Raw genomic sequence first — 227,666 nt, forward strand, 5'->3', positions numbered from 1 at the left:
GGCGGCGCGCCGCTGTTCCCCCCGCACGGCGAGCTCGACCCCGACCTGGTCGCGACCGGGCTGGCCGGGCTGCTGGCCGACCTCCCGGGCGTCGCCGCGTGGCGCGAGCGCCGCCGCCCGGCGCGCGGTCGGGTGCAGCGGGGCCGGATCGACCTGCCGCTGCTCGGGCGGACGCCCTATTTCTGCTCCGGCTGCCCGCACAACTCCTCGACCAAGCCCGGGGACGCCTCGCTCGTCGGTGCGGGCATCGGCTGCCACGCGATGGTGCTGCTGATGGACCCCCGCCAGGTCGGCGACGTCACCGGCCTCACGCAGATGGGCGGCGAGGGGACGCAGTGGATCGGCATGGCGCCGTTCGTCGAGGCCCGGCACTTCGTGCAGAACATCGGCGACGGCACGTTCCACCACTCGGGCTCGCTCGCCGTGCGCGCCGCGGTGGCCGCAGGCGTCGACATCACGTTCAAGCTGCTGCACAACGCGACCGTCGCCATGACCGGCGGGCAGGACGCCGTCGGCGCGCTGACCGTGCCCGCGCTGACCCGCCTGCTCGCGGCGGAGGGCGTGGCCCGCACGATCGTCACCGCCGAGGACCCGGGCCGCCACCGCCGCGCGGAGCTCGCCCCGGACGTCGAGGTGTGGCCGCGCGAGCGGCTCGCCGAGGCCCAGCGGGTGCTCGCGGACGTGCCCGGCGTGACCGTGCTGATCCACGACCAGGAGTGCGCCGCGGAGAAGCGGCGCAAGCGCAAGCGCGGCACGCTGCCGACGCCGGTGCAGCGGGTCATGATCGACGAGCGGGTGTGCGAGGGCTGCGGCGACTGCGGCCGGGCGTCGAACTGCCTGTCGGTGCAGCCGGTGGACACGGAGTTCGGACGCAAGACGCAGATCCACCAGTCGTCGTGCAACCTCGACTTCTCCTGCCTGGCGGGCGACTGCCCGTCCTTCCTCACCGTCGTGCCCGGCGGGGCCCGGGCGCGCGTCGCCGTCCCCGCGCTGGACGACGCCGTCCTGCCGCCGCCCCCGCCGGGGACCGGCACCGCGGACTTCGCGCTGCGGATGGTCGGCGTCGGCGGCACCGGCGTCGTCACGGTGGCGCAGGTGCTGGCCACCGCGGCGCTGCTCGCGGGCCGCCGGGTGCGCGGGCTCGACCAGACCGGCCTGGCGCAGAAGGGCGGGGCCGTCGTCTCCGACCTGAAGATCACGGCCGGGCCGCGCGAGGCGGCCGGGCGGCTCGCCGCCCGCGAGGCGGACCTGTACCTGTGCGCGGACCTGCTCGCCGGCGCCGACGCCGGGAACCTCGCGGTGGCCGACCCCGCCCGCACGGTCGCGGTCGTCTCCACCGGCCGCGTGCCGACCGGGGCCATGGTCGTCGACCCGGACACCGCCTTCCCCGACGTCGACGACGTGACCGGCCGGATCACCGCCGGCGCCCGCGCCACTGTGCTGCTCGACGCCCGGGACCTGGCCGAGCGGCTGTTCGGCGGCGACCAGTACGCGAACCTGCTGCTCGTCGGGGCCGCGTTCCAGGCCGGGGCGCTGCCGCTGCCGGCCGACGCGGTGGAGCGGGCGATCGCGCTCAACGGGGTCGCCGTCGAGGCCAACGTGCAGGCCTTCCGCCGCGGCCGCCAGGCCGTCGCCGATCCGGACGCGCTCGCCGTCGCCCTGGCCCCGCCGCCGGCCCCGCCCGCCCCCGTCGCACCGGCCGCGGCGCCCGGCCCGGCCGCGCGGGTGCGCGCCGACCCGGGGTCGGAGCTGGCCCGCCTGGTCGGCGTCCGTGTCCCCGAGCTGGTCGCCTACCAGGACGCCCGGTACGCCGCGCGCTACGCCGACGACGTCGAGCGCGTCCGGGCGGCCGAGGACGCCGCCGTGCCCGGGTCGACGGCGCTGGCCGAGGCCGTGGCCCGGAACCTGCACGCGCTGATGGCCTACAAGGACGAGTACGAGGTGGCGCGGCTGTCGCTGGACCCCGCGCTGGCCGCCGAGGTCGAGGCCCGCTTCGGTGTCGGCGCCCGGGCCACCCGCCGGCTGCACCCGCCCGCGCTCCGGGCGCTCGGCCTGCGGCGCAAGATCGGGCTCGGACCGGCGGAGACGCCGGTGTTCCGGGTGCTGCGGGCGATGCGCCGGCTGCGGGGCACCCCGCTCGACCTCTTCGGGCTCGCGCACGTGCGCCGGGTCGAGCGCGGCCTCGTGGTCGAGTACCGGGCCGTGCTCGAGAGGCTGCTCGACGGCCTCACCCCGGCGACGCACGCGCACGCCGTCGAGGTCGCGGGGCTGCCCGACCTCGTCCGCGGCTACGAACACGTGAAGCTGGAGTCGGTGGCGCGCTACCGGGAGCGGCTCGCGCGGGCACTGGCGCCGTGAGCGGTGCCGCCCTGCCGTGGCCGGGCTACGGGACCTGCGCGGGCACCGGGACGATCCGCCGGCAGCGCCAGAACCCGGCGGCCCCCGCCACGACCAGCGCGGCGCAGGCCAGCCAGGCCGGGCCGTAGCCGCCCGTTCGATCGACCAGGAGCCCGAACAGCGGCGGACCGGCCAGGGCGCCGAGGTAGTAGCCGGCCATCGTCACGCCGGCCGCCCGGCCGACGGCGCCGGGGGCCGCGGCGATCACGGCCGCGTGCATGAGGCTGATCGCCGCGAGCTGCGCGACGGTGGCGACGAGCAGGCCGGCGACCATGAGCGGCGGCCCCGCCGGGATCCCGGCGACGAGCAGCAGCTGGCCGCCCGCGACGAGCAGGCACAGCACGACGATCGCGGGCAGCCGGCCCCCGGCGGCCGCCCGGTCCGAGCGGCGGGCGAGCACCACCATCCCGACGATCGCGGCGAGGGACCCCGTGGAGGTGAGCGCGCCGGCTGCCGCGAGCGGCACCCCGCCGGCCTCGTGCAGGAAGGGCACCATCCACGAGAACAGCGCCTGCGAGCCCGCGATCAGCGCGAACGCCGCGAGCGGGAACCACCCGAACCGCCGGGGGAGCGGGGCCGGGCCCGCCCGGCCCACCACCGCGGGTGCGAGTCCGGGGAGCACGGCGAGGGCGAGCGCGGCGACGAGCAGCAGCAGCGGCGCGTACCCGCCGAGCACCGCCCGCCAGCCGACGAGCTCCGCCGACCCGGCCGCGACCACCGCGGAGACCGCGACGAGCAGCGGCACCCCCGCCGTGCGGACGGCGAGCGCGACGCCGTGCCGGTGCGGCGGCAGCGCGGCGGCGATGGCGATGCTCGTGCCGGCGTTGGTGAGCGCGTAGCCCGCGCCCGCGACGACCGCGGCGCCGAGCAGCACGGCGTAGTGCGGCAGCAGCGCCGCCGTGACCAGCGCCAGCGCGACGACGAGCTGGTCGGCGACGACCGCGCGCCGCGGGCCGACGCGCTCGGCGATCCGGCCCCCGACGATCGAGCCGAGCCCGGTCGCGCCGAAGAACGCGCCGACGAGCAGCCCGACCTGCCACCGGTCCAGGTCGAGGTCGGCCTGCAGCGGCACGGCGAGGAACCCGAGGACGAACCCGGGGGAGGCGCCGAACCCGACCGCGAGGGCGCTGACCCCGACGACGGTGGCGGGGCGGGGGACCCGGGCGGGACCGGCTGGGGTGCTCACGGGGGTCGCGGTCCGGCTACGACGCCGTCCACGCCCCGTCCACGGGCAGGACCGTGCCGGTGACGTAGGACGCGGCGTCGGAGACGAGGAACCCCACCGCCGCGGCGATCTCCACGGGCTCGCCGGGCCGACGGGCCGGCACCCGGTTCATCAGCCACGCGGTCTGCTCGGGGTCGCCGAGCCGGTCGGCGGTCATCGGCGTGCGGATGACGCCGGGGGCGATCGCGTTCACCCGGATCCCGTGGGGGGCCAGCTCGACCGCGGCCGCCCGCACCAGGCCCGCGACCCCGGCCTTGGCCGCGACGTAGTGCGGCTGCCCGGCGACGGCCTGGGTGTTGGTCACCGAGCTCATCGTCACGACCGACCCCGGGGTGCCGGCGGCGATCCAGCGCCGCGCGCACGCCTGGACGCCCAGGAACGTGCCGACGACGTGCACGCGCAGCATCCGCTCGAACTCGTCGGCGTCGAGGTCGACGAGCGCGCCGCGGCTGCGGTGACCGCCGCAGTTGACCAGGGCGTGGACGGGGCCGGTGGCGTCGAGCACCGCCGCCCACGCGGCGGGGTCCGCGACGTCGAGCGCGTGGTCCCCTGGCCCGGGCCGCAGGTCCGCGACCTCGACGGCCCAGCCCTGCTCGGCGAGCAGGGTCGCGCACGCGGCCCCGATCCCCGACGCGCCCCCGGTGACGAGGACGGTGCGGGTCATCGGGGCCCGCCCGCCGTGGGGTGCCCGTCGAACAGCGTGCCGGTCACGGTGCCTCCTCGCATCGTCGTCGAGCCCCCGCAGCGTAACCGCCGCAGATCCCGGTGGGCTCCTTGACAGGGCTGACGAACGAGCAACAATCTAGGTATATCCTAACTATGAATGCGGGGTCGATGGTGACCGATGTCGTCGTGGTCGGTGCGGGGATCGGGGGGATGTCCGCCGCGATCGCCGCCGCCGCGCGGGGGCTGGACGTCGTGCTGCTCGAGAAGGGCGCGCGGGTCGGTGGCGCGGCGGCCTACTCGGGCGGTCAGGTGTGGGTGGGGGGCAACCACGTCGCCGAGCGGGAGGGCCTGTCGGACTCCGTCGCCGACACCCTGGCCTACGTCGCCGCGGCGGCCTCGCGGGACGAGGCGTCCCTCGACCACCACCTCGCGGCCCAGTGGATCGAGGGGGCCCGCACCGCGGCGCGCTGGTTCGAGGACGCCGGGGTGATCTCCTGGCAGGTCATCCCCGACTACCCGGACTACTACTTCCCCGACCTGCCCGGGTCGCGACCGGCGGGCCGCTACCTGACCGGGGCGCCGTTCGACGGCGGGGCGCTCGGGCCGGAGCGGGACCGGCTGCTGGTCAGCCCGCACTTCCCGGTCGGGATCACCTACGCCGAGATGTTCGCCTGGGGCGGGCTGTCCAGCAAGACGGAGTGGGACTGGGACCTGGTCGCCCGCCGTCGGGACGCGGACGTCCTCACGTTCGGCACCGGGATCGCCGCGGCGTTCTTCCGCGGCGTGCTCGACCACGGCGTCGACGTCCGGACCGGGCACGAGGTCGTCGGGCTGGTCGTGGCCGACGGCGCGGTGACCGGGGTCCGTGTCCGGGGGCCCGAGGGCGAGGAGGTCGTCACCGGCCGGGTCGTCCTCGCCACCGGCGCGCACGACTGGTCCGAGGAGCTCACGGCGAAGTTCACCGGAATCCCGCCGGAGGACGGCGGCAGCGTCGCCCCGGGCACGCTGTCCGGCGACGCCATCGCGCTCGTCGAGCAGGTGGGCGGGTCGCCGGACTCGCTGCCCGCGTGGGCGGCCCCGGTGCTGCCGGGGTACCGGCTGGACGTCCCGGCGTTCGAGGGGGACACGGGCTTCCGCGCCTGCTACGAGCACTGCCTCCCGCACACCTTCCTCGTCAACTCCCTCGGTGAGCGGTTCTGCGACGACTCCTTCCACAGCCGCATCGTCGCCGCCGCCCTGTCCGACGGCGACAGCGGCGGCAACCTCCCCTTCTTCATGATCTGGGACTCCCGGCACCACCGCCGGTACGGCCTCGGTGCGACGCCGCCCGGCGGCGAGTACCCGGCCGGACTGGTCGAGCGCGGCGCGACGCTCGCCGACCTGGCACGGGAGCTGGGTCTGCCGCCGGAGACGCTGGAGGCGACCGCCGCACGGTTCAACCGGCACGCGCCCGAGGGCGTGGACCCCGATTTCGGGCGGGGTACCAACCTGTCCGTGCGCAAGTTCCGCGGGGACGGGCGGCACGCGCCGAACCCCAACGTCGGCCCGGTCTCCGATCCGCCGTTCTTCGGGATGCGGATGCGTCTGCTCAACACCGGGATCGCCGCCGCGGGCGTGCGCACCGGCGACCACGGCCGGGTCCTCGACGGTGCCGGCGCGCCCGTTCCCGGGCTCTACGCGGCCGGGGAGTGCTCGGCACGCGCGGCGGCGGGGGTCGGTTACAACAGCGGCTACTCGCTCAGCAGGGCGATGGCGTACGGGTTCCTCGCCGCCCAGGCCATCGCGGACACCCCGGCCGATCGCGCCCCGCAGGGGGTTGACACCGTGACGGGCGACACGAAAGTCTAGGGTCATCGTTATCAGCATCAGCGTGCTGATGCTGTTCTCGTACACCGCACCGGATCCCACCACAACCACGAAAGTTGGTGCACCACCATGGCCGTGCTCGATCTCAAAAAGGGCTGGGACAGCTACGACGAGGCCGCGCGCAAGACGGACAACCCGCGGCACAAGGCGATCCTGGAGACGATGAAGGAGCACCTCAAGTGGGAGGTGCTCGGCTACCCGGACAAGGTGCTCGAGACGGTGGCCGAGGGCGGGGTCTACAAGTTCTGGGGCCTCGGGGCCTACATGGAGCTGCCGGACTTCGACGCCATCCGCGGCTTCTACCAGGGCATGGTCGACGACGGCACGAACGTGCTGCAGCTCGACATCGACCACCTCGCGGTGGCCGACTGGGGCATCGCGGCGCACGGGACGTGGCACCAGGCCTTCCCCGGCGACAAGGTGCCGGTGGTGCCGGTCGACGACCCGAGCGCCTCCTACCTGGTCAGCAGCCGGCTCGCCTGGTTCTTCCCGTTCTCCGACGGGCCGGAGCCCAAGCTGATCAGCGAGCTCGTCTACTTCGACCCGGCCCCGACCGCGGTCCGCAAGCTCGACCCGTCGGAGAAGCTCTACGACGAGCTCTCCGAGTCGGTCTTCAGCTGAGACGCGGAGGACGCACATGAAGCTCGGACTCGCCCTCCCGACCATGCAGAACGGCTGGGTCATCTCGCACACCTCGCCGAAGTTCTCCCCGGACTGGTCGCTGATCAAGCACGCGGCGCTCACCGCGGAGGCGTACGACTTCGACTTCCTGCTCTCCACCGTGCAGCTGGTGGGGTTCGCGGGGCCGACCAAGCACTTCCACGAGACGGCCGACTCCTTCGCGATCATGGCCGGGCTGGCCGCGGTCACCGAGCGGCTGATGCTGTACGGGTCCATCGCGACCCTCACCACCCCGCCGCCGCTGGCGGCCAAGCAGGCGCAGACGATCTCCGACATCTCCGGTGGCCGGTTCGGGCTCAACATCGTGTCCGGGCTGGAGAAGGGGATGTACTCCCAGATGGGCATCTGGCCCGGGGACCACCACTTCAGCACGCGCTACGACCACGCGACGGAGTACGCGACGATCGTGCGCGAGCTATGGGAGACCGGGCGGTCGGACTTCACGGGCCAGTACTTCCAGATGGACGGCTGTCACCTGGGCCCCACCCCGAAGCACCCGATCGAGATCGTCTGCGCGGGCCAGTCGGACCGCGGCACGCAGTTCTGCGCCGAGTTCGGGGACTACCAGCTCGCCATCGGCAAGCTGGACCCGGACGAGATGCGGCAGTGGAACGACCGGCTGCAGAAGGCCACCGCCGCCGCGGGTCGGCGGTGCGGCATGCACGCGCTCTACACGATCGTCCTGCGCGACACCGACGCCGAGGCGGAGGAGGCGATCGAGGACTGGCGCAGCAACCAGGACTACGAGACCGTCGCGGGGTTGGCGGGCCGCGAGTACGGCGACGGTGACGACGCGGCCACCAAGAACATCTACTACAACTCCGACACCTTCATGCTCAGCTTCCCGACGATCGCCGGGAGCGCCGAGACGGTGGCGGAGAAGCTGCGCGCGCTCGGGGCCGTCGAGGGGGTGTCCGGGATCCTGATGACCTTCCAGGACTACCGGACCGACGTCGAGCGCTTCGGCAAGGAGGTCGTCCCGCTCCTGCGATCCTGACGTCCACCGGTCCACCCCTCGGGCGAGGGGTGGACCGGCTCCCACCACCTGGAGTTGTGCCGTGCGCTTCCCGCACCTGGCGGCCGGGCTGTCCCACGGACGGCTGCGGCTCAAGAACAGGATCGTCTTCCCGGGGCACCAGACGCTCATGTCGTCCGGTGGCGTGGTCGGCGACCAGATGTACCGCTACTACCTCGAGCGCGCCAAGGGCGGCACCGGTGCCGTCGTCGTCGAGGGGGCGGCGATCCACCCGACCGCGCCGAAGTTCCCGAACTACCTGCTCGCCTACGACGAGACCATCGTCCCATCGCTGGACCGGCTGGCCGACGGCCTGCACGAGCACGGCTGCGCCGTGTGGGTCCAGCTCGCGCACAGCGGGTCGCGCATGCCCTCGCTCGACTCGTTCCGTCCCCTGTGGGCGCCGTCCGACGTCCGCAGCGCGATCTCCCCGGAGGTCCCGCACGCGATGACCGAGGCCGAGATCCAGGAGCTGCTCGCGGGCTACGAGCAGGCCGCCCGGATGGTGGGTCTCTCCCGTGCGGACGGGGTGGAGTTCCACTCCGCCCACGAGTACCTGCCCGTCCAGTTCCTCTCGCCGGTCAACAACCGTCGCACGGACCGCTGGGGCGGCTCGCTGGAGAACCGGATGCGCTTCCTCCTGGAGGGCCTGCGGCGCACCCGGGCGGGCCTGGGCGAGGACCGGGTCCTGGGCGTGCGGCTCAACGGCACCGACCTGCGCGAGGACGGGCTCGGCTCCGACGACTACGTGGAGATCGCGCGGCGGATCGAGGAGACCGGGCTGGTCGACTACCTCAGCGTCAGCGCCGGCACCTCGGCCCACAACCACATGATCGTCCCGCCGATGGACGTCGAGCACGGCGTGTTCGTGCCCTTCGCCGCGGCGATCCGCAAGGCCGTCGACATCCCGGTGATCGCGGTCGGGCGGATCAAGGACCCGGCCCACGCCGAGCGGATCCTGGCCGGCGGCGAGGCCGACGCCGTCGCCGTCACCCGGGCCCAGATCGCCGACCCGGAGTGGGTCCACAAGATCCAGGAGGCGCCCGGGACGGTGCGCCCCTGCATCGGCTGCAACCAGGGCTGCTTCGGCAACCTCTACCTGGCGCGGCACCTGACGTGCTCGGTGAACCCGGCGGTCGGCCGGGAGGCCGAGCTCGGTCTCGGCACGCTCCCGGCCGCGGAGGGCCGCATGCGGGTCGCCGTGGTGGGTGGCGGCCCGGCCGGGATGGAGGCCGCCATCACCGCGGCGGAGCGCGGTCACGAGGTGGTCCTGGTCGAGGCGACCGGGTCGCTCGGCGGCGAGGTCCCGCTGGCCTCGTCGACCGGGGCGCGGCGTGAGCTGGCCGAGATCGTGGAGTTCCAGGCAGGCGAGCTCGAGCGGCTGGGTGTCGAGGTGCGGCTCGGGGTGCGCGCCACCGCGGAGTCCCTCGACGGGTACGACGCCGTGGTCGTCGCGACCGGCTCGACGGCCCGGGAACCCTCCGTACCGGTCGAGGGGACCCGCGTCCTGACCCCGCACGAGGCCCTGGCCGCCCGCGACGAGGACTGGACCGGCCGGCGGGTCGTCGTCGTCGACGAGGTCGGGCACTTCCCGGCCTACCTGCCGGCGGAGGTGCTCGCCGACGCCGGCGCCGAGGTCGTCGTCGCGACGGGGAAGCTGTCGGCGGGGTCGGGCCTGGACTCGGCGACGCTGATGACCATGCACACCCGGCTGGCCCGCAAGGGTGTCGAGTTCCTGGTGCACGCCGCGGCCACCGGTGTGGGCCCGCAGGTCGTGCACTTCCGGGACACGCTGTCGGGCGTCGAGTTCGACCGTCCGGCCGATGTCGTCGTCACCGCCTCCGGCAACCGCGTGCGGGACGACCTCACACCGGTCCTGCGCAACACGACGGTCCTGGCGGCGGGCGACGCCGTCGCTCCCCGCACCATCACCGAAGCCGTGCGCGAGGGCCGCCTCGTCGGTCGCGCGCTCTGAGGAGGAGAACCGTGACCGTGACCGACCCCGCCGACGGCGCAGCCGTCGTCCGCGCCTACCTCGACGCCGTCTCGGTCCTCGACGTCGCGGCGATCGTGGCGACCTTCCACCCGGAGATCGTCCTGCACATCCCGTACGCACCCGACGGCATCCCGCGGATCGTCGAGGGCAGGACGGCGGCCGCGGAGTGGTTCGCGGGTCTTCCCGACCTGGTGGCCCCGATGAGGTTCGCCGACCACGAGATCCAGGCGCTGCAGCAGCCCGGTGAGTTCGTCGCCGAGTACACCAGCGACTCGACGGTCCTGCCCACCGGACTGCCCTACCGCAACCGCTACATCAGCCGGTTCACCGTCCGCGACGGACTGGTGGTCCGGCTGGCGGAGTACTTCGACCCCGTCGAGCTCATCCGGGCGCTGGGCGGCAGCGTCGCGATGCCGGGCTGACCCCGACGCCCCGGCCGGAGGGCCGGGGCGCCGCCGTTCAGTCCACCTCGGCGCACAGCGTCGTGGCGATGCCGAGCTTGAGCACCTCCGATGCGCCCTCGTAGAGGCGCATCGGCCGGGCCTGGCGGTAGTAGCGCTCGATCGGGCTGTTCGCGACCAGGCCCCAGCGGCCCATCACCTGCACGCAGCGGTCCACGACCCGGCTCGCGGCCTCGGTGGCCGCGACCTTGGCCATCGAGGAGCGGTTCAGCGCCCCGCGCGCGTCCTCGCGGGCGGCGGAGGCGGCCTGGTAGGTCAGCAGCCGGGCCATCTCGACGTCGTTCCAGGAGTCGGCGAGCAGCTGGGCGACGGGGCCGTGCTTGAGCAGCGGGCGGCCGAACTGCTCGCGGGTGCGGGCGTGGCGGGCGGCTTCCTCCAGAGCGCCGGTGGCCAGCCCGACCGCGGCGCCGGCGACGGACACCCGGAACACCGCGAGGGTGCTCAGCACGAGCGACATCGCCTTGCCGGGCACACCCAGGCGCGCCTCCGGCGGCAGCACGACGCCGTCGAAGCCCACGTCGCCGAGCACGTGCGGCGCGATCAGCTCCGGGCTGGGCCGGGTGCTGACGCCCGGAGCGTCGGACGGGACGAGCACCAGCGAGAGCGCGGGGCCGCCGTCGAGCTCCTCCTTGACGAGGGTGACGAAGAAGTCGGCCGCCCCGGCGTTGGAGATGAACGACTTCTCCCCGTGGACGACCAGCTCGCCGTTCTTCTCGGTGACGGTGGTCGACACGTTCTTGAGATCGGAGCCCGCGTTCTCCTCGGTGAGCGCCAGCCCGGCCAGGGTCTCCAGGGACGCGACCCGCGGCAGCCAGTGGCGGCGCTGCTCCTCGGTGCCGCCGACGGTGATGGCGTAGCTGCCGATGCCCTGCAGGGCGAACATGGAGTCCAGGTGCGAGGAACCCTTCATGAGGACCTCGCGGACCAGGCAGACGGCCAGGGGGTCGACCTGCGCGCCGCGGCCGCCGAACTCGGAGGGCACCATCAGGGCGGCCAGGCCACTGGCCCGCAGGGCCTCCCGCATCCCCGGGTGGATCTCGCTCATCGCGTCGGCCTCGGCCGCGATGTCCGCGACGGAGGCGGTGAGAGCCGCGGCCTCGTCCTGGAGCGCGCGCTCGGCAGTGCCCAGGCCGAACCACTTCTCGGTGAAGTCCATGAGTACTATGATACTGAATTGCGCTCCGCGAGTCGAGGCCGCGGGGCGCCCGTGGCGGGGTCGCCGGGATGACAGGCATCCCTGAGTACGATGATGACGATATCGGCACCGCCAGGGGAGTGAGCATGACCGCCGCACGCAGGGACGTCGCGCCGCGTACCGGTCCGTCGGGGATGCCTCCCAAGCGGGCGACGGTGATCGCGCAGCGCATCGTCAAGGAGATCAAGGACCGCAACCTGCAGGCGGGCGCCCACCTGCCGCCCGAGCGGGACATGCTCGAGACCTACAACGTCGGGCGCAACACGCTGCGCGAGGCGCTGCGGGTGCTCGAGCTGCAGGGCGTGCTGACCATCCGCCCGGGACCGGGCGGCGGGCCGGTGGTGACCTCGCCGGACTCGCGGCACCTCGCCAGCACCCTCGCGCTGCTGATGCAGTTCGCCGACACCCCGTTCCGGGCGGTGATCGAGACCCGCCAGCTGCTGGAGCCGATCACCGCGCGGCTCTGCGCGGAGCGGGGGGACGCGGGGCTGCTGGCCGACCTGCGCGGGTCGGTGAACGCGATGGGGGCGAGCCTCGACGACCGCGAGGCGTTCCTCGACGAGAACCGGCGGTTCCACGACCTCGTCGCCTGGGGATCGGACAACGCCCTGTTCGGCTACTGCATCAACTCGCTGCACTGGATCACCGACGGCACCGTGCTGGGCGTCGACTACCCGCGCCGGTTCCGCAAGCTCGTGTGGCAGGCGCACGACGAGGTGTGCACGGGCATCGAGTCCGGCGAGGGCGCCCGCGCCGAGGCGGCCATGCGCAAGCACATGGACGACACGCTCGTCTACTTCGAGCGGCACTACCAGCGGCAGATGGACGAGGTCCTGAGCTGGGAGATGTACGCGACCTGAGCCCGTGCGGCGCCAGGAGAGCGGAGGCCGTCCCGGAACGCCGGGGCGGCCTCCCCGCCTTTTCGGACCGTCGCGTCTGGTGATCACGGCCACTTCCGTCTAGGATCGCATCAGCTGTTAATGATATCCCTAGATTAGGTCGCCGCGACGTGCGGCCGAGCCGCTGTCGACGACGTCAGGACCATCCGATGAGCAAGACGCTGCTGGAGCGGGAGCAGGACCACCCGCAGGAGATCGTGGTGGAGCGCGACGGCCGTCGGGTCGTCACGATGGACTCCGCCCGCTACGTCGACGCCCGCAACACCGATCGCGACGTCGTCGTGCCCGCGTCCTACATCGGGGTGCTGCCCGCGCGGATGGTCGCGATCCACCGGCCGCGCGGCGTCATCGGCCACGACGCCTGCGTCGGCAAGGACGGCGCCGGCATCGCGGGCCTGTGGTACCTGGAGGCGCTCGGCATCCCCGCCGCGACCGCCGACGGCATGACCGCCGACATGGGGAACGGCGAGGACCTCTACCGCTCCGGCGTCGTGAAGCACGTCAACTACGTGGCCGAGACCTGTGGGGTGAAGGCCGGCATGACCGTCGCCGAGGCGGCGGACGTGCTGCTGGACAACGAGCCCACCGACACCACGGTCGGCAACAAGGTGCGCCGCGAGGTCGTGGAGACCCACGGGAGCGGGCGTCGCGTCGTCGTCACCGACTCGATCGTCTGGGCCTACCCCGAGGACGAGGACACGTCGGTGCTGGTCACCGCCGGGCACACCGGCCGCAGCGGCGCGAAGTTCCTGCTCGAGGCGCGGCCGTGGGGCTTCATCTGCCACGACGGCGGGATGAGCAAGAACCGGTCGGGCATCGCCGGTCTGGTCACCGCCGACGAGGCGGGGCTCGCGGGCGCCTGCATCGACGGCACCACCGCGCCGATCGGCGACGCCTTCCTCGGCTACGAGATGGGCCTGATCAGCGCGCACAACGAGGCCGCGGCGCGGCGCGGCGTCGCGGTGGGGATGACCGTCAAGGAGGCCGCGCACCTGCTCCTGGTGGGTGGCGGATGACCGCCGTCGACGCAGCGGGTGCGCCCGCCCTGACCGCGCCGTTCTGGGCGGCGGCGGCCCGGCACGAGCTGGTCCGCCCCGTCTGCCGCGGGTGCGGGCGCAACTTCTTCACCCCGCAGGTCGCCTGCCCGGCGTGCCTGTCGGAGGACTGGGCCTACGAGCCGAGCACGGGACGCGGCCGCGTCTACAGCGCCACGGTCGTGCACAGGCCGCCCGGCCCGGGGTTCGCGGTGCCGTTCGGTCTCGGCATCGTCGACCTCGACGAGGGCTGGAGCATGCTCGCGACGCTGGTCGGCGAGCCCCTGCCCGCGATCGGCGCCGCCGTGGAGATCACCTGGGAGGAGCGCGGCGGCCGCACGCTGCCCGCGTTCCGGGAGGTCCGGTCGTGAGGCTCTCGGACGTCGCGGTCGTGGGTGTCGGGCTGACGCCGCAGGTGAAGCGCTCGGACCGGAACTCGCTGCAGGTGGCCCTGGACGCGGCGAAGCTCGCGCTGGCCGACGCCGGGCTGCGGCACACCGACGTCGACGGCATCGCCGCCCGCTGGCCCGGCCCCGGCGGCACCGAGCTCGCCCCCGGCTCCGCCGACTGGTCCACCCTGCTCGGCGTGCCGGTCGGGTGGATCGGCGACTCCTACCCGCAGGGCGTCCCCGCGCTGGTCGACGCCGCGGGGGCGATCCTCACCGGGCAGGCCACCACGGTCCTGATCACCGGCGGGCAGGCCGGGGTGCTCGGCGGCGGCACCGTCGCCTCCTACACCCGGCCGGGCAACGAGTTCGTGGAGCCGTTCGGTGCGTTCACGGCCACCCACTTCGCGCTGGTCGCCCAGCGGCACCTGGCCCGCTTCCCGCACGCGCGCCGCGGCGCCGCGGAGATCGCGGCGACGATCCGCACCACCGGCTCGGCCAACCCCGAGGCCGTGATGCACGGCCGCGGCCCGTACACCGCCGACGACGTGCTCACCGCGCCTCCCGTGGTCGACCCGTTCACGCTGCTGGACCTGTGCCTGGCCTCGGAGGGGGGAGCGGCGATCGTGGTGACCACGCTGGAGCGGGCGCGCGACCTGCCGCACCCCCCGGTCGTGCTCCTGGGCGCGGGCATGGAGTGGGCCCGCCAGCAGTACGTCGACCCGGCCCGCTACGACGAGGTCTGGTCGCTGGGCTCCGACGCCGGCGCCAAGGCGTTCGGCCAGGCCGGGCTCGGCCCGTCGGACGTCGACGTCGCCCAGCTCTACGACGTCAACTCCCTCGAGGTCGCCCGCCAGTTCGAGGCGCTGGGCTTCTGCGCCACCGGAGAGGGCACCGACTTCGCGCTCGCCACGGGGATCGGGCCCGACGGGAAGCTGCCCACCTGCACCGACGGCGGGCTGCTGAGCTTCAGCCACATCGGCTGGGGCGCCCCCACGCTGAAGATCGTCGAGGCCGTCCGCCAGCTGCGCGGCACCGCAGGCCCCCGGCAGGTCGCCGGGGCCGAGGTCGCCCTCGCCGCCGGAGCCGGCTCCGGCGCCCAGTACTACAACGCGGCGCTCCTCGGACGCGCCCGCTGACCAGCACCACCACCACCGGAGGGAGATCGGCAGTGACGACGATCGACACGACGACCACCGACACGACGACCACGTCCGGGGCGCCGCGCGGCGCCTCGGACCGGTTCGACCTGAAGCGCAACGGGGTCATCGACTCCGACGTGCACCCCAACTTCGTCAACGGCATCCGCGACCTGATGCCGTACATGACCGAGACGTGGCGGACCCGCCTGGGGATCAGCGGCGCCGACTGGGCGAAGGGGATGGCGGCGGCGCAGTTCACGCTGCCGCTGGACTACCTCTACATCAACCCGGCGGGTGCCTACCGCGAGGACGCGGCCCGACCGGGCATGCCACCGGCGACCGACCCCGAGTTCGTCGCGCAGCAGCTGCTGGACCCGCACCGGATCTACCGCTCCGTGCTGCTGTCGGGCCAGTGCCTGGGCATCGGGGCCATGCCCGACGGCATGGTCGCGGCCACGATCGCCTCGGCCTACAACGAGTGGATGTGCGAGCGCTGGCTGCAGGTCGACGAGCGCTTCCGTGGCGCGATCGTCGTCGCCCCGCAGGACCCGGAGGCCGCCGTCGCCGAGATCGACCGGATGGCGGGCCGCGACGGCGTCGTCGCGGTGTTCATGCCGCTGGGCCAGATCCTCATGGGGGAGAAGCACTACTGGCCGATCTACGAGGCCTGCGCGCGCCACGAGCTGCCGATCGTGACCCACCCCAGCGGCACCGAGAACGTGTTCGCGAAGGCGCCGCAGATGGCCGGCACGCCGACGTTCTACCTGGAGTGGCACACCGCGCTCGGGCAGATCCACCAGTCCAACACGCTGAGCATGATCTGCCACGGGGTGTTCGAGAAGTTCCCGAACCTCACCCACGTGATCGCCGAGGGCGGCTTCATGTGGGCGCTGGAGGTGATGTGGAAGCTCGACCGCGACTGGAAGGGCCTGCGCAACGAGGTGCCGTGGCTGACCAAGCCGCCGTCGGAGTACCTGCTCGGCAACATCCGCTTCACCACGCAGCCCTTCATCGAGCCGCACGACCCGCGCCACCTCGCGCCGCTGATGGAGATGCTGCACGCCGACCGCGTGCTGATGTACAGCTCGGACTACCCGCACTGGGACTTCGACAACCCGGACCGGGCGCTGCAGGGCCTCTCGCCCGAGCTGCGCCGCGCCATCCAGGTCGACACGCCCCGCGCCGTCTACGGAGACCGTCTTGACTGACACCGCCACCGCGCGCGCCACCATGCCCAAGGGGACCCCGCACGTCGTCGCCACCGTCGGCGAGCTGCCCCCGGGCAGCCGCAAGATCGTGGAGATCGACGGCCGGTCCATCGGCGTGCTCAACGTCGACGGCCGCCTGCACGCGCTGATGAACAACTGCCCGCACCACGGCGCCCCGCTCTGCGAGGGCGTCGTCAAGGGGACGATGGAGGACTCGGCGCCGCACGAGTACTCCTACGGCCGGCACGACGAGTACCTGGTGTGCCCGTGGCACGGGTACGAGTTCCGGCTCGACACCGGGCGTCCGCTGCTGGACATGGGGCGCCTGCGGGTCCGTGTCTACGACGTCCGCGCCGAGGGTGACCACATCGTCCTCTACGTCTGACCCGCCCGGCCCCGCACGCACCTGCTGCACGGAAGCAGTACCCGAGAGGACGACATGGACATCGGTGTCGCCGTACTGGCGCACGCCCGGAACACGCCGCGGGCGATCGCGGCGTTCGACGGCGACCGCTCGCTGACCTACGCCGAGCTCGACGAGCGCACCAACCGGCTCGCGAACACGCTGCAGGGCCGGTTCGGGGTGCGCCCGGGCGACCGGGTCGCGGTGCTGCTGCGCAACCGGCTCGAGGTCGCCGAGGCGATCGCCGGCTGCGCGAAGGCGGGGGCGGTCTACTGCGGGCTCAACTTCCGGATGAGCCCCGAGGAGTACCGGTCGATCTTCGGCAACGCCGGCGCCCGCGTACTGGTCACCGAGGCGCCCTTCCGTGAGCTGGCCGCCGAGCTGGCCGTGGAGTTCGACCTCGCCGTCCTCGACGTCGACGACCCGTCCGACGCCGGCTACGGGTCACTGCTCGCCGCCTCGTCCGCGCCGCCGCCCACGGTGCACGCCCGCCGCCCCGAGGACGAGTTCTGCATCGTCTACACCAGCGGCACGACCGGGGCGCCCAAGGGCATCCTGTTCGACGCCCGGGCCGTCGCGACGCACGCCATGGTCGCGGGGCTGGAGTACGGGATGTCGGCGTCCTCGCGCTGGCTCACCGCTATCCCGCACAACTCCAGCGTGCAGATCACCCTGGCGCCGACCTTCTTCCTCGGGGGCGCGGTGGGGTTCCTCGACGCACGCGGCTTCGATCCCGGCCAGTTCGCCGCCGAGGCGACCAGGCGCGGCGCGACGCACAGCTACCTCGTGCCGACGATGCTCTACCGCCTGCTGGAGGCCGGGATCCCTGCGGCCGAGCTGGCCACGCTCACCTCGATCGGCTACGGCGCCGCGCCGATCGCGCACGACCGCGTCACGGAGCTCGTGCAGCGCTACGGGCCGGTGTTCAGCCAGCTCTACGGGATGGCCGAGGTCGCCTCGATCGCGACCATGCTGCGCCAGGACGACCACCGGCTGATCGCGGCGGGGCGCACGGGGCTCACCGCGTCCGCCGGGCGCCCCTCGTTCCTCACCGACGTCCGGGTGGTCGACGACGAGGGCCGTGACTGCGCCCCCGGCGAGCGCGGCGAGGTCCTGTTCCACACCCCGTACACGATGCTGGGGTACCACAAGAACCCCGAGAAGACCGCGGAGACGCTGGTCGACGGGTGGGTGCACTCGGGCGACATCGGGCAGTTCGACGACGAGGGCTACCTCTACATCGTCGACCGCAAGAAGGACCTCATCATCCGGGGCGGCTACAACATCACGCCCTCGGAGATCGAGAACGTGCTCTACTCGCACCCCGCGGTGCTGGAGGCCGCGGTGGTCGGGCTGCCCGACCGGGAGTGGGGCGAGTCGGTGCTGGCCGCCGTCGCGCTGCGAGGTGGGGCGTCGGTCGACGAGGCCGGGCTGCAGGAGCACTGCCGCGCGGCCGGGTTGCCGACGATCAAGGTCCCGGAGCGGGTGATCACGCTCGACTCGCTGCCCAAGAACGCCGTCGGCAAGATCGCGAAGCGGGTCGTCGTCGAGATCGCCACCGCGTCGGCGGCCCCGTGACCGGGCCGGCCGCCCCGAACGCGGCCCGCGCCGCGGCGGAGCAGGAGCTCCCGGTCGTGGTGGTGGCCCGCGAGTCCGTGGCCGAGGACGTCGTCGCGCTGACGCTGCGGCGCCCCGACGGTGCCGACCTGCCCGCCTGGACCCCGGGAGCGCACGTCGACCTGGTGCTCGACGAGCACCTCGAACGCCAGTACTCCCTGTGCGGCGACCCGGAGCAGCGCGACACGTGGCGGGTCGCGGTGCTGCGCGAGCCCGACGGCCGCGGCGGGTCGGCGCGGGTGCACGACGGGCTCGCGGTGGGGGACACGCTCGTCGTGCGCGGGCCGCGCAACCACTTCGGGCTCGGCCCGGCCCCGCGCTACGTCTTCGTCGCCGGGGGCATCGGGATCACCCCGATCCTGCCGATGATCGCCGCCGCGCAGGCGCTGGGCGCCGAGTGGACCCTGCTCTACGGGGGCCGCCGCAGCGCGTCGATGGCCTTCCGTGAGCAGCTCGCCGAGCACGGTGACCGGGTGCGGCTGTGGCCGCAGGACAGCCTGGGGCTGCTCCCGCTCGACGACGTGCTGGGCACCCCGCAGGACGGGACGCTCATCTACTGCTGCGGCCCGGAGCCGCTGCTGCGGGCGGTCGAGGAGCGGTGTGCGGGATGGCCGCACGGCGCGCTGCACGTCGAGCGGTTCGCGCCCAAGGAGGTCGGCGAGCCGGTCCGGGCGGCGGGGTTCCGGGTCGTGTGCAGCCGGGCGGGGATCGAGGTCGTGGTGCCGCCCGAGCGCTCGATCCTCGAGGTGCTGGAGGACGCGGGAGCCCCCGTCCCGTCGTCGTGCCGGGAGGGCACCTGCGGCACGTGCGAGGCCGACGTGCTCGCCGGGCGCCCCGACCACCGCGACTCATTGCTGACCGACGACGAGCAGGACAGCGGCGAGATCATGCTGATCTGCGTCTCCCGCTCGCTCGACGACGAGCTCGTGCTCGACATCTGAGCCGGTACTCACCCATCCGAGAGGAACGACATGGACTTCGACCTGGAGGGCCGGGTCGCGATCGTGACCGGCGCCAGCCGGGGCCTCGGCCGCGCCGCCGCCGAGGCGCTCGTCGCCGAGGGCGTCCGGGTGCTCGCCGTGGCCCGTTCTACGGGCGAACTGGAGAAGCTGCAGGCGACCGCCCCGGACCGGATCGCGATCGCGACCGTCGACATGCGCTCCGCCGAGGAGGTGGCGGCGCTGGCCGACCTCGCCGTGGAGCGGTTCGGGCGGCTCGACGTCGTGGTCAACAACGCCGGCATCGCCCCGGCCGGGCGGTTCGTCGACCAGCCCCAGGAGCAGTGGGACGAGGTGTTCGACGTCAACGTCCGGGCGCCCGCGGTGCTCTCGCGCGCCGCGGGGGGGCACTTCCTGGCCCAGCGCTCGGGCAAGATCATCAACATCGCGAGCACGTCGGGGATCAACGGCAAGCCGGTGCTGGTGTCCTACTCCGCGTCCAAGGGCGCGGTCCTGCAGTTCACCAAGGCGCTCGCGGCGGAGTGGGGCCGGTTCGGCGTCCAGGTCACCGCGATCGCGCCCGGCGCGTTCGAGACCGACGCCCAGTCCGCGGTCCTCGACGACACGGAGACCCTGACCCGACGGCTGCGCAAGATCCCGGCGGGCCGGATGGGCCGGACCGAGGAGTTCGGGCCGCTGGTCTGCTACCTGGCGAGCCCGCTGTCGGACTTCATGACCGGCTCGGTGGTCGTCTTCGACGGCGGAGAGGTGAACAAGCTGTGATCATCGACGGGCACACCCACGTCTACCCGGACCGGGTGGCGCAGAAGGCCATCGCGGGCTCCCCGGCGGATCTGAAGAGGTTCGGCGACGGCACGGTCGGCAGCCTCACCGAGGTGATGGCCGCGTCCGGGGTGGACCGCTCGGTCTGCCTGGGCGTGGCGAACACCCCGGACCGGGTGGACAACGCCAACCGGTTCGCCGGCTCCCTGGACCCCTCGCGGTTCGTCGGCTTCGGGTCGGTGCACCCGGGCCTGTCGCCGGAGGAGAACGTGGCGAGCCTGCGCGCCCACGGGCTCAGGGGCGCCAAGGTGCACCCGATGTTCCAGGACCTGCGCCTGGACGACCCGCGGCTGCTCGCCACCCTCGACGCGATGTCCGGGGAGTTCGCGGTGATCATCCACGTCGGTGCGGCGGGCACCGACCCCGGCGAGCGGTGCAGCCCCGCGATGCTCGCCGAGATCGTGCGGCAGTTCCCCCGGCTCGACGTCGTGGCGTGCCACTTCGGCGGGTACAAGCGCTTCGAGGAGGCGGTCGAGACCGTCGTCGGGCTGCCGGTGCACCTCGACACGTCGTGGCCGCCCTCGCTGGCCATGCTCGCCCCGGAGCGGGTCCGGGCCGCGATCGAGAAGCACGGGGCGGAACGGATCGTGTTCGCCTCGGACTGGCCGATGGCCGACCCCGCCGCCGAGATCGAGGTGATCCGGGCGCTGGGCCTGTCCGACGACGACACCGACGCCGTCCTCGGCGGCAACCTCGCCCGGCTGCTGGACATCACCTGACCCGGGGCCCGGTCAGGGGGTGCGCCGCTCCACCCACACCCACTCGATCTCGGGCCGTCCGTCGATCACGGCGGCGTGCACCCGGCGCTCGGCCAGCAGCCACCCGCCCCTGGTACGGACCACGACGTCGACGTAGCGCAGGTGTGCCCGCCACTGCCGCCCGTCCCACTCCTCGTGCATGGCCGTGACGTAGGTGAGGGCGTCGACGGCCCCGATGGGACCGGCGTCGGCGCCGGCGTCGCGCGGGCGCAGCCGGCTCTGGCCGAGCTGGTGGTGGGTGCGGCGGAACTGCGCCTGGCCGGCGGCGATGCGGTCGCGCACGGCGTCGCGGCCGGCCACGCGCCCGCCGCGACCGGGGCCGTAGTCGGTGACGCAGTCCGCGGTGAAGAGCAGGGCGACGGCGTCGATGTCGTAGGCGTCGACGAGCTCGCAGTAGTCGGCCAGGAGGTCGGCGACCGCGAGCCGGTCCTCGACGGGGAGTGCGTGCGTCACGGGTGGACCTCCGGGGCGTGGTGGGTGCGGAGTGCGGGCAGGACCTGCTCGCCGAAGGCCCGCACGCGACGCAGCTGGGCGTCGAGGTCGGGGTCGGGGAACAGGAACCGCAGGACGAGGTGGACGTCCGCCCAGGCGGCGAGGTCGTCGAGCAGCGTGAGCAGGGTGGCGGTGACCTGGTCGGGGTCGCCCGAGGCCTGGATGTGGCGGTCGATGCCGCCGGCGGTCAGGCCGTCCCCTCCTGTGGAACCGGCGCCCTCGGGGTCCGGGACGAGTCCGGCGTAGACCTCGCGCCCCGCCTGCATGCGCTCGTAGACGCGCTGCTGCCCGGCGAACGCCCGGCGTGCGGCGGTGCCGCCGCCGTCGTCGGTGTCCAGGACGCAGGTGACGTTCACGGCGCGGGTGAAGCCGGGGTCGGCCGGGTCGCGCACCTGCGCGAGCTGCTCGGACGCGGCGGTGACGATGTGGCGCTCGCCCTTGCCGACGAGGTGGCCGTCGGCGAGCAGGCCGGCGCGGCGCACGGCCCTGGGGGCGTAGCCGCCGATCCAGATCGGGAGATGGCCGGTGGGGGTGGGGGTGATGCGGACGCCGGCGAGGCCGAGGCCGGGGGAGTCGAACGGCTCGCCGGTCCAGGCGTCGCGCAGGGCCGCGAGGAGCGCGTCGAGGCGGGCGCCGCGGGTGGCGGGGTCGACACCGAAGGCGCGGTACTCGTGCTCGGCGTAGCCGATGCCCAGGCCGAGCAGGAGCCGCCCGCCGCTCAGACGGTCGACGACGGCGGCGTCCTCGGCGAGGCGCACGGGGTGGTGCAGCGGGGCGAGCAGCACGCCGGTGCCGAGCGCGATCCGTGAGGTCACCGACGACAGCGCGGCGGCCAGCACGAGTGGGGAGGGGAGGTAACCGTCGGGCAGGCCGTGGTGCTCGGTGACCCAGAAGGAGTCGAACCCGGCCTCCTCCGCGGCGACGGCGAGCGGGGCGGCGTCGGCGTAGTCGGCGCCCCCGGCCTTCTGCCCCGTGTAGAGGCCGACGCCGAAGCGGCGGACGCGCGGGGTCCTCGGTGGGGCGGTCATGCGAACACCCCCGCGGTCCGGGCGCGCCACTCGCCGAGGTCGAGGTAGTCGCGGAACTCGGTGATCAGCCCGGTGCCCGGGTCGACCTCGACCACCGCGTTGCAGGCGACGGCGTGCTCGACGCCGTCGACGCGGAACCGGTCGACGCGCTCGAGCCAGGCCCGCCCCGGGGCGTAGGCGGAGGTCACGACCTCCCAGTGCACGGCCTCGGACCGCACCAGGACCGGGCGCAGGAGGTCGGCGACGCCCTGCGGGCCGACCACCGGTTGGTGCGGCACGTTGCGGTAGCGGGCGCCGGGGGCGAAGCAGGCCCCGGCCGCGTCGGCGTCGCGGTCGTGCACGGCGGCGAGGAAGCGCTCGACCGCCCGCTCGGCGGAGGCGGTGGGCTCGTCGGGCATCTCGGCTCCCGTCCTGGAGGCTGCTGCGCCTTGTGACGTTATACGTCTAACGACTAATCTCCACACACGCTGCTGCGGGGGGAGTGACGGTGTCGGACGGGTACGACCTGGTGATCGTCGGGCTCGGTGGGGCCGGCGCGGCCACCGCGATCGCGGCGCACGACGCCGGGGCGCGGGTCGTGGTGCTGGAGAAGCAGCCGGAGCACGCCCACACGCCGAGCACCCGGATGTCGGGCGGCCTGGTCATGCTGGCCGACGACGCGCCCGCGGCCGCCCGCTACCTCGACGCGTGCTCCGGGGGCATGATCCCGCCGCCGGTCAACGCCGCGTGGTCCGAGCGGGCCGTCGACCTCGCCGCGTGGCTGGCCGACACCGCGGGCGTCGCGCTCTCGCCGATCGGCACGGCCGAGCACCCCGGGCTGCCGGGCGCGTCGACGATCTCGGTGGGGCAGCCGGGCGCGGCGGCGCGGCGGCTCGACCCGGGGGCCGGCTCGGGCGACACGCTGTTCGCCGCGCTCCTCGCGGCCGTGCACCGCCGCGGCGTGGAGGTCCGCTGGTCGTCACCGGCCACCCGGCTCCTCGTGGAGGACGGTCGGGTGGCCGGGGTGCGCACCGCGGCCGGCGACGTCACCGGCCGCCACGGCGTCGTGCTGTGCTCGGGGGGCTACGAGTTCGACGAGCGGGCCAAGCAGGACCACCTGCGCGCCTACCCGGTGCACTTCTACGGCAACCCGGGCAACACCGGCGACGGGCTGCGGATGGCCCAGGCCGTCGGCGCCGACCTCTGGCACATGAACCAGATGGTGGGGCGGGCGATCGGGCACTTCCCGCTCGACGGCGGGTGGCTGGACTTCATCATCGACATCGACCCGCCCGGCTACCTGATCACCGACCGGCACGGCCGGCGCTACGCCGACGAGACGATGCAGGCGAAGCTGCTCCACGGCTACTACTACGAGATGCTGCACTACGACTACGAGAGCGGCAGCTACCCCCGCATCCCCAGCTACTGGGTGTTCGACGAGCGCCGCCTGGCGAAGGGCCCGCTGACCCTGACCCACATCGGCGCGTGCCGGGTCGGCCTCTACGACTGGAGCCCCGACAACGCGGCCGAGATCGAGCGGGGCTGGATCGGCACCGGCGCCACCCCGGCCGAGGCGGGCGCCGCGGTCGGCATGCCCGAGCCGGCGTCGCTGGACCGCGCGGTCGCCGACTACGACGCCGCGTGCGCCGCGGGGAGCGACCCGCTCGGCCGCGCCCCGGAGACCCTCGTGCCGCTCGCTCCGCCGTACTACTGCGTGCCGCTGTACCCCGGGGGCTCGAACACCTCCGGCGGTCCGCGCCGCGACGCCGGCGCGCGCGTCCTGGACCCCTACGGCGAGGTGATCCCGGGCCTGTTGGCGGCAGGCGAACTCGGCCAGCCCATCGGCATGCTCTACCCGGCCGACGGCGCCAACCTGTCCGAGGCGTTCTGCTTCGGGCGGATCGCGGCGGAGACCGCACTCGGGAGCCCCTGAGTGCGGGTGCGGGGCGCCCGTCAGGCTCCCGGGTCGGGCAGCACGTCGCGCCAGGAGTGCTGCGGCTCGTAGCCGAGCATCCGGCGGGCCTTGTCGATGCAGTAGAACGTCTCGTCGCGCCCCATCGGGCGGCGCACCTCCACCCCGCCGTAGAACCGGTCGATGATCTCGCTCGTGGTGGCGGCGACCGACATGTCGGCGCCTCCGACGTTGAAGACCTCGTAACCGAGCCCGTCGGTCTCCAGGCAGCGCAGCGTCAGCTGCCCCAGGTCGCGGGTGTCGATGTAGGCGAAGAGGTTGCGCCTGCGCAGGCCCGCGTCGGAGAGGAAGGCCGGGAAGAGCTCGGCGTACTCGTGGGGCTCGATGACGTTGTTGATGCGCAGGCCGTAGACGTCGGCGCCGGTACGGGCGTGGAACGACCGGGCGGTCACCTCGCCCGCGACCTTCGACATCGCGTAGGAGTCCTCGGGGACGACCGGGTGCTCCTCGTCGACGGGGACGTAGAGGGGCTTGCGCTCGCCGCGCCCGAAGCAGACGCCGTAGGTCGTCTCCGAGGAGGCGAACACGATCTTGCGGATGCCGAGGGCGGTGGCGGCCTCCAGCACGTTGTAGTGCGCGAGGACGTTCGTCGCGTAGGTGGCCCGGTCGGAGGTGAGCAGCGGGCGGGGGACCGCGGCGAAGTGGACGACCGCGTCGTAGGCCGACCCGCCGTACGGCTCGGGGCGGGGGTCGTCGAGGTCGTCCTGGGTCGGGACGCCGGCCAGCGCCGAGTAGACGTCGCCGGCGTCGGTGAGGTCCACCCGCAGGTCGGTGACGTCGCCGTGGCCGAGCGGGGTGAGGTCGGCGTTGGTGACCTGGTGGCCGCGGGAGGCGAGGTAGGGCGCGACGTGGTGCCCGGCCTTGCCGCTGCCGCCGGTGAAGAAGATCCTCATGGGGCCGAGTCAAGCACCCGCGGCGGGGCGGGGCACGTCCGGCCGGCGGGGGTCGGTCGCGGGCACACTCGCCTCCTCATCGCGTCAGGCTCCCGGTACACGGCCGGGCGGACGGCGGCCCCCTCCTCCGTCCCACGAGGCGTCGTGCTTCTTGTGTCCTGCTGCCGGCCCCGGGTGCCGGCGGGTCGGCGGCGATGGCAACCTGGTGGAGGTCTCCGGCGGCAGGCTGCGGAGGTCTCATCTGCGCGAGTACGCGACCCGGCCGCACCGGGTCTTCCCGATCACGGCGAGCACCTTCCCGGCGCCACCGGGCTGAGCGGCGTGGTGCAGGGCGTCCTGGAACTGCTGCAGCGGATCGGTGGCCGGGACGGGCGCGCGCAGTGAGCCGTCGGCGACCAGCGGGGCCGGCCGGGCGTACGCGGCGACGATCTCCAGGGTGGCCCCGGAGGCGAGCTCGGTGACCACGTCGCCCGCGATGGGATCGAGCAGCAGCGAGATCCGCTCGCCGCCGAGCACCCGCTCCAGCTGCGCACGCAGGTCCGGCCCGCTGACGACGACGGCGTCGGCGCCCGACTCGAGCAGCTCCGCCGCGACCTCGGGCCGGCGCCTTGCGCTGAGGGTGCGGTGGCCGGCCGCCGCGGCCAGCGCGATGACGTAGCGGGCCACGGCCGAGTTGCCGCCGCTCTGCGCGACCCAGGCGCCCGGGGAGAGGTCGACGAAGTTCCGGAGCAGGAGGTCGGCCGTGATCGGGTGGATGCCCAGCATCGCCGGCTGGAGGACGTCGGCCGCCGAATCGACCCCGATGGCGCCGCCGTCGTCGACCAAGAGCTGGTCCTGCCAGGTGCCGTGGACCACGGTGGGAACGGTCACCCGCTCGCCGATGCGTTCGGGATCGACACCGTGACCCACGCCGTCGACACGACCGACGCCCTCGGTGCCGGGAACGGCGGGCAGGGCCGGGCGGTGCCCGCCGTTCCCGGATGAGGGGCAGGTCCGACCCGTTTCGTCAGCTCCGGTACTCCCGCTGGCGCCATCACCTGCCTCGCTCCGCCACGGCTCAGCCCGAGTTCAGGAGCTCCGCCAGGCCGGTGGCGAAGGTGGTGAGGGCGTGGTCGCCGTCCTCGAGCATGCCGGTGAGCAGCACGAAGCTGTGTGGCATGCCGGCGTACTCGTGGGTGTCGACTGCGACCCCCGCAGCGGCGAGGGCCGCAGCGTAGCGACGTGCGTCGTCCGCGACCGGGTCGATCTGAGCGCTGATGATGATTGCGGGCGGGGCGTCCGCGAGGTTCTCCTCGAACAACGGAGAGGCTCGCGCTGATCGCCGGTCGTCGGTGTCAGGGATGTACTGGTCGTAGGACCAGGCGAGTGCTTCGCGGGTGAGGATGGGGCCGGCGTGGTAGCGATCCACCGATCCGCTGCTCATGGTGGCGTCGAGCGCGGGACACACTAGTCCCTGGGCCTTGAGTGGTGGGCCCCCGCTCCGGGTGGCCAATGCCGTCGCGGCTGCCAGCATGCCTCCTGACGAGTCACCGGCGACCGCGAGCGCGGTGACATCGATCGAGAGCTCACCGGCGTGCTCGCTGACCCAACGAAGGGCATCGAGTGCGTCGTCGTGCGCGGCTGGGAACCGGTTCTCCGGTGCCAGGCGGTAGGCGACAGCCACCACACCCAGCCCGCCCCGCACGCACAGAGCCCGACAGAGCCGGTCGTGGCTGTCGAGACTGCCCCGCACGAACCCACCCCCGTGCAGGTAGAGCACTGCCGGGCCCACGGTCTGGCCGGGGGGACGATAGCGCCGGGCGTCGACCGACCCGCGGCGGACCGGGATGGTCAGGTCCGTCACCGCACATCCGTCATCGGGTGGGCCGGCCAGAGCGGCGAGCCGCTCGCCAGCCTCCCGGTACGCGGTGATCGGAACTTCCCAGGGGGCCGCCGGGGGTCTCGTGGCCAGTGTCGCGACCAGGTGTCGAACCTGGGGATGCAGCGGACTCATGAGTGCGGACCCCTACCGGCGCAGGGCCTCTGTCCGGCCGGGGGCGGTCACGGCTCGACCCGGAAGACTCTGAACTCCACCGTGGGACCGGGCCGGACGCGTCCCTGCCCGACGAACACGCTCTGGTTCACCCAGGCGTACCTCGGATCTCCGCACTCCAGGCGCGGCGTCGTCACGAAGTAGTTGTCTCCGTAGTCGGTGCCGGTGGTACCTCCGCTGATCGCGGTCAGGGCGGCCTCGTTCAGCTCGAACAGTCCGAGGTAGCTCAGGTAGATGACCGCGCCGTCGTCGGTGCAGAACTGCCCGCGCACATCGAGCCGGGCGAAGCCGTCGTTCCCCACCAGCATCCAGTCGCCACCGCCATCACCCGCTGTTCCGCTGAGCCTCTCGCCCTCGACCTTGCCGCCGGTCACGGAGAGGACCTGCCGGAGACCGTAGGGGCCCGGCCCGACGACCTGGGGCGGGCTGAGCTGGGCGCTGTAGGTGAGTTCCGGTACGAGCTTCATCGAACGACCTCCTGAGTTCCGTCGGCCTGGATTCCCGCCGCAGCCATGACCTGGCCGATCCCCTTGGCGATCTCGTCGCGACCGAAGGCGCGTACGACCTCCTCGGGGTCGAAGTACTCACGGAACAGGACGATCTTGCCGTTCCGGATGCGCATGTGGGTGCAGTAGTTGTTCGCATAGGTGTTGCCGTTCAGGGAGAGGTGCGCCTCTCCGCGCAGCTCCAGGATGAACAGCTCCGGATCGCTCGTCTCGTGCATGACCGACGACACGATGCGCAGATCCGGCGCGGCGGTGAAGAACCAGTCGACGAAGTGTCCGATCAGATGCCGACCCGGGACGGACCGGGGAAGGGGATCGCTCGCGAACGGCATCTCCCACACCCCGTCGTCTGCGAAGGTGTTCTTCCAGGATTCGAGTTCCGCTCCACGTGGTGGACCATCGTCGAGCGCAGCCCAGAACTGCTCCACCACCTTGCGATTGGCGCTGTGCGTGCTCATGTCGTCGCCTCCGTTTGTTGTGTCCGGGACGCTTCCCGCGTCCGGTGCGGTGATAGTGCACGAGGCGTCGGTCATAGTCAACAGCCTGTCGATTCGAGCGTGGGGTGCGCGGTGCAGGTTCGGGCATCGTGCCGGGCTGAGCCCCGGAGCGGTCGCTCCACAGACGCTGAGCAGCGTCTTCAAGGAGTAGACAGTGCGTCGATAAAAACAAACTTGCCGTTGACGACAGACGGCATGCTGTCTAGTCTCATCGCCGCAGGACGCAGTGCTCCGCTTGTCACTGCGGCACCGAGACGAGGAGGAATGTTCATGACATCCACATCGGACGTCGCGCAGATCCAGCCGGCCGACACCCGCAACGGCGAGAGTTACGTTTCACGCCGCGACCAGATCGGTTTCACGATGACCGGCGACTTCATGACCGGTGTCGATTTCTGGATCCACGCGACCGGCGAGACCACCAACGGCCAGCTGATCGTGATCGAGACCGACTGGAAGCGCGGCACCGAGCCCGTGTGGCACACCCACCACCGTGAGGAGGAGGGCTTCTTCGTCATGGATGGCGAGATCAGGATCCACACCGAGGAAGGCTCGTACAGCGCTGGAAAGGGCCAGTTCGTCTGGGGGCGCAAGAATGAGCGCCACACCTACGAGGTGGTGGGCGAGCAGGCCCGCATCCTGGTGGTGTTCGTGCCCGGGCCGGACGTCGACCGCTTCGAGCCCGACGGCGGCATCGACAAGTACTTCTACTCCGCACGCGACCGAGAGCTGCAGACCCCGGAACAGCTCCGGGCCGAGGCCGAGAACCTCCTGGTCAACTACGGGGTGGAGATCTTCCCGGAGCTCGCCCATCCCCGCGATGCCAAGGCCTGAACGAGCCCGCGACGAGGGACGGAGGAGCAGCGGTGAGCATCGATCTGGCACTCGACACGGTGCCGCACTGGATCGCCGGAGCCGTGGTGGCGCCGGCGGACGGTCTGCGTCACGAGATCCGTGACCCGGCGACCGGACGCATGGTGGGCGCCGTCGAGTTGGGCGGCGCGGACGTCGTGGGCAGGGCCGTGCTCAGCGCTCGATCCGCGGCGGGGGCCTGGGCTGCCACTCCGGCCCCCGCACGGACGGCGGTACTGCACCGGTTCCGGGCGCTCCTGCTCGAGCACCGCGACGAGCTCGCGTCGCTGATCACCCGCGAGCAGGGCAAGACGCTCGCGGACGCCCAGGGTGAGCTGGCCCGGTCGGTCGAAGCCGTCGACGTCGCCCTCTCCGTCATCCAGCAGCTGAAGGGCGAGTACGCCGACCAGGTGGCCAACGGTGTCGACACGTACTCGTTCCGGCAGCCGCTGGGCGTGTGCGTCGGCATCACCCCGTTCAACTTCCCGGCGATGGTGCCGGTGTCGATGTTCAGCGCCGCGCTCGCCTGTGGCAATGCGTTCGTCCTCAAGCCCAGCGAGCAGGCCCCCACCGTGGCCGTGCGGCTGGCCCGCTTGCTGCAGGATGCCGGCCTGCCCGACGGGGTGTTCAACGTCGTCCACGGCGGCAAGGACGCGGTTGACGCGTTGCTGGACCATCCGGACGTCGCGGCGGTCTCGTTCGTCGGCTCGACCGCGGTTGCACGGGAGGTGTACCGGCGAGGTGCCGCGGCCGGCAAGAAGGTCCAAGCTCTCGGCGGCGCCAAGAACCACATGGTCGTGTTGCCCGACGCCGACCTCGACGCCGCAGCGGACGCCCTGGTCTCGGCCGCCTACGGCGCGGCCGGACAACGTTGCATGGCGATCACCGTCGCGGTCGCCGTCGGTGAGGCGGCGGACACGCTCACCGCCAGGACCGCCCAGCGGATCGCGTCCCTGAAGGTCGGGCCCGGTACGGGGCCCGACTCCGACATGGGTCCGCTGATCTCCGGCGCAGCCCTCGACCGAGTCCGTGGGGCGCTCCAGCGTGCGGCCGAGCAAGGAGGGCAACTGGTCGTGGACGGTCGCGATCTCCCTGCCCCGGGCCCTGGTTACTTCATCGGCCCCAGCTTGGTCGACCACGTGGACGTCGCCAGTGAGCTGTACAGGGAAGAGGTGTTCGGGCCGGTGCTCAGCGTCGTGCGCGCCGACGACCTGGATCACGCCCTCGACATCGTCAACGCCAACTCCTACGGCAACGGCTCATCGATCTTCACCACCAGCGGGCCCGCCGCGCGGCGGTTCACCCGCGGTGTGCGTACCGGCAGCGTCGGCGTCAACGTGCCCATCCCACTGCCGACCGCCTGGTTCGGATTCGGAGGGTGGGGTGACTCGCGGTTCGGGGACGACGGCCTGAACTACGACGCCTACCGGTTCTTCACGCGAGCGAAGGTGGTCACGCAGCGGTGGACCGAGCCGGCGGCCGGTCTCGTCCCGCACTTCGTGGCCTCGGGCACGTCGTAGCGGACCGGAACAGGACGTCCACCATGCAGTCCAGCACAGATGTCGGCAACGCGAGTGCCGGCCGGCCGGCCGACGCCGACAGGCCCACGGGCAGCCCGGAACTCGACCACGTCGGCGTGCTCGTACGTGACCTTCCGGCGGCTGCGGCGGCCTGGGCCGACAGGTTCGACGTCGGCGTCGTCCGGCGGTTCGAGGCGCCGGACCTCGACCTCAGCGCGGTGTTCCTCGGCATCTCCGGGGCCGCGATCGAGCTGTACACGCTCCATGACGAGGCCGCTCTCGACCGCGTCCTCGGTGCACGCCCCGCGGCGCTCGACCACGTGGCTCTCCGACTGCGGGGACCCGGTGGTCCAGAGCTGTCGGGTTGTCTGATCCGAGGCCCCGGTCGTCCCGAACCCATCGCGGCGCCCATCCACCTCGGCGGAGCAACGCACGTGTGGACCGAACCACCCGGGATCGACGTGCTCCTGCAACTGATCACGCCCTCGGCAGAGGCATCCCGCAATCAACCACTCAAGGAGGAGTAGACGATGGGACGCATGGACGGAAAGGTCGCACTGGTCACCGGGGCGGCACGAGGTCAAGGTCGAGAAATCGCCGTGCGCCTTGCGGAAGAAGGCGCTGACATCGTGGCGATCGACTGCCCGGAGAAGGGTCCGATTCCTTACCCGCTGGGTTCTCCTGAGGACCTCCAGCAGACCGTCGAGGAAGTCGAGGCACTGGATCGGCAGATCCTTGCGCACGAGGGAGATGTCCGCCGGCAGAAGTCCTTGGACGATCTGGTGGCCGAGGGGATGAAGCGCTTCGGTCGGATCGATGTCGCGGTGGCGAACGCCGGCGTGTGGACGGTTCATCCCTTCGCCGAGATCCCCGAGGAAGACTTCCGGGACGTCCTGGATGTCAATGTCCTCGGTGTCTGGCGAACGCTGAAGGCGGTCACGCCACACATGCAGGAAGCCGGCGGAGGCTCGGTGGTCGTCACCGCTTCCGGCAACGGAGTCGAGGGTGCCCCCGGCTACGTCCATTACGTCGCATCGAAGCATGCGGTGCTCGGGCTGGCGAAGAGCGCCGCCCTGGCCTTCGGCCAGTACAACATCCGCGTCAATTCCCTGCTGCCCGGACCCACCGACACCAAGGCGTTGGACTGGCAAGGCGGGTACGACCTCTGCGCGGGTCGCGGACCCGGTCAGGGAACGAAGGAAGACCTCCAGGGTGCGAAGTACTGGACCGTGCTGGAGAACGTGGGGCTCTTGCCGCCGCGCGCGATGGCCGAGGCGGTGTTGTGGCTCGCCTCGGACGAATCCCGATGGACTTCCGGGCTGGAACTCCATGTCGATGGCGGACATTCGATAATGCCGGGCCTGAACCTCGCGAAGATGGTCGCTGATCAAGGATAGCGATCCGAAGCCGCTACGCCGCACGTCGACGATCTGCGTGTTCAGGTGAATCGATGATCCGAGGAGGAGCAGTGAAGAAATCCGTCAACCGGCTCTACCGGCTGCGCAGTCGGCCCCGCGGCCAGATCCGCGACCGGGATCTCGAGTGGCTCGAAGAACCGGTCGGGGGCCTCGACGAAGGGCAGGCGCTCATTCGCACTCACTACCTGTCCCTGGATCCCACCAGTCGCGTCTGGATGAGCTCCACCCGAGGCTACATGCCTCCGGTCGAACTGAACGCCGTGATGCGCGGCGTCGGAGTCGGGCAGGTCGTCGAATCACGACGCGACGATCTGCCGACGGGCTCGTTCGTGCAGGGGTTCACCGGATGGCAGGACTACTGCGTGGCCGATGACACGACGCTCGAGGCGCCGTTCACGGTGCTTCCCGATCCGCTGCCCGCACCTCTGCACACGTTCCTCGGCGTGCTCGGGCACACCGGGATCACGGCTTACCTCGGCGTCGAGATCGGTGACCCCGAGCCGGGGGAGACGTTCGTCGTCTCCGCCGCGGCAGGCGCTGTCGGGTCCATCGCCGGTCAGCTGGCCAAGCAGCGCGGTGCCCGGGTGGTGGGTATAGCGGGCGGCGCGGAGAAGTGCCGGTACGTGGTCGACACGCTCGGATTCGACGCCTGCGTCGATCGACACGCCGATGACTGGCGTGAACAGCTCGACAAGGCCACTCCCCTCGGGATCGACGTCGACTTCGAGAACGTCGGCGGCAAGATCATGGACCACATCCTGGGCCGGCTGAACGTGGGCGCGCGTATTCCCCTGTGTGGGATGATCGCCGACTACAACAATGATGACGAGAAAGAGGGGTTGCTCAACCTCGACCAGCTGCTCATGCAGCGGGTGCAGCTCACAGGCTTCATCGTTTCCGATCATGTCGATCGATTCGGTGAGGTCATCGGCAGGATCGCCGGTGCGCTCGAAGAAGGCACGCTGCGATACGAGGAGACGGTGATAGCGGGTCTTGAGAATGCCCGCGAGGCGCTCAACACGGTCTTTTCCGGCGAGAGCCGAGGGAAGCTCGTCATCAAGGTCGGCGCCTCGGAGTAACTGCAGTGGTTGCGCGGTCTCACGCGTATCGGGCCCGGCTGAGGACGCACGGAGGTAGCGAATAGGGAAGTGGGCTACCCTGCAATGGTGGCTACTCCCTCCTCATCCGGTCCGGTCAGGGCGGACGTTCGCGTCGGGAGGCGGCGGCCCACGAAGGGTGATCGGCGCGAGCAGGCGATCCTCGAGGGTGCGTACGAGCTGCTGCGTGACACGCCGCTCCGCACCGTGTCCATCGACGACCTGGCCAAACGGGCCGGTCTGTCTCGGTCGTCGTTCTACTTCTACTTCCAGTCCAAGTGGCAGGTCCTGTTCGCGATGCTCGGGCCCGTCGCAGAAGATGTGTTCACCGCCTCACGGCTCATCTTCGAGCGTCCCGTGGAAATGACCCCGCAGGAGGCGATGGAGCGATCCGCGGCGGAGGTCGTGGCCGTATGGGACCGGCACGGTCACATTCTGAGGGAGGTCGGGGACGCGGTAGGGGCCGAGCCCGAGCTGCGGGCGCAGTGGGACTCGATCCTGGGTCAGTTCATCGAGGCCGCTGCCGCCGCCATCGAGCGCGACCGCGCGACCGGGGTGGCCGTCAGCGGCCCACCCGCACGAGCGCTGGCAGCAGCGCTGATGTGGATGGGCGAACGGAACCTGGGGCTGATGAGCCTGCGCAGCGAGAACGCGATCCACCCCGAGGACATCGCCGAGACGATGGCCACGGTGTGGCTGCGCTCCGTCTTCGGCGTCGGGACCCGAGCCCAGTCGAAGACTGGAACTGCTGTGTGATGTGGCGATCCTGATCAGCTCCAGCGACGAGGCTCATCGCAGCGTTCGGGGCGCACTTGGGGCGCACGAGCACGAAGAACGGCGGTTGACGCTGGTAACCGTCGAGAGACGTTCCACCAGGTCAACCGCCGTTTTCGGCCTGACGCAGAGGTCAGGAAAACGCCCGAATCAGACGTCGTAGTACAGCGCGAACTCGTACGGGTGCGGGCGCAGGCGCAGCGGCGTGATCTCGGTGTCCCGCTTGTAGTTGATCCACGTCTCGATCAGGTCGGGGGTGAAGACGCCACCCTCGAGCAGGTAGTCGTGGTCGACCTCGAGCCGGTCGAGCACCGCGTCGAGGCTCGTGGGGACCTGGGCGATGTCCTTGGCCTCCTCGGGCGGGAGCTCGTAGAGGTCCTTGTCGACGGGCGCGGCCGGCTCGATCTTGTTCTTGATGCCGTCCATGCCGGCCATCATCATCGCCGAGAACGCCAGGTAGGGGTTGCCCGACGAGTCGGGGCAGCGGAACTCCAGGCGCTTGGCCTTGGGGTTGTTGCCCGTCAGCGGGATGCGGATGCAGGCGGAGCGGTTGCGCGCGGAGTAGACGAGGTTGACCGGGGCCTCGAAGCCGGGCACCAGGCGGTGGAACGAGTTCACCGTCGGGTTGGTGAAGGCCAGCAGGCTCGGCGCGTGGTGCAGCAGGCCGCCGATGTAGTAGCGGGCCATGTCGGACAGGCCGCCGTAGCCGGACTCGTCGTGGAACAGCGGCTGGCCGTCCTTCCACAGCGACTGGTGGGCGTGCATGCCCGAGCCGTTGTCACCGAAGATCGGCTTCGGCATGAAGGTGACGGTCTTGCCCGCGTGCCAGGCCGTGTTCTTGATGATGTACTTGAACAGCATCACGTCGTCGGCCGAGTGCAGCAGCGTGTTGAACTTGTAGTTGATCTCCGCCTGGCCCGCGGTGCCCACCTCGTGGTGGCCGCGCTCGAGCACGAAGCCCGCGTTGATCAGGTTGGTGGCCATGTCGTCGCGCAGGTCGGCGTAGTGGTCGACCGGCGGGACGGGGAAGTAGCCGCCCTTGAAGGGGACCTTGTAGCCCAGGTTGCCGCCGACCTCGTCGCGGCCGGTGTTCCACCAGCCCTCGACCGAGTCGATGTGGTGGTACTGCTGGTGCGGGTCGGATCCGAACTTGACGGAGTCGAAGATGTAGAACTCCGCCTCGGCGCCGAAGAAGCAGGTGTCGGCGACGCCCGACGCGGCGAGGTACTCCTCGGCCTTGCGCGCCACGTTCCGCGGGTCGCGGCTGTAGGGCTCGCCCGTGATCGGGTCGTGCACGAAGAAGTTCATGTTGAGCGTCTTGTGCTTGCGGAACGGGTCGAGGCGGGCCGTCGCCGGGTCCGGGAACAGCGCCATGTCGGACTCGTTGATGGCCTGGAAACCGCGGACGGAGGATCCGTCGAAGGCGATCCCGCCGTCGATGAAGTCCTGGTCGAAGGCGGTGGCGGGCACGGTGAGGTGCTGCATCACGCCGGGAAGGTCGCAGAAGCGGATGTCGACGTACTCGACCTTCTCGTCACTGATGAACTTCAGGACCTCTTCGGAGTTGCTGAACACCCTCGTTGACTCCTTCGAACGGTTCTCGGGTTGCGGCGGACGCTAGGGCGACGGTGTTGCCCGGCGGTCACTCGGCGGTTTCACAGAGGTTAACGGGAACGACGGTCGGCAGGGTCACATCGGGACCGCCTACCCTGGTGACATGCCCCGATGGATCGACACGTGGATGCCCGGCTCCGGGCCGGAGGCCCCCGGCGGCGGCTACCCGGGGGAGCGGCTGGGGCTGCCGGCGCAGGGCGTCAGCGCGGTCGCGGGCTTCGGCCGCAGGCTCGCCGCGCTCACCGTCGACTGGCTGCTGGGCTACGGCATCGCCGCGCTGTTCCTCGGCGCCGACGTCGGCACGTCGCCGTTCGCGGTGCTCGGGGTGTGGTTCCTGCTGACGGCCGTGCCGGTCGCGGTGTTCGGCTCCAGCGCCGGCATGACGGCGCTGGGGATCCGGGTCGCGTCGGTGGGGTCCGAGCCCGTCGTCGGGGTGCCGCGGGCGGTGCTGCGGACGGCGCTGATCGCCCTGCTCGTGCCCCCGCTGGTCCGTGACTCCGACGGCCGGGGATGGCACGACCGGGCGGCGCGCACCGTCGTGGTCCGCACGCGCCCTTGACCCTCCCCGTGCAGGAGGTCCGAGGGTCGTTCCCATGACGCCCACGACCCTCGCCCCGAACCTGTCCACGGTCCCCGCCCGCGCGCTGCTCGCCGTCGACGGGTGGGGAGCGCCGGAGGACGCGCCGTTCGCGGCGGCCGTCCGCGCGCTGTTCGCCGTGCGGGCCGCCCTCGGCGCGCGCGACGACGTGGCGCTGGAAGGCACCTACGCCCAGGACGGTGACGCTCTGCGCTTCGACCTCGGCGCCCCTCACGGCTGGCACTGGAGCCTCGCCGTGCCCGCACCCGACGGCCGCACCGCCGACGCCGTGACCACCGCGGCCGCCCGGTTCGGGGCCCCCGTCGTGCTGCGCGCGCAGCCGGAGCAGCGGGTGGCGCAGCTCGTGCACCGCGGCCCCTACGACGACGAGCAGCCCTCGCTCGACGCGCTCTACGCGTTCGTCGCGGAGCAGGGTCTGCGCCCGGCCGGGCCGCACACCGAGGTCTACCTGACCGACCCGGGCACGACGGCCCCCGCCGAGCTGCGCACGGTCCTGCGGGTGCCGGTGTGGACGGGCTGATGCCGATCGGCGCGTTCGCGCGCCTCGCCCGGCTGACGGTCAAGGCCGTGCGGCACTACGACGCCGAGGCGCTGCTCGTGCCCGTGCACGTCGACCCGGGGTCGGGCTACCGCTACTACCGCGCCGACCAGGTCCGCACGGCCACGACGATCGCGCTGCTGCGCGGCCTGGACGTGCCGCTGGCCGTGGTTCGGGAGGTGCTCGACGCGCCCGACGGCGACGCGGTGGCGACCGTCCTGTCCCGCGAGCGCGCCCGGCTGCGCCACGAGCTGGCCCGGCGCGAGGAGGTCCTGCGCAGCCTCGACGGGCTGCTGCGGCGCCCCGAGCGCGTGCGCTACGACGTCACCGTCGCCGACCGGGCGCCGCAGGGGATCGCCGGCGTCACCGGGCCGGTGCGGGCGGCCGCGCTCGACGACGACACCGGCGCGCTGTGCCGCCGCGCGCTCGCCGCGACGACCGCGCGGGGGCCGCTGGTGGCGGTGTTCCCGCTCGACCTCGTCGACGAGTTCCCGGTGACCGCGGGCCTCCCGTCGGAGGCGCCCGACGTGGTGCTGCCGGGCGGGCCGTGGGCGACGACGTTGCACGTCGGGCCGTACCCGGAGCTGCCCCTGGCCTACTCCGCGCTGCTGGAGCACGTGCGCGAGCGGGGGCACGAGGCCGTCGGGCCGGTGAGCGAGACGTACCTGACCGACCCGTCGACGGCCGCTCCCGAGGAGCTCGTCACGCGGATCGCGGTGTTCCTGAGGGAGTGATCAGCGGCGCTTGACGGTGCGCTGCACGCTGCGCATCTTCGCGCCGGCGGGCATCGGGCCCTTGGGCAGCGCGGCGGCGCGGGAACCGAGCGCGGCGAGGCGGGCCTCGATCGTCTCCATCTCCTTGACGGTGATGTTGCGCGGCAGCTTCATGAGGTGGCGCTGCAGGCCCTTGAGCGGAACCTGCCCCTCCTCGTTGCCGACGACGACGTCGTAGATCGGGGTCTGGCCGGCGACGCGCGCGGTGCGCTTCTTCTCCTGCGCCAGCAGTCCCTTGACGCGGTGTGGGGCGCCCTCGGCGACGAGGATGACGCCCGGGCGGCCGATGACGCGGTGCACGGCGTCGAGGTGGGTGGTGCCGGCGATGCCCTGGGTGACGCGCCACTGGCCGCGCAGGTTGTCGAGCGCCCAGCCCGCGGCGCCCGGCTGCCCGTCGGCCTTGGTGTAGACGTTGCGCTGCACGCGGCGCCCGAAGATGCTCACGGCCGCGAGCAGGCCCAGCGCGATGCCGATGGGCAGCAGGATCAGCCAGATGCCGAAGATCGCCCCGATGCCGACGGCCAGCGCGACGGCGAGCAGGAAGGCGCCGAGCATCCACGGGATGAGCGCCTTGTCCTCCTTGCGCTGCATCTGGAACGCCTGCCAGATCTGCTGGCGACGCGCCTTCGAGGCGGCCCGCTTCTCCAGCCGAGCTGCCTTCTTCGCTGCCTTGTCGGGCTTCCCACCGGCCATGTCGTCCAGGATACGGGTCGGCCACACTGGCGTGATGGGCGCGCTGGAGACGATCATCCGCTACTACGACGGCTGCTCCACCGGCGACGTCGACGCCATGCTCGGCACGCTCGACCCCGACGTCGTCCACTGGTTCCTCGCGCCCAACACCGGGTCGGCGCCGGTGCGCGGCGGGGAGCACCTCGCGCGGTACTGGCGCAAGGTCGCGGGGATGATCGGGGCGCGGTGGGTGGTCGACCACGCGCTGCTCGGGTCGACGCCGGACGGGCGGGACGAGGCCGTCATCGAGTGGACGATGTTCTGGCACCCGACGCCCGGGGCCGACCGGGTGGCCACCCGCGGCGCGGAGTGGTTCGTGTTCGCCGCCGGCGGGCGCATCGCCGAGATCCGCTCCTACTACCAGCAGCGGCTGGAGACGACGGAGCTCGACGGCTTCCCCTACGCCGGGCGCGGGTACTCCACGGCGGGCGCGGAGCGGAGCCGGCTGCACCCCTGACGGCCCGTCCGGGGGCTCGCACACAGGTTCCGGGGCTCGCACATGGGGCCGGACCTGTGTGCCGGCCCCGCGCCCTGTGTGCGAGCGGCGGGGAATGTGGTCCGGGGGAGCCCGGTTGCCCCGGGGAGAGCATCCGGCGAGGGGAGACGCATGCGGACGGCACACCTGGCGGTGGAGGTGTCGGGCTTCGGCCGGCACCCGGAGGCGTGGCGGGTGGCGGGGGTGCCGCGGGAGGCGCTGCTCACCCCGGCGCACCACATCGGGACCGCGCAGCTCGCCGCGCAGGCCGGGGCCGACTTCCTCGCCCTGCCCGACTCCTTCGGTCCCGACTCGCTCCTCGACGCCGTCGCGATCGCCGCGCGCGTGGCGCCCGTCGTCCCCGGCATCGGGCTGGTTCCGACGGCCACCACGACGCACACCGAGCCGTTCCACCTCTCCAAGGCCATCGCCACGCTCGACCTCGTCTCCTCGGGGCGCGCCGGCTGGGAGCCCGCCGTGTCGCGCACGCCGGAGGAGGCCGCGCAGTTCGGCCGCAAGCCCGCCGCGCCCGTCGCCGACCTGTGGCGCGAGGCCGCCGAGGCGATCGAGGTCGTCGTCGCGCTGTGGGACTCCTGGGAGGACGACGCCGTGATCCGCGACGTCCCCACCGGCCGCTACGTCGACCGCGACAAGCTGCACTACGTCGACCACGTCGGCGAGTTCTTCTCCGTCAAGGGCCCGTCGATCACGCCGCGCAGCCCGCAGGCGCACCCGCTGGTCGTGGTGCGCGAGGAGCCCGACTCGCTCGCCGTCGCCGCGCGGTGGGCCGACGTCGTGCGGATCGCCGCGCCCGACCTCGGAGCCGCGCACGCCACCCGCGAGCGCATCCGGACCGCCGTCGCCGACGCCGGGCGCGATCCCGACGACGTCGCCGTGCTGCTCGACGTCGAGGTCCTGCTCGACGCCGACGAGACCGCCGCCCGCCGCGCCTACGACGACCTGGGCGAGCACCCCGCGCAGACGCTGCGCGTGGTCGGCGGGCCCGACGAGTTCGTCGCCGTGCTGGCCGAGCGCGCCGTCGACGGCGTCACGGCCGTCCCGCTGGCACTGCCCGGCGGTCTGCGGGTGCTGGCCGACGAGGTGGCGCCCCGGCTGCTCGCCGCGGGTCTGCGCGTCCCGGCCGACCCGACCGCCACGCTGCGCGGCCGCTTCGGCCTGTCCCGTCCCGCCAACCGCTTCTCGGGGGTCTGACATGGCGAAGAAGCAGATCCACCTCGCCGCCCACTTCCCGGGCGTCAACAACACGACGGTGTGGAGCGACCCTCAGGCGGGCAGCCAGACCGACTTCGCATCCTTCGTCGCGTTCGCGCAGAACGCCGAGCGCGGCCTGTTCGACTTCCTGTTCCTCGCCGAGGGCCTGCGCCTGCGCGAGCACCAGGGCAAGGTCCACGACCTCGACGTCGTCGGGCGCCCCGACACGTTCACGGTGCTGGGCGCGATCGCCGCCGTCACCACGCACCTCGGGCTCGGCGGCACGATCAACACGACGTTCAACGAGCCGTGGGAGCTGGCCAAGCAGTTCGCCTCGCTCGACCACCTCTCCGGCGGGCGCGCCGCCTGGAACCTCGTGACGAGCTCGGACGCGTTCACCGGCGAGAACTTCCGCCGCGGTGGCTTCCTGAAGCCCGAGCAGCGCTACGACCGCGCGCAGCAGATGCTCGACGCCGCCCGCGAGCTGTGGCTCTCCGACGGCGCGCCGATCGACCACCACAGCGACCAGTTCGACATGGTCAGCCGCTTCCCGATCCCGCCGACGCCGCAGGGGCACCCGGTGCTGATCCAGTCCGGCGACTCCGACGCCGGCCGCGAGTTCGGTGCCAGGACCGCCGACGCGATCTTCTCCCGGCACGGGTCGCTGGAGTCGGGCCAGGCCTTCTTCGCCGACCTCAAGGGCCGGATGGGCAGGTACGGCCGCCGCCCGGAGGACGTCACGATCCTGCCGGCCACGACGTTCGCGCTCGGGGACACCGAGGCCGAGGCGCAGGAGAACGGCCACCGGATCCGCGAGGCGCAGGTCAGCCCGCAAACGGCGATCGCGTTCCTGGAGCAGGTGTGGGGGCGCGACCTCTCGGCGTACGACCCCGACGGCCCGCTGCCCGATGTCGACCCCGACCCGGCCGCGGAGATCACCCGCGGCCGCGTGCGGCACGAGAAGGATCCGGTCGCCGTCGCGAACCGGTGGCGGGAGCTGGCCGAGGCCAAGGGTGGGCTGTCGATCCGCGAGCTGATCATCGAGACCACGGCCCGGCAGTCGTTCGTGGGCACGCCCAAGCAGGTGGCGCAGCAGATGGACGCCTACGTCCAGGCCGACGCCTCCGACGGCTTCATCCTCGTCCCGCACCTGACGCCCGGCGGGCTCGACGAGTTCGTCGAGAAGGTGGTGCCGGAGCTGCAGGACCTGGGCAGCTACCGCACCGAGTACACCGGGCCGACCCTGCGCGACCACCTGGGCCTGCAGAACCCCTCGTGAGTGGCAACCGTGGCCCTGGCCATGGTTGCCACTCACGGGGTCAGAGCCAGCCCCGGTCCCGCGCCACCCGCGCCGCCTCGATCCGGTTGCGCACCCCGAGCTTGGTGATGGCGGTGGACAGGTAGTTGCGGACGGTGCCCTCGGCCAGGAACAGCGTGGCGGCGATCTCGCTGTTCGGCAGGCCGTCGGCGGCCAGGCGCAGGACGTCGCGCTCCCGGTCGGTCATCGGGTCGGCCGTGTCCCACGCCGCCACGGCCAGCGCCGGGTCGATCACGCGCTCACCGGCGTGCACGCGCCGGATCGTGTCGACGAGCCGGTCGACCGGGGCGTCCTTGAGGACGTAGCCGGTGACGCCGGCGTCCATCGCGCGGCGCAGGTAGCCCGAGCGCGCGAACGTCGTGACGATCACCAGTCGCGTCCGCCCGCCCTGCAGAGCCGCCGCGACCTCCAGCCCGGTGGCCCCGGGCATCTCCACGTCGGTGACCAGCACGTCCGGGTCGTGCTCGCGCACCGCGGCCAGCGCCGCCGGCCCGTCGACGGCGGTGGCGACGACCTCCAGGTCGTCCTCCAGCGACAGCAGCCGGGCGAACGCCCCGAGCACCATCGCCTGGTCCTCGGCCAGCACGAGCCGGATCACGCGGCCACCCGCTCCGGCAGCGCGACGACGAGCGCGGTGCCCCCCTGGGCGACGCGGCGCACGGTGCCGCCGAGCGCGGTGATCCGCTCGCGCATCCCGGACAGGCCGTTGCCGTCGGCGCCGCCCCCGCCCGACCCGTCGTCGGCGACCTCCAGGCGCACCTCGCCGCCGGCCCGCGCCAGCGTCACGATGCAGCGGCCGGCGCCGGCGTGGCGGACCACGTTCGTCACGGCCTCCCGCAGCGCCAGGGCCAGCGCCGACTCCGCCGACGGAGTCAGCACGAGGTCGTCGTCGCGCACCGCCTCCAGCTCGACGCCCGCGGCGGCCAGCGCGTCACGGGCGACGACGAGCTCGTCGTCGAGCGAGACCTGCCGCCAGCCCGACACCGTGGCCCGCACCTCGGTGAGCGCGTCGCGGGCCATCGTCTCCACCACGGCCATCTCCGCCGCGGCGTCGCCCGCCGGGAGCCGCTGCGCGAGCTGGGAGCGCACGACGATGCCGGTGAGGGTCTGGCCGAGCAGGTCGTGCAGGTCGCGGGAGATGCGCTCGCGCTCCGAGAGCGTCGCGAGGTGCTCGATCCGGGCGTTCTCGACGCGCATGCCGGCGGCCTCGCGGTCGCGGTCGGCCTCGTCCATCGTGGCCAGCCCGACGATCCAGATCGACACCAGCGGCGGCGCGATGCTGAGGAACACGTACGGCGGCGGGGCCGTCGACACCAGCGCCGACGCCCCGGTGAGCGCCGTCAGCCCGCCCAGCCACAGGGTGGCCGAGCGGCGGGCGAGCAGCGCACCCGCGCTGCCTGCGGCGTAGACGAAGAACACCGTGCCGCCGGCGTTGACCGGCACGACGAGCACCCCGAGCAGGGCGATCAGCGCGGGGGACCAGTGCCCGGGCAGTGGGTGGGCGGTCGTGCGGACGAGGAGCGCCACGAACAGCACGATCGAGCCGATCGCGACGGTCCACGCCGCCACGCCCGCGGCCGGGTCGAACGCCGGCTGCAGGAACAGGTACCCGAGGAAGACCAGGTACCACAGCGACGACCAGTCGCGCTTCACACGCGCAGGTTACGGTAGGCGAGCCCGGCGACCACGGCCCCGACGACGGTCGCGGCGAGCATCGCGAGCACGTGCCCGGCCGCGGGCGCCCCGGTGAGCTGGGCCTGCGCGAGCTGCGCGAGGTGGTAGGTCGGCAGGAACGGTGCGACCGCCTGCAGGAACCCCGGCAGCAGCTCCAGCGGCACCCACAGCCCCGACGCCAGCACCATCGGGAACAGCACCGCGTTGAGGATCGCCGCCGCCGCGTTCGACGACGCCACGAAGCCCACCGCGAGCCCGAACAGCGCGAACGGCAGCGACCCGACGACGAGCACGACGACGAGCCGCGCCCACGTCGCGAGGTCCAGCACCGGCCCGGCCACCAGCAGCGATGCCGCCCCCATCGCCAGGACCACGCCCAGCGCGTAGGGCAGCGCGGCGAGCACGCGGGCGGCGAGCGTGACGCCCAGCGGCGTCGCGGACACCATCTTGACGCGCAGCCAGCCGCGCGTGCGGTCCTCCGCCACCCCGATCCCGGGGTTGAGCAGCATCACCGAGACGACGCCGAACGCGCCGTACCCGGCGATCGACGTGGCCGCGAAGGGCAGTCCGTCCGAGGTCTGCTGCCCGCCGAACACCGAGGTGAACAGCGCGTAGAACCCGACGGGCATGAGCACGGAGAACACGAGCGCCGTCGGCTCGCGCAGGATCGCGCGCAGCCCCTCGCCGATCTCGGAGCGCAGGACGGGGAGCACGGCGAGGGCGGAGGCGCTCACGCCGGCACCTCTTCGCCGGTCAGGGCCACCAGCGCCTGCTCCAGCCCGGCGCCCTCGACGCGCAGCTCGGACAGGCCGCGGTCGCGGGCCAGCCACTCCCGCAGCAGGTCCTCCGGTTCGGTGGTGCCGACCTGCACGCGGTCGCCGTCGCGGCGCAGCGTTCCGACGCCGGGCAGCGCGCGCAGCGCGACGTCGTCGAGCGCGGTGCGGGCGCTGACCGTCCGGTCCGGCAGGCGCGACGCCAGCTCGGCGGGCGTGCCGGTGGCGACGACCCGCCCGCGGTGCAGCACCACCACCCGGTCGGCGAACGCCGCGGCCTCCTCGACGACGTGCGTGGTCAACAGCATCGCCACCCCGGCGTCGCGGCGCCCGGCGAGCACCCGCCAGAACGCGCGGCGGGCGGTGACGTCGAGGCCGACGGTCGGCTCGTCGAGCAGCAGCAGCGCCGGGTCGCCGACGAGCGCCATCGCGAGCCCGACCCGCTGGCGCTGCCCGCCCGACAGCTTCGGCGCGCGGCGCGGGGCCAGGTCGGCGACGCCGATCTCGGCGAGCACCGGACCGGCCGCCGACGCCGGACGCCCGGCCCGGACGGCGGCGCCGCGCACGAGCTCGCCCACGGTCTCGGTGGCCGGGAAGCCCGTGCTCTGCTGCACGACGCCGAGGTGGCGGCGCACGGCCGCGCGGCGCGGGTCGCCGCCGCACACCGCGACGTGCCCGGCCTGGCGGGCCAGCAGCCCGGTCGCGAGCCCGATGAGCGTCGTCTTCCCCGCCCCGTTCGGGCCGAGGAGCGCGAGGCACTCCCCGGCGCGGACGCGCAGGTCGACGCCGTCCAGCGCGACGTGCGCGCCGTACCGGTGGTGCGCTCCGGCGATCTCCAGTGCGTCGGTCATGCCCGTACTGTCCCGCGCCCGGTCCCGGGCGCGGCAGTGCCCGTGGTCAGGCGCGGGACCTGACGGATGTCACGGGGTCGGTGCCGCGGGATCAGAGGTGGACGTCGGCCCGCGACCGCGCCAGCGCGCGCAGCTCGTCGAGCTGGCGCTCGCGGTCGTGGTCGGCGGGGGTGGTCAGGGTGGGTGCCGGGCGGGCCGTGGAGAGCCACACGGCCAGGCCGACCAGGACGAGGACGAGGAGTGCGGTGGTCATGGCAGTAAGTGTGTGCTCGACCAGATCGCGCCAACAGTGGCAGAGATGACGACTGCCGGTAAGATCCTGCCATGCTCCGGTCCGTTGCGGCGCTCGTGCTGCCCGCCACCTCCCCGTTCGAGTTCGCCACCCTGTGCGAGGTGTTCGGCGTCGACCGCACGACCGAGGGCGTCCCCCCGATCGACCTGCGGGTCTGCGGCCCGGTGGCGGGGGAGCCGCTGCGCACCACCGTCGGCGCCTCGCTCGTGCCCGACCACGGCCTGGAGGGCCTGCGCGATGCCGACCTGGTGGCCGTCGCCGCCACCCGCGACCGCGAGTTCGCCCCGGAGGTCCTCGACGCCCTGCGCGCCGCCGCGGCCGACGGCGCCACCCTGCTGTCGGTGTGCTCGGGCAGCTTCGTGCTCGGCGCGGCCGGCCTGCTCGACGGCCGCCGCTGCACCACGCACTGGATGAACGTCGACGAGCTCCGGGAGCGCCACCCGCTCGCGATCGTCGACCCGGACGTCCTCTACGTCGACGACGGCGACATCATCACCAGCGCCGGCACGGCGGCGGGCATCGACGCCTGCCTGCACCTGGTGCGCCGCGAGCTGGGCAGCGCCGCGGTCAACACGATCGCACGGCGCATGGTCGTCCCGCCCCAGCGCGACGGCGGGCAGCGCCAGTACGTCGAGCAGCCGATCCCGGTGTGCTCGGCCGACGGGCTCGCGCCGGTGCTCGACTGGGCCGTCGAGCACCTCGACGAGGAGCACACGGTGTCGGGCCTGGCCCGCCGCGCCCGGATGTCGGACCGCAGCTTCGCCCGCCGCTTCGTCGCCGAGACCGGCACCACTCCGCACCGCTGGCTCACCCTGCAGCGGGTCCTGCTCGCGCAGCGCCTGCTCGAGGACACCGCGCTGGGCGTCGACGACGTGGCGGCGCGCAGCGGGTTCGGCACCGGGGCGCTGCTGCGCCACCACTTCCGCAAGGTCGTCGGGGTGTCGCCGGTCGACTACCGCCGCACGTTCCGCGGCGTCCCCGCCTGAAGCCGGCCGCCTACGTCGCGAGCAGCAGGCTCACCCGCCGGCCGCCGCCCACCTGCGCGACGAGCCGGTCGACCGGCAGCGGCTGCTCGCGACTCACGGTCGCCACCGCCACCGCGGGCAGCGCGACGAAGGGGTACTGCTGGTCGAGCGCGCCGACCCGGGCGCAGACGCGGTCGCACAGCGCGAGCACGTCGCTCTCCGTCCACGACGGCAGCACCACCAGGAAGTCCTCCGCGCCGAGGCGCACCACCCGGTCCGACGGCGTGATCAGCTCCTGCACGCAGCCGTTGACCGCCTGCAGGGCCGCGACCTCGGCGCGCAGCCCGTACTTCGCGCGCAGCGCCGAGACGCCCGGCACCCGCACCAGCACCAGCCCGACGGGCAGCCCCGCGCCCAGCCCCGCGGTCCACCGGGCCAGGAACTTCTCGGTGTGCAGGCCGGTCCGCGCGTCGCGCTCGGCGACGTCGTCGAGGTGGGCCACGGCGCTGTCGAGCCGGGCCTGCAGCTCGCCGCGCTCCCGGCCGGCGGCGTCGACGCGCTCGGCAAGGAACCGCAGCGGCACGTTCCAGCGGTCCTGCTGGCGCGGCTCGGGCACGGCGAGCACCGCCTCCAGCACCTCGTCGATCGCCTCGGTGGTCTCGGCGGGCAGCCGCAGCTGCGCGCGCAGCCGCAGCGCCTCGCGGTAGGCGTCGGCGCGGACGAAGGACCAGTGGCCGCGGAAGCGCCGGCCCTCCTCCAGGGTGCGGGCGTGCGGGTCGACGCTCTCCTGGTCGACGGCCACCAGCGTCGCCCCGCCGCTGGGGCTGAGCACCGTGACGCTCCACTCGCGCGCCAGCTCGTCGCCCTCGTCGAGCAGGACCTGCCGCACGCCGGCGGGCAGCTGCGGGGGCACGTCCCCGACCAGCCCGACGAGCGTGACCGAGCTGCGGGCGGCGATGTCGGTGTAGACCGACACCTCGCGCTCGAAGTAGGACAGCCGCTGGAACAGCGCGATGACGAGCAGCGGTGCCCCGGGCTCGGCGGCCAGGGCGAAGCGCTCGATCGCGTGCGAGAGCTCCACGAGCACGCGCTTGCCGAAGGTCGTGCCGTCCCGGGGCGCCATGTCGGCGGACAGTAGCGGCACCGTCACGGCTCCTCGTTCGGCCGAACGTGCGCCCGCGGGGACTAGGGTCGGGGCATGGAGCCAGTGCTGGCCGACACGGACGACGCCGGGGTGCGCACGCTCACCTTCCACCGTCCCGAGCGGCGCAACGGGTGGGGCGAGGACCTGGAGGAGGCCTACTACGGCCACCTCACCGCGGCCGCGGCGGATCCGCAGGTACGGGCCGTGGTCGTCACCGGCGCGGGCACGACGTTCTGCCCGGGTGCCGACATGGGCCGCCTCGACGGGCTCTCCGCCCCGGGGGCGAGGCTGCCGCACAGGTCGGTGTCCGTGCCGCGCGAGTTCCCCAAGCCGCTGATCGCGGCGATCAACGGGGCGTGCGCGGGCGTCGGGCTGGTGCAGGCCCTCTTCTGCCACGTCCGCTTCGCCGCCGACACGGCGAGGTTCGCCACCTCGTTCGCCCGCCGCGGGCTCATCGCCGAGTACGGCGTCGCGTGGACGCTCACGCGGCTGGTCGGCACGGAGAACGCGCACGACCTGCTGCTGTCGGGCCGCACGTTCGAGGCGGCGGAGGCCCTGCGGCTCGGCCTCGTCAGCCGGGTCGTGCCGCGCGAGGAGGTGCTCGGCGCCGCGCAGGCCTACGCCCGCGACCTCGCGCTGCACACCGCCCCGCGCGCCGTCGCGGTCATCGCGGCCCAGCTGCGCGACGCCGCCGACACCACCTACGACGAGGCACTCGCCCGCGCCTACACCGAGGTCGACCGCTTCATCGGCGGCCCCGACCTGCGCGAGGGGATAGCGTCGTTCCGGGAGAAGCGGGCACCGCGCTTCCTGCCGCTGGAGGACTCGTGAACTTCCGCGTCGCCGTCATCGGGGCCGGGCCGTCGGGGCTCTACGCCGCGGCCGCGCTGCTGTCGTCGGGGGAGCCGGTGAGCGTCGAGGTGCTCGACCGGCTGCCCGCGCCCTACGGCCTCGTCCGCTACGGCGTGGCGCCCGACCACGTGAAGATGAAATCGGTCATCCGGGTGCTGCAGAAGCCGTTCGACCCGGCCGACGTCGAGTTCCTGGGCGGGGTCCGGATCGGCGGCGACGGCATCCCGCTCGACGAGCTCCGCACCCACTTCCACGCGGTCGTGCACGCCACCGGGTCCTCGGTCGACCGCGCGCTCGGCGTGCCGGGGGAGGAGCTCGCGGGCTCGCTCGGGTCGGGCGCGTTCGTCTCCTGGTACTGCGGCCACCCGGACTTCACCGAGCTCTCGCCGCCCCTGGACCACCCGGGCGTCGCCGTCGTCGGGGCGGGCAACGTCGCGCTCGACGTGGCCCGCGTGCTGGCCAAGACCGCCGACGAGATGGCCGCCACCGACGTCCCGGGCCCGGTGCTCGACGCGCTGCGCTCCAGTGCCGTCCGCGACGTCCACGTGCTGATCCGCCGCGGGCCGCAGCACGTCCGGTTCACCCCGGCGGAGCTGCGCCAGATCGGCGACCTCGCATACGCGCAGGTCGTCGTGCACGACGACGGGCTGCTGGCCGCTGGCGTCGAGGAGCCCGCCACGATCGGGCAGGGGGACCGGCGGCAGCGGCAGAACCTCGCGATGCTCGGCGAGTGGGCCGACCGCCCCGACGACGGCTCCCCGCGCCGCATCCACCTGCGCTTCCTGCGCTCCCCGGTGCGCCTGCTGGGGGAGGGGCGCGTCTCCGGGATCGTCGTGGAGCGCACCGCGGTCGACGCCTCCGGGCGCCTGGTCGGCACCGGGGAGGAGGAGGTCCTCGACGTCGGGCTCGTCGTCCGCGCCATCGGATACGCGGGCGAGCCGATCCCCGGCCTGCCCTTCGACGAGGCCACCGGCACCGTGCCCAACGAGGGCGGGCGCGTCGTGCGTGACGGCGTCCCGGTCCCCGGGGCGTACGTGACGGGATGGATCAAGCGTGGGCCCACGGGCGTCATCGGGACGAACAAGGGCGACGCGCAGGAGACGGTGGCGGCCGTCCTGGAGGACCTGCCGTCGCTGCCCGCCCCCGCGCACCCGGAGCCCGACGCCCTGCGCGAGGCGCTGGCCGCCCACGGCATCCGTCCGGTCGACTGGACGGCCTGGCTGCGCCTCGACGCCGAGGAGGTCCGCCGCGGCGGGCTGCGCGGCGCGGAGCGGGTGAAGGTCGCGGAGCTCGCGGAGATGCTCGACGCGGCCCACGGGGCCGACGCGCGGTAGGTGCGCGCCGGCCCGGTCCGATTACTTGCTGTTGCTCTGGTGGACGGCGCCGTGGCCGCCCTTGCCGTTGTCGTGGCCGCCGCCGTGACCGTTCCCGTTGTCGTGACCGCCGCCGTGGTGACCGTCGCCGCCGCCGTGACCGCCGCCGTGACCGTTACCGCCGCCGGGCAGCGGGGGCTCGGGGACCACGACGATCGGCCCCTTCTCCTCGAAGTCGTAGGTGGTGCCGGGGGTGGTGAGCAGGTCGACGGCGCTGGTCAGGCCGGGGTTGCCCGAACCCTGGTTGACGCCGAACGCCGTGACGACGCCGTCGGGCAGCGCGTCGGCGATCTCGGCCAGCGTCAGCACCCCGCCGTTGGAGCACTGGTTCTGCCCGTCGCCGAACACACCGGGGATCACGCGGGTGGAGCACCAGCCCTGCGAGCCCGCCGCGTAGCGGTTCCACTGGCCGGCCGTCAGGCTCGCGCCGGCGTCGGTGTTGTACACCGGCTCGTAGGTCAGCGTGGAGAAGCCGCCGTCGGCGTCGCCGTTGAAGTCGATGACGAGCTGCAGCGACGGGAACTGGACCTCGTTGGCCGTCGACTCCGACGAGCGGAAGGCGGAGTAGGCCGCGACGTCGACCCAGTCGGCCAGCGGGCTGGTGGCCGCGCGGAAGAGCGTGGCCTTGGCGGCCGAGGACGGGGTGTCCAGCCGCAGCGAGCCGGTGCCGCCACCGGCCGGGGCGCCGAAGTCCTCGTTCACCTCGACGTCGCCGTCGGGACGGGTGTCGGTCTCGGCGAACGGGGCGAAGTCCTCGTTGACCTCGGTGTTCCCGGACGGCTGGAGCAGGTCGAGCCCGGGGATCGCCGGCAGCGGCGCCGCGTTGGCCACGCCCAGCCCGGTGACGGTGACGACGCCTGCGGTGGCGGCCCCGGTCAGGGCGAGCGCGAGCCGGCGACCCCGGCCCGTGCGGCGGATCGGATGCGAGTGCGTCCCCATGGTGCGGTGGTTCCTCCGTCGTCGGCGCGCCCGTCGCGCCGTACCGAGGTGAACGAGGTCCTCGCGGGCCGGGTGCGGAGCGTGCCGACGCGGGGCGCTTTCCGGACAGGCCCACCCGTCCGGTGTCCCTCCCGCGGCGGCTCCGGCGGGGTTAGCCTCGGGGCGTGCGCTCTCTGCTGCTCTCCCGCCGCGACCTCGACTTCCTGCTCCACGAGTGGCTCGACGTCGGTGCCCTGACGGCGCGCGAGCGGTTCGCCGAGCACTCCCGCGAGACGTTCGACGCCGTGCTGGACCTGTCCGAGCAGGTCGCCACCGAGCAGTTCGCCCCGCACAACCGCACCGCCGACCTGCACGAGCCCGAGTTCGACGGCGAGCGCGTGCACATGATCCCCGAGGTGGGGAAGGCCCTGGAGGCGTTCGCAGCCACCGGGATCACGGCGGCCGGGATGGACGAGTCGGTCGGCGGGATGCAGCTCCCGCAGACCGTCGCGCAGGCCTGCTTCCTGTGGTTCCAGGCGGCCAACGTCGGCACGTCGGCGTACCCGTTCCTCACGATCGCCAACGCCAACCTGCTGCTCGCGCACGGCACGCCGGAGCAGGTCGAGACGTGGGTCGGCCCGATGGTGGAGGGCCGGTACTTCGGCACGATGTGCCTGTCGGAGCCGCAGGCCGGCTCGTCGCTGGCCGACATCACGACCCGCGCCGAGCCCCGCGACGACGGCACCTACCGGCTGTCGGGCAACAAGATGTGGATCTCCGGCGGCGACCACGACCTGTCCGAGAACATCGTGCACCTGGTCCTGGCCAAGGTCCCGGGCGGTCCGGCGGGCGTCAAGGGGATCTCGCTGTTCATCGTGCCCAAGTTCCTCCCCGGGGAGGACGGCGCCGACGGTCAGCGCAACGACGTCTCGCTCGCCGGCGTCAACCACAAGATGGGCTTCCGCGGCACCGTCAACACGCTGCTCAACTTCGGCGAGGGCCGGCACACCCCCGGCGGCGAGGCCGGCGCGGTCGGCTACCTGGTGGGGGAGGAGGGCCGCGGGCTGGCCCTGATGTTCCACATGATGAACGAGGCGCGCGTCGGCGTCGGGGGCAACGCGGCCGCGCTGGGCTACACCGGCTACCTGCACGCGCTCGACTACGCCCGCACCCGCACGCAGGGCCGCCCGCCGACGGCCAAGAGCGGGCCGCCCGTGCCGATCATCGAGCACCCGGACGTCGCGCGGATGCTGCTCGCGCAGAAGTCCTACGCCGAGGGTGCGGTCGCGCTGATCCTGTACTGCGCGCGCCTGCTCGACGACGAGCGCACCGGCGCCACCGAGGACGACCGGGCCCGCGCGCACCTGCTGCTCGACACGCTCACCCCGATCGCCAAGAGCTGGCCCTCACAGTGGTGCCTCGCGGCCAACGACCTCGCGATCCAGGTGCACGGCGGCTACGGCTACACCCGCGAGTACGCCGTGGAGCAGTTCTGGCGCGACAACCGCCTCAACATGATCCACGAGGGCACGCACGGCATCCAGGGCCTCGACCTGCTCGGCCGCAAGGTCGTCCTGCACGACGGCGCGGGTCTGCGGCTGCTGCTGGAGACGGTCACCCGCACCGTCGACGCGGCCCGCGCCGCCGGCCTCGACGACCACGCCGACGCCCTCGCCGCCGCCGTCGCGCGCACCGGTGAGGTCACCGCCGCGCTGTGGGCCGCGGGCGACCCGGCCGTCAGCCTGGCCAACTCCTCGATCTACCTGGAGGCGGTCGGGCACGTCGTCGTCGCCTGGATGTGGCTGGAGCAGCTCGTGGCCGCCGCCGGGCGGGAGGGCGACTTCTACGACGGCAAGCGCGCCGCGGCCGGCTACTTCTTCCGCCACGAGCTGCCGCGCACCGGCCCGCAGTTCGCGCTGCTGGAGAGCCTCGACCGCACCACGCTCGACGTGCGGCCGGAGTGGTTCTGACCAGGATGTCTCACCGGTGAGACGCTCGGTGGTGCGGTGTCGGCGTGGACGACTCCTGCGGTGGCGCCACGTCCCCGCCGTCGACCCCGCGCTGTTCCGGGACCACCGCAGCGCTGACGCCCGCCTGCCGGACGAGTCAGCAGGGCTCGACGGAGATGACCGCGGGCAGCGTGCCCATGAGCTCGGCGAACGCGACCTCCTCGCTGCGGGTGAGCGAGACGGTGCAGGTGACGGAGCTGTACGGGACGCCGTCGCGGACGTCGGCGTTGAAGTCGCGGACCGGGTAGCCGCCGGCGCGCAGCGCGTCGCCGACACGCAGGACGCCCTCGATTCCGCCGGTCGTGACGATCTCGTGGCGGCGCGGGGTGCGGGGGGTCCAGGTGGTGCGGGGGGAGTCGTCGAGAACGGTCACGGGAAGCTCCAGGGTCCGGAGGAACGGGGACCCGAGCCAGGCCTCGGTGAGGGGGAGGAGCGGCGCGCCGGCGGCCTGGCTCAGCCGACGCGCGGCGGTACGGCCGCGTCGAGGGCGAGAGGTGCGATGCGCATGGGGAGGACGATAGCGCGTCCGTGTGGTGGCGGCCACCCGCCCTCACCCTACGGTGGGGATCATGATCGCCCGGGCGGCCGCCGCCGTCGTCGTGACGGTCGCGCTGCTCGGCCACGCCGTCGTGCTGGCGGTCCGGCCGGCGCACACGCTGCTCATCGACCTGCAGGTCTACCGCGCGGGCGGGCGGCACCTCGTCGACGGCCTCCCGCTCCACGGCGGCGGGTGCTGCTCGACCTGCCGTTCGTCCACCCGCCGTTCGCGGCACTGGTGTTCGCGCCGCTGGCGTGGCTGCCGTTCCCGGTGCTCGCCCCGGCGTGGACGCTGCTGGGCGTCGGGCTGCTCGCCGTCGTCCGTGCACCGGTGCGGGGCCGCTGCTCGTCGCCCTGGTGGCGCTGGCGACGTGGCTGGAGGCCGCGGCCACGCGCTCGGTGCGTTCGTCGCGGGCGCGGGCGCGGTCGGGTTCGTCGCGGCGCCCGCCGAAGGCCCGGACACGTGGAAGGCCCCGCCGGGATCCGGCGGGGCCTTCCGTGCGTGCGGGTGGAGGCGGGGTCAGTCGTCGGTGTCCAGCGGACGTCCCTCGGAGCTGCCCGCGAGTTCGCGACGCTGACCGGTGCGGGCGGCGCGCTGGTCGTCGCCGTCGTGACCGCCGTGGCGGGCCTCCTCGGCCGCGGCCTCCTCGGCCTTGGCCTTCTCCAGCGCGAGGGTCTCCTCGCGCGGGTCGGGCGTGAGCAGCGAGCCGGGGACCGGCGCACCGCCCAGGCCGAGCTGGTTCATCCGCTTGGGCACCGGGGCGCCCTGGTACGCGAGCGGGATCGGGTGCCCGTGGGCGTCGATACCGGCGAGGGGCTGGTGCACCTCGATGAACTCACCGTGCGGCAGGCGCTTGATGATGCCCGTCTCGATGCCGTGCTCGAGGACCGCGCGGTCGCCCTTCTGCAGGCCGATGCAGATGCGGTAGGTCACCCAGTAGGCGACCGGCGGCAGCACCAGCAGGCCGATGCGTCCCATCCACGTCGTGGCGTTGAGCGACACGTCGAAGAAGAACGCGAACCAGTCGTTGGCCGAGCTGATCAGCAGGACCATGTAGAACATGATCGCCATCGCGCCGAGCGCGGTGCGGACCGGCACGTCGCGGGGGCGCTGCAGCAGGTTGTGCAGGGCCGTGTCCTTGGTGAAGCGCGCCTCGAGCCAGGGGTACGCGCCGGCGATCACGAAGATCAGCGGCAGGAACGCGGCCGTCGGCCAGAACACCGCCGGGATCGTGTAGTCGCCCAGGTAGATCTCCCACGCGGGCCAGAGCCGGGCCATGCCGTCGGACCAGCCCATGTAGAAGTCGGGCTGGGAGCCCGCCGAGATCTGCGACGGGTTGTACGGCCCGAGGTTCCAGATCGGGTTGATCTGGAGCAGGCCGCCCATCAGGCCGTTGACACCGACGAACACCGCGAAGAACGCGCCGCCCTTGGCCGCGAAGGCCGGGAGGATGCGGACGCCGACCACGTTGTGCTCGGTGCGGCCGGGGCCGGGGAACTGGGTGTGCTTCTGGTACCAGACCAGGCCGACGTGCAGGCCGATCAGCGCCAGGAGGATGCCCGGGAACAGCAGCACGTGGATGATGTAGAGGCGCGGGATGATCTCGGTGCCGGGGAACTCGCCGCCGAAGAGCGCCCACTGGATCCAGGTGCCGGCCACGGGGACCGAGAGCGTGATGCCCGACGCGATGCGGAGGCCGGTGCCCGAGAGCAGGTCGTCGGGGAGCGAGTAGCCGGTGAAGCCCTCGAACGTGCCGACGAGGGTCAGCACGATGCCGATGACCCAGTTGGCCTCACGCGGCTTGCGGAACGCACCGGTGAAGTAGGTGCGGAACATGTGCGCGACCATCGCGGCCATGAACAGCAGCGCCGCCCAGTGGTGCACCTGGCGGACGAACAGGCCGCCGCGCACCTCGAACGAGATGTCGAGCGTCGACTCGTACGCGCGGGTCATGTGGACCCCGCGCAGGTTGTCGAAGACCCCGTCGTAGGTGACCTCGGCCATCGAGGGGTCGTAGAACAGCGCCAGGTACGTGCCCGAGAGCAGCAGCACGATGAAGCTGTAGAGGGCGACTTCGCCGAGCATGAACGACCAGTGCGTCGGGAAGACCTTGTTGAACTGCTTCCGCATGCCCGCGGCGGGGTGGTAGCGCTGGTCGGCCCCGTCCAGGGCACCGGCGACGAGCGCGTTGCCACCGCCCCCGGACGTCGTCGGCGTGGTGATCGAACTCATGATCTCCGCTCCCAGAAGGCGGGCCCGACTGCCTCGCGGAAGTCGGCGGTGGCGACGAGGTAACCCTCGTCATTCACTGTAATCGGAAGTTGGGGAAGTGACCTGGTGGCCGGACCGAAGACCGGCTTGGCGTACTCCGTGGCCAGGAACTGGCTCTGGTGGCACGGGCACAGGATCCGCTGGCTCTGCGTCTCGTACAGCGACGTCGGGCAGCCCAGGTGCGTGCAGAGCTTGGAGTAGGCGTAGAAGTCGCCGTAGTGGAAGTCCTCCTGGCCGCTGCGCTGGGTCACCTCGGTGCCCGGGCGCAGGCGGATCAGCATGACCGGGTTGTCGGAGCGGCGCAGCGCGTGCAGCAGCGCCTCCTCGTCACCCCGCTCGGACTCGCGGAACGGGAACACCGTCTCCATCGAGCCGGGCTCCTGGTCCTCCGGGCGGACCAGCGAGATCTCGTCCGGGATGCCGGTGTCGCGGCGCAGGTAGACCGTCTCGCCGTCGACGGGGCGCCAGCCGGTGGTCCACAGGGCCGCGAGGTCGCCGCCCTCCCACGGGTCGCGAACCAGCGGCGCGATGGCCGCGATGCCCAGCCCGAGGCCGAACACACCGGCCGCGCCGCCCGCCGCGCGGGTGATCAGCTTGCGGCGCGCGATGCCGGTGTCCTGGCCCGCCTTCTGCAGCTGCGCGATGACGGTGCGGCGGTCGACCTCGTCGGAGATGCCGTCGTGGCGCTGCTGCACCGACACCTCGTCGGGGAAGAACTTCTTGACGTAGGAGATGACGCCGATGCCCAGCGCGAGCACGGCCAGGCCGAACGTGCCGCCGATGACGGGCGTGTACAGCGCGTAGACGCCGTAGCCCGGGTCCGACGGCGGGACGTACTCGTAGGGCCAGAAGAGGAAGGCGACGAGGAACGCCAGCCCGGACAGCGCCGAGATGACGAACCAGAGCGCGACGGCGCGCTCGGCCCGCTTCTCCGCGCGGGTGCCCGGGATCGGGAACTTCCGCGCGTTGTGGACGATCTCGACGTCGTCGAGGTTGGCCGCGAGAGTGGCGAGCTGGTCCGGCGTCATCTCGTCGAGCTCGGCCGGGGTGGGACGGCGCGCGGGACCGGAGGAGTGGTCCCGTTCGGAGAGGGTCATGACTTGGCTCCCAGCCACAGAGCGAATCCGATCAGCCCGGCGAGGCCGACGATGAAGGCGATGAGGCCCTCGGAGACCGGGCCGATACCGCCGAGACCGGCACCGCCGGGGTTGGCGACGTCACCGGACACGGACTTGATGTAGGCGATGATGTCGGCCTTCTCCTCCGGCGTGAGCTGCCGGTCGGAGAACTTCGGCATGTTCTGCGGGCCCGAGAGCATCGCGGTGTAGATGACGGTCTCGGTCGCCGGGTCCAGCGTCGGCGCGTACTTGCCCGAGGACAGCGCGCCGCCGCGGCCGGTGAAGTTGTGGCAGGACGCGCAGTTGAGGCGGAACAGCTCGCCACCGCGGGCCGGGTTCTCGCCGCGCAGCTCCTCGCCGGTGGCCTGCGGACGGGCCGGGCCGCCGCCGTTGGCCTGGATGAAGGCGCCGAGCGCGTCGAGGTTGGCCTGGCCCTCCTCGGTGTCCGGGTCGAAGGCCGGGCGCGGGGGCTTGCGCTGCGCCTGGGCCTCCTGGCGGGCCAGCGGCATGCGGCCGGTGGACACCTGGAAGTAGGCCGCGGCGTCGCCGACGCCGATGAGGCTCGGGCCACGGTCGTTGACGCCCTGCAGGTTGGCGCCGTGGCAGGTGATGCACGCGTTCTCGTTGTAGAGCTGCTCACCCTTCGCGACCAGGGCCGCGTCGGCCTCCTGGGCCACGGCGACCTGCGCCTGCGGGGTGGCGACGGTGTACAGCGCTCCGGCGGACAGCAGGCCGATGCCCAGCGCCATCGCGCCCGCGAGGCGGCGCCGGAACCGGCTGCGCGCCCCGCGCGTGTTCGGTGTGGTGGTCATCGATGCGCCCTCGGGTAGTTCCGGCATGCCTGTTTCTGACATCTCAGCGGATGAAGTAGATGACGGCGAAGAGGCCGACCCAGACCACGTCGACGAAGTGCCAGTAGTACGACACGACGATGGCCGCGGTGGCCTGCTGCGGCGTGAACTTGCTCAGCCTCGTGCGGATGAGCAGGTACACGAACGCGACCAGCCCGCCGATGACGTGCAGGGCGTGGAAGCCCGTCGCCATGTAGAAGACCGTGCCGTACGCGCTCGAGGCCAGGGTGGTGCCGTGCTCGGTGACGAGCACGCTGTACTCGTACGCCTGACCGAGCACGAAGAACGTGCCCATGCCCAGCGTGAGCAGGTACCAGCGGCGCAGGCCGAAGACGTCACCCCGCTCCGCCGCGAACACCCCGAACTGGCACGTGAACGAGGACGCCACGAGGACGATCGTCACGGCCAACGCGTAGGGCACGTTGAGCTCGGTGGGGGCCGGGGGCCATTCGCCCTCGTTCTGGGCGCGCGCGGTGAAGTAGATCGCGAAGAGTCCGGCGAAGAACATCAGCTCGCTGGACAGCCAGACGATCGTGCCGACGCTGACCAGGTTGGGCCGGTTCAGCGAGTGGATCCGCGCGCTGATGTTGGGAGCCGCTGTCGTCACGAAGGCATTATGACCCCAGACCAACTTCTACAGCCTGTCGGGGACCCAACGGGTTCCTCATCGCAACGTCACGTCGCGGTCTAGAGTTCCGCGCGTGAACAGCCCCGTCGCCCCGGAACCCCTGACCGTGCTGGTGCTCAGCCACCGGCCCGAGGTCCGCGAGGCCATCGTCAACGCCATCGGTCGGCGGCCGGCGCCCGATCTCGGACGCGTCACGTTCCTGGAGGCGAGCGGCATCGCCGAGGTGCTGGCCGCCGCCGACGCCGGATCCGTCGACCTCGCCGTGCTCGACGGCGAGGCCCAGCCGACCGGCGGCATGGGCGTCTCGCGCCAGCTGAAGAACGAGATCACGAACTGCCCGCCGATCATCGTCACGGTGCGGCGGCGCGACGACCGGTGGCTCGCCACCTGGTCCCAGGCCGACGCGGTGCTCGTGCACCCGCTCGACCCGATCACCGCCGCCGAGACCGTCGCCGACGTGCTGCGCCGCTCGATCGCCGGTGAGCTGCCCGTCGCGCACCGTGGCTGAGCAGGGCGCCGGGTCGCGCACCTGGCCCGCGCTGCTGGGCAGCCTGATCCGTGGCGAGGACCTCGACTCCGGCGACACCGCCTGGGTGATGGACCGCGTCCTGTCCGCGGAGGCCACGCCCGCCCAGCTCGCCGGGTTCCTCGTCGCGCTGCGGGCCAAGGGCGAGACGGCCGTCGAGGTCGCCGGGCTGGCCGAGACGATGCTCCGCCACGCCAACCGGTTCTCCGTGCCCGGGCGCGCCGTCGACGTCGTGGGCACCGGGGGCGACCAGGCCCAGACCGTCAACATCTCCTCGATGTCGGCCGTCGTCGTCGCGGCCACCGGGGCACCGGTCGTCAAGCACGGCGGGCGTGCGGCGTCCTCGGCCAGCGGCACCGCCGACGTGCTGGAGGCGCTCGGCGTCGCCATCGACCTGCCCGCGGCCGGGGTGGCGGCCTGCGTCGCCGAGGTCGGGATCGGGTTCTGCTTCGCGCCGGTGTTCCACCCCGCGATGCGCCACGCCGCCGGCACCCGGCGCGAGCTGGGCGTGCCCACCGCGATGAACGTGCTCGGGCCGCTCACCAACCCCGCGCAGCCCGCGGCGGCGCTGATCGGCTGCGCGTTCCCCGCCCTGCTGCCCGTGATCGCCGACGTCCTCGCCGGGCGCGGCACGTCCGCGCTCGTGGTGCGCGGTGACGACGGCCTCGACGAGATCACCACCGCCGGCACGACCACGGTGCACGTGGTGTCGGCGTCGCAGGTGCGGGTGGAGACCCTCGACCCCACCGCCCTCGACGTGCCCCCGGCCACCCGCGAGGACCTGCGCGGTGGCGACGCCGGCGTCAACGCGGGGGTGTTCCGGGCCCTGCTGGCCGGGGAGCACGGTCCGGTGCGCGACGCGGTGCTGCTCAACTCCGCGGCGGCGCTGGTGGCCTTCGACGGCCCCGGCCCCTCCCTGGTCGACGACCTGCGCCGCGCGCTGCCGCGGGCGGCGGAGGCGATCGACTCGGGGGCGGCGGAGGGCCTGCTGGCCCGCTGGGCCGAGGTGTCGACGAGCCTGCGCTGACGCCCGGCCCCGCCCGCCGCACCGGCGCCCACCCCCCACCCCAGCGACAGTGGAGTGGCTTTACTGCCACTGGGCGCCAGTAGAGCCACTCCACTGCCACGAGATCGGGGGCGGGGGCGGGGCGTCAGGTGGGGCGGGGGCGGTCGTTCCAGTAGCCCTGCGCGCTCACCCGGCCCGCAGCCACGCCGACCTCCACCAGCAGCGCCCGGACCCGGGCGACGCGGGTGCTCTCCGCCGCGACCCACGCGTAGAAGCCCGGGCCGTGCGCTGCCGCCGCCGCCCCGTGCTCCTGCACCCAGACCCCGGCCGCCGCGAGCAGTCCGCCGCGGGGGAGCCGGGTCACGGTGACGCCGGGCGGAGCGGCCACGGCGTCGGCGGGGTCGTCCACCTCGACGAGCGCCGTGCCGCCGACGCCGGGAGCGAGCGCGGCGAGGATGCGGCGCAGGGCGGGCAGCGCGGCCTCGTCGGCGACGAGCAGCACCGCGTCGGCGTCGCCGGGCTGCCACTGGACGCCGTGGCCCGGCCGGCCCCGGCGCACGTCCGGCCCGGACACCAGCAGGCGCTCGCCGACCCGCGCCGCGGCCGCCCACCGGCTCGCCGGGCCCGGGCTGGCGTGCACGAACACGTCGACGTCGACCTCGTGGTCCGTCGTCCGCACCGCGCTAGGCGTGTAGCTGCGCAGGACGGGGCGGCCGGCGTCGGGCAGCTCGCGCCACGTCGCGCGCCACTCCCGCTCGGGCACCGGCTCGGCGCGCGGGGCGAAGGCCTTCGGGTAGCCGCTCTGCGGCACGAGGAGCTTGATCCGCTGGTCCGGGCCGTGCGCGACGAAGTGCGCCAGCTGGGGGCCGTGCAGCGTGAGCCGCACGAACCCCGGCGAGACCCGGCCGACCGCGGCCACCCGGGTCTCGAACAGGGCGTTGGGCGACGCGTCGAACGCTCCCGTCACGCGGCCGCCCCGGAGAGGATCCGCTCGAGGTCGTCGAGCACCGTGAGGCCGCCGAGCGGGCCGACGCCGGTGATCCAGAAAGACTGGTCGACGACGTGCAGGTCCGGGAAGGACTCGGCGCGCACCGCCGAGACGGCGGGCGGGATGACCGACTCGTCGCCCGCGGTGGTGCCGGTGACCAGCACGAGGTCGGCCCGGGCGTCCAGGACGAACTCCGGGGAGAGGTCGACCGAGATCGAGTCCTCCCAGTCCCGCGGCGGGGTCGTGAAGCCGGCGCACTCGAGCGTGCTGCCGGCGAACGAGGTGGGCCCGTAGAGGGTGAGCTGGCCGTCGCGCGGGCGGATGAGCTGCGCGGTGCGGCCGGCGGTGCCGTACGCGGTGGCGACCTCGTCACAGCGCTGCTCGTAGCGGTCGAGCAGGCCCTGCGCCTCGGCGTCGGCGCCCAGCGCCTGCCCGACGAACCGGACGTTGTCCTGCCACGGGTCGGCCTGGCTGGCCATGAACACGGTCGGGGCGATCGCGGACAGCCCGTCGTAGAGCGCGCTGTGCCGCGACTCCGTGCCCAGGATCAGGTCGGGGGCCAGCGCGGCGACCGCCTCCAGCGACGGCTCGGCGACCGTGCCGACCGGCGTGACCGACCGCGCCTGGTCGCCGAGGTAGGCCGGGACCGAGGCCGTCGGGTTGAGCACGGCCGCCCCGACGGGGACGCGGCCCAGCGCGACGGTCGTGTCGAGCTGCACGGGCTCCAGCACGACGATCCGCTGCGGATCGGCCGGCACCTGCGTCTCGCCGTGGGCGTGCGCGACGGTGCGCGGCGCGGCGGCCTGATCCGGGGTACCGGTGCTCCCGCCGCAGGCCGACAGCACGAGCGCCGCGGCGACCGCGGCGACGGCCGCGAGCGGGCGACGGGTATGGGGGGTGGGCATGGCGGGAGCCGTCCTCTCGTCGTGATCAGAGGTGAGGCTAGCCTGACCACAAGGTGGGACGGCCCCTGCGTGGGACGGCCCCTGCGTGGGACGGACCCTGCGTGGGACGGACCCTGCGTGGGACGGCCCCTGCGTGGGACGGACCCTGCGTGGGACGGCCCCTGCGTGGGACGGACCCTGCGTGGGACGGACCCTGCGTGGGACGGACCCTGCGTGGGACGGACCCTGCGTGGGACGGACCCTGCGTGGGACGGCCCCTGCGTGGGACGGCTCGGCTCAGCCCAGGCCGGCGGAGAAGGTGTCCTCGGTGTCGGCGCGGGAGTAGGAGCGGAACGCGATGTGGGTGTCGGTGCGCGTGACGCCGTCGATCTTGCTCAGCCGCCCGGCGATGACGTCGGCGAGCTCGTCGTGCTGCGCCACCTTGACGATCGCGATCAGGTCGACGTCACCCGCGCAGGAGTAGACCTCGCTGATGCCCTCGAGGTCGGCGATGGCCTGCGCCGTCTCCGGGATGCGGTCGGCGGCGGTGTGCACCATGACGATCGCGGTGATCACGGCGGGCTCCCTGTACGTCGGCGGGCCGGGGCGGGCGCGGCCCGGCGTGCCGACCGTAGCCCGTGGCGCGGTGTCAGTCGCCCGGCACCTCCAGCGGACGGGCGCGCTCGGCCCACGCCGTCCAGGAAGGGGCACCGCGGGCCGGTTCGGCCCACTCGGGCGCGCTGTGGACCAGGCGGGTGCCGCCGGTGGCCAGCCAGCGGTGCAGCAGCCGGACCTCCTCGTGCGGCGCCCCCCGCAGCGGCCCCGGGCCAGTGAGGATCGTCTGCGCGCCCAGGCGCAGCGCGTCGATCACCGGCATCGGGGCCACGCCGCGCGGCGCCACCCCGGCCGCGGCCAGCCGCCCGTGGCGCAGCACTGCCACCTCCCAGCCGCCGCGCCCGTCGGGCCGGGCGCCGACCAGCTCGTCGACCTGCGCCAGCGCCGCGAGCCGCTGCGTGCGCGCGAGCGCGAGGATCAGCGCGGCCAGCCGGTCGCGCCGCACCGCCGCGTCCTCGAAGCGCTCGCGCTCGGCCAGCGCGTCGACGGCGTCGGCGAGGCGGCGCAGCGGGGTGTCGTCGCGGCCGTCGACGAGGTCGGCCAGCGCGTCGACGGCCGGGGTGTACTCCGCCGCGGTCTGCAGCCCGGCGCAGGGCGCGGCGCAGCGGCCCATGTCGTGCAGCGCGCACGGCGTGCCGGTGGGGCGCAGGGGGATGCGCGGCGTGCAGGAGCGCAGCGGCACGGCGTCGAGCAGCGTCTCCGCCGCCGTGCCCGCCGCCCGCCGGGACGGGAACGGCCCCAGCGCGCCCTCCCGCGGCGTCGTGACGACCGACAGCCGCGGGAACGGCTCGACGGTGGCGGCCACCCACCAGCCGCGCTGCGGGTTGCGCGAGCGCCGGTTGTAGCGGGGCCGGTGCGCGGCGATCAGTCGCAGCTCGCGCACCGACGCCTCCAGGGAGTGCGCGCAGACGACGGTGTCGACGCGCTCGGCCAGCGCGACCATGTCGCGCACGCGCCGCCGGCGCTCCCCGGCGGTGAAGTAGCTGCGGACGCGGCGGGCCAGGTCGCCGCTCGTGCCGACGTAGAGCACCTCGTCGCGCGGGCCCCGGAACAGGTACACCCCCGGCGCCGACGGGACGCCCCGCGCCAGCGTGCGCTTGCGCCGCTGCCCGGTGGTGGGCCGGTGCGGCGCGGAGTCCTTGGCGAGCGCGAGCAGCTCCTCCAGGCTCTGCACGCCGAGGTTGCCGATGCGCTCCAGCAGGTGGTGCAGCACCTCGACCGTGGCCGCGGCGTCGGCCGGGGCGCGGTGGTCGGGCGTGGTGGCGGTGCCGAACAGCGCGGCCAGCGCCCCCAGCCGGACGCTCGGGGCCTCCTCGCGGGGCAGCACCGCCCGGGCCAGGCGCGCGGTGCACAGCACCGGCGGGCGGGGCCAGGCGTGTCCGTGGCGCTCGCACGCGGCGCGCAGGAAGCCGGTGTCGAACGGGGCGTTGTGCGCCACCAGCACGGACCCGCGCAGGAACTCCAGCAGAGCGGGCAGCACGGCCGGCACCGGGGGAGCGGCGCGCACCATAGCCGTGGTGATCCCGGTGAGCGCGACGATCCCCGGCGGGATGCCGACGCCCGGGTCGACGAGCGTCGACAGCTCGCCGATCCGCTCCCCGCCGCGCACCTTCACCGCGCCGATCTCGGTGATGGAGTCCTTCTTCGCGGAGCCGCCGGTGGTCTCCAGGTCGAGCACGACGAACGTGACCTCGCGCAGGGGCGTGCCCAGCTCGTCGAACGACAGCTGCACCTCGAGGGGCGGTTTCTGCACCTCGGGTGGCGGGCGGGTCTCGCGCGAGGCCGGGGGAGCGGTCACGGGCCGCACGCTAGCGAGGCCCCCCGACAGAACCGGTCGAACATCGGTTCGCACCGCCGGAGCCGTCGGGCGAACGGCACTGTCGCCCAGGCCCGTCGGGCGGGAGTGCCGTTCGCCCGACGTGGGCCGGGCCACGATGCGGTGCCCGCCCGAGCGCGGCGCCGGTGTGCGGGCCGGAACGCGGATAACCTGGACCGATGTCCGCGACACCGGCCCCCGAGGGGGGTGACCCCGTCGACTGGTCGCGCCTGCCCGACGCGGTGCGCGCCCGGCTCGCGGACGTCGCGGCCACGGCGGTCGGCGGGATGCCGGCCACCGAGGTGCCGGTCCCGCTGCGCCGCCTCGCCCGGTTCACCCCGGCCAAGCGCGCGAAGCTCGGCGGCCCGGCGCTGCTGGCGGAGCTGCGCGCCTCCACCGTGTTCCGCACGGCCGTCGTCGCCTGGTGGGACGAGCACCGGTCCGGCGAGCTGGTGCCCGCCGCCGACGACCCGCTGACGGCCGCGGCCGCCGCGGTGCTGGCCGGCGACGAGGCGGCGGCGCAGGCGGTGGCCGCCGCGGCCCACCGCGGTGACGTCGTGGAGCTGCGCGCCGAGCGCGACGCCGCGCTGTCGCGGGTCGACAAGCTGTCGGTCGAGCTCGAGCGCCTGCGCGGGGAGCTCGGTGAGGCCCGCGAGCAGGCCCGCTCGGCGGGCGACCAGCGCGACGCGGAGTACCAGCAGCTGCGCCGACGCGTGTCCGAGCAGGGCGCGAAGCTGCGCACGCTGCTGGACGGGCGCGCGGAGGCCGACCGGGTCGTCGAGGAGCTGCGGGCGTCGTCGGCGGCCGAGCTGGCGCATGCTCGGGCCGAGGTGGAGCGCGAGCGCGGCCGGGCCGAGCAGGAGCGGCGGCGGGCCGACCGGGCGGCCGCGGAGGTCGCGGCGGCCCGGCAGGCGGCCCGCGAGGCCCGGCAGGCCGACGAGGTGCGCCTGGGCCTGCTCGTCGACACCCTCGCCGGCGCGGTCACCGGGCTGCGCCGCGAGCTGGCGCTGGGCGGCGGCGGGCCGCGGCCGGGCGACCTCGTCACCGGCGCGGGCGCGGCGGCCGGCGGCGGCGCCGTCGACGGGCTCGCCGCGCTGGACGCCCTGCTCGCGGTGCCGACCGTGCACCTGGTCGTCGACGGCTACAACGTCAGCAAGACCGGTTACCCCGAGCTCACCCTGGCCGACCAGCGCACGCGCCTGGTCGGGCAGCTCGCGGCGCTGGCCGCGCGCACCGGGGTGGAGGTCACCGTCGTGTTCGACGGGGCGGGCGTCGTCGCGGCGCCGATCCGCGGCTCGCGCGGGGTGCGCGTGCTGTTCAGCGACCCCGGCGTGATCGCCGACGACGTCATCCGCTCGCTGGTCGCCGCCGAGCCGCACGGGCGGCCGGTGCTGGTGGCCACCTCCGACGCCGAGGTCGTGCGGTCGGTGCAGCGGCGCGGGGCCTACACCGTGCCCTCCACGGCCATCCTCACGCGGCTCGTGCGCGGCTGACCGCCGGAAACTGTCAGGGGTCGCTCCTAGCGTCCCTCCCCGACGGCACCGAGCCGACCGGAGGGAGCGACATGATCGTCGACTGTGAGAGCTGCGAGGTCCGCGGGAACGCCTGCGGCGACTGCGTGATCGGCGTGCTGCTCGGGGTGCCGACGGTCCCGGCCCGGCGGCCCGAGGGCCGGTCCGGCGACGTCGCGGCGGCGCAGGACGGACCGTCCGGCGCGTCCACGGTGCAGCTCGACGCACCGGAGCAGCGCGCACTCGCCGTGCTCGCAGATCAAGGCCTGGTGCCGAGGTTGCGGCTGGTGGCCGCCCCGCGTCGCCCGGCGTCCGGTGCTCGCGACGATGGGGGAGCGGCCCGTGACACGGGGTGACATCACGGCGTTACCGAACCGTCTCCGCAGGTGGACGCCTCCGTTCGGGGGCGTGCCGGGCGCGACGCGCCGGTCGCGCCCCGTGGTGGACGCCCCCTGGTCGCCTCCGTAATCTCCCCGAGGCCGTGCGGTCCGTCAGCCATTCGAACGCGAAGGGCGACGTACGGTCACCATCGTTACTCCGTTCGGCGAGCGTCGTTGCTCCGGTAGAGCAGAACGTCGGTCACGATGGTGGGAACGAAGGAGACGCGTCCGCGTGCTGTCACCCGGCAGGACCCGCCCCGGCGCACCGGCCCTCGTGGCGGTGCTCCTGGCCGGCGCTCTGGCCCTGGTGCTGGGGGTCGCGCCCGCCTCGGCGCAGCCCGCCCCGCCCGACAACGCCACCGACGCCGCCGCCGCGCTCGAGCAGGTGCAGCGCGAGGCCGAGGTGCTCACCGAGGAGTGGCACGCCGCCACCGATGCGCTCACCGCCCGGCAGGAGGAGCTCGCGCGGATGACCGCGGCCGTCGAGCCGGCCCGCCAGGCCGCCGACGCCGCCCGCGCCGCCGAGGAGGAGTACCGCCGGCAGGTCGACGCGCTGGCGCTGACGACCTTCGAGAGCGGCAACCTCGACCAGTTCAACGCGCTGCTGGCCAGCGGCTCGCCCGAGGACTTCCTCGACCAGATGTCGGTGCTGGAGATGCTGGCGTCCGACCAGCGGATCGCGCTGGCGGAGCTGATCGCCGTCGTCGAGGACACCGAGGCGGCGCAGGCCGAGGCCGACGCCGCCACCGCCCGCGCGCAGTCGGCCGCCGACGCGGCCGCGGAAGCCGAGCAGGAGGTCGCCGCCCGCAAGCGCGACGCCGAGGTGCGCATCGAGGAGGCCGAGGCCCTGCTGGAGCGGCTCAGCCCGCAGCAGCGCTCCGACCGCCTCGGCCCGGGCGTCGACGGCCCCAGCGGCCCGATCAGCGGCAGCGGCGCGGGCGTCGTCGCCCTGCGCGCCGCCATCACGCAGCTGGGCAAGCCCTACCAGTGGGGCGCCGAGGGCCCGGGCAGCTTCGACTGCTCCGGCCTCACCTCGTGGGCGTTCTCCGAGGCGGGCGTCACGTTGCCGCGGTCGTCGTCGGCGCAGGCCGGGGTGGGCCGCTCGGTCGGCTGGGACGACATGCAGCCCGGCGACCTGGTCTTCTACTACAGCCCCGTCAGCCACGTCGGCATCTACGCCGGCGACGGCAAGATGATCAACGCCCCGCAGACCGGCGACGTCGTCAAGTACGCCACCGTGTCCAGCAGCGCGTTCAGCGGCGCCCGCCGCATCTAGACCTCGTCCGCTCCCCGGGCTCGGGCGGCGGCCGAGGTCACCGGCCGCCGCCCGGGCTCACCGCCCGTCCTAGGGTCGCGCGTGTGCCCACCCTCCTGGTGACGAACGACTTCCCGCCGCGCACCGGGGGCATCCAGACCTACCTGCACGAGCTGGCCCGGCGGCTGCCTCCGGGGGAGCTGGTCGTGTACGCCCCGGCCTGGCCGGGCGCCGCGGAGTTCGACGCCGCCTACGGCCACCCGGTGCACCGCCATCCGACGTCGCTGATGCTCCCCGGCCCGGCCGTCGCGCGCCGGGCCGTCGACCTGGTCCGGCGGCACGGGGCGCGCACGGTCTGGTTCGGCGCCGCTGCCCCGCTGGCCCTGCTCGGGCCGTGGCTGCGCCGCCGGGCCGGCGTGGCCCGGGTCGTGGCGAGCACGCACGGGCACGAGGTGGGGTGGTCGATGCTGCCCGGCGCGCGGCAGGCGCTGCGGCGGATCGGCGAGGACGCCGACGCGGTCACGACCATCTCCCGCCACACCCGCGGGCGGATCGCCGCGGCGTTCGGGCCGCGGGCCGTGCTGGAGCACCTGCCATCGGGCATCGACACCGCCCGGTTCCGCCCCGACCCGGCCGCCCGCGCCGCCCTGCGCGCCCGCTACGTCCTCGGGGAGGCCCCGGTGGCGGTCTGCGTGTCGCGGCTGGTGGCGCGCAAGGGCCAGGACGTCCTGGTGGCCGCCTGGCCCGTGGTCCGCGCACGGGTCCCGGACGCGCGGCTGCTGCTGGTCGGCGACGGTCCCGACGCCGGGCGCCTGCGCCGCCTCGCCGCCGGGACGCCAGGCGTCGTCCTGACCGGGGCGGTGCCCGAGAACGAGCTCGCCGCGCACCAGGCCGTCGGCGATGTCTTCGCCCTGCCCTGCCGCACCCGCGGCGGCGGGCTCGACATCGAAGGTCTGGGCATCGTCGCGCTGGAGGCGGCGGCGTGCGGGCTGCCGGTGGTCGTCGGCCGGTCGGGGGGCGCGCCGGAGACCGTGCACGACGGCGTCACCGGGCACGTCGTCGACGGCCGGGACGTGCGCGCGGTGGCCGCGGCGGTCGGGGGCCTGCTCGCCGACCCGGCCCGGGCGGCGGCCATGGGCGCGGCGGGACGGGAGCGGATGGTGGCCGACTGGACCTGGGACGCCCGCGTGGCCCGGCTCCGGGGGCTGCTGACCGGCCCCTGAGCGCGCTTCCCGAGATGCGGGAAGGCCACCTTCATGACGAACAGCGCCATGAAGGTGGCCTTGCTGCAAGAACGGGGCGGGGGCGAGGGCGGCGGGGCGGGGCCCCCATATCAGCTGTAGATCGCCGCGATGTCGTCCGCGAACGTCTTCGCCACCACCTGCCGCTTGACCTTCATCGTCGGGGTCATCTCCCCGCCCGCCTCGGTGAAGTCGACCGGCAGGATCCGGAACCTGCGGATCTGCTCGGCCCGCGACACCGCCTTGTTGGCCTCGTCGACCGCAGCGTCGACCTCGGCCAGCAGGTCGGCGTCGTCGACGAGGTCGGCAGCGCTGTCGCCGGCCGGCTTGCCGTGGCGCTCGCGCCAGCCGGGCAGGGCCTCGCTGTCGATCGTGACCAGCGCGCCGATGAACGGTTGCGCGTCGCCGACGACCATGCACTGGCTGATCAGCGGGTGGGCGCGCAGGCGGTCCTCGAGCACGGCGGGGGCGACGTTCTTGCCGCCCGCCGTCACGATGATCTCCTTCTTGCGGCCGGTGATCGTGAGGAAGCCGGCGTCGTCGAGCTCGCCGATGTCGCCGCTGCGGAACCAGCCGTCCTCGATGGCCTCGGACGTGGCGGTCTCGTTCTTCCAGTAGCCGCGGAAGACGATCGGACCCTTGAGCAGGATCTCGCCGTCCTCGGCGATCCGCACCGCGTGCCCGGGCACCGGACGCCCGACGCTGCCGACCCGCTGGGCCGCGAGCGTGTTGAGGGTGATGCCGGCCGAGGTCTCGGTGAGGCCGTAGCCCTCGAGGACCGGCAGGCCGACGCCGCGGAAGAAGTGGCCCAGGCGCGCGCCCAGCGGGGCGGAACCGGAGACGGCGGCCACGACCGCGCCGCCGACGGCCATCCGCAGCTTGCCGTACACGAGCCGGTCGAACAGGGCGTGCTTGGCGCGCAGCGCGATGCCGGGGCCGCCGGTGTCCAGCGCCTTCGACCAGGCGATCGCGGTGTCGGCGGCGGCGTCGAAGATCTTGCCCTTGCCGTCGTTGTGGGCCCGCTGGCGAGCGCCGTTGTAGACCTTCTCGAACACGCGCGGCACCGCGAGCAGGAACGTCGGCCGGAACGCGGCCAGGTCGGGCAGCAGCTGCGCGACGTCCGGGGTGTGCCCGACGATCGTGCGGGTGCACATCGCGCCGAGCTGGATGGCCTTGCCGAACACGTGCGCGAGCGGCAGGAACAGCAGCACCGACCCGCCCGCCGTGAACAGCTCGGGGAAGACCTGCGTGACGGCGCGGACCTCGGTGAGCAGGTTGCGGTGCGTCAGCTCGCAGCCCTTGGGCCGCCCGGTGGTGCCCGAGGTGTAGATCAGGGTGGCCAGGTCGTCGCCGCCGACGGCGGCGCGCCGGGCCTGCACCTGGTCCGAGGTGAGGTCGACGCCCGCGGACGTCAGCGACTCGACGGCGCCCGCGTCGATCTGCCACACCGTCACCGACGGCGCGGCGACGCCGGCGACCAGGTCCTTGTGCTTGGGCGACTCCACGACGATGCCGACGGCGCCGGAGTCCTCGAGGATCCAGCTGACCTGCTCGGCCGACGACGTCTCGTAGATCGGCACGGTGACGCCGCCGACGGCGAGGATCGCGTAGTCGAGCAGCGTCCACTCGTAGCGGGTGCGCGACAGGAGCGCGACCCGGTCGCCCGCGGCGACCCCGGACGCGATCAGCCCCCGCGCGACGGCGGTGACCTGCTCGGCGAACTCGGCGGCGGTGACGTCGGTCCACGCGTCGCCGGTGCCCCGGCGGCGGTAGACGACGTCGGCGCCGTGGGCGGACGCGTTGTCGTAGACCGCGTCGACGAGGTTCTCCTCGTCACCCACGGTGATGGTGGCGGGAACGCTGTACTCGCGCACTGGACCAGTCCTCCTCGGCTGCGGCTGGGCGCAACCTACCGTGCCGTAACCCGTGTGGGGGAGGGTCGGAGCCTGTCCGGTTCGCCCGGTCCGGCAGTCTGGCGCCGTGCCCTCGGTCGACGTGGTGGACGAGACGTTCCTGGCGGTGCCCCCGGAGGTGGTCGCGGCGGAGTTCGCGGTGCCCGCCCGGTGGGTCCGGTGGTGGCCCGACCTGCGGCTCGCCGTCGACACCGACCGCGGCGTGCAGGGCTTCCGCTGGACGGTGACGGGCGCGCTCGTCGGCAGCATGGAGGTCTGGCTGGAGCCGGTGCTCGACGGCACGGTGCTGCACTACTTCCTGCGTGCCGACCCGCCCGGTCCGGACGGCCGCCCGGCCCCGGCCCCACCCCGCCGCGGGGCCGCGGAGGCCCGGCGCCGCCAGCGCGCGGCCAAGGCCGTGGCCTTCGCCTGCAAGGACCGGCTGGAGGCGGGCAGGGCACCCGGGGAGCCCCCGACCTAGGATCGGATCATGCGCGTGCACGTGGTCTCCGACGTCCACGGCAACGCCGAGGCGCTCGCCCGAGCGGGCGACGGTGCCGACGCCCTGTTCGTGCTGGGCGACCTGGTCGACTTCGTCGACTACCAGAACCCGCACCGGGGCATCCTCGGTCGCGTGCTCGGCCCCGAGGTGAGCAGCCGCTTCGGCGAGATCCGCACCAACGGCGCCCCCGGCGAGCTGATGGAGTTCGCGCGCCGGGCCTGGGAGCGGGTGCCCGACCCGCCCGCCGTCGTCGCCGACGCCGTGCGCGAGCAGTACGCCGAGCTGTTCGGCGCGATGACGGCCCCGACCTGGGCGATCCCCGGCAACGTCGACCAGCCCGACCTGTGGCCCGAGTTCGCCCGCGACGGCGTCGTCGACGCCGACGGGCGGGTCGTCGAGGTGGGCGGGCTGCGCATCGGGTTCGTCGGCGGCGCGCCCCTGCCGCCCGGCGTCGAGCCGCGCCGGGGCGGGCCGTGGAAGCCGAACATGCTGCGGTTCGCCGAGTTCGAGGCCCGCGCGGCCGCGCTCGGCACCGTCGACGTCCTGTGCAGCCACGTGCCGCCCGCCGTCCCCGACCTGGCCTACGACGTGGTCTCGCGCCGCGCGGAGTCGTCCTCGCCCGGGCTGCTCGACGTCGTCGTGCGCGACCGCCCCCGCGTCTCGCTGTACGGCCACGTGCACCAGCCCCTGGCGGCGCGGGCGCGGGTCGGGCGCACCGAGTGCGTCAACGTGGGGCACTTCCGGCGGACCGGCACGCCCTATGTCCTGCGCTGGTGACGCCCGGGTCCCGCGCTGGTGACGCCCCCCTCCCGCGCTGGTGACGCGCAGCGGGAAACCGGCCGGTAACCTGCCCGCATGGCCAACGCGACCACATCGTCGATCGACATCGCCGCTCCCGTGGAGCGGGTGATGGCGGTCATCGCCGACTTCGAGGCGTACCCCGAGTGGGCGGAGCAGGTCAAGAGCGTCGAGGTCCTGGAGCCCGGCTCCGGCGGCCGCCCGGCCCGCGTGAGGTTCACGATGGACGCCGGCCCGATCAAGGACTCCTACACCCTCGACTACGACTGGGCGCCCGACGACCGCTCCGTGAGCTGGACGCTGGTCAAGGGACAGATGCAGAAGGCGCAGGACGGCTCGTATGCGCTGACCGAGTCGACGGGCTCCACCACGGTCACGTACTCGCTCGCCGTCGACCTCAACATCCCGATGATCGGCATGCTCCGCCGCAAGGCCGAGAAAGTGATCATCGACACCGCGCTCAAGGGTCTGAAGCGGCGGGTCGAGAGCGCGGGCTGAGGGCCGGATACCCTCCGCCCCGTGCGCGTCGTCCTGTTCACCGGCAAGGGTGGCGTCGGCAAGACCACCCTCGCCGCGGCCACGGCGACGCACCTCGCGCGCACCGGACGCCCCGCGCTCGTCGTCTCCACCGACCCCGCGCACTCGCTCGGTGACGCCCTGGAGACCGACCTCGGTGGCGACCCCGTCGAGCTCGAACCGGGGCTGCACGCTGCGCACATCGACACCCACGCCCTGCTCGACCGCTCGTGGGGGCAGCTGCAGGGCCACCTGCGCACGATCCTCGCCGGGGCGGGCGTCGACGAGCTCGTCGCCGACGAGCTGACGGTGCTGCCCGGCGTCGAGGACCTCCTCGCGCTCGGCGAGGTGCGCCGCTACGCCGAGGGCGGGCCGTGGGAGGTCGTCGTCGTCGACTGCGGCCCGACCGCGGAGACGCTCCGGCTGCTCGGGCTCCCGGAGGCACTGTCGGGCTACGTCGAGCGGCTGTTCCCCGCGCACCGCCGGGCCGTCCGCGGGATGCTCGCGGGCATGGCGGCGGGGGGCAGGGAGTCGACGACGGCGTGGGAGTCGACGATCGACGCCCTCGACGCGCTCGCCGACGACCTCGGCGGGCTGCGCGAGCTGCTCGGCGACCACACCCGCACCTCGATCCGGCTGGTGCTCACCCCGGAACGGGTCGTCGCCGCGGAGACGCGCCGCACGCTCACCGCGCTCGCGCTGCACGGCCTGCGCGTCGACGACTGCGTCGTCAACCGGATCGTGCCCGGCCCGCCGGCGTCGCTGCGCGGCCCGGCCGCGCGGTGGCTGCGCGAGCGGTACACCGAGCAGCAGGCCGTGCTGGTCGACCTGGCCGGGCTCGGGGTGCCGCTGCGCACCGCCGACCACACCGCGGCCGAGCCCACCGGCACCGACGCGCTGCGCGAGATCGCCCGCGGCCTCTACGGCGACGACGACCCCGCCGCCCCGGGCGCGCAGGCGCCGCCGCTGCTGCAGGTGCGGCGCACCGCGGGCACCGGCACGTCGAAGGACTCGGAGTTCGAGCTGGTCCTGGCCCTGCCCGGAGCCGCCGACGGTGCGCTCGACCTCGCCCGCGTCGGCGACGACCTCGCCGTGAGCGCGGGCGGCACGCGGCGGATGGTCGCGCTGCCGTCGGTGCTGCGCCGCTGCGAGGTGGTCGGCGCCCGGCTCGTCGGCGACGACCTGTGCGTGGTGTTCCGCCCCGACCCGGCGCTGTGGGTCCGGTGACGGCCCCCGGGTGCGGCCCGCACGCGGGCCTGGGCGCCGAGCTGCGCGCGGTCGCCGTCCTCGTGCTGGACCGGCTGGGTCCGGCGCTCGACGGGCTGGGCCGCGAGGGGACGGGCCGCGACGGGTCGGGCCGCGACGGGTCGGGCCGGGAGGGGTCGGGCCGCGACGCCGGTGCGTCGGGGGAGGCGCTCCCGGAGGGCTCCTCGCCCTGCTCCGTGTGCCCGGTCTGCGCCGTCGTCGCGCTGCTGCGCGGGGAGCGCCCGGAGCTGGCGGTCCGCCTCGCCGATCACGCCGCCGGCCTGCTGGACGTCCTGCGGACCGCGCTGCACGAGGGTGCGGGGGCGCCCGCACCGACCGGGCCCCCGACCGCACCTCCGACCGCGCCGCCGTCCTCCGCGGCCGAGCCGCCCGCCCGCCGTGTGCAGCGCATCCCCGTGGTCCGCGAGCCCGCCCGCGCCGGCGGCGGACGGTGCTGAAGCGCACGGCGCTGACGGTCGGGGTCGACGTCGGCGGCACCAGCGTGCGAGCCGGGGTCGTCGACGCCGAGGGCGCCGTCCTGGACACCGCCCGCGCCCCCACCCCGCGCGGCGAGGCGGCGCTGGAGGCCACGGTCGCGCGGGTCATCGGCGAGCTCGCCGGGCGGCACCGGGTGTCCGCGGCCGGCCTCGCGCTGGCCGGCTTCATCACCCCCGACCTGCGCGGGGTCCGCTTCGCCCCGCACCTGTCCTGGCGCGACGCCCCGGTCGCCGACCGGATCGCCGCGCGCACCGGGCTGCCGGTCGTCGTCGAGCACGACGCCAACGCCGCCGCGCTCGCCGAGCGCCACTTCGGCGCCGCCGCCGGGGCGTCGACGGTGGTGTTCGTGGCGCTGGGCACCGGGATCGGCGCGGCCCTGCTCGTCGACGGCGTGCTGTTCCGCGGCGCGCACGGCGTGGCGCCCGAGCTGGGACACCTGAGGGTCGTGCCCGGCGGGCGCCCCTGCGCGTGCGGCAAGTCGGGCTGCTGGGAGCGCTACTGCAGCGGCACCGCGCTGGCCACGACGGCCGTCGAGATGATCGCCCGCGACCCCGGGCTCTCGCCCGCGCTGCGCCGGCTCGTCGTCGACGACCCCGGGCGCGTCACCGGGCGCCGGGTGGCCGCGGCGGCGAAGGAGGGCGACCCGCTGGCCTGCGCGGCCGTCGCCGACCTCGCACGGTGGCTGGGGGAGGGGCTCGCGCTCGTCGCCGACGTGTTCGACCCGGAGCTCGTCGTCATCGGGGGCGGGGTGTCGGCGTCGGCGCCGCTGTTCCTCGACGACGCCCGCGAGCACTACGCCTCGCGGCTCACCGGGGCCGGGCGCAGGCCGCTGGCCCGGATCCGCACCGCGCAGCTCGGCGAGGACGCCGCCGTGGTGGGCGCGGCGCGGCTGGCGCGCGAGGCCGGCTGAACGCCGGGCTCCGGTTCCGGGCAGAGGGGCTTCAGGGCAGAGGGTTCCAGGGCACAGGGCTTCAGGGCAGGGGCTCCAGCAGCGTGCGCGACCCGGTCAGCGCCAGCGTCACCGCGTCGGCCCCGGGCGGCGGCTCGTACCCCGGCCCCGGCGTCGTCACCGTCTCGGTGACCGGCACGGGGTGGCGGCACCGCGCGCAGGCGCCAATGGAGTCGACGGCGCCGCCGCACCCGGCGTGGACGGAGAGACGGCGCGGCCCGGCGGGGGAGTAGTGCTCGTCACCCCACACGGCCATCGCACGCAGCACCGGCCAGAGCTCGACGCCCTTGGGCGTGAGCGCGTACTCCGTGCGCCGCCCCGGCCCCGGTACGCGCTCCAGCACGCCCTCCTCGACCAGGCGGTCGAGGCGCTCGGTGAGCACGGCGCGCGGGATGCCGAGGTGGCGGGCGAAGTCGCTGAAGCGCCGCACGCCGAAGAACGCGTCGCGGACGACGAGCAGCGACCAGCGCTCGCCGACGACCTCCAGCGTCCGCGCGATCGAGCACCGCTGGCCCTGGTAGTCGCGTGGCAGCACCATGTGCCCATCATCGCACATCGGTTCGGTGATTGAACCGATCGTGCTACGGTCCGGGCCACCACGAACCCGGGGGAGACGCGCATGGACCGCACGGTCAGCACCACGACCGGCACTCCGCCCGGGCCTCCCGCCGGCCTGCACCCCGGCGGCACGCTCGCCATCACCGCGGGCGGCACCCTGCTCTCGATGACGGCGTTCACCGCGCCGTTCTCGATCATCCCGACGGTCGCGCGCGACCTCGGGGCCGGACCGGTCGCCACGTCGTGGGTGCTCAGCTCCATGAGCCTCGGGCTCGCGGTCGCGCTCCTCACCTCCGGCGCGATCGGCGACGAGGTCGGGCGGCGGCGGGTGTTCGTCGCCGGGGCCGCGCTGCTCGCCGTCGGCTCGGCCGCCTGCGCGCTGGCCCCCGACGCCTGGACGTTCGTCGTCGGCCGGGTCCTGGAGGGCATCGGCTCGGCCGCGGTGATCGCCTGCGGCCTCGCCCTGATCAGCCACACGTTCCCCGGTCCCGAGCGGGCCCGCGCCACCGGCATCTGGGGCGCGAGCATGGGCGCGGGCCCCGCGCTCGGCCCGCCGCTCGGTGCGGTGCTGGCCGCCGTGGCCGACTGGCGCCTCGCGTTCGTCGTCGTCGCGGTGCTGTCGGTGCTGCTGGCCGTCGCCGGGCAGCGCCTGCTCACCGAGTCGCGCTCCGGGCGCGGCCGCCGGGCCGACGTCACCGGTGCGCTGCTGCTGGCCGTCGGCACCGGTGCCCTGCTCGCCGGGCTCACCGAGGGCCGCCGCGGCTGGACCAGCCCGCTCGCACTCGGCCTCGTCGTGGGTGCGGTGGTCGTCCTCGCGGTGTTCGTCGTGCACCAGCGGCGGGTGCGCGAGCCGATGCTGGAGCTGGGCATGTTCCGCAGGCCCGCACTGGTCTCGGCCACCTTCGCCGCGTTCGTCACCGGCGCCGCGATCATCGCGCTCATGTCGTTCGTGGCCGTCGTGCTGGAGAGCGGCCTGGGCTACACCTCCGTTCAGGCCTCGGTCATCGGCATCGCGTGGTCGGGGTTCAGCGTCGCGTTCGCGCTGCTCGCCCGCCGCATCCCGCTGCGGGTCTCCGGTGCCGTCCGCCTCGCCGCCGGCCTGCTGACGATCGCGCTCGGCCTGCTCCCGCTCGCCCTGCTGACCACCGGCGCACCCCTGGCCCAGCTCCTCGTGGGGCTCGTGGTCGCGGGCGTCGGCAGCGGGATCGTCAACGCCACGCTGGCCCGTGAGGCCGTCGCCGGCGTCCCGGCCACCAGCGCGGGCGCGGGCAGCGGCATCAACAACTCCAGCCGCTACATCGGCGCGGCCTTCGGCGTCACGGTCGTCACCGCGCTGGCCGTGCACCCCGACGGCACCGCCGCGGGTCTCGTGGCCGGGTGGAACACCGCCGTGCTGGTCGGGATCGCGCTGAGCGTGCTGGGCGCGGTCGTCGTGCTGCTGCTGCAGCGGGCCGAGACCCGCTACCTGGCCGCCGTCGCCGCGTAGGAGCGCCTAGAGGATCGCGCCGTCGTCGTCGCGGCCCGGCCCGGGGGGCGAGGGCCACAGGCGCAGCACCAGCCAGCCGAGGCCGGCCGCGAGGGTGAGCAGCCCGAGCGGCAGGCCGTAGGCGTCGGGCACCCCGACCCAGCCGGGCGCGGTGACCAGGACGACCCCGAGCACCAGCAGCACCAGGCCGACGGCGGCGGGCGGCCCGATGCGGGGGATCGGCGGGGGCTCCGGCGGCACGAAGTGCTCGTCCTCGGGGGCCGTGCGCGGCCCCGGACGGACGACGATCGGCGGCGGCTCGGGAGCGGACGGCACGTCCGTGGGCGGCGGGTCCGACGCCTCGAAGGGGTCGCGCACGGCGGCCGTCGGCTCCTCGTCGGGCCACTCGGGGACCGCGCCCTCGCGCCGCCAGCCCGCGACGATGGCGTCGAAGTCGTCGACCCCGCCGTCGGGGTGCGGACGCTCGTCCGGTTCGCCGCCCACGTGATCTCCTCGCCACCGCGCGGACCGCCGTGCGACGGCCCACCTCCATCCTGACACGCGCGCACCGGTGCGGGAACCGATGTGGGCCACCGCCCGTTGTCGCCGCGCCCCGCCCGTCCGTAGGCTGACGGCCGTCGCGGTGAAGGGGGCACGCCCAGGTGCTGTACTGGTGGTCCAAGTTCGTGTTCCTCGGTCCGCTCCTGCGGCTGTTCTGCCGCCCCACCATCGAGGGGCTCGAGCACATCCCGTCCCGCGGCGGGGCCATCCTGGCGAGCAACCACCTCGCGGTCGTCGACTCGTTCGTCCTGCCGCTGGTGGTGCCGCGGCGGATCACGTTCCCGGCGAAGTCGGAGTACTTCACCAAGCCCGGGCTGGTCGGGCGCCTGCAGAAGGCGTTCTTCACCGGCGTCGGCCAGATCCCGATCGACCGCTCCGGCGGGTCGGCCGCCCGCGACGCGATGGACACCGCGGTGCGGGTGCTGCGCGAGGGCCGGCTGCTGGGCATCTACCCGGAGGGCACGCGCTCGCCCGACGGGCGCCTCTACAAGGGCAAGACCGGCGTCGCGCGCATGACGCTGGAGGCGGGCGTGCCCGTCGTCCCGGTGGCCATGATCGGCACCGACAAGGTCAACCCGATCGGGTCGCGCATGTGGCGCCCGCGCAAGGTGCACATCCGGGTGGGCGAGCCGCTCGACTTCAGCCGCTACGCCGGCATGGAGGGCGACCGGTTCATCGAGCGCTCGATGACCGACGAGATCATGTACTCGCTCATGGAGCTGTCCGGGCAGACCTACGTCGACATGTACGCGGCCTCGGTGAAGGAGCGCGCGGCGAAGGCGCTGGCCGAGAAGGCGGAACCGGCCGCGGAGGCGCCCCGCCCCGCCCCGCCGACGCTGCCCGACACCCGCGCCTCCTGACGGGGGGACCGGCCGCTTCAGGCCTGCCCGGAGGCGTCGTCGAGCTCCTCGTGGCGGCCCTTGCCCAGGAGCTTGGCCTGGTACATCGCCCGGTCGGCGTCGTGCAGGGCCTGCTCGAGCTCGGTGCCGGCCTCGGCGAACGCGATGCCGATGCTCACCGTGACCACGTGCGAGGTCCCGTCGACGACGAACGGCTCGGCCAGCGCGGCCACGACCCGCCGCGCCACCGAGCGGGCCTGCCGGCGCACCTCGACGTGGGCGTGGACCGGGTCGACGGCCCGCAGCGCCGGGTCGAGCACGGCCACGAACTCGTCGCCGCCGACGCGCGCGACGGTGTCCTGCGGCCGCAGGACGGTCGTGAGCCGGGCGGCGGTGGCCTGCAGCACGGCGTCGCCGACGGCGTGGCCCGCGGTGTCGTTGACGACCTTGAACCCGTCGAGGTCGCAGAACAGCACCGGCACCTCGCTGCCGGTGCGCGAGGCCCGGTGCAGCGCGGTCTCCAGCCGGTCGGAGAGCAGCCGGCGGTTGGGCAGGCCGGTCAGCGGGTCGTGCAGGGCCGCCGACGCGAGGCGCTCCTCGAGCTCGACGTTCTCGGTGATGTCGCGGGCCACGCCGAGCAGCGCGGTGACCTCGCCGGCGTCGTCGCGGTCGAACGGCGTGACGCGCCGGGACACCCAGCGGTAGCGGCCCCGCCCGTCGCGGATGCGCAGGCGCAGCTTGAGCACGGCGCCGTCGGCGAGGGCGCGCGCCGACTCGTCGGCGGCCACGAGCCGGGCGACGTCCTCGGGGTGCACCCGCTCCTGGCACGGCTCGCCGCCGAGCGCGACGAGGTCGGTGGGGGAGTCCTCCGGGGACCCGGTGCTCGAGGGCGAGAGCCACAGCGTCTCGCGGTTGCGCGGGTCGAACAGGAACAGCGTGTCCGGGCTGACGGCGAGGACGGCCTCCCGGAACGCCAGGCTCTCCCGCAGCCGGGCCTGCACGGCGCGCTCGGCGGTGACGTCAGTGAACGCGACGACGGCGCCGAGCAGTGAACCGTCGTGGTCGTGGATCGGGCGGGCCATCGCGACGACGTCGGAGGCCGGTCCGGACGCGGGCTCGATCCGCATCGACTCGTCGGTGAGCACCTCCCCGGCCAGCGCCCGCTGCATCGGCGTGCGCCCGGGGGGCAGGGCCACCCCGTCCTGGGTGACGCGGATGCCCGTGGCGAGCAGGTGCCCGTCGGGGTCGTCGACGGTCCGGTCGACGCCCGTGGCGCGCCGGTGCACGCGGTTGCGGACCAGCACGTTGCCCTCGGCGTCGCAGGCGAGCACCCCGGCGTTGACGGCCTCGAGGACGGCCAGGTCGAAGCGGCGCAGCCGGGCGAGCTGCACGAGCGCGGCCTCCCGCTGGGCCACCGAGAGCGCCAGCGCCAGCACGACGACCGCGCACGAACCGAGGTAGAGCTGCTCCAGCGTGCCGGTGACGGCGGGCCCGTGGAGGCGCCCGGCGGCGGCGAAGGGCCCCCCGCCCAGCGCGCTGAGCACCCCCACGACCACCCCGACGACCACGAGCTGCGCCGACGCGGCGCGCACGCCAAGGCGCAGCCCGGTGCCGGCGAGCGCGGCGACGACGAGGAAGCCGAGCGGCATCGCCTGCCCGGGGAGGAAGACCAGCGCGGTGCCGGCGACGACGAGCGTCCACAGCGCCGCGACCTCCCACCGGCGCGGGGGCGCGGGACGGTCGGGCAGGCGCATCACCGCCGGCACGAGCACGACGACCGCCGCGCCGTGCGCCGCCGCGGCCGCCGTCCCCGCGGACCAGGGGTCACCGGCGGACAGCAGCGCGACCCCGGCGCCGACCCCGGCGCCGGCGACCAGCGCCCCGGCCCCCGCGGCGCCGAGCAGCCGCCCCAGCTGCGGCAGCGTGCGCAGCTCCGGGCGTCCGTCGGCCGCCAGCAGGCGCGCGGCGAGCGCGGCCTCGGCGACGTTCGCGACGGTGAAGGCCAGGGCGAGCGCGACGGGCCGGCCGCCGAGGAGGTTGGCGGCGAGGCCCCCGGCGCCGACCGCGAGCAGCACGGCCCCGCGGCGCCTTCCGCTGGTGCACGCCGCGGCCGCGACGGCGACGCCGGCGGCGGGCCACCACGCCGCCACACCGGAGCCCTCCGGGCGCAGCACGACGGCGCTCAGGCCCAGCAGCAGCACCGCGACGCCCACGACGACGGGGGAGCGGGTCCACGCAGCGGCCGGCCAGGCGGCACGGGGCGGCGACGGTCCGGTCATGGGTCCCCCGAGGTCCCTACGGCACCGCCCGGCCGAGGCCTTCCAGGAACGTGCAGGCACGGTGCTCCTCCACTGTCATCGGAGCCTGCCCCATTCCGTTAGCGGTGCGCCGTCCGGGGTGCCCGGGACCCGGCCGCCCGGGTGCCGCGCCGGACCCGGCGGCTAACCTCGTGACGTGCGCTTCTTCTACGACTGCGAGTTCATCGAGGACGGCACCACGATCGACCTGGTGTCCATCGGGGTGGTCGGGGAGGACGGACGCGAGTTCTACGCGGTCTCCACCGAGTTCGACCCGTCCCGCGCCGGCGCGTGGGTGCGGGCCAACGTGCTGCCCAAGCTCCCCTCGCCCGCCGACCCGGCCTGGCGCTCCCGCTCGCGCCTGCGCGCCGACCTGCTCGACTTCGTCACCGAGCCCGGCGGCGACGTGGAGATGTGGGCGTGGATCGCGGCCTACGACCACGTGGCGCTGTGCCAGCTGTGGGGAGCGATGCCGGCCCTGCCGAGGGCGCTGCCGCGGTTCACCCGCGAGCTGCGCCAGCGCTGGGAGGACGCGGGCCGCCCGGCCCTGCCCCCGCCCACCTCCGACGCGCACGACGCCCTGGCCGACGCGCGGCTGAACCTGCGGCGGTGGGAGGCGATCGAGTCGGCGGTGGCCGCACGGTCCTGAACGGGACCGGTCACGGGGACGGCGCCGGGCGGGCCGTCAGGTGAAGATGCTGACGCCGCCGGGGCCGACGAGCAGCCCGACGACGATCAGCACGATGCCCCACACGAGCTGCTTGCGGATGATCGCCAGGACGCCGGCGACGACGAGGACGACTGCCAGGATCCAGAGGATGGTTGCCATGAGGTCAGGTATCCGGATCGTCCTGAGTGGAATCGGGCCGTTCGGGTGACGTACCGGGCACCGGCCCGCGGCCGGCACCTTCTAGGCTGATGTCGTGAACTGGACCGTCGACGCCCCGGTCGAAGTGCTTCCCGAGCTGCCCCCGCTGCCCGCCGACCTGCGCAGCAGGCTCGACGACGCCCTCTCCCGCCCCGCCGCGCAGCAGCCCGACTGGCCCGACGCGGCCGAGGTGGCGCACGTCCGCACGGTGCTGGAGAGCGTGCCGCCGGTGACGCTGCCGCCCGAGGTCGACCGCCTGCAGTCCCGGCTGGCCGACGTCGCGAACGGCAAGGCGTTCCTGCTGCAGGGCGGTGACTGCGCCGAGACGTTCGTCGACAACACCGAGCCGCACATCCGGGCCACCATCCGCACGCTGCTGCAGATGGCGATCGTGCTCACCTACGGCGCCTCGACGCCGGTGGTCAAGGTCGGCCGCATCGCCGGGCAGTACGCGAAGCCGCGCAGCTCGCCCGTCGACGCCCTGGGCCTGCCCTCCTACCGCGGCGACATCGTGCACTCGATCGTCGCCGACCCGGAGGCGCGCCGCGCCGACCCCTCCCGCATGGTCCGCGCCTACGCCAACGCGAGCGCCGCCATGAACCTGGTGCGCGCGCTCACCGCCACCGGCATGGCCGACCTCACCACCGTGCACGACTGGAACAAGGACTTCGTCCGCACGTCCGCGGCGGGCGAGCGGTACGAGGCCGTGGCCGCCGAGATCGAGCGGGCCGTCAAGTTCATGGACGCCTGCGGGGTCGACGACCACAACCTGCACAGTGTCGAGTTCTACGCCTCCCACGAGGCGCTGCTGCTCGACTACGAGCGCGCGATGCTGCGGATGGACACCACCCGCGAGGAGGCCCGGCTCTACGACCTGTCGGCGCACTTCCTGTGGATCGGCGAACGCACCCGTCAGCTCGACGGCGCCCACATCGCCGTCGCGGAGCTGCTCTCGAACCCGATCGGCCTCAAGATCGGCCCGACGACCACGCCCGAGCTGGCCGTGGAGTACGTCGAGCGGCTCGACCCGAAGGGCGCCCCCGGCCGGCTCACGCTGATCAGCCGGATGGGCAACGGCAAGGTCCGCGACGTGCTGCCCGCGATCGTCGAGAAGGTCGAGGCGTCCGGTCACAAGGTCATCTGGCAGTGCGACCCGATGCACGGCAACACCGTCGAGTCCACCTCGGGCTACAAGACGCGCCACTTCGACCGCATCGTCGACGAGGTGCAGGGCTTCTTCGAGGTCCACCGCGGCCTGGGCACGCACCCGGGCGGCATCCACGTCGAGGTCACCGGCGAGGACGTCACGGAGTGCCTGGGCGGCGCCCAGGAGATCTCCGACGCCGACCTCGGCGGCCGCTACGAGACCGCGTGCGACCCGCGGCTCAACACCCAGCAGTCCCTGGAGCTCGCGTTCCTCGTGGCGGAGATGCTGCGCGGCTGATCCCCGGCAGCGGTGATCCCCGGGGGGTCTAGAGGGTGTCCAGGACGACCTGGGTGCCCTCCTCGACCACCGACCCCGCCGAGGGGCTCTGGCCGATCACGGTCGGGTCCTCGTTGAGCGCGAACGGCAGCGCCGACTGCACCACGGTGCTCAGGCCCAGCTCGTCGAGCAGGGCCTGGGCGGCCGACGCCGTCTGCCCGACGACCATCGGCACCGACACCCGCGCGGGCGCCGGAGGCGGCTCGACCCCGCGGCTGACGACGAGCGTCACCGCCCCGCCGATGTCGACGGCCTGCCCGGCCGGGGGCTCGGTGCGGATCACCGCGCCCTCGGGCACGGAGTCGCTGTACTCGGCGTCGGAGCTGCCGCGGGTGGGCGTCAGCCCGGCGTCGCGGACGAGCTGCTCGGCGGTGGCGACGTCGGAGCCGGCCTCGACGGGCGGCACGGTGGGGCGTCCGGTGGACACCGTCAGCGTGACGATCTCCCCGCGCAGCAGCTCCGCGCCCACCGGCGGGTCGACGGCGAGCACGGCACCGGCGGGCGCGGCGTTGTCGAAGGTGGTCGTGGCCGGCCCGGTGACGAGGCCGTAGTCGTCGAGCAGCTCCGCGGCGGCGGTCTGCTGCACCCCGACCAGCGCGGGCACCTGCGTCCAGCGCCCGGTGCCCATCCACCACGCCACCGCACCCACCACGAGCGCGAGGACGAGGACCACCGCGATGCCGATGCCGAAGGCGCGGCGGCTGCGGCGGCGGGCGCGGCGGTGGTCGTAGGGGGCGCCGTCCGCGCCGCCGTGGAGGGTGCCGCCGCGGGGGGGCCCGGACAGGTCGGTGCTGGTGGCGGTGCGCGGCGGACCCGCGGGCAGGGCCTGCGTGCCACGCGGCCCGGGCAGCACGACCGGGCCGGGGTGCGTCACGGGCTCGGTGGCGTGGCCCGCCGGCCGCGGCGGCGCCGGCACGGGCACCCGCGGCACCTCCAGGCGGTGGGCGACGCGGCGCAGCTCGTCGAGCAGAGCCCCGGCGTCGGCGGGGCGGGCGGCGGGGTCGCGGTCGGTGGCGCGCAGCACGAGGGCGTCGAGCTCGGGCGGGACGTCACCGGCGATCAGCGACGGCGGCGGCACCCGGTCGTTGACGTGCCGGAACGCCACCGAGATCGCCGTGTCGCCGGTGTAGGGCGGGGTGCCGGTGAGGAGCTCGTAGAGCAGGATCCCGGCGGCGTAGACGTCGCTGCGGGCGTCGGCCGAGCCCGTGGCGACCTGCTCGGGGGACAGGTACGCGACCGTGCCCATGATCGTGCCGACGTGGCTCGCCCCGGCCTGCGCCGCCGCGACGACGAGCCCGAAGTCGGCGACCTTGACCTCGCCGGTGTGGCTGATCAGCACGTTCTCCGGCTTGACGTCGCGGTGCACCAGCCCGAGGCGGTGCGCCTCGGCGAGCCCGGCGAGCACGCGGTCGAGCACGGCCACCGCGCCGGGCACGCCGAGCTGCCCGCGCATCCGCAGGACCTCGCGCAGCGTGGCGCCCTCCACGAGCTCCATGACGAGGAACAGCACGGGCTCGGGGCCGTGGCCGCCGGAGTCGTCGACGTGGCGGCCCTGGTCGTAGACGTCGACGACGGCCGGGTGGTCGATCCGCGCCGCCGAGCGCGCCTCGCGCTCGAAGCGGGTGCGGAAGGCGGGGTCGGCGGCGAGCCGGGGCTCCATCACCTTGATCGCGACGGGTCGGTCGAGGCGGGTGTCGGTGCCCCGGTAGACCGTGGACATGCCCCCGCGGGCGATCACCGGACCGAGCCGGTAGCGCGCGTCGAGCAGCGCGGCGGGCGGGGCGTTCACGACCCTGACGGTACCGCCCGGGCATCGGCGGCCCGGAGCAGGAGCGGGGAGGGTGCCCCATGTGGCATCGTGTCGCCTCGTGAGTGAGGTGTCCGTTCTGGCCGACGACGTGGAGACGCTGCCCGTCGCCGAGGTCGCAACCCTTCTGAACCAGCCCGTGTCCCGGGTCCACCAACTCGTGCGCGACGGGCAGATCCTGTCCCTGCGCCGCGACGGGGAGGTGGTGGTCCCCGCCGCGTTCCTCGCGACCGACGGGGAGCGCACCGACGTCGTCAAGGGACTCCCGGGCACCATCACCGTGCTGCGCGACGGCGGCTACAGCGACGAGGACATCCTGCGCTGGCTGTTCACCGTCGACGACTCGCTGCCCGGCTCCCCGATGTCGTTCCTCACCGAGGGGCGCCACCGGGAGATCAAGCGCCGCGCGCAGGCCATGGCGTTCTAGTGGGGCGTTCTAGTGGGGCGTGCTAGCGGGGTGTCCTGACGGGTCTCCGCGCCGCCAGCGCGCGGGCCAGGCCCGGGAGGGCGACGGCGAGCCGCCTGCGGTTCGGCACGGCCACCCGGCGGTGCAGCACGGCGTAGCCCGCTTCCTCGATCTCGTCGAGGATGCCCTGGTAGAGGGCGAACGCGCAGCCGACGCAGGCGCGGGAGACCGGCTCCAGCATGGCGATGCCCGGGGCCGCGCGGCGGTAGGTGGCGCGCGTGCGGGCCACCAGGTGCGCGAGCGCGCGCCGCACGCGCGGGTCGGCGCGGCGGTGCGCCCGGCACCAGGCGAGCAGGTCGCGGTCGACGCCGAACGCGGCGAGCTCGTCGGCGGGCAGGTACACGCGCCCGCGGTCGAGGTCCTCGCCGACGTCGCGCAGGAAGTTGGTGAGCTGGAACGCCACCCCGAGCGCCGTGGCGGGCGGCGTCGCCTCCTCCAGGGGCACCGTCGTGCCGAGCACCGGCAGCATCTGCAGCCCGATCACGGCGGCCGAGCCGTGGACGTAGACCGCGAGGTCGGCGTCGGTGGCGTAGGACGTGACGTGGGTGTCCATCCGCATCGACGTCATGAAGTCGGTGAAGTGCGCGCGGTCGATGCCGTAGCGGCGGGCCGTGTCGCCCAGCGCCGCGAGGACCGCGACGTCGGTGGGCGCGCCGGACAGGGCGTCGTGCAGGCCCGCGGTGAGGGCGTCGAGCTCCGCGGCCTTCTCGGCGACGGGCCGGTCGTCACCGAGGTCGTCGACGATCTCGTCGGCGTAGCGCGCGAAGCCGTAGAGGGCGTGCACGGCCGGGCGCCGGTCGGGCGGCAGCAGCCGGGTGGCGAGGAAGTACGTGCGGCCGTGGGCGGCGTTGAGCTGCCGGCAGGTGGCGTAGGCCGCGCGCAGGGCCGGGTCGGTGATGCCCGCGGCGTCGAGCTCGGCGCTACCGGACAACCGGGTCGGCTCCCACCGGGCGCCGGGCGAGCCCCAACGGGTCGGGCCGCAGCAGCGACACCGCGGCCAGCGCCGAGAGCACCGCGCCGATGCCCAGGACCGCCAGGTCGTAGAGCGCGGCCTCGCCGTCGGGGTAGTAGACGATCATCAGCCACAGCGAGAAGAAGACGAGCACCTGCAGCGCGCGCGGCGTCCAGTCGACCATCGCCAGCAGCGCCATGCCCCAGCTGACGTACCAGGGCAGCGTGGTGGGGGAGAGCAGCGCGACGGCCAGCAGCACGATGCCGGCGCGGCGCAGCGCGTCGGGGCCGCCGTCGCGCGCGGCCCACCACTGGCGCACGGCGATGACCAGCAGGATCAGGGCGCCGATCGCCCGGCCCACGTTGACGAACGGCTGCATCGACACGGGCCCGAAGATGCTGACGATCGAGTGCACGAGCTGGCCCGCGCCGGTGGGCAGCGACATCCAGTTGACGATCATCGACGGGGCGCTCAGCGCCGGCAGCCAGCCCAGCCCGACACCGGCCGCGACGGTGCACAGCGCGAACACCGGCACGAAGATCGCGATGCCGTAGGCGGTGGCGCGCAGCGTGCGCACGAGCACCGACCCGGCCATCGTGCCCGCCCAGACCAGTACCAGGAACGGCAGCGCGACGCCCGCGCTGGCCTTGACCGCCATCGCCAGGGTGGCGAGCACGATGCCCCACGCGTGCTGCCCGCGCAGCGCCGACAGCGCGGCCGTGGCCAGCAGGCCCATGACGAGCAGGTCGTTGTGGCCGCCGCCGACCATGTGGATCACCATGACGGGGTTGGCGACGACGATCCACAGCGCGAGCGCGGGCCGCCCGCCCATCCGCCGCGACAGCTCGGGCAGCGCCCGGACCAGCAGCACCAGCCCCACGACGAGCGCGAGGCGCATGAGCACGACGCCGAGGATGATCTGGTCGCCCGCGAGCCACGCGACGGACTTGGCGTAGAGGATGAACAGCGGGCCGTAGGGCGCCGGGGTGTCCTGCCAGAAGTAGTGGACGTTGTCGGTGAAGATCCCCGGCAGCGCCTCGGGCCCGACGGCGTACGGGTCGAACCCGTGCAGCGGCAGCGCGCCCTGGGCGAGGTAGCTGAAGACGTCGCGGGTGAACAGCGGTGGCGCCACCAGCATCGGCAGCAGCCACGCCGTGGCCGTGGTGAGCACCGCGCGGCCGCCGACGCGGCGCGCCAGCACCTCGCGGCCCAGCCGGACCCAGGCCCAGGCCAGCAGGCCGACGCCGAGGTAGATCAGGGAGTTGGCGATCTCGCGGCCGTGGCCGTAGCGCCAGAAGCCGAGCGGCGAGTTCGTCAGCAGGGGGTCGTCGACGAGGACGCCGCCCGCGCCGAAGCCGCCGAGCACCATGAGCAGCGACGCGACCACCCCGAGCACCAGCGGACCGCGGGGCGGCGACCCCAGGCGGGCACGCCGGGCGGACGCCCGCGACGTGCTGCCGGCGGGCGCCGTGACGGCCCGATCGGGGGACTCCGACCGGTCGACGGGGGAGGAGGGCTGCGCGGTCATGGCGCGGACCATGCTGCCATGACCGCCCTCAGCCGCCTGTCGGGACCCTGCGACCCCGCCCGGTCGCCGGGACGGGCCCGGTGATGCGCGCGGCGGCCAGCCGGCCCGAGAGCAGGACCGGCGGGATGCCGACCCCCGGGGTCGTGCCGCAGCCCGCCAGCACCACGTTCTCGTAGCCGCGGACGAGGTTGCGCGGCCGGAACGGGCCGGTCTGCGCGAACGTGTGCGCGGCGGAGAACGGGGTGCCCGCGGCCATCCCCTGGGCGGCCCAGTCGGCCGGTGTGACCAGGTGCGACACTTCGATGTCGCCCTCGATGCCGTCGAGCCCGGGGTGGTTCCGGGCCTCCAGGACGCCGAGGAGCTCGTCGCGGTAGGCCGGTCCGACGCGCTCCCAGTCGATCGGCCCCCCACGACCCTTCCGCCCAGCCAGGTTCGGGCACGGGGCCAGCACGAACAGCAGGTCGCGCCCGTCGGGGGCGAGCGACGGGTCGGTCGCCGTCGGGCGCGTGATGAGCAGTGACGGATCAGTCATCAACCGGCCGTCGTCGATGATCTCGCGGAACGTCTCGCGCCACTTCTCCCCGAAGGAGATGGTGTGGTGCGCCGCCCCGCCCTCGTCCCGCCCACCCCGGGCGGTGCGCAGCCCGGCGTGCAGGACGACGGCGCTGGGGGAGTAGCGCAGCGGCACGACGCGCCGGGGCGCGCGGCCGAGCAGGTCGTGCACGACGGGCAGGTCCGGCGTGAGGACGAACGAGTCGGCGGCGGTGCGCTCCGATGCGCTGAGCGGGTCGTCGGTGGCGCGGTGGCGGACGGCGGTGACGCGCCCCGCGCCGCGCTCCAGGCCGGTGACGGTGCGCCCGTAGAGGATCTCCGCCCCGGCGGCGACGGCGGCGTCGGCCAGGGCCTGCCCGACCGCGCGCATGCCGCCCTTCGGGAAGTAGACGCCCGCGATGGTGTCCATGTAGGCGATCACGCCGTAGGCGCCCAGCGCGGTCTGCGGCGGCACGCCGGCGTAGAGGGCCTGGAACGAGAAGATGCGCTGGAGCCGCTCGTCGGGCAGGAAGCCCTCGACGCGCGGGCCCAGGCGCCCGAAGCCGCCGAGCGCGGCCAGGCGCACGAGGTCCGGGCCGAGCAGGTCGAGCGGCGAGTCGAAGTTGGCGCCGATGAACGTGTCGATCTCGGCCCGGTAGAGCTTGCCCAGCCACTCGCGCATGCGGACGTAGCCCGCCGCCGCGTCGGGGCCGCAGACGGCGCGGACCTCGGTCTCCATCGCCCCGGCGTCGGTGTGGACGTCGATGGTGGAGCCGTCGGCGAAGTGGGTGCGGTAGGCCGGGTCGAGCTCGACGAGGTCGAGCCGCTCCGACACCTTCTCCCCGACGGCGCCGAGCGCCTCGTCGAGCAGGTCGGGCATGGTCAGGACGGTGGGGCCGGTGTCGACCCGGTAGGTGCCGTCGGCCGTCTGCAGGTCGAGGCGCCCGGCCCGGCCGCCGGGGTGCTCGCCCCGCTCGACGATCGTGACGCGGCGCCCCGCGCCGAGCAGGTGCAGCGCCGTGGTGAGGCCGGCGAAGCCCGCCCCGACGACGATGACGTGATCGGTGGGGCCGGTGACGGTGCGCAGCCTCATCGCCGCCTCCGGGTTGCCGCGACGGCGAGGTCGGACAGCCGCGAGGCCGCCGGCTCGTCGATGTCGGCGGTGCTCAGCGCGTCGAGGGCGGAGCCGGTCATCGCCGCGATGCGCTGCTCGACGGCCTGCTCGGCGCCGAGGTCGACGAGCAGGCCGCGCACGCGGTCGACGCCGTCGGCGTCGAGGTCGGGGTCGCCGAGCGCGGACTCGATCGCGGCCGCCGACGCCCGGGAGCCCTGCTCGGCGGCACGCTCCAGCGCCAGCGCGAGCAGCAGCGTCCGCTTGCCCTCGCGCAGGTCGTCGCCCGCTGGCTTGCCGGTGACGGCCGGGTCGCCGAAGACGCCGAGCAGGTCGTCGCGCAGCTGGAAGGCGATGCCGATGTCGGCGCCGAAGCGGCGGTAGCAGGAGATCAGCTCGGGGGAGGCGTCGGCGATGGCGGCGCCCAGGTGCAGCGGCCGCTCGACGGTGTAGGCGGCGGTCTTGTAGCGGTCGACCTGCAGCGCGGCGCGCGGGCTCGTGTCGCCGGTGGACTGGTGCAGCACGTCGAGGTACTGCCCGCCGAGCACCTCGGTGCGCATGGCCTCCCACGGCGCGGCGGCGCGGCGGATCGCCTCGACCGGCAGCGCGGAGGAGCGGAACAGGTCGTCGGCCCAGACGAGGGCGAGGTCACCGAGCAGGATCGCGGCGGCGGCGCCGAAGCGCGCCGGGCGGCCCTGCCAGCCGGCCTCGGCGTGGCGCCGGGCGAAGTCGACGTGCACGGTGGGGCGGCCGCGGCGGGTGGCCGAGGCGTCCATCAGGTCGTCGTGCACGAGCGCGCAGGCCTGGATCAGCTCGAGCGCGCTGATCGCCTCCAGCACGCCGGCGGCGTGCGGGTCGTCCGGGCTGCCGCCCGCGCCGCGCCACCCCCACCAGGCGAACGTCGGGCGCAGGCGCTTGCCCCCGCTCAGGACGAAGTCGGTGAGCGCGGCGGTGGCCGTGCCGAACGCGGGGTCGATGGCGGCCGTGTCGACGCCCCGGCGCTCCAGGTAGGACGCCAGCACCTCCTCCACGGCGTCGGACAGCTCGTCGTCGGCGGCCCGGAGGCGCTCCGGGGCGGTGCGGGTCACGAGGACGCCGGGCGGAGTGACGGTCGGGGAGGCACCTGACGAGGGTAGCGGCGGCGCCGCACGTCGGCGCGGTGGCCGAGGGGCCCCGTAGGCTCACCCCGCACGGACCACATCCGAGGAGACCATCCGATGAAGATCACGGACCGGATCGGCGGCGACCAGCCGGTGTTCTCGGTGGAGTTCATGCCGCCCAAGGACGACGCGGGCGAGGCGGAGCTGTGGAGGGCCATCCGCCGGCTCGAGCCGCTCGACCCGGCGTTCGCCTCGGTCACCTACGGCGCGGGAGGGTCGAGCCGCGACCGCACCGTCCGCACCACCGGTCGGATCGCGTCGGACACCACGCTCGTCGCCATGGCGCACCTGACGGCCGTCTCGCACTCGGTGGCGGAGCTGCGCCACGTCATCGGCGAGTACGCCGCCGCCGGCATCCGCAACGTCCTCGCGGTGCGCGGCGACCCCCCCGGCGACCCGCTGGGCGAGTGGGTCGCCCACCCCGAGGGCCTGATGTACGCCGACGAGCTCGTCTCGCTGGTGCGCAGCCTGGGCGACTTCTGCGTCGGCGTGGCCGCCTTCCCCTACGGCCACCCGCGCTCGCCCGACGAGGACTCCGACCTGCAGCGGCTCGTCGCCAAGGTCCGGGCGGGGGCCGACTTCGCGATCACCCAGCTGTTCCTGGAGCCCGACGGCTTCCTGCGGCTGCGCGACCGGCTGGCCGCCGCGGGCTGCGAGGTCCCGCTGCTGCCGGGGATCATGCCGCTGACGACGATGCGCACGCTGCACCGCGGGCCGGAGCTCTCCGGCGCGCCGCTGCCCCCCGGCCTCGCCGAGGGCCTGGAGCGCTACGCCGACGACCCGAAGGCGTTCCGCGAGGCGGGCATGGACCTCACCACCGAGCTGTGCGCGCGGCTGCTGGCCGAGGGCGTCGGCGGGCTGCACTTCTACACGTTCAACCGCTCCACGGCCACGACCGAGCTCGTGCAGCGGCTGGGCCTGGGGGCGCGGCGCCGGGCCGTCGTGGCCTGAGCCGCCCCGGCTCGCTCAGCCCTGGCGCACGGGTGGGTTGCGCGTGCGGTGCGCGGCCAGCACGACGGCGGCCGCGGCCAGCGCCACCACGAGGAACAGCCCGAGGCTCCAGTTGAACGGCGAAGGCGCGCCGGGGTCGTCGAAGGCCACGACTGCCTCGATGTCGCCGACCTCGCCCGCCTCGAAGACCCAGCTGACCTCGCCGGAGTCGGCGTCGCCGTTGGCGTCGAGCACCTGGCCGGGGAAGGCGATCTTGAGCTGGAAGTCGGCGCGGTCGACGTCGACGGTGGTGAGGTCGACCGAGCCGTTGACGACCACCCGGTTGCCCGCCCGGCGCAGCTCCAGGCGGACCTTCTCCCCGGGCGGCCCCGCGGCCGTGATCAGCTCGCTCACCTGCGCGAACGAGAGGTCGGAGAACCGCACCAGCGAGCCGGTGTAGCCCTCCTGGCGGTACGAGCCGACGTCGACCTGCGCCTCGAGGTCGTCGGGGAGCGTGAGCACCGGCCCCGGGTCCTCGGGGCCGGTCTCGGGCGTGGCGAGGACGATCTGGCCGCGCACCGTGTCGTCGGGCTGCACGGCCAGGGCGGCCTGCACGCGCGCGCACCCGGACAGGGCCAGCAGCGCGAGGACCAGGACGAGCAGCAGCGCGGGCCGGCGGCGCGGGGACGGCATCGCGCCATCGTGCCATCCGGGTGCGGGCGTCACCTCGGGGGCGCGGGCGGCAGCGGCAGGTCGCGGCCCAGGACGGCGAACGGGCGGGCGTCGCCGGTGAAGCGGTGGTGGCGCAGGACGTCGGCGAAGCCCAGGCGGCGGTAGAGCAGCCAGGCCCGGTTGGTGGGGCCGTCGCCGTTCTCGGGCGTCGAGAGCAGGACCCGCCGGGCGGTCGCGCCGCCGAGCAGCGTGCGGAGCAGCCCCTCGCCGAGCCCGCCGCCCTGGGTGTCGGGGTGCACGTGGAGCTCGGTGAGCTCGAAGTAGTCCTCGAGCCAGAACCGCTCCCGCGGGCGGGGGCGCAGGCCGCGGGAGACCTCCTCGAACCACCACTGGCCGGGCGCGCCGGTGTAGCCGTAGGCGACGCCGAGCAGCCGGCCCGCGTCGTCGACGCAGCCCACGGCGCGCCAGCCCGGACGGCGGACGTGGTCGAGCCACAGCGTTCGGCGGTGCCGTGCGGTGCTCGGCGGGTAGCCCATCGCGGCGACATACACGGCCAGCGCGTCGTCGACGCGCGCGGCGAGGTCGGACGGGCCCCACTCCACGATGTGCCGGGCCGGTGCGGTGGTCACCGCGCCATCACACCACGTCGGCGGCGTCCCGTCCTGCCGCGCGTGCGGCGACTTGACGCGCGGGCGGCGGGAGGTTGTACTGGAGGGGGTCGAACATGTGTTCGATCATCGGTGGGCCCGGCGGCGGGGTGGGGGAAGCACCCGGCCGCCGGGCCGACCGGAGCGGCCGGAGCCCAGACCGGCCGTGCACGGTGCCGGTCGGAACAGGCCGGTCGGGAGGAGTGCAGCGTGAGTGCCTTCAGCCGGGTGTTCCGTTCGCGGGAGCCCACACCCGTCCAGGTGCGCTGGTTGGACGGGGAACCCGTCGAGTTCCAGCGCAGGCCGTCGCGGCGGGGGCCGCGCTACCTGATCGTCGACGTCCGGGAGCGGTGGATCGAGCAGTCGCCGTGGCCGTTCCCCTCACCCATGCCCGTCGGGGGCGACCGGTTGCGGTGCTGGCGGGTCGAGGCCCGCTCGGCCGACGAGCCCGACGTCCCCGGCCGCGAGTTCGTGCTGCGGATGCGCGCGGGCCCCGGTGTGTGGGACCTCGTCCGGGTCCCGGAATGACCACCGGTCGGCGCGGGTTGTCCGAACAGGTGTTCGTGCAGGAACAGGGAGGTGTCCGATGACGATCACGACGGACCGACCGGTGCCCGCCCCGCGCCCGGCCCCGGTCTCCCGCGCGGCACTGGCCCTGCTGCGGCAGGCCGCCGACGGGCTCGCCGAGGCCCACCGCGAGTCCGACCCCCTCCGGCGCTACCCGGCCGCCTACCTGGCCGCGCTGCGCGCCGGGGCCGCGGTCCTGGCCGTCCGGGCCGCCCCGCAGCCCCGCCGCGGCGCGCCCCGCGCCGTGTGGGACATCCTCGCCACCGTGGCGCCCGAGCTGGGGGAGTGGGCGGCGTTCTTCGCCTCCTGCTCCGCCACCCGGGCCGCGGCCGAGGCGGGCATCGCCCGCCTGGTCGACCAGCGCTCGGCCGACGACCTGCTGCGGCAGGCCGAGCAGTTCGTGGGGATGGTGACGGAGACGGTGCGGTTGCGCTGACCTGTCCGGCCGGTCGCGGCGGTCAAGGGCTCGTGGTGAGTGCGCAGGCCGGGTGCTGCTGGCGATCGGGAACCATGATCGTCGGGAGTGTGACGTCGCGGCCGTCGTAGCGACCCTGCCGGCGCGGTCCTGGCGATCGAGGTCGAGGCGGGGCCGTCAGCGGGTGGGGGGTGGGGCCGTCGCCGTCCGCGGCCGCCGCTCACTCCGCAGCACCCGTCCCAGCAGGGTGGTGAAGACCGCCGACACCTCGCGGGCACCGGGGGTGTCCCAGCTCTGGATCGGCACGCAGGCGCCCTGGGCCTGCTGCACGGCCGACCGGTCGGGCAGGACGCCGCTGAACACCAGGGGTCCGAACAGCTCCCGCAGCTCGGCCACCCGGAACTCGTGCTCGGCGTTGCGGGGGCGTACGCGGTTGATGAGGACGCCGAGCGGCTGGAGGTCGGGGTTGCCGCGCTGGCGCTCGGTCTGCACGGCGTCGAAGGCCCGCTGGACGCCGGACACGGCGAACATCGTGGGGTCGGTCACCAGCACCGCGCGGTGGGCGGCGGCCAGGGCACTGCGGGTGAGCTGGCCCAACGACGGCGGGCAGTCGATCACGACGAGCCGGTAGGGGCCCAGGTCGTGCTCCTCCGCGTCGCCGGCGTCCTCGTCGTCGGCGTCGAGGAGCCGGCCCAGGGCGCGGGTGAGGCGGCTGAGCTGCTTCGCGCCGGGGTCGGGGTGGTTGTGGCGCTCGGTCTGCTCGGCGCCGACCATCACGTCGAGGCCCTCGCCCCAGCCGCTGGGGGCGATGGCGCGGCGGAGGACGGAGCGGCGCGGGTCGTCGAGGACGTCGGCGACGGTGGCGGTCGTGTCGCCCACGTCCAGGGCGATGGTGGCGTTGGCCTGGGGGTCGAGGTCGACCAGCAGGGTGCGGACACCGTGCTGCTGGGCCGCCCCGGCCAGCCCGAGGGCGACCGTGGTCTTGCCCACCCCACCCTTGAGGCTCAACGTGGCGACGACCTGCACGGCGATCAACCTACCCGTCCGGGGTGCCCACTACGCTGCTGCCGTGAGGCTGTCGTCGTGAACGCACCTGCCGGGAGCAACGCGGGACCCGACCCGACGGGCACGGTGCCGCCCGGCCCCGTGCACCGAACGCTGGAGGCCGAGGTCGCACGGGCGGCCGGGCGGGCCCGGTCGCGCGGTGACGAACCGCGCGTCCTCGACGTCGGCGGGGGAAGCGGGGCGTGGGCGGTGGCGCTGGCCCGGCTGGGCTGCGTCGTCACCGTCGTCGACAACAGCCCCAACGCGCTCGCCGCGCTGCACCGCCGCGCCCGCGACGCCGGCGTCCACGGTCGCGTCACGCCCGTCCAGTGCGACGTCGACGCCCTCGCCGACGTCGCGCCGGCCGGTGGCGCCGACCTGGTGCTCGGCCACGGCCTGCTCGAGGTCGTCGACGACGCGCCGCACGCCCTGCGGGCCCTCACCGACGCCACGGCCCCCGGCGGCGCGGTCTCGGTCCTCGTGGCCGGGCGGCACGCCGCGGTGCTGGGCCGCACGCTCGCCGGACGCCTCGCCGAGGCGCGGGCCCTGCTCACCGACCCGCACGGCCGTTCCGGGCCCGACGACCCGCTGCGCCGGCGCCTCGACGCCACCGAGCTCCGCGCGCTGCTCGACGACGCGGGGCTGCTGCCCGAGCTGGTCCAGGGCGACGGCGTCCTCGAGGGCTGGGTCCCCGGCTCCGTGCGCGACAGCGGCCCGGCGGCCACGCGAGCCGTCGCCGAGCTCGAGGTGCTGGCCGCGGCGCGCCCGGCCCTGCTGGAGCTGGCGGCCCGGCTGCACGTCCTGGCACGGCGGCCGCTGCCGCCCGGGTGATCCCGCGCACCCCGAGCGGGGGCGGCGGACCGTCAACAGGTCGACGGCCGGTGGTGCCGGCGGTCGCTCCGCCCAGGTCGGCGGGGGCGCCGTGGGCTGCGGCAGGTGGTCGAACGGTCGCGCACCGTGGTCGCCGCCCACCGGACGGGGTCACCCGGACGTGCCGCCGGTGAACCGGAACCACCCGCTCGACGAGTGCGGGTGGTCGACCGGCCCGCGGCCTCGTATCCTCTGTTCCAGGAGGCCCAGCCCGGGCGTTCGTCGCGTCGTTCCGGCACCATGGAAGATGACCGACAACAGCACAAGCAGTGCCGGAGGCGATGTAATGCCCCTCTCCGAGCACGAGCAGCGGCTGCTCGAGCAGATCGAGCGCGCTCTCTACGCCGAGGACCCCAAGTTCGCTTCGACCGTGCGCGGCGGTCGGTTGCGCAAACCGACCCGTCGCCGGCGCATGCAGGGCGTCGCCCTGTTCCTGCTCGGCCTCGTCATGCTCGTCGTCGGCGTCGTGATCCAGTCCCTGTCCGGCGGCGGCGGCGGCATGATCGCCCTCATCGTGCTCAGCGTGCTCGGGTTCGTCGTGATGCTCGGCGGATCGGTGCTCGCGGTCACCTCGTCGGGGAAGGCGCCCGCGGGCTCCGGCACCCCCGCCGAGGCCGAGAAGGAGAAGAACGGCTTCACCGGCCGGATGGAGGAGCGCTTCCGCCGCCGGTTCGAGCAGGAGTAGCCGCTCCCTCCCGCACATCCGTCGCAGCGCCCGGACCGATCACCGGTCCGGGCGCTGCGATGCCTCCGGGGAGAGGGGGCGAGGCTCAGACCGATGTGGGCACCGGCGCCTCGGGCGCCGACCGCGCCGGCCGGACCAGCACCGACGGCGGCAGCAGGCGCCCGCGCAGCGACACCGGGCTGCCCGCGGCGATCCCGTCGCGCACGACCCGGACCGGGCCGGCGAGCTCGCCCGGCTCGGGGTGCCGGTCGCCGAACCAGCTCGCCTCGACGGCCCCGACGACCGTCCGCACCGCGTCCTGGGCGGCGGCGTCGAGCCGGTGCTCGCGCACCAGCCGGCGGGCCGCCGCGCGGATGGTGTCGGTGGGCGGCACGGGGACCCGCCGGTCGACCGAGGTCGCCACGATCTCGTCCCAGGCCGCCCCCGCGGCCCCGGTGCCGCCTGCGGCCGCGGCCGCGAGCCGCGACCGCCCGCGCAGCGCCCGCAGCGCGGCGGGCACCAGCGCGACGAGCACGAGGCCCAGCACGACGAACAGCGGCCACAGCGGGAGGCCGGGGTCGCCGACGACGGGCGCGGGTGCGGCCGCGTCGAGCGGCTGCTCGCCCGGGGCCGCGGTGGGCGCGGTGGTCGGCGCCGCCTCGGCCGGTGCGGCCGGGGCGGCCCCGGCTCCGGCGCCCCCACCCGCGGCCTCGGCGCGCGCGGCCTCGACGTAGGGAGGGGTGATCGTGCGGCCGTCGGTGAGGGGCGTCGGGTCGAACGTGGTCCAGCCGATGCCGGGGAACCACGCCTCGACCCAGGCATGCGCGTCGGCGGTGCTCACGGCCCGGTAGTCGCTGATCGGCGAGCCCGCGGTGAAGCCGACGGCCACCCGCGCCGGCACGCCGACGCTGCGCAGCATGACCGCCATCGCCGAGGCGAACTGCTCGCAGTAGCCCACGCGGCCGACGGTGAGGAACTCGACGAGCGCGTCGTCGCCCGCGGGCGGGGCCGTGGCCAGGTCGTAGGTGAACTCGGTGCCGGGCCCGGTGAAGTACTCCTGCAGCGCCATCGCGCGGTCGAAGTCGGTGGCCGCACCGGCGGTGACCTGCTGCGCGATCTCGGTGACCCGCGGGTCGACGCCGAGGATGGTGGCGTAGATGGCGGCCGGTCGCTCGCCCTGCGCCGCGCGCAGCAGGTCGGTCGTGGGCGCGGGCAGGAACGCCCTCTCGGTCCACGTCTCCTGCTGCTGGGGGCGGGCGGTGTAGGCGATGCCGCTGGGCTCGTCGTAGACGAACAGGTCGGGTGCGAGGCCGCCGATGCCCAGCGGGGCGCCGTAGACGGGGAGCCAGTAGTCGCGGAAGCCGACGTTGCCGATCGACACGTCGACGACGTCGCCGGGCACGCCGGGCTGCGTGAACGGCCCCTCCGGCGCCACGCCCGGCCCGGGCCGCGTGGCCTGCCAGCCGATCCCGGACTGGTAGTCGCTCAGCGTCAGGGCGCGCAGGTACTGCGGCCGCGCCAGGCCGCGGACCTCGAACAGGGGAGTGGGCTCGCTCTGGTCGAGCTGGCCGCGCAGCGCCGTGAACGGGCTCAGGCCGATCGCACCGCGGCCGGTGCCGTCCTCGCCGCCGTCGAACCGGCCGGCCGTACCGACGAACGCGGTGGCCGTGCCGAGCAGGAGGGCGACGACCGCCGCCCCCGCGACGAGCACCGCGCCGCCGGGGATCTGGCGCCGGTCGCCGTCGGGCGCGAGCAGCAGGACGCCGAACCCGGCCGCGGCGACGGCGAGGGTCCACCACGGCAGCAGGTCGTCGGCCAGGGCCGCCGGTACGGCGAACGCGGCCAGCAGCGGCACCCCGGCCGCGGCCGGCGCCCCCGCCCCGACGACGGCCAGGTGCACCGCCACCGCGAGCAGCCCGAGCGCGGCCGTGACCAGGAACAGGATCTCCGGGGTGGCGGCGACGGGCGCGGTGCCGACGTCGATCTGCGCGCCGGCGCCCGCGAGCAGCGCGCCCATGTCGCCGAGTGCTGTGGGCCCGGGCAGCACGCGCGCCACGCCGTCGTCGCTGAACAGGGCGGTGAGCAGGCCGAGCACGGCCGCCACCTGCACCAGGGCGACGGCGACGGCGGGCACCCGCGGCACCAGCGCCCCGACGACGCCGACGGCTGCGACGAGCGCGACGGCGCAACCCGCGTACCCGAGCCAGGACCAGCCCTGCACGACCGACGAGACCGGGGCGGCGGCGAGCAGCACCGCCACCGCGCACAGCAGGGGGGCGAGCGGCCGCACGACCGGCCCGGGGACGGGCGGCGCGGGCGGGGGAGGCGGCGCGGAGCGCAGCGGGCGGGGGGCGGTGAGGGTCATGTGGTGCTCCCGATGCTCTGCGCGACCAGGTCGTCCCACGCGCGGTCCGGCCCTACACCGGCGCGGGCGACGGCCACCCGCCAGCCGGCGGCGCGCAGGGCGGCGGCGGTGGCGGCGGCGTCGGGGCCGCGGCCCGCGGGGTCCCAGCTCGCGACGTCGAGCAGCAGGGCGTGCCCGCCCGCGGGCTGCCGCGCCACCAGTGCCTCCAGCTGCCCCGACTCCATCCCGCCCAGCACGGCGAGGACGTCGCCGGACAGCTCGGGCCCGGCGAGCTCGGTGCGCGCGGCGGGCCGCAGTGCGGCGAGGGCGTCGAGCAGGGGGTCGACGTCGCCGGACGCGGCGCCCAGCGCGGCACCGTCCTCGGTGACCATCGTGATGACCTCGCCCCGGCCGCCGAGGTGGGTGCAGATGCTCGCGGCGAGGCTGATCGCGACCTCCAGGCTGGAGTCGGGGCCGTGCCCGCGGTGGGCGGCGTCGCGGCGATCGAGCAGCACGGTGGTGCCGGTGCGCCAGGGACGCTCCTCGAGCCGCACCATCAGCTCGTCGTGGCGGGCGGTGCTGCGCCAGTGGACGCGGCGCAGCTCGTCGCCCTGGCGGTACTGGCGGACGAGGACGTCGGAGCGGCCCTGGCCCTGGTGGGCGAGCGCCGCGCCCGGGGTGCCCTCGCCCGAGCCCAGCGCCAGCGGCATCCCGCGCAGCCCGACGACCCGGGGGAGGGACACCAGCCGCGAGGCCGGCGCGAGCTCGCGCTCGAACTCCGCGAGGCCGAGCGGGTCGGTGGCGCTGCCGGTGAGCGGGCCGATGCGGTGCACCCCGCGCTGCGCCGGGACCAGCGGGTAGGACAGCTGTGCGCCGGCGCGGGGGGAGAGGTGGTGCACGGTGAAGCGGGGCGGCGCCTCGGGCTGCGGGCCTGCGGCGTCCGGCACGGCGTCGACCAGGCGCAGGGCCCCGACCAGCGGCCCGCCGCGCAGCGCGATCGACACCTCGACCTCACCGCCCGCGGGCACCCGTTCCGGCGAGGCGTCGCGGGTGCCGCGCACCGAGCGGCGCGTGCGCGCCGAGACGAGCAGCGCGAGCAGGGGGAGCAGCGCGACGAACGCGCCGACGCGGAGCAGGTCGCGCTCGTCGAGCACGAACGCCGAGACGGCGGTGGCGGCGCCGGCGGCGAGCAGGCAGCGACCGCGGGTCGTCAGCCCGGAGGAGCGCATCGGCGGATCCGTCAGCCGCCGGACCGCGACGGCACCGGGTGGCGGCCGAGCAGCCCGCGGACGAGGTCGACGGCCGAGCGCCGCGACGCCTGGGCGTCCGGGGTGAGCAGCAGGCGGTGCGCCAGCACCGGCACCGCGACGGCCTGCACGTCGTCGGGCACGACGAACCCGCGCCCGGCCAGCGCGGCCTGGGCCTTGGCCGCGCGCACCAGCTGCAGGGTGGCGCGCGGGGAGGCGCCGAGGCGGACCTCGGGCAGGCGCCGGGTGATCCCGACCAGGTCGACGCAGTACTGCCGCACCTCCGGCCCGAGGCGCACGTGCCGCACGGCCTCGATCACGGCGTGCAGACGGCGGGCGTCGGTGACCGGGCCCAGGGAGTCGAGGGGGTCGACCGTGGCGTGCTCGTCGACCATCGCGAGCTCGGCCGACGGGTCGGGGTAGCCGACGGAGACGCGCGCGGTGAAGCGGTCGCGCTGGGCCTCGGGCAGCGGGTAGGTGCCGTCCATCTCGATCGGGTTCTGCGTGGCGAGCACCATGAACGGGCTGGCCAGGGCATAGGTGGCACCGTCGACGGTGACCTGGTTCTCGGCCATGCACTCCAGCAGCGCCGACTGCGTCTTGGGCGACGCGCGGTTGATCTCGTCGGCGATGACGATGTTGGCGAACACGGGGCCGGGCCGGAACTCGAACTCGGTGGTCTGCCGGTTGTAGATCGACATGCCGGTGATGTCGCCGGGCAGCAGGTCGGGGGTGAACTGCACGCGGCTCACCGAGCAGTCGATCGAGCGGGCCAGCGCCTTGGCGAGCGAGGTCTTGCCGACGCCCGGCACGTCCTCGACGAGCAGGTGCCCCTCGGCGAGCAGCGTCACGAGCGCGACGCGCACGACGTCGGGCTTGCCCACGATGACCCGTTGGATGTTGGCCGCCACCCGCGCACTCAGTTCGGCCACCTCGGCCAGGCCGAGCGCGGGGCCCGCGTCCCTCCCGGACCGGCGGCTCGTCGTCGTCCCCCGACCTCCTCCTCGCCGTCGGCTCCGCCCCGGCGGGGGTGGGTCCTGGCCCCAGTCTGTCAAACCGCCCGCGAACTCGGACCCGGACGGGTGACGTCGAGCCTCCCCACTCCGCCCCACCGGTGGACCCACCCGGTCCCCGGACCGCTCCGCTGCGCCCTACCGGCCTGTTCTCCCGGTGCGGAACCGGCGATTTGGTGACGCATCGTGATCGAACAACGCTCTGTGGGCTACGGGCGCCGTCGCGCGGCCGTGTGGTCCCCCACGAGGCCCCACCTCGTCCTACCGCCTCTGACCAGCGGATTTGGCGTCCGAGCAGCGCGACGACACGGTCATCCGGAGTTGACGGTGGAGGGAAGTGGGGTAGTGTGGAGATCGCTGGGGCGCGCTGGGTGGCCCTGGCCCGGCCGCGGTGGAGGTGGCGCCGATGTTCCTCGGCACCTACACCCCGAAGCTGGACGACAAGGGGCGGCTCACGCTGCCCGCGAAGTTCCGGGACGAGCTGCGAGGCGGTCTGATGATCACGAAAGGGCAGGACCACTGCCTCTACGTGTTCACCAGGGAAGCCTTCGCCGAGATGGCCACCAAGGTCTCCTCGGCGCCGCTCACCAGCGAGTCGGCCCGGGCGTTCCAACGCAACCTCTTCTCCGGCACCGACGACCAGAACCCCGACTCGCAGGGCCGCATCGCCATCAACGCGGAGCTGCGGCGCTACGCGGGGCTCAGCAAGGACTGCGTGGTGATCGGCGCGTTCACGCGTGCCGAGATCTGGGACGCGCAGGCCTGGCAGCAGTACCAGGAACAGCACGAGGACGAGTACGCGAAAGCGCAGGAGGAGGTCCTTCCCGGGCTCATCTGAGCCCGGTCGGGAACACGTTCGGTGTCCCCACCCGGGCGCCGCGTTCCTTCCCCGACGCATCCGGCCCTGGCGCACCTTCCCCGGTGCCAGGTCCGGCGGCGACGTGGAGGTGGGCGCGGCGTCCGGGTGGGGACACCGCCGACCCTACCCAGGCTGGGGAGCACGGGTGGGGTTCGCGGACACCGGCGGCGGGGCACGACCGATCGGCGGCGGCAGGCGTGGGAGGTGAACGGTGCAGGATCACGAGGACGGGCCGGCTGGGGCCAGGCACGTCCCGGTGCTCCTGGACCGCGTCGCCGAGCTGCTCGCCCCTGCGCTGAGCCGGCCCGGCCCACCTCCGGTGCTGGTCGACGCCACGCTGGGCCTCGGCGGCCATGCGGCGGCGTTGCTGGCGGCGCACCCGCGCCTCGTCCTCGTCGGGCTCGACCGCGACCCCGACGCCCTGGCGATGGCCGGGCGCCGGCTGGTCGCGTTCGCCGACCGCACGCACCTCGTGCACGCGGTCTACGACCGGATCGCCGACGTGCTCGCCGACCTCGGGCTGGGCCCCGTCGACGGCGTGCTGTTCGACCTCGGCGTCTCCTCCCTGCAGCTCGACGCGGACGAGCGCGGGTTCTCCTACTCCCGTGACGCCGACCTCGACATGCGGATGGACCCCAGCACCGGTCCGACCGCCGCCGACGTCCTCAACACCTACCCGGTGCCGCAGCTCGCCCGCGTGCTGCGCGAGTACGGCGAGGAGCGGTTCGCGCTGCGCATCGCCCAGGCCGTGGGCAGGCGGCGGGCCACCGCCCCGCTCACGCGCAGCGCCGAGCTGGTCGAGCTGCTGTACTCGGCGGTGCCCGCCGCGTCGCGGCGCACCGGGGGACACCCGGCGAAACGCACGTTCCAGGCGCTGCGGATCGAGGTGAACGCCGAGCTGGAGGCCCTGCGCGGCGCGCTGCCCGCCGCGCTCGACTCGCTCGCCGTCGGCGGGCGCCTCGTCGTCCTGTCCTACCACTCGCTGGAGGACCGGATGGTCAAGCGGGAGCTGGCGGCGCGATCGGGATCGCGCACGCCGGTGGACCTCCCCGTCGAACTGCCCGGGCACGGGCCCGAGCTGCGGCTGCTCGTGCGCGGTTCGGAACAGGCGGGCGAGGACGAGATCGCCGACAACCCGCGGGCCGCGTCGGTGCGCCTGCGGGCGGTGGAACGGATCGGGGGAACAGCAGCATGAGCACGAGGGTGGGGACAGCATGAGTGCACCGGTGACGGAGCGATCGCGGGTGCGCACCGCGCCGAGGCCGGCGCGCGCACCCCAACCCGCCTTCATCCCCGCGCAGCGGGGTGCCCCCGCGGCGCAGCGGGCCTACGCGAAGCGCGACGAGCGGCTGCGCCGACTCGTCGGCGGTGGCCGTCCCGCGCGCAGCGGGCCGTCGACGCGCCGGGCGCAGTTCGTGCTGTTCGTGATGGTGCTGCTGGGCGTCGGTCTGGTCATGACGCTCTGGCTCTCCACGGCCGCGGCCGCCGACTCCTACCGGCTGCAGGCCGCGCGCGACGAGGCCGGATCGCTCTCGGAGCAGGTGGAGCGCCTGCGGCGCGAGGTCGCGGTGGCGGCGTCGGCCCCCGAGGTCGCCCGCCGCGCCACGGAGATGGGCATGGTGCCGGTGCAGGACCCGGCCCGGCTCGTGGTGGGGGAGGACGGGAGCGTCACGGTCGTCGGCGAGCCCTCGGCCGCCCGCGCGCCCGCCCCGCCCGCGCCGCCGGCCCCGGCCGTCGTCGCGCCGGCTCCGGTGGACCCGAACGCGCCGGTGGACCCGAACGCGCCGGTGGACCCGAACGCGCCGGTCGATCCCGCCGCCGCCGTCGACCCGAACGCCGCCGTCGACCCGAACGCCGCCGTCGACCCGAACGCGACCGCTGACCCGGCCGCCGCCGACCCGAACGCGGCCGACCCGAACGCGGCCGACCCGAACGCGGGTGCCGTCGTCGACCCCGAACTCGCCGCCGGGGTCGCTCCGGCCGCGGCCGAGCCCGCGGTGCCGCCGGCCGCCGGTCCCGCGGCCGCCGCCGAGCCGGCGGCCGACCCCGCCGCCACTCCCGTCGACCCCGCCGCGGCCACGGGCTGATGCCCACCGCCCCGCCCCGGACCCGGCCGGGCGGAGCGGCCCGCACGTCGCCCGTCGGCCGCAAGGCACCGCCGCGCCGTCCGTCGCCCCGCACCCGCGACCACAACGCCCGGTTCAAGATCGGCCGCATCGTGCTGGTCGTCGCGCTCGGCCTCGCCACGCTCAAGCTCGTCACCGTGCAGACGGTGCAGGCCTCCGAGCTCAAGGCGGCGGCCGAGCGGCAGCGCACCGTCGAGCTCGAGGTGCCGGCCGCGCGCGGTTCGATCCTCGACCGCGCCGGCACGCCGCTGGCGTTCAGCGTCGAGGCCCGGGCCCTGGTCGCGAACCCGCGCATCATCGCCCGCACCCTGGGCGACGCCACCGCCGCGACGATCCAGGAGATGGCCACGGCCGTCGCCGCGTCGACGGGGCAGGACCGCCAGGAGCTCGTCGACAAGCTCGGCACCGACCGCGGCTACGTCGTACTCGCCGAGTACGTCGACCCCGACGTGGCCCGCGACCTGCGCGAGCGGTTCCCGCTGATCGCCGAGGAGTACCGCGAGAAGCGCGAGTACCCGGGCGGTTCGCTGGCGTCGAGCATCGTCGGGTTCTCCCGCTGGGACGCGGGCGAGGAGCGGATCACCGGTCGTGAGGGGCTGGAGAACTCGCAGGACAACCTGCTGGCCGGCTCGCCCGGGCTGCGGGTCGTCGGACAGGCGGAGGAGAGCGCCGCGGAGATCCCGGGCAGCACGCAGTTCGAGCGCCCGGTCGTCCCGGGGTCGGACCTGCAGCTCACGATCGACTCCGACCTGCAGTTCACCGTGCAGCGCGCGCTGGCCGACGAGGTGGAGCGCACCGGCGCGGGGGAGTCGTCCTCCGCCGTCGTCCTCGACGTCGCCAGCGGTCAGGTGCTCGCGCTGGCCAACGGCGGCGACGCCGACCGCTCCACCGGCAGCGGGGGCGGCAACCCGGCCGTGACCAGTCCGTTCGAGCCCGGGTCGGTCAACAAGGTCGTGACGATGGCCGCAGCGCTGGAGTACGGCCTCGCCACCCCCGACGAGGTGCTCGCCGTCCCGGGCAGCATCCAGGTGGCCGACCGCACGATCAGCGACGCCTGGGTGCACGGCGTCGAGAACTACACGCTCACCGGGGTGCTCGCGAAGTCGTCGAACGTCGGCACGATCATGACCGCGCAGCGGGTCGGCGAGGACCGCTTCGCCGCGATGCTGGCGGCGTTCGGCATCGGCTCGCGCACCGAGGTCGGGCTGCCCGGCGAGAGCGCCGGGTCGGTGCCGGCGCGCGAGGCGTGGTCGGGCTCGACGTTCGGCAACCTGCCCATCGGTCAGGGCCTGTCGATGACGGTGCTGCAGATGGCCGGCATGTACCAGGCGATCGCCAACGACGGCGTGCGGATCCCGCCGCGGATCGTCTCCGGCACCGTCGGGCCCGACGGCCTGCGCACCCCGACGCCCGCGGCGGAGGAGGTGCGGGTGGTCTCCCCGGAGACCGCGGCGCAGGTGCGGACCATGCTCACGGCCGTCACGCAGGACGCCCGCGGGCAGCGCGGCACCGGCCCGCAGGCCGCCGTGCCGGGCTACCAGGTGGCGGGCAAGACCGGCACCGCGCAGCAGGTCGACCCGGACTGCGCCTGCTACTCGCGCTCGTCGTACTGGATCACCTTCGCCGGCATGATCCCGGCGCAGGACCCCCGGTACGTCATCGCGATCATGCTCGACGCCCCGGCCGGCGGCTCCAGCGCCGCCCCGCTGTTCCACGACATCGCCAGCTACCTCGCCCAGCGCGAGGGACTGCCGGTGAGCGCGGACCCGGCTCCCGTCCAGACCCTCGTGGCCCCCTGACCCTGTTCCCGCGCGCGTTTCCGGCTCCCGCGCCGCCACGTGCGCACTTCGCCGAACGGTGCGCAGCCCCCACACCCTCGCCCGCGCGGGAGGCGGGGACTGTTCGGGTGGCGGGGAGGTGTGCGGCAACCCCCAGTGGGACGAAACGGCCATCGGCGGTCGGCGGGGCGGGGGCGGTGACCGGGCCGGACGTGCGGCACGCCCCGTCCCCGTCCCCGACCCCGCCCGACCGGCCCTCGCCGGTCGACCGGGCGGGGGTCGTGGTCGATCACCGGTCGGCCGGCGGACCCGGTGGCCGGGACGGCCGGCACGCCCGCGACCACCGGTGGGGCTGCTGCGGTGGGCGGCCCCGGCCCGCGCCGACGCGCCCCGGTGCGCGGGCGGGCGCGATCACGCCCGCCGGTAGCCTCCCCGACGTGTCGTACCCGAGCGCGTCCCCCGAGGCGCCGACCCGACCACGGGCTCTGCCGCCGGTGGACCTGCGCGCGGTCGCGGCGCGGATCGGGGTGGCGCCGCCCGCCCCCGGCGTCGCCGTCACCGGCGCGACGCTGCGGGCCTCCGACGTCCGCCCGGGCGACCTGTTCGCCGCCCTGCCCGGCTCCCGCGCCCACGGCGCCGACTTCGCCGGGGCGGCGCTGACCGCCGGTGCCGTCGCCGTCCTCACCGACCCCGAGGGTGCGGCGCGGCCCGCGCTGGCCGGCGTGCCGGTGCTCGTCCACCCCCGCCCCCGCGACGTCCTGGGCTCCGCGTCCTCGCTGGTCTACGGCGACCCGACGGCGGTGCTGTCGGTCCTGGGCGTCACCGGCACCAGCGGCAAGACCACGGTGACGCACCTCGTCGAGACCGGGCTGGCCGCCGCCGGCCGCCCGACGGGCCTGATCGGCACGATCGGCACCCGGATCGGCGCGCAGCGCCTGCCCAGCGGGTTCACCACGCCCGAGGCGCCCGACCTGCAGGCGCTGTTCGCGCAGATGGTGCAGGCCGGCGTCACCGACGTGGCGATGGAGGTGTCGAGCCACGCCCTCGCGCTCGGGCGGGTCGGCGGCACGCGGTTCACCGTCGGCGCCTTCACCAACCTCTCGCAGGACCACCTCGACTTCCACCGCGACATGGAGGAGTACTTCGAGGCCAAGGCCACGCTGTTCGACAACTGGGCGCAGCACGCGGTCGTGTGCGTCGACGACGGCTGGGGGCGCCGGCTCGCGGCCCGCACGCCGGGCGTGGTCACGGTCAGCAGCGCCGGGGCACCCGCCGACTGGCGCGCGGTCGACGCCGTGACCGGCCAGGACGGCTCGCAGACCTTCACCGTCCTCACCCCGCACGGCCGGCCCGTGCCCGCGCGGCTGCTGCTGCCCGGGGCGTTCAACGTGGCGAACGCGCTGGTCGCGCTGGCCTGCCTGGACGCGGCCGGGGTGCCGGTCGAGGTCGCGGCGGCCGGGCTGGCCGAGGTGGCGGTGCCGGGCCGGATGCAGCGGGTCGACGCCGGGCAGCCGTTCCTCGCCGTCGTCGACTACGCCCACAAGCCCGCCGCCGTCGCCGCCCTGCTCGACGCCCTGCGCGACGAGGTGCAGGGCCGGCTCATCACGGTCCTGGGCTGCGGGGGCGACCGCGACCGCGGCAAGCGCCCGCTGATGGGGTCGGCCGCCGCGGCCCGCTCCGCACTGCTCGTCGTCACCGACGACAACCCGCGCACCGAGGACCCGGCCGAGATCCGCGCCGCGATGCTGGCCGGGGCGCTCGCCGAGTCCGGCCGCGGGGAGGTCGTCGAGATCGGCGACCGGCGCGCCGCCATCGCCGCCGCGGTGGCCGCCGCGCGGCCCGGTGACGCCGTGGTCGTCGCGGGCAAGGGGCACGAGGTCGGCCAGGAGATCCACGGCGTCAAGCACCCCTTCGACGACGCCGCCGAGCTCGCCTCCGCGCTGTCCGCGGCCGGGGTGCGCTGATGCTGCCGATCACGCTGACCGAGGTCGCGGCCGTCACCGGCGGGCGCCTGCACCGGGCAGGAGGCGACGAGGTCGTCACCGCGGTGGAGTTCGACACCCGCACGCTGGCCGCGGGCGGGCTGTTCGTGGCCCTGCCGGGCGAGCGCGTCGACGGGCACGACTACGCGGGCGCGGCGCTGGCCGCGGGCGCGGTGGGCGTGCTCGCCGGGCGCGAGGTCGACGCCCCCGCGGTGATCGCCCCGCCGGTGCCCGACCGCGCGACCGACGGCTACCTGGCCGCCACCGACCCCGACGGCCACGGCGCCGCCGTCCTCGCCGCGCTGGCCCGCCTCGCCGGTGCCTCCGTGGCGGCGCTGCCGGGCTGCACGGTCGTCGGCGTCACCGGCAGCTCGGGCAAGACCTCGACCAAGGACCTCCTCGCCGCCGTGCTGGCGCCGCTGGGGGAGACCGTCGCGCCGCCCGGGTCGTTCAACAACGAGCTCGGCCTGCCCTGGACCGCCCTGCGTGCGGGCGCGGGCACCCGGCACCTGGTGCTGGAGTTCTCCGCCCGCGGCGCCGGGCACATCGCCGCGCTGGCCGCGGCCGTGCCGCCGCGGATCGGCGTCGTGCTCAACGTGGGCAGCGCGCACCTGGGCGAGTTCGGCTCGCCCGCGGCGATCGCGCAGGCCAAGGGCGAGCTGGTCGAGGCCCTGCCCGCCGACGGGGTGGCCGTGCTCAACGCCGACGACCCCGCCGTCGCCGCGATGGGCATCCGCACCGCCGCGCGCGTCGTGCTCACCGGGCGCCACCCCAACGCGCACGTGCGGGCCGAGGACGTCCACGTCGACGCCGGGCGGGCGCGGTTCACCCTCGTCGCCCCGGGCGGCTCGGCGCCGGTCGCGCTGCGCCTGGTCGGCGAGCACCACGTCGCCAACGCGCTGTCGGCCGCGGCCGTCGCGCTGGAGCTGGGCGGCACCCCCGAGGGCGTCGCGCACGCGCTGACCCTGGCCGAGCCGGCGTCGCGCTGGCGGATGGAGCTCACCGAGCGCCCCGACGGCGTCACCGTCGTCAACGACGCCTACAACGCCAACCCGGAGTCGATGCGCGCCGCGCTCTCGGCGCTGGCCTCGATCGGCGCGGGCCGCCGGACGTGGGCGGTGCTCGGGCGGATCGGCGAGCTCGGCGAGGGGTCCGACGAGGCGCACGCGCAGGTCGCGGCCGTGGCGCGCGAGCTGGGCGTCGACGAGATCGTGGCCGTGGGCGCGCCGGAGTACGGGGCCGCCCGCGAGGTGCCCGACGTCGACACCGCTCTGGCCCTGCTGCACGCCGAGCTCCGCCCGGGCGACGCCGTGCTCGTCAAGGCGTCCCGGGCGGCGGGCCTGGAACGCCTCGCGGCCGCGCTGGTCGACCCGTCGCGGCTGGAGGGAGCACGGTGAGAGGCGTCTTCATCGCCGCGGGTGTGGCGCTCGCGGTGTCCATCCTGCTCACGCCCTACCTGATCCGCTTCTTCGCGCGGCAGGGGTTCGGGCAGGAGATCCGGGCCGAGGGGCCCTCGAGTCACCAGGCCAAGCGCGGCACGCCGACGATGGGCGGCGTCGCGATCCTCATCGCGATCTGGCTGGGCTACCTGCTCTCGCACCTGTTCACCAGCGAGCCGATCACGCTCTCGGCGCTGCTCGTGCTGTTCCTGACCACCGCGCTGGGCGCCGTCGGCTTCCTCGACGACTTCCTCAAGCTGCGCCGCAAGCGCAACCTCGGGCTGAACAAGACCTCCAAGCTCGTCGGCCAGTTCGTCACGGCCGTCGTGTTCGGGGTGCTGGCCGTCCGCTTCGCCAACAGCGACGGCCTGACGCCGGCGTCGACGAGCCTGTCGTTCGTGCGCGACATCACCGTGCTCAGCTTCGGCGCGATCGGCTTCGTGCTGTTCGGCTACCTCGTGATCGCGGCGTGGTCGAACGCGGTGAACCTCACCGACGGCCTCGACGGCCTCGCCGCCGGCACCTCGGCGATGGTGCTCGCCACCTACGTGATCATCGCGTTCTGGCAGTTCCGCAACGCGTGCGCGATCGACGCGGCCGCCGGCTGCTACCAGGTGCGCGACCCCCTCGACGTCGGCCTCGTCGCCGCCGCCGCGATGGGCGCCTGCATCGGGTTCCTCTGGTGGAACGCCGCCCCCGCCCGCATCTTCATGGGCGACACGGGTTCGCTGGCGCTGGGCGGGCTGATCGCCGGGCTGTCGATGGTGACGCGCACGGAGCTGCTGCTCGTCGTCATCGGCGGCGTGTTCGTGGTCGAGGCGCTGTCGGTGGCCCTGCAGATCGTCGTGTTCCGCACGACGCGGCGGCGGCTGTTCCGGATGGCCCCGTTCCACCACCACTTCGAGCTCGCGGGCTGGGCCGAGACCACGGTCATCATCCGGTTCTGGCTGCTCGCGGCGATGTGCGCGGCGCTGGGGCTGGGGCTGTTCTACAGCGAGTGGCTGACGGCGAGCGCGGGGGCCTGATGCGGGCCGGGCGGGTGGACCTGGGAGACCTGCGCGGCGCGCCCGTCGTCGTCGCGGGGGCCGGGATCTCCGGGCTGGCCGCCGCCCGCGCGCTGCTGGAGCTGGGCGCGCGCGTCACCGTCACCGACGCCGTGCCCGAGCGGCTCACCGACCTGCCCGACGGCGCCGTCGCGGGGGCGGAGGACGCGCTGCCCGAGGGCACCGCGCTCGTCGTCACCGGTCCCGGGCGGCGTCCCGACCACCCGGTCACGGGCCTGGGCGTGCCCGTCGTGGGGGAGACCGAGCTGGCCTGGTGGCTCGGCGCGGCCCGCCCCGAGCCGCCCGCCTGGCTGGTGGTCACCGGCACCAACGGCAAGACGACGACCACCGGGATGCTGGAGGCGGTGCTGCGCGCGGCCGGGCTCGACGCCGTGGCCTGCGGGAACATCGGCTACCCGGCCGTCGACGCCGTCCGCGCGGGGCACCGGGTGCTCGCCGTGGAGCTGTCGAGCTTCCAGTTGCACTGGTCGCCCTCGATCGTCCCGGCGGCCGGCTGCGTGCTCAACGTCGCCGAGGACCACCTCGACTGGCACGGCTCGATGGACGCCTACGCCGCCGCGAAGGCGCGGGCGCTGCTCGGCGCCGTCGCGGTCGCCGGGGTCGACGACGCCCGCGCCGCCGGCCTGCTGGCCGCCGCGCCCGCGCCGGTGCGGGTCGGCGTGACGCTGTCCGAGCCGGCGCCCGGACAGCTCGGCGTCGTCGACGGGACGCTGGTGGACCGGTCCTTCGGCGACGGCGTGGCCCTGCTCCCGGCCTCGGACGTCGAGCCCGGCGGCCCGCCCGGTGTCACCGACGCCCTGGCCGCCGCCGCGCTGGCCCGCGCCCACGGCGTCGGCCCCGAGGCGGTGCGGGCCGGGCTCGCCGGGTTCCGCCCCGGGCGCCACCGCGCCGAGCGCGTCGGGGTCGTCGACGGCGTCACCTACGTCGACGACTCCAAGGCCACCAACCCGCACGCCGCCGCGGCCTCGCTGGCCGCCGTCACCGCCGGGCGGGTCGTCTGGATCGCCGGTGGGCTGCTGAAGGGGGCGTCGGTCGACGACCTCGTCGCCCGCCACGCGAGCCGCCTGCGCGGCGCCGTGGTGATCGGGGCCGACCGCTCGGAGATCGTCGCGGCGCTCGCGCGACACGCGCCCGAGGTCCCCGTGAGCGAGGTCGTCGCGGGCGACGATGGGCCCATGCCGTCCGCCGTGCGCCGCGCCGCCGCTCTCGCCGAGCCCGGGGACGTCGTCCTGCTGGCGCCCGCGGCCGCGTCGATGGACCAGTTCCGCGACTACGCCGCCCGCGGTCAGGCGTTCGCCGACGCCGTCGCGGCGCTGGCCGACCCGGCCCGGTCCGGCGGGGTCCGCGCGTGAGCACGCGCACCCCCCGCACGCCGGCCGCGCGGCCGGGAGCGGTGCGCCAGGCCGTCGGCCGCGCCGGCACCGCGCTGGGCCAGTGGCTCGCCCGCCCGCTCACCTCGCTGCACCTCGTGCTCGGCGTCTTCGGCCTGCTCACGCTGTTCGGGCTGGTCATGGTGCTGTCGGCGTCGTCGGTGGAGTCGCTCGTCAGCGACGGCTCGTCCTACGACGTGTTCTACCGCCAGCTGCTGTTCTGCGTCCCCGGCGTCGCGCTGTTCTGGCTGGGCCTGCGGATCTCCCCGCGCCGGCTGCGCGCGCTGGCGCCCGCGTCGCTCGTGATCGGCGTCGTCGCGCTCGTCGCGGTGCTGGTGTTCGGCACCGAGCGCAGCGGCTCGAAGGCGTGGATCGCGATCGGCAGCTCGTTCACGATCCAGCCGTCCGAGGCCGTCAAGGTCGCGCTGACGCTGTGGGGCGCACACGTGCTCGTCGCCCGGCGCGCCGTCATGCACCGCTGGAAGTACGCGCTCTCGCCGGTCGTGCCGGTGGCGCTGCTGCTGTGCCTGCTGCTCGTCCTGCAGCCCGACCTGGGCATGACGATCACGCTCGGCGTCGTGCTCGTCGCCCTGCTGTTCTTCGCCGGTGCCCCGCTGCGCCTGATGGGGGTGCTGCTCGCCGGGGCCGCGGGCGGTGCGCTCGTGCTCGGCATCGCCGCGCCCTACCGGCTCGCCCGGATCACCTCGTTCCTCGACAGCAGCGACACCCAGGCCGCGGGCTTCCAGGCCCGCCAGGCGCTGTACTCGCTGGCCGACGGCGGGCTGTTCGGTGTCGGGCTGGGCCAGGGCCGCGCCAAGTGGAGCTACCTGCCCAACGCCCACAACGACTTCATCTTCGCGATCATCGGCGAGGAGCTGGGCTTCGTCGGGGCGTTCTCGGTGCTCGCGCTGTTCGCCACACTGGCCTACACCGGGTTCCGGATCGCCTCGCGCACCACCGACCCGTGGCTGCGCATCGTCGTCGCCACGTCGACGACCTGGCTGGTCGCGCAGGCCGCCATCAACATCGGTTACGTCGTGGGGCTGCTGCCGGTGACCGGGCTGCAGCTCCCGCTGATCTCGTCCGGAGGCACCTCGCTCGTGGTCACCATGTTCGTGTTCGGCGTCCTCGCCAACGCCGCCCGCCACGAGCCGGAGGCGGTCGCCGTCCTCCGCCGCCCGGGCCAGGGCCGCGTCGCCCGGATGCTGCTGCTGTCCCCGCCGGAGCCCTACCGGGCACCGGTCACCCGCGCGTCGGCCAGGGTCCGATGAGTCCGCTGTCGGTCGTCGTGGCGGGTGGGGGGAGCGCCGGGCACATCGAGCCCGCACTGGCCCTGGCCGACGCCGTGCGCCGGCTCGCCCCCGACGCCCGGGTCACCGCGCTGGGCACGGAGCGCGGCCTGGACACCACGCTCGTCCCGGCCCGCGGCTACCCGCTGGAGCTGATCCCGCCGGTACCGCTGCCGCGCAGGCCGAGTGCCGACCTGTTCCGGCTGCCCGGCCGCGTCCGGGCTGCGGTGAAGCGGGTGCGGCAGGTGCTGGCCGAGGTCGACGCCGACGTCGTGGTCGGCTTCGGCGGCTACGTCGCCCTGCCCGCCTACCTCGGCGCCCGCGGCCGCGTGCCGATCGTCGTGCACGAGGCCAACGCCCGCGCCGGGCTGGCCAACAAGGTCGGCGCCCGGTTCGCGGCGCGGGTCGTCGCGGCCGTCCCGGGGTCGGGGCTGCCCGGTGCGCAGGTGCTCGGGATCCCGCTGCGCCGCGCCGTCACCCAGCTCGACCGCGCGGGCCTGCGGGCCGAGGCCCGGCGGAAGTACGGGCTGCCCGCCGACGGCCCCGTGCTGCTCGTCTTCGGCGGCTCGCAGGGCGCGCGGACGCTCAACACCGCCGTCGCCGCGGCCCTGCCCGGCCTGCTCGACGCCCGGGTGTCGGTCCTGCACGCCCACGGCCGCGGCGGCACCGCGGCCCCGGCGGCCCCGGGGTACGTCCCGCTGCCCTACATCGACGACATGCACCTCGCCTACGCCGCCGCCGACGCCGTCCTCGGGCGCGCCGGGGCGATGACGGTGGCCGAGGTGTCGGCCGTCGGCCTCCCGGCGGTCTACGTACCGCTCCCGCACGGCAACGGGGAGCAGGCGCTCAACGCGGGCCCGGTCGTCGCGGCCGGGGGAGGCGTCCTCGTCGCCGACGACGAGCTCACCGGCGACCGCGTCCTGACCGAGCTGCTCCCGCTGCTCACCGACCCCGCCCGGCTGGCCGCGATGGGGGCGGCGGCGCGCGCCTCGGGCCACGCCGACGCCGACGAGCGGCTCGCCCGGGTCGTCCTGGAGGTGGCGCGAGCATGACTCCCACCGAGCCCGTGGTCCTGCGCGAGCGGGTCCACCTCATCGGCATCGGCGGCGCCGGGATGAGCGGCATCGCCCGTATCCTGCTGGCACGCGGCGCCGTGGTCTCCGGGTCCGACGCCAAGGACTCGCGCATCGTGCTGGCCCTGCGGGCGCTGGGCGCGCGCGTCGAGGTCGGGCACGACCCGGCGCACCTCCCGCAGGCCCCGGCCACCGTCGTGGTGTCCTCGGCCATCTGGGAGACCAACCCCGAGCTCGCCGCGGCCCGCGAGCGCGGCCTGGAGGTCGCGCACCGCGCCCAGGCCCTCGCCGCGCTGACCACCGGGCGCCTGCTCGCGTGCGTCACCGGCACGGCCGGCAAGACCTCCACCACCTCGATGCTCACGGTCGCGCTGCAGCACGCCGGGCTCGACCCGTCGTTCGCGATCGGCGGCGACCTGGCGTCGTCGGGGTCGGGTGCGCACGAGGGCACCGGCGACGTGTTCGTGGCCGAGGCCGACGAGAGCGACGCCTCGTTCCTGGCGTTCGGCCCGACCGTCGCGGTCGTCACCAACGTCGAGGCCGACCACCTCGACCACTACGGCACCCCGCAGGCCTACGTCGACGCGTTCGGCGAGTTCCTGGCTCGCATCACCCCCGGCGGCACTCTCGTGGCCTGCGCCGACGACCCCGGAGCGGCCGACCTGGCCCGGCTCGCGGAGTCGCGCGGGATCCGGGTCCGCCGCTACGGCCACGGCGCCGTCGACGCCGAGCTGGTCGAGTTCCGGCCCGACGGCGCGGGCGCCCGGATCGTGCTGCGCCTGGCCGGCACCGAGCACCGGCTGCGCCTGGGCGTGCCCGGCGAGCACATGGCGCTCAACGCGCTGGGCGCGCTGCTCGCGGGCGTCGAGCTGGGGGCACCGGCGGACGTCCTGCTCGAGGGCCTCGCCGCCTTCGACGGCGTGCGCCGCCGCTTCGAGTTCAAGGGCCGCGCCGACGGCGTCGCCGTGTACGACGACTACGCCCACCACCCGAGCAAGGTCGCGGCTCAGCTGCGGGCGGCCCGGGACGTCGTGGCCGGCACCGGGCGGGTCGTCGTCGCCTTCCAGCCGCACCTGTACTCCCGCACCCGCGAGTTCGCCGCCGAGTTCGGCCGCGCGCTGGCCCTGGCCGACGAGGTCGTCGTGCTCGACGTGTTCGGCGCCCGCGAGGACCCCGAGCCCGGCGTCACCGGGGCGCTCGTCGCCGACGCCGTACCGCTGCCGGCCGGGCACGTGCACTTCGTGCCGGGCTGGTCGGACGTGCCGGGCGTCGTCGCGGGGATCGCCCGCCCCGGCGACCTGGTGATCACGATGGGCGCGGGCGACGTCACCGTCCTCGGGCCGGAGGTCCTGCTCGAGCTCGAGCGCCGTCCGTGAGCCCGGGCCGCACCCCGTCCGAGGGCCCGGCGCGGCGGCGGGAGACCGTCGGCGAGGCCGTGGCGCGGCGCGGCGCGGCGGGCGGGGGAGAGAGACCGACCGGCCGGACGCGGGCCCCGTCGTCCGGTTCCGGGGCGGACGCCGAGCCGGGGAGGCGGGAGCAGCGGGCCCGGAGCACCGGACGCCCGGGTCGTCCCCCCGCCGACGGCACCCGCCCACGGGCCGCGGCCACCCGGGCCCGCCCTCCGGCCGACGGCCCGCGCCCGCCGCGCCCCGAGCCGTCGCCGGTGCACCGCAGGCGCCGCCGCGTCGCGCTGCTCGTCGCCGTGCTCCTGCTGCTCGCGGGGCTGGCCGTCGGCGTCCGCCTGCTCGTCTACGACCTGGGCCTGCTCGACGTCGAGTCGATCGAGGTCACCGGCGCGCTCGACGTGCCGCAGGACGAGGTGCTCGCCGCCGCCGCGGTGCTGCCGGGGCAGCCGCTCGCGGGCGTCGACACGGCGGGGATCGCCGAGCGCGTCGCGCAGCTGCCCGGGATCGGGTCGGTCGAGGTCGGCCGGAGCTGGCCGCACACCGTCAGCATCGCGATCACCGAGCGCACCGCCGTCGCCGTGGCGCAGACGCCGCAGGGCCCCCGCCCCGTCGACGCCGCCGGGGTCGTCTACCCCGCACCGGTGCCGCCCGGGCTGCCGCAGCTGACGTTCGGCGCCGTCGGCCCGGACGATCCCTCCACCCGCGCCGCGCTCGACGTCCTCGCCGCGCTGCCCGAGGACGTCCGCGCGCAGGTCCTCACCGTCGACGTCTCCGTCGGCGGGGGCGTGCCGCAGGTCACCCTCGGCCTCACCGACGACCGCCGGGTGCGGTGGGGACCGGCCGAGGAGTCGGCCCGCAAGGCCGGCGTCCTGGTCCCGCTGCTCACTCAGCCGGGCCGCGTGTACGACGTGGCCAGCCCGGCGCTACCCACCGTGCGCTCCTGACCACGGGGAGATAGACCCGGTCGGGGGGTTGCTGCCGTGCGGCGCGCCTGCTGGACCGGGCGGGGGTACGCGACCTAGCGTTCGACCCGTCGGATCAGGAACCTCCCCCGGCCCCACTTGTAGGAAGGGACCGCGCATGACGCCCCCGCACAACTACCTGGCCGTGATCAAGGTCGTCGGCATCGGTGGCGGCGGGGTCAACGCCGTCAACCGCATGATCGAGGTCGGCCTCAAGGGCGTCGAGTTCATCGCGGTGAACACCGACGCGCAGGCCCTGCTCATGTCCGACGCCGACGTCAAGCTCGACATCGGCCGGGAGCTGACCCGCGGACTCGGCGCGGGCGCCAACCCCGAGGTGGGCCGCAAGGCGGCCGAGGACCACCGCGAGGAGATCGAGGAGGTCCTCAAGGGGGCCGACATGGTCTTCGTGACCGCGGGGGAGGGCGGCGGCACCGGCACCGGTGGCGCGCCCGTCGTCGCCTCGATCGCGCGCAAGCTCGGCGCGCTGACGATCGGCGTCGTCACCCGGCCCTTCACCTTCGAGGGCCGCCGCCGCGCGGGCCAGGCGGAGGAGGGGATCCAGTCGATGCGCAACGAGTGCGACACGCTCATCGTGATCCCCAACGACCGCCTGCTGCAGCTCGGCGACGTGGGCGTCTCGCTGATGGACGCGTTCCGCTCCGCCGACGAGGTGCTCCTCTCCGGTGTCCAGGGCATCACGAACCTGATCACGACCCCCGGCCTGATCAACCTCGACTTCGCCGACGTCAAGTCGGTCATGTCCGGCGCCGGCAGTGCGCTGATGGGCATCGGGTCCTCCCGCGGGGAGGGCCGCGCCGTCGCCGCGGCCGGCAAGGCGATCAACTCACCGCTGCTGGAGGCCTCGATGGACGGGGCCCAGGGCGTCCTGCTCTCCATCGCGGGCGGCTCCGACCTCGGCCTGTTCGAGATCAACGAGGCCGCCTCGCTGGTGCAGGAGGCCGCGCACCCCGAGGCCAACATCATCTTCGGCACGGTGATCGACGACTCGCTGGGCGACGAGGTCCGCGTCACGGTCATCGCCGCCGGGTTCGAGGCGGGCGGCCCGACGCACAAGAAGCTCGACCCGGCCGCGTACGGCACGGGCAGCCGCAGCACGAACGTCATCGCGTCGGGGGTCAGCGGGACCACGGCGCCGCCCGCGTCCGGGTCCTCCGCGCAGTCCGGCAACGGCAGCACCCCGCCGTCGCCGGTCGCGCCGCCGAGCAACTCCGCGCCGCACGGCTCCCCGAACGGCAACGGCTCCCCGAACGGCAACGGGTTCGCGAATGCGCACCAGTCCGGCACCCTGCCGCCCGCCCCGGCGCCGTCCGGGTTCCCGGAACCGCGGCGCCCGGAGTCGGCCCGCCCGGTCACCGAGCCCGCGCCCGAGCCGCCGGTCTACACGCCGCCGCCCGCCCCGCAGCACACCCCGCCGCCGGCCCCGCCCGTCGCGGAGCAGCGGCCGGTGTCGTCGTTCGGGCCGCCGCCCCACGACGACCTCGACGACGACGTGGACGTGCCGCCCTTCATGAAGCGCTGACGGTGCCCGGAACGGCACCCCTGGCACACACCCCCGCGGGCTCGCACACAGGTTCGGACCTGTGTGCGAGCCCCGCGACCTGTGTGCGGGCCGGAGGATTGCGGCCCGGAGGATCCGCGTGAGCCCCCGCGTGCGGCGGGTCGTCACGACCCGCGCCGGCGGCCGGTCGACCGGACGGTTCGCCCGCTTCAACCTCTCCACCGGCGTCGCCGACGACCCGGCCGCCGTCGCGGCCAACCGGGCGCGGGTCTCCCGCGAGCTCGGGGTGCCGGTCGTCTACCTGGAGCAGGTGCACGGCACGCGGGTCGAGACCGTCGACGCCGTGCCGGCCACCGGCGCGCCCGACGTCCCCGGCACCGACGCCGTCGTCACCGCGCTGCCGGGCGTCGGGATCGCCGTGCTGGCCGCCGACTGCGTCCCGGTGCTGCTCGCCGACCCCCGCGCCGGGGTCGTCGGCGCCGCCCACGCCGGGCGCGTCGGCGCCGCCGCGGGGGTGCTGCCCGCCGTCGTCGAGGCGATGGTGGCGCTGGGCGCCCGCACCGGCGACGTCGAGGTGCTGCTCGGGCCCGCCGTCTGCGGCGGCTGCTACGAGGTGCCCGGGCAGATGGCCGCCGAGGTCGACGCCGCGCTGCCGGGCAGCGCCGTCCGCACCCGCAGGGGCACCCCCGGCCTGGACCTGCGCGCCGGGCTCTACCACCAGCTCACCGCGCTCGGCGTCGCCCGCATCGGCGGCGACCCGCGCTGCACGATGGAGACCCGCGACCTCTTCAGCCACCGCCGCGACGCCCCCACCGGGCGCCAGGCGGCCATCACGTGGCTGGACGGCTCCCGGTGAGCGCGCCCGACGACCGGCGCGCCGACCTCGCCGCCCGCCTCGCCGCCGTCCGCGCGCGGATCGACGCCGCGTGCGCCGCGGCCGGCCGGGCGCCCGACGAGGTGACCCTGCTCGCCGTCACGAAGACCGTGCCGGCGTCGGACGTGACGGTCCTGATGGACCTCGGGCTCACCGCCTTCGGCGAGAACCGGGTGCAGGAGGCGGGGGCGAAGGTCGAGGAGGTCGCCGCCACGCACCCGGGTGCGCGCTGGCACCTCGTCGGTGGGTTGCAGCGGAACAAGGCGCGTGCGGCGGTCCGCTGGGCCGACCGCGTGGAGTCGCTGGACTCGGTGCGCCTGGCCGACGCGCTCGACGGGGCCGTCCGGCGCGCGCAGGACGCCGGTGACCGTTCTGCCGCTCTGCCGGTACTGCTCCAGTTCAGCGTCGACGGCGACCCGGACCGCGGGGGAGTGGCCCTCGACGGGCTCCTGCCGCTCGCCGAACACGTCGCCGGGTGCGCCGGGCTGCGGTTGGACGGTCTGATGGCCGTCGCTCCGCTCGGGATGGACACGGAGCGTGCTTTTTCTGGGACCGCGGCCGCCGCGGATCGGCTGAGATCCGCGTTTCCGCAGGCCAGGACCCTGTCGGCCGGCATGAGCGGAGACCTCGAGGTCGCCATCGGTCACGGTTCGGACGTGGTGCGTGTCGGAACGGCCCTTGTGGGGGAACGGCGGATAACCTCGCCGTGATCGCCGCCGTTGCGACCAACGGTCGGTGTGTCGGGGGCAGTGGCAACGAGGGGAGCGCCGATGAGCGCGATGTACCGGCTCAAGGCCTACTTCGGGATGGTTCCCGCGGAGGAACTGGCCGACTACGCCGACGAGCCGACGGAGCGCTACGCCGCCCCCCGGCGGGGTCGTGAGTACGGCGACGAGCGCTGGGACGACCGCTTCTCCTACGAGGAGGACGAGCCGCCGGCGCGCCCGGAACCGGTCCGCGCCGAGCGCGAGTGGGACCGCCGCCCCGTGCGCGCGGCGGCCCCCGAGCGCGAGCCCGTGCGGGGCGTCTCAGGGCTCGGAGCGGGGGCCGTGCGCGGTGCCCTGGCCGTCGACCCCGACTCGGTCCCGCGGGAGCCCGTGCGACTGTCCGTGCCGCCGTCCCCGCAGGTCGTGCCCGAGCAGCGGGACCGCGGGGCGGCCGTGCTGTCACGCATCACCACGCTGCAGCCGCGCAGCTACAAGGAGGCGCGGACGATCGGCGAGCACTACCGCGACGGCCAGCCGGTGATCATCAACCTGACCGAGCTGGACGCCGCCGACGCCAAGCGGCTCGTCGACTTCGCGGCCGGTCTGGCGTTCGCCCTGCGCGGCTCGATCGACAAGGTCACGAACCGGGTGTTCCTGCTCACCCCCGCTGACGTCGAGGTCTCCGCCGACGACGCCCGGAAGCTCGCAGAACGCGGCATCTTCCGCCAGGATTGAGCCGTGCCCCTCGCGATCCAGTTCGTCCTCTACTACGTGCTGTTCTTCTTCTGGCTGCTGCTCATCGGCCGCATCGTGGCCGAGCTCGTGCGCAGTTTCGCGCGCCAGTGGGTGCCCGCCGGGCCCAGTGCCGTGGCGCTGGAGCTGATCTTCACGGCGACCGATCCCCCCGTGAAGTTGTTGCGGAGAGTGATTCCCGTCGTCCGGATCGGCGGCGTGGGACTGGACCTGTCGATTATGGTTCTCCTGCTGGCCGTGTTCATACTGATGAGCGTTGCCCAGCCGTAGCCGGAGTGAGCCCCAGTCACCCGGTTTCGCCGCCGAGGACTGCATGAGGTGATCCGATGCCGCTGACACCCGCCGACGTTCACAACGTCGCGTTCAGCAAACCCCCTATCGGGAAGAGGGGGTACAACGAGGACGAGGTCGACGCGTTCCTCGACCTCGTCGAGGCCGAGTTGGCTCGACTGATCGAGGAGAACGAGGACCTGCGCGAACAGGTCTCGGAGCTCGAACAACGACTCGGGAACGCGCAAGCCGACCTGGAGGAGGCGCGGTCGCGCCCGCCTGCCGCGATGGCTGCGCCGGTGTCCCCACCGACGCAGCAGATCCAGCGCCAGGTGGAGCCGCCGCCGATGCGTCCGCCCATGGAGCCCCAGCGCTCCATGTCGGCGCCGCCTCCGCAGATGGCCGAGCCGCCGCACGACACGGGTGGTGACCACCACGTGCAGGTCGCGAAGGTGCTCTCCATGGCCCAGGAGATGGCAGAGCGGCTCACCGCCGAGGCCAAGTCCGAGGCCGACTCCATGCTCAGCGACGCCCGGACCAAGTCCGAGCAGCTGCTCTCGGAGGCCCGCACCAAGTCCGACGGCCTCGTCAACGACGCCCGTGCGCGGGCCGAGACGATGCTGAACGACGCCCGGACCAGGGCGGAGACCCTCGAGCGCCAGTCGCGCGACAAGGCCGCGACCCTGGTGGGCGACGCCGAGCGCAAGCAGAACGAGATCATCGGCAGCATCACCCGCGAGAAGACGGTGCTCGAGAAGAAGATCGACGAGCTCCGCACCTTCGAGCGCGAGTACCGCACCCGCCTCAAGACCTACCTGGAGTCCCAGCTCAGGGACCTGGAGGGTCGTGGCTCCGCTGCGCCGACCGACGGTCGGAACACGCGGGACGGTGGCTACGCGGCCACCGGGTACGGTCAGCGCGCCGACGCGGGTAGCTGACCCAGACGCACCCGTACACCTACACGGCGGCGCGGCGGATCGACCGCGCCGCCGCATCCGGAGTGAAGAGTGCTGCTGCTGGTTCTGATCCTCGTCCTGATCGCGTTCGGCCTGCTGCTGGTCGGGTTCCTGTCCAGCAGCGTGATGTGGGCCTGGGTGTCGGTCGCCGTGAGCGTGGCGGCCGCCCTGGTCCTGCTCTACGACACGCTGCAGCGCAGGTCGGCCGTGCGGGCCGGGGACGAGCCGGCCACCGGCGCGGGCTCCGCGGACCACGAGGACGTCTCGACGTCCTCCGGTCCGGCGCGCCCGCTCGCGGGCACCGCACCCCGGGGTGACATCGAGCCCGTCACCGAGGTGATCCCGGTGATCCGGCCGTCCACGGGCTCCCTCGACGCGCCCACCCGGGCCGTCGATCCCCGCTTCGATCCCGAGGCGGACGCCCAGCAGACGGTCCTGATCCCCGCCGTCCAGCCGTCCGGCTCTCCGGACGGACCGTCCGGCGCTACCTCGGTGATCACACCATCGAGCGATTCTTCGTCACCCAGTGTCACCACGGGCGCCGCTGATCGTTCGTCCTCCGACTCCGCTCCCGATGCTGCGGCGGCCGACGGGGACACCGTCTCAGGCTCCGCCTCCGACGGCTCCTCCGCTCGCGACGGCTCCTCCGCTCGCGACGGCTCCTCCGCTCGCGACGGCGACGAGCCCGCCGAGCGCGTGTCGCTCGGCAAGAAGTCGTCGGACTCCTCTTCTCCGTCCTCCTCCTCCTCGGAGGAGACGGTGGCGACCGCCGCCCCGGCGGTCGGGGCCGACGCCCCGGGCGCGGGCGTCGCGCCCGGCACCACCGGTCCCGCGGCCGCCGCCACGGGCACCGATCCCGACTCGCTGTTCTCCAGCCCGTCGGAGGAGCGCGCCGCACGCGAGTCCGGCCGTCCCGCCGACGGGGGCTTCGGAGCCGGCGCCACGTCGTCGGGGGCCGGGCGTCCGGTCCAGCAGAGCGCGCCGTCGAAGCCCGTCGGGTCGTCGACGGCGGGCAGCAGCAGCGCGGCGGGCAACGGCGGTCCGGCGGGCAACGGCAGTTCGGCTGCCGAGGCCACCGCCGTCTTCGGCGCCGGTGCCGCGGGCGCGCCTTCCTCCACCTCCGCCGGCTCCACCCCGGGCGGGGCCGCCGCTGCCGAGTCCACGGCTGCCGGTTCGTCGGCCGTCGGAACGAACGGCGCCGACGACGCCTCGCCGCCCGCCGCCGACGGCGACCTCCCCGAGGAGCAGCCCGACGCCGCCGTCGCGGCGCTCGTCGCGGGCCTCGAGGACGAGGTCATCGTCATCGACGAGCAGCCGCGCTACCACGTCGCGGGCTGCCGCAGCCTGGTCGCGGCGGCGCTGATCCCGCTGCCGGCGCGCGAGGCCGTCGAGCTCGGCTTCACCCCCTGCGGCTGGTGCTCCCCGGGGCGCACCCTGGCCGGGCGGCACCCGGCCACGGCCCGCTAGTACCCGCCCGGGGAATACCGGGTGGCGCTCCGGCGCTACCCTGGACCTCACAGGCACCGATCCGGCCATCACCGGGGAGCCTCCGGAAGAAACGCGCGGCCCCGGCCGAGCGGAGTAGAACCGGACGGGACGGCCCGTCACAGCCGACCACGAGTGGTCGCGCCCCGTGCGCGGCAAGCGGGGTGGTACCGCGGCGTCCGCGTCGTCCCCGTGCAGGCAGCAGTCCGCGCCGCACGGCGACACAGGCGACACCCGTCACGCGACCACACGTCAGGGAGCACCACCCATGTCCGGGTACCCCACCGTCCCCGCCCACCCGTCGTTCCCCGAGATGGAGCGCGAGGTCCTCGACTTCTGGTCGAAGGACGGCACGTTCGTCGCGTCCGTCCAGGGCCGCGACGCCGGGGAGAACGGGGCCAACGAGTTCGTCTTCTACGACGGCCCGCCCTTCGCCAACGGCCTGCCGCACTACGGCCATTTGCTCACCGGCTACGTCAAGGACGTCGTCCCGCGCTACCGGACGATGCGCGGCAAGCACGTGGAGCGCCGCTTCGGCTGGGACACCCACGGCCTGCCCGCCGAGGTCGAGGCCGAGAAGCAGCTCGGGATCAAGGACAAGACCGAGATCGACGAGATGGGCGTCGCCGCGTTCAACGAGGCGTGCCGCGAGTCCGTCCTGCGCTACACCGACGAGTGGCAGGACTACGTCACCCGCCAGGCCCGCTGGGTCGACTTCGACAACGATTACAAGACGCTCGACCTGGACTACATGGAGAGCGTCATGTGGGCCTTCAAGACCCTGTGGGACAAGGGTCTGGTCTACTCCGGCTTCCGCGTCCTCTGGTACTGCTGGCACGACGGCACCCCGCTCTCGGCCACCGAGACCAAGATGGACGACGTCTACCGCGACCGGCAGGACCCCGCCGTCACGGTCGGCCTGCGCCTCACCGCGCCCGAGTCCGACCTGGACGGGGCGCTCGCGCTGATCTGGACGACGACCCCGTGGACGCTGCCGTCCAACCTGGCGATGGCGGTCAACCCCGAGGTCGACTACGTGCTGCTGGCTGCCGACGGTGAGCGCTGGGTGATGGCCGCGGCCCGCGTCGGCGCCTACGCCCGCGAGCTGGGCGAGGCCCCCGAGGTCCTGCGCACCTTCCGCGGCACCGAGCTCCTGGGGCTGTCGTACACGCCGCCGTTCGACTTCTTCGCCGGTCACGAGAACGCGCACCGCATCCTGGCCGCCGACTACGTCACCGTCGAGGACGGAACGGGCATCGTGCACATCGCCCCGGCCTTCGGTGAGGAGGACAAGGTCGTCACGGACGCGGCGGGGATCGAGACGGTCGTGCCCGTCGACACCGCCGGGAAGTTCGACTCGCGCGTGCCGCCGTACGAGGGCATGCAGGTCTTCGACGCCAACCCGCACATCATCACCGACCTGCGCGACGGCGCCCCGCACGTCCACGGGGTGCTGCTGCGCCGCGAGACCTACGACCATCCGTACCCGCACTGCTGGCGCTGCGGCAACCCGCTGATCCAGCGGGCCGTCGACTCCTGGTTCGTGCAGGTCACGGCGTTCCGCGACCGGATGGTCGAGCTGAACCAGCAGATCACCTGGGTGCCCGAGCACGTCAAGGACGGGCAGTTCGGCAAGTGGCTGGAGGGGGCGCGCGACTGGTCGATCTCCCGCAACCGCTACTGGGGATCGCCGATCCCGGTGTGGGAGTCCGACGACCCGGCCCACCCGCGCACCGACGTCTACGGCTCGCTCGACGAGATCGAGCGCGACTTCGGCGTCCGCCCGACCGACCTGCACCGCCCCTACGTCGACGAGCTGACGCGTCCCAACCCGGACGACCCCACGGGCCGCTCGACCATGCGCCGCGTCCCCGAGGTGCTCGACTGCTGGTTCGAGTCGGGCTCCATGCCCTTCGCGCAGGTGCACTACCCCTTCGAGAACCGCGACTGGTTCGAGCACCACTACCCGGGCGACTTCATCGTCGAGTACAACGGCCAGACCCGCGGCTGGTTCTACACGCTGCACGTGCTGGCCACGGCGCTGTTCGACCGGCCGTCGTTCCGGTCGTGCGTGGCGCACGGGATCGTGCTGGGCGACGACGGCCTGAAGATGTCGAAGTCGCTGAAGAACTACCCCGACGTCAACGAGGTGTTCGACCGCGACGGCTCCGACGCTATGCGCTGGTTCCTCATGGCCTCGCCGATCCTGCGCGGCGGCAACCTCGTCGTCACCGAGCAGGGCATCCGCGAGGGCGTCCGGCAGGCGATCCTGCCGCTGTGGAACACGTGGTACTTCCTCTCGCTCTACGCGGGTGAGCACGTCGGCACCACGCGGACCGACTCGACGCACGTCCTGGACCGGTACGTGCTGGCCAAGACGGCGGCGCTCGTCGACCGGGTCACCGCCGCGCTGGACGTCTACGACATCGCCGGCGCGTGCGAGCACGTCCGCGACCACGCCGAGGTGCTGACGAACTGGTACGTGCGCCGCTCGCGCGAGCGGTTCTGGGACGGCGACGCCGACGCGCTCGACACGCTGCACACCGTGCTCGAGGTGACCGCGCGCTTCGCGGCGCCGCTGCTGCCGCTCACGACCGAGCGGATCTGGCAGGGGCTGACCGGCGGGCGTTCGGTGCACCTCGCCGACTGGCCGGCGTCGGGCGACCTGCCGCACGATGACGCCCTGGTCACGGCCATGGACCGCGTCCGCCAGGTGGCGTCCTCGGCGCTGTCGCTGCGCAAGGCCCGCGGGCTGCGCGTGCGGCTGCCGCTGGCGACGCTCACGGTGGCCGCGCCCGACGCGCCGTCGATGGAGCCGTTCTCCGACATCCTGCGCGACGAGGTCAACGTCAAGGACGTCGTGCTCACCACCGACGTCGCCGCGCACGGCCGCTTCGAGATCGCGGTCAACGCCCGCGCCTGCGGGCCGCGTCTGGGCGGCGACACGCAGAAGGTCATCCGCGCGGTGAAGGCGGGGGAGTGGGAGCAGTCGGCAGACGGCACGGTCACCGCGGGCGGCATCGCCCTGCTGCCCGGCGAGTTCACCGAGAAGCTCGTGGCGGCCGACGCGGGGGAGACCGCGGCGCTGCCCGGGTCCACCGGGCTCGTCGTGCTCGACACCGCCGTCACCCCGGAGCTGGCGGCCGAGGGCACCGCGCGCGACGTCGTGCGGGTGGTCCAGCAGGCCCGCCGCGACGCCGGACTCGACGTGTCCGACCGGATCGACCTGGTCCTGGACGCGCCGGAGCCGGTCCTCGACGCGGTGCGCGCCCACCAGGCGTTCGTGGTGGGCGAGGTGCTGGCCACCTCGGCCGGGTACGGCGAGGTGGCGGAGCCGACGCTGACGGGGGCGGTCACGGCCCCCGATGGCGGGTCGGTGCAGCTGAAGGTGCAGCTGACGCGCGCCTGACCCCTCCGCCCGGGCCCCGGGAGGGGCCGGGCGACCCCCGCGAGTCGGGGTGTGGCTGCGACCGAGTCGGGCTGCACCTGCGACGGACGGATCCCAGCGAGTTTGCCTACCCCGCTCGGCGAGTTCGCGGTCTCGGTGGACGGGGGGCGGCAGGTTCCGGGTGGCGGCAACGGAGGCGGGATGAAGGTGGCGGTCCGGGTACGGCCCGGGGCGCGCGCGGACTCCGTCGGCGGGTCTTGGGAAGGACCGCGCGGGCGGGCGCTGCTGGTGTCGGTGCGGGCCCGGGCCGTCGACGGGGCCGCGAATGCCGCCGTCGTCGCGGCCCTGGCCTCGGCGTGGGGAGTGCGGCGCGGCGACGTCGAGATCGTGAGCGGGCTCCGGGGGCGGGACAAGGTCGTGGAGGTCGCGGGCGACGACGTGGTCGTGCGGGCGGCGGTGGAGAGGCTGCTCGGTCCGTCTTGACCCCGCCGCTCACGAACGGGGATGGCCAACTCGCCGGGCGTGGAGGGCACACTCGCCGGGGCTCGGGCGGCGAACTCGCCGGGGTGGTTGGCGGACTCGCGCGCACTCAGTGCCCGACTCGCTCGCAGCCAGAGCCCGACTCGGTCGCAGTCACACCCCGACTCGCGGGGTTTCGTGTTGGGTGTGTGTCGTGGATGTGGGTGCGGGCGGGGAGACGGCTGCGGAGCGGTGGGCGGGGCGGCAGGAGGGTCGGGGGATCCCGCCCGAGATCCTGGCGCGGGCGCCCGCGTCACCCTGGCTGCACGACCCCTCCTACTTCGTGGCGCCCGAGGTGCCGCTCGACACCCCGTCCCGCAGCGTCGCGCTCGACCTGCTGGACGCCGGCGGCACCGTCCTCGACGTCGGGGCGGGCGGTGGGGCCGCCAGCCTGGCGCTGGCCGGGGCCGTCACGCACCTCACCGCGGTCGACCAGCAGGTCGACATGCTGGAGGTCCTCGCCGCCGGGGCCGCGGCGCGCGGCATCCCGGTCCGCACGGTCCGCGGCCGCTGGCCGGACGCCGCCGCCGACGCCGGTAGGGCCGACGTCGTGCTGAGCCACCACGTGCTGCACAACGTCGTCGACCTGCCGCCCTTCCTGCGCGCCCTCACCGCGGCCGCGGGCCGCGGAGTGGTCGTCGAGATGCTGGCCGAGCACCCGATGGCCTGGCTCGATCCGCTCTGGGTGCGGTTCCACGACCTGCACCGCCCGCCGCCCGCGACCACCGACGACGCCGTCGCCGTGCTGCGCGAGCTCGGCGTCGACCCGCGGGTGCTGCGCTGGGAGCGGGCCTCGCCGCCGAAGCAGGACCCGGCCTGGGTGACCGCGCGGCTGTGCCTGCCCGCCGGTCGCGAGCCCGAGGTCGTCGACGCGCTGGCGGCCCTGCCCCACCGCCGCCCCCGTCTCGCCGCGACCCTCGTCTGGCGGCCCTGAGGTCGACCGCGGGCTCCATGATCACCGTCTGGGCGCGTTCTCCTGCGGAAACCGGCCCGGAACGTGCCGAGACGGTGATCATGCCCCGATCCCCCCGCGGTCAGGCGCGCACCGAGAGCCCGACTCGCTCGCCACCAGAGCCCGACTCGCGCGCGATGACGCCCCGACTCGTGCGCAACGGGAGCCCGACTCGCGGGGGTCGTTAGAGTCGCCTCCAGCGGAGGTGACATGCCCGATCTGGAGATCCTTCTCGGCATCGCGGCCGCTGTGGTGCTCATCGGCGTGCTCGCCGTGCGGGTCTCGGTCCGCGTGGGCCTGCCGTCGCTGCTGCTCTACCTCGGCATCGGGGTGCTGCTGGGCGAGGCCGTGCTCGGCATCGAGTTCTCCGACGCCCTGCTGACGGAGTCGATCGGCCTCGCCGCGCTCGTGCTGATCCTCATCGAGGGCGGTCTGACCACGCGCTGGGACGCCGTGCGGCCCTCGCTCGGCGTCGGCGTCGCCCTGTCGACGGTGGCGGTGATCGTCAGCATCGGCGTCGTCGGGGTGTCGCTGCACGTCCTGCTCGACCTGGATTGGCGCACGGCGTTCCTCTGGGGCGCGGTGCTGTCCTCGACCGACGCGGCGGCGGTGTTCAGCGTGCTGCGCGGCGTCGGGGTCTCGCGACGCCTGGCCGGGGCGCTGGAGCTCGAGTCCGGCATGAACGACGCCCCGGTCGTGCTCGCCGTCCTGCTGCTCGCCACCGGCGACCCGATCACCTGGCTGACGCCCGTCCTCGTCGTCTACGAGCTCGGCGCCGGTGCCGCGATCGGGGTGCTGCTCGGGCTCGGCGGGGCGTGGGCGCTGCGCCGGGCCGCCCTGCCGAGCACCGGCCTCTACCCGCTCGCCGCGATCGCGGTCTGCGTGCTCGCCTACTCCGCCGGCCAGTTCGCGCACGCCTCCGGCCTGCTCGCCACCTACGTCTGCGCGCTCGTGCTCGGCAACGCCGAGCTGCCCCACCGCGGCGGCGTCCAGTCGTTCGCCGAGGGCACCGGGTGGCTCGCCCAGATCGGGCTGTTCGTGCTGCTCGGGCTCTACGCCACGCCGGGGCGGCTGGTCGACGCACTCGGGCCGGCGCTGGTCGCGGGCCTGGTCCTGCTGCTGGCCGCGCGCCCGCTGTCGGTGATCGCGGCGGCCGCGCCGTTCCGGGTGCCCTGGCGCGAGCAGGCCTTCCTGTCGTGGTCGGGGCTGCGTGGCGCGGTGCCGATCGTGCTCGCCCTAATCGCGCTGACGGAGGGCGCGCCCGGCGCGGAGCGCCTCGTCGACGTCGTGTTCGTGCTGGTCGTCGCGCTGACGCTGCTGCAGGGCACCACGCTGCCGGTCGTCGCGCGGATGCTCGGGGTGGCGCAGGCGGTCGGCACACAGCAGATCGAGGTCGACGCCGCGCCCCTGGACGAGCTCGGCGCCGACCTGATCCAGGTGCGCGTGCCCGTCGGCTCGCACCTGCGCGGGGTCTACGTGCGCGAGCTGCGGCTGCCGGGCGGGGCCACCGTCAGCCTCGTCGTCCGCGACGACCACGCCTTCACCCCCGACGGCGAGACGCGGCTGCGCGAGCGCGACCAGCTGCTCGTCGTCGCCGCCTCGGGCGTCCGGCCCGCGGTCGAGGAGCGCATCCGCGCCGTCGACGCCTCCGGGCGGCTGGCCCGCTGGCGCGACGGGAAGGCGCAGTAGGGGAGACTGGAGCCGTGAGTGTCCCCTCCACCGTCCCCCGCGTCCGGCTGCTCGCCCTCATCGCGGTCCTGATCCTGGCCGCCGACATCGCCACCAAGGTCGTCGGCGTGGCGCTGCTGGAGGGCCGGGAGCCGGTCGAGCTGCTCGGCGGGCTGATCAACCTGCAGCTCGTGCGCAACCCGGGCGCGGCGTTCTCGCTGGCCACGGGTTACACGTGGGTGCTGTCGCTCGTCGCGCTCGGCGTGGTCGTCGTGATCATCCGGGTGTCGCGCAAGCTGCAGTCCACGGGCTGGGCGGTCGCGCTCGGGCTCATCCTGGGCGGCGCGCTGGGCAACCTCACCGACCGGATCTTCCGCGCCCCCGGGCCGCTGCAGGGCCACGTCGTCGACCTCGTGTCGCCGTTCGCGCCCGACGGCCGCGTCTTCCCGGTGTTCAACCTGGCCGACTCGTCGATCGTCTGCGGTGGCGCGCTGCTGGTGATCCTGGCGCTGCTGGGCCGGGAGCTCGACGGGACGCGGACGCCGTCCAAGAAGGATGCCCAGAAGGAGTCGCAGAAGGAGTCGCAGGAGGGCAGCGCCGGTGAGTGACCTCCGCAGCCTCCCCGTCCCCGACGGCCTGGACGGGATGCGCGTCGACGCCGGCCTCGCGCGCCTGCTCGGGCTCTCCCGCACGGTCGTCGCGTCGCTGGCCGAGGACGGGCGGGTCGAGGTCGACGGCCGGGCCGCCGGCAAGTCCGACCGGCTCGTCGCCGGGGCCTGGCTGGAGGTCAGCCTCCCCGAGCCCGAGGCGCCGTCGACGATCGCCGCGCCCGCCGAGGTCGTGAACGGCCTCACCGTGCTGCACGCCGACGACGACATCGTCGTGGTGGACAAGCCGGTGGGCGTCGCCGCGCATCCCAGCCCCGGCTGGACCGGCCCCACGGTCGTCGGCGGGCTCGCCGCGCTGGGCTACCGCGTCTCGACCTCCGGCGCCGAGGAGCGTCAGGGCATCGTGCACCGGCTCGACGTCGGCACCACCGGGGTCATGGTCGTCGCCACCTCCGAGCACGCGTACACGGTGCTCAAGCGGGCGTTCAAGGAGCGCACGGTCAGCAAGCGCTACCACGCCGTCGCGCAGGGCCACCCGGATCCGAGCAGCGGCACGATCGACGCCCCGATCGACCGCCACCCCAAGCACGACTACCGGTTCGCCGTGGTCGCCGGGGGCAAGCCCAGCGTCACGCACTACGACACGATCGAGGCGTTCCGCGCCGCGTCGCTGCTCGACGTGCGGCTGGAGACGGGGCGGACGCACCAGATCCGCGTGCACCTCTCGGCGCTGCGCCACCCGTGCGTCGGCGACCTCGCCTACGGCGCCGACCCCTCGCTCGCCAAGCGCCTCAAGCTCGAGCGGCAGTGGCTGCACGCGCACGAGCTCGGCTTCGAGCACCCCGGCGACGGGCGGTGGGTGTCCTATGTGAGCCCCTACCCGGCCGACCTCGCGCGCGCCCTGGACCTGCTGCGCGAGTGAGGCGCCAGGTCGTCGTCCTCGCGGTCTGCGCGGTGGTCGTGCTGCTCACGGCCTGGTACGCGGGCTCGCGGTTCGCGCCGGTCGAGCCCGGGCCGGCGCCGGGCAGCGTGCGGCTGGGGCCCGACGCCGGTGAGGCCGTCGACGCCTACCTCGCGAGCCTGCCCGCCGAGCTTCCCGCGCCGGGGGAGCAGGCCTACGCGCTGGTGCAGTTCGGGCGCGGCCTGACCGGGCCCGACGCACTGGCCGCCGTCGACGGGACGCAGGCGGTCACCGCGGTGCTCCGCGTGCCGCTCGACCGGGTGCAGACGGCGCTGCGGTTCGAGCCGCTGGGCGGGACCGTCGACCTGGCCCGGGAGCGGGCGCGCGCCGACGCGGAGGCCGCGGCCGGGCGGCTCACCGGGAGGCCCGCCGCCGTCGCCGCCACGGAGGCCGCGGCGCTGGCCGACCCGGCCTGCCCGTGCGTCGCCGCGCTGCTCGTGCGCGGGGACCGGGCGACGCTGGAGGCCCTCGGCGGGCGCGACGGCGTCCGCGCGGTGCAGGCCGCCCCGTCCGACGCCCGGCCGGTCGAGCTGGCGCTCGCGCCCCTGCTGCCCGAGCAGACCGACGCGGCCGACCCGCTGCCCGACGACGGCGAGGTCCCCTAGCTGCGGGCCTTCACCGTGCGTTCCAGCAGGTCGAGCAGGGTGCGGGCGCTCGCGGTCCAGCTGTAGTGCGCGGCCCGGGCGCGGGCGGCGGCCGAGCGGCGCGCGTGCTCGTCGGGGTCGTCGAGGGCGCGGACCGCTGCCACGAAGCCGTCGACGTCGTCCGGGTCGACGTAGGCGCCCGCGTCGGCGCCGACCTCCCGGAACACCGGGATGTCGCTCACCACCACCGGCGTGCCGACGCCCATCGCCTCGACGAGCGGGATGCCGAAGCCCTCGTCGCGCGAGGCCGACACGAGCGCCGTGGCCCCGCGCAGCGCCGCGGCGTACTCCTCGTCCGACGCGCCGTCGTGGAACACCAGCCGCGCCGCCGGCGCCAGGGCCTGCAGCCGCGCGCGCTCGGCGGTGGTGACCCGGCTCATCAGGTGCAGCTCGTGGTCGGGCAGCGCCGCGGCCGCCCGGACCAGCACGTCGACGTTCTTGTAGGGCATGAACGAGCCCATGTAGACGAGCCGGCGCCCGGGGGAGGAGGGGGCGTCCGGGAGCGGGTCGGCGGCGTTCGGCACCACCGTGACCGGGCGCCGCGTGAGCCGGTGCGCCGCGATGAGCCCGGCCGTGGTGTCCGAGACCGTGACGACGGCGTCGGCCCTGTCCAGCAGCACGCGCTGCGGCCACCAGGCCAGGTGGTAGAGCCGCCAGAGCACCCGGATGGGTGCGGGCAGGTCGCGCGGGGGAGTGGTGTGGCGGTAGTAGATGAGGTCGTGCAGCGTCAGCACCAGGCCGTAGCGGCGGCCCCAGGTGCCCATCGTCTGCATCGGGCTGAACACGACGTCCGGGGCGAGCCGGTTGACCTGCCGGGCCACCAGCGGCTCGCGCACGCTCGTCGGTGCGCTCACCCGGAACGAGGGCAGGTCGGGGAGCATCCCCAGCTGCCGGGGGTCGGAGACGATCATCGTGACGGGGTGCAGCTCCGCGAGCTCGGCCACCAGCGACGCGGTGTAGCGGCTGATGCCGTCGTGCCGGTCGGTGCGCACGTAGCGGCAGTCGACGGCGATCCTCACGCCAGGAACTCCGTGATCAGCGCGGCCACCGCGGCGGGCTCCTCGTAGTGGACGAGGTGCCCGGTGCCGTCGATCATCTCCAGGCGCGCGTCCGGGAACACCGCGGCCAGGCGCTCCTGCTCGGCGGGGGTCGTGATGTCGTCGAGCACCGTGCCGATGAGCAGCACGGGCACCGTGATCCGGGCGGCCGACTCGTCGACGCCGTGCGACACCGACGCCCCGAACGCCTCCATCAGCACGCGCCGGTCGGCGAACCCGCCGAAGTACCGGTCGTGCTCGGCGTGGATCCAGCGGCGCAGGGCGCGGTCGGGCGTCTTCACCATGGCGACGCTCGCGACGCGCGTGAACAGTCGGCTGCGCAGCAGCGCGGTGCCGGCGCGCTCGGGCAGCGCGGCGCACAGCCGGTGCACCAGGACGGTGGCCCGGGTCATCACCTGGCGCGGCCCGGCGAGCGCCGACCCGGCGACCGGGGTGACGAGGACGAGCGCGCGCACGGCCAGCCCGTCGGCGACGGCGGCGGCGGCGACGATCGAGCCGAAGGAGTGCCCGAGCAGCGCCGCACCGGGTGCGACCGCACAGATGAACGCACTGGTCCATTCAGCGTATCCACGCAGGTCATGTCGTCCGGACGAGAGCGGAGGCGCCTCGCCGAAACCGGGGAGATCGGGCACCACGAGGTGGAGTCCGGACAGGTGCGAGACGATCGGTTCGAGGCCGTGGTGGTCGCCGCGGAGACCGTGCAGCAGGACCACCGCGGGGGCGGTGACGTCGCCGTACGTCCGGTACGGGACCATTCCCGTCGGGAGGTCGACCTCGTGACGACGGCCCGGCAGACGCTCCGAGCGCGAAGCGGAGGGGAGGCTGGCCACCGCGCGGAGTGTAGGTGGCCTCCTGGTTCCGCAGGCAGCCGGCCGCGAATGCTACGGCCGGATCACGGTCAGGCGTCGGCGGGGCCACGAGTCGGAGAACACTGCCGCGGCTCGTGGTTTCGGGGTGATCCCCGAGGCCACTCGGTAGTGATCCTGATGCCTGTCTCAGCTCCGGGATGCCACGGTGGGATCATGACGACGATCGGTAGGTCCGCGGCCACGGCCGCACCGGCGGGGGGCCGCTGCGCCCTCGGCGCGCCGGTCGTCGCCCGGGTGCCGCGTGTCCGGGGCCGGGGTGCGTCGTGACCCCCACCCTGCTGGCGTCCTCGCCCGCCATCGCCCTCGCGGTCGTCGCGGCCGGCTGCTTCGCCGTCGCCGCCACCCTGCAGCACGACGCCGTCGACGGCGTCTCCACCGACGGCAGGCGCCTCGGGGTCTCGGCGTTCCGCACGCTGGTCGGCCGGCCGGGGTGGCTGCTCGGGCTCGCCGCGGCGGGCGCCGGGTCGGGCCTGCACGCCGTCGCGCTCGTCCTGAGCCCGCTGTCGGTCGTGCAGCCCATCGGGGTGCTCGCCGTGCCGATCGCGGTGCTGCTCACCGCCCGGCGCACGCGCGAGCGGCCGGGGCGCGGGGTGCTGCTCGGGGTGGCGCTGAGCGTCGCGGGCGTCGCGGCGTTCGTGTCGATCGCGGCGAACTCGACGAGCTCCACCCGGGTGCCCGACTTCGCCACGCTCATCGCGGGCGGGATCAGCCTCGCGCTGGTGCTCGTGCTCGTCCTGGTCGCGACGTTCACCCGCGGCTGGCGGCGCTGCGTCGCCTACGTCACGGCGGGCGCCGTCGCGTTCGGGCTGGTGTCCGCGCTGGTGCGGGCCCTGTCGCTGCAGATCACCACCGGGCTCGTCGCCTGGACCGACCCGCGCCTGCTCGGCACCGCCGCCGGTATCGGGCTCGCCCTGCTCGTGGGCGGCTGGCTCATCCAGCAGGGGTTCGCGTCCGGGCCGCCGGAGGTGGTCATCGCCTGCCTCACCGTCGTCGACCCCATCGTCGCGGTGCTGCTGGGCATCGTCCTGCTCGGCGAGGGGCCCGCGACGTCGGGCACCGCCGCCGTGGTCCTGCTCGCCTGCGCCGCCGCGGCCGCGGCCGGGGTCGTCTCCCTGGCCCGCTACCACCCCGACGCCCGCCGCGCGCGGGCCCAGGCCCGCGCCGCCGCGGCCGCCTCGTCCGACACCACTCGATCGTCCGACACCGCTCGCTCCCACGACCCCGCCGCGCCGCGGCCCGCCCCCCGCCCCTGAAGACGCGTCGCCCCCGACCGCACCCGAGAGGATCCCTCCCCGTGAAGCCGCTGCGCATCCTGATCGGCGCCGACACCTACGCCCCCGACGTCAACGGCCTGTCGCGCTTCTCCTCGCGCCTGGCCGCCGGGCTCGTCGAGCGGGGCCACGAGGTGCACGTCGTCGCCCCGTCGCACGACGGCCCGGGCGCGGTCCGCGAGGAGGACGGCGTGATCGTCCACACGGTCAAGTCGCACCGCTGGTTCAGCCACCCCACGTTCCGCGTGGCCTGGCCCTGGACCACGCGCCCGCGCACCGCGCGGCTGTTCGCCGAGATCGCCCCGGACGTCCTGCACGTGCAGGGCCACTTCCCGGTCGGTCGCGGCCTGGTGCACGCCGCCCGCGCCGCCGGCACCCCGATCGTCGCGACCAACCACTTCATGCCCGAGAACCTCGTCGGCCACGCCCGCGTGCCGAAGGTCCTGCAGAAGCCGGTCACGAAGATCGGCTGGTGGGACATGCACCTGATCTACCGGCACGCCGACGTCGTCACCGCGCCGACGCCGCGCGCGGTCGAGCTGATGGAGAAGGCCACCGGCATCACGGGCTCGCTGGCGGTCTCCTGCGGCATCGACGCCGCGAAGTACCGCGGCGGCGAGCCCGACCCGTCCGCGCCGACCACCGTGCTGTTCGTCGGCCGGATGGACCAGGAGAAGCGCGTCGACGAGCTGCTGCGCGCCTTCGCCGCGCTGCCCGCGGGCACCCGCGCCGAGCTGGAGGTCATCGGCGAGGGCGTGATGCGCGAGGAGTGGACGGGCCTGGCCGCCGAGCTCGGCATCGGCACCCGCACGCGCTTCCGCGGCTTCGTCTCCGAGGAGGAGCTCGTCGCCGCCTACCGCCGCGCCTCGGTGTTCTGCATGCCCGGCATCGCCGAGCTGCAGAGCCTGGTCACGCTCGAGGCGATGGCCGCGGGCACCCCGGTGATCGCGGCGAACGCGATGGCGCTGCCGCACCTGGTCCGCCCGGGCCGCAACGGCTGGCTCTACACCCCCGGCGACGTCCCGGAGCTCACCACGCGCCTCGCCGCGCTGGTCGGCGACGCGGACATGCGCCGGCGGATGGGGGCGGCCAGCCGCGAGATGGTGGCCGCGCACGAGCTGAGCGGCACGCTGAGCACGTTCGAGGGCATCTACGAGCGGTTGTCGGGCCGTCGCGAGGCCGGCGCGGTGCGCGCCGCCTGACGTCCGCGCCGGGCCGCCCGCGGTCCGCCCGGGACCGGCCCGGCGGGCCGACACGCCGCCCGCCGGGAGTGAGCAGCGCGTTCGGCGCTCACCCCCGAGGGTGGGCCGGAACTGTCGGTGGGCGGGGTTAACCTGAGCCGGTCCCCGGGCCGCCGCGAGCGGGCTGCACGGGGTCGCGTCCAGTGCACGAGCGCGGTCCCGCGGGCCGCGCCAGGAGGGAGCTCCCCACTCCGATGTCCGGTTCCGGCGACAGCTTCGTCCACCTCCACACCCACACCGAGTTCTCGATGCTCGACGGGGCCGCGCGGTTGGACGACCTGTTCTCCGAAGCCGCGCGGATGGAGATGCCCGCGCTGGCGATGACCGACCACGGCAACGTGTTCGGCGCCTACGAGTTCTGGCGCAAGGCCAGGGCCGCGGGCGTCAAGCCGATCATCGGCATGGAGGGCTACCTCGCGCCGGGCAGCCGGCACGAGCGCAAGCGCGCGGTGCTGGCCCGGGGCGCGTCGGGCGCGGACGACACCGACAACCCCGGCGAGATGTACACCCACATGACGCTGCTGGCCGAGAACAACGAGGGGATGCACAACCTCTTCCGGCTCTCCTCGCTGGCCTCGCTCGAGGGCTACTACTACAAGCCCCGTATGGACCGCGAGCTGCTGGAGACCTACGGCAAGGGGATCATCGCCACCACCGGCTGCCCCTCCGGCGAGGTCCAGCGGCTGCTGCAGCAGGACAAGTACGACGCCGCCGTCCAGGCCGCGAGCGACTACCGCGACATCTTCGGCAAGGACAACTTCTTCTGCGAGCTGATGGACCACGGCATCGAGATCGAGCGCCGCGTCCGCGACGACCTGCACCGGCTCAAGAAGCAGCTCGAGCTGCCGGGGCTGGCCACGAACGACCTGCACTACACCTACGCCGAGGACGCCAAGCCGCACGAGGTGCTGCTGTGCGTGCAGACCGGCAAGACCCTCGCCGACCCCAACCGGTTCAAGTTCGACGCCCAGGACTTCTACCTCAAGAGCCCGGCCGAGATGCGGGCCCAGTGGGACGACGCGTTCCCCGAGGCGTGCGACAACACCCTCGCGATCGCCGAGCGGGTCGACGTCAACTTCACCGAGGGGCAGGACCTCATGCCCCGGGCGCCCGTGCCCGAGGGCGAGTCGGAGGAGAGCTGGCTGGTCAAAGAGGTCGAGCGGGGGATGCACAACCGCTTCCCGAACGGCATCACCGACCAGTACCGCAAGCAGGTCGACTACGAGGTCGGCGTCATCATCCAGATGGGCTTCCCCGGCTACTTCCTCGTCACGGCCGACCTGATCCAGCACGCGAAGAAGGTCGGCATCCGCTGCGGCCCCGGCCGTGGTTCCGCCGCCGGCTCGCTCGTCGCCTACGCCCTGGGCATCACCGACCTCGACCCGATCCACCACAAGCTGCTCTTCGAGCGGTTCCTCAACCCCGAGCGCATCTCGATGCCCGACATCGACATGGACTTCGACGAGCGCCGCCGGGGCGAGATGATCCGCTACACCACCGAGAAGTACGGCGAGGACCGGATCGCGCAGATCATCACCTACTCCACGATCAAGGCGAAGGCCGCGATCAAGGACTCGGCGCGCGTGCTGTTCGGGCAGCCCGGCTACGCCGTCGCCGACCGGATCACCAAGGCGATGCCGCCCGCGATCATGGGCAAGGACATCCCGCTCTCGGGCGTGTTCGACCCCACGCACAAGCGCTACTCCGAGGCCACCGAGGTCCGGGCGCTCTACGACGTCGACCCGCAGGTCAAGGAGATCATCGACACCGCGCGGGGCCTGGAGGGCCTCAAGCGGCAGTGGGGCGTGCACGCCGCGGGCGTGATCATGTCGAGCAAGCCGCTGATCGACGTCATCCCGATCCAGCGCCGCGAGGCCGACGGCGCGATCATCACGCAGTTCGACATGGGCGCCTGCGAGACGCTCGGGCTGCTCAAGATGGACTTCCTGGGCCTGCGCAACCTCACGATCATCGACGACGCGCTGGAGAACATCGAGCTCAACGGCAAGCCGAAGCTCGTCATCGAGGACATCGGGCTCGACGACCCGAAGACCTACGAGCTGCTGTCCAAGGGCGAGACGCTCGGGGTGTTCCAGCTCGACGGCGGCCCGATGCGCGACCTGCTGCGCCGCATGGCCCCCACCGAGTTCGACGACATCTCCGCGGTCGGCGCGCTCTACCGCCCCGGTCCGATGGGCGCCAACGCGCACAACGACTACGCCGACCGCAAGAACGGGCGGCAGCCGGTCACGCCGATCCACCCCGAGCTGGAGGAGCCGCTCAAGGAGGTGCTCGGCGAGACCTACGGCCTCATCGTGTACCAGGAGCAGGTCATGGCCATCGCGCAGGTCCTGGCCGGCTACACGCTGGGCAAGGCCGACCTGCTGCGCCGCGCGATGGGCAAGAAGAAGAAGGAGATCCTCGACAAGGAGTACGCCGGCTTCGCGCAGGGCATGAAGGACAACGGCTACTCCGCGGCCGCGGTCAAGACGCTCTGGGACATCCTGCTCCCGTTCTCCGACTACGCGTTCAACCGCGCGCACTCCGCCGCGTACGGCGTCGTCTCGTACTGGACGGCGTACCTCAAGGCCAACTACCCGGCCGAGTACATGTCCGGCGTGCTCACCTCGGTGCGCGACGACAAGGACAAGGCCGCGGTCTACCTGGCCGAGTGCCGCCGCATGGGCATCACGGTGCTCGCGCCCGACGTCAACGAGTCGGTGCGCAACTTCGCGCCCGTCGGCACCGACATCCGGTTCGGCCTGGGCGGCATCCGCAACGTCGGCGTCAACGTCGTCGACGCGATCGTCAAGGCGCGCAAGGAGAAGGGCGACTTCAGCGACTTCTCCGACTTCCTGCGCAAGGTCGACGCCGTCGTCTGCAACAAGAAGGTCATCGAGTCGCTGATCAAGGCGGGCGCGTTCGACTCGCTCGGCCACACCCGCAAGGGCCTGCTGCTCGTGCACGCCGACGCGATCGACGCGGTGATGAGCACGAAGAAGGCCGCGTCGATGGGCCAGTTCGACCTGTTCGGGTCGATGGACGGCTCCGGGCCCTCCGAGCTCGACTCGGTGTTCGACGTCAAGGTCTCCGACGACGAGTGGGACACCAAGCACAAGCTCGCCGTCGAGCGCGAGATGCTCGGGCTGTACGTGTCCGGGCACCCGCTGCACGGCGTCGAGTCGGTGCTCACGGCGAAGACCGACACCCCGATCTCGGCGATCGTCGAGGGCACGGTGCCCGACGGGCACCAGGTCACCGTCGGCGGCATCCTCGCCGGGGTCAACCGGCGGGTGAACAAGAACGGCGAGCCGTGGGCGTCGGCGCAGCTGGAGGACCTCGCGGGCGGGATCGAGGTGCTGTTCTTCCCGCGCTGCTACCAGGTGGTCGGCGTCGACGTCGCGGAGGACGCGATCGTGCTGCTCAAGTGCCGGGTCAACCGGCGCGACGACCGCGTTTCCCTCATCGTCAACGACCTCGCGGTGCCCGACCTCACGGTCGCGGGCGGCGGCCCGGCCGCCCCGGTGAAGGTCAGCATGCGCACCGAGCTCGTCACCCCGCAGCGGGTGTCGCGGCTCAAGGAGGTGCTCTCGCACCACCCGGGCAGCTCCGAGGTGCACCTCGCGCTGGTCGGCGGGAGCGGCACGAAGGTCTGGAAGCTCGACGACGGGCTGAAGGTCACCCAGTCCTCGGCGCTGATGGGCGACCTCAAGGCCCTGCTCGGGCCGGGCTGCCTGGGCTGATCCGGCGCCGGGCTCAGTCCGGCGCTGCGGAGACTGGCCCGCCGGAAGCCCCGTCGTGTCCCGCCGCCCGGCCGGCCGCATCGGCGGCCTGGTCCTCGCCGACGGCGGCGCCCGCCCGCTCATGATCGCCAGGAGTGGTGCACAGGGGTCATCCGTGACCGTCTCGCACCACTCCTGACGATCATGGCGCGGGCGACGGCCGGGAGCGCGCCCTCAGGGTCGTCGGCGGGGCCGTGGTGGTGCGGTCCCCGCCACCGAGGGTCGTCCGAGCGGCGCCTGGCCGAGGGTTCAGGGCCGGCCGGTCAGCTGCTGCCAGTACCGCTGGGCCGGGTCCTCCCACCGCGCGTGCAGGCGGGTGAACAGGTCGGCGGCGCGGGCGCCGGCCCAGTGGTCGGGCAGGAGCTCGGCGGGCAGGCGGGGGTCCAGGAACGGGAAGCGCCGCCAGGCGTGGACCAGGTGGATCTGGTGGGCGAGGACCTCGGCGGGGCCGGTGGGGGCCGCGTCGGCGAAGGCGTCGAGGAACTCCTCGTAGGCCTCCTCGACCTCCGCCAGGTCCCACGCCTGCGCGACGACCTCGCCCTCGGCGCCGATCGCGCCGAACGGGCCGACGAAGGAACTGCTGACGGCGGTGAGCTCCAGGTCGGCGACGACGTCGGCGACCTCGCTCTGCTTCGCCGGATCGGGGGAGACCCAGACGCCGGGCGCGGGCGAGCCGAGACCGGCCCAGGCCAGGCGGGTGCGCAGGCGGTGGCGCAGCTGCCGGCGCGCCTCCGGGACGCTGACCAGCAGCACCAGCCACCGCCCGTCCCACGGCCGGTCGGCCTGGCCGAAGCCGTAGATCCGCTCGGCGCCGTCGGTGAGCAGCCGCCGGCCGGACGGGGTGAGCGACCAGCGGACGCGGCGCCCGGCGCGGTCGGACTCCAGCAGCCCCTCGGCGGCGGTGCGGGCCAGCGCCTGGCGCGCCGACTTGGGCTCGACCCCGAGCGCGCCCAGGACGTCGAGCAGGACCTGGGTCCAGACCGGCTCGCCGCGGGGGAGCACGAATTCGCCGAGGACGGTGAGCAGCAGGGAGCGGGCGCTCGTCGCGCCCAGCTCGCGGCGCCGCGACAGCGCCGGGTGCTCGGGAAGGTGCTCGGCGGCGGACATGACCGGCCCACTCTAGTGTGTCGAGCCGTGGAGATCACGGAGCTGGTGAGCACGGACCGTCAGCACGTGTGGCACCCCTACGCCCCGATGCCCGCGACGACGACGCCGCTGCCCGTCGCGTCGGCGGCCGGGGTGCGCCTGACGCTCGCCGACGGCCGTGAGCTGGTCGACGGGATGTCGTCGTGGTGGGCGGCGATCCACGGCTACGCCCACCCCGTCCTCGACGCCGCGGTGCGCGACCAGCTGGGCTCGATGAGCCACGTGATGTTCGGCGGGCTCACGCACTCGCCCGCGGTGGAGCTCGCGCGGCTGCTCGTCGACGTCACCCCGGCCGGGCTGGAGCACGTGTTCCTGGCCGACTCCGGGTCGGTGTCGGTCGAGGTCGCGATCAAGATGTGCCTGCAGTACCAGCGCTCGCGCGGGCGCCCGGGCAAGCACCGCCTGATGACCTGGCGCGGCGGCTACCACGGCGACACGTTCGGCGCGATGAGCGTCTGCGACCCCGACGGCGGCATGCACTCCCTCTGGAGCGACGTCCTGCCGCAGCAGGTGTTCGCGTCCGCGCCGCCCCGGGAGTTCGAGACGGCCTACGTGGCGGAGCTCGCCGACCTCGTGGAGCGGCACGCCGACGAGCTCGCCGCCGTCATCGTCGAGCCGGTCGTGCAGGGCGCGGGCGGGATGCGCTTCCACGACCCGCGCTACCTGCACGTCCTGCGCGAGCTGTGTCTCACCCACGACGTCCTCCTGGTCTTCGACGAGATCGCCACCGGCTTCGGGCGCACCGGCGAGATGTTCGCCGCCGACCACGCCGGGATCGCGCCGGACGTCCTGTGCGTCGGCAAGGCCCTGACCGGCGGCTACCTGACGATGGCGGCGGCGCTGTGCACGTCGGCGGTCGCCCGCGGCATCTCCGACGGTGCCGCGGGCGTGCTCATGCACGGGCCGACCTTCATGGGCAACCCGCTGGCCGCCGCCGTCGCCGGGGCGTCGGTGCGGCTGCTGGGCGAGCGCGACTGGCGCGGCGAGGTCGCCGGGATCGCGACCGCCCTGACCGACGGGCTGGCGCCGGCCCGCGCAGTGCCCGGCGTCGTCGACGTCCGCGTGCTGGGCGCCATCGGGGTCGTGCAGCTCGACCACGAGGTCGACATGGCCGCCGCGTCCGCCGCCGCCGTCGACGCCGGGGTGTGGCTGCGCCCGTTCCGCGACCTCGTCTACACGATGCCGCCCTACGTCTGCACGCCCGACGACCTCGCCGCGATCACCGCGGCGGTCTGCGCGGCGGCCGCCGCGGGCTGAGCGACCCGCGGAAGTGATCATGAGCACTCATGATCATCCGGCTGGAGTCGCCCGGCCGGGTGACGGCGGCGGCACCGGCGGCCCGGTGCCGCGCTGAGCAGGTCGTTCCCACCTGGGCGGACGCACCGATCAGACCGGCGTGACGGGCGGGTGAACGTCCGCGGAGGCGGACAGAGGGCGCGGAACGGACACGGCCGGGACGTCGTTGGCGGGACCGCGGTGCACCGAGGCGCCCGACCCGACCCGACCACCCGGAGTGCCCATGACCGCGTCGTCCGTCCGCGCTTCCCAGCACGCCACGCCCGCCCCGCCGCCCACCGGCCGCGCAGCGGCCCTGCGCGCCGACGTCGGCGCCTCGCTCGTCGTATTCCTCGTCGCCGTGCCGCTGTCGTTGGGCATCGCCCTGGCCTCCGGTGCGCCGATCATGGCCGGGATCATCGCCGCGGTCGTCGGGGGCGTCGTCGCCGGTCTTCTGGGCGGGTCGCCGTTGCAGGTCAGCGGGCCCGCGGCGGGGCTGACCGTCGTCGTCGCCGAGCTCGTCACCCGCTTCGGCTGGCAGACCACCTGCCTGATCACGGCCGGCGCCGGCCTGCTGCAGATCCTGTTCGGGCTGCTGCGCGTCGCGCGGTTCAGCCAGGCCGTCCCGCCCGCCGTCGTGCACGGGATGCTCGCCGGGATCGGGCTGACGATCGCCCTCGGCCAGCTCCACGTCGTCCTGGGCGGCGCGCCGCCCGCGAGCGCCGTCGACGCCGTGCTGGGACTGCCGGCCCGCCTGCTGGAGGCGGACCCGGCCGCGGCGGCCGTCGGCGGCGTGACGCTCACGATGCTGCTGGCGTGGCCGCTCGTGCCGAGACCGGTGCGGGCGGTGCCGGGGCCGCTGGTGGCGGTCGTCGCGGCCACCGCGGTGGCGGTGGTCTGGCCCGCGGTGCCGCGCGTCGACCTGCCGGGCGGGCTGCTGGAGTCGATCGCGCCGCCGGGCGTGCTGCCGTCGGGACAGTGGGCCGCGATCGCCGGCGGCGTCCTCACCGTCGCGCTGGTCGCGAGCGTCGAGAGCCTGCTGTCGGCGGTGGCGGTCGACCGCATGCCCCGCCCGGACGGCGCACCCGGCCCGCGGACCCGCCCCGACCGCGAGCTCATCGGCCAGGGCGCCGCGAACGGCGTGTCCGGGCTGCTCGGCGGCCTACCGGTGACCGGGGTGATCGTGCGCAGCTCCGCCAACGTCCGCGCCGGCGCCCGCACCCGCGCGGCCACCGTGCTGCACGGCGTCTGGATCGCGGTGTTCGCCGTCGCGCTGGTCGGGGTCGTCGAGCTCGTGCCGCTGGCCGCGCTGGCCGGACTGCTGATCATGGTGGGGCTGCAGCTGGTCAAGCCGGCCGACGTGCGGCAGGCGCGCCGCCACGGCGACCTCGCCGTCCACCTCGCGACGACCGCGGGCGTGCTGGTGCTCAACCTGCTCGAGGGCGTCGCCGTCGGGCTGGCGGTGGCCGGGTTCCTCATGCTGCGGCGCGCGCTCTCGGCCGTCGTCCGGCACGAGCCGCCCGCCGCGGGGGAGCCGCACCGGGTCGTCGTCGAGGGGACGCTGAGCTTCCTGGGGGTGCCGCGGCTGGCCCGCGTGCTGGGCGCGGTGCCCGACGGGGCGCCGGTGCAGGTCGACCTCGCCGTCGACTACCTCGACCACGCCGCCTCCGACCACCTCGACGCCTGGACCGCCCGGCACCGCGCGAGCGGCGCCCCGACCGTCGTCACCGGGCCGCCGGGACGCGCCGGTGGCGGCCCACGTCCGTCCTGACCCCCGGCAGGGAGTCCGGCGGGTCCGGCGCGGCGGACACTAGGGTCCGGGGGGTGCCGACCCACCCCCTCGCCTGGCTCGCCGCCCACGCCGACGCCCGCCGCGCCGCGGGGCTGCGCCGCGAGCTGGTGCCCCGGGCCGCGGGCGCGCCGGGCATCGACCTCGCCGGCAACGACTACCTCGGGCTGTCCACCGACCCGCGCGTGGTCGAGGGCGGTATCGACGCCCTGCGCACCTGGGGCGCCGGCTCGACGGGGTCCCGGCTGGTCACGGGCACGACCGCGCTGCACGCGGATCTGGAGGACGAGCTCGCCGCGTTCTGCGGCGCCGAGGCCGCGCTGGTGTTCTCCTCGGGCTACGCGGCCAACCTCGGCGCCCTCACCGCGCTGTCCGGACCCGGCGCGCTGATCGTCTCCGACGTCGCCAACCACGCCTCGCTCGTCGACGCGTGCCGGCTGTCGCGGGCGCGGATCGTGGTCGCGGACGGGCCCGACGCCGTCGACGCCGCGCTGGCGGCGCGCACCGAGGAGCGGGCGCTCGTCGTCACCGACAGCGTGAACAGCGTCGACGGCGGGCTGGCTCCGCTGCGGGCGTTGCACGCCGTGAGTCGGGCGCGGGGCGCGCTGCTCGTCGTCGACGAGGCCCACGGGCTCGGCGTGTGCGGGCCGGGCGGGCGCGGGCTGCTCGCCGGAGAGGGGCTCGCCGGGGCCGACGACGTCGTGGCGACGGTGACGCTGTCGAAGGCGCTGGGCAGCCAGGGCGGGGCGGTCGTCGGGCCCGCGCCGGTGGTCGCCCACCTGGTCGACTCCGCGCGGTCGTTCATCTTCGACACCGGGCTCGCCCCGGCCTGTGTGGGCTCGGCGCTCGCCGCGCTGCGCGTGCTGCGCGCGTCGCCGGAGCTGCCGGGCGAGGTGCTGCGGGTCGCCGCGGGGCTGGCCGCGGCGGCGGGCGTGCCGGTGCCGGCGTCGTCGGTGGTGTCGGTGGTGCTGGGCGAGCCGGAGCGGGCGTTCGCCGCGGCGCGGCGCTGCGCCGAGCTGGGCGTGCGGGTGGGCTGCTTCCGTCCGCCGTCGGTGCCGGTCGGCACGAGCCGCCTGCGCCTGACGGCCCGGGCGACGGTCACCGACGCCGAGCTGGAGCGGGTGCGGGAGGTGCTGGCGCAGGTGCTGGCGCCGGCGGTGGCCCGGTGAGCGGTCTCCCGAGGGGTCGGGTCCTCGTCGTCACCGGCACCGGCACGGGCGTCGGCAAGACGGTCGTCACGGCGGCGGTGGCGGCGCTCGCGCCGGGCCGGGTCGCGGTGCTCAAGCCCGCGCAGACCGGGGTCGGACCCGACGAGCCGGGCGACCTCGCCGAGGTCACCCGGCTGGTCCCCGGCGTCACGGGCCGGGAGCTGGCCCGCTACCCCGACCCGCTCGCCCCGGCCACCGCCGCCCGCCGCGCCGGGCGCCCGCCGGTCACGCCCGCGCAGGCGGCCGCCGCCGCGCGGGAGCTCGCGGCCGAACACGACCTGGTGCTCGTCGAGGGGGCGGGTGGGCTGCTCGTGCGCTTCGACGAGGACGGGACGCTCGCCGACGTCGCCGCGGAGCTCGGCGCACCGGTGCTCGTCGTCACCGCGCCGGGGCTCGGCACGCTCAACCACACCGAGCTCACGACGGCCGCACTGCGCGCCCGGGGGCTCGCGTGCGCCGGGATCGTCGTCGGGGCGTGGCCGCGCGTACCCGATCTGGCGACCCGGTGCAACCTCGCCGACCTGCCCGCCGTGACCGGGTTCCCGCTGGTGGGAGCGGTTCCGGAGGGGTCGGGGACGCTGGACCCGGGCGCGTTCGCAGCCGTCGCTCGTCACAGTCTTTCGTGCGAACTCGGCGGCGGATGGCAGACTCCCGAGGCGTGACGACCACCGAAGCCGCCGCCATCCTCGCCACTGCCCGCTCCCAGGTGCTGGAGGACGGAGTCGGTCTCGACGAGGCGCAGGTCCTCGAGGTCCTGCGCCTGCCGGACGAGGCCCTCGACGACCTGCTGCAGCTCGCGCACGACGTGCGGATGCGGTGGTGCGGCCCGGAGGTCGAGGTCGAGGGGATCATCTCGCTCAAGACCGGCGGGTGCCCCGAGGACTGCCACTTCTGCTCGCAGTCGGGCCTGTTCGCCTCACCGGTCCGCTCGGCGTGGCTGGACGTGCCGATGCTGGTGGAGGCGGCCAAGCAGACCGCGAAGACCGGGGCCACGGAGTTCTGCATCGTCGCCGCCGTGCGCGGGCCGGACGCGCGGCTGATGACGCAGGTCGCGGCGGGCATCGCGGCGATCAAGGACGAGATCGACATCAACATCGCGTGCTCGTTGGGGATGCTGACCCCCGAGCAGGTCGACGAGCTCGCCGCGATGGGCGTGCACCGCTACAACCACAACCTGGAGACCGCGCGCTCGCACTTCCCGAACGTGGTCACCACGCACACGTGGGAGGAGCGGTGGGAGACGCTGCGCCTGGTCCGCGAGGCCGGAATGGAGGTCTGCTGCGGCGGGATCCTGGGCATGGGGGAGACCCTGGAGCAGCGGGCCGAGTTCGCCGCGCAGCTCGCGTCGCTCACCCCGGACGAGGTGCCGCTGAACTTCCTCAACCCGCGCCCGGGCACGCCGTTCGGCGACCAGGAGCCGATGGAGGGTGCCGACGCGCTGCGGGCCGTCGCCGCGTTCCGGCTCGCGCTGCCGCGCACGGTGCTGCGCTTCGCGGGCGGCCGGGAGATCACCCTGGGCGACCTGGGTGCGCGCAAGGGCCTGCTGGGCGGGATCAACGCCGTCATCGTCGGCAACTACCTCACCACGCTCGGGCGGCCGGCCGAGTCCGACATCGACCTGCTCGGTGAGCTGCAGATGCCGATCAAGGCCCTGAACGACACGCTGTGAGCGATCCGGCCTTCTGCGACCGCTGCGGGCAGCCCGCGGCGGGCGAGCACGCGCGGTGCGCGGCGGGCCGCGACCTGGAGCCGCCGCGCTACTGCGCCGACTGCGCGCGGCGGATGGTCGTCCAGGTCACGCCGACGGGCTGGACGGCCCGCTGCAGCCGCCACGGGGAGCGCACCAGCCCGTACTGACATGCTGTGCGCATGGCGAACTGGGGGAGCCTGCTGCGGCAGGCGGCCAAGATCGGGCTGGACCTGCTGTCGAAGTCGTCGCCGTCCTCGTCGGGGGGCGCGGCACCGGCTCCTCCGGTCGCCCCGTCGCGCGGCGGGGCCCGGAGCGCGCCGACCGGCGAGGCCGCCCGCGCCGTCGTCTACGCCCCGGACCTCGACGGCTCCGCCGACCCGGGGGAGATCGTCTGGGCGTGGGTGCCGTTCGAGGAGAACGACGGCCGGGGCAAGGACCGTCCGCTGCTCGTGGTCGGGCGCCACGGCGGTGACCTCGTCGGGCTGATGCTGTCGAGCCGGCACGACCGCGCGGACGACCGCGACTGGGTGTCGATCGGGTCGGGCGCGTGGGACCGCGAGGGGCGCGAGTCGTTCGTCCGCCTCGACCGGGTCCTGGAGGTCGGCGAGCACGACATCCGCCGCGAGGGCGCCGTGCTCGACCGCGGCCGCTTCGACCGCGTCGCCGGTGAGCTGCGCGGGCGGTTCGGCTGGAGCTGACACCCCGACACGGTCGCCACGGGAGCCCGACTCGCGGGCTTCCCGTCACCCGGGGGCCGGCGCCCGTCAGTTGGCGCTGTGCTCCACCGCGTACGTGGTGATCGGCGCGGGGACGGCTCGGAGGTGGGTGAGCAGGCCGGTCTCGCGGGCCAGCAGCAGCCGCACCGCCCGCAGGCGCTCGGTGGGGGAGACCTGCTCCAGCAGGCGCTGGCGGTCGGACAGCGGCAGCAGGCAGTCGGCGGCCAGGACGCCCGGCAGCTCGGCGGCCGGGATCTCGGCGTCGGGCTCGACCCAGTCGTCGTTCTTCCACGCCGTGGCGCAGTAGCGGCGGTGGGCGTCGCGGGCGGCGGAGGTGAGCATCGACGTGAGGTCGTCGCCGCCCTCGAACTCGCCGTCGGGCAGGAACTCGACGGACCCCATCAGGTAGGGCTTGGACTCCGTGTCGAGCTCGAGCAGGCGGAAGCGCCGCGCACCGCGCGTGACGATGTCGAAGCGCCCGTCGGGCAGCCGGCGGACGTCGCGCAGGGAGGCGGTGCAGCCGACGGGGTGCAGGCCGTGGACGCCGTCGTCGTCGGGCGTCCACCCCTCCCGCACCGCGACGACGCCGAACTCCTTGTCGGGCACCGCGCCCGTGACCAGGTCGATCGTCAGCTGGCGGTAGCGCGGTTCGAAGATGTGCAACGGCAGCATCGCCCCCGGCATGAGCACGGTTCCCAGGGGGAACACGGGGACGGTCTCGGCCACGCGTCTACGTTACGGCGCCGCGCCCGTGCTCGCCCGGCGGCTTGAGCACGGCGAACGCGTCGGTCACGCGCAGTGCGCGGTCGGTGAACCGGAACACAGCGGCCGGGCGGCCACCCGACGGTCCGGGGGGAGCGACGGAGCCGGTCGGCTCGAGCAGCGCGCGGCGCGTGAGGACCCGCTGCAGGTTGGTGGCGGAGACGGAGTGGCCGAGGGCGGCGACGTAGAGGTCGCGCAGCGCGGAGATCGTGAACTCGCGCGGGGCCAGGGCGAAGCCGAGGTTGGTGTAGGAGAGCTTGGCGCGCAGGCGGTCGCGGGCGGCGATGACGATCGTGTCGTGGTCGAAGGCGGCGCCGTCGATCGCGGGGCCCTCGCCCGGGGCGATCGGCAGCCACGCGGTGTCGTCGGGGATCGCCGGGTCGGCGTCGGAGGGGACGAGGCCGAGGAACGCGGTCGCGATCAGCCGCACCCCAGGCACGCGGCACGGGTCGCTGAACACCCCGAGCTGCTCGACGTGCGCGACCTCCCGCACGTCGACCTTCTCCGCGAGCTGGCGCAGCACCGAGCGCTCGACGTCCTCGTCGTCGCCGAGCCGGCCGCCCGGGAGCGCCCACCGGCCCAGGTCGGGCTCCTGCGCGCGCTGCCAGGCGAGCACCTGCGGCTGGCCGTCGGAGATCCGCAGGACGGCGGCGAGCACCTCGTGTCCCGTCGCGCGCGCCCCCATGCCGCGGATCGTAGGCCGCCGGGTCACCGGGGGCCGTGTGAACGGGAGGTGACCGCCGGGTGAGGCCCAGGTCACGTGGTCGGTACGTCGTGGGGAGGTGCCTGCTACGCTCGGCGGCAGTTTACGACTACTAGTCGAAAACACGAGGAGGGGTCATGACGACGACCGAAGCCCCGCGGGTCGAGGCCGGATGGGGCGACGAGGTCCGCGCGCTGGCGGCCGCACAGGACGCGGTGGTGCTGGCGCACAACTACCAGCTGCCCGAGATCCAGGACGTCGCGCACTTCACCGGCGACTCGCTGGCCCTGTCCCGGATCGCCGCGGAGAGCCCGGCGTCGACGATCGTGTTCTGCGGCGTCCACTTCATGGCCGAGACCGCGAAGATCCTCAGCCCGGAGAAGACGGTGCTGATCCCGGACGCCGGGGCGGGGTGCTCGCTCGCCGACTCCATCACCGCCGACCAGCTGCGGGAGTGGAAGGCCGAGCACCCGGACGCGGTGGTCGTCAGCTACGTCAACACGACGGCGGCGGTGAAGGCGGAGACCGACGTGTGCTGCACGTCGTCGAACGCGGTGGAGGTCGTGCAGTCGGTGCCGGCCGACCGCGAGGTGCTGTTCCTGCCCGACCAGTTCCTCGGCGCGCACGTCCGGCGCATCACCGGTCGGCGGAACATGCACGTGTGGGCGGGGGAGTGCCACGTCCACGCCGGCATCAGCGGGCCCGCGCTCACGGCCCAGAGCCAGGCGCACCCCGACGCCGACCTCTACGTGCACCCCGAGTGCGGCTGCGCCACCTCGGCGCTCTACCTCGCCGGCGCCGGGGCGGTGCCGGCCGAGCACGTCAAGATCCTCTCGACGGGCGGCATGCTCGACGCCGCGCGGGAGGCGGAGCCCGGCCGCACGGTGCTGGTCGCGACCGAGGTCGGCATGCTGCACCAGCTGCGAAGGGCGGCACCGGAGGTCGACTTCCGGGCGGTCAACGACCGCGCCTCCTGCCACTACATGAAGATGATCACGCCGGGGAAGCTGCTCCGCGCGCTGCGCGAGGGGCGCGACGAGGTGCACGTCGACCCGGAGCTCGCCGAGCGCGGCCGGGCCGCGGTGCAGCGCATGATCGCGATCGGGCAGCCCGGGGGTGGGGAATGACCCCCCGTGAGCGGCGATCCTCGCCAGGGCCACGTTTCGCACTCACGAGCACCGGAGGTGCCCGATGACCGGCTGGGAGGCGGAGGCCGACCTCGTCGTCGTCGGGTCGGGTGTCGCGGGGCTCACCGCCGCGCTCGACGCCGCCGCGGCGGGCCTGCGGGTCGTCGTCGTCACCAAGGACGCGGTCGACGCCGGGTCGACGCGCTGGGCGCAGGGCGGCGTCGCCGTCGTCGTCGGTGACGTGCCCGGCGACAGCGTCGAGGCCCACGTGGCCGACACCGTGGGGGCCGGCGGCGGGCTGTGCGACCCGGCGGCGGTCGCGTCGATCATCGCCGACGGCCCCGCGGCCGTCGCGCGGCTGCGGGAGCGGGGCGCGGTGTTCGACCGTGCAGATCAGGACGCGGGCCCCGACGGGCGGCTGGCGCGCACCCGGGAGGGCGGGCACTCCGCGTTCCGCGTGGTGCACGCCGGCGGCGACGCCACGGGCGCCGAGGTCGAGCGGGCACTGGTCTCCGCGGCGGGCGGGCTGCCGCTGCTCACCGGGCACGTGGCCGTCGACGCCCTGCGCACGCCCGACGGGCGGGTCACCGGACTGGCCCTGCTCGACGACGACGGGCGCCCCGGCGTCCTGCGCTCCCCGGCCGTGCTCCTCGCGACCGGAGGCTACGGCCAGCTCTACTCCTCGACGACCAACCCGGAGACGGCCACCGGCGACGGCGTCGCGCTCGCGCTGCGCGCCGGGGCCTCGGCGGCCGACCTGGAGTTCGTGCAGTTCCACCCGACCGTCCTCTACACGGGGCCGGCCGTCGGGCGGCGCCCGCTGGTCACCGAGGCCGTGCGCGGCGAGGGCGCGGTGCTGCTCGACCGCGCCGGGCGCCGGTTCATGACCGGCGTGCACCCGCTGGCCGACCTCGCGCCCCGCGACGTCGTGGCCGCGGCCATCACCCGGCGCCTGACCGAGACCGGCACCGCGTGCGTCTACCTCGACGCCCGCGCGCTCGACGGCTTCGCCGCCCGCTTCCCGACGGTGTACGCGGCGTGCCGCGCGGCGGGGATCGACCCGGTGCGCGAGCCCATCCCGGTCACCCCGGCCGCGCACTACGCGTGCGGCGGGATCGTCACCGACGGGCACGGCCGCACCGCGGTGCCCGGCCTGTGGGCGGCGGGGGAGGTGGCGCGGACCGGGTTGCACGGAGCGAACCGGCTGGCGTCGAACAGCCTGCTCGAAGGTCTCGTGATGGGGGCGCGGGCGGCGGCGTCCGTGGTTCAGGAAAGCCACGTTCCTGCCACCACGTTGCGGGAAAGTGGCTTTCCTGCAACGGCCGCGGCCCCCGCCGTCCCCCTAGCCGACCGCACCACCGTGCAGCGCGCCATGACCTCCGCCGCCGGCGTCGGCCGCGACGGCGCCGGCCTCGCCGCCGCCTCGGACGCCGTGGAGGCCGCCACCGCGCTCGCCGTCCCGATCGACCGGGCCGGCGTCGAGGACGCCGCGCTCACCCTGCTCGCCCAGGCCGTCCTGGCCGCCGCGGGCACCCGCACCGAGAGCCGGGGCTGCCACGTGCGCACCGACTTCCCCGCCCGCGACGACGTGTGGCAGCGCGCGAGCCTCGAGGTCGTGCTCGACGAGGCCGGGCGACCGGTCGTGCGCGCCGGGAAGAAGGTGGCGGCATGAGCAGCACCACCACCGCGGGTCCCGACCTCGACGACCTGCGCCGCGTCGTCGCCACCGCCCTGGAGGAGGACCTGCGCTACGGCCCCGACGCCACCACCGAGGCGACGGTCCCGGCCGGCGCGATCGCCGTCGGCGCGTTCGCCGCGCGACGCCCGGGCGTGCTCGCCGGGGTCCCGGCCGTGCTCGCGGTGCTCGACGCCGTCGTCGGCGACCACGAGGTGCTCTCCACGGCCGCCGACGGCGACCGGGTCGGCCCCGGGGACGCCGCGCTCACCGTGCGCGCCCCCGTCCGCACCTTCCTCACCGCCGAGCGCACCGCGCTCAACCTGCTGTGCCACCTCTCCGGCGTGGCGACGGCCACCGCGGCCTGGGTCGACGCCGTCGCCGGCACCGGCGCGCGCATCCGCGACACCCGCAAGACCCTGCCCGGGCTGCGGCTGCTGGAGAAGTACGCCGTGCGCTGCGGCGGGGGCGTCAACCACCGCCTCGGGCTCGGCGACGCCGTGCTGATCAAGGACAACCACGTGGCCGCGGCCGGGTCGGTCGGGGCGGCGCTGCGGGCGGCGCGGGAGCGGGCGCCGCAGCTGCCCTGCGAGGTGGAGGTCGACTCGCTCGACCAGCTCGACGAGGTGCTCGCCCTGGGTGCGGAGCTCGTGCTGCTCGACAACTTCACCGTCGAGCAGACCGCGGAGGCCGTCCGGCGGCGGGGGAGCCTGCCCACCGGGCTGGAGTCCTCGGGCGGGCTGGCGCTGGAGAACGCCGCCGCGTACGCGCGCACCGGCGTCGACTTCCTCGCCGTCGGTGCCCTCACCCACTCCGTCACGGCGCTCGACCTGGGGCTGGACCTGCTTCCCGCCTGACCGGAGGTGCGGGGCGTGAGGCGTGGGCGACGCCACGTCCCGCGGATGGGGTTGATCCGGGCCCGGCGGGGAACAATGACGGTGGGTACACGTCGACGACGACTTCCACCACACCCTCCGTTGTACTTCCCCGGTCTGCGCCGGGACGGCCGGGCTGGAGTTGCCATGACCATGATCTGCGAACGCTGCTACGCCCCCATCGGGGAGGGCGAGTCCCTCGTGCGCCTGGCGCACATCGACCAGGCCCACCAGGACGGCAGCGTCGACTGGGTGTACGCCTACGTGCACCTCACCGCCTGCGTCACGCCGCGTCCGGCCGCGCACGAGCGCCCCGACACCGGTGAGTGGGACGCGGCCCGCGGGATCCGCGGCCTGCGCCGCTGAGACCGGCACCACCCGGGGCGCCGCCGGACGACGCCGTCGGACCCGCGCCGTAGGCTGGCGGCATGCTCCGCCGGACCGACCTGCGCGCCCACCCGCTGCCCTCCACCACCGCGCTGCGGGGGCTGCTGCCCCGCACCGAGACCGACGTCGACGCCGTGCTGCACCAGGTGCGGCCCATCGTCGACGCGGTCCGCGAACGCGGGGTCGACGCCGCGCTGGAGTTCGCCGAGCGCTTCGACAAGGTCCGGCCCTCCGCGGTCCGGGTCCCCGCGGCCACGCTGCGCGGCGCCCTGTCCGCCCTCGACGACGGCGTGCGTGCCGCGCTGGAGACCTCGATCGAGCGGGCCCGCAAGGTCCACGCCGACCAGCGCCGCACCGACATCGTCACCACGGTGGTCCCCGGCGGCACCGTCACCGAGCGGTTCGTGCCGGTCCGCCGCGTCGGGCTCTACGTCCCCGGCGGCCGCGCGGTCTACCCGTCCAGCGTCGTGATGAACGTCGTGCCCGCGCAGGAGGCGGGCGTCGAGTCGCTCGTCGTCGCCTCCCCGCCGCAGGCCGAGCACGGCGGGCTCCCGCACCCCACGATCCTCGCGGCGTGCGCGCTGCTCGGCGTCGACGAGGTCTGGGCGGCCGGCGGGGCGCAGGGCATCGCGCTGCTCGCCCACGGCGGCACCGACACCGACGGCACCGAGCTCGAGGTCGTCGACGTCGTCACCGGCCCGGGCAACGTCTACGTCACCGCGGCCAAGCGCCTGCTGCGCGGGCTCATCGGGATCGACGCGGAGGCGGGGACCACCGAGATCGCGGTGCTCGCCGACGAGTCGGCCGACCCCGTGCACGTCGCCGCGGACCTCATCTCGCAGGCCGAGCACGATCCTGCGGCCGCGTCGGTGCTGGTCACCACGTCCGACGCGCTGGCCGACGCCGTCGACGCCGAGCTGGCCCGGCAGGTGCCCGAGACCAAGCACAGCGAGCGGATCCGCACGGCGCTCACGGGCCCGCAGTCGGGCACCGTGCTGGTGTCCGACCTCGACGACGGGGTCGCCGTGGTCGACGCCTACGCCGCCGAGCACCTGGAGATCCAGACCGTCGACGCGCGGGCGGTGGCGCGGCGCGTCCGCAACGCCGGGGCGGTCTTCGTCGGACCGTGGTCGCCGGTCAGCCTGGGCGACTACTGCGCCGGCTCCAACCACGTGCTGCCCACCGGCGGGTGCGCGCGGCACTCGGCCGGGCTGTCGGTGCAGACGTTCCTGCGCGGCGTGCACGTCGTCGACTACTCGGAGGAGGCGCTGCGCGACGTCGCCGATGCCGTCGTCGTGCTGTCGGGGGCCGAGGACCTGCCGGCGCACGGGCAGGCCGTGACGGCGAGGTTCCGGTCGTGAACGTCACCCTCGACCAGCTCCCGCTGCGCGACGACCTGCGCGGCAAGACGCCCTACGGCGCCCCCCAGCTCGACGTCGCGGTGCGGCTCAACACCAACGAGAACCCGTACCCGCCGCCGCCCGAGCTCGTCGCCGACGTCACCGCGGCCGCGCACGAGGCCGCCGCCGACCTGCACCGCTACCCCGACCGCGACGCGCTCGCGCTGCGCACCGACCTCGCCGCGTACCTGTCCGGCGCCACCGGCGTGGAGCTGACCAGCGCGAACGTGTGGGCGGCCAACGGGTCCAACGAGGTGCTGCAGCAGATCATGCAGTGCTTCGGCGGGCCCGGGCGCACGGCCGTGGGCTTCGAGCCGAGCTACTCGATGCACCCGATCATCGCCGCGGGCACCCGCACCGAGTGGCTGCCGGCGCCCCGGCGTCCCGACTTCTCCGTCGACGTCGCCGCCGCGGCCGCCGTCCTCAAGGAGCGCGCGCCCGACCTGGTGTTCCTGACCAGCCCGAACAACCCCACGGGCCAGTCGCTCGACCCGTCGGAGCTGGCGGTGCTGGTCGACGCCGCGCCGGGCATCGTGGTCGTCGACGAGGCGTACGCGGAGTTCTCCGACCGGCCCAGCGCCGTCGGCCTGCTCGCCACGCACGGCCACAAGCTCATCGTCAGCCGCACGATGAGCAAGGCGTTCGCCTTCGCCGGGGGCCGGCTGGGCTACCTCGCCGCGGCGCCCGCCGTCGTCGACGCGCTGCAGCTCGTCCGGCTGCCCTACCACCTCTCGGCGCTCACCCAGGCCGCCGCGCGGGCGTCGCTGCGCCACGCCGAGGCGACGCTCGGCTCGGTGGCGCTGCTGCGCGGGGAGCGCGACCGCGTCGTCGACGAGCTCACGAGCGCCGGCTACGACGTCGTGCCCAGCGACGCCAACTTCGTGCTGTTCGGCTGCTTCACCGACGCCCCCCGCGCCTGGCGGGCGTTCCTGGACCGCGGTGTCCTGATCCGTGACGTCGGCATCCCGCACCGGCTGCGCGTCACGATCGGCACGCCCGAGGAGAACGACGCGTTCCTGCAGGTCGCGGTGGACGTCGTCACAGAGGAGCTGTCGTGAGTCGGATGGGCCGTGTCGAGCGGATCACCAAGGAGTCCACCGTCCTGGTCGAGATCGACCTCGACGGCACGGGCCGCACCGAGATCGGCACCGGCGTGCCGTTCTTCGACCACATGCTCGACGCCTTCGGCAAGCACGGCGCGTTCGACCTCACGGTGCGCGCCACCGGCGACGTCGACCTCGACGCGCACCACACCGTCGAGGACACCGCGATCGTGCTGGGGCAGGCGATCCGCCAGGCGCTGGGCGACAAGTCCGGCATCCGCCGCTTCGGCGACGCGTGGATCCCGATGGACGAGGCGCTGGCCCAGGCCGTCGTCGACGTCTCGGGCCGGCCCTACACCGTGCACACCGGTGAGCCCGAGGTCATGCAGGGCTTCGTCGTCGGCGGGCACTACCCGACGGTGCTCAACCGGCACGTGTTCGAGTCGCTGGCCTTCCACGGCCACCTCGCCCTGCACGTCCGCGTGCTCGACGGCCGCGACCCCCACCACATCACCGAGGCCGAGTTCAAGGCCGTGGCCCGGGCCCTGCGGGCGGCGGTCGAGCCGGACGCGCGGATCACCGGGATCGCGTCGACGAAGGGCACGCTCTAGCGGCCACAGGGCGCGGAGCGGCCGACGGCTACCCTGGGACCCATGGCGCGGATCGTCGTACTGGACTACGGATCGGGGAACCTCCGCAGCGCGGAGCGCGCGCTGCGGCGGGTCGGGGCGGACGTCACCGTCACCGCCGACGCCGACGCCGCGCTGGAGGCCGACGGGCTCGTCGTGCCCGGGGTCGGGGCGTTCGCGGCGTGCATGAGCGGGCTGCAGGCGATCGGCGGGCCGCGGATCATCGAGCGCCGCCTCGCCGGTGGGCGGCCGGTGCTCGGGATCTGCGTCGGCATGCAGGTGCTGTTCGACCTGGGTGTCGAGTGGGACGAGCGCACCGAGGGGTGCGGGCAGTGGCCGGGCACGGTCGAGCGCCTCAAGGCCGACGTCCTGCCGCACATGGGCTGGAACACCGTGCAGGCCCCGGTCGGGTCGGCGCTGTTCCACGGCCTCGACGCCGACACCCGCTTCTACTTCGTCCACTCCTTCGGCGTGCGCCGCTGGGAGATGACCGGGTCCGAGGTGCTGCGCCCGCCGCTGGTCACCTGGGCCCACCACGGCGAGGACTTCGTGGCGGCCGTCGAGAACGGCGCGCTCGCCGCCACGCAGTTCCACCCGGAGAAGTCCGGCGACGCCGGGGCGGCCGTGCTGCAGAACTGGCTGCGCGACGTCGTCGGCTGATCAGCGGCCGGTGAACGCCCGCTCGCGCAGGTCGTAGCGCAGCTCGCGGCGCCCGTCGCGGATCCCGTCGACGACGAGCCCCACCAGTTCGTCGACGGTGGCGCCCGCCGCCATCGACGGGGCGGTGCCCTCGACCGCGCGGTCGGCGAGGCCGGTCTCGATGTGCGGGGGCCGGATGTCGAAGACGGTGACACCGGCGCGGCGCTGCTCCTGGCGCAGCGCGGTGAGTCACGCCGACAGCCCGGCCTTGCTCGCGGTGTAGGCGGCCATGCCGGCGGTGGGGTGGTCGGCGAGGATCGCGCTGAGCACCGCGACCGTGCCGTCGCCCTCCAGTCGCGGCACCGCCGCACGGACCATCGCCATCGGCGCCATCGTGTTGACCGTCAGCAGCTGCTCGGTGACGAGGTCGCCCGCCTGCTCCGCCGGCCCGAAGGCGGCGATCCCGAACGCGACGACGAGCACGTCGAGGCCCCCGAGCAGCTCGGCCGCCTCGTCGACGACGGCGGCGCAGCGGTCGAGGTCGAGGGCGTCGAAGACCAGCGTGGGGGCGTCCAGGCCGACGGCGTCGAGCCGGCCCGCGTCGCGCCCGGCCAGCACCAGCCGTGCGCCGCGGGCGTCGAGCGCCCGCGCGATCGCCGCCCCCAGCACGCCGCTCGCCCCGGCCACGAGCACACGGGCCCCGTCGAGTTCCATACTCCTCACGCTAGGACCGAAACCTTCCGGGCGCGCGGCGACTCCTCCCCGGTGGAGCGACGAGGGAGTGGTGGGCATGGAGCAGTTCGGGCCGTACCGGCTGGAGGAGCTGGTCGGGCGCGGTGGGATGGGTGAGGTGTACCGCGCGTACGACACGCGCCGCGACCGCATCGTCGCCCTCAAGCGCCTCCCCGCGCACCTCGCCGCCGACCCGGACTTCCGCGCGCGCTTCCGCAAGGAGGCCGCGATCGCGTCCCGGCTGACCGAGCCGCACATCGTCCCGATCCACGACTTCGGCGAGATCGACGGCCGGCTGTTCCTCGACATGCGCCTGGTCTCCGGCCGCGACCTGTCGGCCGTGCTCGCCGAGGAGGGCCCGCTGGCTCCCGGGCGGGCGGTCGCGCTGGTCGCCCAGGTGGCGAGCGCCCTGGACGCCGCGCACGCCAGCGGGCTGCTGCACCGGGACGTGAAGCCGGCGAACGTGCTGGTCACGGGCGACTTCGCGTACCTCGCCGACTTCGGCGTGGCCCGCGCGGTCGACGGCTCCCGCGACTCCGCGCTCACCGCCACCGGCGCCACCGTCGGCACGCTGGGCTACATGGCGCCCGAGCGCTTCCTCGGCGACCGCGTCGACCACCGCTCCGACGTCTACGCCCTGGCCTGCGTGCTGGTCGAGCTGCTGACGGGGCGCGGGCCGTTCGCGGGCGTGAGCGGCCCGGCGCTGATGCACGCGCACCTGTCCACCGAGCCGCCCGCGCCGAGCCGCACGGTGCCCGGCGTCCCGCCCGCCCTGGACGCGGTGATCGCGCGGGGCATGGCGAAGAACCCCGAGCACCGCTACGGCAGCGCGGGGGAGCTCGCCGCGGCCGCGACGGCGGCGGTCACCGGCGCGGCGTCCACCAGCGCGCCGTCCACCAGCGCGCCGTCCACCGCGACGCCGGGCACGCAGGTGCACCCGGGCGGCCCGACGGCGGTCCCGGCCTGGCCCGGGCAGCCCCAGTCCGCAGCGCCGACCGGGTGGGGAGGCCCGTACTCCGCGCCCCAGCACACCCCGCCCCCCGGCCGGACCCGCGTCGGTCCGCCCGCGGGCACCGGGTACGGCCCACCGGCGCCGACGTACGCGGCCTCGGCCCACCAGCAGCCGGGCGGCACGCAGCAGGGCTACGGACCGCCCCCGGGGTACGGCGGGCAGCAGGGGTACGGAGGGCAGGCGGGCTACGGCGGGTCCCCGGGTACGCCCCCCGCACGCCGCAACCGCCTGCCCCTGGTCCTCGGCGCCGCCGCACTGGTCGTCGCGCTCGTCGTCGCCGGGATCGTGTTCTGGCCGCGCGGCAGCACCCCGACCGGCACCGACCCCGTGGCCTCGGGCAGCTCGGACACGGGCGGCGTCACCGGCGGCGACCCCGCCGTCACCCCGGCGAGCCCGTCGAGCCCGCTGCTCGCGCGGCTCGAGCCGGAGGGCTTCTACGCCGAGACCTGCACCGGCATCCCGATCACCGACGGCGCCACCGAGCAGATCCGCTGCACCTCCAACGACACCACGGCCGTGCCGATCCTGGTGTTCCAGCAGTTCGGCGACGTCCCGACCTACGCCGGGTCGCTCGCCACCGTCGACACCAACACCACCGGCGAGGACGAGGACTGCGCCATCGGCGGCGACACCTCCGTCGAGTACGCGGGCTACGACCTCGTCTGCGGCACGACGACGTTCGAGGACGGCACCACCGGCTACGTCGTCGCCTGGGGCACGCGGACGTCGATGGTGCAGGGGTTCGCGGCGGGCCCGGACCCGGCCGCGGTCTACACGTGGTGGCTGTCGAACACCCCCTTCTGACCGGGTCGGTAGGCTCCGCACCGTGACTTTCGTGTTGCTGCCCGCGGTCGACGTCGCCGACGGTCAGGCCGTGCGCCTGGTCCAGGGCGAGGCCGGCTCCGAGACCGGTTACGGCGAGCCCCGGGAGGCCGCCCTGCAGTGGCAGCAGGACGGTGCGGAGTGGATCCACCTCGTCGACCTCGACGCCGCCTTCGGGCGCGGCTCCAACGCCGACCTGCTGGCGTCGGTCGTCGGGGAGCTGGACGTGCAGGTGGAGCTCTCGGGCGGGATCCGCGACGACGAGTCGCTGGAGCGCGCGCTGTCCACCGGGTGCGCGCGCGTCAACCTGGGCACCGCGGCGCTGGAGCACCCCGAGTGGTGCGCGGCGGCCCTCGCGAAGCACGGGGAGCGGATCGCGGTCGGGCTCGACGTGCGCGTCACCGATCAGGGCCACCGCCTCGCGGCCCGCGGCTGGACCACCGACGGCGGCGACCTGTGGGAGACCCTCGCCCGCCTCGACCGCGACGGTTGCGCGCGCTACGTCGTCACCGACGTCAGCAAGGACGGGATGCTCAAGGGCCCCAACACCGAGCTGATGCGCGACGTCGCGGCGGCCACGCCCGCGCCGGTGATCGTCTCGGGCGGCATCTCGGAGATCTCCGACCTGGAGGCGCTGGCCCGGGTGGCGGCCGAGGGCGTCAACCTGGAGGGCTCGATCGTCGGGAAGGCGCTGTACGCGGGCCGCTTCACGCTGCCCGAGGCGCTGGCCGCGATGCGCGCGGTCGCCGACCGCGGAGCCAGTACCCAGCAGGCGGGCTGAACCGACTTAGCTCTGGACACCCATACGCAACACCGACCGGTGCGCATGGGTGCTCAAAGCAAAGGGCGCGGCTCAGTAGGGTTGTGCCCGTGAGCGTGGCCGTGCGTGTGATCCCCTGCCTGGACGTCGACGCCGGGCGGGTCGTCAAGGGCGTCAACTTCGCCGACCTGCGCGACGCGGGCGACCCCGTCGAGATGGCCCGCGTCTACGACGCCGAGGGCGCCGACGAGCTGACGTTCCTCGACGTCACGGCCTCGTCGGGCGAGCGCGCCACGATGCTCGACGTCGTCCGCCGCACGGCCGAGCAGGTGTTCATCCCGCTCACGGTCGGCGGCGGCATCCGCGCCACCGACGACATCGACGTGCTGCTGCGCAACGGCGCCGACAAGGTCTCGATCAACACCGCGGCGATCGCCCGCCCGGAGCTGCTGCACGAGGCGAGCCGGCGGTTCGGGTCGCAGTGCATCGTCCTCTCGGTCGACGCCCGCACCGTGCCCGCCGGCGAGGCGCCGACGCCCTCGGGCTGGGAGGTCACCACCCACGGCGGGCGGCGCGGCACCGGCATCGACGCCGTGGAGTGGGCGGCGCGCGGCCAGGAGCTGGGCGTCGGGGAGATCCTGCTCAACTCCATGGACGCCGACGGCACCCGCGCCGGGTTCGACCTGCGCATGATCGAGGCCGTCCGCGCCCGCGTCGACGTCCCGGTGATCGCCAGCGGGGGAGCGGGCGAGGTGGGGCACTTCGTCCCGGCCGTACGCGCCGGCGCCGACGCCGTGCTCGCGGCCACCGTCTTCCACTTCGGCCACTTCCGCATCGGCGACGTCAAGCAGGCGCTCAAGGAGGCGCAGGTGGAGGTGCGATGACGCGCGTCCTGCACTCCGCGCTCGACCCGGCGATCGCCGCCCGCCTCAAGCGCGACGCCGACGGCCTGGTCTGCGCCGTCGCCCAGCAGCACGGCACCGGCGAGGTGCTGATGGTCGCCTGGATGGACGACGAGGCGCTGCACCGCACCCTCACCACCCGCCGCGCCACGTACTGGTCGCGCTCGCGCGGGGAGTACTGGGTGAAGGGCGAGACGTCGGGCCACGCGCAGGCCGTGCACGAGGTGCGGCTGGACTGCGACGGCGACGCCATCGTCGTGGTCGTCGACCAGACCGGGCCGGCGTGCCACACCGGCACCCGCACCTGCTTCGACGACGACGTGCTGCTCGCGCCGTCCTACGAGTCCGGGTTCGTCGACCCCCGCGGGCGCGGTCAGGACGGGTCGAGCGGCCCGGTCAGGTAGCGCTGGACCGTCGGCGCCACCGCGGCGACGACGGTGGCCCGGTCGGCCGAGGCCAGCGGCTCCAGCTTCACGACGTAGCGCACCAGCCCCATGCCGATCAGCTGCGAGCCGACCAGCGACGCCCGCAGCTCGGGCCGGTCGGGCGCGACCACGCCCACGATCCGGGCCAGGATCACGCGCGTCACGAACTCGCGCAACATCCGCGCGGCGGCCTCGTGCGAGGCGACCGACCGGATGACCGAGGCCAGCGGGGCGCCGCCGGTGGCGTCCCAGATCGACAGGAAGCGGTGCACGAGCCGCTCGCCGAGCTGCTCGCGCTCGCCGGCCAGCACCTCCGGCATGACGACGGCGGGGTCGAACGGGATGTCCAGCGAGGCCGTGAACAGTGCCTCCTTGCCGCCGAACCAGTGGTTCACCATCGCCGCGTCGACGCCGGCGCGCTCGGCGATGTGCCGCACGGTCGCGCCCTCGTAGCCGCGCTCGGCGAACGCGGCGCGGGCGGCGTCGAGCAGGGCCGAGCGGGTGTCGTCGCCGCCGCTGCGGCGCCCGCGGCGACGGACGCGGGGCGGATCGTGAGGGGCGGCCACGCGCCCAGTCTGCCTCCTCGCCCGCCCGCGGCGACCCCGCCTGCGAGGATGGGGGCATGACCGCGATCTCCGCCGCCCGCTCGCTGGGCGCGGTCACCCCCAGCCGCGAGGAGTTCCGCGAGCTGGCGGCCGGGCACCGGGTCATCCCGGTCTCGCGCCGCCTGCTCGCCGACGACGAGACCCCCGTCGGGGTCTTCCGCAAGCTGGCCGGTGACCGCCCCGGCACGTTCCTGTTCGAGTCCGCGGAGAACGGTCGCTCCTGGTCGCGGTGGTCGTTCGTCGGCGCCCGGTCAGCGGCGGCGCTCACCGTCGTCGACGGGCGGCTGACCTGGACCGGGGACGTCCCCGCCGGTCTCCCCGTCGACGGCGACCCGCTCGCCGCGCTGCGCACCGTCGTCGAGGAGCTGCACAGCGAGCCGCTGCCGGGGCTGCCCCCGCTCACCGGCGGGATGGTCGGCTACCTGGGCTACGACGTGGTCCGGCGCCTGGAGCGGCTGCCGTCGCTGGCCGTCGACGACCTGCAGATCCCGGAGCTGGTGATGCTGCTGGCCACCGACCTGGCCGCCGTCGACCACCACGAGGGCACGATCACGCTGATCGCCAACGCGATCAACTGGGACGCCAGCGACGAGCGCGTCGACGAGGCCTACGACGACGCCGTGGCGCGGCTCGACCGGATGACCGCCGACCTCGCGGCGCCCTCCCCGTCGACGGTGGCGGTCTACGGGCCCGGCGAGCCCAAGTTCACCCGCCGCCGCACGCCCGTCCAGCACCACGCGGCCGTCGAGGTCGCGAAGGAGCAGATCCGGGCGGGCGAGGCGTTCCAGGTGGTGGTGTCGCAGCGGTTCGAGACGGCGTGCGACGCCGACCCGCTCGACGTCTACCGCGTCCTGCGCGCCACCAACCCCAGCCCGTACATGTACCTGCTCGACCTCCAGGCCGCCGACGGCAGCCGCTTCCACATCGTCGGGTCCTCGCCCGAGGCGCTGGTCACCGTCGTCGACGGGGTGGCGACCACGCACCCCATCGCCGGCACGCGCTGGCGCGGCGCCACCGAGGAGGAGGACATCCAGCTCGAGAAGGACCTGCGCACCGACGAGAAGGAGCGCGCCGAGCACGTCATGCTCGTCGACCTCGGGCGCAACGACCTCGGCCGCGTCTGCGAGCCGGGCACCGTCAAGGTCCACTCGTTCTTCTCCGTGGAGCGCTACAGCCACGTGATGCACCTGGTGTCCACGGTGACGGGACGCCTGCGCGCCGGCCGCAACGCCTTCGACGCCGTCACGGCCTGCTTCCCGGCCGGCACGCTGTCCGGGGCGCCCAAGCCGCGCGCGATGGCGATCATCGAGGAGTTGGAGCCGACCCGGCGCGGCCTCTACGGCGGGATCGTCGGCTACCTCGACTTCGCCGGCAACGCCGACACCGCCATCGCCATCCGCACCGCCCTGATCCGCGACGGCGTGGCGTACGTGCAGGCCGGCGGGGGCATCGTCGCCGACTCCGACCCGGTCGCCGAGGACGCCGAGTGCCTGAACAAGGCGCGCGCGGTGCTGTCCGCGGTGGCCACGGCGGCGACGCTGCGGCCCGCGCACGGCCGCCCCTCGTCGTGACGGGCGGGCACACGACGGGCGGGCGCCTGCTCGGGCCGGTCTGCGCCGGGCTCGGGGCCGCGGCCGCCGCGCTCTGGGGCGGCTCGCAGGCGGTCTGGTATCGCGTCACGGCCGCCGTGGCCGGGGGCGGGCAGCAGGTCGTCGAGGTCACCGGGGCGCAGGCCCGGCCCGCGCTCGGCGGGGTGGCGCTGTTCGCGCTGGCCGCCGTGGCGGGCGTCGTCGCCACCGGGGGAGTGCTGCGCCGCGTCGTCGGCGGGCTGCTGGTGCTCGCGGGCGGGGCGGTCGCGGTCACGGCGGTGCTGTCGCTGCTGGTCACGCCGTTCGCCACGGACGGGTCGGTCCCCGCGGTGGCGGGCGTCGACGTCGAGGCCCTGCGCTACGCCCCCACCACCACGACGCCCGCGCCGCTGCTCGCCGTGCTCGGCGGGGTGCTCCTGCTGGCCGCGGGGGTGGTCGTGCTGCTGCGCGAGCGGCGGTTGCCCCGTCTGGGTGCCCGCTACGCCGCACCCGGCGCACGCCCCGCACCGACCGACCCGGACCGCGCCGCCTGGCAGGACCTCGACGCCGGTCGGGACCCGACCGTGGGGCCTGGTTAGCATGACCGGCGCGTGAACATCCGGCCCGACGGGCTGTGGAAGGGGGCGTAACCGCATGGACCACGGCACCGAGGGCGTCCGCACCGGCAGTGTGCTCGACTCCATCGTGGACGGCGTCCGCGCCGACATGGCGGTGCGCGAGAGCGCCGTCGACTTCGCCGAGATCAAGCGCCGCGCAGCCGCCGCGCCGCCCGCCCGCGACGTCATGGCCGCGCTGCGCGCGCCGGGCATCGGGGTGATCGCGGAGGTGAAGCGGCGCAGCCCGTCGAAGGGCGACCTGGCCACGATCACCGACCCGGCCGAGCTCGCGGCGTCCTACGCCGAGGGCGGCGCGCGGGTGATCAGCGTGCTCACCGAGGAGCGCCGCTTCGGCGGCTCGCTCGCCGACCTCGCGGCCGTGCGCTCCCAGGTCGACGTGCCGGTGCTGCGCAAGGACTTCGTCGTCAGCCCGTACCAGGTGCACGAGGCGCGCGCCTACGGCGCCGACCTGGTGCTGCTGATCGTCGCGGCGCTGGAGCAGAACGCGCTCGACTCGCTGCTCGACCGCGTCGAGTCGCTCGGGATGACCGCACTCGTCGAGGTCCACACCGAGGAGGAGGCCGACCGCGCGCTGGAGGCCGGCGCCAAGGTCATCGGCGTCAACGCGCGCGACCTGCACACCCTCAGCGTCGACCGCACGGTCTTCGGCCGGATCGCCCCCGGCCTGCCCAACGACGTCATGCGGATCGCCGAGTCCGGCGTCCGCGGCCCGGGCGACCTGCTCACCTACGCCGGGTGGGGCGCCGACGCCGTCCTGGTCGGCGAGGGCCTGGTCACGAGCGGCGACCCGCAGGCCGCGGTCCGCGGCCTGGTGGCGGCCGGATTCCATCCCTCGTGCTCGCGCGTGGTCCGTTGACCTAGGCTCGCGGGGTGAGCACCTCCGTACAGGCCTCCGACGGCATCTCGACGCCGTCGGGACACGAACCCGACGCGCGCGGGCACTTCGGCCGCTACGGCGGGCGCTTCGTCCCGGAGGCGCTGGTGGCCGCGCTCGACGAGCTCGCCACCGCCTACGAGAAGGCCCGCGGCGACCGCGAGTTCCTCGACGAGCTCGACCGCCTCCACCGCGACTACTCCGGCCGGCCCTCGCCGCTGACCGACGCCACGCGGCTCTCGGAGCACGCGGGCGGCGCCCGGATCCTGCTCAAGCGCGAGGACCTCAACCACACCGGTTCGCACAAGATCAACAATGTGCTGGGCCAGGCGCTGCTGACGAAGCGGATGGGCAAGAAGCGGGTCATCGCCGAGACCGGGGCGGGCCAGCACGGCGTCGCCACGGCCACCGCGTGCGCGCTGCTGGGCCTGGAGTGCGTCGTCTACATGGGCGAGGTCGACACCGAGCGCCAGGCGCTCAACGTCGCCCGGATGCGGCTGCTCGGCGCCACGGTGGTCCCGGTGAAGACGGGCTCGCGCACGCTCAAGGACGCCATCAACGAGGCCCTGCGCGACTGGGTGACCAACGTCGACGAGACGCACTACCTGCTCGGCACGGTCGCCGGGCCGCACCCGTTCCCGATGATGGTGCGCGACTTCCACCGCGTGATCGGCCTGGAGGCGCGCGAGCAGGTGCTGGAGCGCACCGGGCGGCTGCCGGACGCGATCGCCGCCTGCGTCGGCGGCGGCTCGAACGCCATCGGGATCTTCCACGCCTTCCTCGACGACGCCGACGTGCGGCTGGTCGGCTTCGAGCCCGGCGGCGACGGCGTGGAGACCGGCCGCCACGGCGCCACGCTCACGGAGGGCTCGCCCGGCGCGTTGCACGGCGCGATGAGCTACCTGCTGCAGGACGAGGACGGGCAGACGTCCGAGTCGTACTCGATCTCCGCGGGGCTCGACTACCCCGGCGTCGGCCCCGAGCACGCGCTGCTCAAGGACATCGGCCGCGCCACCTACGAGCCCGTCACCGACGCCGAGGCCATGGAGGCGTTCGCGCTGCTGTGCCGCACGGAGGGGATCATCCCGGCGATCGAGTCGGCGCACGCGATCGCCGGCGCGCTGCGCCTGGGCCGCGAGCTCGGGCCCGACGCCGTCGTGCTGGTCAACCTCTCCGGGCGTGGCGACAAGGACGTCGACACGGCCGCGAAGTGGTACGGGATGATCGCCGAGGGCGAGGCGGCCGCCGAGGCGAGCGGCACGGCGATCGCGGAGGGTGCGGTGGCGCCCTCCGTCGACACGCTCGCCGCGCAGCCCTCGCCCGCCGGGTCCGACACGGGCGCGGTGCAGTCGTGAGCGGCGCCGGGGACGTCTTCGCCGCCTGCCGCGAGCAGGGGCGCGGTGCCCTGGTGGGCTACCTGCCCGCCGGCTACCCGACCGTCGATGCGTCGGTCGACCTGCTGAACGCGATGGTCGAGGGCGGGTGCGACCTGCTGGAGGTCGGCGTCCCGTACTCCGACCCCGTGATGGACGGGCCCACGATCCAGGCCGCGGCCGAGACCGCGCTGCGCGCCGGCTTCCGGCTGCGCGACGTGCTCACCGTCGTCGAACGCGTCGCCGCCGCGGGCGGGCGCGCGGTCGTCATGACCTACTTCAACCCGGTCCTGCGCTACGGCGTCGACGCGTTCGCGCGCGACCTCGCGTCCGCGGGCGGGCTCGGCCTCATCACCCCCGACCTCATCCCCGACGAGGCCGACGAGTGGCTCGCCGCCTCCGACGCCCACGACCTCGACCGGGTCTTCCTGGTCGCGCCGTCGTCCACGGAGGAGCGGATCGCGTCCACCACCGCTGCGTCCCGCGGGTTCCTCTACGCCACCTCGGTCATGGGCGTCACCGGTGCCCGCGACGCGGTCGGCGGTGCGGCGTCGGAGATCGTCGCCCGCTGCCGCCCGCACACCGCCCTGCCGATCGGCGTCGGGCTGGGCGTGCGTTCGGGGGCGCAGGCGGCCGAGGTCGCCGGGTTCGCCGACGGCGTGATCGTCGGGTCGGCGTTCGTCACGGCGGCGGAGTCCGGCGGCTCCGACGGGGTGCGCGCGCTGGCCGCGGAGCTCGCGGCCGGCGTCGCGAGCGCCCCCGCGCGGGTCTGAGCGGCGACCGCCCGCACGGGCGGCGCGGGGGCGGGCGCTAGCGTGGAGCCGTGAGTCCCCTCGTCACCACCGTGCTGGCCGCCATCCCGAGCCCCGACCGCGGGGTGTGGATGCTCGGCCCGATCCCGATCCGGGCGTACGCGCTGTGCATCATCGCCGGCATCATCGTGGCGGTCATGTGGAGCGAGCGGCGGTTCGTCGCGCGCGGGGGCGAGGCCGGCGTCGTCACCGACGTGGCCGTGTTCGCGGTGCCGTTCGGGCTGATCGGCGGCCGGCTCTACCACGTCGCCACCGACTGGCACCTCTACTTCGGGCCGGGCCGCAACCCGATCGAGGCGCTCTACATCTGGCAGGGCGGCCTGGGGATCTGGGGCGCGGTGGCGTTCGGCGCGGTCGGCGCCTGGATCGGCTGCCGCCGCCGGGGTGTCCCGCTCCCGTTCTTCGCCGACGTCGTCGCGCCCGGGATCGTGGTGGCGCAGGCGATCGGGCGGCTGGGCAACTGGTTCAACCAGGAGCTCTACGGCGCCCCGACCACGCTGCCGTGGGGCCTGGAGATCTACCAGCGCGTCGACCCGGCCACCGGGGCCCCCGACGACCTGGGCGGCATCGCACTCGACATGACGCCGATCGGCACCTACCACCCGACGTTCCTCTACGAGCTGCTGTGGAACCTGGGCGTCGCCGCGCTCGTCGTGTGGGCCGACCGCCGCTTCCGGCTGGGCCACGGCCGGGCGTTCGCGCTCTACGTCGGCGCGTACTGCGTCGGCCGGTTCTGGATCGAGCTCATGCGCACCGACCCGGCCACCGAGGTGTTCGGCGGGATCCGGATCAACAACGTGGTGTCGGTCGTGGTGCTGCTGGGCGCGGTCGCCTACTTCGTGCTGGCGCCCAAGGGCCGCGAGGACCCGCCCGCGGCGGCGGCGCCGGACGGGCCGGGGGAGAAGGAGCTCGAACCCGCGGAACCGGACGACTCGGCGTCCGGGCGCACGTCCTGACCATGGCGTTCGGGGGCTTCGGCGAGGACGCCGTCGAGTTCTACGACGGCCTGCTCGCCGACAACTCCAAGGCCTACTGGACCGACCGCCGGGCCGTCTACGAGCGCGACGTCCGCGCCCCGATGCAGGAGCTCCTCGCCGCGTGCGAGCCCGAGTTCGGTGCGGGCAAGATCTTCCGGCCCTACCGCGACGTGCGGTTCTCCGCCGACAAGACGCCGTACAAGACGCACTGCGGGGCCACCGCGGGCGGGTTCTACGTGCAGGTCGGCAGCGAGGGCCTGATGGCCGCGGGCGGGTACTACCGGATGGCGCCGGACCAGGTGGCGCGCTTCCGCACGGCCGTCGACGACGAGCGCCGCGGTTCCGACCTGCAGGCCCGGCTCGCGGCGCTGGCCGACCACGGCGTCGCCACGGCGGGGGAGCAGCTCAAGACGCGCCCGCGGGGCGTCGACCCCGACCACCCGCGCCTGGACCTGCTGCGCCACAAGTCGCTCTACGCCTGGCGGGAGTGGCCGCCCGACGACGTGCTGCACGGCCCGGAAGCGCTCGAGCGCGTGGTCGGGACGTGGCGCGCGGCGACGCCGCTGCTCGAGTGGCTGACCGACCACGTGGGTCCCAGCGACCAGCCGCGCCGGTAGCGCCGAACGTTCATCCCACCGCCCTTCCTGATCGTTCCAGAGAGCGGTCTAGAATCAGGTCCTGTGACCCGTCGCACCAAAATCGTCTGCACCATCGGACCCGCCACCGCGACCCCGGACCGCATCCGGGAGCTCGTCCAGGCGGGGATGGACGTCGCCCGGCTGAACTTCAGCCACGGCAACCGCGACGACCACAAGCGCGTCTACGAGATGGTCCGCGAGGCCGCCGACGCCGAGGGCCGGGCCGTCGGCATCCTCGCCGACCTGCAGGGGCCCAAGATCCGCCTCGGCCGCTTCGCCGCGGGGCCCACGGAGTGGCGCACCGGCGAGGAGGTGCGGATCACCGTCGAGGACGTCGCGGGCACCCACGACCGCGTCTCGACCACCTACAAGGGCCTTGCCGCCGACGCCCGCCCCGACGACCGCCTGCTCGTCGATGACGGCAAGGTCGGCCTGCGGGTCACCGCCGTCGACGGCCTCGACGTCGTCTGCCGCGTCACCGAGGGCGGCCCGGTCAGCGACAACAAGGGCATCTCGCTGCCCGGCATGAACGTCTCCGTGCCCGCGATGAGCGAGAAGGACATCGCCGACCTGGAGTTCGCCCTCGACCTCCGCGTCGACGTCGTCGCCCTGTCGTTCGTGCGCAGCCCGGCCGACATCGACCTCGTCCACAAGATCATGGACGCGAAGGGCGCCCGGCTGCCGGTCGTCGCGAAGCTGGAGAAGCCCGAGGCCGTCGACAACCTCGAGGCCATCGTCCTGGCCTTCGACGCCGTGATGGTCGCCCGCGGCGACCTCGGCGTCGAGCTGCCGCTGGAGCACGTGCCGCTGGTGCAGAAGCGCGCGATCCAGATCGCGCGGGAGAACGCGAAGCCGGTGATCGTGGCGACCCAGATGCTGGAGTCGATGATCACCAACTCGCGCCCGACCCGCGCCGAGGCGTCCGACGTCGCCAACGCGGTGCTCGACGGCGCCGACGCGGTGATGCTGTCCGGCGAGACCGGCGTCGGCCGCTACCCGATCAAGACAGTCCGCACGATGGCGCAGATCATCGAGGCCGTCGAGGACGGGCCGGTGAACGTCCCGCCGCTCAACCACGTGCCCCGCACCAAGCGCGGCGTGCTGTCCTACGCGGCCCGCGACATCGGCGAGCGGCTCTCCGCCCGCGCGATCGTCGCGTTCACGCAGTCCGGCGACACCGTCCGCCGGCTCTCGCGGCTGCACACCCGGCTCCCGCTGCTCGCGTTCACCCCGACGCCCGAGGTGCGCAGCCAGCTCGCGATGAGCTGGGGCGTGGAGACGTTCCTCGTCGACTTCGTCGAGTCGACCGACGCCATGGTGCGCCAGGTCGACCACGCGATGCTGTCCATCGAGCGCTTCCAGCCCGGCGACCTCGTCGTCATCGTCGCCGGGTCGCCGCCCGGCACCGCCGGCTCCACCAACCTCATCCGGGTGCACCGCCTGGGTGAGGAGGACATGGGCTAGCCGACCGAGGGCTCATCCCGCCAGCGGTGACCCCGTCTCCAGCAGCGACTTCATATCGCTGAGCACCCAGGCGTGCCCGCCGCCGCCCGAGCCGCCCACCGTGCCGGTGACGACGGCGGCGAGCTGCGGCGCGCCCTCGAGCTCGTGGGTGAGGGTCAGCGCGCAGAACCCGCCGAGGTCGACGATCTCGTGCGTGATCCGCGAGGGCGGCTCGGCCGCGGTGCCCGGGTCCATGAGCATGCGGAACGTCGTCACCAGGCGGTTCGGCGGGTCGGCCTCGATGACCTCGCCCTCGACGACGACGTCCGGGCACGGGAAGCCCTGCGCGGACGCCGCGGCCTTGAACTCGTCGTTGGCACGCACCTCGTAGGCGCCGCCCGGGCGCAGGTCGTAGTGCGCGTAGCCGGTGTAGCCGTAGCGGTTGGTCCACTCCGGCTTCGTGATGGCGTCCCAGATCGCCTGGGGGGTGGCCTTGATGTAGACGCGGTGGACCTGGGTGGTGGTCAGGGTCGAGGTCATGACGGGTTCTCCAGTTCGTTCTTGAGGTCGAGGAGCGCGGTGACCCGGCGCTCGGTGAACTTGTCGATCCAGCGGTCGTGGACCACCCGGATCGGCACGGGGTTGAGGAAGTGCCGCTTCTCGCGCCCGGACTTCACGCTGACGACGAGCCCGGCCTCCTCCAGCACCTTGAGGTGCTTCATGACGCCGAACCGCGTCATCTCCAGCTCCGACTCGAGCTCGGTCAGCGTGCGGCCGTCGCGGGCGAAGAGGCGGTCGAGCAGGTGGCGGCGCGTCGGGTCGGCGAGGGCCTTGAAGACCCGGTCGTCGTCGTCCATGCCGTCGGCCACGCGAGAAAGATAGGTGACTAAAAGGTCACATGTCAACGGTCGGCCCGCGACCTGAGAGGATGCCGGGCGTGAGCACCTCCACCGAGCCCGAGCTCGCCGCCGACGGGATGCCGCGCGGCCAGGCCGTCCTCGACGCGCTCGTCGACCTGCTGGACCTCGAGCAGCTGGAGGTCAACCTGTTCCGCGGGGTCAGCCCCCCGCAGAGCCCGACCCGCGTGTTCGGGGGGCAGGTCGCCGCGCAGGCGCTGGTCGCGGCCGGGCGCACGGTGCCCGACGACCGCGAGGTGCACTCGCTGCACGCCTACTTCATCCGGCCCGGCGACCCTCGCGTGCCGATCGTCTACGAGGCCGAGCGGGTCCGCGACGGCCGTTCGTTCACGACCCGCCGGGTCCTCGCGATCCAGCACGGCGAGGCCATCTTCTCCCTGTCGGCGTCGTTCCAGCTGCCGCAGGACGGGCTGGAGCACAGCACCCCCGCCCCGGTCGACGTGCCGGGCCCGCTGACGCTGCCCGACCTCGGCCAGCGCGTCGCCGAGGGCCGAGGCGCCGGTTGGATGAGCCAGATCCCGCGGCCGCTGGACATGCGGTTCGTCGACGAGCCGGTGTGGTCCGACGACCGCGTCGACGCGTCGGAGGAGCCGAACCGGGTGTGGATGCGCGCCGACGGCCGCCTGCCCGACGACCGCCTCCTGCACGTCTGCCTGCTCACCTACGCGAGCGACCTCACGTTGCTGGGCTCGGTCCTCGCCCGCCACGACCGCTCCGAGCAGCCGGTGCAGATGGCGAGCCTGGACCACGCGATGTGGTTCCACCGGCCCTTCCGCGCCGACGACTGGCTGCTCTACACCACCTTCTCGCCCGCCGCGTCCGGGTCGCGGGGGCTGGCGACGGGCCGGTTCACGACCGAGGACGGCACGCTGATCGCCACCACGGTGCAGGAGGGGCTGGTGCGGGTGCCACGGGGCTGACGCCCGTGGTCGGTGCTGAGGGCGCGTGGATGCGGTGGCCGGCGCCGTCCTGCGGAGTTCCCGCGCGCTGAACCTGCTCCCGCGGGCTCCCGGGGGCGCGCGGGAGCTGGGAACGCGCGCGGCAGACGGGAACGCGCGCGGGAAGGGCACCGCTGCCTCCGCCGGCCTGCGATGGAGTCAGCCTGGGGGATTGCGCTTGCGCACCTGTCCCGCGCGGCGACGACCGGAGTTGAACCGCTGAATGCAGTGGTTTGTGCCGTCTCGGCGTTCCTGCGCGCTGAACCTGCTCCCGCGGGCTCCCGGGGGCGCGCGGGAGCGGGGAACGCGCGCGGCAGACGGGAACGCGCGCGGGAAGGTCGGGTCGATGCACGTTCGGCTCGTCGTGTCCGGAACGGCCCGTCGATCCAGGAGACCGCGCTACCGTTCTGGCGTGCGGCGGGTGGTGTCGGTGCTGGTCGGGGTGCTGCTGTGCGCGTCGCTGGCCGGTTGCGTGCGGGAGACGGCGGGGGCTGCGACCTCGCCCGAAGCGCCGGCCACCGAGGTACGACTCCCTCCGCGGCCGCGCGACATCGACATCCGCAACGTCGACCCCTGCTCGTTGCTCACTGAATTTCAACGCGCAGAGTTAGGTCTCGACGGGGAGCCGAACTACGACGTCGCCCGCTCGCCGCTGTTCGAGGGGCCAGAACCCGCCTGCACGACCAGCGGTTACTCACCGCGGGCTGTCGCCGTGGGAGTGGCACTTCCTCACGACGGGCTAGGAGCCGACGCCTTCGCTGCGTATCGGGTGCGATCGACGGTCACGATCATCGAGGTCCAGGGCTTTCCGGCCGTTCAGGCGGTGCAGCCGGAATCGGTGACGTCCTGCACGGTCGTGGTCGACCTCGCGCCGGGGCAGGCGATGAACGTCCAGTATCGCGACGGTGGCGGGCGACCGCCTGTACCTCCAAGCGATCTGTGCCCGGGCGCTGTCGACGTCGCTGACGCAGCCATGCGAACACTTCTCGAGCTCGCGTAACTCATTCGCGATCGCACATCGCTTCGCCGATCGCCCTTCTGCACACCGTCCGCGATCTAGCCTGCGCTCCACCTGCTTGGGCTCGGCGTTCTGGAGGTCGCGATGCCTGATTACCCGCCTGCAACTCTGCGGGTCAGCCCGCGTGCTCTGCCAGCGATGCGCGCCGCATACAACGACGCACTTGACGACCTGAGGGTCCAGCTGCGCAAGCTGGACGACGTCGGCCACTTGGCTGGTCCATGGCTCGGCGATCCGGTGAGCTACGAGACCTTCGACTTCTACAACCGCCGCGTGATGCAGGCCCCCGATGGGCCGTACCACGCACTGCTGGCGTACGAGGCAGAGCTCGTGCGGGTGCGTGACCAGCTGGGGGCGATGGAGGCCGGCTACCGCCGCACCGAGGGCGAGAACGTCGAGCTGTGGGGCCGTCGATTGTGATGATCGGCAGCGCGCGGTCGCGCTACGGTTCGGCTGTGCGGCGGGTGGTGTCGGTGCTGGTCGGGGTGCTGCTGTGCGCGTCGCTGGCCGGGTGTGTGCGGGAGACCGCGGGGGCTGCGACGTCGCCCGAGGCTCCGGCCACCGAGGTGCCGCTGCCTCCGCGGCCCAGGGACATCGACATCCGCGGCGTCGACCCCTGCTCGCTGCTGACGTCGACCCAGCGTGCGGAGCTCGGGCTGGACGCCGAGCCGGCGTACGACGTGCAGGTGTCACCGCTCTTCGAGGGGCCGGAACCGGCCTGCACGGTCGGCGGCTCCGGTCTCCGTGAGGTAGCGGTCGGGGTCGCCCTGCCCTATGACGGCTTGGGTGTGGATGCGTTCGCGGCCTCGCGCGTGCGTGCCGACGTGACCGTGATCGAGGTCCGGGGCATGCCGGCGGTGCTGGCAGAGCCACCCGAGCAGTTGAGGTTGTGCTCGGTGGTGATCGACCTGGGTCCGGGTCAGGCGATGAACGTGCAGTACCGCGACGGCGGCGGACGGCCGACAGTTCCGCAAGACGACTTGTGCACGGGTGCGATCGCGGTAGCCGGGTCGGCTATGGACACCCTGCTGTCGAACAACTGAGTTCGTTCGCAGGTGCACACTCCTGCTCAGATCTCCGCCGGTGTGACGGCTGATCCACCAACTCTGCGCCGACCCGAGGCATTCGAGGGAGGCCGCGATGACCGACTACCCGCCCGCAACCCTGCGGGTCGGTCCTGGGGCGCTCTCCCGCATGAGAGCGGCGTACGAGGACTCGCTGGTCGAGCTGCGCGTGCAGCTGCGGAGGCTGGGTGAAGTGGGGTACCTCGCCGGTCCGTGGCTCGGTGACCCGGTGAGCCGGCAGACATTCGAGTTCTACAACCGCCGCGTGATGGATGCCCCCGACGGGCCGTACCAGGCGCTGCTGGCCTACGAGGCCGAGCTCGTGCGGGTCCGCGACCAGCTCGCCGCGATGGAGGCCGACTACCGTCGCACCGAGGACGAGAACACCGCGCTGGTGGGGCGGCTGTGACCGGCCCCGTCGTCTGGCAGGGCCTCGACCACGCCGCCCTCCACGAGGCCGTCGTCAACGGGGGGCTGGGGCCGGCGGTGTCGATGGACGCCGAGCAGCAGTGGCGCCGCATGGGCAAGCTCATCACCGAGATCGAGGGGCGGCTCACCGCGGCGATGAGGGAGAGCGAGTCGGAGTGGTCGGGGGACGCGGCCGAGGCCGCCCGCACCGGGATCAGCCCGCTGGGGCGGTGGGCGATCGACGCGGCGCAGGACGCCGCCACGACGGCCGAGGCCGTCACCGCCCACGCCTACGGGGCGGCGACGCTGCGCAGCCAGCTGCGCGACAACCCGCCGGTGCCGGCGGAGACGATCACGGAGGCGCTCGAGCGCAACGCCACCTACGGCCCGCAGGGGGCGACGCCGGCGGACCTCGCCGTCGTGCAGGCCGAGCAGGCGCGCCGTGACGGGGCGGCGGCGAAGGCCGCGGAGGACGCCCGCGTCTACGAGAACATCGGGTTCGAGTCCCGCCGCACGCTCGACTTCTGGACCGTGCCGCCGACGGTGACCGTCGAGCCGGCGTCGGCAGCCGTGCCGGGTGTGGCACCGGGCGGGGCAGGGGAAGGACCCGCCGGCAGTGGCTGGGCCGCGCCGGCCGCCCTGTCACCGGCAGGTGCGGTCGAGCTCCCGAGCAGCACGGGACCGAGCGGCGCCGGACCGAACGGCACGGGGCCGGGCGGTGCGGGACCGGGCGCCGTTCCGAGCGCAGCAGCGGGAGGCGCCGGCCCGCCCGGTTCCGCGGTGCCCGGGGGAGTGGTCCCCCTCCCGGGCGGCGGCACAGGCCCGGCCGGAAGGGGCCCGGGCCTCGAGCCCGCCGCCCGCGCCACGGGACCGACACCGAGCGGATCGCCCGGCAGCCCGACGAACCGGGCAGCGCCGTCGACACCCGGTCCGTACAGCCCCGGCAGCACCACCCCCATCGGCCGCACCGCCCCATCGCCCGGCGCCCGCGGCACCGGACCCGGCCCCTGGACCCGCGCCGCGGCCGACCCGCGCACCTCGTCGGGCCCGCGGCCGGTCGTCCCGGGCACGCCTCCGCGGTCGCCTTCGCCGGGCTGGCGCAGCGTCGTCCTCCCGACCGAACCGACATCCCGTGCGCCCGCCGAGACTGCGGCGCGGCCGGGTGCGGGTACGAGCGGCACCGCTGGTCAGACGCCCGGAGCCCGATCGTCGACATCCCATGGCATGTACCCGCCCATGGCGGGCACCGGGGGCGCCGGGCAGGGCACCGAGCGCCGCCGGCCCTCCTACCTCGTCGACGACTCCGGCGCCTTCACCGACCGGCGGTGGGTCCAGCCGGCCGTCATCACCCCCGACGACCTGATCCCCGACGAGCACGGGCGGCTGCCAGGGCAAGATGGGAGGCATGAGTGATCGGAGCTGGGGCTTCCGCACGCGCGCCGTGCACGCCGGGCACGTCCCCGACAGCACGACCGGGGCCAGGGCGGTGCCGATCTACCAGTCCACGAGCTTCGTGTTCGAGAACACCGCGGAGGCCGCGAGCCTGTTCGCGCTGCAGAAGTACGGGCTGATCTACAGCCGCATCGCCAACCCCACCGTCGCGGTGCTCGAGGAGCGGATGGCGAGCCTGGAGGGCGGGATCGGGGCGGTCGCGACGGCGTCGGGCCAGTCGGCGGAGTTCCTCGCGTTCGCCGCGCTCGCCGGCGCCGGCGACCACATCGTCGCCGCGGCCGGGCTCTACGGCGGCACGATCACCCAGCTCGACGTGACGCTGCGCCGCTTCGGCGTCGACACCACGTTCGTCGCGGGCGGCGACCCGGCGTCGTTCGCCGCGGCGATCCGGCCGGAGACCAAGCTGGTGTTCGCCGAGGTCGTGTCCAACCCGGGCGGGGAGGTCGCCGACCTCGCGGGGCTCGCCGACGTCGCGCACGCGGCGGGGCTGCCGCTCGTCGTCGACGCGACCATGGCCACGCCCTACCTCTGCCGCCCGATCGAGCACGGCGCCGACATCGTGATCCACAGCGCCACCAAGTTCATCGGCGGCCACGGCACCACGCTGGGCGGGGTGATCGTCGAGTCCGGCCGGTTCGACTGGGGCAACGGCAATTTCCCGATGATGACCGAGCCGATCCCGTCCTACGGCGGTCTCAACTGGTGGGGCAACTTCCAGGAGTTCGGGTTCCTCACCAAGCTCCGCGCCGAGCAGCTGCGCGACGTCGGCGCCACGCTCGCCCCGCACAGCGCGTTCCTGCTGCTGCAGGGCGTGGAGACGCTGCCGCAGCGCATGGAGGCGCACGTGGCGAACGCCCGTGCGGTGGCCGAGTGGCTGCACGCCGACCCGCGGGTGTCCTACGTCAAGTGGGCGGGTCTGCCCGACCACCCGCACCACGACCGGGCCGCCCGCTACCTGCCGCTCGGACCGGGCGCGGTGTTCTCCTTCGGCGTGGCGGGTGGGCGCGAGGCGGGGCAGCGGTTCATCGAGTCGGTGCAGCTGTGCAGCCACCTCGCCAACATCGGCGACTCCCGCACGCTCGTCATCCACCCCGGCTCCACCACCCACCAGCAGCTCACCGACGACCAGCTCCGCGACGCCGGGGTCCCCCCGGACCTGGTGCGGATCAGCGTCGGGCTGGAGGACGTCGACGACATCCTGTGGGACCTCGACCAGGCGCTCGCCGCGGCGTCGAAGGGGGCGTCGGCATGAGCTGGGAGAACCCGAGCGCCACGCGCCGCCAGCAGCTCCTGCGGGAGACGCGCTCCGTCGCGGTGGTGGGGGCGTCGCCCAACCCGGCGCGCGCCAGCAACTTCGTGGCCACCTACCTGCTCACGAGCTCCGACTACGACGTCCACTTCGTCAACCCGCACGCCGAGGAGATCCTCGGCCGGCCGGTGCACAAGCGCCTGGCCGACCTGCCCGTCGTGCCCGACCTCGTCGACGTGTTCCGCCGCCCGGCCGACCTTCCCGGGGTCCTCGACGAGGTGCTCGCGCTGGGGGAGGGCGTCCGCACGTTCTGGCTGCAGTTCGGCCTGTTCGACGAGGAGCTGGCACGGCGGGCGGAGGCCGGCGGCCTGGAGGTCGTCATGGACCGCTGCCTCAAGATCGAGCACGCGCGCTTCCACGGCGGCCTGCACATCGCCGGGTTCGACACCGGCGTGATCAGCTCGCGACGCCGCCCGCCGCGCTGAGCAGGCGCAGGACCAGGAAGAACGGCAGGGCGACGAGCAGGACGACCCAGAACGCCCGCCTGCGCCTGCGCAGCACCAGCCACACGCCGACGGCGGCCAGGACCGCGGCGAGCAGGAGCGCCCCGACCACGCGGCCCAGGGCCTCCGGCGACGGCGCGGGCCCGGAGACGACCAGCACCACCACGAGGTTCGCCAGTGCCCACACCGCGGTGGCGGCGAGCGCGCGCAGGTAGCCCGTGCGGCCGCGGTCGCCGACGGGGGGCGGCGGGTGGTCGACGTGCGCCGGGTAGGGCGGGGCGCCGGGCATCGGCGCGTGCGGCATGAGGTTCGGCGGCGCCGGCACGTAGCCGGGAGCGCCCATCCACGACGGCGGCGCGTCCCGGTCGGTCCCGTCGTCGGGTCGCGGCTGGTTCACCGCGGGGACGCTACCGGCGCGGCGCCCCGTACGTCAGGCGGCGCAGCAGCGTCTCGGCCGGCCCGCGGACCCCCGCGCGCTCCGACACCACGGCGACCGCCAGCACGACCAGCCACGTCAGGACGGCGATCACCAGCGCCTGCGCGACGCTCGCCCGCTCGCCGAGCGCGAGCGTCCAGGCGGGCATCACCACGACGAACGCCACCGACTGCGCGAGGTAGCACGACAGCGACCGCCGCCCGCACGCGACGAGCGCGCCGGACACCGGACCCGGGGCCCGCAGCGCGAGCAGGCCGAACAGCGCCGCGTACCCGGCGCCGCCCGCGAACCCGCCGACGGTGTGCAGCCCCGCGCCGAGCACCAGCGCCCCGACCCCCTGCGGCACGAGCTCCGCCGCGGCGAGCGCGAACGGCAGGCCCAGCACGACCGCGGTCACAAGCCCGCCGACGGCCACCCGCACCAGCAGCGCGCGGTGGGCGGCCGGCTCGTCGAGCAGTCGTCGCCGCGCCGCCCACGCCCCGAGCGCGACCATCCCGAACACCGCGACCGCCTGCAGCACGAACCCGCTGGAGAGCCACTCGACGGCCCGCAGCACGAGCGCGAACGCCGGGTCGGGCTGGGCGACCGAGCGGAGTGCCAGCGCCTCCTCGGGCAGCGGCAGCCCGCTGAGCAGCGAGATCAGCGCCGACACCACCAGGCCGACGACCGCGGTCACGACCAGCGTCCGGTCCGATCCCGCGACCAGCACCCCGGCCAGGACGACGGCGACCAGCCCGTACGCGCCGACGATGTCGCCGGAGAACAGCAGCACGCCGTGCAGGAACCCGATGCCGACGAGGACCAGCCCGCGCCGCCGCACCAGCGCCGTGACGACGCCCGCCGCCAGCCCCACCTGCGCCCGCCGCCACGCGAGCTGGGTGATGCCGTAGCCGAAGAGCAGGGCGAACAGCGGGTACGCCCGGCCGTCGACGAGCAGCATCTGGACGAGCGCGACACCGCGGTCGAGGGCGTCGAGGCCACCGGGGTAGGACCGCACGCCCACGCCGGGCCCGTAGAGCCAGGTGTGGACGTTGGCCAGCGCGATGAGCAGCAGCATGCCGCCGCGGGCGAGGTCGGGCGCGAGGGCGCGCGCCGTGGGCGGGGTGGCGCCGGGGTCCGCCGCGGTCGTCATGCCCGACACCCTCTCAGGTGCGGGACACGGCCCGGTTCCGGTAGGTCAGCCGCCGCAGCAGGACCTCCGCCGGACCCCGGTGCCCCGCCCGTGCGGTCGCCGCGGCCACAACCAGGACCACCAGCCAGACCCCGGCGCCCAGCAGTGCGGTCTGCCACAGGTGCGCCTTCCCGCCGAGACCGAGCGTCCAGGCGGGCAGCAGCGCGGCGAACGCGACCGACTGCGCGAGGTAGCACGACAGCGACCGCTGGCCGCAGGACCGCAGCGCGCGCACGAACCGACCGCCGCCGGAACCGGCGCGCACGGCCAGCAGCCCGAACGCCGCGGCGTACCCGACCCCGCCCGCGTAGCCGCCGAGGGTGTGCAGCGTGCCGGCGACGGCCACGGCGGCCAGGGGCGGAGACGTCCACAGCTGCGCGGCCATCAAAGCCAGCGGCAGCCCGCCGACCACGGCCAGCGCGACGCCGACGACCGCGGTGCGCCGCAGCAACGGCCGGTGGCGGGCCGGGTCGTCGAGGAAGCCCCGGCGCGCCGCCCACGCGCCGAGCGCCACCGCGCCGAACACGCCGAAGGCCTGAAGCAGCAGTCCGATCGTCAGCCACTCGGTCGCCCGCGAGACGAGCGCGGCCCCGGGATCGGCGACCGACATCGAGAACAGGAACGCCTGCGGGTCGCCCGGCAGGGTGAACCCGGAACCGGCGTAGAACAGGCCGGTCAGCACGGTCCCGACGACGGCGACGCGGAGCAGCGCGCGCTCGGAGCCCCGCACGAGCAGCCCGGCGAGCAGGACCCCGAGGAGCCCGTAGGCGCCGACGATGTCGCCCGACCACAGCAGCACCCCGTGGACCAGCCCGATCACGAGCATCCAGGCGCCGCGCCGGCGCACCAGCGACACGGTCGCGTCCGGCGCTTCCCCGCCCGCGGCGCGGCGCCGGGCGAGCTGGCCGGTGCCGTAGCCCAGGAGCAGCCCGAACATCGGGTACGCCCGGCCGTCGACCAGCACCATCTGCACGAGGGCGACCACCTGGTCGGCGCCGGGCAGATCACGCGGGTAGCCGCGCGGGCCCAGGGGGTGGCCGTAGGTCCACAGGTGCACGTTCGCCAGGGCGATCAGCAGCAGCATCGCGCCGCGGGCGAGGTCGGGCGCGAGCGCCCGCGCGCTCGTGGGCGTTGCGTCCACTTCGGTCATGGGCGTCACGCTAGGGCTGTTCGTCACGGTCGTCGTCGATCGATCGGACCATCTCCGCACGTGTGTCGCTGCGCACTCCGGGGCCCCGGTGTGCCGCCCGTCGCGGCACCCGGGGGCGTCGAGGGCTAGATTCCCTGCCGTGTCTGCGCCTACCGCCCCCGTCAACGTCGTCGTCACCGGAGCCGCCGGACAGATCGGCTACGCGCTGCTCTTCCGCATCGCGTCCGGCCAGCTGCTCGGACCGGACACCCCGGTCCGGCTGCGGCTCCTGGAGATCCCGCAGGCGGTGAAGGCCGCCGAGGGCGTCGCGCTCGAGCTCCAGGACTGCGCCTTCCCGCTGCTGTCGGGGATCGACATCACCGACGACGCCACCGCCGCCTTCGACGGCGCCAACGTCGCCCTGCTCGTCGGCGCGCGCCCCCGCACCAAGGGCATGGAGCGCGGTGACCTCCTCGAGGCCAACGGCGGCATCTTCGCCCCGCAGGGCCGCGCGATCAACGCCGGTGCCGCCGACGACATCCGCGTCCTGGTGGTCGGCAACCCGGCCAACACCAACGCCCTCATCGCCTCGGCCGCCGCGCCCGACGTGCCGGCCGAGCGCTTCACGGCGATGACGCGCCTCGACCACAACCGCGCGCTCGCGCAGCTCTCGTCGAAGCTCGACGTCCCGCTGACCGACATCAAGAAGCTCACGATCTGGGGCAACCACTCGGCCACCCAGTACCCCGACCTCTACCACGCCGAGGTCGGCGGCAAGATCGCCGCGGAGCAGGTCGAGGAGTCCTGGCTGCGCGACGAGTTCATCCCGCGCGTCGCCAAGCGCGGCGCCGAGATCATCGAGGTGCGCGGCGCGTCGTCCGCCGCGTCGGCCGCCAACGCCGCCATCGACCACGTGTACGACTGGGTCAACGGCACCCCCGAGGGCGACTGGACCTCCGCCGCCATCCCGTCCGACGGCTCCTACGGCGTCGCGGAGGGCATCATCTCCTCGTTCCCGGTCACCTCGGTGAACGGCGAGTGGAAGATCGTCCAGGGCCTGGAGATCAACGACTTCTCCCGCCAGCGGATCGACGCGAGCGTCGCCGAGCTCGTGGAGGAGCGCGAGGCCGTGAAGGGTCTCGGCCTGCTCTGACACCCAGCGTCCCGACGGCCCCGCTCCGGACCGGAGCGGGGCCGTCGTTCGTCCGGCGGGCGCGTCAGCCCACCTGCACGACCGCGAACGACTCGGGCCGCAGCGTCAACGCCCCGTCCTGGCCCTCGACCGGCTCCGAGGCCAGCAGGATCCGGCCGACGGAGGCGTTGAGGGAGAGCGTGACGGGGTCGGGGCCGAGGTTGCAGGCCACGCGCAGGCGCCCGCGGTGCAGGACGACGGTGCGGGCGGTCTCGTCGATGTCGACCTCCACCTCGTCGAGCCACGGGTCCGACAGCTCGGCGTGCTCGCGGCGCAGCGCGATGAGCTGGCGGTGCACCTGCAGCAGGGTGGCGTGCGGCTCCTGGAGCTGCTCGTCCCAGTCGAGCTCGGAGTCGGTGAACGTCGACTCCGCGTTGGGGTCGGGCACCTCCACATCGCCCCAGCCGTGCTCGGCGAACTCCGCCGTGCGGCCCTTGCGGACGGCCTCGCGCAGCGCGGGGTCGGGGAAGTGGGAGAAGAACTGCCACGGCGTCCGCGCGCCCCACTCCTCGCCCATGAACAGCATCGGCGTGAACGGCGAGCCGAACAGCAGCGCCGCGCCGCAGGCCAGGAGGCCGGGGGAGAGGGTCTGGGTGAGGCGGTCGCCGGTGGCGCGGTTGCCGATCTGGTCGTGGTTCTGCAGGTAGGCGAGGAAGCGGTGGCCCGGGACGCGGCGGGTGTCGACGGGCGCGCCGTGCAGCCGCTGGCGGAAGCTCGACCACGTGCCCTCGTGCAGGAACGCGCGGGTGAACACGTGCGCGAGCCCGGTGAGGCCCGCGGTGGCGAAGTCGGCGTAGTAGCCCTGGCCCTCGCCGGTGAGCGTGGAGTGCAGCGAGTGGTGGATGTCGTCGCACCACTGCGCGTGCAGGCCGTAGCCGCCGCCCTCACGGGCCGTGACGAGCCGGGCGTCGTTGAGGTCGGACTCCGCGATGAGCGACAGCGGCCGGCCCACGTGCGTCGCCAGCGCCTCCACCTCGATCGCGAGCTGCTCCAGCACGTGCGTGGCGCGCTCGTCGTGCAGCGCGTGGACGGCGTCGAGGCGCAGGCCGTCGACGTGGAAGTCGCGCAGCCACATCAGCGCGTTCTCGATCACGTAGCGCCGGACCGGCTCGGAGTGGGCCTTGTCGAGGTTGACCGACGGGCCCCAGATGTTGCTGCCGGAGAAGTACGGCGCGAACCGGTCGAGGTAGGCGCCCGAGGGCCCGAGGTGGTTGTAGACGACGTCGAGCACGACGCCCATCCCGCGCAGGTGGCAGGCGTCGACGAAGCGCTTGAACGCGTCGGGGCCGCCGTAGTTCTCGGTGACGGCGTACCAGCCGACGCCGTCGTAGCCCCAGTTGCGCGGGCCGTCGACGGCGTTGACGGGCAGCACCTCCACCATGTCGACGCCGAGCGCCGCGAGGTGGTCGAGCTTGCCGATTGCGGAGTCGAACGTGCCCTCGCCGGTGAACGTGCCGATGTGCAGCTCGTAGAGGACGGCCCCGGGCAGCGCGCGGCCGGTCCACATGCGGTCCTGCCAGCGGTGCGCGCCCTCGTCGTAGAGCCGCGAGGCGCCGTGCACGCCGGTCGGCTGCCACCGCGAGCGCGGGTCGGGCAGCGGTGTCTCGTCGTCGTCGAGCAGGAAGGCGTAGGCCGTGCCGGGTCCGGCGCCCTCGACGTCGGCCCGCCACCAGCCGGCGCCGTCACGGGTCATGGAGTGGGTGGTGCCGTCGACGAGCACCCGTACCTGGTTGCGGTGCGGGGCCCACACCTCGAAATCCGTCACGCGCGAATCCTGCCGGTTCGGCGGCCCGGCCGCTGGGCGCGGCGGGTGTGGGTCTGCTGACAGGATGCCGGCCGGAGGCGCCGCCGGAACCGGTCGTCCGGACGGTTACCGGACATACCCCTCCCGGACGAGCGTCCGCCTGGCCGAGCGCCCGTCGTCACCCGGGAGTCGACCGCGCGACGCCCGGCGTTCACCCATACGATGCCGACCCAGGCATCGCACCGGGGAGGGCGCATGGCGGGACACCGACGTGGTCGGGACGACCCGGCCTGGCGCGCCCTCGCGCCGCACCTCCCCCTGGCGCTCGCGGTCACCGCGTTCGTGCTCGGGCTGCTCAGCATCGGGCTGCCCAACATCGCCCCGGGCGTCGACGTCATGTCCGCGCCCGGTTCGCCGGTGCGGCTGTTCTTCGGCGTCTCCGAGGAGATGAACCTCCCGACGTTCTTCAGCGTCCTGACGTTCCTCGCCCCGGCCGCGCTCCTCGCGCTGGCCGGCGTGCTGGCCGGGGGCCGGATGCGCACGCCGTTCCTCGTGGTGGCGCTGGTGCTCGCCCTGCTCGGGTTCGACGACTTCGCCGCGCTGCACGAGCACCTCAGGGCGCTGGGCGACCTCATGGCCCAGGACGACCTCGGGCCGTTCGAGTACGCCTGGGTGCTGCCGGGCGCCGTCATCGGGGCCGGGGTGGTGTGGGCGTTCTGGCGCCTGGCCACGCGGCTGCGCGGCGCGGCCCGGCGCGACCTGCTGCTCGGCATCGCGGTCTTCTTCGTCGCATCGCTGGGCTTCGAGACCGTCAACGGGTTCCTCGACCGCCCCGGCCTCGACGGCGCGCCGCTGCAGATCGGCACGCACGTCGAGGAGATCACCGAGGACCTCGGCATGATCATCGTGCTGCGGGGCGCGCTCGGCCTGCTGCAGGTCCGGCGCGCCCGCGGCAGCGTCGCCCTGCGGGTGGCCGACCGCTCGCTCGTCGAGGGCGGGCCGGACGAGGACGAGGAGCAGGCCGCACCGGCCGCTCCCGCCACCGTCGACGCGGCCGAGACCGACCGGATCCCGGTGGTCTCGGCCCGCTCCTGAGCTACTCCGGGCGCACCAGCAGCGCCACCGGATAGCGGGCCAGCAGCGTGCCCAGCGCGAGCGCCGATCCGTCGACGGCGGTGCCGCTGACGACGTCGACCCAGTCGGTGGCCGCGTCGGGCAGCGGGAGGACGGTGTCACCCCAGCCGCCGCGCGCGGCGAGCCCGACCGGCAGCCGCGTCGCCACGGCCACCAGCGACGACGAGCGCGAGAACGCGACCGCGTGCCCGGCCGCGGGGCCCTGGGCGGGCACCGCGCGGTAGCCGTCGAACAGCCCGGGGCGGCGACGGCGCAGGCGCAGCGCGCTGATCGTCACGAGCAGCTTCGCGGCCCCGTCGGCGTCGACGTCGGGGAGCCAGCCGCCGTCGAGCCGGGCCAGCAGGTCGCGGCGCTCGGCCCAGTCGACCGGGCGGCGGTTGTCGGGGTCGACGAGCGAGTACTCGAACAGCTCCGTGCCCTGGTAGACGTCCGGCACGCCGGGCGCGGCGATCTGCAGCAGCTTCTGCCCCAGGGAGTTGGCGCGGCCCGGTCCGGAGATCCGCGCGACGAACTGCTCGATCTCGGCGACGATCGCCGCGTCGGCCATCACGGCCGCGGGCCACGCGGTCACGGCCTCGTCGACCTCGGCCGCGGCCTCGACGTGGCTGGTGACGAGCTTGGCCTCCTTCGACGCCTTGCCCAGGTAGCCGGCCATCCGCTCGACCGAGATGGGCCAGGCGCCGACCAGGTTCTGCCAGGCCAGCAGGTCCAGGGAGCGGTCGGGCAGCGGGTGCGCCGCGGACCAGCGGTGGAACTTCTCGGCCCACTCGCCGGGGATCTCGGCGAGCACGGCCAGCCGCGCGCGGACGTCCTCGGAGCGCTTGGCGTCGTGCGTCGAGAGGGTGGTCATCGTGGCGGGCCAGGACGCCTCGCGGACGGCGAGCGCGGTGTGGAACTCGCCGGGGGAGACCCCGAAGCGGGCCGGGTCGCCGCCGACCTCGTTGAGCGCGACGAACCGGTTCCAGCGGTAGAAGGCGGTGTCCTCGACGCCCTTGGCCATGACCATGCCCGAGGTCTGCTGCACACGGGTGGCGAGCTCGGCGCCCGGCTCGGCGAGCATCGTGGCGCGGATCGCGTCCAGGACGTCGGCGAGGTCGGGGCGGTGCGTGCGGGCGACGGAGACGGCGGTGTCGAGGGTGTCGCGGCCCTCGGGCAGGTAGGAGCGGTAGACCGGGAAGCCGCACAGCAGTTCGGCGACGGCGTCTTCGACGCTCGTGAGCGGAAAACGTGGCTCCGGCCCTGTTCGCCACGCACGGGCGGCGGTCGCCGCGATCCGGCGCACCTCGGCGGCCAGGATCGTGCCGGCCACCTCCCGGCGGGCGTCGTGCTCGGCCGCGTGCAGGCTCTGCTTGCCGCCGGTGTGCTCGGCGGCGAGCTGGGTGAGCAGGCCGGCGCCGTCGGGGTCGACGAACACGCCCTGCACCTCGCGCAGCGCCTCGTAGCCGGAGGTGCCGTCGACCGGCCAGGAGGGTGGCAGGTCCTCGCCGACGCCGAGGATCTTCTCCACCAGCAACCAGCGTTCGGGGCCGATGGCCGCGCGCAGCATCCGCATGTAGGCGCCGGGGTCGGCCAGGCCGTCGGGGTGGTCGACGCGGATGCCGTCGACGTCGCCCGCGTCGACCCAGCGCAGCACCTCGCGGTGGGTCTTCTCGAAGATCTCCGGGACCTCGACGCGCACGGCGGCGAGGGTGGAGACGTCGAAGAAGCGGCGGTAGGTGAGCTCGGCGGCGCCGCGCTTCCAGTGCACGAGGCGGTAGTGCTGGCGCTCGTGCACCTCCTGCGGGGTGCCCTCGCCGGTGCCGGGGGCGATCGGGAAGGCGTGCTCGTAGTAGCGCAGCTCGCCGTCGACGACGGTGAGGTCGTCGACCGAGTCGTCGCCCAGGATCGGGAGCAGGACGGGCCCGGCGTCCCAGTCGATGTCGAACGTGTCGGCGTGCTCGGACTCCCGGCCCAGCCGCAGCACGTCCCACCACCACGGGTTGGCCTTCGCGACCTCGACGCCGACATGGTTGGGCACGATGTCGAGGACGAACCCGAGCCCGGCCGCGCGCACCGCGTCGACGAGCCGGCGCCGGCCCTCCTCGCCGCCGCGCTCGGCCGAGACGCGCGTCGGGTCGACGACGTCGTAGCCGTGGTTGGAGCCCGCGCCCGACTCGAGCAGCGGGGAGGCGTAGAGGGCGCCGACGCCGAGGGCGTCGAGGTAGGGGACCAGGCCGACGGCGTCGTCGAAGGTGGTGTCCTTCGAGAACTGCAGCCGGTAGGTGGACGACGGGGCCACGGTTCTCCGAGCATCTGGCACGCGCGAGAACCTATCCGACGACCCCGTTCCCGGCCGGGCGAGCGGGCCCTACGCGCGGTCCGCGTGAGCCCTGCCACGGCTCGGTCCCGGGCCTGAACCGGTCGGCCGCGGCCCCGGGGCCGGGGGAGCCGCTGCGTGCGGCCCAGGTGCTCGCCGCGCTCGCCGCCCGCCTGCCCGCGGAGTCGGTGGTGGTGGAGACGCCGCCGCGCCGTCCCGACCTGCACCGGCTGCTCCCGGCCCGGCGCCCGCCGGGGCCCCTCAGCCGCGATGGGCGGGCTGCTCGCCGACGGCCGCTACGCGGTGATGGACCGCCTCGCCGAGCAGCACGGCGCGGCCGGGCCCCGTGGCCCGCCTTCGAGGAGGTGAGCATCGCGGGGCTGGCCGACTCGCTGGGCTGCCGGGCCCGGCGGGTCGGGGACCACGACGACCTGCTCGCGGTCCTCGACGCCGAGGTGCCCGGCCTCGCCGCCCGGCGCACCCCCTCGTCCTGGACGTGGCGGTGGCGCCGGATGCCGGGTTGGCGCCCTAGTGCTCCGCCGGAGCGGGACCGGTCACGGCCCCTCGGTGCGCTGGAAGACCACGAGCGAGCGGGCCGTGACGGTGAACGTGTCGCCCGCGCCGACCGTGTCGGGCTCGGCCGCCGCCATGCCCGGCGCGGTGGCCAACGTGGTGACGATCCCGCTGGTCGTGTCGACGACGACGGCCCAGCGGGACCCGTAGGCGGAGCCGGGCAGCACGACGTCGATGTCCTCGTAGTGGGCGTTGAGGGCGATCACGAACGAGTCGTCGACGACCCGCTCGCCGCGCGCGTCGACGTCGAAGATGCCCTCGCCGTTGAGGAACACCGTGACGCACTTGCCGAACCCGGAGTCCCAGTCCTGCTCGGTCATCTCCTCGCCGCTGGGGGTGAACCAGGCGATGTCGGGCAGCGCCGCCCCCGCGCCGGCCCGCTGCCGCGGCCCGATCGGGCGCCCGGCGAAGAAGCGGCGGCGCCGGAACACCGGGTGGGCGTGGCGCAGCGCCACCATGCCGGCGGTGAAGCCGATCAGCGGTGCGTTCTTGCCCGCCAGCGACCAGTCGACCCAGGCGATCTCGCTGTCCTGGCAGTAGACGTTGTTGTTGCCGTTCTGCGTGCGGCCGAGCTCGTCGCCGTGCAGCAGCATCGGCACGCCCTGGCTGATGAGCATCGTGGCGATGATGTTGCGCTGCTGGCGGGCGCGGAGCTCGAGGACGGCCTCGTCGTCGGTGGGGCCCTCGACGCCGCAGTTCCAGGAGCGGTTGTGGCTCTCGCCGTCGTTGTTGTCCTCGCCGTTGGCCTCGTTGTGCTTCTCGTTGTAGGACACGAGGTCGTTGAGCGTGAAGCCGTCGTGCGCCGTGACGAAGTTGATCGAGGCGAACGGGCGGCGGCCGTCGTTCTGGTAGAGGTCGGAGCTGCCGGTGAGGCGCTGGGCGAACTCGCCGAGGGTGCCGGGCTCGCCGCGCCAGAAGTCGCGGACGGTGTCGCGGTACTTGCCGTTCCACTCCGTCCACAGCGGCGGGAAGTTGCCGACCTGGTAGCCGCCGGGGCCGACGTCCCACGGCTCGGCGATGAGCTTGGCCTGGCTGATCACCGGGTCCTGCTGCACGAGGTCGAAGAAGACCGACAGCCGGTCGACGTCGTAGAACTCGCGGGCGAGGGTGGACGCGAGGTCGAAGCGGAAGCCGTCGACGTGCATCTCGGTGACCCAGTACCGCAGCGAGTCCATGATCAGCTGGAGCGTGTGCGGATTGCGGACGTTGAGCGAGTTGCCGGTGCCCGTGTAGTCCATGTAGTAGCGCTGGTCGTCCTCGACGACGCGGTAGTACGCGTGGTTGTCGATGCCGCGCATGGACAGCGTCGGGCCCATGTCGTTGCCCTCGGCGGTGTGGTTGTAGACCACGTCGAGGATGACCTCGATGCCCGCGTCGTGCAGGTCGCGGACCATCGCCTTGAACTCCTGCACCTGGTTGCCGGGGCGGCTGTTGCCCATGGCGTAGGCGTGGTGCGGGGCGAGGAAGGCGACGGTGTTGTAGCCCCAGTAGTTGGAGAGGCCCTTCTCCTGCAGGTGGTGGTCGTTGAGGAACTCGTGCACCGGCATGAGCTCGACGGCCGTGACGCCCAGGTTCTTCAGGTGCTCGATCATCGCCGGGTGCGCGAGGCCGGTGTAGGTGCCGCGCAGGGGCTCGGGGATGTCGGGGTGGGCGATCGTGAGGCCGCGGACGTGCGCCTCGTAGATGACCGACTCGTTGTAGGGGATCTTCGGCGGGCGGTCGGAGCCCCAGTCGAAGAACGGGTTGACGACCACGGACTTGGGCACGAACGGCGCCGAGTCGGCGTCGTTGCGGGCGTCGGGGTCGGAGAAGGGGTAGCCGAACACGGCCTCGTCCCACTCCACCGGACCGTCGAGGGCCTTCGCGTAGGGGTCGATGAGCAGCTTGTGCGGGTTGCACCGCAGGCCCTGGGACGGGTCGTGCGGGCCGTGGACGCGGAAGCCGTAGCGCTGCCCGGGCTCGACCGTGGGCAGGTAGCCGTGCCAGACGAAGCCGTCGACCTCGACGAGCGGGACGCGCTTCTCGTCGCCGTCCTCGTCGAACAGGCACAGCTCGACCTTCTCCGCGACCTCCGAGAAGAGGGCGAAGTTGGTGCCTGCGCCGTCGTAGGTGGCACCCAGGGGGTAGGCGTGACCCGGCCACGGCCGCATGCTGTTCTCGCAATCGCTCGGTTCGGACAACGGCGAGAGGCTACCGGGGCGCCCCGACGGTCCGCGTCACGCGAGCCGCGCGGGGAACCCCCCGGTCGCGATCGGGCTCCACCGCGCGGGCGTGATCCGGATGAGCGCCTTGCCCTGATCGGTCATCGCCCGCCGGTACTCGTCCCAGTCGGGGTGCTCGCCCGAGATCGAGCGGAAGTACTCGACGAGCGGCTCCACGGCGTCGGGCAGCTCGAGGAGCTCGGCGTCCCCGTCCACCTGCACCCACGCCCCGTCGAAGTCCTCCGACAGCACCACCACCGACGCCTTCCCGTGCCGGGCGACGTTGCGCGACTTGGCGCGTTCCGGGTAGGTCGCGATCACGATTCGGCCCTCCGCGTCGACGCCCGAGGTGACGGGGGAGCCCTGCCAGCCGCCGTCCGAGCGCGGTGTCAGCAGGATCACGTGGTGGCGGGGCCGCAGGAACTCCAACAGCTCCTCGCGGTCGACGGTCCTGTTCGTCGCGACGGTCCTGGCCATGCCCGGGACCCTAACGGCGGCGCGGCTAGGGTGTCGGGTCTATGACCACCGTGTTCACGAAGATCATCGACGGCGACCTGCCCGGCCGGTTCGTCTGGGCCGACGACCTCGCCGTCGGCTTCCTCTCGATCAACCCGCTCGCCCCGGGGCACGTGCTCGTCGTGCCGCGGGCCGAGGTCGACCACTGGGTCGACGCCGACCCCGCACTGCTCGCGCACCTGACGTCGGTGGCGCAGGCGATCGGCGAGGCCGTGCGGGCCGTGTACGCCCCGCCGCGCGTCGGGCTGCTCGTCGCCGGGTTCGAGGTGCCCCACCTGCACCTGCACGTGTTCCCCGCGGCCGACATGGCCGCCTTCGACTTCGCGAACGCCGCCTCCTCGGTCGATGCCGCCGAGCAGGACGGGCACCGCGACGCGCTGCGCGCCGCTCTGCGCGACGCGGGCCACGGCGCGCACGTGCCCGCCGACGATCCCGCCGCCTGACGGTGCAGCTCGTCCTGGTCCGGCACGCCCTACCCGAGCGAGTCGACGGCGCCGCGGGCGCCGGCACGGCCGACCCGCCGCTCACCGCCCACGGCGAGGCGCAGGCCCGCCGCGTCGTCGACGCGGTGGCCGGCGACGCCGTGGAGGCGCTCTACGTCAGCCCGATGGCCCGCGCCCGCGCCACGGCCGCGCCGCTGGCCGCCGCGCTGGGGGCAGAGCCGGTGGTCGTCGACGACCTGCGCGAGTACGACGCCGACTCCCCGCACTACGTGCCGATCCACGAGATGCCGGTCGCCGACCCCGCGGGCTGGGCGCGGATCGTGGCCGGGCTGCTGCCCGAGGGCGTCGACGTCCCGGAGTTCACCGGGCGCGTCACGGGCGCGCTGGAGCGGATCGTCACCGACCACCCGGGCCGGGCGACCGTCGTGGTCGTCGCGCACGCGGGCGTCGTCAACTGCTACCTGGCGCACCTGCTCGGCATCGACCGGCCGCTCGCCTTCCCGCTCGACTACACGGGCATCAGCCGGGTGGTGGCCACCCGCGACGGGCGCAGGCTGGTGCGGACGGTCAACGAGATCGCGCACGTCGCCGACCTCCTGACCCCGACGGCGGGCACCACCTGACCGGTCCGGCATGACGGCGAGCGCACACGTGCCTACTCTCGGTCGGATTGGGGGGACCGGATGGCGGACAGGGCGCTCGGGCAGGTCTTCGCGGTGCGCGAGTACCGCACGGTGTGGATCGCGGACCTGCTCTCGGTGGCCGGCGACCAGCTCGCGCGGGTCGCGCTCGCCGTGCTGGTCTACGGCCGCACCGGCTCGGCGGCGTGGGCGGCGGCGACCTACGCGCTGACGTTCCTGCCGGCGATCGTCGGCGGCGTCCTGCTCTCCGGGCTCGCCGACCGCTTCCCACGCCGCGAGGTCCTCGTCGTCACCGACGTGGCGCGGGCCGGGCTGGTGGCGGTGATGGCGCTCCCGCAGGTCCCGCTGGCGGTGCTGTGCGCGCTGCTGGTCGTCGTGGTGCTCCTGGGGGCCCCGCACACCGCGGCGCGCGGTGCGCTGCTGCCCGAACTGCTGCCCGGCGACCTCTACGAGCGCGGCCTCGCGGTCTCCCAGATCACCGGCCAGACCGCGCAGGTCGTGGGGTTCGCGGCCGGGGGGCTGCTGGTGGCGGCCGTCAGCCCGTCGGCGGCGCTGCTGCTGGACGCGGTCACGTTCCTGGTGGCCGGGCTCCTGTTCCGCCTCGGGCTGGCCCGGCGGCCCCGCGCCGACGCCGCGCCGCGCTCGCCCGGGCGCGACCTGCTGGCCGGCGTCGTCGACGTCGCCACCGACCGGCGGCGCCGCGCCCTGGTCCTGCTCGTGTGGATGGTCGGGCTCTACGTCGTGCCCGAGGCGCTGGCCGCGCCGTACGCCGACCAGATCGGCGCCGGTCCGGCCGTCGTCGGGCTGCTGATGGCGGCCGACCCGCTGGGCAGCGTCCTCGGTGCCTGGCTGTTCGTGCGGTTCGTGCCGCCGCGGTGGCGCGAGCGCCTGATCGGCGTGCTCGCCGTCGCCGCGGGCGTGCCGCTGCTGTTCACGGCGCTGGTCCCGCCCGTCCCGGTCGCGCTGCTGCTCTGGGGCGTCTCCGGGATGGCGTCGACGGCGTACGTCATGCAGGCCCAGGCGTCGTTCGTCCGGGCCACCCCGGCCGCGATCCGCGGACGTGCGATCGGCGTCGCCGCGTCCGGCATCGTCGCGGGCCAGGGTGTGGCGGTGCTGGCCGGCGGCGTGCTCGCCGACCTCTCGACCCCGTCCACGGCCATCGCCCTGTGCGCGGCCGCGGGTGTGGTGGTGGCGCTCGGCGGGGCGCTGGCGTGGCGGTCCGCCTCGGCGGACGACCATGCCACGCGACCCCTGCCGGTCACGACCTGACGGATCGGATCCCGTCCCTGTTCACGACGTTCCTCCCGCTCAGTTCCAGTCCTTGCTCACGGCTCGCTCCTCTCGTCGACGCGGGTGGTGGTCGTGCGGGTCAGTTCCAGTCCTTGCTCACGTGGTTCTCCTTCCTCTGGTGGCGGTGGTGGTGGGTGGGGCTAGTTCCAGTCCTTGCTCACGTGGCGCTCCTTCCTCTGGTGGTGGCGGTGGCGCGGGCGGTCAGTTCCAGTCCTTGCTCACGGGCGTCTCCTTCCTCTCCGTGGTGCTCTCGTGCCGACGCGCTCAGTTCCAGTCCTTGCTCATTCCGCACCTCTCTCCCCGAGTGACCGAATAGTCCGTTTCGCGGGAATCGCGCGCCATTCCCGCAGTCCACGCGCGGCGGTCGTTCGCGGGCAGGCTCGCGCCCGGCGATCGGCGCCGGCGATCGCGCGCCTCCCCTCCCCGTGTGCGACGATCGTTCCGCCGGTGCCGGCGCACGGGATCAGCGTCGCCGACGGGGTGCCGTGTGCGGACCCGCTGGCCCTCAAGGACTGCAGTCGAGCGGCGTTCTTAGACCGTTCGGCCCAGTAACCATCCTCTGCGGCTACGGCGAACGGAACGGTTCGGAACCAGCTCGTGACCGGGGATGACGCCGTGCCGCGTCTCGGCTAGCGTCGGAGGGGCACGCACTGGTGATCAAGGAGACCGATGAGTCCTGGCCGCAGCACGGCGGGCGCCGGGCCGGGCTCGGGCCCACCGGGATTCGTCGCGGGCTGGGCCATCTGGAACCTGCCCGCGCGATTGATGGCCGCCGTCCTCACGGTCGAGGTCACCGCCGTCGCCCTCGTGCTCGTCCTGGCGATCGGTGAGCCGGGGCCGGACTCCCGCACGCTCCGCGACGTCGTCCTGCTCGTGGTGTTCGGCCTCCTGCACACCGAGATCGCGCACGGCGTCGAACGGGTGCGCCGCCGCGTCAACGGCGAGGTCCACGTCAACCTCAGCTCGGTGTGGTTCTTCGCCGCCACCGTGCTGCTGCCACCGGTCTGGGCGGCGCTGGTCGCGGTCGTGGTGCACCTGCACCTGTGGATGCGGTCGGCTCGGCCCCGCAACCCGCTGTTCAAGCACGTCTTCAGCTCGGCGACGGTGGTGCTGTCCTGCACGGCCGCGTCCGGGGTGATGTCGGCGGTCGCCGCCGACGGCACCGGCGACCGCGGCGACGTCTACGTCCTCGCGCTCGGCGTCCTGGTGTTCCTCACCGTCAACACCGCGCTGGTGGCCGGCGTCATCGCCGTCAACTCCCCGCAGACCGACGTCGCGTCGATCGTGGGGGAGTGGGACGAGAACCTGCTCGAGATCGCCACGCTCTGCCTCGGCGCCCTCGCCGCCGCCGCGATCGCGATCAACCCGTGGCTCGTGGCGTTCGTGTTCCCGCCGCTGCTCGTGCTGCACCGGGCCGTGCTCGTGCGGCAGCTCGAGGTCGCGGCCAACACCGACGGCAAGACCGGCCTGCTCAACGCCGCCGCCTGGCACACCCGGGCCGAGCGCGAGCTGCGCCGGGCCGAGCGCCGCTCCGGGCCGCGCGCCGTGCTGGTGATCGACCTCGACCACTTCAAGGCCGTCAACGACACCCACGGCCACCTCGCGGGCGACCGGGTGCTGGCCGCCGTGGCCGACGCGCTCAACGCCGAGGTCCGCGACCGCGACCTCGTCGGGCGCTTCGGCGGCGAGGAGTTCGTCGTGCTGCTCGGCGCGCTGGGCGAGCCGGGCACGGGTGGGGGGGAGCTGCAGGCCGTGGCCGAGCGCATCCGCAGCCGCATCGCCGGGCTGCGCGTCGAGATGCCCACCGCCGACGGCCCGCTCACCGTGGCCGGCCTGAGCGCCTCGGTCGGCTGCGCCCTCTACCCCGACGACGGCCGTGAGCTGCGCGACCTGCTCCAGGTGGCCGACACCGCGCTGTACGCCGCGAAGCGCGCCGGGCGCAACGTCGTGCGGATGGGCATCCAGCCGCCCGCCCCGCAGCCGCTCCTGGCCGAGGACTCCGCGCCCGGCCGACGTTACGGACAGTGAGTAGCGAGCCCGCGGGTTCCACCCCGTCGTGCGACCACGTCCACCCTGACACGTCGGCCGCCGCTCACTAGCCTTCGGTGCGTGGACGAGCCGTCACCCGCTCCGGGATCCCGCACCCTGTGGGGTCTGGGCCCGGCACCGGTCGGCCTCGCGCTGGTCGTCGAGCTCGCCGCGGTGGCGGCCGCCGTCGCCGGTCTGTTCTCGCTCCCGGCCTCCGGCGGGCCGCTCCTGCTGGCGCTGGGGCTCACGGCCCTGAGCGTCGTGCACACCGAGCTCGCCACGGGCATCGAGCGGATCCGGCGCCGGGCGTCGGAGAACTCCTACTTCGACCTCAGCTCCGTCTGGACGTTCGCCGCCGCGCTCCTGCTGCCCCCGGGCCTCGCCGCGGTCGTCATCGTGCTGGTCTACGTGCACCTGTGGCACCGGGTGTGGTCCCCGGCGGGGATCCCGCTCTACCGCCACGTCTACACGACCGCCACGGTCCTGCTGGCCGCCCGCGCGGCGCACGAGGTCGTGGCGCTGGCCGGCGGGCTGCCGGCCGACCCGACCCAGCCCGGCGTCGTCCTCGCGGTCGGGCTGGCCGTCGGCTCCTACGTGCTGGTCAACACGCTGCTGGTCGGCGCGGTGATCGCGCTGAGCGGGCCGCGCCCGGTGCTGCGCGACCTGCTCGGGCGCTGGGACGACAACGCGCTGGAGGTCGCCACCCTCTGCATGGGCGCGCTGGCCGCCGTGGCGCTGGCCTCGACGCCGGCGCTGGTCGCGCTGGTCCTCCCGCCGATCCTCGTGCTGCACCGCGCCGTGCTCGTCCGCCAGCTCGAGCAGGAGGCCAGCACCGACGCCAAGACCGGCCTGCTCAACGCCGCGGCGTGGCAGGCGGAGGCGCTGCGGGTCGTCGACCGGGCGCGCCGCACCGGCTCGGGCGCGGGCGTCCTCATGCTCGACCTCGACCACTTCAAGACCGTCAACGACACCCACGGCCACCTGGCGGGCGACGACGTGCTCGCCGCGGTCGCCGCGGAGCTGCGTGCCGAGGTCCGCGTCCACGACGTCGTCGGGCGCTTCGGGGGCGAGGAGTTCGTCGTCCTGCTGCCCGATCTGCCGACCGGCGGCACGGGCCGCACCGAGCTGTGGCGGGTGGCCGAGCGGCTGCGCGACCGGGTGTCGCGGCTCGACGTGGGCGTGGCCACATCGGGCGGTCTGCGGACCGTCACGGGACTCTCGGTCTCGATCGGCGGCGCCACCGTCCCGACCGACGGCACCACCCTCGACCAGGTGCTCACCGCCGCCGACGCCTCGCTCTACGAGGCCAAGGCGGGCGGTCGCAACCTCGTCCGGATCGCCGCCGACGGCCACGTCCCCTCGCCCCGGCGCCCCACGGCGTGAGGGCGGGGCCGGCGCTCCGTCCGTAGACTGGCCCGGTGACCGTGCTCCGATCGATCAGTGGTCCCGCCGACCTCCGACGTCTCGGGCCGGACCGGCTCCCCGAGCTCGCCGCCGAGATCCGCCGCTTCCTCGTGGAGTGCGTCTCGCGCACCGGCGGGCACCTCGGGCCCAACCTCGGCGTCGTCGAGCTCACGATCGCGCTGCACCGCGTGTTCGACTCCCCGACCGACGCCGTCATCTGGGACACCGGCCACCAGGCCTACGTGCACAAGCTCCTCACCGGGCGCCACGACGGCTGGGACCGCCTGAAGAAGACCGGCGGGCTGTCGGGCTACCCGAGCCGCGCCGAGAGCGAGCACGACGTCGTGGAGTCCAGCCACGCGTCGTCGTCGCTGTCGTGGGCCGACGGCATCGCCCGCGCCTACGCCCTCACCGGGCAGCAGCGCCACGTCGTCGCCGTGATCGGCGACGGCGCGCTCACCGGCGGCATGGCCTGGGAGGCGCTCAACAACATCGCGACGGGCGACCGCAACGTCGTCATCGTCGTCAACGACAACGGCCGCTCCTACTCCCCGACGATCGGCGGCCTGGCCGACCGGCTCGCCTCCCTGCGCCTGCAGCCCGCCTACGAGCGCGTGCTCGACGCGGGCAAGGCGGCGCTCGCGCGCACCCCGGTAGTCGGCGGCACCCTCTACGCCGGCCTGCACGCGGTCAAGGCGGGCCTCAAGGACGCGCTGAGCCCGCAGGAGCTGTTCTCCGACCTCGGCATCAAGTACTTCGGGCCGGTCGACGGGCACGACGTCGAGGCGATGGAGTCTGCGCTGCAGCGCGCCAAGCGGTTCGGCGGGCCGGTGATCGTGCACGCGGTCACCCGCAAGGGCCACGGCTACCTCCCTGCCGAGAACGACGAGCTCGAGCAGATGCACAGCCCGGCGGCGTTCGACCCGGAGACGGGGCTGCCCACCGGGGCGCCGTCGGTCGGCTGGACCAGCGTGTTCGCCGAGGAGCTCGTGGAGATCGGCCGCCGCCGCAGCGACGTCGTCGCGATCACCGCGGCCATGCTCGGCCCCACCGGGCTCGCGCCCTTCGCCGCGGCGTACCCGGAGCGCTGGATCGACGTCGGCATCGCCGAGCAGCACGCCCTGACCTGCGCCGCCGGCCTCGCGACGGGCGGCATGCACCCCGTCGTCGCCCTCTACTCGACGTTCCTCAACCGCGGCTTCGACCAGCTGCTGATGGACGTGGCGCTGCACCGCCAGCCGGTCACGCTGGTGCTCGACCGCGCCGGCGTCACCGGAAGCGACGGCCCGTCGCACAACGGCATGTGGGACCTCTCGCTGCTCGGCGTCGTCCCGGGGATCCGGGTCGCCGCCCCGCGCGACGCCGTCACGCTGCGCGAGGAGCTGGGCGAGGCGCTCGCCGTCGACGACGGCCCCACCGCACTGCGCTTCCCCAAGGGCTCGGTCATCGAGTCGGTGCCCGCGGTCCGCCGCGTCGACGGCGTCGACGTGCTGCACGCCTCCGACGACGCCGCCGTGCTGCTGGTCTGCGCGGGAGCGTTCGGCCGGCTCGGCGTGGAGGCGGCGCAGCGGCTGGCGGCGCAGGGCGTCGCGGCCACCGTCGTCGACCCGCGGTGGGTGCTCCCGGTGCCCGGCGCCGTCGTCGACCTGGCCCGGGAGCACCGGCTCGTGGTCACCGTCAGCGACAGCGGGCGCCATGGCGGGTTCGGCTCGGTCGTCTCCGCCGCGCTGCGCGACGCCGAGTGCGACGTGCCGCTGCGCGACGTCGCCCTGCCCCAGGAGTTCCTCGACCACGGCAGCCGTGACGACGTGCTCGCCGCCACCGGGCTCACCGCGCAGGACGTCGCGCGCCGGGTCACCGAGTGGGCGTCGGCGCTGCCGTCGTTCACGGTGCCGGACCCGTCGGACGTGGCCGCCTCCGACGTCGGGGTGGAGTCCTGATGCGCGTGCTGGTCGTCGAGGACGAGCACCCCCTGGCCGACGCGATCGCCCGCGGTCTGCGGCGCGAGGGCATGGCCGTCGACGTCGCCTACGACGGCGACACCGGGCACGAGAAGTCCGCGGTCACCCGCTACGACGTGGTGGTGCTCGACCGCGACCTGCCCGGCATGTCCGGCGACGCCCTGTGCGGCGAGATCGTCGGCTCCGGCGCCACCACGCGGGTGCTCATGCTCACCGCGAGCGGCACGCTGGCCGACAAGGTCGACGGCCTGTCCCGCGGCGCCGACGACTACCTCGCCAAGCCCTTCGACTTCCCCGAGCTCGTCGCCCGCCTGCGCGCGCTCGGCCGCCGCGCCACCCCGGCCGCGCCGCCGCTGCTCACCGCGGGCGACGTCGCGCTCGACCCGGCCCGCCGCACGGTGCTGCGCGCCGACCGGCCCGTGGAGCTCACGCGCAAGGAGTTCGGCGTGCTGGAGGTCCTCATCTCCGCCGGCGGCGGCGTCGTCAGCAGCGAGGAGCTGCTGGAGCGGGTGTGGGACGAGAACGCCGACCCGTTCACCACCACCGTGCGGGTCACGGTCATGACGCTGCGCAAGAAGCTCGGCGAGCCCGGCGTGATCGAGACGGTGGTCGGCGCGGGGTACCGCGTGCCCGCCGCGGGGTGACCGGTCTCCGGCCCCGGCTGACGCTGCTGGCGACGGCGCTGGTGGCGCTGGTCAGCGCGCTGCTGCTGTGGCTGGGCTGGCTGCTCGTCGGCGGGGTCACGCAGGCCGTGCCCACACTGCCGCCGGGCAGCACCGTGCGCGTCGACGGCGTCACGGTGCCCGCCGAGGGCCTCGGCGACGCCGTGGGGCGGGCCGCGCAGGACGAGGTGCTGCGCGCGGGCCTCGTCGCGTTCCCGCTGGTGGTGGTGGCCGCGGCGCTGGTGTCGTGGGTGCTGGTCGGACGCGTGCTCGGCCCGTTGCACCAGGTCACGGCCACCGCGCGGCGGCTCACCGTCGAGACCCTGGACACCCGGCTCGGGCTCGCCGGCGCCCGCGGGGAGGTCGCCGAGCTCGCCGCAGGGTTCGACGCCATGCTCGACCGCCTGCAGGCCGCCTTCGACGCCCAGCGGCGCTTCGTCGCCAACGCGAGCCACGAGCTCCGCACGCCGCTGGCCGTGCTGCGCACCGAGGTCGACGTGACCCTGTCGGACCCCACCGCCGACGAGGCCGAGCTGCGCCGCATGGGCGCGGTCGTGCGCGACGCCACCCGCCGCGCCGACGACCTCGTCGCCGGGCTCCTGCTGCTGGCCCGCACCGAGGGCGCCGCGCTGGCCGACGCCCGCCCGGCCGACCTCGCCGCCACCGTGGTGCCCGCGCTGGCGGCCGTGCGGGCCGAGGCGGGGCACCGGGGGCTGCGGGTGCAGGTGCGCACCGCGCCCGCGCCCGTCGTCGGCGACCCGGTGCTGCTGGAGCGCGTCGCGGGCAACCTGCTGGAGAACGCGGTGCGCCACAACGTGCCCGGCGGCTGGATCGAGGTCGTCAGCGGCGTCCGCGACGGCTGCGCGGAGCTGTGCGTGGCGTCGTCGGGGCGGGAGGTCGACCGGATCGACGAGCTGTTCGAGCCGTTCCGCCGCGGGCCGGTGGAGCGCACCGCCACGACTCCCGGCTCGGGCCTGGGGTTGTCGATCGTGCGGGCGGTGGTGACGGCCCACGGCGGCACGGTGGCGGCCGCCCCGGTGCCGGGCGGGGGGCTGACGGTGACGGCGCGGCTGCCGGTGCGCCCCTGACTCCTGCTGCCGGCGCCCCGGCGTCAGGCGCTGCGGACCGTCAGGGCCTGCTCCAGCGCCGGGGTGAGCAGGGCGATCTGCCACTCCCGCGCGCCGCCCTTGCGCAGGAAGCCGGCCACGTCGCCGTCCTCGGGCGGGGTCCAGCACAGGCGGCGCAGGAGGTCGGGCTGGAGCAGGTTCTCCACCGGCACCGTGCGCTCCGCCCCGACCTCGGCCACGGCCGCGCGGGCGGCGGTGAGGCGGGCGGCGGCGTCGGGGTCGCGGTCGGCCCAGCGCGCGACCGGGGGAGGGCCCTCGGTGGGCGCGGTGGGACGGGGGAGGTCGGCGGGGTCGAGGCGCTCGGCCGCGGCCAGCGCCGACCACCAGTACGCCGTCATCCGCCGCTGCGAGCGCCCGCGGAACACCGCCATGGCGCTCAGGGCGCCCGCGGAGTCCGGGGCGGTGACGGCGGCGTCGACGATCGCCGCGTCGGGCAGGACCCGCCCGGGGGCGATGTCGCGCTCGGCGGCGAGCCGGTCGCGCGCCTCCCACAGCGCGCGGACGGCCGCGAGCTGGCGGGGCTTGCGCAGCTTGTGGATGCCGGAGGTGCGCCGCCACGGCTCGGCGCGCGGCGCGGGCGGCCCGGCGGTGCGGACGGCCTCGAACTCCTGGTGGGCCCAGTCGAGCTTGCCCTGCTCGTCGAGCATCCCGGTGAGGACGTCGCGCAGCTCCACCAGCACCTCGACGTCGAGGGCGGCGTAGACGAGCCAGTCCTGCGGGAGGGGCCGGCGCGACCAGTCGGCGGCGCCGTGCCCCTTCTCCAGCGCGAGCCCGAGCAGGTTCTCGACCATCGGCCCGAGCCCGACGCGGGGGAGCCCGGCCAGCCGGCCGGCGAGCTCGGTGTCGAACAGCCTGCTCGGGGCCAGGCCCGTCTCGGCGAGGCACGCGAGGTCCTGGGACGCCGCGTGCAGCACCCACTCCGGGCCGGTGAGGGCCGGAGCGAGGTCGGACAGGTCACTGCCCAGGGGGATCGGGTCGACCAGCGCCGTACCCGCGCCCGCCCGGCGCAGCTGCACCAGGTAGGCGCGCTGGGAGTACCTGAACCCGGAGGCCCGTTCGGCGTCGACGGCGATCGGGCCGCTGCCGGCGGCGAACGCCTCGGCGGTGGCCCGCAGCGCGTCCCGGTCGGCGACGACAGGGGGGAGCCCGTCGACCGGGGCGAGCAGGGGGACGGGTGCCGGGACGTCCGCCTCGTCAGTCGTGCCCAGCCCGTCCTGCACCGGCGAGCCGTCTGGGTCCTCTGGGTTCAGCGGATGACCCCGGCCCGCATCGCCAGCGCGACCATCTGCGCGCGGTCACCCGTGCCGAGCTTGCGCCCGATGCGCGAGAGGTGGCTCTTGACCGTGAGCGCGGACAGGCTCAGCGCCTCGCCGATCTCCTTGTTGGACTGCCCGTCGGCGACGAGCTGCAGCACCTCGACCTCGCGCGCCGAGAGCTCGCGCGGAGTGTTGTCGGTGCCGGGAACGCGGGTGCCGGTGGCGAGCAGCGGCGCGACCGTCGGGTCGGCGTAGACGCCGCCGTCGAGCACGCGCTTCACGCCGTCGGTGACGATCGCCGCCGACGCCGACTTGAGCAGGTACGCCTGCGCCCCGGCCTGGAACGCCGACCGCACCGCGTACGGGTCGTCCGAGGACGCCAGCACGACGAGCCGGTTCCAGCCCAGCGAGCGCAGCTCGGTGACCAGGTCCAGCCCGCTGCCGTCCGGCAGTCCGAGATCGAGGATCGCGAGGTCGCACGGCCCGTTGGCGTGCGCCCGGGCCCGGGCCTCGGCCACCGAAGCGGCCTCGTACACCGTGCCTGCCCCCATCGAGCGCAGCCGTGCTGCGATCGCCTCGCGCAGGAGCGGGTGGTCGTCGACCACCAGCACCGAGAAGAGCTCTTCCCGCGGGTGCGGGACCATTGCCGGCGACAGCACAGCACCGGTGGTGCTGCGAACTGGCGCGCCTTGGCCTACTACGGCCACGTCACTACCTCCCTGGAGTCGGTCGTTGCCCCCGACCGGCACCAGACCTCGGCCGGCGAAGAGACCGCCCGAGGAGGTGTCGTGGAGGAAGCGTAGCCCCCCAAGCGGTCTAACGTCGTGTATCGGATCGAACTTAGCGGGGTGAAAGTTACAGCCTTGTCGCCTGTCGTCCACCCGATCGGGTGACCCTGTCGATCACTCCCGGCGGTGTCGTCGCAGGTGAGCACCTGCTTCAGACCGTTCGGTGAACGAGCGAGACTGCGCCGACCGGTGGCAGCCCTGCGGCCGACGCGACGAACGCGCAGAACGCGGCGGCGTGCCGGGACAGGTCGGTGCCGATCGGCGTCCACGACGCGCGCAGTTCCACGTCGTCGTCGCGGCGGGGCCCGGCGATGTCGCCGAAGCGCACCGAGGAGGTCTGCGTGACCGTCCCGCCCAGCGCCACGTGCTCGGCGCCGTGGTCCTCGAGGGCCTCGGTGAGCCACGACCATCCGACGACCGGCAGCATCTCGTCGCCGAGCTGCTCGGGCTCCAGGCGCGCCTGCACGAAGCAGACGAGCCGGAAGGTGCCCTCCCAGGCGTCCTGCCCGGCGGGGTCGTGCAGCAGGATCAGCCGGCCCGAGGTGTCGGACTCGTCGACGCCGTCGTCGGCGGCCGCGCGGCCCAGCGTGGAGTCGGCGACCTCGACCGACAGCGCCCACGTCCACGGCGCCAGCCGCGGCGGCGCGTCGAGCGCGGAGACGATGAGCTCGGGGCGCGGTCTGAAAGTGCCCAGCGAGGCGACCGCTCGGCGGAACTCGGGCGGCGGAGAAGCGGTCGCGTCAGGCACGAGAGGGAACTCTAAGTGGCCCGACACACCCGGCAGGACAGGCGCGCCGGGCCCGCCCGTCCGTGTGTCGGGACCACCCCGTCGCGCGTCCCGGGCAGGTGGGAGGCACAGCCGGGGCGCGTGGGAGGATGAACCGGTCATGGTCGTGAACCCGTCTCCGTCCGCCGCAGGCACCGTCGCCGCGGACACCCGCCGTCGCGAGCTCGCCGCCGCCCCGTTCCTGGTCGCCGCGCGCGGCGGCCGTCCCGCGCACCTGCCCGTGTGGTTCATGCGCCAGGCCGGACGGTCGCTGCCCGAGTACCGCGCGCTGCGCCGCGACAGCGGGATGCTGCAGGCCTGCCTCACCCCCGACCTCACGTGCGAGATCACGCTGCAGCCGGTGCGCCGCCACGGGGTCGACGCGGCGATCCTGTTCAGCGACATCGTCGTGCCGCTGCACGTCGCGGGCGTCGACGTCGACATCGTGGCCGGCACCGGCCCGGTCGTGGCGAGCCCCGTGCGCACCGCCGAGGACGTCGAGCGGCTCCCGGTGCTCGACGCCGAGCAGATCGCGCCGGTCACCGACGCGATCGCGCTGCTGCTGCCCGAGCTGGGGGAGACCCCCCTCATCGGGTTCGCCGGCGCCCCGTTCACGCTCGCGTCCTACCTCATCGAGGGCGGCCCGAGCCGCAACCACGAGCGCACCAAGGCCCTGATGCGCAGCGCCCCCGCCGTCTGGCACGCGCTGCTGGGGCGCCTGGCCGACATGACGACGACGTTCCTGCGCGCGCAGGTCGCCGCGGGCGTCGACGCGGTGCAGCTGTTCGACTCCTGGGCGGGCGCGCTGTCCGAGCGCGACTACCGCGAGTACGTCCAGCCGCACTCCGCGCGCGTCCTCGCCGGTCTGGCCGACGCGGGCGTGCCCCGCATCCACTTCGGCGTCGGCACCGGGGAGCTGCTCGGGGCGATGGCGGAGGCCGGGGCCGACGTCGTGGGCGTCGACTGGCGCATCCCGCTCGACGACGCCGCCCGCCGTGCCGGCGGCACCCACCCGGTGCAGGGCAACCTCGACCCGGCGGTGCTGTTCGCCGACGCCGCCTCCATCGCGTCGGAGGTCGGGCGGATCGCCGACGAGGGCCGCCGGACGCCCGGGCACGTGTTTAACCTCGGTCACGGCGTGCTGCCCGACACCGATCCCGACGTGCTCACGCGCCTGGTGGACCTGGTGCACCGCCAGCCGGTGTGACCGGTCCCGTGCGGGTCGCCGTCGTCGGCGGGGGGATCTCCGGCCTCGCCGCCGCCCACCGCCTGCGGGCGCTGCTCGGCCCGGCCGCGCGGATCACCGTGCTGGAGCGGCGCGACCGCGTGGGCGGCGTGCTGCACACCGTCGACCTGGCGGGGAGGCCGTTCGACGTCGGCGCGGAGGCGTTCCTGGCCCGCCGCCCCGAGGTGCCCGCGCTGCTCGCCGAGCTGGGGCTGCCGCCCGCCGTCCACCCGACGGCCGCGTCGGCCACCGTCCGCGCGGGCGGGCGCACCGCCCCGCTGCCCGGCGGCACGCTGCTGGGCGTGCCCACCAGCGCCGCGCGCCTCGACGCGCTGCTGTCCGGGCGCGGCCTCGCCGGGGTCGCCGCGGAGCCCGGTCGGCCGCTGGACTGGGAGCCCGGGTCCGACGCCGCGCTGGGCGGGCTGCTGCGCGAGCGCTTCGGCGACGAGATCGCCGACCGGCTCGCCGACCCGCTGCTCGGCGGGGTCTACGCCGGGCGCGTCGACTCCCTCGGGCTGCGCGCCACGATCCCCGCGCTGGCCGCCGCGCTCGACGCCGGCGCCCCCTCGCTGACGGCCGCCGCCGACCGGGCCTCCACCCCCACCGGCAGCGCCTCCACCGCCGGTGCGCCGGGCGGCCCCGTCTTCGGTGCGGTCCCCGGTGGCTACCGCACGCTGCTCGACGCCCTCGCCGCGGCCGCGCGGGCCGACGTCCGGCTCGGCGTCACGGTCCGGGAGCTCGTGGCGCACGGGGGCGGCTGGCGGCTCGCGCTCGGCCCGACCACGGACCCGGAGGTCCTCGACGTCGACGCCGTCGTGCTCGCCGTGCCCGCCCCGGCCGCGGCGAAGCTGCTCGCCGGCGTCGCGCCCGCGGCGGCGCGGGCGTCGGGGCAGATCGAGCTGGCGTCGTCGGTGGTGGTCGCGCTGGCCTTCCGCGAGGCCGACGCGGCCGCGCTCCCGCCGACGTCGGGCACGCTGGTCGCCGCCGACGAGCCGCTGCACGTCAAGGGCGTCACGCACTCGGGCACCAAGTGGGCGCACCTCGCGGGCGACGGCCTGGTGCGGCTGCGGGCGTCGTTGGGGCGGTTCGGCGAGGCCCCGACCCTGCAGGTCGACGACGACGAGCTCGTCGCCCGCGTCCGCGCCGACCTCGCCGTGCTCACCGGTATCACGGCCGCGCCCGTCGCCGCGCACGTCCAGCGCTGGGGCGGCGGGCTGCCGCAGTACGGCGTCGGCCACCTCGACCGGATCACCGCGATCGAGGGCGGCCTGCCGGCCGGGCTCGCGGTCGCCGGGGCGGCGCTGCACGGCGTCGGGGTGCCGGCGTGCGTGGCGACGGCCCGGGCGGCGGCCGGGCGGATCGCGGCGGCGCTCAGCCCGTCCTGACGAGCGGTGCGGGCCGCGGACGGGACCGCAGCGACGCCCACGCCACCCGCGCCACCCGGTCGGGCCGCATCAGTGACGGCGGGGGCGCCAGCAGCCCCGTCACCTCGACGAAGGCCTTCGCCAGCACCGGGTCCACGGCCGCGGCGGCCTGCACCCGCCCGATGTAGGCGCCGATCGCCCGGCCCGCGCGCGTCCGCGGGCCGTCGACACGGGGGTCCTGCAGGTCCGCACCGACCGTCAGGTCCCACACCGGCCGCACGACCCGCGCCACGGCCCGGGCGTGCGCGCGGGGATCCGGCACCCCCACCAGCCCCCGCAGCGCCAGCGCCTGCAGCGCCGCCACCGTCATGCCCTGTCCGTAGACCGGGTTGAACGAGCACACGGCGTCGCCCAGGACGAGCAGGCCGGTCGGGAGGTCGTCGAGCAGGTCGTAGCGGCGCCAGGTGTTGGCCGGGAACCGGGTGATCCGCAGCGGCCCGACGGGCTCGGCGCCCGCCAGCGCGTCGGCGACGTCCGGAAAGGGCAGGGTCCCGGCGAAGCGGTGGTAGCCCGCGGGATCGGCGGGCGGGCGGTCGTCGAAGCCGCCGATGAGCACGACCAGGTGCTCCCCGCCCTCGACCGGGAACACCGCTCCGCCCCGGGGCGCGCCCGGCGCCGCCGAGCAGAGCACGGCCTGCTGGTCGCCCAGCGCGCCGGCGCGCAGCCGGAACCGGCCGGTCGTGTAGCCGACGTCGACGATTACCCGGTCCTCGCGCGGCGCGGTGCCGCCCCGCGCAGCCAGCCAGGCCGGGGTGCGGGAGCCGCGGCCGGTGGCGTCGACGACGAGGTCGGCGTCGAGGTGCTCGGTCTCCGCGGTGTCGCGGTGGCGCACCTGCACGCCCGTGACGCGGGTGCGGTCGCCGGTGAGCCCGACGACGTCGCGGCACTCGCGCACGTCGGCCGGCCCGCGCACCTCCTCGCGGAGGTGCGACTCCAGCAGCGCGCGGCTGAGCATCAGCGTCCGCGTCGTGCCGGGCACCGGCAGGAACCGGTGACCGTTCAGCAGGAACCGCATCCGCCCCGACGTCCCGGTGACCGCGCCCCGGGCGACCAGCGCGTCGGTCAGGCCGGGGAACAGCTCCTCCAGCACCTCGCGGCCGCGGGGGAGCAGGACGTGCGGGTGGCGGCCCTGGGGCACCCCGCGGCGGTCGGCGGCGCCGGCGGGCAGGGCGTCCCGCTCGACGACGGTGACGCGGTCGAAGGACTCGGACAGGACGCGGGCGGCGAGCAGGCCTGCCATGCTCGCCCCCAGGACGACGGCGTGGGTCATGGCGGGCACGGTGGCCCCGCCGGGTGCTCACTCTCCAGGCCGTTCCCTGTCCACTTCCTGCCCGCGGCCGCCGTGCAGGGCGGTCGCCACCCGGGCGATCGCGGCGCCGAGGTGGCGCCGGTAGGTCGAGAACGGCAGGCCGAGCACCTCGGCGGCGCGCTCCTGGGTGGGCGCGGGGCGCAGGTAGGTGCGGTCGAGCACGCGGTGCAGCCGGTCGTCGCGCGGGTCGGTGCGCAGGCCCTCGACGGCCCCGAGCAGCCGGGCGCGCAGGGCGTCCGGCCCGCCGTCCGCAGCGAGGGGGTGGCGGGCGAGCAGGTCGGGCCGGTGCAGGTCGCGCAGGGCGGTGCGGATGTCGGCCGGCGTCACGGGAGCGGTCCGGGGCGCGGTGAGACCCGACCAGATCGACCGGGCCGGCGGGCGCCGCCAGTCGCGGCAGAACACGGCGCAGGAGCGGTCGCCGACCGGGACGTCGAGCTCGTGGGCGTAGCCGATGTGCCGGAAGAACGGCCCGAGCCCGTCGGGGTCGGTCGTGACGCAGAAGTCGGCGTCGAGGCCCGGCCGCGTCAGCACGTGCCGCAGGTGCCCGACGGCGGCGGCGTCGAAGGCGGGGGACGGGCCCTCGCCGGCGTCGCGGTCGGCGAGGAACCGCATCATCATCACGTCCCCCGCGGTGCTCCCCGCCCAGGTGACGGCGGCCGCGGCGACCGGGTCGGCGGCGACGGCGGCGGGCGCCGCCTCGTGCAGCGCCAGCCAGACCGCGACCCCGCGCACGGCGTCCCCGTCCCGGCACACCGTGAACGCCGCGGGCTGCTCGTCGAGCCAGCGCCGCAGCGGCACCGCCCCCTCCGCGCCCGCGTGCCGCACGAGCAGCGCCTCGACGCCCGCGCGGTCGCCGGGCCGGTAGGGCTCGCCGGGGACGGCGCCGAAGGCGTCCCAGTCGAAGAAGGCGCGGGCGACGGGGTCGTGGCGGAAGCTGAAGAGGAGGTCGAGGATCGCGCGACCGCGCGGGCCCTCGCGCCCGGACCGGGCGGCGGCCAGCACGCTGCGGCGCAGCGCGGCCAGCAGCGCCGCCGTCGTGTCCGGGTCGCGCCAGCGAAGGTCGGCGACCAGCACCTCCCGCACCACGTCGTGCGGGTGGACCCCGCCCGGCCCCGACTCGACGTAGGGCTGGGCGCGCAGCCAGTCGAACAGGGCACCCGCGTCGTCGACGCCGAGGACCTCGCGCAGCAGCGCCTCCGTCGTCACGCGCGCCCAGGCTGCGACCTGCAGCGCACGGCGGTGCTCCCGGCCCGGGGCGACGTCGACGAGGCGCCCCACCAGCTCGCCGACGACGTCGGGGGCGGTGAGCCGCTCGGGCACCGCGTCGGCGCCGATCTCGCGGGCCAGCGCCAGGGCCAGCGGGTAGCCCGAGCAGAACGCGAGCACCCGCGGCGACGACGAGCCCAGCAGCTGCGCCGACTCCGCGGGCGGGAGCGGGGCCAGCGGCAGCACCCGCACCAGCTCGCGCCAGCCCGGGTCGGCGGTCCAGCCCGGCGCGGGCGGGTGGCGCCCGGCGAGCACCACGACGACGTCGGGCGGCAGGCCGGGCAGCAGGTCGTCGCGGATCCAGGCGTCGAGCGGGGCCAGCAGCTCGTAGGTGTCGACGAGCAGCACGCCGCGCCGCGCGGTCGTCCGCAGCGGCGCGACGGCGGCCCGCACGGCGTCGCGGTCGGGGGCGACGGCCCGCCCGTCGAGCCGGACGACCTCCGCCCCCTCGGCCGACCCCGCGAACATCCGCAGCAGCGCGCTCTTCCCGATCCCGCCCGGGCCGTGGACGTGGAGCACGGTGAACGGCGGCTCGCCCTGGGCCGTCACGGCCTGCCGGAACAGCTCCCGCTCGGCGGTCCGGCCGACGAACGCGCGGCCCCGCGCCGTGCGCAGCCGTGCGCCGAGGGTGGACCGCGACCGCATCCTCCGAACGGTAGCCGTGGATGGCACCATGGAGCCATGTCCCGTCTCGACTACGCCCAGCTCAACAGCGCCGTCCGCTACACCATGTGGTCGGTGTTCCGCGTCGAACCCGGACGCCTCGGGGACGACCGCACGCAGGCCGTCGCGGAGGTCGGGGAGTTCCTCGACGCGCTGGAGGGCAAGGGCGTCGTCGTGCGCGGCGTCTACGACATCGCGGGCATGCGCGCCGACGCCGACTACATGGTCTGGTGGCACGCCGACAACGTCGAGGCCCTGCAGGGCGCCTACGCCGACCTGCGCCGCAGCACCGCGCTCGGCCGGGCCAGCGTCCCGGTCTGGAGCCAGGTGGCGCTGCACCGCCCCGCGGAGTTCAACAAGAGCCACGTGCCGGCGTTCGTCGCGGGGGAGGAGCCGAAGGGCTACGTCTGCGTGTACCCCTTCGTCCGCTCGCTCGACTGGTACCTGCTGCCCGACGAGGAGCGGCGGACGATGCTCGCCGACCACGGCAAGGCCGCCCGCGGCTACGCCGACGTGCGCGCCAACACCGTCCCCGCCTTCGCGCTGGGCGACTACGAGTGGATCCTCGCGTTCGAGTGCGACGCGCTCGACCGGATCGTCGACCTCATGCGCGACCTGCGCGCCACCGAGGCCCGCCGCCACGTGCGCGAGGAGGTGCCGTTCTTCACCGGCCCCCGCGTGCAGGTCGGCGACCTCGTCGCCCGGCTGCCGTAGCGGAGCTGCTCACCCGCGGACCCCCGCCTCGCCTGCGCGCCGGGGCTCCCCGTGCGCCGTCGAGCTGATCAGCCGATCGGCTTCTCCTCGAGCTTCAGTGAGATCGAGTTGATGCAGTAGCGCAGGTCGGTGGGGGTGCCGTAGCCCTCGCCCTCGAAGACGTGCCCGAGGTGGCTCTTGCAGGTGGCGCAGACGACCTCGACGCGCTTCATGCCCATCGAGTAGTCGGTGCGCTCGATGACGGCGCTGCCGGCGAGCGGGGTGTAGAAGGACGGCCAGCCGCAGTGCGACTCGAACTTGGTGTCGCTGCGGAACAGCTCCGCGCCGCACGCGCGGCAGGAGTAGACGCCCTCGGTCTTCGTGTCGGTGTACTCGCCGACGAACGGGCGCTCGGTGCCGGCCCGGCGCAGGACCTGGTACTCGGCGGGGGTGAGCTGCGCGCGCCACTCCTCGTCGGACTTGACGACGGTGGCGTCGGGCTCGGTGACGGGATCCATGCGTTCCAGGCTACGTCCGGAACCCGACAGCGCGCCGCGCAAGCGGCCCAGGAGATCGGTCAGAGCCACGTCGTCACCACGAACACCAGGGCCTCCCACACGAGGAACGCGGCCACGGCGAGCAGCAGCACCACGACGAGCACGGCACCCCACCGGCGGCCGCCCTCGGCGCGGTTGGCGGAGTCGGCGAAGTGGCTGACACCGTCGAGGTAGCCCTCGACGGTGAAGGCCGGGCGCTGGCGCTGCATCCGGTCGAGGTGCTCGGCGAAGGCCTGGGCCTCGGGGTCGGCGGGATCGAGCCCGAGCAGCTCGTCGTCGAAGGGGGAGGAGCTCGGACGATCCGGCACGGCGTCAGGGTAGCGGAGTAGCGTGCCCGCCGTGGCGTCCAAGGCACCGGTCGAGCTGCTGTCCGTCGGAGGCCGGGAGGTGCGCCTGACCAGCCCGGACAAGGTGTACTTCCCCGAGCCGGGGATCACCAAGCGGGAGGTCGTGCACTACTACCTGGCCGTGGTCGAGCCGCTGCTGCGCGTGCTGCACGAGCGGCCCACCAACCTCAAGCGGTTCCCCGACGGCGTCGAGGGCGAGCCGTTCTACGGCAAGCGGCTGCCCAAGGGCGCGCCCGACTACGCCGAGACCGCGCGGGTGACGTTCCCCAGCGGCCGCACCGCCGAGTCGCTGTGCCCCACCGAGCCCGCCGTGCTGCTGTGGGCGGCCAACATGGGCACGTTCGACTTCCACCCGTGGCCGGTCCGCCGCGCCGACACCGACCGCCCCGACGAGCTGCGCATCGACCTCGACCCGCAGCCCGGCACCGGCTTCGCGGAGGCTCGCGAGGTGGCCGCCGTGCTGCGCGAGGTGCTCGACGAGGCCGGCCTCGTCGGCTGGCCCAAGACCTCCGGCGGGCGCGGCGTCCACGTCTTCGCCCGGATCCGCCCGGAATGGGACTTCGTCGACGTCCGCCACGCCGTCATCGCCATCGCCCGCCGGGTCGCCGACCGGCTGCCGGAGCGCGCCACCGTCGCGTGGTGGAAGGAGGAGCGCGGCGAGCGGGTGTTCCTCGACTACAACCAGGCCGCGCGCGACCGCACCGTCGCCTCGGCGTGGTCGGTGCGCGGGCGGCCCCGGGCGACGGTGTCGATGCCGCTGACCTGGGAGCAGCTGCCCGACGTCGAGCCCGAGGACTTCGACGTCCGCACCGTGCCGGGCCTCTACGCCCAGCACGGCGACCCGCACGAGGGCATGGACGCCGCGGTGGGCGGGATCGAGACCGCGCTGGAGTGGTACGCCGCCGACGACCGCGAGCGCGGGCCTGCCGAGCTGCCCTATCCGCCCGAGTACCCGAAGATGCCGGGCGAACCGATGAGGGTGCAACCCAGCCGGGCGAAGGCCCGGTCGGAGGACTCGGCCGATCGGTGACCTGCGGTGAGCCCCCCACCCCACATGCGCACCATCTCACCCGCGAGTGCCCGTGTCGGCTCCGCTGAGTGAAACAGAAGGGCTGTTCGTCCACTCGGATGGACGTATTCGCGATTCCTCCGCAACACACGGTCGTTGAACCCTGTGACGACAGGCCGCAGGGGCCGGGTCGGATGGGGGGTGCACGATGTCGAGTACTCCGATGACGGAGTTCGGTGGCGGTCGAGGATCGGCCGTCGGTGAGCGCGGATCCGAGACCTCGGGCGCCCACCACGGCTACGGCGACGACCCGAACGCCCGGGACCCGTACGCCCGGGACCCTTACGCCCCGGACCTGTACGCCCCGGACCTGTACAACCGGGACCGGTACGCCCAGGACCCGCACGCCCTGGACCCGTACGCCGGGTACGCGGACCCGGACCGCGACCTGCTCCTGCACGGCGACCTGCCCGTGCCGGACGCGGCGCTGCGCCGGCAGGCGGCCGAGGCCAACGCCCGCGCCGCCGAGGCCACCGCGGCGGCCGCCGCCGCCGACGCGAAGGCCGCGATCGCGCTGGCCGCCCGCGCCGCCGCCGCGGCCGACGCGGCCGCGCAGGCCGCCGTGCGCGCCGACGCCGTGGTCCGCGCCGCCGCGATGGCCGAGGTCACCCGCGTGGCCGACGCCGCCGCGCCGGCCGCGATCCCCGGCGAGCCGGACGCGCCGACCGGGCTGCTGCCCCTCGGCGTCCCGCACGGGGTGCCGCCGGTGCCGTTCGCGAACACGATGACCGACACCGACGTGATGCCGCAGGCGGTCGTCCCGTTCCCGCGGTCGGTGGCCCGGCACGACGCCGACGCCGACTCCGGCGCGTTCGCCGTGCCCGGGACGGCGCCGGAGGGTCGGGCGGCCCGCCGCCGGGCCGCCGCGGCCGAGACGACCGTGTTCGCGACGTCCGACGGGGCAGCCGACGGGGAGACCGTCATCGCCCGCCTCGACGACACCGGCCCGGACGGCGCCCGCGTCGACGGCGCCCGCGTCGACGGCGCCCGCGTCGACACCGCCGCCGCGTCCGCCGATCCGCAGACCGAGCTCGTCGACGCCCTCCCGGAGGAGCCCGCCGAACCGGCCGTCTCCACGGGGAGCCGGCGCCGCCGGGCCCGGGCCGCCGCGGCCTACGAGGCCGAGGACACCGGGGAGCGCAACGCGGTCACCGCGACCGGCGGCCGTGCCGCCGCCCGCAAGGCCAAGGGCGCCCGCAAGGGGCTGTTCCGCCGCCGCGGGCCGCTGCTCGCGGCCGGTGCCGCCGTCGGCGTCCTCGCCGTGGCGGGCGTCGTGCTCGTCGGCAACGGCGGCAGCGGCGACAGTGGCGGCGGGGCCCCGGCCCCGGCCGCCGTGGTCGAGTCTCAGGTGCCCGTGCTGCCCTTCGCCGCCGCTCCGGCGGAGACCGAGGAGCAGGCGCCGGACCAGGGCGACCCGCGGTCGGACCGCGCCGAGCGGTTCCTGAGCGGTCTGCGCGCCGCCGGCGTGCCGACGAGCCGGAGCGGGGCCGAGGAGACCGAGGCCGCCGAGCTGGTGTGCCGCGAGCTCGCCGACGGCGTCGACGAGGCCCGGATCGCCCGGGCGCTGCCGGCGACACTGCCGTCGGTCACCCGCGCGGAGGCCGCCGACCTCGTCGAGGTCGCGCGGGAGAGCTACTGCACCACGAGCTGACCGCGGTCAGGGCGGGCAGAGCGTGCCCGCCGCGGGGAGGGTCCCGTCCACGAGGAGCCCATCCACCGCCGCACGGACGCAGGGGGTGCGCGGGTAGGCGCCCGTGCCCGCCCCCTGCCAGCTGAGGAACGCCCCGGTCGGGAGCTGTTCGGCCACGCGCCGCGCGCTCTCACCCGGGTTGCGGGGGTCGCCCGCGGTGCCGACGACGAGCACCGGGGGCAGGGTGTCGACGGCCGGGGGCACGGCCGTCGACCCTCCCGCCGGCCACGGCGCGCAGGCGAGCAGGCCCAGCGCGAGGGTCCCGCCGAGCAGCGGGTGCTCCGCGCGGACGGCCGTCGCGAGCTCGCCGACCTCGGGAGGGGACAGCCGCGCCGGGTCGTCGTTGCAGGCCGTCGCGAGCATGGCGTCGAAGCCGCCGACCGGACCGGCGACGGGGTCGAGCAGGTCGAGCAGGGCCGTCGGGTCCCCGGCCCCCGCGGAGGCGAGCGCGGAGGCGAGCGCGGGCCAGTCGTCGGGCTCGGCCAGGACCGTCAGCACGGTGAGCAGGGTGGCGCCCGCGGTGAGGCGGCGGCCGTCGGCGGCGGCGAGGGGGCGGTCGCGCAGGGCGTCGGCCAGGGCCGTGACGGCGGCGCGGGGGTCGGCGCCGAGCGGGCAGGCCCCGCCCGCCGTGCAGGCCAGCGCGAACGCGTCGAACGCGGCCTCCGCCGACGCGGCCCGGGCCGTGGTGCGCTCGGGCTCGGTGAGCCCGGGCTCGGGCGGGCCGTCGAGCACCAGCCGGCCGACGCCGCCGGGGGTGGTCCGCGCCCAGACGTCGAGCGCCCCGGCCCCGTCGCCCGTGCCGACCGCCGAGAGCTGCGCGACGCCGAGCCGCCGCCGCAGCTGCTCGACGTCGGCGGCCGTGGCGGCGCTGCGGAACCCGCCGAGCTCGGAGGGCAGTGCGATGTTGCAGTCCTGCACGACGGAACGGGCGCGCTCCAGGAGGGCGCCGAGGTCGCGCTCGGACGTGGCGGCCGGGTCGGCGTCGACGAGGGCGGCGCGGGCGGCGGGGTCGGCGCAGTCGATGCGGTCGAGGCCGGCGCCGCGTCGGTCGAGCCCGATCACGGTGAACGTCCCGAGCACGGCGGGGGAGGCGCGCGAGGCGATCGCGAGCGCGTGCGCGGCCGACGCCCCGGTGACGCTGTCGCCCAGTGCGAGCAGCGGCGGGCCGTCGAGCGGGGCGTCCGCGGGCCCGACCCGCAGGACGCCGAGCAGCACGGATCCCTGCTCGGGCCGCCGGGGGTCGGCGGGCACGGGCAGCTCGCCGCACTCGACGCGCAGGGCGCGGTCGGCCGGGGCGGGCCCGCCGAACGTCGCGAACGCCGACGCGGTGCAGTCGACGAACGGCAGCGAGGTGTCCTGGGGCTGCAGCGGCGGCACCGCGGGCAGGGCGCGCCCGGGGGCGACGTCGGCGGGCACGGCAGGCGCGTCCATGCCGCGCACCGCCACCGGCGGCCGCGACGACGGGCCCACGGTGCACCCGGCCAGCAGCGCCGAGAGGCACAGCAGCCCTGCGACGACGCCCCGTGACCCGATCATGACCGGGAGAGCGTGCCGCAGGGCCGGTGTGGCAGCGGTGAAGGTGGGGCAGCGGTGACGATCGAACCGGTGGTGCTCAGGCCACCCGCGGGCCGGACGAGGCCTGGTCGAGCTCGAGCCGGACGGCCACCGGCAGCGCGGCGATGCCGAGCGAGGTGCGCGCCGCGCCGAGGACCTGGCCGTGCAGGCGCTCCAGGACGTCGCGCGCGTCGGCGTCGTCGGTGAGCCACACCCACACGCGCACGGCGGGGGCGTCCTCGGTGCCGACCATGCGGGCCTTCGCCCGTCCGACGCCGGGCAGCGCTGCGGCCTGGGCGGCGAGCGCGTCGGCCGCGGCGGCGGCGTCGACCGTGATCGCCGTGGCCGGGCCGCGATCGATGACGAGGTCGGGCTTGCGCTCGGGGCGCACCGAGCCCGCGGCCCACGAGAGGCCCAGGACCAGCAGCAGGACGCCCGCGACGATCGCGATGATCCGGGCGGCCAGCGGCTGGGCGCGGATCAGGTCGACGATCGCGGGGTCGAGCAGCGGGCGCCCGGCGCGGTCGGCGCCGAAGACGCCGTAACCGAGCAGGGCCACGAGCACTCCCCCGGCGAGCAGGACCAGGCCCAGGAGCACGAGCAGCGAGCGGTCACCACCCGCGGAGCGGGCGACGGCCGAGCGCGAGCGCTTCTTCAGCGCACCCGAGGGCGGCGGGGGCGGGACGTCGGCCGCGCCGTTCGCGGACTTGTCCATCGAGACGGTCATCGGGGGCCCTTCCTCTGCTGCACGGTGACGGCGACGCGCGGGCGGCGGGCCAGCGGCAGCTCGTCGAGCAGCGTGTCGACGGTGCAGGCGACGCTGCTGCGGAGCTCGGGCGCGGCGTCGTTCCAGGCCTGCGCGCCGACGGAGACCTTGCGGCCGGTGGCGGTGACCGAGGCGGCGGCCACGCCGTCGGCGGCGCGGACGCGGCGGCCGACGAGCCGCGCGAGGACGCGTGGGGAGGTCGTGACGGTGACCTCCGGGGCGGGCGAGGTGAGGGCGATGTCGTGGCGGCGGGCCAGCAGGCCCAGCAGCACGAGCAGCAGGCCCACGACGGCGACGCCGATCGCGATGCCGGGCACGGGCACGTCCGCCCAGGTCAGCGCCTCGAGCGACACGCGCCAGTCGGGCCACGGCACGAGCAGGCCGGAGGTGGCGGGGGTGCGCACCCACGCGGCGACGACCTCGATGACGAGCAGGACGCCGGCGGCGGCCAGCGCGAGGGCGAGCAGCGGGGCGAGGACCCTGAGCAGGACACGCATGGTCAACTCCTACTGGACCCGCGAGCCGGAGCCCGCGGTGCCGTCGTCGGGGCCGCGCAGGCCCGAGACGGTGACGGCGAGGTTGCGGATGTGCCGCCCGGTGATGCGGGACAGCTCCTCTCCCACCCGGGCGCGCACCGCGTCGACGGTGCGGCGGACGGGGGCGGGGTACTGCAGCGTGAGCTCGAGCGCGACGTCGACGGCGCCGTCGGGCCCGTCGCTGATCTTCGCGCTGGACCCGGCCTGCCCGACGCCGACGCCCGCGAGGCGGCGCTCGTGACGCAGCGTGCCCGGGGTGCCGTCGGCGGCGTGCTCGACGATCTTGCGCAGCACCGTCGGGTGGATGTCGAGCCGGCCGCGCTCCTCGGGCGAGGAGGTCGGGTTCACCGGTCCCGACCCCGCCCGAGCACGGCGTTGAGGTCGAGCTCGCCGTCGAGCACGCGGCCGACGACGAGCCCGATGGCGCCGAGGACGAGAGCGACGAGGAACGCGCCGAACCCGCCGATCGCGCCGGTGGCGCCGAGGATGAGGCCGGCCAGCAGGCCGGTGTGGGTGGCGTTCATCAGATCTCCTGAGTGCCGTGTCATTCGACGCGGCGGTTGCTGCGGTGCCACCGCAGAGTGCGGATGAGGGCCACCGCCACCCGGGTGGGCAGCGGCAGCGGGGTGACGATCTCGACCGGCCGGTCGTACCGGGAGTCGTCGACGGGCGGGGGCACGGCCGCCCGGCCGGCCCGGAGACGAGCCAGGCCGGCCACGAAGAACTCCGGGTCACCGCCCCTGTCGGGGTGGTGGTCGCGGACGAAGGCGCGGTACTCCGCGCGCTGCTCGGGGGTCGGTCGACCCGCGGGGTCGTCGTCCGCGGTGGTCACGGTCAGCCGCCTGCCGGCGGGCCGACCGCGATCGCCGGGACGGCGACGTCGGACACCGTGATGTCGACGGCGGCGCCGCCGCAGAGCGCCGAGACCTGGCGGCGCAGGTCACGCACGACGTCCGGGATGCGGGCCGTCAGGTGCACGACCACGCCGAGCTCGACCGGCTCGCCGTCCGGCCCGATCCGCACGCCGACGAGGCGGCGGCCCGGGAGGTACGTCGCGACCGAGCCGAACAGTCCGCCGTCGAGCCGGTCGACCGCGGGGTGCGCGGTGACCGTGGCCGCGACGAGCTCGGCGAGCGCGTCGTTGTCGAGGGGGCGAGCCATGGTGGAGGGCTCCGTCACTCGACCCGCGAGGGCTGCGCGGTGACGACGTCGTCGGTGCCGTCGTCCTCCGACGGCAGGTGGATGTCGTTGACCGCGATGTTGACCTCGATGACCTCGAGGCCCGTCATGCGCTCCACGGCGGTGATCACGTTGCGGCGCACGGCGCGCGCGAGCTCGGTGATGGACGCGCCGTACTCGACGACGAGGTCGAGGTCCACGGCGGCCTGCTTCTCGCCGACCTCGACCTGCACGCCCGCGATGTTCGAGGCGCCGGTGCCACCCCCGGGGATGCGCTCGCGGATCGCGCCGAACGCGCGGGACACGCCGCCGCCCATCGAGTGCACGCCGGAGATCTCCCGGGCCGCGATGCCCGCGATCTTCTGGACGACGGACGCCGCGATGGTGGTCTTGCCCTGGGTGGTGTCGTCGGCCAGGCGGGCCGGGATGCCACCGGGGGTCACGGTGGTGCTGGTGGCGCTGGGGGTGGGGGTGCTCATCTGTGCGCTCCTCGGGAGGTCGTTGGCGTCTGTGCCGTACGGACGTAGGACGCGAGTACCCGCCACAACCTCCCGGTAGTTCACCCGATCAGAGTAGCGCTCGCCCGAATCGCCCCACTATCGGCGGTAGCGCAGCAGCAGGGCGCCCTCATCGTGCAGGGCGGAGGCCAGCGTCATCGACTGCGCCGCCGAGCCTCCCGGACCCACGGCGATGCGCCCGGCGGCGCCCCCGGCGAGCAGCGGCGAGACCGTCAGGCACAGCTCGTCGACGGCGCCCGCGGCGATCAGCGCGCCGTGCAGCGACGGCCCGCCCTCGCACAGCACCCGGCGCAGCCCGCGGCGGCGGAGCTCGGCGAGCAGCGCGGCGGGGCCGAGGTCGTCGAGCACCGCGACGTCGGCGCCGGCCGCGGTGAGCCGGTCGCGACGCTCCTGTGGGGCGCCGGCTGTCGTCAGGACGATCGTCGGGGTGCGGGTGTCGGTGAACAGGCCGAGGCCGGGGTCGAGGTCGGCCGAGCCGGTGACGACGGCGATCGGGGGAGGGGTGTCCGTGCCGCGGACGGGGCGGCGGGCGCCGCGGTACCCCTCGGCGCGCGCGGTGCCCGCCCCGACCAGCACCACCTGCGCGAGCTCGCGCAGCAGGCCGAACACCCGCTTGTCACCGGGCGTGCCGAGGCCCTCGGAGAGGCCGTCGACCGAGACCGCCCCGTCGGCGCTGGACACGAAGTTGACGCGGACGAACGGGGCGGCGTCCGGTTCGTCGTGCTCGGAGTGGCCGTGCTCGGGGTGGGCGTAGAGGTCGGCGAGCGCGGGGTCGTCGACGGGCTCGGCGGGGAGCGGCCAGATGCGGTGCACCGGCCCATCCCAGCACGCGGGCCGCCGATCGGCGGGCCGGCGACCCCTGGGGCGCGGTCACCTGACTGGTGCCGGTGCGGGGTAGGTCTGAAGGCGAGGCTCACCTATGGTGAGCGCAGGCCACGTTCGCCGCCCGTTCGCGCCCCGAGGAGTACGCCCTTGAGCACGGCCACCCCCGTGCCGGTCACGGCCGCCGCGCGGCCCCCGGCCCCGCGGCGCTCGCTGCGGGCGCGCCGCCTCACCGGCCTGGTGCTGCTGCTCGCCGCGCTCGTCGCCTGCTGCCTGCTCAGCGTGTCCGTCGGGGCGAAGCCGATCCCGCTGATGACGGTCTGGGACGCGCTGATCCGGCCCGACACCACCCTCGAGGACCACATCGTCGTGCGCTCCCTGCGCATCCCGCGCACCGTCCTCGGGCTGATCGTCGGCGCCGCGCTGGGGCTCGCCGGGGCGCTGATCCAGGGCCACACCCGCAACCCGCTCGCCGACCCCGGCATCCTCGGCGTCAACGCCGGTGCCGCGTTCCTCGTCGTCGTCGGGATCTACGTCTTCGGCGTCACCAACGCGCTGGGCTACGTCTGGTTCGCCTTCGCCGGTGCCGCGGTCGCGAGCGTCGCGGTGTTCATGCTCGGGGCCGTGGGCCGGGGCGGTGCCACCCCCGTCACGCTCGCGCTCGCCGGGGCGGCGGTCAGCGCCCTGCTCAGCGCGCTGACCTCGGCGATCATCCTCATCGACGTGGCCACGCTCGACGCCTACCGCTACTGGGCCGTCGGTTCGCTGGCCGGCCGCGACGGCGAGGTCCTCACCAACGTCGTCTGGTTCCTCGCGGCGGGGGCGCTCATCGCGCTCGCGTCGGCGCCCGCGCTCAACGCCCTGTCGCTGGGCGACGACGTCGCGCGCTCGCTGGGCCACTCGGTGAAGCGCACGCGCGTGCTCGGCATCGTCGCGATCACGCTGCTCGCCGGCGGCGCCACCGCCGCCTGCGGCCCGATCTCGTTCGTCGGGCTCGTGGTGCCGCACGTCGTCCGCACGTTCACCGGGCCCGACTACCGCTGGCTGCTGCCGGCGTCGGCACTGTCGGGGTCGGTGCTGCTCCTGCTGGGCGACGTCGTGGGCCGCGTGGTCGTGCGTCCCGGCGAGCTGCAGGTCGGCATCGTGCTGGCGCTGGTGGGCGCGCCCTTCTTCATCCACCTGGTGCGGCGGCGGAAGATGGTGAGCCTGTGATGGCCGTGCTGACGAAGCAGGGCGGACCGGTCGCCGCCAAGGTCCCCGGACGCCCGGCGCTGCGCCGCGGCCGCTTCTCCGTGGTCTGGCGCCCGCGCACCGTGCTCGTGCTGGCCCTGGCCGCGCTGGTGCTGTTCGCGGGCCTCGTCGTCAACATCGGGCGGGGCGACTTCCCGATCAGCATCCCCGACGTCGTCGCCGTCCTGTTCGGCGGCGGCGACCGCGGCCAGCGCTTCATCGTGCTCGACCTGCGCCTGCCCCAGTCGCTCACCGGCGCGCTGGTCGGCGCCGCGCTGGGCGTGTCCGGCGCGATCACTCAGGCGGTCGCCCGCAACCCGCTGGCCAGCCCCGACATCATCGGCATCACGATGGGCGCCAGTGCCACCGCGGTGTTCGTCATCGTCCTCGGCGGCGGGTTCGGCGTCGTGGGGTCCACGCTCGTCGCGGTCGGGCTGCCCGTCGCGGCGCTGATCGGCGGGCTCGTCACGGCCGCCCTCATCTACGGGCTGGCCTGGCGCCGCGGCATCCAGGGCTACCGCCTGGTGCTCGTGGGTATCGGCATCAACGCGATGCTGCTCGCCGTCGTCGAGTGGATGCTGGTCGTCGCCGAGATCTACGAGGCCGCCCGCGCCACGGTCTGGCTCACCGGCAGCCTCAACGCCCGCGGCTGGGAGCACGTCGTCCCCGTCGCGCTGGCGCTGGTGGTGCTCGTCCCCGCGGCGCTGGTCCTGGCCCACGCGCTGGGCGCCCTGCAGTTCGGCGACGACACCGCCCGAGGCCTGGGCATGCGCGTCGACCGCTCCCGCTCGGCGCTGCTCGTCGTCGCCGTCGGGCTGGCGGCCATCGCCACGGCGTCGGCGGGGCCGATCGCCTTCGTCGCCCTCGTCGCGCCGCAGATCGCGCAGCGCCTGGTCGGTGCGGCCCGGCCGCCCATCGCGGCGTCGCTGCTGGTGGGGGCGGCGCTGACGGTGCTGTCGGACGTCATCGCCCGCACCATGCTCCCCGTCGCCCTCCCGGTCGGGATCGTCACGGCCGTCCTGGGTGCCCCGTACCTGCTCTTCCTGCTCGCCCGACACGGCCGGGAGGCCCGCGCATGACCCAGGTGCTCAACGAGGTCGGGACCGCCGTCCGGCTGCGGGCCGACGACGTCCGGCTCGGCTACGGCGACCGCGTCGTCGTCGACGGGCTCGACCTCGACATCGTCGCCGGCACGATCACCGCGGTGATCGGGCCCAACGGCTGCGGGAAGTCGACGCTGCTGCGCGCGCTCGGGCGCCTGCTCTCACCCAGCGGCGGGCAGGTCCTGCTCGACGGGCGGCGCATCGACAAGATGCCCACGCGCGAGGTCGCGACCATCCTCGGGGTGCTGCCGCAGGCCCCCAGCGCGCCCGAGGGGCTCACGGTGGCCGACCTCGTCGCGCGCGGGCGCCACCCGCACCAGGCCTGGTACCGGCAGTGGTCCTCCGACGACGAGGACGCCGTGCACCAGGCCCTGGACTGGACCGGGATGCTCGACCTCGCCGAGCGCCCCGTCGACGAGCTGTCCGGCGGGCAGCGCCAGCGCGCCTGGATCTCCATGGCGCTGGCCCAGGGCACCGACCTGCTGCTGCTCGACGAACCCACGACGTTCCTCGACCTCGCCCACCAGGTCGACGTCCTCGAGCTCGTGCGCCGGCTGCACCGCGAGGTCGGGCGCACCGTCGTCATGGTCCTGCACGACCTCAACCTGGCCGCCCGCTACGCCGACCGCCTCGTCGCGATGCGCGACGGGCGGATCGTCGCCGCGGGCACCCCGCACGAGGTCATCACCGAGGAGCGCCTGCTCGAGGTGTTCGGCCTCGACGCCCGCGTGATCCAGGACCCGGTGGCCGGGACGCCGCTCGTGGTGCCCGTCGGGGCCCGACCGGTCGGCTGACGCCGGCGGCCGCCGGTCGCCGACCGAGACCGCCCTCGTCGCCGTCGCCGGCGGGCTGTGCCACGATGGCGCCGCCGTCGCGACCTGCGGCGACGGTCCCGGCAGGCGAGGAGGGGGAGCCCAGGATGGTCGACGTCGAGGGCGGTGCGCCCCTCACGCACGAGGGCCCGTGGACCGAGGAGGCCTACCAGGCCCTGCCCCGCGACCGCCGGATCGAGCTCGTCGACGGCAGCCTGCTGGTGGCGCCGTCCACCGGGGAGCGGCACGCGGCGGCCGTCGCGGCCGTCCGGGCGGCGGTCGAGGCGGCGCTGCCCGAGGGGCTGGAGGTCAGCGGGCCCGTCGCCCTGCGGCTGTGCCCGGGGCGGATCCTGGTGCCCGACCTGGTGGTGTCGGCGCGGGGCGCCTCGTCGTCGCCCGACCCCGGAGCCTCGGATCCCGGCTTCAGGGACGGGTCGGTGGCGCTGGTCGTGATCGACGTCGTGGGGTCGGGCAACGGGGTGGCCGACCGCTGGTTCAAGCCCCAGCTCTACGCGGGCAGCGGCATCCCCTACGCCCTGCTCGTCGACCACGACGACCCCTTCGCGGTGGCCACCATGCTCATCGGCGGGCGGTACCACGAGTACGCCCGCGCGGAGTCCGGTGGGGTCCTGCGGTTGGAGGAGCCGTTCGGGCTGGAGTTCGAGCTCGGTGTGCTGGCGGCGGCCGCAGCCGACGCCCCCGACGCCGACGCCGACGCCGACGCCGACACCGACACCGACACCGACACCGACACCGACACCGACACCGACACCGACACCCCCGGCGAGTTCGCCGATCTGCCCGGCGAGTCCGCCGATGGCGACCACGGGTCCGCCGACGGCGACGGCCCCGACCACGACGACGAGCAGCGGCTCGGCGCCTGACCGCCGTCGGCCCCCGGGGCAGCAGGGATCTAGGGTGGGGATCATGGCCCGCAGCGCGCGTTCGACGTTCCGGGTCCCCGCCGACCCCGACCTGGCGGCCATCGACCCGCGCGGTCGGCCCGTCGGCCCGCAGGACAAGTCCGCGGCCGCCGAGCAGATGGCCGACCTCGCCACCGTGCTCGACGAGCGCCAGGAGGCCCTCTACGCCGAGGCCGTCGGCGGCGGCACCCGCGCGGTGCTGCTCGTGCTGCAGGGCATGGACACCTCCGGCAAGGGCGGCGTCATCCGCCACGTCGCCGGGCTCGTCAACCCGCAGGGCCTGACGATCTCCTCGTTCAAGAAGCCCACCACGGAGGAGCGCGCCCAGCACTTCCTGTGGCGCGTCCGGCCGAAGGTGCCCGCGCCGGGCCAGATCGGGGTGTTCGACCGGTCGCACTACGAGGACGTCCTCATCGCCCGCGTCGACTCGCTGGTGCCCGAGGAGGTGTGGCGCGGCCGCTACACCGAGATCACGGCGTTCGAGTCCGAGCTGGCCGAGCAGGGGGTCACCGTCGTGAAGTGCATGCTGCACATCTCGCCCGTGGAGCAGGCCGAGCGGCTGCTCGCCCGGCTCGACGACCCGGCGAAGGTGTGGAAGTACAACACCGGCGACCTCGACTCCCGCGCGAGGTGGCCCGCCTACCAGCAGGCCTACACCGACGCGCTGCGCGAGACCGACTCGGACGCGGCGCCCTGGTACGTCGTGCCCTCGGACCGCAAGTGGTACCGCAACTGGGCCATCGCCTCGATCCTCGCCGAGACGCTCGCCGAGCTCGATCCGCGCTTCCCGCCGGCCACCGTCGACGTCGACGCCGAGCGCGCCCGCATCCGCGCGAGCGTGATCGCGTGAGGCGCCCCGCACTCGTCGCGGCCGCCGCCCTCGCGGCGCTGACCGTGCTCGCCGGCTGCGGCGGCGACCCCGCACCGGCCCCGCCGCCCGCGACCTCGGCGGCCCCCGCGCCCAGCGCGGCGCCGGCCCGGACGCCGGAGGAGGTCGTGTGCGCCGACTACACCGACACCCGGTCGGTCGTCCGCCAGACCGCCGAGGCGATCGAGGAGATGCCGGTGCTGCCCGCCGGCGTCGCGGTCCTGCTGCTCGGCGCCCGCCAGGTGGCCACGACCTCGGGCGTCACGGATCCCGAGATCCGGGCCGCGCAGGCCGAGCTGGCCGCGGCCATCGACGACCTCGACGCCCAGGGCCGCGCCCTCCTCGGCCCCGACGGCAACGCCGCGCAGGACGCCGTGCGCATCGACGCCGCCCGCATCCTGGCGGCGGTCACGGAGATCGAGCGGGTGTGCGGGGCGACGGCCTGACGGCGACCCGCCCGTGATCGCCGGGACCGCGCCGTCAGGGTCGTCGGGGGGACCGTGAGGGCGCACTCCTGACGCTCACGACCCGGTGATCGCCAGGAGTGTGACGTGGTGGTCGTGCGGAGGGCCGTGGTGGCGCACTCTCGACGATCACGTGCTCCCGGGCGCCGCCGTCCCGCGCGCGTTCCCCTCTACCGCGCACGTTCCCGGTTCCCGCGAGCCTCCGGGGGAGCACGGAGAGCACGCGGGAGCACGGTCAGTGCGCGGGAAGGGCGGCCGCCGGCGCCGTCGGCCCGCCCGCAGCAGGACCGCGACTCGCGCGCAACCAGACCCCGGCTCGCGGGGAGGGGCTAGGAGATCAGCGACCGCCCGATGATCTCCTTCATGATCTCGTTCGTCCCCCCGTAGATCGACTGGACCCGCGAGTCCACGAAGGCCCTCGCGATCGGGTACTCCAGCATGTAGCCGTAGCCGCCGTGCAGCTGGACGCAGCGGTCCACCACGCGCTTGAGGACGTCCGACGCCCACCACTTGGCCTTCGCCGCGTCCGCGATCGACAGCTCGCCCTCGACGTGCTGGCGGATGCAGCGGTCGACGAACACCTGGGTGACCGTGACCTCGGTGTCCATCTCCGCCAGCTCGAAGCGGGTGTTCTGGAACGCCGACACCGGCTTGCCGAACGCCTTTCGCTCCTTGACGTAGTCGAGCGTCAGCTCCAGGGCCCGCGCCGCGCCGGCCACCGAGCCGACGGCGATCGACAGCCGCTCCTGGGCGAGGTTCTGCATGAGGTAGATGAAGCCCTGGCCCTCCTCGCCGAGGACGTTGGCCGCGGGCACGCGCACGTCGGTGAACGACAGCTCGGCGGTGTCCTGGGCCTTCATGCCGACCTTGGCGAGGTTGCGGCCGCGCTCGAACCCGGCCATCCCGCGCTCGACGACGAGCAGGCTGAAGCCGCGGGCGCCGGCCTCCGGGTCGGTCTTCGCGACGACGATCACCAGGTCGGACAGGATGCCGTTGGTGATGAAGGTCTTGGAGCCGTTGAGGAGCCAGTCGCCGTCGTCGGTCCTGCGCGCCGTGGTCTGGATGCCCTGCAGGTCGCTACCGGTGCCGGGCTCGGTCATCGCGATCGCGGTGATGGTCTCGCCGGAGCAGAAGCCGGGCAGCCAGCGCTTCTTCTGCTCGGGCGTGGCCAGGCGCAGCAGGTAGGGCGCGATGACGTCGTTCTGCAGCGGGAAGCCCAGGCCCGAGGTGCCGGCGCGGGAGATCTCCTCGGTGATGACGCAGTTGTAGCGGAAGTCGTCGACCCCGCCGCCGCCGAACTCCTCGGGCACGTCGGTGCCCAGCAGGCCGGCCGCGCCTGCGGACTTCCAGACCGCGCGGTCGACGTGGCCGTCGGCCTCCCACTGGTCGTGGTGGGGGAGGACCTCCTTGGCGAGGAAGGCCCGGACGGTGTCGCGGAACGCGTCGTGGTCGGCGTCGAAGATGTCGCGCTGCATGCTCCGCAGTCTCACATACCGGTCGGTAACCGGGAACGGCTCGACCGTGCCGAGGTCGGCCCCCACGGGCCGCGGCTAGCCTCGGGGGGTGACGCTGGCCGACCGCATCCCCGCCGTGGCGCTGGACGTCGCGCAGAACGTCGTCGACAAGGCGGTCCTCGGGGGGGTCGCCGACCTGCGACGGATGCCGCGCGACGCCGTCACCGGCTCCCCGGCCGCCACGCTGCACCGCTACCGCCCGATCGCCGGCGTCCCCGTCCTCGACGCCCCGCCGGTCCTGCTCGTGCCCCCGCTCGGTGCCCCCGACTTCGCCTACGACCTGCGCCGCGGCTGCTCGCTGGTGCAGCACCTGCTGGCCACCGGGCGCACCGTGTACCTCGTCGACTACGGCCCGATCCGGTTCGCCGACCGCGCGCTGGGCATGGAGCACTGGGTCGACGACGTGGTGCCCCGCGCCGTGCGCGACACCGCCCGCGACACCGGCGCCGAGGGCGTCGACCTGCTGGGCTGGTCGCTCGGCGGCATCTTCTGCATGCTCGCGACGGCCGCCGACCTGACGCTGCCGATCCACACGCTCACGGTGATCGGCAGCCCCGTCGACATCGCGGCGGTGCCGCTCGTGGCGCCCCTGCGCCCGCTCGCGGCCGTCACCGGCGGGCTCGGGCTCTCGGCGGTCTACCAGGCGATCGGCAGCTTCCCGGCGCCGCTGGTGAGCTGGGCGTTCCAGCTGACGGCGGTCGACCGGCTGATCACCAAGCCGCTGACGGTGCTCTCGCGCCTCGACGACCGCGACTGCCTGGCCCAGATCGAGGCCGTCGACTTCATGATGACCCACATGCGCGGCTACCCCGGCCGCGTGTTCGGGCAGATCTACCACCTGCTGCTGCGCAGCAACGACCTCGCCGACGGCACGCTGGACCTCGCCGGGCGCACCATCGCGCTCAAGGAGATCGACGTCCCGGTGCTGGTCGTCGGCGGCGAGAACGACGTCATCGCCCCGCTCCCCGCCGTCGAGCGCGTGGTCGACCTGCTGACGGGCTCGCCCGAGGTGCGGTTCGAGTCGGCCCCGGGCGGGCACCTCGGCGTGCTCACCGGCCGCCGCGCCCGCGCCACCACCTGGGTCCACGTCGACGACTTCCTGACCGCCCACACCTGATCCGGGTACAACGGGGGCATGCGCCATCTCGACATCGCGACCGCCAAGCCGTACTCCGTCATCGGCCTGGGCACCTGGCAGTTCGGGTCCCGCGAGTGGGGCTACGGCACCGACTACGCCGAGGGGGAGGCCGGGCGGATCGTGAAGCGCGCCCGCGAGCTCGGGATCACCGTGTTCGACACCGCCGAGGTCTACGGGTTCGGGCGCAGCGAGCGGATCCTCGGCGAGGCCCTGCGCGACTCCGGCGGCACCGACGACGTCGTGGTGGCCTCGAAGGTCTTCCCGGTGATGCCGACGGCCGCGATCGTGCAGCAGCGCGGCGTGGCGAGTGCGCAGCGCCTGGGCGTCCGCCAGATCGACCTCTACCAGGTGCACCAGCCCAACCCGGTCGTCGGCGACTCCACGACCATGCGCGGCATGCGGGCGCTGCGCGACGTCGGCGTGATCGACGAGGTCGGCGTCTCGAACTACCCGCTCTCGCGCTGGCAGCGGGCCGAGGGCGCGCTGGGCGGGGCGCGGGTGCTGTCCAACCAGGTGCAGTTCAGCCTGGTCTCGCGCGGGCCGATGGCCGAGATGCTGCCCTGGGCCCAGCGCACCGGGCACGTCGTCATGGCCTGGAGCCCGCTGGCGCAGGGTCTGCTCTCGGGGCGCTACAACGCCGACCACCGGCCCAGCGGCGGGGTGCGGGCGACCAACTCGATGTTCCTGCCCGAGAACATGCGGGCCGCGTCGCCGCTGCTCGACCTGCTGCGCGACGTCGCCTCGGTCCACGACGCCACGCCCGCGCAGATCGCGCTGGCCTGGCTGGTGCACTTCCCGAACGTCGTGGCGATCCCGGGGGCGTCGAGCGTCGCCCAGGTGGAGCGCAACGCCGCCGCCGCCGACATCGTCCTGAGCGGCTCGGAGCACGGGGCCCTCACCGCGGCGGCCGAGGCGTTCCACCCGACCACCGGGCTCTCGGCGCTGCCGGGTCTGGTGCGCGCCCGGCGCTGAGCGGTTCACCCCTGTGGGCGGATGTGACGAAGCAGCCCTCGTCAACAGGGTGGGCAGCCCGCCGCGCGAGTACTAGCGTCCCCCGACATGAGCGCCGGGCTGCAGCTGTCCACCCCGCCGACCGTCCCCCGCGCCGAGCACGACGCCGCCGTCGTCGAGCTGGTGCGCCGGTACCGGGCCGTGCCGGCGGGGGAGCGGGTGCGGCTGGGCAAGAAGACGTCGAACCTGTTCCGGTTCGGCGCCGGGGCCGCCGACGACCGCCGGCTCGACACGTCGGCGTTCACCGGGGTGATCGAGGTCGACACGGCCGCCCGCACCGCGCAGGTGCAGGGCATGACCACCTACGAGCACCTCGTCGACGTCACGCTGGCGCACGGGCTGATGCCGCTGGTCGTGCCGCAGCTCAAGACGATCACCCTCGGCGGGGCGGTCACCGGGCTCGGCATCGAGTCGACGTCGTTCCGCCACGGACTGCCGCACGAGTCGGTGCGCGAGATGGACGTGCTGCTGCCCAGCGGTGAGCTGGTCACCGCGCGGCCCGAGGGCGAGCACGCCGACCTGTTTCACGGCTTCGCCAACTCCTACGCCACGCTGGGCTACGCGCTGCGCCTGGAGATCGACCTGCAGCCGGTGGCGCCCTACGTCCGCCTGGAGCACCGGCGCGTGGCCACCGGGAAGCTCGCCGAGGAGATCCGCGAGGCGTGCGCCGGCGCGGCGGACGGATCGGGGCCCGACTTCGTCGACGGCGTCGTGTTCACCCGCGACGAGCAGTACCTCAGCCTGGGGTTCTTCACCGACGACCCCGGCCCGGCCGTCAGCGACTACACGGGCCAGCAGGTGTTCTACAAGTCGGTCCGCGAGCGCACCGAGGACCACCTGACGGTCCACGACTACCTGTGGCGCTGGGACACCGACTGGTTCTGGTGCTCGGCGGCGCTGGGCGCGCAGCACCCGCTGGTGCGCCGGGTGTGGCCGGGCCGCTACCGGCGCTCGGACGTCTACCGCCGGATCGTCGCCCTCGACCGCCGCACGCGGTTCTCCAGCCGCATCCGCAGCCTGCTGCGGCAGCCGCAGGAGGAGCCGGTGATCCAGGACGTGGAGATCCCGGTCGACCGGCTGCCGGAGTTTCTCGACGCGTTCCAGCGCGACGTCGGCATCGAGCCCGTGTGGCTCTGCCCGCTGCGGCTGCGCGGGGCGACGACCTGGCCGCTCTACCCCATGGAGG

Annotated in this window: 221 protein-coding genes and 1 pseudogene (2 of these 222 only partly in view); 144 read left to right on the forward strand and 78 right to left on the reverse strand. The window is 74.7% G+C overall.

The window, feature by feature from the left end; translation table 11 throughout:
- Nucleotides 1-2,358, forward strand: partial view of an indolepyruvate ferredoxin oxidoreductase family protein gene (locus I4I82_RS25365; protein ID WP_218596527.1) — the 3' portion only. Its footprint begins 1,110 nt before the window's first position; 2,358 of the gene's 3,468 nt are visible here — the last part of the coding sequence; its start codon lies off the left edge, out of view; its stop codon occupies nt 2,356-2,358.
- A 25-nt stretch (nt 2,359-2,383) separates the two neighbouring features.
- Here I4I82_RS25365 and I4I82_RS25370 read toward each other — a convergent pair whose 3' ends face one another.
- The gene (locus I4I82_RS25370; RefSeq protein WP_218596072.1) at nt 2,384-3,583 is read right to left on the reverse strand and encodes an MFS transporter; all 1,200 of its coding nucleotides are present in this window, start codon (nt 3,581-3,583) and stop codon (nt 2,384-2,386) included.
- A gap of 16 nt (nt 3,584-3,599) precedes the next feature.
- Nucleotides 3,600-4,286 carry an SDR family NAD(P)-dependent oxidoreductase gene (locus tag I4I82_RS25375; RefSeq protein WP_218596073.1) on the reverse strand — a complete coding sequence of 229 codons (687 nt, stop codon included), beginning with the start codon at nt 4,284-4,286 and terminating at the stop codon, nt 3,600-3,602.
- A gap of 173 nt (nt 4,287-4,459) precedes the next feature.
- Here I4I82_RS25375 and I4I82_RS25380 point away from each other — a divergent pair, with 173 nt between their 5' ends.
- The 5 genes from I4I82_RS25380 to I4I82_RS25400 all read left to right on the forward strand — a co-directional run bounded on the left by I4I82_RS25380 (nt 4,460) and on the right by I4I82_RS25400 (nt 10,268).
- Entirely contained in the window at nt 4,460-6,136 is a 1,677-nt protein-coding gene (locus I4I82_RS25380) for an FAD-dependent oxidoreductase (protein ID WP_218590742.1), read from the forward strand.
- 87 nt (nt 6,137-6,223) lie between these two features.
- Nucleotides 6,224-6,775, forward strand: coding sequence for a hypothetical protein (locus I4I82_RS25385; protein WP_218590741.1), 552 nt, complete (start codon nt 6,224-6,226; stop codon nt 6,773-6,775).
- A gap of 16 nt (nt 6,776-6,791) precedes the next feature.
- Nucleotides 6,792-7,832: an LLM class flavin-dependent oxidoreductase gene (locus tag I4I82_RS25390; protein ID WP_218590740.1), complete on the forward strand. Its 1,041-nt coding sequence runs from the start codon at nt 6,792-6,794 to the stop codon at nt 7,830-7,832.
- A gap of 61 nt (nt 7,833-7,893) precedes the next feature.
- Entirely contained in the window at nt 7,894-9,825 is a 1,932-nt protein-coding gene (locus tag I4I82_RS25395) for an oxidoreductase (RefSeq protein ID WP_218590739.1), read from the forward strand.
- Nucleotides 9,826-9,836: 11 nt separating this feature from the next.
- Entirely contained in the window at nt 9,837-10,268 is a 432-nt protein-coding gene (locus tag I4I82_RS25400; protein WP_218590738.1) for a nuclear transport factor 2 family protein, read from the forward strand.
- A 37-nt stretch (nt 10,269-10,305) separates the two neighbouring features.
- Here I4I82_RS25400 and I4I82_RS25405 read toward each other — a convergent pair whose 3' ends face one another.
- Nucleotides 10,306-11,463 carry an acyl-CoA dehydrogenase family protein gene (locus I4I82_RS25405; protein ID WP_218590737.1) on the reverse strand — a complete coding sequence of 386 codons (1,158 nt, stop codon included), beginning with the start codon at nt 11,461-11,463 and terminating at the stop codon, nt 10,306-10,308.
- 125 nt (nt 11,464-11,588) lie between these two features.
- Here I4I82_RS25405 and I4I82_RS25410 point away from each other — a divergent pair, with 125 nt between their 5' ends.
- The 10 genes from I4I82_RS25410 to I4I82_RS25455 all read left to right on the forward strand — a co-directional run bounded on the left by I4I82_RS25410 (nt 11,589) and on the right by I4I82_RS25455 (nt 20,691).
- The gene (locus tag I4I82_RS25410) at nt 11,589-12,362 is read left to right on the forward strand and encodes a FadR/GntR family transcriptional regulator (RefSeq protein WP_218590736.1); all 774 of its coding nucleotides are present in this window, start codon (nt 11,589-11,591) and stop codon (nt 12,360-12,362) included.
- Nucleotides 12,363-12,550: 188 nt separating this feature from the next.
- Nucleotides 12,551-13,417: a hypothetical protein gene (locus I4I82_RS25415; RefSeq protein WP_218590735.1), complete on the forward strand. Its 867-nt coding sequence runs from the start codon at nt 12,551-12,553 to the stop codon at nt 13,415-13,417.
- Nucleotides 13,414-13,806, forward strand: coding sequence for a Zn-ribbon domain-containing OB-fold protein (locus I4I82_RS25420; protein WP_218590734.1), 393 nt, complete (start codon nt 13,414-13,416; stop codon nt 13,804-13,806). The genes I4I82_RS25415 and I4I82_RS25420 overlap by 4 nt, the downstream gene beginning before the upstream one ends.
- Nucleotides 13,803-14,960, forward strand: a complete 1,158-nt coding sequence (locus I4I82_RS25425) for a thiolase family protein (RefSeq protein ID WP_218590733.1) — start codon at nt 13,803-13,805, stop codon at nt 14,958-14,960. Before I4I82_RS25420 ends, I4I82_RS25425 begins: the two co-directional genes overlap by 4 nt.
- A gap of 32 nt (nt 14,961-14,992) precedes the next feature.
- On the forward strand, nt 14,993-16,171 hold the full coding sequence (locus tag I4I82_RS25430; RefSeq protein WP_218590732.1) for an amidohydrolase family protein: 1,179 nt from the start codon (nt 14,993-14,995) through the stop codon (nt 16,169-16,171).
- The gene (locus I4I82_RS25435; RefSeq protein ID WP_225920682.1) at nt 16,164-16,556 is read left to right on the forward strand and encodes a Rieske (2Fe-2S) protein; all 393 of its coding nucleotides are present in this window, start codon (nt 16,164-16,166) and stop codon (nt 16,554-16,556) included. The genes I4I82_RS25430 and I4I82_RS25435 overlap by 8 nt, the downstream gene beginning before the upstream one ends.
- Before the next feature lie 54 nt (nt 16,557-16,610).
- Nucleotides 16,611-18,152, forward strand: a complete 1,542-nt coding sequence (locus I4I82_RS25440; protein WP_218590731.1) for a class I adenylate-forming enzyme family protein — start codon at nt 16,611-16,613, stop codon at nt 18,150-18,152.
- Entirely contained in the window at nt 18,149-19,132 is a 984-nt protein-coding gene (locus tag I4I82_RS25445; protein ID WP_218590730.1) for a PDR/VanB family oxidoreductase, read from the forward strand. The genes I4I82_RS25440 and I4I82_RS25445 overlap by 4 nt, the downstream gene beginning before the upstream one ends.
- Nucleotides 19,133-19,162: 30 nt before the next feature.
- A complete protein-coding gene (locus I4I82_RS25450; RefSeq protein ID WP_218590729.1) occupies nt 19,163-19,912 on the forward strand; it encodes an SDR family NAD(P)-dependent oxidoreductase in 750 nt (249 codons plus the stop codon).
- Nucleotides 19,909-20,691, forward strand: coding sequence for an amidohydrolase family protein (locus I4I82_RS25455; RefSeq protein WP_218590728.1), 783 nt, complete (start codon nt 19,909-19,911; stop codon nt 20,689-20,691). Before I4I82_RS25450 ends, I4I82_RS25455 begins: the two co-directional genes overlap by 4 nt.
- A 12-nt stretch (nt 20,692-20,703) precedes the next feature.
- Here the strand turns inward: I4I82_RS25455 and I4I82_RS25460 are convergent, their stop codons facing one another.
- From I4I82_RS25460 to I4I82_RS25470, 3 genes are read right to left on the reverse strand one after another with little or no spacing between them, the layout of a single operon-like run.
- On the reverse strand, nt 20,704-21,183 hold the full coding sequence (locus I4I82_RS25460) for a nuclear transport factor 2 family protein (protein WP_218590727.1): 480 nt from the start codon (nt 21,181-21,183) through the stop codon (nt 20,704-20,706).
- Nucleotides 21,180-22,250, reverse strand: coding sequence for an LLM class flavin-dependent oxidoreductase (locus I4I82_RS25465; protein ID WP_218596074.1), 1,071 nt, complete (start codon nt 22,248-22,250; stop codon nt 21,180-21,182). The genes I4I82_RS25460 and I4I82_RS25465 overlap by 4 nt, the downstream gene beginning before the upstream one ends.
- Nucleotides 22,247-22,648 (reverse strand): limonene-1,2-epoxide hydrolase family protein, encoded by a 402-nt coding sequence (locus I4I82_RS25470; protein ID WP_218590725.1) that lies wholly within the window; start codon nt 22,646-22,648, stop codon nt 22,247-22,249. The genes I4I82_RS25465 and I4I82_RS25470 overlap by 4 nt, the downstream gene beginning before the upstream one ends.
- 89 nt (nt 22,649-22,737) lie before the next feature.
- Between I4I82_RS25470 and I4I82_RS25475 the strand changes: the two genes are divergently transcribed.
- A complete protein-coding gene (locus I4I82_RS25475) occupies nt 22,738-24,165 on the forward strand; it encodes an FAD-dependent oxidoreductase (protein WP_218590724.1) in 1,428 nt (475 codons plus the stop codon).
- A 20-nt stretch (nt 24,166-24,185) separates the two neighbouring features.
- On the opposite strand, the gene I4I82_RS25480 is transcribed toward I4I82_RS25475, so the two are convergent.
- From I4I82_RS25480 to I4I82_RS25500, 5 genes are all read right to left on the reverse strand, one after another.
- Nucleotides 24,186-25,097 carry an NAD-dependent epimerase/dehydratase family protein gene (locus tag I4I82_RS25480; protein ID WP_218596075.1) on the reverse strand — a complete coding sequence of 304 codons (912 nt, stop codon included), beginning with the start codon at nt 25,095-25,097 and terminating at the stop codon, nt 24,186-24,188.
- A gap of 237 nt (nt 25,098-25,334) precedes the next feature.
- Nucleotides 25,335-25,967: an MDR/zinc-dependent alcohol dehydrogenase-like family protein gene (locus I4I82_RS25485; RefSeq protein WP_218591110.1), complete on the reverse strand. Its 633-nt coding sequence runs from the start codon at nt 25,965-25,967 to the stop codon at nt 25,335-25,337.
- A 187-nt stretch (nt 25,968-26,154) separates the two neighbouring features.
- A complete protein-coding gene (locus I4I82_RS25490) occupies nt 26,155-26,940 on the reverse strand; it encodes an alpha/beta hydrolase (protein WP_218591109.1) in 786 nt (261 codons plus the stop codon).
- Nucleotides 26,941-27,137: 197 nt separating this feature from the next.
- Nucleotides 27,138-27,596 (reverse strand): DUF3237 domain-containing protein, encoded by a 459-nt coding sequence (locus I4I82_RS25495; RefSeq protein ID WP_218591108.1) that lies wholly within the window; start codon nt 27,594-27,596, stop codon nt 27,138-27,140.
- Nucleotides 27,593-28,093: a nuclear transport factor 2 family protein gene (locus I4I82_RS25500; RefSeq protein WP_218591107.1), complete on the reverse strand. Its 501-nt coding sequence runs from the start codon at nt 28,091-28,093 to the stop codon at nt 27,593-27,595. Before I4I82_RS25500 ends, I4I82_RS25495 begins: the two co-directional genes overlap by 4 nt.
- Nucleotides 28,094-28,402: 309 nt before the next feature.
- Between I4I82_RS25500 and I4I82_RS25505 the strand changes: the two genes are divergently transcribed.
- The 6 genes from I4I82_RS25505 to I4I82_RS25530 all read left to right on the forward strand — a co-directional run bounded on the left by I4I82_RS25505 (nt 28,403) and on the right by I4I82_RS25530 (nt 33,775).
- Nucleotides 28,403-28,966, forward strand: a complete 564-nt coding sequence (locus I4I82_RS25505; RefSeq protein WP_226370246.1) for a cupin domain-containing protein — start codon at nt 28,403-28,405, stop codon at nt 28,964-28,966.
- Between the two features lie 32 nt (nt 28,967-28,998).
- Nucleotides 28,999-30,504 (forward strand): CoA-acylating methylmalonate-semialdehyde dehydrogenase, encoded by a 1,506-nt coding sequence (locus I4I82_RS25510; protein ID WP_218591105.1) that lies wholly within the window; start codon nt 28,999-29,001, stop codon nt 30,502-30,504.
- A 23-nt stretch (nt 30,505-30,527) separates the two neighbouring features.
- Nucleotides 30,528-31,031 (forward strand): VOC family protein, encoded by a 504-nt coding sequence (locus I4I82_RS25515; RefSeq protein WP_218591104.1) that lies wholly within the window; start codon nt 30,528-30,530, stop codon nt 31,029-31,031.
- Nucleotides 31,032-31,043: 12 nt separating this feature from the next.
- Nucleotides 31,044-31,901, forward strand: coding sequence for a mycofactocin-coupled SDR family oxidoreductase (locus I4I82_RS25520; RefSeq protein WP_218591103.1), 858 nt, complete (start codon nt 31,044-31,046; stop codon nt 31,899-31,901).
- A gap of 71 nt (nt 31,902-31,972) precedes the next feature.
- Nucleotides 31,973-33,001 carry an NADP-dependent oxidoreductase gene (locus I4I82_RS25525; RefSeq protein WP_218591102.1) on the forward strand — a complete coding sequence of 343 codons (1,029 nt, stop codon included), beginning with the start codon at nt 31,973-31,975 and terminating at the stop codon, nt 32,999-33,001.
- A gap of 84 nt (nt 33,002-33,085) precedes the next feature.
- The gene (locus I4I82_RS25530; protein WP_225922268.1) at nt 33,086-33,775 is read left to right on the forward strand and encodes a TetR/AcrR family transcriptional regulator; all 690 of its coding nucleotides are present in this window, start codon (nt 33,086-33,088) and stop codon (nt 33,773-33,775) included.
- Nucleotides 33,776-33,943: 168 nt separating this feature from the next.
- On the opposite strand, the gene glnA is transcribed toward I4I82_RS25530, so the two are convergent.
- The gene (gene glnA, locus I4I82_RS25535) at nt 33,944-35,368 is read right to left on the reverse strand and encodes a type I glutamate--ammonia ligase (protein ID WP_218591100.1); all 1,425 of its coding nucleotides are present in this window, start codon (nt 35,366-35,368) and stop codon (nt 33,944-33,946) included.
- A 142-nt stretch (nt 35,369-35,510) separates the two neighbouring features.
- Between glnA and I4I82_RS25540 the strand changes: the two genes are divergently transcribed.
- Genes I4I82_RS25540 through I4I82_RS25550 form a run of 3 tightly spaced genes read left to right on the forward strand, consistent with a single transcriptional unit; the run spans nt 35,511 to nt 37,277 of the window.
- A complete protein-coding gene (locus tag I4I82_RS25540; RefSeq protein WP_218591099.1) occupies nt 35,511-35,966 on the forward strand; it encodes an RDD family protein in 456 nt (151 codons plus the stop codon).
- A gap of 34 nt (nt 35,967-36,000) precedes the next feature.
- Nucleotides 36,001-36,525 (forward strand): GyrI-like domain-containing protein, encoded by a 525-nt coding sequence (locus I4I82_RS25545; RefSeq protein ID WP_218591098.1) that lies wholly within the window; start codon nt 36,001-36,003, stop codon nt 36,523-36,525.
- Complete coding sequence (locus tag I4I82_RS25550) at nt 36,513-37,277, forward strand: MerR family transcriptional regulator (RefSeq protein WP_218591097.1); 765 nt, start codon at nt 36,513-36,515, stop codon at nt 37,275-37,277. Before I4I82_RS25545 ends, I4I82_RS25550 begins: the two co-directional genes overlap by 13 nt.
- Here I4I82_RS25550 and I4I82_RS25555 read toward each other — a convergent pair whose 3' ends face one another.
- Nucleotides 37,278-38,009, reverse strand: a complete 732-nt coding sequence (locus I4I82_RS25555) for a DUF4191 domain-containing protein (protein ID WP_218591096.1) — start codon at nt 38,007-38,009, stop codon at nt 37,278-37,280.
- A gap of 34 nt (nt 38,010-38,043) precedes the next feature.
- Here I4I82_RS25555 and I4I82_RS25560 point away from each other — a divergent pair, with 34 nt between their 5' ends.
- From I4I82_RS25560 to I4I82_RS25570, 3 genes are all read left to right on the forward strand, one after another.
- A complete protein-coding gene (locus tag I4I82_RS25560; RefSeq protein ID WP_218591095.1) occupies nt 38,044-38,505 on the forward strand; it encodes a nuclear transport factor 2 family protein in 462 nt (153 codons plus the stop codon).
- 150 nt (nt 38,506-38,655) lie between these two features.
- Nucleotides 38,656-39,735 (forward strand): LLM class flavin-dependent oxidoreductase, encoded by a 1,080-nt coding sequence (locus I4I82_RS25565; protein WP_218591094.1) that lies wholly within the window; start codon nt 38,656-38,658, stop codon nt 39,733-39,735.
- 1 nt (nt 39,736) lies between these two features.
- Nucleotides 39,737-41,014: an NtaA/DmoA family FMN-dependent monooxygenase gene (locus tag I4I82_RS25570; RefSeq protein ID WP_218591093.1), complete on the forward strand. Its 1,278-nt coding sequence runs from the start codon at nt 39,737-39,739 to the stop codon at nt 41,012-41,014.
- Between the two features lie 40 nt (nt 41,015-41,054).
- Here the strand turns inward: I4I82_RS25570 and I4I82_RS25575 are convergent, their stop codons facing one another.
- The 5 genes from I4I82_RS25575 to I4I82_RS25595 form a co-directional block, all read right to left on the reverse strand.
- Nucleotides 41,055-41,651, reverse strand: a complete 597-nt coding sequence (locus I4I82_RS25575; RefSeq protein WP_218591092.1) for a response regulator transcription factor — start codon at nt 41,649-41,651, stop codon at nt 41,055-41,057.
- The gene (locus tag I4I82_RS25580) at nt 41,648-42,706 is read right to left on the reverse strand and encodes a sensor histidine kinase (protein WP_218591091.1); all 1,059 of its coding nucleotides are present in this window, start codon (nt 42,704-42,706) and stop codon (nt 41,648-41,650) included. The genes I4I82_RS25575 and I4I82_RS25580 overlap by 4 nt, the downstream gene beginning before the upstream one ends.
- A complete protein-coding gene (locus I4I82_RS25585; protein WP_226370247.1) occupies nt 42,703-43,461 on the reverse strand; it encodes an ABC transporter permease in 759 nt (252 codons plus the stop codon). Before I4I82_RS25585 ends, I4I82_RS25580 begins: the two co-directional genes overlap by 4 nt.
- Entirely contained in the window at nt 43,458-44,351 is an 894-nt protein-coding gene (locus I4I82_RS25590; protein WP_218591090.1) for an ABC transporter ATP-binding protein, read from the reverse strand. Before I4I82_RS25590 ends, I4I82_RS25585 begins: the two co-directional genes overlap by 4 nt.
- A 91-nt stretch (nt 44,352-44,442) precedes the next feature.
- Nucleotides 44,443-44,604 (reverse strand): hypothetical protein, encoded by a 162-nt coding sequence (locus tag I4I82_RS25595; protein ID WP_218596076.1) that lies wholly within the window; start codon nt 44,602-44,604, stop codon nt 44,443-44,445.
- Between the two features lie 71 nt (nt 44,605-44,675).
- Between I4I82_RS25595 and I4I82_RS25600 the strand changes: the two genes are divergently transcribed.
- Nucleotides 44,676-45,629, forward strand: coding sequence for a GlxA family transcriptional regulator (locus tag I4I82_RS25600; protein WP_218593539.1), 954 nt, complete (start codon nt 44,676-44,678; stop codon nt 45,627-45,629).
- A 10-nt stretch (nt 45,630-45,639) separates the two neighbouring features.
- Here I4I82_RS25600 and I4I82_RS25605 read toward each other — a convergent pair whose 3' ends face one another.
- Entirely contained in the window at nt 45,640-46,758 is a 1,119-nt protein-coding gene (locus I4I82_RS25605) for a sensor domain-containing diguanylate cyclase (RefSeq protein WP_218593538.1), read from the reverse strand.
- 48 nt (nt 46,759-46,806) lie between these two features.
- Between I4I82_RS25605 and I4I82_RS25610 the strand changes: the two genes are divergently transcribed.
- Nucleotides 46,807-47,583, forward strand: coding sequence for an enoyl-CoA hydratase-related protein (locus I4I82_RS25610; protein WP_218593537.1), 777 nt, complete (start codon nt 46,807-46,809; stop codon nt 47,581-47,583).
- The gene (locus tag I4I82_RS25615) at nt 47,580-48,938 is read left to right on the forward strand and encodes an FAD-dependent oxidoreductase (RefSeq protein WP_218593536.1); all 1,359 of its coding nucleotides are present in this window, start codon (nt 47,580-47,582) and stop codon (nt 48,936-48,938) included. The genes I4I82_RS25610 and I4I82_RS25615 overlap by 4 nt, the downstream gene beginning before the upstream one ends.
- 21 nt (nt 48,939-48,959) lie before the next feature.
- On the opposite strand, the gene I4I82_RS25620 is transcribed toward I4I82_RS25615, so the two are convergent.
- The gene (locus I4I82_RS25620) at nt 48,960-49,916 is read right to left on the reverse strand and encodes a hypothetical protein (RefSeq protein WP_218593535.1); all 957 of its coding nucleotides are present in this window, start codon (nt 49,914-49,916) and stop codon (nt 48,960-48,962) included.
- Between the two features lie 164 nt (nt 49,917-50,080).
- Between I4I82_RS25620 and I4I82_RS25625 the strand changes: the two genes are divergently transcribed.
- A complete protein-coding gene (locus I4I82_RS25625) occupies nt 50,081-51,865 on the forward strand; it encodes an acyl-CoA dehydrogenase (protein ID WP_218593534.1) in 1,785 nt (594 codons plus the stop codon).
- A gap of 136 nt (nt 51,866-52,001) precedes the next feature.
- Here I4I82_RS25625 and I4I82_RS25630 read toward each other — a convergent pair whose 3' ends face one another.
- The gene (locus I4I82_RS25630; RefSeq protein ID WP_218596077.1) at nt 52,002-52,277 is read right to left on the reverse strand and encodes a hypothetical protein; all 276 of its coding nucleotides are present in this window, start codon (nt 52,275-52,277) and stop codon (nt 52,002-52,004) included.
- A gap of 132 nt (nt 52,278-52,409) precedes the next feature.
- Between I4I82_RS25630 and I4I82_RS35095 the strand changes: the two are divergent.
- Nucleotides 52,410-52,772: pseudogene (locus I4I82_RS35095) on the forward strand (hypothetical protein); the annotation flags it as partial.
- 189 nt (nt 52,773-52,961) lie between these two features.
- Here the strand turns inward: I4I82_RS35095 and qcrB are convergent.
- From qcrB to ctaE, 4 genes are read right to left on the reverse strand one after another with little or no spacing between them, the layout of a single operon-like run.
- Nucleotides 52,962-54,674 (reverse strand): cytochrome bc1 complex cytochrome b subunit, encoded by a 1,713-nt coding sequence (qcrB, locus tag I4I82_RS25635; RefSeq protein ID WP_218593852.1) that lies wholly within the window; start codon nt 54,672-54,674, stop codon nt 52,962-52,964.
- Nucleotides 54,671-55,810 carry a cytochrome bc1 complex Rieske iron-sulfur subunit gene (gene qcrA, locus I4I82_RS25640; RefSeq protein WP_218593853.1) on the reverse strand — a complete coding sequence of 380 codons (1,140 nt, stop codon included), beginning with the start codon at nt 55,808-55,810 and terminating at the stop codon, nt 54,671-54,673. Before qcrA ends, qcrB begins: the two co-directional genes overlap by 4 nt.
- Nucleotides 55,807-56,643, reverse strand: a complete 837-nt coding sequence (gene qcrC, locus I4I82_RS25645; protein WP_218593854.1) for a cytochrome bc1 complex diheme cytochrome c subunit — start codon at nt 56,641-56,643, stop codon at nt 55,807-55,809. The genes qcrA and qcrC overlap by 4 nt, the downstream gene beginning before the upstream one ends.
- 43 nt (nt 56,644-56,686) lie before the next feature.
- A complete protein-coding gene (gene ctaE / locus I4I82_RS25650; protein WP_443690129.1) occupies nt 56,687-57,289 on the reverse strand; it encodes an aa3-type cytochrome oxidase subunit III in 603 nt (200 codons plus the stop codon).
- Nucleotides 57,290-57,383: 94 nt separating this feature from the next.
- On the opposite strand from ctaE, the gene I4I82_RS25655 reads away from it, so the two are divergent.
- On the forward strand, nt 57,384-57,818 hold the full coding sequence (locus tag I4I82_RS25655) for a response regulator (protein WP_226370248.1): 435 nt from the start codon (nt 57,384-57,386) through the stop codon (nt 57,816-57,818).
- Nucleotides 57,811-58,863, forward strand: coding sequence for an anthranilate phosphoribosyltransferase (gene trpD / locus I4I82_RS25660; RefSeq protein ID WP_218596078.1), 1,053 nt, complete (start codon nt 57,811-57,813; stop codon nt 58,861-58,863). The genes I4I82_RS25655 and trpD overlap by 8 nt, the downstream gene beginning before the upstream one ends.
- 124 nt (nt 58,864-58,987) lie before the next feature.
- Here the strand turns inward: trpD and I4I82_RS25665 are convergent, their stop codons facing one another.
- From I4I82_RS25665 to I4I82_RS25680, 4 genes are all read right to left on the reverse strand, one after another.
- Entirely contained in the window at nt 58,988-59,809 is an 822-nt protein-coding gene (locus tag I4I82_RS25665; protein WP_218596079.1) for a siderophore-interacting protein, read from the reverse strand.
- Nucleotides 59,806-60,735: an ABC transporter substrate-binding protein gene (locus tag I4I82_RS25670; protein WP_218592764.1), complete on the reverse strand. Its 930-nt coding sequence runs from the start codon at nt 60,733-60,735 to the stop codon at nt 59,806-59,808. Before I4I82_RS25670 ends, I4I82_RS25665 begins: the two co-directional genes overlap by 4 nt.
- Before the next feature lie 276 nt (nt 60,736-61,011).
- On the reverse strand, nt 61,012-61,290 hold the full coding sequence (locus I4I82_RS25675) for an Lrp/AsnC family transcriptional regulator (RefSeq protein WP_218592763.1): 279 nt from the start codon (nt 61,288-61,290) through the stop codon (nt 61,012-61,014).
- A 73-nt stretch (nt 61,291-61,363) separates the two neighbouring features.
- Nucleotides 61,364-63,061 carry a DEDD exonuclease domain-containing protein gene (locus I4I82_RS25680; protein WP_372451505.1) on the reverse strand — a complete coding sequence of 566 codons (1,698 nt, stop codon included), beginning with the start codon at nt 63,059-63,061 and terminating at the stop codon, nt 61,364-61,366.
- Nucleotides 63,062-63,324: 263 nt separating this feature from the next.
- Here I4I82_RS25680 and I4I82_RS25685 point away from each other — a divergent pair, with 263 nt between their 5' ends.
- The 4 genes from I4I82_RS25685 to I4I82_RS25700 all read left to right on the forward strand — a co-directional run bounded on the left by I4I82_RS25685 (nt 63,325) and on the right by I4I82_RS25700 (nt 67,514).
- Nucleotides 63,325-64,638 carry an NYN domain-containing protein gene (locus I4I82_RS25685; protein WP_218592762.1) on the forward strand — a complete coding sequence of 438 codons (1,314 nt, stop codon included), beginning with the start codon at nt 63,325-63,327 and terminating at the stop codon, nt 64,636-64,638.
- A gap of 71 nt (nt 64,639-64,709) precedes the next feature.
- The gene (locus I4I82_RS25690) at nt 64,710-65,012 is read left to right on the forward strand and encodes a hypothetical protein (RefSeq protein ID WP_218592761.1); all 303 of its coding nucleotides are present in this window, start codon (nt 64,710-64,712) and stop codon (nt 65,010-65,012) included.
- Nucleotides 65,013-65,268: 256 nt separating this feature from the next.
- The gene (locus I4I82_RS25695) at nt 65,269-66,312 is read left to right on the forward strand and encodes an NlpC/P60 family protein (protein ID WP_218592760.1); all 1,044 of its coding nucleotides are present in this window, start codon (nt 65,269-65,271) and stop codon (nt 66,310-66,312) included.
- 83 nt (nt 66,313-66,395) lie between these two features.
- Nucleotides 66,396-67,514, forward strand: coding sequence for a glycosyltransferase family 4 protein (locus I4I82_RS25700; protein ID WP_218596080.1), 1,119 nt, complete (start codon nt 66,396-66,398; stop codon nt 67,512-67,514).
- Between the two features lie 110 nt (nt 67,515-67,624).
- Here I4I82_RS25700 and I4I82_RS25705 read toward each other — a convergent pair whose 3' ends face one another.
- A complete protein-coding gene (locus tag I4I82_RS25705) occupies nt 67,625-69,406 on the reverse strand; it encodes an AMP-dependent synthetase/ligase (protein ID WP_218592758.1) in 1,782 nt (593 codons plus the stop codon).
- A 106-nt stretch (nt 69,407-69,512) separates the two neighbouring features.
- Here I4I82_RS25705 and I4I82_RS25710 point away from each other — a divergent pair, with 106 nt between their 5' ends.
- The 6 genes from I4I82_RS25710 to I4I82_RS25735 all read left to right on the forward strand — a co-directional run bounded on the left by I4I82_RS25710 (nt 69,513) and on the right by I4I82_RS25735 (nt 73,893).
- The gene (locus tag I4I82_RS25710) at nt 69,513-69,905 is read left to right on the forward strand and encodes a polyketide cyclase / dehydrase and lipid transport (protein WP_218596081.1); all 393 of its coding nucleotides are present in this window, start codon (nt 69,513-69,515) and stop codon (nt 69,903-69,905) included.
- 9 nt (nt 69,906-69,914) lie between these two features.
- Nucleotides 69,915-70,703, forward strand: coding sequence for a metallophosphoesterase family protein (locus I4I82_RS25715; RefSeq protein WP_218594722.1), 789 nt, complete (start codon nt 69,915-69,917; stop codon nt 70,701-70,703).
- Nucleotides 70,704-70,781: 78 nt separating this feature from the next.
- Nucleotides 70,782-71,222, forward strand: coding sequence for an SRPBCC family protein (locus tag I4I82_RS25720; RefSeq protein WP_218594721.1), 441 nt, complete (start codon nt 70,782-70,784; stop codon nt 71,220-71,222).
- Between the two features lie 21 nt (nt 71,223-71,243).
- Nucleotides 71,244-72,467: an ArsA family ATPase gene (locus tag I4I82_RS25725; protein ID WP_218594720.1), complete on the forward strand. Its 1,224-nt coding sequence runs from the start codon at nt 71,244-71,246 to the stop codon at nt 72,465-72,467.
- Complete coding sequence (locus tag I4I82_RS25730) at nt 72,464-72,943, forward strand: hypothetical protein (RefSeq protein ID WP_226370249.1); 480 nt, start codon at nt 72,464-72,466, stop codon at nt 72,941-72,943. The genes I4I82_RS25725 and I4I82_RS25730 overlap by 4 nt, the downstream gene beginning before the upstream one ends.
- Entirely contained in the window at nt 72,937-73,893 is a 957-nt protein-coding gene (locus I4I82_RS25735) for an ROK family protein (RefSeq protein ID WP_226370250.1), read from the forward strand. Before I4I82_RS25730 ends, I4I82_RS25735 begins: the two co-directional genes overlap by 7 nt.
- A 61-nt stretch (nt 73,894-73,954) precedes the next feature.
- On the opposite strand, the gene I4I82_RS25740 is transcribed toward I4I82_RS25735, so the two are convergent.
- Complete coding sequence (locus I4I82_RS25740; RefSeq protein ID WP_218593605.1) at nt 73,955-74,470, reverse strand: winged helix-turn-helix transcriptional regulator; 516 nt, start codon at nt 74,468-74,470, stop codon at nt 73,955-73,957.
- Nucleotides 74,471-74,551: 81 nt separating this feature from the next.
- Here I4I82_RS25740 and I4I82_RS25745 point away from each other — a divergent pair, with 81 nt between their 5' ends.
- Nucleotides 74,552-75,976: an MFS transporter gene (locus I4I82_RS25745; protein WP_218593606.1), complete on the forward strand. Its 1,425-nt coding sequence runs from the start codon at nt 74,552-74,554 to the stop codon at nt 75,974-75,976.
- A gap of 6 nt (nt 75,977-75,982) precedes the next feature.
- Here the strand turns inward: I4I82_RS25745 and I4I82_RS25750 are convergent, their stop codons facing one another.
- On the reverse strand, nt 75,983-76,459 hold the full coding sequence (locus tag I4I82_RS25750; protein ID WP_218593607.1) for a hypothetical protein: 477 nt from the start codon (nt 76,457-76,459) through the stop codon (nt 75,983-75,985).
- A gap of 158 nt (nt 76,460-76,617) precedes the next feature.
- Here I4I82_RS25750 and I4I82_RS25755 point away from each other — a divergent pair, with 158 nt between their 5' ends.
- Nucleotides 76,618-77,376, forward strand: a complete 759-nt coding sequence (locus tag I4I82_RS25755) for a lysophospholipid acyltransferase family protein (RefSeq protein ID WP_218593608.1) — start codon at nt 76,618-76,620, stop codon at nt 77,374-77,376.
- 17 nt (nt 77,377-77,393) lie between these two features.
- Here I4I82_RS25755 and I4I82_RS25760 read toward each other — a convergent pair whose 3' ends face one another.
- Nucleotides 77,394-79,634, reverse strand: coding sequence for a GGDEF domain-containing protein (locus I4I82_RS25760; RefSeq protein ID WP_218593609.1), 2,241 nt, complete (start codon nt 79,632-79,634; stop codon nt 77,394-77,396).
- A 175-nt stretch (nt 79,635-79,809) separates the two neighbouring features.
- Here I4I82_RS25760 and I4I82_RS25765 point away from each other — a divergent pair, with 175 nt between their 5' ends.
- The gene (locus tag I4I82_RS25765) at nt 79,810-80,301 is read left to right on the forward strand and encodes a polyadenylate-specific 3'-exoribonuclease AS (RefSeq protein WP_218596082.1); all 492 of its coding nucleotides are present in this window, start codon (nt 79,810-79,812) and stop codon (nt 80,299-80,301) included.
- A gap of 36 nt (nt 80,302-80,337) precedes the next feature.
- On the opposite strand, the gene I4I82_RS25770 is transcribed toward I4I82_RS25765, so the two are convergent.
- Nucleotides 80,338-80,481, reverse strand: a complete 144-nt coding sequence (locus tag I4I82_RS25770) for a GPGG-motif small membrane protein (protein WP_172165542.1) — start codon at nt 80,479-80,481, stop codon at nt 80,338-80,340.
- Nucleotides 80,482-80,575: 94 nt separating this feature from the next.
- Here I4I82_RS25770 and I4I82_RS25775 point away from each other — a divergent pair, with 94 nt between their 5' ends.
- Nucleotides 80,576-81,964: a class II 3-deoxy-7-phosphoheptulonate synthase gene (locus I4I82_RS25775; RefSeq protein ID WP_218593689.1), complete on the forward strand. Its 1,389-nt coding sequence runs from the start codon at nt 80,576-80,578 to the stop codon at nt 81,962-81,964.
- Between the two features lie 28 nt (nt 81,965-81,992).
- Here I4I82_RS25775 and pknB read toward each other — a convergent pair whose 3' ends face one another.
- Nucleotides 81,993-83,792, reverse strand: a complete 1,800-nt coding sequence (gene pknB / locus I4I82_RS25780; RefSeq protein ID WP_218593690.1) for a Stk1 family PASTA domain-containing Ser/Thr kinase — start codon at nt 83,790-83,792, stop codon at nt 81,993-81,995.
- 79 nt (nt 83,793-83,871) lie between these two features.
- Here pknB and I4I82_RS25785 point away from each other — a divergent pair, with 79 nt between their 5' ends.
- Entirely contained in the window at nt 83,872-84,237 is a 366-nt protein-coding gene (locus tag I4I82_RS25785) for an Rv2175c family DNA-binding protein (protein WP_226370251.1), read from the forward strand.
- Between the two features lie 22 nt (nt 84,238-84,259).
- Here the strand turns inward: I4I82_RS25785 and I4I82_RS25790 are convergent, their stop codons facing one another.
- The 4 genes from I4I82_RS25790 to I4I82_RS25805 are packed head-to-tail and all read right to left on the reverse strand — an operon-like array spanning nt 84,260 to nt 89,486.
- The gene (locus tag I4I82_RS25790) at nt 84,260-85,207 is read right to left on the reverse strand and encodes a phytoene/squalene synthase family protein (RefSeq protein ID WP_218593691.1); all 948 of its coding nucleotides are present in this window, start codon (nt 85,205-85,207) and stop codon (nt 84,260-84,262) included.
- Complete coding sequence (gene mptB, locus I4I82_RS25795; RefSeq protein WP_225920684.1) at nt 85,197-86,756, reverse strand: polyprenol phosphomannose-dependent alpha 1,6 mannosyltransferase MptB; 1,560 nt, start codon at nt 86,754-86,756, stop codon at nt 85,197-85,199. Before mptB ends, I4I82_RS25790 begins: the two co-directional genes overlap by 11 nt.
- A gap of 28 nt (nt 86,757-86,784) precedes the next feature.
- Nucleotides 86,785-88,374 carry a phytoene desaturase family protein gene (gene crtI / locus I4I82_RS25800; protein ID WP_218596529.1) on the reverse strand — a complete coding sequence of 530 codons (1,590 nt, stop codon included), beginning with the start codon at nt 88,372-88,374 and terminating at the stop codon, nt 86,785-86,787.
- A 2-nt stretch (nt 88,375-88,376) separates the two neighbouring features.
- Nucleotides 88,377-89,486, reverse strand: a complete 1,110-nt coding sequence (locus I4I82_RS25805) for a polyprenyl synthetase family protein (protein ID WP_372451496.1) — start codon at nt 89,484-89,486, stop codon at nt 88,377-88,379.
- Between the two features lie 129 nt (nt 89,487-89,615).
- Between I4I82_RS25805 and metF the strand changes: the two genes are divergently transcribed.
- Complete coding sequence (metF, locus tag I4I82_RS25810) at nt 89,616-90,509, forward strand: methylenetetrahydrofolate reductase [NAD(P)H] (RefSeq protein ID WP_218594029.1); 894 nt, start codon at nt 89,616-89,618, stop codon at nt 90,507-90,509.
- 15 nt (nt 90,510-90,524) lie between these two features.
- Here metF and I4I82_RS25815 read toward each other — a convergent pair whose 3' ends face one another.
- Both I4I82_RS25815 and I4I82_RS25820 read right to left on the reverse strand, forming a co-directional pair.
- Nucleotides 90,525-91,181, reverse strand: a complete 657-nt coding sequence (locus tag I4I82_RS25815; protein ID WP_218594028.1) for an LppM family (lipo)protein — start codon at nt 91,179-91,181, stop codon at nt 90,525-90,527.
- A gap of 29 nt (nt 91,182-91,210) precedes the next feature.
- Nucleotides 91,211-91,789, reverse strand: coding sequence for a GNAT family N-acetyltransferase (locus I4I82_RS25820; RefSeq protein WP_218594027.1), 579 nt, complete (start codon nt 91,787-91,789; stop codon nt 91,211-91,213).
- 228 nt (nt 91,790-92,017) lie between these two features.
- On the opposite strand from I4I82_RS25820, the gene I4I82_RS25825 reads away from it, so the two are divergent.
- On the forward strand, nt 92,018-92,335 hold the full coding sequence (locus I4I82_RS25825; RefSeq protein WP_218594026.1) for a hypothetical protein: 318 nt from the start codon (nt 92,018-92,020) through the stop codon (nt 92,333-92,335).
- Nucleotides 92,336-92,393: 58 nt separating this feature from the next.
- On the forward strand, nt 92,394-92,810 hold the full coding sequence (locus I4I82_RS25830; protein WP_218594025.1) for an SAV_6107 family HEPN domain-containing protein: 417 nt from the start codon (nt 92,394-92,396) through the stop codon (nt 92,808-92,810).
- A gap of 156 nt (nt 92,811-92,966) precedes the next feature.
- On the opposite strand, the gene I4I82_RS25835 is transcribed toward I4I82_RS25830, so the two are convergent.
- Entirely contained in the window at nt 92,967-93,815 is an 849-nt protein-coding gene (locus I4I82_RS25835) for a ParA family protein (protein WP_218596083.1), read from the reverse strand.
- Between the two features lie 105 nt (nt 93,816-93,920).
- On the opposite strand from I4I82_RS25835, the gene I4I82_RS25840 reads away from it, so the two are divergent.
- Entirely contained in the window at nt 93,921-94,664 is a 744-nt protein-coding gene (locus tag I4I82_RS25840) for a class I SAM-dependent methyltransferase (protein ID WP_218596530.1), read from the forward strand.
- 325 nt (nt 94,665-94,989) lie between these two features.
- Nucleotides 94,990-95,388: an SCO2097 family morphological protein gene (locus I4I82_RS25845; RefSeq protein ID WP_218594513.1), complete on the forward strand. Its 399-nt coding sequence runs from the start codon at nt 94,990-94,992 to the stop codon at nt 95,386-95,388.
- Nucleotides 95,389-95,473: 85 nt separating this feature from the next.
- On the opposite strand, the gene I4I82_RS25850 is transcribed toward I4I82_RS25845, so the two are convergent.
- Genes I4I82_RS25850 through I4I82_RS25860 form a run of 3 tightly spaced genes read right to left on the reverse strand, consistent with a single transcriptional unit; the run spans nt 95,474 to nt 99,899 of the window.
- Nucleotides 95,474-97,732: a transglutaminase TgpA family protein gene (locus tag I4I82_RS25850; protein ID WP_218596084.1), complete on the reverse strand. Its 2,259-nt coding sequence runs from the start codon at nt 97,730-97,732 to the stop codon at nt 95,474-95,476.
- Nucleotides 97,729-98,940 carry a DUF58 domain-containing protein gene (locus tag I4I82_RS25855; protein ID WP_218596085.1) on the reverse strand — a complete coding sequence of 404 codons (1,212 nt, stop codon included), beginning with the start codon at nt 98,938-98,940 and terminating at the stop codon, nt 97,729-97,731. The genes I4I82_RS25850 and I4I82_RS25855 overlap by 4 nt, the downstream gene beginning before the upstream one ends.
- Nucleotides 98,941-98,951: 11 nt before the next feature.
- The gene (locus I4I82_RS25860) at nt 98,952-99,899 is read right to left on the reverse strand and encodes an AAA family ATPase (RefSeq protein ID WP_226378648.1); all 948 of its coding nucleotides are present in this window, start codon (nt 99,897-99,899) and stop codon (nt 98,952-98,954) included.
- 478 nt (nt 99,900-100,377) lie between these two features.
- On the opposite strand from I4I82_RS25860, the gene mraZ reads away from it, so the two are divergent.
- From mraZ to I4I82_RS25990, 26 genes are all read left to right on the forward strand, one after another.
- Entirely contained in the window at nt 100,378-100,809 is a 432-nt protein-coding gene (gene mraZ / locus I4I82_RS25865; RefSeq protein ID WP_218594761.1) for a division/cell wall cluster transcriptional repressor MraZ, read from the forward strand.
- Between the two features lie 232 nt (nt 100,810-101,041).
- Nucleotides 101,042-102,025 carry a 16S rRNA (cytosine(1402)-N(4))-methyltransferase RsmH gene (gene rsmH, locus I4I82_RS25870; RefSeq protein ID WP_218594762.1) on the forward strand — a complete coding sequence of 328 codons (984 nt, stop codon included), beginning with the start codon at nt 101,042-101,044 and terminating at the stop codon, nt 102,023-102,025.
- A 19-nt stretch (nt 102,026-102,044) separates the two neighbouring features.
- Complete coding sequence (gene ftsL / locus I4I82_RS25875; RefSeq protein WP_218596087.1) at nt 102,045-102,917, forward strand: cell division protein FtsL; 873 nt, start codon at nt 102,045-102,047, stop codon at nt 102,915-102,917.
- Nucleotides 102,917-104,755: a peptidoglycan D,D-transpeptidase FtsI family protein gene (locus I4I82_RS25880; protein ID WP_218594811.1), complete on the forward strand. Its 1,839-nt coding sequence runs from the start codon at nt 102,917-102,919 to the stop codon at nt 104,753-104,755. Before ftsL ends, I4I82_RS25880 begins: the two co-directional genes overlap by 1 nt.
- Before the next feature lie 416 nt (nt 104,756-105,171).
- Nucleotides 105,172-106,698: a UDP-N-acetylmuramoyl-L-alanyl-D-glutamate--2,6-diaminopimelate ligase gene (locus I4I82_RS25885; RefSeq protein WP_218594361.1), complete on the forward strand. Its 1,527-nt coding sequence runs from the start codon at nt 105,172-105,174 to the stop codon at nt 106,696-106,698.
- Complete coding sequence (locus I4I82_RS25890) at nt 106,698-108,113, forward strand: UDP-N-acetylmuramoyl-tripeptide--D-alanyl-D-alanine ligase (protein WP_218594360.1); 1,416 nt, start codon at nt 106,698-106,700, stop codon at nt 108,111-108,113. The genes I4I82_RS25885 and I4I82_RS25890 overlap by 1 nt, the downstream gene beginning before the upstream one ends.
- Nucleotides 108,110-109,180, forward strand: a complete 1,071-nt coding sequence (mraY, locus tag I4I82_RS25895; RefSeq protein ID WP_218596088.1) for a phospho-N-acetylmuramoyl-pentapeptide-transferase — start codon at nt 108,110-108,112, stop codon at nt 109,178-109,180. Before I4I82_RS25890 ends, mraY begins: the two co-directional genes overlap by 4 nt.
- The gene (gene murD / locus I4I82_RS25900) at nt 109,153-110,571 is read left to right on the forward strand and encodes a UDP-N-acetylmuramoyl-L-alanine--D-glutamate ligase (RefSeq protein WP_372451500.1); all 1,419 of its coding nucleotides are present in this window, start codon (nt 109,153-109,155) and stop codon (nt 110,569-110,571) included. Before mraY ends, murD begins: the two co-directional genes overlap by 28 nt.
- Nucleotides 110,568-111,860 (forward strand): putative lipid II flippase FtsW, encoded by a 1,293-nt coding sequence (ftsW, locus tag I4I82_RS25905; RefSeq protein WP_218594095.1) that lies wholly within the window; start codon nt 110,568-110,570, stop codon nt 111,858-111,860. The genes murD and ftsW overlap by 4 nt, the downstream gene beginning before the upstream one ends.
- Nucleotides 111,857-112,930 (forward strand): undecaprenyldiphospho-muramoylpentapeptide beta-N-acetylglucosaminyltransferase, encoded by a 1,074-nt coding sequence (gene murG, locus I4I82_RS25910; protein ID WP_218594094.1) that lies wholly within the window; start codon nt 111,857-111,859, stop codon nt 112,928-112,930. Before ftsW ends, murG begins: the two co-directional genes overlap by 4 nt.
- Nucleotides 112,927-114,327: a UDP-N-acetylmuramate--L-alanine ligase gene (gene murC, locus I4I82_RS25915; protein ID WP_218594093.1), complete on the forward strand. Its 1,401-nt coding sequence runs from the start codon at nt 112,927-112,929 to the stop codon at nt 114,325-114,327. The genes murG and murC overlap by 4 nt, the downstream gene beginning before the upstream one ends.
- Nucleotides 114,328-114,614: 287 nt before the next feature.
- Nucleotides 114,615-115,301, forward strand: coding sequence for a cell division protein FtsQ/DivIB (locus I4I82_RS25920; protein ID WP_218615362.1), 687 nt, complete (start codon nt 114,615-114,617; stop codon nt 115,299-115,301).
- 136 nt (nt 115,302-115,437) lie between these two features.
- Nucleotides 115,438-116,862, forward strand: coding sequence for a cell division protein FtsZ (ftsZ, locus tag I4I82_RS25925; protein ID WP_218596090.1), 1,425 nt, complete (start codon nt 115,438-115,440; stop codon nt 116,860-116,862).
- A gap of 118 nt (nt 116,863-116,980) precedes the next feature.
- Entirely contained in the window at nt 116,981-117,697 is a 717-nt protein-coding gene (gene pgeF / locus I4I82_RS25930; RefSeq protein ID WP_218593227.1) for a peptidoglycan editing factor PgeF, read from the forward strand.
- Complete coding sequence (locus I4I82_RS25935) at nt 117,694-118,425, forward strand: YggS family pyridoxal phosphate-dependent enzyme (protein WP_218593226.1); 732 nt, start codon at nt 117,694-117,696, stop codon at nt 118,423-118,425. Before pgeF ends, I4I82_RS25935 begins: the two co-directional genes overlap by 4 nt.
- Nucleotides 118,426-118,485: 60 nt before the next feature.
- Entirely contained in the window at nt 118,486-119,157 is a 672-nt protein-coding gene (locus I4I82_RS25940; RefSeq protein ID WP_218593225.1) for a cell division protein SepF, read from the forward strand.
- Nucleotides 119,158-119,160: 3 nt separating this feature from the next.
- A complete protein-coding gene (locus I4I82_RS25945; RefSeq protein WP_218593224.1) occupies nt 119,161-119,445 on the forward strand; it encodes a YggT family protein in 285 nt (94 codons plus the stop codon).
- 56 nt (nt 119,446-119,501) lie between these two features.
- On the forward strand, nt 119,502-120,383 hold the full coding sequence (wag31, locus tag I4I82_RS25950) for a DivIVA-like cell division protein Wag31 (protein WP_218593223.1): 882 nt from the start codon (nt 119,502-119,504) through the stop codon (nt 120,381-120,383).
- A gap of 69 nt (nt 120,384-120,452) precedes the next feature.
- Nucleotides 120,453-121,868 (forward strand): hypothetical protein, encoded by a 1,416-nt coding sequence (locus tag I4I82_RS25955; RefSeq protein WP_218593222.1) that lies wholly within the window; start codon nt 120,453-120,455, stop codon nt 121,866-121,868.
- A gap of 286 nt (nt 121,869-122,154) precedes the next feature.
- On the forward strand, nt 122,155-125,295 hold the full coding sequence (ileS, locus tag I4I82_RS25960) for an isoleucine--tRNA ligase (RefSeq protein ID WP_218593221.1): 3,141 nt from the start codon (nt 122,155-122,157) through the stop codon (nt 125,293-125,295).
- Between the two features lie 180 nt (nt 125,296-125,475).
- Entirely contained in the window at nt 125,476-125,757 is a 282-nt protein-coding gene (locus I4I82_RS25965; protein WP_218596091.1) for a DUF167 domain-containing protein, read from the forward strand.
- A gap of 190 nt (nt 125,758-125,947) precedes the next feature.
- Complete coding sequence (locus I4I82_RS25970) at nt 125,948-126,727, forward strand: methyltransferase domain-containing protein (protein ID WP_218596092.1); 780 nt, start codon at nt 125,948-125,950, stop codon at nt 126,725-126,727.
- Between the two features lie 228 nt (nt 126,728-126,955).
- The gene (locus tag I4I82_RS25975; protein ID WP_218593523.1) at nt 126,956-128,434 is read left to right on the forward strand and encodes a potassium/proton antiporter; all 1,479 of its coding nucleotides are present in this window, start codon (nt 126,956-126,958) and stop codon (nt 128,432-128,434) included.
- Nucleotides 128,435-128,448: 14 nt separating this feature from the next.
- Nucleotides 128,449-129,021 carry a signal peptidase II gene (gene lspA, locus I4I82_RS25980; protein WP_226370252.1) on the forward strand — a complete coding sequence of 191 codons (573 nt, stop codon included), beginning with the start codon at nt 128,449-128,451 and terminating at the stop codon, nt 129,019-129,021.
- 37 nt (nt 129,022-129,058) lie between these two features.
- Nucleotides 129,059-129,943, forward strand: a complete 885-nt coding sequence (locus I4I82_RS25985) for an RluA family pseudouridine synthase (protein WP_225922307.1) — start codon at nt 129,059-129,061, stop codon at nt 129,941-129,943.
- Nucleotides 129,940-130,587 (forward strand): hypothetical protein, encoded by a 648-nt coding sequence (locus tag I4I82_RS25990; RefSeq protein ID WP_218593521.1) that lies wholly within the window; start codon nt 129,940-129,942, stop codon nt 130,585-130,587. Before I4I82_RS25985 ends, I4I82_RS25990 begins: the two co-directional genes overlap by 4 nt.
- Here I4I82_RS25990 and I4I82_RS25995 read toward each other — a convergent pair.
- Both I4I82_RS25995 and I4I82_RS26000 read right to left on the reverse strand, forming a co-directional pair.
- Nucleotides 130,584-131,645 (reverse strand): glycosyltransferase family 4 protein, encoded by a 1,062-nt coding sequence (locus I4I82_RS25995; RefSeq protein WP_218593520.1) that lies wholly within the window; start codon nt 131,643-131,645, stop codon nt 130,584-130,586. The two genes, I4I82_RS25990 and I4I82_RS25995, sit on opposite strands and share 4 nt — an antisense overlap.
- On the reverse strand, nt 131,642-132,514 hold the full coding sequence (locus tag I4I82_RS26000) for an alpha/beta fold hydrolase (RefSeq protein WP_218593519.1): 873 nt from the start codon (nt 132,512-132,514) through the stop codon (nt 131,642-131,644). The genes I4I82_RS25995 and I4I82_RS26000 overlap by 4 nt, the downstream gene beginning before the upstream one ends.
- 302 nt (nt 132,515-132,816) lie before the next feature.
- Here I4I82_RS26000 and I4I82_RS26005 point away from each other — a divergent pair, with 302 nt between their 5' ends.
- The 3 genes from I4I82_RS26005 (at nt 132,817) to dnaE (ending at nt 138,808) form a co-directional block, all read left to right on the forward strand.
- Entirely contained in the window at nt 132,817-133,806 is a 990-nt protein-coding gene (locus I4I82_RS26005; RefSeq protein ID WP_218596093.1) for a DMT family transporter, read from the forward strand.
- Between the two features lie 41 nt (nt 133,807-133,847).
- Nucleotides 133,848-135,026, forward strand: coding sequence for a glycosyltransferase (locus tag I4I82_RS26010; RefSeq protein WP_218596094.1), 1,179 nt, complete (start codon nt 133,848-133,850; stop codon nt 135,024-135,026).
- Between the two features lie 233 nt (nt 135,027-135,259).
- Nucleotides 135,260-138,808, forward strand: a complete 3,549-nt coding sequence (gene dnaE / locus I4I82_RS26015; RefSeq protein ID WP_218593406.1) for a DNA polymerase III subunit alpha — start codon at nt 135,260-135,262, stop codon at nt 138,806-138,808.
- 288 nt (nt 138,809-139,096) lie between these two features.
- On the opposite strand, the gene I4I82_RS26020 is transcribed toward dnaE, so the two are convergent.
- The gene (locus I4I82_RS26020) at nt 139,097-139,954 is read right to left on the reverse strand and encodes a PaaX family transcriptional regulator (RefSeq protein WP_218593405.1); all 858 of its coding nucleotides are present in this window, start codon (nt 139,952-139,954) and stop codon (nt 139,097-139,099) included.
- Nucleotides 139,955-139,981: 27 nt separating this feature from the next.
- Between I4I82_RS26020 and I4I82_RS26025 the strand changes: the two genes are divergently transcribed.
- The 7 genes from I4I82_RS26025 (at nt 139,982) to I4I82_RS26055 (ending at nt 146,653) form a co-directional block, all read left to right on the forward strand.
- The gene (locus I4I82_RS26025; protein WP_218593404.1) at nt 139,982-141,250 is read left to right on the forward strand and encodes an adenosylmethionine--8-amino-7-oxononanoate transaminase; all 1,269 of its coding nucleotides are present in this window, start codon (nt 139,982-139,984) and stop codon (nt 141,248-141,250) included.
- A gap of 262 nt (nt 141,251-141,512) precedes the next feature.
- Nucleotides 141,513-143,039: a SulP family inorganic anion transporter gene (locus I4I82_RS26030; RefSeq protein ID WP_218596095.1), complete on the forward strand. Its 1,527-nt coding sequence runs from the start codon at nt 141,513-141,515 to the stop codon at nt 143,037-143,039.
- 53 nt (nt 143,040-143,092) lie between these two features.
- A complete protein-coding gene (locus I4I82_RS26035; RefSeq protein WP_218596096.1) occupies nt 143,093-144,226 on the forward strand; it encodes an 8-amino-7-oxononanoate synthase in 1,134 nt (377 codons plus the stop codon).
- Nucleotides 144,223-144,927 (forward strand): dethiobiotin synthase, encoded by a 705-nt coding sequence (gene bioD, locus I4I82_RS26040; RefSeq protein WP_218596097.1) that lies wholly within the window; start codon nt 144,223-144,225, stop codon nt 144,925-144,927. The genes I4I82_RS26035 and bioD overlap by 4 nt, the downstream gene beginning before the upstream one ends.
- Nucleotides 144,906-145,934 (forward strand): biotin synthase BioB, encoded by a 1,029-nt coding sequence (gene bioB / locus I4I82_RS26045; RefSeq protein ID WP_172165392.1) that lies wholly within the window; start codon nt 144,906-144,908, stop codon nt 145,932-145,934. The genes bioD and bioB overlap by 22 nt, the downstream gene beginning before the upstream one ends.
- Nucleotides 145,931-146,122 carry a biotin synthase auxiliary protein BsaP gene (bsaP, locus tag I4I82_RS26050; RefSeq protein ID WP_218592157.1) on the forward strand — a complete coding sequence of 64 codons (192 nt, stop codon included), beginning with the start codon at nt 145,931-145,933 and terminating at the stop codon, nt 146,120-146,122. Before bioB ends, bsaP begins: the two co-directional genes overlap by 4 nt.
- 12 nt (nt 146,123-146,134) lie before the next feature.
- Complete coding sequence (locus tag I4I82_RS26055; RefSeq protein WP_218592156.1) at nt 146,135-146,653, forward strand: type II toxin-antitoxin system PemK/MazF family toxin; 519 nt, start codon at nt 146,135-146,137, stop codon at nt 146,651-146,653.
- A 66-nt stretch (nt 146,654-146,719) separates the two neighbouring features.
- Here I4I82_RS26055 and I4I82_RS26060 read toward each other — a convergent pair whose 3' ends face one another.
- Nucleotides 146,720-147,397 carry an LON peptidase substrate-binding domain-containing protein gene (locus I4I82_RS26060; protein ID WP_218592155.1) on the reverse strand — a complete coding sequence of 226 codons (678 nt, stop codon included), beginning with the start codon at nt 147,395-147,397 and terminating at the stop codon, nt 146,720-146,722.
- Nucleotides 147,398-147,401: 4 nt separating this feature from the next.
- Nucleotides 147,402-148,118: an NUDIX hydrolase gene (locus tag I4I82_RS26065; protein WP_218592154.1), complete on the reverse strand. Its 717-nt coding sequence runs from the start codon at nt 148,116-148,118 to the stop codon at nt 147,402-147,404.
- A 155-nt stretch (nt 148,119-148,273) separates the two neighbouring features.
- Here I4I82_RS26065 and nadA point away from each other — a divergent pair, with 155 nt between their 5' ends.
- From nadA to hisH, 8 genes are all read left to right on the forward strand, one after another.
- On the forward strand, nt 148,274-149,263 hold the full coding sequence (gene nadA, locus I4I82_RS26070) for a quinolinate synthase NadA (RefSeq protein WP_218592153.1): 990 nt from the start codon (nt 148,274-148,276) through the stop codon (nt 149,261-149,263).
- Nucleotides 149,264-149,327: 64 nt separating this feature from the next.
- Nucleotides 149,328-150,935, forward strand: a complete 1,608-nt coding sequence (locus I4I82_RS26075) for an L-aspartate oxidase (protein WP_218592152.1) — start codon at nt 149,328-149,330, stop codon at nt 150,933-150,935.
- The gene (gene nadC, locus I4I82_RS26080; RefSeq protein ID WP_218592151.1) at nt 150,932-151,795 is read left to right on the forward strand and encodes a carboxylating nicotinate-nucleotide diphosphorylase; all 864 of its coding nucleotides are present in this window, start codon (nt 150,932-150,934) and stop codon (nt 151,793-151,795) included. The genes I4I82_RS26075 and nadC overlap by 4 nt, the downstream gene beginning before the upstream one ends.
- 165 nt (nt 151,796-151,960) lie before the next feature.
- Entirely contained in the window at nt 151,961-152,179 is a 219-nt protein-coding gene (locus I4I82_RS26085; protein WP_218592150.1) for a hypothetical protein, read from the forward strand.
- A gap of 62 nt (nt 152,180-152,241) precedes the next feature.
- Nucleotides 152,242-153,561: a histidinol dehydrogenase gene (gene hisD, locus I4I82_RS26090; RefSeq protein ID WP_218592149.1), complete on the forward strand. Its 1,320-nt coding sequence runs from the start codon at nt 152,242-152,244 to the stop codon at nt 153,559-153,561.
- A complete protein-coding gene (locus tag I4I82_RS26095; protein ID WP_218592148.1) occupies nt 153,558-154,658 on the forward strand; it encodes a histidinol-phosphate transaminase in 1,101 nt (366 codons plus the stop codon). Before hisD ends, I4I82_RS26095 begins: the two co-directional genes overlap by 4 nt.
- Nucleotides 154,655-155,254, forward strand: a complete 600-nt coding sequence (gene hisB, locus I4I82_RS26100) for an imidazoleglycerol-phosphate dehydratase HisB (protein WP_218592147.1) — start codon at nt 154,655-154,657, stop codon at nt 155,252-155,254. The genes I4I82_RS26095 and hisB overlap by 4 nt, the downstream gene beginning before the upstream one ends.
- Before the next feature lie 42 nt (nt 155,255-155,296).
- Complete coding sequence (gene hisH / locus I4I82_RS26105; RefSeq protein ID WP_218592146.1) at nt 155,297-155,932, forward strand: imidazole glycerol phosphate synthase subunit HisH; 636 nt, start codon at nt 155,297-155,299, stop codon at nt 155,930-155,932.
- A 228-nt stretch (nt 155,933-156,160) separates the two neighbouring features.
- Here hisH and I4I82_RS26110 read toward each other — a convergent pair whose 3' ends face one another.
- Nucleotides 156,161-156,625, reverse strand: coding sequence for an SDR family NAD(P)-dependent oxidoreductase (locus I4I82_RS26110; protein WP_218592145.1), 465 nt, complete (start codon nt 156,623-156,625; stop codon nt 156,161-156,163).
- A 76-nt stretch (nt 156,626-156,701) separates the two neighbouring features.
- On the opposite strand from I4I82_RS26110, the gene I4I82_RS34665 reads away from it, so the two are divergent.
- From I4I82_RS34665 to hisI, 4 genes are all read left to right on the forward strand, one after another.
- Nucleotides 156,702-158,459: a serine/threonine-protein kinase gene (locus I4I82_RS34665; RefSeq protein WP_275948781.1), complete on the forward strand. Its 1,758-nt coding sequence runs from the start codon at nt 156,702-156,704 to the stop codon at nt 158,457-158,459.
- A 22-nt stretch (nt 158,460-158,481) separates the two neighbouring features.
- Nucleotides 158,482-159,258: a bifunctional 1-(5-phosphoribosyl)-5-((5-phosphoribosylamino)methylideneamino)imidazole-4-carboxamide isomerase/phosphoribosylanthranilate isomerase PriA gene (gene priA / locus I4I82_RS26120; RefSeq protein ID WP_218594146.1), complete on the forward strand. Its 777-nt coding sequence runs from the start codon at nt 158,482-158,484 to the stop codon at nt 159,256-159,258.
- Nucleotides 159,259-159,347: 89 nt separating this feature from the next.
- Nucleotides 159,348-160,121, forward strand: a complete 774-nt coding sequence (gene hisF / locus I4I82_RS26125; protein WP_218594147.1) for an imidazole glycerol phosphate synthase subunit HisF — start codon at nt 159,348-159,350, stop codon at nt 160,119-160,121.
- Nucleotides 160,122-160,129: 8 nt separating this feature from the next.
- Nucleotides 160,130-160,543 carry a phosphoribosyl-AMP cyclohydrolase gene (hisI, locus tag I4I82_RS26130; protein WP_218594150.1) on the forward strand — a complete coding sequence of 138 codons (414 nt, stop codon included), beginning with the start codon at nt 160,130-160,132 and terminating at the stop codon, nt 160,541-160,543.
- Here hisI and I4I82_RS26135 read toward each other — a convergent pair.
- Nucleotides 160,513-161,130 (reverse strand): TetR/AcrR family transcriptional regulator, encoded by a 618-nt coding sequence (locus I4I82_RS26135; RefSeq protein WP_218594148.1) that lies wholly within the window; start codon nt 161,128-161,130, stop codon nt 160,513-160,515. The genes hisI and I4I82_RS26135 overlap by 31 nt on opposite strands.
- Before the next feature lie 56 nt (nt 161,131-161,186).
- On the opposite strand from I4I82_RS26135, the gene I4I82_RS26140 reads away from it, so the two are divergent.
- The 8 genes from I4I82_RS26140 to pyk all read left to right on the forward strand — a co-directional run bounded on the left by I4I82_RS26140 (nt 161,187) and on the right by pyk (nt 169,513).
- Complete coding sequence (locus I4I82_RS26140; RefSeq protein ID WP_218594149.1) at nt 161,187-162,740, forward strand: anthranilate synthase component I; 1,554 nt, start codon at nt 161,187-161,189, stop codon at nt 162,738-162,740.
- A complete protein-coding gene (locus I4I82_RS26145; protein ID WP_218596098.1) occupies nt 162,737-163,336 on the forward strand; it encodes a Trp biosynthesis-associated membrane protein in 600 nt (199 codons plus the stop codon). Before I4I82_RS26140 ends, I4I82_RS26145 begins: the two co-directional genes overlap by 4 nt.
- Before the next feature lie 55 nt (nt 163,337-163,391).
- Nucleotides 163,392-164,231, forward strand: a complete 840-nt coding sequence (gene trpC / locus I4I82_RS26150) for an indole-3-glycerol phosphate synthase TrpC (protein WP_218591904.1) — start codon at nt 163,392-163,394, stop codon at nt 164,229-164,231.
- A 14-nt stretch (nt 164,232-164,245) separates the two neighbouring features.
- Nucleotides 164,246-165,604 carry a tryptophan synthase subunit beta gene (gene trpB / locus I4I82_RS26155; RefSeq protein ID WP_218591905.1) on the forward strand — a complete coding sequence of 453 codons (1,359 nt, stop codon included), beginning with the start codon at nt 164,246-164,248 and terminating at the stop codon, nt 165,602-165,604.
- A complete protein-coding gene (trpA, locus tag I4I82_RS26160) occupies nt 165,601-166,395 on the forward strand; it encodes a tryptophan synthase subunit alpha (RefSeq protein WP_218591906.1) in 795 nt (264 codons plus the stop codon). The genes trpB and trpA overlap by 4 nt, the downstream gene beginning before the upstream one ends.
- A 50-nt stretch (nt 166,396-166,445) precedes the next feature.
- Entirely contained in the window at nt 166,446-167,390 is a 945-nt protein-coding gene (lgt, locus tag I4I82_RS26165) for a prolipoprotein diacylglyceryl transferase (protein WP_226370254.1), read from the forward strand.
- Between the two features lie 2 nt (nt 167,391-167,392).
- A complete protein-coding gene (locus I4I82_RS26170; RefSeq protein WP_218591907.1) occupies nt 167,393-168,028 on the forward strand; it encodes a DUF2461 domain-containing protein in 636 nt (211 codons plus the stop codon).
- 63 nt (nt 168,029-168,091) lie between these two features.
- Complete coding sequence (pyk, locus tag I4I82_RS26175; RefSeq protein ID WP_218591908.1) at nt 168,092-169,513, forward strand: pyruvate kinase; 1,422 nt, start codon at nt 168,092-168,094, stop codon at nt 169,511-169,513.
- Nucleotides 169,514-169,525: 12 nt separating this feature from the next.
- Here the strand turns inward: pyk and I4I82_RS26180 are convergent, their stop codons facing one another.
- The gene (locus I4I82_RS26180; protein WP_218591909.1) at nt 169,526-170,032 is read right to left on the reverse strand and encodes an SRPBCC domain-containing protein; all 507 of its coding nucleotides are present in this window, start codon (nt 170,030-170,032) and stop codon (nt 169,526-169,528) included.
- Nucleotides 170,029-170,349, reverse strand: a complete 321-nt coding sequence (locus I4I82_RS26185; protein ID WP_218591920.1) for an ArsR/SmtB family transcription factor — start codon at nt 170,347-170,349, stop codon at nt 170,029-170,031. The genes I4I82_RS26180 and I4I82_RS26185 overlap by 4 nt, the downstream gene beginning before the upstream one ends.
- Nucleotides 170,350-170,420: 71 nt before the next feature.
- On the opposite strand from I4I82_RS26185, the gene I4I82_RS26190 reads away from it, so the two are divergent.
- From I4I82_RS26190 to I4I82_RS26225, 8 genes are all read left to right on the forward strand, one after another.
- Nucleotides 170,421-171,329 carry an acyl-CoA thioesterase gene (locus tag I4I82_RS26190; protein ID WP_218591910.1) on the forward strand — a complete coding sequence of 303 codons (909 nt, stop codon included), beginning with the start codon at nt 170,421-170,423 and terminating at the stop codon, nt 171,327-171,329.
- A 430-nt stretch (nt 171,330-171,759) separates the two neighbouring features.
- The gene (locus tag I4I82_RS26195) at nt 171,760-172,347 is read left to right on the forward strand and encodes a DUF3558 domain-containing protein (protein WP_218591911.1); all 588 of its coding nucleotides are present in this window, start codon (nt 171,760-171,762) and stop codon (nt 172,345-172,347) included.
- A gap of 156 nt (nt 172,348-172,503) precedes the next feature.
- Nucleotides 172,504-172,785, forward strand: coding sequence for a hypothetical protein (locus I4I82_RS26200; RefSeq protein WP_218591912.1), 282 nt, complete (start codon nt 172,504-172,506; stop codon nt 172,783-172,785).
- Nucleotides 172,767-173,408, forward strand: a complete 642-nt coding sequence (locus I4I82_RS26205) for a DUF3558 domain-containing protein (protein WP_218596099.1) — start codon at nt 172,767-172,769, stop codon at nt 173,406-173,408. The genes I4I82_RS26200 and I4I82_RS26205 overlap by 19 nt, the downstream gene beginning before the upstream one ends.
- 97 nt (nt 173,409-173,505) lie before the next feature.
- Complete coding sequence (locus I4I82_RS26210; RefSeq protein WP_218591914.1) at nt 173,506-173,838, forward strand: hypothetical protein; 333 nt, start codon at nt 173,506-173,508, stop codon at nt 173,836-173,838.
- Nucleotides 173,835-175,250 (forward strand): hypothetical protein, encoded by a 1,416-nt coding sequence (locus I4I82_RS26215; protein ID WP_218591915.1) that lies wholly within the window; start codon nt 173,835-173,837, stop codon nt 175,248-175,250. Before I4I82_RS26210 ends, I4I82_RS26215 begins: the two co-directional genes overlap by 4 nt.
- Nucleotides 175,243-176,541 (forward strand): O-acetylhomoserine aminocarboxypropyltransferase/cysteine synthase family protein, encoded by a 1,299-nt coding sequence (locus I4I82_RS26220; protein WP_218591916.1) that lies wholly within the window; start codon nt 175,243-175,245, stop codon nt 176,539-176,541. The genes I4I82_RS26215 and I4I82_RS26220 overlap by 8 nt, the downstream gene beginning before the upstream one ends.
- Nucleotides 176,538-177,023: a CoA-binding protein gene (locus I4I82_RS26225; RefSeq protein ID WP_218591917.1), complete on the forward strand. Its 486-nt coding sequence runs from the start codon at nt 176,538-176,540 to the stop codon at nt 177,021-177,023. Before I4I82_RS26220 ends, I4I82_RS26225 begins: the two co-directional genes overlap by 4 nt.
- Here the strand turns inward: I4I82_RS26225 and I4I82_RS26230 are convergent.
- The 3 genes from I4I82_RS26230 to I4I82_RS26240 are packed head-to-tail and all read right to left on the reverse strand — an operon-like array spanning nt 176,995 to nt 179,798.
- Nucleotides 176,995-177,438, reverse strand: a complete 444-nt coding sequence (locus tag I4I82_RS26230) for a hypothetical protein (protein ID WP_218596100.1) — start codon at nt 177,436-177,438, stop codon at nt 176,995-176,997. The genes I4I82_RS26225 and I4I82_RS26230 overlap by 29 nt on opposite strands.
- 10 nt (nt 177,439-177,448) lie before the next feature.
- On the reverse strand, nt 177,449-178,609 hold the full coding sequence (locus I4I82_RS26235; RefSeq protein ID WP_218592906.1) for a DUF418 domain-containing protein: 1,161 nt from the start codon (nt 178,607-178,609) through the stop codon (nt 177,449-177,451).
- Nucleotides 178,610-178,622: 13 nt separating this feature from the next.
- Nucleotides 178,623-179,798: a DUF418 domain-containing protein gene (locus I4I82_RS26240; protein WP_218592907.1), complete on the reverse strand. Its 1,176-nt coding sequence runs from the start codon at nt 179,796-179,798 to the stop codon at nt 178,623-178,625.
- Nucleotides 179,799-179,937: 139 nt separating this feature from the next.
- On the opposite strand from I4I82_RS26240, the gene I4I82_RS26245 reads away from it, so the two are divergent.
- Nucleotides 179,938-180,930: a malate dehydrogenase gene (locus I4I82_RS26245; protein ID WP_226370255.1), complete on the forward strand. Its 993-nt coding sequence runs from the start codon at nt 179,938-179,940 to the stop codon at nt 180,928-180,930.
- 64 nt (nt 180,931-180,994) lie between these two features.
- On the opposite strand, the gene treZ is transcribed toward I4I82_RS26245, so the two are convergent.
- The gene (gene treZ, locus I4I82_RS26250) at nt 180,995-182,734 is read right to left on the reverse strand and encodes a malto-oligosyltrehalose trehalohydrolase (RefSeq protein WP_218592909.1); all 1,740 of its coding nucleotides are present in this window, start codon (nt 182,732-182,734) and stop codon (nt 180,995-180,997) included.
- Between the two features lie 234 nt (nt 182,735-182,968).
- On the opposite strand from treZ, the gene I4I82_RS26255 reads away from it, so the two are divergent.
- Entirely contained in the window at nt 182,969-183,808 is an 840-nt protein-coding gene (locus tag I4I82_RS26255) for a DUF8692 domain-containing protein (protein WP_218592910.1), read from the forward strand.
- Nucleotide 183,809: 1 nt separating this feature from the next.
- Here I4I82_RS26255 and treY read toward each other — a convergent pair whose 3' ends face one another.
- From treY to I4I82_RS26270, 3 genes are all read right to left on the reverse strand, one after another.
- Nucleotides 183,810-186,125 carry a malto-oligosyltrehalose synthase gene (gene treY, locus I4I82_RS26260; protein ID WP_218592911.1) on the reverse strand — a complete coding sequence of 772 codons (2,316 nt, stop codon included), beginning with the start codon at nt 186,123-186,125 and terminating at the stop codon, nt 183,810-183,812.
- A 572-nt stretch (nt 186,126-186,697) separates the two neighbouring features.
- Nucleotides 186,698-188,866 carry a glycogen debranching protein GlgX gene (gene glgX, locus I4I82_RS26265; protein ID WP_218596532.1) on the reverse strand — a complete coding sequence of 723 codons (2,169 nt, stop codon included), beginning with the start codon at nt 188,864-188,866 and terminating at the stop codon, nt 186,698-186,700.
- A gap of 66 nt (nt 188,867-188,932) precedes the next feature.
- The gene (locus I4I82_RS26270; protein ID WP_218592724.1) at nt 188,933-189,394 is read right to left on the reverse strand and encodes a PPOX class F420-dependent oxidoreductase; all 462 of its coding nucleotides are present in this window, start codon (nt 189,392-189,394) and stop codon (nt 188,933-188,935) included.
- A 41-nt stretch (nt 189,395-189,435) separates the two neighbouring features.
- On the opposite strand from I4I82_RS26270, the gene I4I82_RS26275 reads away from it, so the two are divergent.
- The 8 genes from I4I82_RS26275 to I4I82_RS26310 all read left to right on the forward strand — a co-directional run bounded on the left by I4I82_RS26275 (nt 189,436) and on the right by I4I82_RS26310 (nt 198,950).
- Nucleotides 189,436-189,876 carry an HIT family protein gene (locus I4I82_RS26275; RefSeq protein ID WP_218592723.1) on the forward strand — a complete coding sequence of 147 codons (441 nt, stop codon included), beginning with the start codon at nt 189,436-189,438 and terminating at the stop codon, nt 189,874-189,876.
- A gap of 2 nt (nt 189,877-189,878) precedes the next feature.
- Nucleotides 189,879-190,499, forward strand: coding sequence for a histidine phosphatase family protein (locus I4I82_RS26280; RefSeq protein WP_218592722.1), 621 nt, complete (start codon nt 189,879-189,881; stop codon nt 190,497-190,499).
- Nucleotides 190,500-190,559: 60 nt separating this feature from the next.
- Nucleotides 190,560-191,786 (forward strand): MFS transporter, encoded by a 1,227-nt coding sequence (locus I4I82_RS26285; RefSeq protein ID WP_218592721.1) that lies wholly within the window; start codon nt 190,560-190,562, stop codon nt 191,784-191,786.
- A 690-nt stretch (nt 191,787-192,476) separates the two neighbouring features.
- Complete coding sequence (locus I4I82_RS26290) at nt 192,477-193,835, forward strand: sensor domain-containing diguanylate cyclase (protein WP_218592720.1); 1,359 nt, start codon at nt 192,477-192,479, stop codon at nt 193,833-193,835.
- An 81-nt stretch (nt 193,836-193,916) separates the two neighbouring features.
- Nucleotides 193,917-195,218, forward strand: coding sequence for a GGDEF domain-containing protein (locus tag I4I82_RS26295; protein WP_218592719.1), 1,302 nt, complete (start codon nt 193,917-193,919; stop codon nt 195,216-195,218).
- A 35-nt stretch (nt 195,219-195,253) separates the two neighbouring features.
- Nucleotides 195,254-197,179 (forward strand): 1-deoxy-D-xylulose-5-phosphate synthase, encoded by a 1,926-nt coding sequence (gene dxs / locus I4I82_RS26300; protein WP_218592718.1) that lies wholly within the window; start codon nt 195,254-195,256, stop codon nt 197,177-197,179.
- Entirely contained in the window at nt 197,179-197,844 is a 666-nt protein-coding gene (locus I4I82_RS26305; RefSeq protein WP_218592717.1) for a response regulator transcription factor, read from the forward strand. Before dxs ends, I4I82_RS26305 begins: the two co-directional genes overlap by 1 nt.
- A complete protein-coding gene (locus tag I4I82_RS26310; protein ID WP_218592716.1) occupies nt 197,841-198,950 on the forward strand; it encodes a sensor histidine kinase in 1,110 nt (369 codons plus the stop codon). The genes I4I82_RS26305 and I4I82_RS26310 overlap by 4 nt, the downstream gene beginning before the upstream one ends.
- 23 nt (nt 198,951-198,973) lie before the next feature.
- On the opposite strand, the gene I4I82_RS26315 is transcribed toward I4I82_RS26310, so the two are convergent.
- The 3 genes from I4I82_RS26315 to I4I82_RS26325 all read right to left on the reverse strand — a co-directional run bounded on the left by I4I82_RS26315 (nt 198,974) and on the right by I4I82_RS26325 (nt 201,781).
- Nucleotides 198,974-200,209 carry an HRDC domain-containing protein gene (locus I4I82_RS26315; RefSeq protein WP_226370256.1) on the reverse strand — a complete coding sequence of 412 codons (1,236 nt, stop codon included), beginning with the start codon at nt 200,207-200,209 and terminating at the stop codon, nt 198,974-198,976.
- Between the two features lie 26 nt (nt 200,210-200,235).
- Nucleotides 200,236-200,889 carry a LuxR C-terminal-related transcriptional regulator gene (locus tag I4I82_RS26320; RefSeq protein WP_075949948.1) on the reverse strand — a complete coding sequence of 218 codons (654 nt, stop codon included), beginning with the start codon at nt 200,887-200,889 and terminating at the stop codon, nt 200,236-200,238.
- A 295-nt stretch (nt 200,890-201,184) separates the two neighbouring features.
- The gene (locus I4I82_RS26325; RefSeq protein WP_226370257.1) at nt 201,185-201,781 is read right to left on the reverse strand and encodes a DUF3000 domain-containing protein; all 597 of its coding nucleotides are present in this window, start codon (nt 201,779-201,781) and stop codon (nt 201,185-201,187) included.
- Between the two features lie 139 nt (nt 201,782-201,920).
- Between I4I82_RS26325 and hemE the strand changes: the two genes are divergently transcribed.
- Nucleotides 201,921-203,006 (forward strand): uroporphyrinogen decarboxylase, encoded by a 1,086-nt coding sequence (hemE, locus tag I4I82_RS26330; protein ID WP_218591423.1) that lies wholly within the window; start codon nt 201,921-201,923, stop codon nt 203,004-203,006.
- Nucleotides 203,003-204,409, forward strand: coding sequence for a protoporphyrinogen oxidase (gene hemG, locus I4I82_RS26335; protein WP_218591422.1), 1,407 nt, complete (start codon nt 203,003-203,005; stop codon nt 204,407-204,409). The genes hemE and hemG overlap by 4 nt, the downstream gene beginning before the upstream one ends.
- On the opposite strand, the gene I4I82_RS26340 is transcribed toward hemG, so the two are convergent.
- Entirely contained in the window at nt 204,396-205,718 is a 1,323-nt protein-coding gene (locus I4I82_RS26340; RefSeq protein WP_218591421.1) for an FAD-dependent oxidoreductase, read from the reverse strand. The genes hemG and I4I82_RS26340 overlap by 14 nt on opposite strands.
- A gap of 27 nt (nt 205,719-205,745) precedes the next feature.
- Complete coding sequence (locus I4I82_RS26345; protein ID WP_218591420.1) at nt 205,746-207,668, reverse strand: ATP-binding protein; 1,923 nt, start codon at nt 207,666-207,668, stop codon at nt 205,746-205,748.
- Between the two features lie 36 nt (nt 207,669-207,704).
- On the opposite strand from I4I82_RS26345, the gene hemQ reads away from it, so the two are divergent.
- Nucleotides 207,705-208,400, forward strand: coding sequence for a hydrogen peroxide-dependent heme synthase (gene hemQ / locus I4I82_RS26350; protein WP_218591419.1), 696 nt, complete (start codon nt 207,705-207,707; stop codon nt 208,398-208,400).
- A 68-nt stretch (nt 208,401-208,468) separates the two neighbouring features.
- Here the strand turns inward: hemQ and msrB are convergent, their stop codons facing one another.
- Nucleotides 208,469-208,897 (reverse strand): peptide-methionine (R)-S-oxide reductase MsrB, encoded by a 429-nt coding sequence (msrB, locus tag I4I82_RS26355; protein ID WP_218591418.1) that lies wholly within the window; start codon nt 208,895-208,897, stop codon nt 208,469-208,471.
- Nucleotides 208,898-208,956: 59 nt separating this feature from the next.
- Nucleotides 208,957-209,244 (reverse strand): hypothetical protein, encoded by a 288-nt coding sequence (locus I4I82_RS26360; RefSeq protein ID WP_218591417.1) that lies wholly within the window; start codon nt 209,242-209,244, stop codon nt 208,957-208,959.
- Between the two features lie 31 nt (nt 209,245-209,275).
- Between I4I82_RS26360 and ligD the strand changes: the two genes are divergently transcribed.
- Both ligD and I4I82_RS34545 read left to right on the forward strand, forming a co-directional pair.
- Nucleotides 209,276-210,313 (forward strand): non-homologous end-joining DNA ligase, encoded by a 1,038-nt coding sequence (gene ligD / locus I4I82_RS26365; protein ID WP_218591416.1) that lies wholly within the window; start codon nt 209,276-209,278, stop codon nt 210,311-210,313.
- A 202-nt stretch (nt 210,314-210,515) separates the two neighbouring features.
- Nucleotides 210,516-212,003: a DUF732 domain-containing protein gene (locus I4I82_RS34545; RefSeq protein ID WP_218591415.1), complete on the forward strand. Its 1,488-nt coding sequence runs from the start codon at nt 210,516-210,518 to the stop codon at nt 212,001-212,003.
- Between the two features lie 6 nt (nt 212,004-212,009).
- Here the strand turns inward: I4I82_RS34545 and I4I82_RS26375 are convergent, their stop codons facing one another.
- From I4I82_RS26375 to I4I82_RS26415, 9 genes are all read right to left on the reverse strand, one after another.
- Nucleotides 212,010-213,578 carry an alpha/beta hydrolase gene (locus tag I4I82_RS26375; RefSeq protein ID WP_218591414.1) on the reverse strand — a complete coding sequence of 523 codons (1,569 nt, stop codon included), beginning with the start codon at nt 213,576-213,578 and terminating at the stop codon, nt 212,010-212,012.
- 76 nt (nt 213,579-213,654) lie between these two features.
- Nucleotides 213,655-214,323: an alkaline shock response membrane anchor protein AmaP gene (locus I4I82_RS26380; RefSeq protein WP_225920686.1), complete on the reverse strand. Its 669-nt coding sequence runs from the start codon at nt 214,321-214,323 to the stop codon at nt 213,655-213,657.
- Nucleotides 214,320-214,859: a DUF6286 domain-containing protein gene (locus I4I82_RS26385; protein ID WP_218591413.1), complete on the reverse strand. Its 540-nt coding sequence runs from the start codon at nt 214,857-214,859 to the stop codon at nt 214,320-214,322. The genes I4I82_RS26380 and I4I82_RS26385 overlap by 4 nt, the downstream gene beginning before the upstream one ends.
- Before the next feature lie 9 nt (nt 214,860-214,868).
- The gene (locus I4I82_RS26390) at nt 214,869-215,246 is read right to left on the reverse strand and encodes an Asp23/Gls24 family envelope stress response protein (RefSeq protein ID WP_218591412.1); all 378 of its coding nucleotides are present in this window, start codon (nt 215,244-215,246) and stop codon (nt 214,869-214,871) included.
- The gene (locus I4I82_RS26395) at nt 215,243-215,422 is read right to left on the reverse strand and encodes a hypothetical protein (protein WP_218591411.1); all 180 of its coding nucleotides are present in this window, start codon (nt 215,420-215,422) and stop codon (nt 215,243-215,245) included. Before I4I82_RS26395 ends, I4I82_RS26390 begins: the two co-directional genes overlap by 4 nt.
- A 20-nt stretch (nt 215,423-215,442) precedes the next feature.
- Nucleotides 215,443-215,730 carry a hypothetical protein gene (locus tag I4I82_RS26400; RefSeq protein ID WP_225920687.1) on the reverse strand — a complete coding sequence of 96 codons (288 nt, stop codon included), beginning with the start codon at nt 215,728-215,730 and terminating at the stop codon, nt 215,443-215,445.
- A gap of 2 nt (nt 215,731-215,732) precedes the next feature.
- The gene (locus tag I4I82_RS26405) at nt 215,733-216,059 is read right to left on the reverse strand and encodes a hypothetical protein (RefSeq protein ID WP_218591410.1); all 327 of its coding nucleotides are present in this window, start codon (nt 216,057-216,059) and stop codon (nt 215,733-215,735) included.
- A 14-nt stretch (nt 216,060-216,073) separates the two neighbouring features.
- The gene (locus I4I82_RS26410; protein WP_218596101.1) at nt 216,074-216,556 is read right to left on the reverse strand and encodes an Asp23/Gls24 family envelope stress response protein; all 483 of its coding nucleotides are present in this window, start codon (nt 216,554-216,556) and stop codon (nt 216,074-216,076) included.
- A 117-nt stretch (nt 216,557-216,673) separates the two neighbouring features.
- Nucleotides 216,674-217,408, reverse strand: a complete 735-nt coding sequence (locus I4I82_RS26415) for a dihydrofolate reductase family protein (protein ID WP_218591768.1) — start codon at nt 217,406-217,408, stop codon at nt 216,674-216,676.
- A gap of 159 nt (nt 217,409-217,567) precedes the next feature.
- Between I4I82_RS26415 and I4I82_RS26420 the strand changes: the two genes are divergently transcribed.
- The 6 genes from I4I82_RS26420 to I4I82_RS26445 all read left to right on the forward strand — a co-directional run bounded on the left by I4I82_RS26420 (nt 217,568) and on the right by I4I82_RS26445 (nt 222,799).
- A complete protein-coding gene (locus tag I4I82_RS26420) occupies nt 217,568-218,629 on the forward strand; it encodes a FecCD family ABC transporter permease (protein ID WP_225920688.1) in 1,062 nt (353 codons plus the stop codon).
- A complete protein-coding gene (locus tag I4I82_RS26425) occupies nt 218,629-219,726 on the forward strand; it encodes a FecCD family ABC transporter permease (RefSeq protein WP_218591767.1) in 1,098 nt (365 codons plus the stop codon). Before I4I82_RS26420 ends, I4I82_RS26425 begins: the two co-directional genes overlap by 1 nt.
- Entirely contained in the window at nt 219,723-220,544 is an 822-nt protein-coding gene (locus I4I82_RS26430) for an ABC transporter ATP-binding protein (protein ID WP_218591766.1), read from the forward strand. The genes I4I82_RS26425 and I4I82_RS26430 overlap by 4 nt, the downstream gene beginning before the upstream one ends.
- 125 nt (nt 220,545-220,669) lie before the next feature.
- A complete protein-coding gene (locus I4I82_RS26435) occupies nt 220,670-221,446 on the forward strand; it encodes a Uma2 family endonuclease (RefSeq protein ID WP_218596102.1) in 777 nt (258 codons plus the stop codon).
- A 43-nt stretch (nt 221,447-221,489) separates the two neighbouring features.
- Nucleotides 221,490-222,335, forward strand: a complete 846-nt coding sequence (locus I4I82_RS26440) for a PPK2 family polyphosphate kinase (protein WP_218591764.1) — start codon at nt 221,490-221,492, stop codon at nt 222,333-222,335.
- Nucleotides 222,332-222,799, forward strand: coding sequence for a hypothetical protein (locus tag I4I82_RS26445; protein ID WP_218591763.1), 468 nt, complete (start codon nt 222,332-222,334; stop codon nt 222,797-222,799). Before I4I82_RS26440 ends, I4I82_RS26445 begins: the two co-directional genes overlap by 4 nt.
- Nucleotides 222,800-223,146: 347 nt before the next feature.
- On the opposite strand, the gene I4I82_RS26450 is transcribed toward I4I82_RS26445, so the two are convergent.
- On the reverse strand, nt 223,147-224,292 hold the full coding sequence (locus I4I82_RS26450) for an acyl-CoA dehydrogenase family protein (RefSeq protein ID WP_225920689.1): 1,146 nt from the start codon (nt 224,290-224,292) through the stop codon (nt 223,147-223,149).
- An 88-nt stretch (nt 224,293-224,380) separates the two neighbouring features.
- On the opposite strand from I4I82_RS26450, the gene I4I82_RS26455 reads away from it, so the two are divergent.
- The 3 genes from I4I82_RS26455 to I4I82_RS26465 all read left to right on the forward strand — a co-directional run.
- Nucleotides 224,381-225,448, forward strand: coding sequence for a polyhydroxyalkanoate synthase family protein (locus I4I82_RS26455; RefSeq protein WP_226370258.1), 1,068 nt, complete (start codon nt 224,381-224,383; stop codon nt 225,446-225,448).
- 18 nt (nt 225,449-225,466) lie between these two features.
- A complete protein-coding gene (locus I4I82_RS26460) occupies nt 225,467-226,441 on the forward strand; it encodes an aldo/keto reductase (protein ID WP_218591761.1) in 975 nt (324 codons plus the stop codon).
- Between the two features lie 87 nt (nt 226,442-226,528).
- Nucleotides 226,529-227,666 carry the 5' portion of an FAD-binding oxidoreductase gene (locus tag I4I82_RS26465; RefSeq protein ID WP_218591760.1) on the forward strand. 257 nt of this gene lie beyond the right edge of the window, so the window shows 1,138 of its 1,395 coding nt (coding positions 1-1,138); its start codon is at nt 226,529-226,531; its stop codon lies off the right edge, out of view.

This window comes from Pseudonocardia oceani (genome assembly GCF_019263585.2).
Taxonomy (GTDB): Bacteria; Actinomycetota; Actinomycetes; order Mycobacteriales; family Pseudonocardiaceae; genus Pseudonocardia; species Pseudonocardia oceani.

Coding starts and splice junctions, on each gene's coding strand:
- glgX (WP_218596532.1), bottom strand. CDS start 188,866: ATGCGGCCGTGGCCGGGTCACGCCTACCCCCTGGGTGCCACCTACGAC.
- I4I82_RS25520 (WP_218591103.1), top strand. CDS start 31,044: ATGGACGGAAAGGTCGCACTGGTCACCGGGGCGGCACGAGGTCAAGGT.
- I4I82_RS25500 (WP_218591107.1), bottom strand. CDS start 28,093: ATGAGCACGCACAGCGCCAATCGCAAGGTGGTGGAGCAGTTCTGGGCT.
- qcrA (WP_218593853.1), bottom strand. CDS start 55,810: ATGACCCTCTCCGAACGGGACCACTCCTCCGGTCCCGCGCGCCGTCCC.
- I4I82_RS26085 (WP_218592150.1), top strand. CDS start 151,961: ATGACCATGATCTGCGAACGCTGCTACGCCCCCATCGGGGAGGGCGAG.
- I4I82_RS25670 (WP_218592764.1), bottom strand. CDS start 60,735: ATGCCCACCCCCCATACCCGTCGCCCGCTCGCGGCCGTCGCCGCGGTC.
- I4I82_RS25715 (WP_218594722.1), top strand. CDS start 69,915: ATGCGCGTGCACGTGGTCTCCGACGTCCACGGCAACGCCGAGGCGCTC.
- I4I82_RS26375 (WP_218591414.1), bottom strand. CDS start 213,578: ATGATCGGGTCACGGGGCGTCGTCGCAGGGCTGCTGTGCCTCTCGGCG.
- qcrB (WP_218593852.1), bottom strand. CDS start 54,674: ATGAGTTCGATCACCACGCCGACGACGTCCGGGGGCGGTGGCAACGCG.
- I4I82_RS25480 (WP_218596075.1), bottom strand. CDS start 25,097: ATGAGGATCTTCTTCACCGGCGGCAGCGGCAAGGCCGGGCACCACGTC.
- I4I82_RS26395 (WP_218591411.1), bottom strand. CDS start 215,422: ATGAACGCCACCCACACCGGCCTGCTGGCCGGCCTCATCCTCGGCGCC.
- I4I82_RS25420 (WP_218590734.1), top strand. CDS start 13,414: ATGACCGCCGTCGACGCAGCGGGTGCGCCCGCCCTGACCGCGCCGTTC.
- I4I82_RS25985 (WP_225922307.1), top strand. CDS start 129,059: ATGCGCGTCGACGCCGGCCTCGCGCGCCTGCTCGGGCTCTCCCGCACG.
- I4I82_RS25720 (WP_218594721.1), top strand. CDS start 70,782: ATGGCCAACGCGACCACATCGTCGATCGACATCGCCGCTCCCGTGGAG.
- I4I82_RS26180 (WP_218591909.1), bottom strand. CDS start 170,032: ATGACCTCGACCCTGACCACCACCCAGGTCCACCGCGTCTACATCAAG.
- I4I82_RS26200 (WP_218591912.1), top strand. CDS start 172,504: ATGCGCGCCGCATACAACGACGCACTTGACGACCTGAGGGTCCAGCTG.
- qcrC (WP_218593854.1), bottom strand. CDS start 56,643: ATGACCACCACACCGAACACGCGCGGGGCGCGCAGCCGGTTCCGGCGC.
- I4I82_RS25740 (WP_218593605.1), bottom strand. CDS start 74,470: ATGGTGCTGCCACGCGACTACCAGGGCCAGCGGTGCTCGATCGCGCGG.
- I4I82_RS25505 (WP_226370246.1), top strand. CDS start 28,403: ATGACATCCACATCGGACGTCGCGCAGATCCAGCCGGCCGACACCCGC.
- I4I82_RS25390 (WP_218590740.1), top strand. CDS start 6,792: ATGAAGCTCGGACTCGCCCTCCCGACCATGCAGAACGGCTGGGTCATC.
- I4I82_RS25375 (WP_218596073.1), bottom strand. CDS start 4,286: ATGACCCGCACCGTCCTCGTCACCGGGGGCGCGTCGGGGATCGGGGCC.
- I4I82_RS26140 (WP_218594149.1), top strand. CDS start 161,187: ATGACCGCGATCTCCGCCGCCCGCTCGCTGGGCGCGGTCACCCCCAGC.
- I4I82_RS25940 (WP_218593225.1), top strand. CDS start 118,486: ATGAGCGCGATGTACCGGCTCAAGGCCTACTTCGGGATGGTTCCCGCG.
- I4I82_RS26220 (WP_218591916.1), top strand. CDS start 175,243: ATGAGTGATCGGAGCTGGGGCTTCCGCACGCGCGCCGTGCACGCCGGG.
- I4I82_RS26440 (WP_218591764.1), top strand. CDS start 221,490: ATGGCCCGCAGCGCGCGTTCGACGTTCCGGGTCCCCGCCGACCCCGAC.
- I4I82_RS25495 (WP_218591108.1), bottom strand. CDS start 27,596: ATGAAGCTCGTACCGGAACTCACCTACAGCGCCCAGCTCAGCCCGCCC.
- I4I82_RS25385 (WP_218590741.1), top strand. CDS start 6,224: ATGGCCGTGCTCGATCTCAAAAAGGGCTGGGACAGCTACGACGAGGCC.
- hisD (WP_218592149.1), top strand. CDS start 152,242: ATGCTCCGCCGGACCGACCTGCGCGCCCACCCGCTGCCCTCCACCACC.
- I4I82_RS25600 (WP_218593539.1), top strand. CDS start 44,676: ATGCTCCGGTCCGTTGCGGCGCTCGTGCTGCCCGCCACCTCCCCGTTC.
- I4I82_RS26405 (WP_218591410.1), bottom strand. CDS start 216,059: ATGGCTCGCCCCCTCGACAACGACGCGCTCGCCGAGCTCGTCGCGGCC.
- I4I82_RS26210 (WP_218591914.1), top strand. CDS start 173,506: ATGACCGACTACCCGCCCGCAACCCTGCGGGTCGGTCCTGGGGCGCTC.
- I4I82_RS25855 (WP_218596085.1), bottom strand. CDS start 98,940: ATGCGCTCCTCCGGGCTGACGACCCGCGGTCGCTGCCTGCTCGCCGCC.
- I4I82_RS25590 (WP_218591090.1), bottom strand. CDS start 44,351: ATGACCGACGCACTGGAGATCGCCGGAGCGCACCACCGGTACGGCGCG.
- I4I82_RS26385 (WP_218591413.1), bottom strand. CDS start 214,859: ATGCGTGTCCTGCTCAGGGTCCTCGCCCCGCTGCTCGCCCTCGCGCTG.
- hemE (WP_218591423.1), top strand. CDS start 201,921: ATGGTCGTGAACCCGTCTCCGTCCGCCGCAGGCACCGTCGCCGCGGAC.
- I4I82_RS25555 (WP_218591096.1), bottom strand. CDS start 38,009: ATGGCCGGTGGGAAGCCCGACAAGGCAGCGAAGAAGGCAGCTCGGCTG.
- nadC (WP_218592151.1), top strand. CDS start 150,932: ATGAGCAGCACCACCACCGCGGGTCCCGACCTCGACGACCTGCGCCGC.
- I4I82_RS25560 (WP_218591095.1), top strand. CDS start 38,044: ATGGGCGCGCTGGAGACGATCATCCGCTACTACGACGGCTGCTCCACC.
- murC (WP_218594093.1), top strand. CDS start 112,927: ATGACTCCCACCGAGCCCGTGGTCCTGCGCGAGCGGGTCCACCTCATC.
- I4I82_RS26290 (WP_218592720.1), top strand. CDS start 192,477: ATGAGTCCTGGCCGCAGCACGGCGGGCGCCGGGCCGGGCTCGGGCCCA.
- I4I82_RS25690 (WP_218592761.1), top strand. CDS start 64,710: ATGATCGTCGACTGTGAGAGCTGCGAGGTCCGCGGGAACGCCTGCGGC.
- I4I82_RS26240 (WP_218592907.1), bottom strand. CDS start 179,798: ATGACCGAAGTGGACGCAACGCCCACGAGCGCGCGGGCGCTCGCGCCC.
- I4I82_RS26275 (WP_218592723.1), top strand. CDS start 189,436: ATGACCACCGTGTTCACGAAGATCATCGACGGCGACCTGCCCGGCCGG.
- I4I82_RS26235 (WP_218592906.1), bottom strand. CDS start 178,609: ATGACGACCGCGGCGGACCCCGGCGCCACCCCGCCCACGGCGCGCGCC.
- I4I82_RS25610 (WP_218593537.1), top strand. CDS start 46,807: ATGGAGCCAGTGCTGGCCGACACGGACGACGCCGGGGTGCGCACGCTC.
- I4I82_RS26190 (WP_218591910.1), top strand. CDS start 170,421: ATGCCGGGCGTGAGCACCTCCACCGAGCCCGAGCTCGCCGCCGACGGG.
- I4I82_RS26065 (WP_218592154.1), bottom strand. CDS start 148,118: ATGGGGGCGCGCGCGACGGGACACGAGGTGCTCGCCGCCGTCCTGCGG.
- I4I82_RS34665 (WP_275948781.1), top strand. CDS start 156,702: ATGGAGCAGTTCGGGCCGTACCGGCTGGAGGAGCTGGTCGGGCGCGGT.
- I4I82_RS26425 (WP_218591767.1), top strand. CDS start 218,629: ATGGCCGTGCTGACGAAGCAGGGCGGACCGGTCGCCGCCAAGGTCCCC.
- I4I82_RS25965 (WP_218596091.1), top strand. CDS start 125,476: ATGAAGGTGGCGGTCCGGGTACGGCCCGGGGCGCGCGCGGACTCCGTC.
- I4I82_RS25565 (WP_218591094.1), top strand. CDS start 38,656: ATGCGGACGGCACACCTGGCGGTGGAGGTGTCGGGCTTCGGCCGGCAC.
- I4I82_RS26030 (WP_218596095.1), top strand. CDS start 141,513: ATGACCGCGTCGTCCGTCCGCGCTTCCCAGCACGCCACGCCCGCCCCG.
- I4I82_RS25890 (WP_218594360.1), top strand. CDS start 106,698: ATGCTGCCGATCACGCTGACCGAGGTCGCGGCCGTCACCGGCGGGCGC.
- nadA (WP_218592153.1), top strand. CDS start 148,274: ATGACGACGACCGAAGCCCCGCGGGTCGAGGCCGGATGGGGCGACGAG.
- I4I82_RS26225 (WP_218591917.1), top strand. CDS start 176,538: ATGAGCTGGGAGAACCCGAGCGCCACGCGCCGCCAGCAGCTCCTGCGG.
- I4I82_RS25415 (WP_218590735.1), top strand. CDS start 12,551: ATGAGCAAGACGCTGCTGGAGCGGGAGCAGGACCACCCGCAGGAGATC.
- hisH (WP_218592146.1), top strand. CDS start 155,297: ATGGCGCGGATCGTCGTACTGGACTACGGATCGGGGAACCTCCGCAGC.
- ileS (WP_218593221.1), top strand. CDS start 122,155: ATGTCCGGGTACCCCACCGTCCCCGCCCACCCGTCGTTCCCCGAGATG.
- I4I82_RS25450 (WP_218590729.1), top strand. CDS start 19,163: ATGGACTTCGACCTGGAGGGCCGGGTCGCGATCGTGACCGGCGCCAGC.
- I4I82_RS25620 (WP_218593535.1), bottom strand. CDS start 49,916: ATGGGGACGCACTCGCATCCGATCCGCCGCACGGGCCGGGGTCGCCGG.
- metF (WP_218594029.1), top strand. CDS start 89,616: ATGAAGATCACGGACCGGATCGGCGGCGACCAGCCGGTGTTCTCGGTG.
- I4I82_RS26255 (WP_218592910.1), top strand. CDS start 182,969: ATGGCGGGACACCGACGTGGTCGGGACGACCCGGCCTGGCGCGCCCTC.
- I4I82_RS25830 (WP_218594025.1), top strand. CDS start 92,394: ATGACGATCACGACGGACCGACCGGTGCCCGCCCCGCGCCCGGCCCCG.
- I4I82_RS34545 (WP_218591415.1), top strand. CDS start 210,516: ATGACGGAGTTCGGTGGCGGTCGAGGATCGGCCGTCGGTGAGCGCGGA.
- I4I82_RS25760 (WP_218593609.1), bottom strand. CDS start 79,634: ATGACCGGACCGTCGCCGCCCCGTGCCGCCTGGCCGGCCGCTGCGTGG.
- I4I82_RS25845 (WP_218594513.1), top strand. CDS start 94,990: ATGCCCCTCTCCGAGCACGAGCAGCGGCTGCTCGAGCAGATCGAGCGC.
- msrB (WP_218591418.1), bottom strand. CDS start 208,897: ATGGATCCCGTCACCGAGCCCGACGCCACCGTCGTCAAGTCCGACGAG.
- trpC (WP_218591904.1), top strand. CDS start 163,392: ATGGACCACGGCACCGAGGGCGTCCGCACCGGCAGTGTGCTCGACTCC.
- I4I82_RS26450 (WP_225920689.1), bottom strand. CDS start 224,292: ATGCAGCGCGACATCTTCGACGCCGACCACGACGCGTTCCGCGACACC.
- I4I82_RS25515 (WP_218591104.1), top strand. CDS start 30,528: ATGCAGTCCAGCACAGATGTCGGCAACGCGAGTGCCGGCCGGCCGGCC.
- I4I82_RS25570 (WP_218591093.1), top strand. CDS start 39,737: ATGGCGAAGAAGCAGATCCACCTCGCCGCCCACTTCCCGGGCGTCAAC.
- I4I82_RS26170 (WP_218591907.1), top strand. CDS start 167,393: ATGGCGTTCGGGGGCTTCGGCGAGGACGCCGTCGAGTTCTACGACGGC.
- I4I82_RS25530 (WP_225922268.1), top strand. CDS start 33,086: ATGGTGGCTACTCCCTCCTCATCCGGTCCGGTCAGGGCGGACGTTCGC.
- I4I82_RS25850 (WP_218596084.1), bottom strand. CDS start 97,732: ATGACCCTCACCGCCCCCCGCCCGCTGCGCTCCGCGCCGCCTCCCCCG.
- mraZ (WP_218594761.1), top strand. CDS start 100,378: ATGTTCCTCGGCACCTACACCCCGAAGCTGGACGACAAGGGGCGGCTC.
- mptB (WP_225920684.1), bottom strand. CDS start 86,756: ATGACCGCGCAGCCCTCCTCCCCCGTCGACCGGTCGGAGTCCCCCGAT.
- I4I82_RS26410 (WP_218596101.1), bottom strand. CDS start 216,556: ATGAGCACCCCCACCCCCAGCGCCACCAGCACCACCGTGACCCCCGGT.
- I4I82_RS25405 (WP_218590737.1), bottom strand. CDS start 11,463: ATGGACTTCACCGAGAAGTGGTTCGGCCTGGGCACTGCCGAGCGCGCG.
- I4I82_RS26075 (WP_218592152.1), top strand. CDS start 149,328: ATGACCGGCTGGGAGGCGGAGGCCGACCTCGTCGTCGTCGGGTCGGGT.
- dnaE (WP_218593406.1), top strand. CDS start 135,260: ATGTCCGGTTCCGGCGACAGCTTCGTCCACCTCCACACCCACACCGAG.
- murG (WP_218594094.1), top strand. CDS start 111,857: ATGAGTCCGCTGTCGGTCGTCGTGGCGGGTGGGGGGAGCGCCGGGCAC.
- I4I82_RS25975 (WP_218593523.1), top strand. CDS start 126,956: ATGCCCGATCTGGAGATCCTTCTCGGCATCGCGGCCGCTGTGGTGCTC.
- I4I82_RS25465 (WP_218596074.1), bottom strand. CDS start 22,250: ATGACCGCCCCACCGAGGACCCCGCGCGTCCGCCGCTTCGGCGTCGGC.
- I4I82_RS25880 (WP_218594811.1), top strand. CDS start 102,917: ATGCCCACCGCCCCGCCCCGGACCCGGCCGGGCGGAGCGGCCCGCACG.
- hemQ (WP_218591419.1), top strand. CDS start 207,705: ATGTCCCGTCTCGACTACGCCCAGCTCAACAGCGCCGTCCGCTACACC.
- I4I82_RS25545 (WP_218591098.1), top strand. CDS start 36,001: ATGACGCCCACGACCCTCGCCCCGAACCTGTCCACGGTCCCCGCCCGC.
- I4I82_RS26055 (WP_218592156.1), top strand. CDS start 146,135: ATGGCGAACTGGGGGAGCCTGCTGCGGCAGGCGGCCAAGATCGGGCTG.
- I4I82_RS26285 (WP_218592721.1), top strand. CDS start 190,560: ATGGCGGACAGGGCGCTCGGGCAGGTCTTCGCGGTGCGCGAGTACCGC.
- ftsZ (WP_218596090.1), top strand. CDS start 115,438: ATGACGCCCCCGCACAACTACCTGGCCGTGATCAAGGTCGTCGGCATC.
- I4I82_RS25685 (WP_218592762.1), top strand. CDS start 63,325: ATGTCCGCGACACCGGCCCCCGAGGGGGGTGACCCCGTCGACTGGTCG.
- I4I82_RS26185 (WP_218591920.1), bottom strand. CDS start 170,349: ATGGACGACGACGACCGGGTCTTCAAGGCCCTCGCCGACCCGACGCGC.
- I4I82_RS26345 (WP_218591420.1), bottom strand. CDS start 207,668: ATGCGGTCGCGGTCCACCCTCGGCGCACGGCTGCGCACGGCGCGGGGC.
- I4I82_RS25770 (WP_172165542.1), bottom strand. CDS start 80,481: ATGGCAACCATCCTCTGGATCCTGGCAGTCGTCCTCGTCGTCGCCGGC.
- I4I82_RS25815 (WP_218594028.1), bottom strand. CDS start 91,181: ATGCCGTCCCCGCGCCGCCGGCCCGCGCTGCTGCTCGTCCTGGTCCTC.
- wag31 (WP_218593223.1), top strand. CDS start 119,502: ATGCCGCTGACACCCGCCGACGTTCACAACGTCGCGTTCAGCAAACCC.
- I4I82_RS25745 (WP_218593606.1), top strand. CDS start 74,552: ATGGACCGCACGGTCAGCACCACGACCGGCACTCCGCCCGGGCCTCCC.
- ftsL (WP_218596087.1), top strand. CDS start 102,045: ATGAGTGCACCGGTGACGGAGCGATCGCGGGTGCGCACCGCGCCGAGG.
- I4I82_RS25410 (WP_218590736.1), top strand. CDS start 11,589: ATGACCGCCGCACGCAGGGACGTCGCGCCGCGTACCGGTCCGTCGGGG.
- I4I82_RS25470 (WP_218590725.1), bottom strand. CDS start 22,648: ATGCCCGACGAGCCCACCGCCTCCGCCGAGCGGGCGGTCGAGCGCTTC.
- I4I82_RS26305 (WP_218592717.1), top strand. CDS start 197,179: ATGCGCGTGCTGGTCGTCGAGGACGAGCACCCCCTGGCCGACGCGATC.
- I4I82_RS26340 (WP_218591421.1), bottom strand. CDS start 205,718: ATGACCCACGCCGTCGTCCTGGGGGCGAGCATGGCAGGCCTGCTCGCC.
- I4I82_RS26110 (WP_218592145.1), bottom strand. CDS start 156,625: ATGGAACTCGACGGGGCCCGTGTGCTCGTGGCCGGGGCGAGCGGCGTG.
- I4I82_RS26020 (WP_218593405.1), bottom strand. CDS start 139,954: ATGTCCGCCGCCGAGCACCTTCCCGAGCACCCGGCGCTGTCGCGGCGC.
- I4I82_RS26320 (WP_075949948.1), bottom strand. CDS start 200,889: ATGGTCCCGCACCCGCGGGAAGAGCTCTTCTCGGTGCTGGTGGTCGAC.
- bioB (WP_172165392.1), top strand. CDS start 144,906: ATGGCAGACTCCCGAGGCGTGACGACCACCGAAGCCGCCGCCATCCTC.
- I4I82_RS26435 (WP_218596102.1), top strand. CDS start 220,670: ATGGTCGACGTCGAGGGCGGTGCGCCCCTCACGCACGAGGGCCCGTGG.
- I4I82_RS26460 (WP_218591761.1), top strand. CDS start 225,467: ATGCGCCATCTCGACATCGCGACCGCCAAGCCGTACTCCGTCATCGGC.
- I4I82_RS26380 (WP_225920686.1), bottom strand. CDS start 214,323: ATGACCGTCTCGATGGACAAGTCCGCGAACGGCGCGGCCGACGTCCCG.
- I4I82_RS25440 (WP_218590731.1), top strand. CDS start 16,611: ATGGACATCGGTGTCGCCGTACTGGCGCACGCCCGGAACACGCCGCGG.
- I4I82_RS25540 (WP_218591099.1), top strand. CDS start 35,511: ATGCCCCGATGGATCGACACGTGGATGCCCGGCTCCGGGCCGGAGGCC.
- I4I82_RS26430 (WP_218591766.1), top strand. CDS start 219,723: ATGACCCAGGTGCTCAACGAGGTCGGGACCGCCGTCCGGCTGCGGGCC.
- I4I82_RS25595 (WP_218596076.1), bottom strand. CDS start 44,604: ATGACCACCGCACTCCTCGTCCTCGTCCTGGTCGGCCTGGCCGTGTGG.
- I4I82_RS26270 (WP_218592724.1), bottom strand. CDS start 189,394: ATGGCCAGGACCGTCGCGACGAACAGGACCGTCGACCGCGAGGAGCTG.